The organism is Micromonospora humida, from assembly GCF_016901255.1.
Taxonomy (GTDB): Bacteria; Actinomycetota; Actinomycetes; order Mycobacteriales; family Micromonosporaceae; genus Micromonospora; species Micromonospora wenchangensis.
This window is the reverse complement of the sequence record NZ_JAFEUC010000001.1, coordinates 170196-400881: the sequence shown is the minus strand read 5'-3', so window position 1 is coordinate 400881 and position 230686 is coordinate 170196. Positions and strand designations below refer to the sequence as shown.

Below are 230686 nucleotides of genomic sequence, written 5' to 3'. Positions count from 1 at the left end.
CGGTAACGACTGGATCGAGGCGGCGTTCCGGGCCGCCCGGGCCGCCGACCCGGGCGCGAAGCTCTGCTACAACGACTACAACACCGACGGGGTCAACGCGAAGTCGACGGGCGTCTACAACATGGTGCGGGACTTCAAGTCCCGGGGCGTGCCGATCGACTGCGTCGGCTTCCAGTCCCACCTGGGCACCACGATCCCGGGTGACTACCAGGCCAACCTCCAGCGCTTCGCCGACCTCGGCGTGGAGGTGCAGATCACCGAGCTGGACGTGATGACCGGCGGCAACCAGGCCAACATCTTCGGCACGGTCACCCGGTCCTGCATGGCCATCTCCCGGTGTGCCGGCATCACCGTGTGGGGGGTGCGCGACTGCGACTCGTGGCGCGGCTCCGACAACGCCCTGCTGTTCGACTGCAACGGCAACAAGAAGCCGGCGTACGACTCGGTGCTGAACGCGCTCAACGCGGGTCCGGGCATCCCGAACCCGACGACCACGCCGCCGAACCCGACCACCACCCCGCCGAACCCGACGACCACGCCGCCGAACCCGACGACGCCCCCTCCGGGTGGGTCGGGGTGCTCGGCGTCGGTGTCGTTGAATTCGTGGACCGGTGGTTTCGTGGCCACGGTGAAGGTGACCGCGGGTTCGTCGGGTACGCGTGGGTGGACGGTGAGCATGACGTTGCCTGGTGGTTCGAGTGTGACCGGTACGTGGTCGGCGACGGCCAGTGGTAGTTCCGGGACGGTGCGGTTCACGAATGTGGACTACAACGGTGCGCTCGGTGCGGGTCAGTCGACCGAGTTCGGGTTCCAGGGCAACGGCAGCGGGGCGGGGATGACCCCCACCTGCACCGCCAGCTGAGTACCGCCTCACTCCAGTACCACAGTCAGTTGAGTACCACCGTGAGTTGACTACCACCGCCGCCGGCCCGACCCGGGTGCACCGGGTCGGGCCGGCGGTGCATCCCCCACCCGCCGGCCGGTGCGACGCGCCCGGCCGGACCATCGTCGGCCAGCCCCGGACCAGGCCAGTCCGGACCGTCGCCCCGTACGCCGGGACGGCCCGTCGTCCGTCGCTGACCACCGACTCCGACAGAGGAACCGTCGATGAAACCCCGACTCGCACTGCTGGCCGCCGCGCTGGCGACCGCGCTGGCGACCGTCACCGCCGTGGTCGCGGCCCCCAACCCGGCGTCGGCCGCGACGCTGACCCAGGTGACCAACTTCGGCACCAACCCGACCAACCTGCAGATGCACCTGTACGTGCCCGACCGGGTGGCCGCCCGGCCGGCGCTGCTGCTGGCGCTGCACTACTGCACCGGCAGCGGCCCGGCGCTGCACACCGGCTACGGGCTCAGCTCGCTGGCCGACCGCTACGGCTACATCGTGATCTACCCGTCGGTGACCCGTAGTAGCAAGTGCTGGGACGTCTCCTCCCCGCAGGCGCTGCGGCGCAACGGCGGCAGCGACCCCGTGGGCCTCATGTCGATGATCGACTACGTGCGCAACCGCTACCCGGTCGACGCGAACCGGATCGGCGTCGCCGGGTTCTCCTCCGGCGCGATGATGACCAACGTGATGGCGGGGGTCTACCCGGACGTGTTCAACGCCGGCGTCAGCTCGTCCGGCGTGCCGTTCGGCTGCTTCGCCACCACCAACGGCTCGGAGTGGAACAGCGAGTGCTCCGGCGGGCGGATCGTGAAGACCCCGCAGCAGTGGGGTGACCTGGTCCGTAACGCCTACCCCGGCTACACCGGCAAGCGGCCCCGGATGCAGATCTGGCACGGCACCACCGACACCACGCTGAGCTACGTCAACTTCGGCGAGCAGGTCAAGCAGTGGACCAACGTGCTCGGTGTCTCGCAGACCCCCAGCTCCACCGACTACCCGCAGACCAGCGCCACCCGTACCCGCTACGGCGGCACCGGTGGCACGCCGCCGGTGGAGGCGATCAGCTTCCAGGGCTACGGGCACTCCATCCCGTTCGACGCCGCCCAGGCCGTCCGTTTCCTCGGCTTCGACAGCGCCAGCCCCACCACCCCGCCGCCGAACCCGACGACCACCCCGCCGAACCCCACCACCGGGCCGCCGAACCCGACCACCCCGCCGCCGACGACCCCGCCGGCCACGGGCGGCTGTTCGGCGTCGGTGTCGTTGAATTCGTGGACCGGTGGTTTCGTGGCCACGGTGAAGGTGACCGCGGGTTCGTCGGGTACGCGTGGGTGGACGGTGAGCATGACGTTGCCTGGTGGTTCGAGTGTGACCGGTACGTGGTCGGCGACGGCCAGTGGTAGTTCCGGGACGGTGCGGTTCACGAATGTGGACTACAACGGTGCGCTCGGTGCGGGTCAGTCGACCGAGTTCGGGTTCCAGGGCAACGGCAGCGGGGCGGGGATGACCCCCACCTGCACCGCCAGCTGACCGACGCGGCCGACGGCTCCGGGCGGCGCACCCCCCGCAGAGGTGCTCCGCCCGGAGCCCCGTCGCGCCCGAACACCCGGGCGACCTCCGACAGGGCGCAGGGCCGGGGAGCGAACCCGGCCCTGCGCCTCCCTCACCGGCGGAGGAGTCCCCGCCGCGTCACACCGGCGTCCGCCGCCACTGCTGGTTGGCGCCGGTGCCGCAGGTCCACTGCACGACCTGCACCCCGTCGGTCAGCCCGGCGTTGAGCACGTCGAGACACTTGTTGCTGTGCCGGGCCACCAGCTGCACCCAGCCGTCACCGACGTCCTGGAGCCGCCACTGCTGGTTGGTGCCCCCGTTGCAGGTCCACTGCACCACCCGGGCGCCGTCCGCGGTCGTGCCGGCACCGCCGTAGACGTCGAGGCACTTTCCGCTGTTGACGCTCACCACCGTGGACCAGCCGCCGCCGACGTCGGAGAACCGCCACCGCTGGTTGGCCTGACCGTTCGCGGCCCACTGCACGACGTTCGCGCCGTCGGTCGTGGCGGCGTTGCTGACGTCCAGCAGCTTCGCGCTGTGCCGGGCGGTCAGCGTCGCGGTCGTCGGGGTCGGGGTGGTGGTCTGCGGCGTCAGCCGGTAGAGCCCGGCGCCGTGGGCGGGCAGCGAGCGGCTGAACGTCCCGGTCGAGGTGCCCAGGGCCGCACCGGACCACAGGTCGGTCGCGGTGGCCGAGCCGATGCCCAGCTCGGCGAGGTTCAGCGACACGGTGGCCGCCGCACCCTCCCGGTTGAACAGCGCGACGTACCGGTCCGTGCTGTCCGGCACGTCGGCGACCCACACCTGCCGGGTGCCGCCGGTGAGCTGCCGGTTGTTGGCGCTGCGCTGGTCGACCGCCAGCACCGCGCTGTTGGTCATCAACGCCAGCTCCGCCGGCCGGTTCTCCACCAGGTTGCCGCCCCACATCAGCGGGGCCCGGTTGATCACCCAGAGCGACATGAGGGTGCGTTGCTCGTCCGCGCTGAGGTTCGAGTAGCGCGGCGAGCCGACCGGACCGTACTTCGACAGCCGGCCGATCGGGATCATGTCGGGATCGGGCCAGGCCCCCGTCCTGCGGTACGGCGTCCAGTTGCGTAACTGGTCGAACAGGGCGTCCACCGACGACCAGTTGTCCCACAGGTCGTTGACGATCCGCCACATGTGCGCGTTGCTCTGCACGTGCGGGCCGGCGGACAGCGGCGTCGCCCCCGGCGACAGGCTCAGCACCATCGGCCGGCCACTGCGCCCGATCGCCGTCCGGTAGCCCTCGACCTCCGCCTGCCGGTACGTCGGCGCGGCGATGTCGTCGACCTTGACGAAGTCGACGCCCCACCCGGCCAGCAACTGGAACACCGAGTCGAGGTACGCCTGCGCGCAGGGGTTGGACATGTCCAGCCCCCACATCAGGTTGAGCCAGGCCGCGCTGTTGCCGGCATCGATCTGGTTGGCCCGGCACGAGGTGCCGAGGATCGGCACGTTGTCCGCGACCGCCTGCCGCGGGATGCCCCGCATCAGGTGTACGCCGAACTTCAGCCCCTGGGCGTGCACGTGGTCGGCCAGCGGCTTGAACCCGTTGTCGCCGGCCGCCGACGGGAACCGGGTGGTGTCGGGCAGCAGCCGCCCGTTGGCGTCCATCCGGAGCCGGGGTTGCAGGTTGGCGTCCTGGTTGGGGCTGCCGTTGTGCTGCCCGGGGAAGTACCAGCCCCAGTCGACGACGATGTACTGCCAGCCGTACTGGCGCAGGTTCGCGCCCATGTAGTCGGCGTTGGCCCGCACGTCGGCCTCGGTGACGCTCCAGTTGAACGAGTCGTAGCTGTTCCACCCCATCGGCGGGGTGTCGGCGACGCCGTTGTCCCACGCCTGCGCCGGTTGGGGCCCGGCCGCGCCGACCAGGCCCGTCACGAGCAGGAGGGCGGTGGCGAGCAGGACGGCCACCCGTCGGGTCGCCGCAGAAGTGACACGGTGCTGCATCGGACCTCCTCGGCCATCGGGGTCAGCGGTATCCGGCGGCGGTGATGTTGGCCTGCACCGCGTTCTCGGTGGCGTCCGACGGGTAGCCGGCGACCATCGCGCCCTCGTAGAACGTGCCGACGCTCTGGTTGGTGTTGTCGATGCAGCAGTCCCCGCCGCTGCCCAGGATGATCGCGCCCTGCTTGCGCATCGGGCTGTACCCGCGCGGCAGCGACCCGTCGTAGAGGGTGTAGAGGCTGCCGGACTGGGCGTTGCTGCCCTTGATGGCGAAGCGTGAGGTGCCGTTGTTCTTCAGGGTGGCGGTGACGAACTTGCTGGTGAACGCCCGCTGGTTGGAGTTCCACGAGCTGCTGCCGCCGGGGTAGAGGCCGTACTCCAGGTCGGCCTGCACCCACGGGCCGGAGCCGGAGCAGCCGCCGAACCAGCAACTGGTGCCGAAGTAGATCGCGTCCATCGCGCCCGCGCCGTCGGCCCGCCTGGTGGTCTCGCTGTTGCCGTAGTCGAAGCAGCAGCCGCTGTTCACGTGGGTACCGCTGGTGACCATGTACATGCCCTCGGGCGCGGAGCCGGTCGGCACCCCGGTCAGGTGCCCGTCACGCCAGTAGCTGCTCTTGCCGGGGATGTAGAGCGAGTAGACCTTGTCCCCGCCGACCGTCACCGACTCCTTGTTCGCGACCGCCGGCTGGACGGCGCCACCGACGCCGCCGGCACCCTGGTAGCCGAGGTTGTTGCCGCGTCCGGACTGGTCAAAGATGATCGTGATGACGCAGGTGGTGTTCGCGCAGAAGCTGTCCTGGCTGGCGGCGTTGGCCCGCCCGCCCGGCGACAGCACCCCGATGTTGCGGGTGGTGTTGTCCGAGGACCGGCGCACCTGGTAGAGCGAGCCGTTGTAGGCGGCGTAGAGCGCCCGGGTGGTGCTGTGCGCCGCGATGCAGGCGGTGCCGCCGGCGGCGTAGATGTCACACGGCTGGCTGGTGCCGGGCGGCGGCGTGGTCGGTGGCGGGGTGGTGGGCGGCGGCGTGGTCGGCGGTGGGGTGGTCGGCGGTGGCCCGGTGGTGGGGTTCACCCCGCCGGTGCAGGTGGTGCCGTTGAGACTGAACGCGGTGGGGGCGGGGTTGCTGCCGGTCCAGGAGCCGTTGAAGCCGAAGCTGGCGGTGCCGTTGGTGGGGATCGCGCCGTTGTAGCTGGCGTTGGTGACGGTGACCTGGGCGCCGGCCTGGGTGAAACTGCCGTTCCAGAGCTGGGTGATGGTCTGTCCGGCGGCGTAACTCCAGGTCAGCCGCCACCCGTCCACCGGGTCGCCGAGGTTGGTGATGGTCACGTTCGCGCCGAAACCACCCTGCCAGGACGAGCTGACGGTGTAGTTCACCTGGCAGCCGGCGGTGGCGGCCGAGGCCGGGGTCTGGGTGGCGGCGGCGGTGACGAGCAGGAGGGCGGTGGCGGTGGCGGCGACCAGCGCCGGCCGTCGGCGGAGGAATCGGTTTTCTCGCACGGGATCTCCTGGTGGTGGACGGATGGTGCGGTACGCCCCGGCGGCCGGGTCACCCTCCGCCGCCGCGCGGGGACGACGACGGGGTGACCCGGCCGTGGCGGGTCAGGCGGTCACGCAGGTCGCACCGTTGAGGGTGAACGTCGCGGGGGCGGCGGCGTTGCCGGTGTGGGTGGCCTGGAAACCGATCGTCGTCGACGCCCCAGGGGCCAGCGTGCCGTTGTAGCTGACGTTGGTGGCGGTGACCTGGCCGCTGCTCGGCGCGTAGCTGGCGTTCCAGCCGCCGGTGATCACCTGCCCGGCGGGCAGGGTGAACCCCAGGGACCAGCCGTCGATCGTCGTGCTCCCGGTGTTGACGATGGTGATGCTCGCGGTGAGCCCGTTGTTCCACGCGCTGATCGTGTCGGTGACCCGGCAGGCCCCCGACTGCGGCGACGACGTCGGCGTGGGCGTCGGGGTGGAGGTCGGGGTGACCGTCGGCGTCGGGGTCGGCGTGACCGTCGGCGTGGGGGTGGGGGTGGGGGTGGCCGTCGGGGTGGGGGTCGGCGTCGGGGCGCTACCGTCCAGGCCGAGGAAGGTGATGGCGTACGCGAGCTGTCCGGCCATCGGCAGCTGGTGACCCACCCCGGCGATGCTGATCCCCTCGACGGGGGCCTGTGACCCCGTCCCGCCGTACCGGGTGCGGGTCCAGGACGACTGGGGACGGTCGGTGACGGTGGGCGTGGTGCTCAACCCGTGCAGGTTGGTCCACTGCTTGATCTCTTCACCGAAGTTGGGGTACGCCAGGGTGGTGTCCGTCGCACCGTGCCACAGCTGCATCCGGGGATAGCGGCCCGTGTACCCGGGGTACATGGCGCGGGCCTGGTCGCCCCACTGCTGCGCTGTCTTGATCACGTTGCCGCCGGAGCACCTGCTGTTCCACAGTGAGCCGTCGGTGGTGGCGAAGCAGCCGGCCGGCACGCCGGAGAACGCCGACGCGGCGGAGAACACGTCGGGGTACTGCGCCGCGAGCACATTGGTCATCATCGCGCCGGAGGAGAAGCCGGAGACCACGATCCGGGCCGGGTCGACCGGGTAACGCTGCCGGGCGTACGCGACCATGGACATGATCCCGGTCGAGTCACCGCCGCCGTTGCGGGTGAGCGCGGCGGGGGTGGAGACGTCGAAGCAGTTCCCGCTGCGGGTGGCCTCGGGCACCACGATGAGGTAGCCGTAGCGGTCGGCGGCGGTCACGAAGTCGCGCCCGTTGCCGTTGAAGATTCCGCTGGCCGAGCCGCCGCAGTAGTGCACCAGCAGCAGCAGCGCCGGCCGGGGCGCCAGGTTGTTCGGGGCGTACAGGTACATGTTGAGGTTGGTGGGATTGTTGCCGAATCCCGTCACTCTGGTCAGGGTCGCCGCGGTCGCTGGCTGTGCCGTCACCAGGACGGTGGCTGCCGCGACACCGAGGACGACGGCTGCCAGCGCGGCGCGCAGACTGCCCTTCATCGGTGGCCTTTCTTCCGGGGTGGGAGCGCCGCGCCGGGGGCGGTACGGGCCGCCACGCCGGCGTCGGCCGGGCCCGGGATCGACAGGAGGTCACCGGGCGGTCCGAGGGTCGTTCCCGAGAATTGACGAACGTCGTTACGTTAACGTTAACAGTGACCGCTGTCCATAGCTGGCGGTCGCGGCACGGAGCCGGCGCGGCCGGGGCCTGGGGCGGCGGTGGGCCCTGCGACGGTGACAGCGGCGACGCGGCCGGCCGGTCACCGGGGTGGGGCGACGCTGTCCCGGGTGATCAGGGTGGGGGAGACGGTCCGCCGCAGGGTGTGGTCGACGCCCGCGTCGATCTGCGCGAGCAGCAGGTCGAGGCTGGCCTCCGCCACGGTGTCGAAGTCCGGCCGGACGGTGGTCAACGGCGGGATGAAGTACGCGGCGTCCGGCACGTCGTCGAAGCCGACCACGCTGACCTCCTCCGGCACCCGCCGACCGTGCTCGTGCAGCGCGTGCAGCACGCCCAGCGCGAGGTCGTCGTTGGCCGTGAAGATCGCGGTCACCTCCGGGGTCCGGGCCAGCATCTGCCCGCAGCGGTATCCCGAGGCGGCGGACCAGTCGGCCTGGAGCACCGGCGGGATCTCCGCGCCCGCCGCCTGCAACGTCTCCCGCCACCCCGCGATCCGCCCGGCGCTGTCGAACCAGTCCGCCGGGCCCGACACGTGCCAGACCGTGCGGTGGCCGGCGTCCAGCAGGTGCCGGGTGGCCAACCGGCCACCCTCCACCTGGTCGATGGTGACCAGCGGCACCGGTCGACGGGGGTCACCGTCCACGGTGACCAGCGGAATGTCGGTGGGCAGGCACTCCAGCGCCTCGCCGGCCGACTCCACCGGCGCGATCACCACGATCCCGGCGACCCGGTGGGCGAGGTGCCGTTCGACGACGGCGGTGATGGAGGTCCGGTCCAGGTTGCGCACGCTGCCCACGCTGACCGCGAAGCCGGCCTCGGCCGCGGCGAGTTCGAACGCGGACAGCAGGGAGGCCGGGCCGTAGAGGGTGGTGTTGAGCGCCACCACACCGAGCACCTGGGACCGTCCGGTGACCAGGGTGCGGGCCGCCCGGTTCGGCCGGTAGCCGAGTTCGGTGATCGCGGCCTGGACCCGCAGGCGGGTCTGCTCCCGCACGTGCGGATGCCCGTTGAGGACCCGCGACACGGTCTGGTGGGACACTCCGGCGAGGCGGGCCACGTCTCTCATCGCTGGAGCGCGCACAGTCATCCCACACCTCTCGGTCCGCCCCGCAGCCCGTTGCCGGCGCAGCGACCCGGCTCGGCGTCCGGGCAGGGACGACGGACACGAGGCATGGGCGCACACGCCGTGGACAACGCTGGATCAGCGAGAGTCTACGCGGCGTGTCGCCCCGGATGGGTCGGTGACGCGGCCGAGTGTCGTCCGCGTGCCGTGATATTCGTCATCACGGAGCGCGGGCGGTGGGCGAACTGGCGGTTACGGGTGGCCTGGTCCCTCCCTGGATCCTCGCGGGGCCCGGCCCGCGTCGCGCCGGGCCGGCCGACCTGTGGTGCAGCATGTCCTCGACCGGTGCGTCGGAGGCGTGTCGACGGTGCGCCACCGGTGGGCAAGCCATGCCACGACGACCTGCCGTATCGATCGAATCGGATGCTACTCGAAACCGTTCGGTAACGACAAGGACAGGTTTCTGCGATCCGCCGACACCGCCCGGTTCAGTGGTCGTACGCGACGGCGGTGCTGTCCCGCACCACAAGCGTGGTCGCCAGCTCCACCCGGGTCTGGGCGAGGCTCTCGTTGGCGGCCAGGGTCAGCACCATCCGGGCCGCCACGGCGCCCATCTCGGTCAACGGCTGCCGCACCGAGGTCATCGGCGGCCCGCAGAACATGGTGTACGGGATGTCGTCGAAGCCCACCACGCTGAGGTCCCGGGGGATCCGCCGACCGGCCAGCCGGGCCGCCTCGTAGACCCCGAGCGCCTGCAGGTCGTTGCCGCACACGATCGCGGTCGGTGCCGGGTCCTGCCGGAGCAGTTCCTGGCCGTGGTTGAGGCCGTCCTCGAAGGAGAACCAGTGGCCGTGGCGCAGCCAGCGCGCGGGTAGTCCGACCCCGGCCGCCTCCAGGGCCGCCCGCGCGCCGTCCAGCCGGGCCTTGGCGCAGAGCCGTTCGGTCGGTCCGGAGATCACCCCGATCCGGCGGTGGCCGAGGTCGAGCAGGTGCCGGGCGGCCTCGAAGCCGCCGCTCCAGTTGGTCGAGGTCACCGACGGGACGGCGTGCAGCGGCGGCTCGCCGGTGGGGTCGAGGACCACCAGCGGGATCGCGCTCGCCGCCAGCAGGGCGTGCTGTTCGGAGGTGAAGCCGAGGTGGACCGCGATCACCCCGGTCGGGCGGCGGGCCAGCAGGTCGCGGGCCCAGAACCGGCCCTCCGAGACCTGCCGGCGGGCGTCGGTGAAACCGACGGCGAACCGGTGCGCCCCGGCGACCTGCTGCACCCCCTGCATGATGGTCACCGCCAGGTTGCTCTGCATGCCGTAGAAGACCACCTCGATGCTGGCGTGCGGGGTGCCCAGTTCCGGCCGGCGGTAGCCGTGCTCGCGCAGCAGCGCCTCCACCCGGGCGCGGGTCTCCGCGGCGACCCCCGAGCGGCCGTTGAGGACCTTCGACACGGTGGGCGCCGACACGTCCGCCAGTTGGGCGATGGTGGTCAGCGTGGGTTCGCCCCGCCGGCGGCTGCTCCGCTGCGGCCCCGCCGCCCGCCCGGTCGGCGTGCCGGTGGCCGTGGTGGGGACGGGTACGGGCGCGTCGCGGGTGGGGTCGACGGGGACGGGCCGGGCGTCGTCGGCCGGGGTGCGCGGTGCCGGCGTGCGCGCGTGCTGCCGTCGTACGGTGTCGAGCAGCCGGCTGCGGACGGATTCGGCGTGCCGCGCGGCGGCCGGCCCGGCGGGTACGGTCTCGGTGAGGTAGCGCCGCCGCCCGGACGCTGGGTCGATGCCGGCGTACACCCGCACCCGCAGGGAGCCGCTGGGCAGCTCCTCGATCTCACCACGGGCCCGTCGACCAGGCCTGGAGCCAACTGACATGGAGCTATCGTATTCGATGTCAGGTGCTCCGGTGGCTCCATGATGGCTCCATGATCTGGTGCTCCCGCGTCCGCCGGCCCGGGTGGCCGCCGCCCGCCCGGTGCGCTCCGTCCGTTCCGCCGCCGCCCCTGCCGTCGGGGCGGGGCGGTGGGGCGACCCGCAGTGGATCGATGCATGGAAGCAGTTGAATACCCCGAAACGCTTCCGTAACATGGGGGACCATTGTTAGCGCTCACACCGGGTGGTCGAGCGGACGGATTCCCGTGTCCCGCACCGGCCCCGGCCGGGGCGGCGCCACTGATTGGAGACCTCGTGAAGCGATTCGTGCGAGCCCGGAGCTGGGGGCGGGCGGCAGCGGCCGGCCTGCTCCTGGCGGGCGTCCTGGTGGGCGTACGCGCCCCGATGGCGCAGGCGTTGGACAACGGTGTGGCGCGGACGCCGCCGCTGGGGTGGAACAGCTGGAACACGTTCGGCTGCAACATCAGCGAGGCGTTGATCCGGCAGATGACCGACGCGATGGTCAGCTCCGGCATGAAAGACGCCGGCTACCAGTACGTCGTGGTCGACGACTGCTGGATGAACCCCAACCGCGACTCCGCCGGCAACCTCCAGGGCGACCCGACCCGCTTCCCCTCCGGCATGAAAGCCCTCGGCGACTACATCCACGCCCGCGGACTCAAATTCGGCATCTACCAAGCCCCCCTCGACAAAACCTGCGCCCAGTACTTCAACTCCTACCCCGGCGCCACCGGCAGCCAAGGACGCGAAGCCCAAGACGCCCGCCAGTTCGCCAACTGGGGCGTCGACTACCTCAAATACGACTGGTGCTCACCCACCGGCACCATCGACGACCAGGTCCGCGCCTTCGCCAAAATGCGCGACGGCCTCGCCGCCACCGGCCGCCCCATCGTGCTCAGCATCAACAGCAACAGCATCCACTCCAAGACCGGACCCCAACGCGACTGGGGCGACGTGTCCAACATGTGGCGCACCACCGAAGACATCACCAACACCTGGAACAGCGGCCAAACCAACGGCTACCCCATGGGCATCCAAAACATCATCGACGTCACCGTCCCCCTCGCCGCCCGCGCCAAACCCGGCGCCTTCAACGACATGGACATGATGGAAGTCGGCCGCGGCGGCATGACCGACACCGAAATGCGCTCCCACTTCGCCCTCTGGGCCATCCTCGCCTCACCACTCATCGCCGGCAACGACCTCCGCAACATGAACACCGCCACCCAAACCATCCTCAAGAACGCCAACCTCATCAGCATCAGCCAAGACCCCCTCGCCCTCCAAGCCACCCAAATCTCCTTCGACGGCACCCGCCGGGTACTCGCTAAACGACTCGCCAACGGCGACACCGCCGTCGCCCTGTTCAACCAAGGCAGCTCCACCACCACAATCACCACCACCACCGCCGCCATCGGCAAGTCCGGGTCCTCCTTCACCCTGGTCGACGCCTGGACCAACGCCAGCACCACCAGCACCGGCACCATCTCGGCCAGCGTGCCGTCGCACGGCACGGTGGTCTACCGGGTCAGCGGCGGTGGGACCGCCCCGCCGACGACGCCGCCGCCGTCCACGGCGAACGCGCTGTCCAGCGTCTCCTCGGGGCGCTGCCTGGACGTGCCGCAGAGCAACACCGCCAACGGCACCCAGCCGGTGATCTGGGACTGCAACGGGGCGGCCAACCAGCGCTGGACGGCCAACGGCCAGACCCTCCAGGCCCTCGGTAAGTGCCTGGACGCGCCGCTCAACGCCACCGCCGGCGCCAAGGCCCAGATCTGGGACTGCAACGGCGGCACCAACCAGCAGTGGACGTTCAACTCCAACGGCACGATCAGCAACGTGCAGTCCGGCCTGTGCCTCGACGTGAACAACAACGGCACGGCCAACGGCACCACCGTGCTCCTGTGGACCTGCACCGGAGCGGCCAACCAGCGGTGGAACCGGATCTGACCGCGACGTCGTCGGCCACCCGGAACCCCGGGTGGCCGACGACCGGTGGTTGCCGGACCCGGACGGTGTGGTGCGGGCACCGTCCGGGCCGGTCGTCCGACGCCCCCGTCGACGTGGCGGTGGGCGTCGTCCCGCCCGGACGGACGACCGGGCGGTGGTCGGAAACTTCTCAGCCGGTCGCGGTGGCGGCGGGCGTGCCGACCGGGGCCAGCCCGGTGGAGGCCCGGTAGCGGACCGGGATCGGGTCGGTCAGCGCGCCGACGAACTCCCCGTCGACGTGGTCGAGGAACCCGATCAGGGACCAGTCGCCGGTGGGGCCGGCGACCAGCCGGGGCGCGTACAGGTGCGGGTGCGGGAACGGGCGGGCCGTGGCGATGTCCCACGGGCCGCGTACGTCGTGCCCCTCGACCGCCCAGATCCGGTGGCCGTCGCGGCGGGTGCCGGCGGCGTCGGTGGAGAACAGCAGCAGCGGTTGCCCGTCCACGACGGCGACCTGCGGCACCTCCAGGTGCCCGAATCCGGCGGGCACCGACAGCGGTGGCTGCACGGTCCAGTGCAGCAGGTCCGGTGAGGTGGCGTGCCCGACGACGCCCCGGGCCTCGGTCGGCCCGGTGTTCACCCGGGCGGTGACGAGCATGTGCCATCCGTCGCCGTCCGGGTCGGGGAACACCCACGGGTCACGCCAGGCCTGCTCGTACCAGAGGGTCCGGTCGAGCAGTTCGTACCAGGTGGGGTCGGCCTCCACCAGCGGTCCGGTGCCGTGCCGGTGCCAGGTGGTCAGGTCGTCGGAGACGGCCAGGCCGATCCGCTGCACCAGCCCGTCCTCGGCCCGGCCGACCCCGGTGTAGAACAGGTACCACCGCCCGTCCGGGCCGCGCACCGTGCACCCCGTCCAGGTCGCGATGTCGTCCCAGCTCGGCGCGTCGGCCGGCACGATCGCGTCGGCGACGAGCTGCCAGGTGCGCAGGTCCGTGGAGACGGCGTGGCCGATCGTGGCGCGGCGGTGCCGGCGGTGCGGGTCGTGCAGGGCGCGGGAGGCGCGCAGGAAGAACGCGTGCCACCGGTCGGTGTCGTCCCGGGCGTACCAGCTGTCCCACACCCAGTGGTCGGGTAGACGTAGCATGCCGGGGAAGCTAGCACTAAATCGTTTTAGCGGCCAGGTCGGCACTCCTGCGACGACCGGTGTGGGCGCGGTTCGGCGGGCGGTGGGGGAGGGCTAGGCCGGGGCGGCCAGGGAGCGGCGGCGGCGCAGCGGCATGGGCACGAGCGACGGCGCGGCCCCACCCCCGTCGAGCAGGATCTCGACCGCCCGCCGACCCATCTGCTCGTGCGGCAGCGCGGTGGTGGACAGGCCGGGGCGCAGCCAGGCGGCGATCGGGTCGTCGTCGAACGAGACCACCGAGATGTCGTCCGGGACGGTCAGCCCCGCCTCGGCGAGCGCCTGGTAGGCGCCGAAGGCCAACCGGTCGTTCATGCAGATGATCGCGGTGGGTCGGGTCGGTCGGCCCAGCAGCGTCCGCATCGCGGCGTAGCCGTGTTCGGGCAGCCACTCGGCGCAGAAGCACTCGGTCAGCAGGTCGACCCCGGCGTCGTCGAGCGCCCGCTGGACGCCGCGCAGCCGGGCCCGCGCGGCGAGGGAGACCTCGGCGTCGTCCTCCTTGAGCCGGTTGCGGCCGATCAGCGCGATCCGGTCCCGGTGGCCGTGGTCGAGCAGGGCGGTGGTGACCGTACGGCCGGCCCGCTCGTCGTCGGGGAGCACGCAGGGCAGCTCGTCGGAGCTGGTGGCGTTGAGCAGCACCACCGGTCCGCCGAGGATGGCCGGGGGTACGGTCAGCCGGCGGGTGGCCATCGCGGCGTAGATCACGCCGTCGACCTGCCGGTCGAGCATCGCCTCGATGGCGTACTGCTCGAAGGTGGCGTCGCCCTGCGTCTCGGTGATGAGCAGCACGTGGTCCCGCTCCCGGGCGGCGTCGAGCGCGCCCCGGATGAGGCCGCCGGCGAACCGGGTGGTGGCGACGATGTCGGAGACGAACGCGATGGTGGCGGTCTTGCGGGTACGCAGGCTGCGGGCCGCCAGGTTGGGCCGGTAGCCGAGTTCCTCGGCGGCGGCGAAGACGCGCTGGTGCGCCTCGGCCGACAGCCGGGTGCCCTCCCGGCCGTTGAGGACCATCGACGCGGCGGTCTTGGACAGCCCGGCCCGCCGCGCGACGTCGGCCAGGGTTGCTCTGTTGCGGCCCATCAGTCCTCCGAATCGCCGGCGGCGTCGCGGCCGCGCTCCCGCCCATCATGATGCGTGGTCTGGCCCGGCCCGGTGCCGGCGGTCACCCCGGGTGTGTGTCGGTCACCACCCGCGACCGCCGGTGGAGCGGGTGGCCGAGCGTGAACCGGATGTTTCCGGACCGTTGCCTTTTGGTCCTTGACAGCTCAGGTCGCCGCGCGCATGCTCTGCTAAATCAGTTTAGCGGCTACTTTTGACAGGTCGGGCGGCACCCTCGGTGACCCTCGGCATGGTCATCGGTAACGAAAACGCGTGCTGCGGCGGCACGCCGACGGCGACGTACTGTTGCGGCTGGTCACCCACCGTAACGGTCTGCCGGCTCGGCCCGCACCGCGGCCGGGGCACGCACGGAAGAGTCGAGGAGTCCTCAATTGGCTACACCACTGGCAAGGTTCTCCCGCCGGACGGCGCTCCTGGCCCCCGTGCTGGCGTTGGGGCTGGCCGCCACGGCGTGCAGCGCCCCCGGGGCCGACGACGCGCCGCGCACCGGCGGCGACGCCACCGTCAGCACCGAGCTGGGCAGCGACCCGATCACCCTGGAGATGTACGCCGAGACCGGCTTCCCGCTGGCCAAGGCGCTGGCCGACGAGTTCACCAAGCAGTACCCGAACGTCAAGTTCAACATCCGTGAGGACCAGTTCACGGTCATCGTGGAGAACGCGCCCCGGGTGATGGCCTCGGACAACTCGCCCGACATCATCCGGCTCCCCACCATGGTCGACCTGGTCAAGGACGACCTGCTCAAGAACCTCGACCCGTACTTCACCGCGTACGGCTGGGACAAGTTCCCCGCCTCCCAGCTGGTGCAGCTGCGGGTCGGCGACGGCGGCACCACCCGGGGCACCGGGTCGCTGTGGGGGATGGGCCTCGGCTACAGCGTCACCGGGGTGTTCTACAACAAGAAGCTGGCCGAGCAGGTCGGGATGACCCAGCCGCCGGCCACCATCGCCGAGTTCGAGGAGCTGCTGGCCAAGGCCAAGACCGCTGGCGTGCAGCCGATCATGCAGTTCAACAAGAACACCGCGGGCATCAACTTCCCGCACCAGGCGTTGCAGAACCAGTTCGGCGACCCGGCCCAGGTGGCCGACTGGATCTTCCAGAAGCCGGGCGCGACGTTCGACACCCCGGCCGCGCTCAAGGCCACCCAGACCATCCAGAAGTGGGCCCAGGCCGGCTACTTCCCGAAGGACGCCAACGCGCTGGACTACGCGAGCATGGTGGGCGAGTTCCAGAAGAACAACGGCCTGTTCATGTTCAACGGTGACTGGGAGTCGGCCAACCTCGACAAGACGATGCCGGGCAACGTCGGCTTCTTCCTGTTCCCGACCGAGTCGGCCGGTGGCAAGCACGTGGCGATGTCCGCCCCGAACACCTTCGGCATCGGTGCCAAGGCCAAGAACCCCGACGCCGCGGCGTACTTCCTGAACTGGGCGCACACCAACGCCACCGCCCGCGAGATCGCCGTCAAGATCGGCGGCTCCAGCCCGGGTGGCCCGAGCGACCTGCCCGTGCCGGCCGCCGCCCCCGGCACCGTGCTGGCCGAGACGCTCAAGGCGTCGCAGCAGCTCGGTGAGGAGAACGGCGCGGTGGACTTCACCGCCAACGCCACCGGTGGCATCTTCGCCGCCGCGATCACGCCCGAGATGCAGAAGCTGATCGCCGGTCAGCAGACCCCCGAGGGGTACGTGAAGGCGGTCCAGGCCGAGTACGCGAAGGAACTGTCCCGATGACGTCTGCCCTCGGCAGCGTACCGACCGGGCAGGGTGGGACGGCGCCGTCGCCGGACCGTCCCACCCGCCCGTCGCCCGCGCGGGCCCCCCGGAAACGGTGGGCCCGCGCGGGCGGGACGGGCTGGCTCTTCGTCCTGCCCGCCGTGCTGATGTACGCGGTGTTCGTGCTGCGCCCGCTCGCGCTGACCATCCAGTACTCGTTCTACAACTGGAACGGCATCGGGGTGGCCCGCTGGGCCGGGCTGGACAACTACCTCACCGTGTTCACCGACAGCGACCTGCTGAAGATCATCGGGAACGCGCTCGTCCTGATCGTCTTCTTCAGCTTCGTCCCGGTCGCGCTCGGCCTGCTGGTGGCCAGCCTGGTCCGCCGGATCACCACCGGCGTGTTCGGCACCGTCGTCCGGACGGTGCTGTTCCTGCCCCAGGTCATCCCGCTGGTCGCGGCGGGCATCGCGTGGAGCTGGCTGCTGTCGTCCAACGGGCTGGTCAACCAGGTGCTGCGCGCGGTCGGGCTGGGCGGGGTGGCCCGCGCCTGGCTCGGTGACTTCGACACCGCGCTGCCCGCCGTCGGTGTGATCGGCGCCTGGGTCCTGCTCGGCCTCTGCACAATCCTGCTGGTCACCGGCATGAGCAAGATCGACCCCGCGCTGTACGAGGCGGCCCGCCTCGACGGCGCCGGCCCGGTCCGCGAGTTCTTCGCCGTCACCCTGCCCAGCCTGCGCCAGGAGATCGGCGTCTGCCTCACGGTGACCATCATCGCCGCCCTGGCCAGCTTCGACATCGTCTACATCTCCACCAGCGGTGGCCCCGGCCTGCAGACCACGGTGCCCGGCCTGGAGATCTACCGGCTGGCCTTCTCGCAGCGTCAGGTCGGGCTCGCCTCGGCGCTGGCCGTCGTGCTGATGCTGCTGGTGGTGCTCTGCGTGCTGCCGATCCAGCGACTGACCCGGGGGGACAAGTCATGAACCTCAGCCGGCGCGAGAACCTGACCGGCCGGGTCTTCCTGCTCGTCCTGGTCGTGGTCACCCTGCTGCCGTTCGTCAGCATGCTCTCCGCGGCGCTCCAGCCCCGGGGCACCGTGCCCAGCGGCCTGGCCTGGCCGTCGGACCCGCAGTGGAGCAACTTCGCCGACGCCTTCACGGTGGCGAACATGGGCGCGCTGCTGCGCTCCAGCCTGCTCATCGTGGCCGGGGTGGTGCCGGTCTCCGTGCTGATCGCCACCATGGCCGGCTTCGGACTGGGTCAGCTCCGGGTCCCCGGTGGCCGGATCGTGTTCGCCCTGCTGCTGCTCGGCCTGACCCTGCCGTTCGAGGCGGTGGTCACCCCGCTGTACTACCAGATGCAGGATCTCGGCCTGCTCAACACCCGCTGGGCGATCATCCTGCCGTTGATCGGGCTCTACATGCCGTTCGCGGTGTTCTGGATGCGGGCCCACTTCAGCAACGTGCCGGTCGAGCTGTCCGAGGCGGCCCGGGTCGACGGCAGCAGCACCTGGCAGCTCTTCTGGCGGGTCCAGGTGCCGCTCGCCCGCCCGGCCATCGCGTCGCTGACCATCCTGATGTTCCTCTGGACGTGGAACCAGTTCCTGCTGGCCATCGTCCTGGTCGACGACCCGGCCAAGCGGACGATGGCGGGCGCGCTCGGGGCGTTCCAGGGGCAGTGGGGCACCGACCTGGTGCTGCTGTGCGCCGGATCGCTGCTGATCCTCACCCCGACCCTGATCGTCTTCCTGATCTTCCAGCGTCAGTTCATCAAGGCCCTGATCCAGGGCTCTCTGAAGGGATAGCAGTGGCCCCGCAGATCCACGGCGACGCCGACGAACGGTACGGGCGGGTGGCCGACGTCTTCCGCGCCAACTTCACCGACCGGGGGGAGGTCGGCGCGGCGGTCACCGTCTACGTCGGCGGCCGCCGCGTCGTCGACCTGTACGGCGGGACCGCCGACCCGCGCACCGGCCGGCCCTGGACGGCGCACACCCCGGTCGTCGTCTACTCCTGCACCAAGGGCATCCTGGCGATCTGCGCCTACCTGCTGGTGCAGCAGGGCCGACTCGACCTGGACGCGCCGGTCACCCGCTACTGGCCGGAGTTCGGCCAGCACGGCAAGGCCGACATCCCGGTGCGCTGGCTGCTCACCCACCAGTCCGGCCTGCCCGCGCTCGACCGCCCGTTGACCCTCGACGAGGTGCTCGCCTGGGACCCGGTGATCACGGCGATCGAGGCCCAGGCCCCGCTGTGGCAGCCGGGCACCGCGCACAGCTACCACCCGATGACCTACGGCTGGCTGATCGGCGAGGTGATCCACCGGATCACCGGCCAGCTGCCCGGCGCATTCTTCCGGGACGCCCTGGCCGGGCCGCTGGGCCTGCGTACCTGGCTCGGGCTGCCGGCCGCCGAACGCGACACGGTCGCCTGGAACATCGCCCCGCCGCCCGAGGCGGAGCCGTTCGTCGACCCGGTGGCCGACCGGGGGATCACCATGGGCGGCGCGTTCGCGTTCCCCGCCGACGCCGCCGGTCTGGTCAGTTTCAACGACCCGGCCATCCAGGCCGCCGGCATCCCGGGCGCGGGCGCGGTGAGCACGGCCGACGGGCTGGCCCGTCTCTACGCCGCCTGCGTGTCGCCGGTGGCGGGACCGCCCCTGCTCGACCGGACGTCGGTCGACGACGCGACCGTCGTACGGTCCCGGGGCCAGCAGCGGCACAGTCCGCCGGACACCGGCCAGCGCTGGGGCACCGGCTTCCTGCTGCACTCCCCGCCGGCCCGGCCGCTGCTGTCCGAGCGCAGCTTCGGCCACGACGGCGCGGGCGGCAACCTCGGCTTCGGCGACGACGCCCACCAGGTCGGCTTCGGCTACGTGGTGAACCAGATGCAGGGCATGGGCGACGAACGCGCCAACCTGCTGACCGCCGCGCTGCGGTCCTGCCTGGACGACTGACCGGCCGGACACGACACCACGCGCCCCGGGCGTCCCGACGACGGGACACCCGGGGCGCGCTGCCGTCCGCCGTCGGGCCGACCCGACGGCCGGGCCTGCGCCTGGTCGGCGCGTCGGCGGCGACCGGCGGAACAGATCGGGCCCGACGCCGGGGTGGCCGGGCGGGACGAACGCCGCCGGGGTGCTCGGTGTAGCCGACCGGGAGGGCCCCGGTGACCAGCCCGGCCATGGCCCACGGCGGTGGCGCTGGCGGAGCTGTCGTAACAGGTCGGAAACCTGGCGTGACGATCCCGCCGGGGGCTCCGGCCCGGTGCTCGGACGCCGGGGCACGCGCGGCGAACCGGTTCGCTGGCCAGGGCCCCGGGGGCCGGTCGGACCCGGCGGACGGGTGATCCACGCGGTGTGCCCCGTTACGAGACCGTGACGTCCGGATTTCCGAGGGACTGTTGACGGCGGCGATGTGAGCGCTAACACTACCCCGAAAGGTGACAGGTGGTCCCCGCAGTCGGCGGGAGTTCTGGAGAGGAGAAACCTGTGCGCAGGAAATTCCTGGTCGCGCTCGGCGGCGCGGCACTGGCGCTCAGCCTGGCCGCGTGCAGCGGCGGGGGCGCCGGCAGCGACGGTGACAGCAGCGACAAGAAGCCCGCCGACCTGACCATCGGCGTCTCCATGCCGACCCAGACCTCGGAGCGGTGGATCGCCGACGGCAAGGCGGTCAAGGAGAAGCTGGAGGCCAAGGGCTACAAGGTCGACCTCCAGTACGCCGGCGACGACATCCCCACCCAGTCCCAGCAGGTCGACCAGATGATCACCCAGGGCGCGGACGTCCTGATCATCGCGGCCATCGACGGCACCGCGCTCAGCGGCCAGTTGGACGCCGCCGCCGCCGCGAAGATCCCGGTAATCTCCTACGACCGGCTGCTGCTGGGCAACAAGAACGTCGACTTCTACGTCAGCTTCGACAACTACAAGGTCGGCGTCGCCCAGGCGACCGCCCTGCTGGTCGGCCTCGGCCTGCAGACCAAGGACGGTGGCAAGGGCACCGCGACCGGCCCGTTCAACGTCGAGCTGTTCGCCGGTTCGCTTGACGACAACAACACCCAGTACTTCTGGGGCGGGGCGATGGACACCCTCAAGCCGTTCATGGACAACGGCACGCTGAAGGTCAAGTCCGGCCAGACCCGCATCGAGCAGGCGGCCATCCTGCGCTGGCAGCAGGAGACCGCGCAGAAGCGGATGGAGGACCTGCTCACCTCCGGCTACAACGACGGCACCGTGGTCAACGGGGTGCTGTCGCCGTACGACGGCATCTCCCGGGGCATCATCACCGCCCTGCAGAACGCCGGCTACGGCAAGGGCGCCAAGAAGCTGCCCGTGGTGACCGGCCAGGACGCCGAGATCGCCTCGGTCAAGCTGATCAACGACGGGGTGCAGAGCTCGACCGTCTTCAAGGACACCCGGCTGCTCGCCGAGCAGGCCGTGATCGCGGCCGAGGCGTTCCTGCAGGACAAGGAGCCGCAGGCCAACGACACCAAGACCTACAACAACAAGGTCAAGGTCGTCCCGTCGTACCTGCTGCCGATCGAGACCGTCTTCAAGGACGACATCACCAAGGTGCTCGTCGACTCCGGTTACTGGTCGGCCGACGAGGTCGCCGCCGGTCAGGCCAAGAAGTAAGTCGGTCGTCGGGCGCGGCGGTCACCGGCCGCCGCGCCCGACGCATCGCAAGCCCGCCTCAGGCTTCGACGATCAGGACGCTGACCATGGACGACACCATCCTCGAGATGCGACGCATCACGAAGACCTTCCCCGGGGTGACCGCACTGGCCGACGTCTCCCTCGCGGTACGCCGGGGGGAGATCCACGCCATCTGCGGCGAGAACGGCGCCGGCAAGTCCACCCTGATGAAGGTGCTCTCCGGAGTGCACCCGACCGGGTCGTACGACGGCGAGATCGTGCTGGACGGCAAGCCGGTGCACTTCCGGGGCATCCGCGACAGCGAGTCCCAGGGCATCGTCATCATCCACCAGGAACTCGCCCTGGTGCCGCACCTGTCGATCGCCGAGAACATCTTCCTCGGCAACGAGCGGCGCGGTCCGGGCGGCCTCATCGACTGGAACCGGGCCAACGCCGAGGCCGCCGAGCTGCTGGCCTCGGTGGGCCTGCACGAGAACCCGGTCACCCCGGTGATCCAGCTCGGCGTCGGCAAGCAGCAGCTCGTCGAGATCGCCAAGGCGCTGTCCAAGAAGGTCCGGCTGCTCATCCTGGACGAGCCGACCGCCGCGCTCAACGACATCGACTCGGCCCACCTGCTCGACCTGCTGCGCCGGCTGCGCGACCAGGGCATCACCTGCATCCTGATCTCGCACAAGCTCAACGAGGTCACCGCGATCGCCGACGCGACCACGGTCATCCGGGACGGGCGCACCGTGGAGACGCTCTCCCTGGCCTCCGGCGAGGTCACCCAGGAGCGGATCATCCGGGGCATGGTCGGCCGGGACCTGGACAGCTTCTATCCCGACCGGGTCTCGTCGCCGGGGGAGGAGGTGCTGCGCATCGAGAACTGGAGCGTGCGGCACCCCACCCAGGACCGGCTCGTCGTCGACGACGCCAGCCTGGACGTCCGCGCCGGTGAGGTGGTCGGCATCGCCGGGCTGATGGGCGCCGGGCGCACCGAGTTGGCGATGAGTGTCTTCGGCCGGTCGTACGGCCGGGACGTGCGGGGCCGGTTGTTCGTGCGGGGCCGGGAGGTCCGGGCGCACAGTGTCGCCGAGGCCATCGAGCACGGCATCGCCTACGTCACCGAGGACCGCAAGCGGTTCGGCCTCAACCTCATCGACGACGTACGGCGCAACGTCTCGGCCGCCGCGCTGGGGCGGCTGGCCCGCTTCGGCTGGGTCAACGGCAACGAGGAGATCAAGGTCGCCGAGCAGAGCCGGCGCGACATGAACATCAAGACGACCAGCGTGATGGCCGTGGTGGGCAAGCTCTCCGGCGGCAACCAGCAGAAGGTCGTGCTGTCGAAGTGGCTGTTCACCAACCCGGACGTGCTGATCCTGGACGAGCCGACCCGGGGCATCGACGTCGGGGCGAAGTTCGAGATCTACACGATCGTCAACCGGCTCGTCGCCGACGGCAAGGCGGTGATCCTGATCTCCTCGGAGCTGCCGGAGCTGCTCGGCATGTGCGACCGCATCTACACCCTCGCCGCCGGTCGGATCACCGGCCAGGTGCCGGTGGCCGAGGCGACCCAGGAGAACCTCATGGATCTGATGACGAAGGACAAGGAGCGCGTGGGATGACCAGCGTCAAGACCTCATCGCCGCCGTCCCCGCCGCCCACCGGGAAGAGTCCGGGCGTCGCCCTGCACGCCGGCACCAGCGACCTGCGTTCGCTGATCATGAACAACCTGCGGCAGAGCGGCATCTACGTCGCGCTGGTCGTCATCGTGGGGCTCTTCGCCGTGCTCACCGACGGGGTGTCGCTGAGCCCCGGCAACATCACCAACATCGTGCTCCAGTACTCCTACATCCTGGTGCTGGCGATCGGCATGGTGATCATCATCATCGGCGGGCACATCGACCTGTCGGTGGGCTCGGTGGTGGCGCTCACCGGGGCGGTCTCCGCCGTGCTGGTCATCCGGGAGGGCTTCCCGTGGTGGGTCGGCATCCTGGCCGCGCTGGCGGTGGGGGTCGCGGTCGGCGCGTGGCACGGCTTCTGGGTGGCGTACGCCGGCATCCCGGCCTTCATCGTGACGCTCGCCGGCATGCTGCTGTTCCGGGGTCTGACCCTGCGGGTGCTGGACAACATCTCGCTGTCCCCGTTCCCCGCCGACTACCAGCAGGTCGCGGCCGGGTTCCTCAACGGTCTGCTCGGTGGGGAGGGCTTCGACGCGTTCACCCTGCTGATCGGTGCGATCGCGGTGGCCGGGTACGCGGTGAGCGGTTTCCGGACCCGGGTGGCCCGGGTGCGCTACCAGCAGCCGGTGGAGTCGTTCCCGCTGTTCGTGGCCCGGGTGGTGCTGGTGGGCGCGGTCATCATGTACTTCGCCTGGCAGTTGGCGCACGCCCGGGGCCTGCCGATCGTCCTGATCATCCTGGCCGCGCTGGTGCTGGTCTACGGTCTGCTCACCCGGCGTACGGTCTTCGGCCGGCAGGTCTACGCGATCGGCGGCAACCTGTCTGCGGCGATGTTGTCCGGCGTGAAGGTGCGGACGGTCAACTTCTGGATGTTCGTCAACATGGGCTTCCTGGCGGCGGTGGCCGGGGTGATCTACTCCTCGCGCTCCAACGGCGCCCAGCCCGCCGCGGGCAACATGTTCGAGCTCGACGCGATCGCCGCCGCGTTCATCGGCGGGGCGGCGGTCACCGGCGGGGTCGGCACCGTGGTCGGCGCGATGGTCGGTGGTCTGATCATGGCGGTGATGAGCAACGGCATGCAGCTCATGGGCGTCGACCAGTCAATCCAGTCGGTGGTCAAGGGCCTGGTGCTGCTCGTCGCCGTGGCCTTCGACGTCTACAACAAGCGCCGCGCCGGCTCCTCCCGCTGACCGGTGACGCGGCACCCGACCGCGTCGTCCCCTTCGCCCGGACACCCCGGGCCGGGTCGGAATCATCCGACCCGGCCCGGGGTGTCGGCATCTGCGCCAGTCGATCGTGTCCGCGCCGTTTCAGCTTGACGAGCATCATGTTATCGCTCACAGTCTATGGATAGCTGAAGCCGTTCCCACAGCGGCTGGTCGGCAGCCCCGACCTGTCGCTGTGCCGCGTCGTGCGCCATCGCGGACGCGCCGCCGAGTGAACGTTGACATCGGCAGGCTTCGAACAATGCGACGACGGTGCCCCGCGTTCCCGGCGCGACCGTCGTCCCACCGTTGGTGAAGGAGGGTCATGGTAGCCATGGGTGAGGTGCCGGTCGCGGTCCGGCGACGGCGCGGCTGGTGGTCACGGGTCGTCGCCGCCCTGATGACGCTGCTGGTGGGCGGTGGGCTCGTCGTGGTCCAGTCGACCGGCGCGGCGGCGGCGACGGTGGACACCACCGCCTGGTACGTGCTGGTCAACCGCAACAGCGGCAAGGCCCTCGACGTGTACAACTTCGCCACCAACGACGGCGCGCGGATCACCCAGTGGACCCGCGGCGACGGCACCAACCAGCAGTGGCAGTTCGTCGACTCCGGCGGCGGCTACTACCGGTTGAAGTCGCGGCTGTCGGGCAAGGTGCTCGACGTCTACAACTTCTCCACCGCCGACGGCGCGTCGATCGTGCAGTGGACCGACGGCAACGGCTCCAACCAGCAGTTCCGGCTCGCCGACTCGGCCGACGGCTACGTCCGGCTGCTCAACCGCAACAGTGGCAAGGCGGTCGAGGTGCAGAACGCCTCCACCGCCGACGGCGGCAACATCGTCCAGTACGCCGACTGGGGCGGCACCAACCAGCAGTGGCAGCTCGTCCGGGTCGACGGCGGCACTACCCCGACCACGCCGCCGCCCACCACGCCGCCGGCGAGCGGCTCGTTCACCAACCCGGTGGTGTGGCAGGACTTCGCCGACGTCGACATCATCCGGGTCGGCGACGCGTTCTACCTGTCCGCCTCGACCATGCACTACTCGCCGGGCGCTCCCATCCTGCGCTCGTACGACCTGGTCAACTGGGAGTTCGCCGGGCACTCGGTGCCCAAGCTGGACTTCGGCACGAAGTACGACCTGAACGGCGCGCGGGCGTACGTCAACGGGATCTGGGCGTCGACACTGAACTACCGCCCGAGCAACCGCACCTACTACTGGGCCGGCTGCATCGACTTCGCCAAGACCTACATCTACACGGCCGCCGCGGTCGACGGGGCGTGGAACCAGCACTCCACCATCAACAAGTGCTACTACGACGCCGGCATGCTGGTCGACGACAACGACACCATGTACGTCGCGTACGGCAACAGCCAGATCAGCGTGGCGCAGCTCTCGGCGGACGGTAAGAGCGAGGTACGCAGCCAGCAGGTGTTCTCCACCCCGTCGAGCGTGGGCACCCTGGAGGGGGCCCGGTTCTACAAGCGCAACGGCAGCTACTACATCTGGCTCACCCGGCCGGCCAACGGCCAGTACGTGCTGAAGTCGTCGAGCCCGTTCGGCCCGTACGAGATGCGGCAGGTGCTGCTCAACATGCCCGGCCCGATCTCCGGCGGCGGCGTGCCGCACCAGGGCGGTCTGGTGCAGACCCCGGCCGGCCAGTGGTACTACATGTCCTTCGTGGACGCCTACCCCGGTGGGCGGGTGCCCGCCCTGGCCCCGATCACCTGGACCGCCGACGGCTGGCCGCAGATCCAGACGGTCAACGGCGGCTGGGGCACGTCGTACCCGAACCCGCTGCCGACCCGACCGGTCAAGCCGCTGACCGGCACCGACACCTTCAGCGGCAGCACCCTCGGCCCGCAGTGGGAGTGGAACCACAACCCGGACAACACCAAGTGGTCGGTGAACAACGGCCTGCGCCTGCAGACCGCCACCGTCACCAACGACCTCTACAGCGCCCGGAACACGGTGACCCACCGGATCCAGGGGCCGACCTCCACCGCCACCGTCGAACTCGACTACTCGGCGCTGCGCGACGGCGACCGGACCGGGCTGGCGGTGCTGCGCAACTCGTCGGCCTGGATCGGCGTCCGCCGGGACAACGGTGCCACCCGGGTGTCGATGACCAACAACCTCACCATGGACGGCAGTTGGCGGACCACCAACACCGGTTCGGAGATCGCCTCCGCCCCGGTCAGCGGGGGACGCATCTGGCTACGGGCCACCGCCGACATCCGGCCCGGCTCCGGCCGGCAGGCCCGGTTCTCCTACAGCACCGACGGCACCAACTTCACCGCCCTGGGTAACGCGCTGACCCTCGACAGCAACTGGCAGTTCTTCATGGGCTACCGGTTCGCCCTGTTCAACCACGCCACCCAGGCCCTCGGCGGCACCAGCACGATCCGTCAGTTCCAGCTCAGCACCCCCTGACCCGACCCGGGTCACGGCAGCGGAGCAACCGGGCCGCCCGTACCGTCGGCACCGCTGTGCGGGCCGGTCGGTGCGGGCGGCCCGGTCCGTCGGGTCCGGGACGGTGCCGCCCGGTCCGTCGGCGCCCGGGGGCGGTGCCGCCCGACGCCCCGCACACACGGAGCGGGGCCGCCCCCGCACAGGGCGGCCCCGCTCGTGGGACCGTCGGTCCCGCACCGTCTCGCCGGCGGTGCGGAACCGGCGGTGGTCCTCACGGGTTGGCGACGAACCGCCAGCGGTTGTCCGCGCTGCCGTTGTCGGAGTCCTGTACGGCCTGCGCGCCCTGGGCGGTCGAGCCGTTGAGGATGCCGAGCAGCTTCCCGCTGTTGACGTTGCGGATCTTGTAGGTGCCGTCGCCCTGGTTGAGCAGGGTCCACCGGTGGTCGGCGGTGCCGTTGTCCGCCCACTGCAGGACGCGGGCGTTGTCGGCGGTGGACATGTTCTCCACGCCGAGGACCTTGCCGCTGTTGACGTTGCGGAACCGGACGGCGTCGCCGTCGGTCACCACCACCCAGTTGTGGTCGGCGGTGCCGGTGTCGCCCCACTGCAGGGCCAGCCCGCCGTCGGCGGTGGACATGTTCTGGATGCCGAGCACCAGGCCGCTGCCCACGTTGACGATGCGCGTGCTGCCGCCGCCGGTGCTGCCACCGGTGGTGTTCCAGTAGACGGTGTAGTTGAAGCCGTGGGCGTCGTAGAACGGTCCGAGGTTGACCGTGGAGCCGTTCGCGGTGGCGGTGAACGCCAGGGTGCTGGTGCTCGTCCGGGTCACCGACGCGGTGTTCAACGACGGCAGGGCGCTCAGGCCGGTGTTGCCGTAGTTGCCCGCCAGCACCGCCGGGCCGTACGTGAGGGCCGCGACGTTGGCGTTGTCGTTGCTCGGCTGCACGACGACCTTCATCGGCAGCCGTACGGTGACGGTGTCGCCGGCCGCCCAGGTGCGGGTGACCGTGGCGTAGCTGCCGGGGTTGGTGGCGACGTTCTGCGTCTCGCCGTTGACGGCGATCGTCGCGCCGGTGGCCCAGGCCGGGATCCGGACCCGGATGCTCCACGAGCCGCTCATCGACCCGGAGAGGGTGAGCGTGCTGGTGTCGCTCGCCGGGTAGCTGGTGCTCTGGGTGACCGTGATCCCGCGCTGCGACCAGGTCAGCACCGACGGCACGAACAGGTTCACCGTCAGGGTGGTGTCGTTGTAGAAGTAGATCGAGTCCATCAGCTTGGTGTTCGCCTCGATACCGGTGCCCTGACAGCACCAGAACGAGTTGTAGTCGGTGCTCCAGGTGCCGCCGCCCCAGGCCGGGCCGACCCCCCGGCGACCACCCGGCTTGAGGGGGGTGAAGTAGGTGACGTGGCCGTGGCCGTCGGCCGGGTTCTGCGCGCCGACGACGTGGTTGAGCAGGGCACGCTCGTAGAAGTCGAAGTACGCGACCCGGTTCGGGTCGAGCAGCCACAGCTCCCGGGTCAGCTTGAGCATGTTGTGGGTGTTGCAGTGCTCGCAGGTGTCGTTGGTCAGGTACCCGGCGATCGCGTTCGGCGGCCGGAAGTGCTCGGCCTGGCTGTTGCCGCCGATGACGTAGGTGTGCGCGTTGACGGTCATGTTCCACGCGTTGCTGGCGATGTCCCGGTACCGGGTGGTGCCGGTCGCCTTGAACTCCCGCGCCGCGCCGATCCACTTGGGCACCTGGGTGTTGGCGTGCTTGCCGTTGAGCTGGTCGGAGTTGCTGGCGAGCGGGTTGAACACGCCCGCGTGGTCGAACCGCTGGGCGACGGTGAGCCAGCGCCCGTCGCCGGTGTGCTGGTAGATGTCGGTCAGCGCCTCGTTCATGCCGCCGAACTCGGTCTCCAGCATCGCCTGCATCTGGTTGTAGCTCAGCCGCGACGTGCGGGTGTCGACCCAGCCGGCCAGCGCCAGCAGCACCGAGCGGGCCTGCGTGTTGCCGATGTAGCGCCACACGTCGAGCAGCCCCATGAGGGTCTTGTGGATGCAGTAGTAGGGCACGTTGCCGTTGGACAGGGTCCGGGCCTCCAGCGCCGAGAAGTCCGACTCGGGGAAGCCGGACAGGTAGCCCGCGGTGAACCCGGCCGCACCGTTGTTGGCCTGGCACTTCGCCAGCTCGGCCACCATGTAGTTGGCCTTGTCCCGGCAGGTGGTGTCGCCGAGCACCGCGTACGCCTGCGCCCAGGCGGTGAGGAAGTGCCCCTGCATGTGGGTGCGGAACGGGAAGGACGGCGCGTCCCAGCCCCCGTTGGTCGCGGCCCCGTTGGTGCCCAACCGGTGGTTGGCCCGGAAGTTGTAGAGCATCCGGTCGACGTCGACGAACCGCAGGTAGCTCAGCGTCCGGTTCTGGTTGTCCAGCAGCCGGCCGGCGGTCAGCCGGACCTGACCCAGTTCGAACGGGTACGCCGAGACGCCCAGGTCAGCCCGGGCCGGGGGGACCACCAGCGCCGCGCTGGCCGGCCCGGACCCGAGCAGGGTGCCACCTGCGGCGGAGGCGAGCGCGGTGGCGCCGGCGGCCTGGAGAAGTTGGCGTCGGTTGAGGGACGGGAAGGACATGGGAACCTCCAGCGGACCGGATCACGGGCGAGCGCCCGTCCGGGTGGGTCGTACGGATGGTGGTGCCGGGTGGTGGGGTGCCGGCCCGCCCCGGTGGGGCGGAGCGGGCCGGCGCGACCGTCAGCCGCGTGACGCGGTCACGCGGGGGTGCAGGTCAGGTCGGTCGGTGGCTGGTTGCTGCCGGTGGTCGAGCTGATGTAGCCGACGGTGGTGGAGCCACCCGCCCCGAGCTGCCCGTTGTAGGCGGCGTTGGTGACGGTCACCTGGTTGCCCTGCTGGGTCAGGGTGCCGTTCCACGCCTGGGCCACCGTCTGCCCGCTGGGCAGGGTGAACGACACCCGCCAGCCGGTGATCGGGGTGGACCCGTTGGTGATGGTCAGCTTGCCCTCGAAGCCGCCCTGCCAGGTGTTGACCACGGTGTTGGTGGCCGCGCAGGTCGTCCCGGAAGGGGTCGTCGGAGCCGGCGTCGTCGGGGCCGGGGTCGTCGGGGTGGGGGTGGGGGTCGCGGTGGGCGTCGTGGTGGGCGTCGTGGTCGGGGTGGGCGTCGGCGTGGTGCCGCTGCCGCTGAACTGCCACCAGTTGACGTTGAACAGGGTGCCGCTGCCGCCGGTGAACCGCAGGTACATGTCGTGGGTGCCGGTCGCGCCGGACACCGGACAGGAGACGGTCTGCCAGTTCTGCCAGCCACCGGTGACCGGCACGGAGCAGCTCGCCACCCGGGTGCCGGTGGCGCTGTCCAGCCGGACCTCGATGGTGCCGCCGCTGCCGGCCGAGGCCACCCGGGCGTTGAAGGACGTCGCACCGGTACCGAAGCCGACCCCCTTGACCTTGATGTAGTCGCCGTTCTCGATGAAGCCGACGTTCATCCCGCCCTCGCTGGACGCCTCCGTCTCGATGCCGGAGCCCCAGGCGATCGTCTCGGCCTCCTGCCGCACGTACGGGTTGAGCGTGCCGATCTGCGGTGCGCCGGTGCTGCTCATGTTGATCGTCGGGATGGTGCCGTTGGTGCCGTAGGTGAACTTCTCCACCGCGACCGACCGGGTGTAGCCGCCACCGCCGGGCAGCGCGCCGTTGTGGTAGAAGAAGTACGACCCGCCGTTGAAGTCGACGATTCCGGCGTGGTTGGTGAAGCTGCCGCCCTGCCGGGGCATGACCGTGCCCCGGTAGGTCCACGGCCCGGTGGGGCCGGGCGCCGTGGAGTAGCCGATGAACTCGCTGCAGCACTCGGCGGCGAAGACGTTGTAGTAGGTCCCGTTGCGCTTGAAGACCCAGGGGCCCTCCTCGTAGAGGGTGGGGCGGGTGGCGTTGCCGTTACGGGTGCCGAAGCCGGCGGTGGTCAGCGGGATCTTGGTGACACTGCCGGAGTACGAGATCATGTCAGCGTTCAGCTTCACGTACCACAGGTTGGGGTTTCCCCAGTAGAGGTACGCCTGCCCGTCGTCGTCGATGAAGACGGTCGGGTCGATCTCGCCGTTGGCCGCCAGCGGGCGGCCGATGGCATCCCGGAACGGGCCGGTGGGGCTGTCGCTGACCGCCACCCCGATGGCCATCGAGTTGGTCGACTTCGCGGTCACCGGCACGTACCAGTAGAACTTGCCGTTGCGGGCGATGACCTGGCCCGCCCAGGCGTCCGCCTTCGCCCAGCTGAAGGTGGCGACGTTGAGCGGCGAGCCGTGGTCGGTCCAGTTGACCATGTCGGCGGAGGACCAGACCCGCCACTCCTTCATGGTGAACCAGGTCGAGCCGTCCTCGTCGTGGCCGGTGTAGAGGTACACCCGGCCGTTGTGCACCAGCGGGGCCGGGTCGGCGGTGTAGATGTGCTGGACGATGGGGTTGTCGGCCTTGGCGGTGCCGGTCGGGAGCAGGGTCGAGACCAGGAGCAGGGCCGTCAGCCAGGCGAGCGTGCGCCGCAGTCGGGTCAGCGGTGGCAGTGCGGGTTTCACCAGTACCTCCCAGTGTGGGCGATGCGTGTCGTGGGGCGTCACGCCTCGGTGGCCTGCCCGGACTCCGCCGACGCCCCGGCCGGTGAGCCGGTGCTGTCGGGACTCGTCCGGACCGCCCGCCGTGCGGGTACGCGGGTGTGGCGTCACGGTCGGCGATCGCGCTCCCGGCCGACCAGGGACGGCACCGCGGTCGGCGCGCGGTCGTGTCAGGACCCCACGGTGGCGGTGGACGACGTGCGCCGGGGGATCCGGGCGCGTCGAGGTGTCGATGCGACCCGGCGGCGCGCAGCGTCCACGGAGGTGCCCGGAGGTGTCCCACCGACGTCGCCCGTGCCCGCACTCCGCTCCGCCGCCCGGATCCGGGGGGTGGAGCGGGGGAGGCGTGCCCTTCGCTCCCGCGGCCGACGGTATCTTGTTATCGTTAACACCCGCAAGCCATTGACGTTCGTTGGTTACGCGGCCGTCATCGGGGTCCCTCCACCGGGCGGGAGCGGCGGATGATCCACCCGCCGCCGGGGGTCAGCGCACCAGCCGCCCCGTGTCCGGTCCGCCGCGCCGGACCAGCCACGCCTCGGTGATGTGGGTGACCATGGCCTCGGCCGCGCCGTCCGGGTCGTGGGCCGCGATGCGCTCGTAGATCCGCCGGTGCCCCCGGTTGGACGCCACGCACAACGCCCGCTCGGACCGGCCCATGTAGCGGGCGGTGTTGACCACCTGGCTCTCCAGCGACCGCACCACGCCCCGGGCGATCCGGTTGCCGGACGCCTGCATGATCACGTCGTGGAACGCCCGGTCGTGCTCGTGGTAGGCGACCTGGTCGTCGACCAGTTCGTCCATCCGGTCGACCAGGGCGCGCAGCCGGTCGACGGCGTCCCGGTCGGCCAGCCGGGCGGCGACGTTGGCCATGTCGGACTCCAGCACCCGCCGGGTGGCCACCAGGTCGTCGAGGATGGTCAGGCTGTCGTCCTCGGCGATGGTCGCGGCGAGCACGAGTTCGTCGAGCATGTCCCACATCGACGGTGGGGTGACGATGGTGCCGCTGCCCTGGCGGACCTGCACCAGGCCCTTCTCCTGGAGGATCTTCACCGCCTCCCGGACGACCGTGCGGCTGACCGAGAACGCCTCGCACAGCGCCGGCTCGGGCGGCAGTGGGGCGCCGGGCGGGTGAACTCCGCGTACGATGCGTTCCACCAGTTCCGCGGTGACCGCCGTGGCGAGGTTGGCCGGTCGCCGTGCCCAACTCGGCGGCGCCGACGCGTTCAGGGTGACCTCTCGTGCCGTCATGTCCCCTCCAGTGACTCCCGCGGACCGCGCCACGACCTGACTGCCGCGAATTCTACGTCCCACTGTTGACGTCATACGTCATACGAGTTACTTTTTCGTCAATTCATGCGTCTCGATCAGCGCAATCGACCGAGTTCGAAGGTGAGCAGCGATGAAGCAGCGAGCAGTGTGGTCGGCCGTCCTCGTCGCGACGCTGGCGCTGGCCGGCTGCGGGAGTGCCGGCGGGACGCGTTCCCCGTCAGGCGGGGCGGCCGGGAAGCTGGTCGTCTGGGACTGGAAGTCGGGCGAGGCCTCCGCCGCCGCGTACCTGCAGAAGGCGAAGGCCGACTTCGCCCGCAAGCACCCCGGCGTCACCGTCGAGTTCGTCGCCCAGCCCTTCGAGCAGTACTACACGCTGCTGGGCACGGCGATCCAGGCCGGCAAGGGCCCGGACGTGATCCTGTTCAACGGGGGCGGCCAGATCCGGGACCGGGCCGACGCGCTGCTGCCCCTCGACGAATACCTGGCCGAGGACCGGCAGCGGCTCACCGGCTGGGAGGCGTTCAGCAAGGACGGCAAGACCTACGCCGGCCCGGTCACGTTGCAGGGCCACCCGATCTACTACAACCGGACCCTCTACGACAAGGCCGGCCTCGACCCGGCCAAGCCCGCCACCACCTGGCCGGAGTTCGTCGCCAACTGCGCCACGCTCACCCAGCGGACCGGCGCGAAGTGCCTGGCCCTGGGCAACAAGGAGGGCTTCGGCATCCAGTTCTTCCTCTCCGCCTTCGGCACCGGCGTGCTCACCCCGCAGGAGCAGGACGCCTGGATCGCCGGCAAGCGGGACTGGACCTCCCCCCACGTCAAGCGGATCTTCGCGCTCTGGAAGGAGACCCAGGACGCGAAGCTGAACAGCGACGGGGCGAACTCGACGGCCATGTTCAACGACGCTTTCGCGATCTTCCAGTCCGCGAAGGCGGCCCACGTCATCGGCCTGATGTCGGACGTGGGGCACTGGAAGGACTTCAGCGAGTTCGTTCCGGCCGAGAAGCTGGGCGTGATGCGCGCCCCGGTCGTCGAGCCCGGCGCCACCCCGAACCTGCCCTTCGACGGCGGCATCGGGTACGGCGTCGCCAAGTGGACGAAGGACCCGAAGGTCGCCGCCGACCTGGTGCGCTCGCTGACCTCGACCGACGCGCTGAAGTCGTTCTACGCCGACGCCGGGGCGATCGCCGCCGACACCACCATCGACGTGTCCCAGGGCGGCCCGGCGGTGGGCACCATCGTCGCCGACCTCAAGGCCGGCAAGCCCGCCCTGCACGTGGCGCTGTCCTCGAAGACGCTCGACCTGATGGGCCGGCTCTCCCAGCAGCTGCTCAGTGGCTCGATCACCGTCGACGAGGCGGTGAAGCAGCTGGCCGCCTCCGACCAGGCCGGCTGAGCCGTGCCGGTCGACGAGGCGACGCCGGCGGTCCGCCCGGCCGCAGCCGCCGGCCCGCCGCGACGGGTCGGGTCGGGGGCGCGGGTCACCCCGCGTCGCGGTCGCGGCGGCCGGCGCGCCGAGCGCCTCGCCCCGTACGTGCTGCTGGCCCCGGCCCTGCTGATCCTGCTGCTGCTGCGGTTCTGGCCGCTGCTGCTCGGGGTCAACTTCTCCTTCACCGGCGACGGCGACCGCGACGGGCTGGCGGTGGGGCTGGACAACTACCGGGAGCTGTTCGGGGATCCGCTGTTCCTGGGCGCGCTGCGCAACGTCGGGCTGCTCGTGCTGCTGCTGCCGGTGGCGGTGGCGATCCCCGGCCTGCTGGCCACCTTCATCTACCTGCGGGTCCCCGGGCACCGGCTGTACCGCAGCGTCTACTTCTTCCCGGCCGTGCTGTCCCCGGTCATCGTCGGGGCCATCTTCAACCTCCTGCTCGCCTTCGACGGCCCGCTCAACGCCCTGCTCGGCGGGGTCGGCCTCGGGCCGGTGGACTGGCTGGGCGACCCGGACGTGGCCATGTTCGTGGTGGTCGGGGTGCACGTCTGGGCGACCTTCGGGATGGCGCTGGTGGTGTTCCTCGCCGGCTTCGCCACCCTGGACGCCTCCCTGCTGGACGCCGCCCGGGTGGACGGCGCGTCACTGCCCCAGACCATCCGGCACGTGATCGTGCCCAGCCTCTCCCGCACCATCCAGTTCGTCGTCGTCACCACCATGATCGGGATGCTGACCTCCATGTTCGGCCTGCTCTACGTGATGACCAGCGGTGGCCCGGAGGGCTCCACCTACCTGCCGGAGTACTACATCTGGATCCAGCAGGGGCAGCTGAACCGGCCGGCGCTCGCCTCGGCCGCCTCGACGGTGCTCTTCCTCATCATGCTCGTGGTGGGGCTGTTGCAGATCAGCCTGCTCCGGCGGGCGGTGAGGGAGGCGTGATGTCCCACCTGCGGTGGGGGCGGTGGCTGCTCGCCCTCCCGATGGCCGTCCTGGCCCTGGCGACCGTCTACCCCCTGGCGTTCACCCTCAACGTGGCCATGAAGACCCGCCGCGAGTACGTCCTCGACCGGTTCTCCCTGGCCGACGCCCTACGCTTCGAGAACATCGGCGCGGCGTGGAACAGCGTGGGGATGGCCCGCTACCTGGCCAACTCGGTGGGCGTGGTGACGGCCTCGGTGCTCCTGCTGCTGCTGTTCGGCTCGATGGCCGGTTTCGCGTTGAGCCAGCTACGGTTCCGGGGCTCGTCGGTGCTCTTCCTGTGCTGCCTCGCGGCGCTGTTCGTGCCGTTCCAGGTGATCATGGTGCCGCTGGCCCGGGTCATGGCGGACGCCGGCCTGGTCGACACCTACCCGGGGCTCGTGCTGGCCTACGTGGCGCAGTTCCTGCCGTTCACGATCTTCCTGATGACCAGCTACTACAAGACCATCCCGACCGAGATCATCGACGCGGCCCGGATCGACGGCAACAGCGTCTACGGGGTCTACCGGCGGATCATGCTGCCGCTGGGCACCCCGGCGCTGCTGTCGGTCGGCATCCTCGACGCCCTGTTCTGCTGGAACGACGTGCTGATCGCGCTGCTGCTGATGCCCTCGGCCGAGCACCGCACGCTGATGGTCGGGGTGACCTCGCTGCGCGGCCAGTACTCCGACGACATCCCCACCTTCGCCTCCGGGGTGCTGATCGCCGCGGTACCCGTCCTGGTGATCTACCTCTTCCTCCAGCGTCAGATCGCCGACGGTGTCGCCGCCGGCGCCACGAAGGGCTGACATGCGGATCACCGGATACCGGACCCTGACCACCGTGCAGGAGTGGGGGCGGCCCGTCGGCGACGCCAACGGCGTGTTCGCCGACGGGGTGACCGCCGTGCCGATCATCCTGGTCGACACCGACGAGGGCATCACCGGCGTCGGCCTCGGACCGCACACCGACCTCGAACGGATCTTCGCCGCGATCGACGGGGAGGACCCCCGCGCGGTGACCACCCTCTACGACCGGATGCTGCGGCAGACCTTCAAGGCGGGCCACGCCGGCTCGGTGTTCGGCACCATCGGGGCGCTGGACACCGCGCTGTGGGACATCAAGGCCCAGGCGGCGGGGCAACCCCTGTGGCGGCTGCTCGGCGGGCGCGACCGGCGGGTGCCCGCCTACGCCTCCGGCCTGGACATCGGCCTCGACGACGACGCGCTCGCCGCCGCGTACACGGTCTACGCCCGGCACGGGCTGCGGGCCGCGAAGCTCAAGGGCGGCCTCGACATCGAGCGCGACCGGCACCGGCTGCACGTGGTCCGCGACGTGCTGACCGAGGCCGGTCGGGGCCAGCGGCCCGGGCTGATGCTCGACGTGAACGAGGCGTGGACCCGCAAGCAGGCCGTGCGGCACGTGGGCGAACTCGAACGCACCCTCGACCTCGTCTGGATCGAGGAACCCGTCCGCCGGTGGGACGCCGAGGGCCTGGCCGTCGTCGGACGCGGGATCCGGGCGTCGGTGGCCACCGGGGAGAATCTCACCGGCCTGGAGCAGTACCGGCCGCTGATCGCCGCGGCGGCGGTCGACGTCGTGCAGATGGCCGCGGTGTGGGGGATCACCCACTTCCTGCGGGTGTCCGCCCTGGCGCACGCCTACGACCTGCCGGTCAGCCCGATCGGCAACCACCCCGTCGGCCTGCTGCACGCTGCCACGTCGGTGCCCAACCACATGGTCAGCGAGTTGCAGGACCTCCACCCGCCGGTCGGGATCACCCGCGACCTGCACGTCGAGGACGGCGCGTTCGTTCTCGGCGACACCCCGGGGCTGGGCGTCACGGTCTGCGAGGAGGAGATCGGCAGGTATCCGCGCCGCTCCGACGTGCCGACGCCGGACGGTCCCAACGTACGGCCGGAACGGGCCGGCCGCCGGCTGCTGGCCGTGGCCGACCCGGCCGTCACCCCGGCGGGCCGGTACGTCACCCCGCCGCCCGGGGCCCCGACGCACCACCACCACGACGGCCTGCCGTCCGCCGTCCCGCACTGACCCGACCGCGAGGGAGCACGTATGAAGGCAGTGGTCTACCGCAGCGCCCGGCACCTGGAGGTGCAGCGGCGTGCGCCGGAGCCACCGGGGCCGGACCAGCTGCGGATAGCGGTGGCCTACACCGGGATCTGCGGCACCGACCTGCACGTCTACCACGGGGACATGGACGCCCGGGTGGGCCCGCCGGCGGTGATCGGGCACGAGATGTCCGGCCGGGTGGCCGAGGTGGGTGAGGGCGTCACCGGCTACGCCGTGGGCCAGCCGGTCACCGTGATGCCGACCCGGTTCTGCGGCCGGTGCGCCGCCTGCCGGCGGGGCAACGCGCACGTCTGCCACGCGATGGACTTCCTCGGCGTGGACTCGCCGGGCGCGATGCAGTCCTCCTGGACCGTCCCGGCCGACCTGGTGGTGCCGCTCCCCGACGACCTGCCCCTGGACCGGGCCGCCCTGGTCGAACCGGTCGCGGTGGCCGTGCACGACGTGCGGCGGGGCCGGGTGACCGACGCCGACCAGGTGGTGGTCGTCGGCGGTGGGCCGATCGGCGTGCTCGTCGCCACCGTCGCCCGGCACCGGGGCGCGCGGGTCCTGCTCGTCGAACCGGACCCGTTCCGCCGGTCGGTGGCCGCCGGGATCGGGATCGACGCGGTCGACCCGGCCGACACCGACGTGGTGGCGCTGGTCGACGAGCGTACCGACGGGGCGGGTGCGGACGTGGCCTTCGAGGTGTCCGGGTCCGCCGCCGGGGTCGGCACCGCCGTCGACGTGCTGACCACCCGGGGCCGGCTGGTCATGGTGGCGATCCATCCGCAGCCCCGGCCGGTGAACCTGCACCGGGTCTTCTGGCGCGAGCTGGAGCTGCTCGGCGCGCGGCTCTACCAGCGCGAGGACATGGTGGAGGCGGTCCGGCTGGTTGCCTCCGGTGTGGTGCCGGCCGGGCAGCTCATCTCCCGGGTGGTGCCCGTCGAGGCGGCGGCGTCGGCGTTCACCGCCCTGGAGGAGGGCGGCGGCGTGCTGAAGGTGCTGCTCGACTGGCGGGAGGCCGACCGGTGAACGCCCTGTTCGACCTCTCCGGCCGCACGGCCGTGGTGACCGGCGCGCGTCGGGGCATCGGGCTGGCCATGGCCGAGGCGCTGGCCGTCGCCGGGGCCGACGTCGTCGGCGTCTCGGCGACCATGGAGGCCACCGGCAGCGAGGTGGAGCAGCGGGTACGCGCGGCGGGCCGCTCGTTCACCGCGCTGCGTACCGACCTGGCCGACCGGGCCGCGGTCCGCCGGCTCGTCGCCGACCTGCACGACCTCGGCCCGGTCGACATCCTGGTCAACAACGGCGGCACGATCGCCCGCACCCCGGCCGCGGAGCACCCCGACGAGATGTGGGACCACGTCATCGAGGTGAACCTGACCAGCCAGTTCGTGCTGAGTCGGGAGATCGGCCGGGAGATGGTGGCCCGGGGCCGGGGAAAGATCATCTTCACCGCGTCGCTGCTCAGCTTCCAGGGCGGCATCACCGTCCCCGGCTACGCCGCCGCGAAGTCCGGCCTCGCCGGGCTGACCAGGGCGCTGTCCAACGAGTGGGCGGCGCACGGGGTCAACGTCAACGCCATCGCCCCCGGCTACATCGCCACCGACAACACCCGGGCGCTACGCGAGGACCCGGAACGCGACCGGGCCATCCTGACCCGCATCCCGGCCGGCCGGTGGGGGGACGCCACCGACCTCGCCGGCGCGACGGTGTTCCTGGCCGCCCCGGCCTCGGACTACGTCAACGGCATCGTCCTGCCCGTCGACGGCGGGTGGTTGGGCCGATGAGCGCGCCACCGGGCACCGTCGACGCCCACCACCACCTCTGGGTGCGGGCCCGGCACCCGCAGCCCTGGATCGACCCGGCCACCATGGCCGCCATCGACGCCGACTTCACCCCGGACGACCTGGCCCGGGTCACCCGCGCCGCCGGGGTCACCGAGACCGTGCTGGTGCAGGCCAACTCCACCGAGGCCGAGACGGTGGACCTGCTCGGCATCGCCGCCGACCACCCGCTCGTCCGGGGGGTCGTCGGCTGGCTGGACGTCACGACGCCCGACGTCGCCGACCGGCTGGCCCGGCTGCGGGCGGCCCGCGGCGGCCACCTGCTGGTCGGCGTCCGCTACAGCGTGCAGGACGAGCCCGACCCGGGGTTCCTCGACCGGGCCGACGTGCGGCGGGGGATCACCGCGGTGGGTGCCGCCGGTCTCGCCTTCGACCTGCTGGTCCGGCAGCACCACCTGGGCGCGGCCGGCCGGCTGGCCCGCGACCTGCCCGAGGTGCGGTTCGTCCTGGACCATCTCGGCAAGCCCGCCCTCGGCGGGACGGACCTCGACGACTGGGCCCGCGACCTGCGCGCCCTGGCCGCCCCGGCCAACACCACGGCGAAGCTCTCCGGCCTGGTCACCGAGGTGCACCGGGCACCCTGGACACCGCAGGACCTGCGCCCGGCCGTCGAACACGCCCTCGACGCGTTCGGCCCGGACCGGCTGATGTTCGGCTCCGACTGGCCGGTCTGCCTGCTCGCCAGCACGTACGACAGGTGGGTCGACACGCTGGCGGAGCTGCTCGACCCGCTCGGTGACGACGAGCGGGCGGCGATCTGGCGGCACACCGCCCGCCGGGTCTACCGACCGGAGTCGTCGTGAGGGCCCGTCCGCTGCCACGGCGGCCCTCGGTACGCCTCACCGGGCTGGGATTCGGCGCGGCACAGGCCGGCAACCTCTACCGGGCCACCACCGACGAGGAGTTCGCCGCCGCCGTCGACTCCGCCTGGGCGGGTGGCCTGCGCTACTTCGACACCGCGCCGCACTACGGGCTCGGACTGTCCGAACGGCGCATCGGCGCGGCGCTGCGTACCCGGCCACGCGACGAGTACGTGGTGTCGACGAAGGTCGGCCGGTTGCTCGTACCGTCGCCGCAGGACGCGCACCGGCGCGACCCGGAAGGCTTCGACGTGCCCGCCGACCACCGGCGGGTCTGGGACTTCAGCCGCGACGGCGTGCTCCGCTCGCTGGAGTCCAGCCTGGCCCGCACCGGCCTGGACCGGGTGGACGTCGTCTACCTGCACGACCCCGACGACCACTGGGAACAGGCCGCCGCCGAGGCGGTGCCCGCCCTGGTGGAGCTGCGCGACCAGGGCGTGGTGGGGGCCATCGGGGCCGGCATGAACCAGTCCCACCTGCTCACCCGGTTCGTCGAGGAGACCGACGTCGACGTGGTGATGTGCGCCGGCCGGTACACGCTGCTGGAACAGGGGGCGCTGGCCGACCTGCTACCCGCCGCCGAGCGCCGGGGCGTCGGCGTGGTGGTCGCCGGGGTCTACAACTCCGGACTGCTGTCGCAGGACCGGCCCCCGGCCGACGCCACCTACAACTACCAGCAGGCCCCACCGGAGCTGATCGACCGGGCCCACCGGATCGCCGACGTCTGCCAGGCGTACGGCGTCACCCTGCCGCAGGCGGCGCTCGCCTTCGTCCGCTCCCATCCGGCGGTCGTCTCGACGGTCGTCGGCCTGCGTAACCGCGCGCAGGTCACGCAGACGCTGACCCGCGCGGACGCCGACGTCCCGGCGGCGCTGTGGCCGGCGCTGCGGGACGTCGGGCTGCTCACCCCGGCCGCCGCATGATTTCACCGCGACGCCGGGCACCCCACCACCCCACCACGATTGGAGTCCCACCCGTGTCCGTCCCGACACCACCCGCCCGGCGCGGGCCGGTGCTGGCCGGCCTGGCCGCCACGGCGCTCGCCGCCACGGTCGCCGTGCTCGCCCCGGCCGGTCCCGCCCTCGCCGCCACCACCACCCTCTACGCGTCCCCCGCCGGCAGCGGCACCGCCTGCTCCACCAGCCAGCCCTGCGCGCTGACCGAGGCGCAGAACGCGGTCCGGTCCCGCACCGCCGGGATGTCCGGCGACATCGTCGTCGAGCTGGCCGACGGCGTCTACCGGCTGGCCGCGCCGCTGCGGTTCACCGCCGCCGACTCCGGCACCAACGGATACACCGTGACCTGGCGGGCCGCCGCGTCGGCCCGGCCGCAGATCAGCGGGGCGCGCGCCGTCACCGGCTGGTCGCAGGTCGACGCCGGGAAGAACATCTGGCGGGCGAACGTGCCCGCCGGGCTCGACAGCCGGCAGCTCTACGTCAACGGCGCGGTCGCCACCCGGGCCCGCACCGCCGTCAACCGGGCCGACTTCACGTTCACCACCAGCGGCATGCGGTTCAGCAACGGCGCGTTGAGCTACCTCAACAACCTGGGCAACCAGAACCGGGTCGAGGTGGAGAGCGTCGGCTCGTTCACCGACCGGTACTCCCCGGTGCAGAGCATCAGCGGGAACTTCCTCACGATGCAGCAGCCGGCCTGGAACAACAACACCTTCGGCTTCGACACCCTCTCCAAGCCGCACCGGGCCGGCCCGTTCTACCTGGCCAACGCGTACGAGTTCCTGGACAGCCCGGGGGAGTGGTACCTGAACCCGGGCAGTGGGCAGCTCAACTACATCCCGCTGGCCGGGCAGAACATGAACAGCGTCAGCGTGGAGCTGCCGCAGTTGCAGTCCCTGGTCAACGTGGGCGGCACGTACGACGCCCCGGCGCACCACATCGCGTTCAGCGGGATCACCTTCACCGGCACGAGCTGGCTCGGCCCGAGCAGCAGCAACGGCTTCGCCGACCAGCAGACCGGCGCGCACATCACCGGCACCTGGGCCCGTCCGGCCGACGCGCTGACCTCCTGCCAGGAGGGCTGCCCGCTGTTCGAGGCGACCCGGCCGAACTGGAACCAGATGCCGGCCGCCGTGCAGGTCTCCGCCGCCAACACCATCACCTTCAGCGACTCCCAGTTCGTCAACCTCGGGCAGACCGCCATCGGCATCGGCAACGACGCCAACGCGCACGCCAGCGGGGTCGGCCTGGGGGCCAGCAACATCACCGTCACCCGTTCCGAGATCGCCCGCAGCTCGGCCGGCGGCGTGGTGGTCGGCGGGGTACGCGCCGACGCCCACCACCCGGGCGACCAGCGGATGGTCAACCGGAACATCACCATCAGCAACAACCGGGTGCACGACCTCGGTCTGGAGTACCGGGGCGTGGTGTCGATCCTGACCACGTACGTCAACACCTCGCTGGTGTCGCACAACGAGGTCTACAACATGCCGTACACCGGGCTGTCGGTCGGGTACGGCTGGGGCGCCAACGACGCGGGCGGCAGCAACCACTACGCCAACCGTGGGCTGTACAACTACCAGCCGCGCTACTCGACGGCCACCACCGCGGCCAACAACCAGGTCGTCGGCAACTACGTGCACGACGTGATGCAGCAGATGACCGACGGCGGCTGCATCTACACGCTGTCGGCCAACCCGGGCGGCAGCATCACCGAGAACCACTGCCTGCGGACCAACGGCTGGTTCGGGCTCTACTTCGACGAGGGCTCCCGTTACTACACCGCCCGCAGCAACGTGTTCGCCAGCACCGGCACCTGGGCCACCGCCAACTACTGGTACGCCGAGAACATGGGCAACTTCACCGTCACCAACAACTGGTCGACCAACAACAGCACCAACGTGACCAACGGTGACCGGGGCAACGTGGTCAACAACAACACGGTGGTCAGCAACAACAACTGGCCCTCGGGCGCGCAGACCGTCATCGCCAACGCGGGCGTGCAGGGCACGAGCAATCCGCCGGCGCAGGGCGTGCAGATCGTCGGCGGGCAGTCCGGTCGGTGCGCCGAGATCGGCGGTTCCAGCACGACCAACGGCACCCAGGCCCAGCTCTGGGACTGCACCGGCGCGGCCAACCAGCGGTTCACCCAGACCACCGGCCGGCAGCTCATGGTCTACGGCACCAAGTGCCTGGACGCCTCCGGGCAGGGCACCAGCAACGGCACCCAGGTGGTGATCTGGGACTGCAACGGGCAGACCAACCAGCAGTGGAACGTCAACGCCAACGGCACGATCACCGGCGCGCAGTCCGGCCTGTGCCTGGACGCCAACGGCGCCGGTACGGCCAACGGCACCAAGCTGATCCTCTGGGCCTGCAACGGCGGCACCAACCAGCAGTGGAGCCTGCGCAGCTGACCGCTCGACCGTCGGGGTGCGCGGGCCGCGCGCACCCCGACGTCGCCGCCCGGGTTCGCCGCCGCGCGGCGCGGCGGGTCAGGAGGTGTGCCGGCGGCAGCGGGCGAGTGCGGCCCGCAGCTCGCGGCGCAGTGACCGGTCCAGGTCGGGCGCGGCGAGCGCGGCGGTGAAATCCCGGGCGGCGTCATCCCAGCGGCCGAGTCGGACCAGTGCGGTGCCCCGGTTGTAGCGGGGCACCGGTGCCGCCGACAGCGCGACGGCCCGGTCCAGGTCGGCCACGGCGTCGGTCACCGCACCCCGGTCGAACCGGACGGCGGCCCGGTTCGTCCACGCCTCGACCAGCTCCGGATCGCCGGCCAACGCCCGGCTGAACAACTCCTCGGCCCCGGCGGGGTCACCGCGCTCGGAGCGGATCAGCCCGAGGGTGCACAGCAGGGCCGGCTCGTCCGGGTCCCGCGTCAGCCCGGCCCGCGCCCCCGCCTCGGCGGCGTCGAGCGCACCCCGGCCGAGGTGCAGGTTGACCAGGGCGATCCGGGCGTCGAGGTGCCCCGGCTCGATGGCGAGCACCCGGTCCAGGTCGTCGCGGGCCCGCCCGGTGCGGCCCCGTTCCTGGTGCAGCACCGCCCGGTTGTAGTACGCCTCCGGCAGGTGCGGGCCGAGCCGGATCGCGCTGCCGTAGTCCCGGATCGCGGCCCTGCGCCGTCCGGCGGCCCGGTGCAGTGCGGCCCGGTCCACGTAGTACTCGCAGTTGTCGGGGTCGTGACCGATCACCGTGTCGAGTTCGGCCAGGGCCCGTTCCGGGTCGCCCAGCGCCAGGTGGACCTGGGCCCGGTTGTGCCGCAGCCGGGCCACGTCCTGCGGTCGTTCGCCCGGGGCGAGCACCGCCGTCAGCCGGGCCAGCCCGTCGTCGATCAGGCGCAGCGCCCGTTCCGGTTCGCCCGCCCGGCTGTCCAGCAGGGCCACGCCCTGCTCGTAGAAGACGGTCGACAGCACCCGCCGCCGCGCGTCGGGCACCGTGCGGGCGAGCCGGAGCGCCTGCGCCAGCCAGTGCCGCGCCCGCGCCGGGTCCTGCGCGTCGGCGGGCAGGTGGCGCGCGTACAGCATGGCGGTGGCGTACGCGGCCGACATGGTGATCTTCGGATCGTCGGTGACGCTCCGGGTCTCGTGGTAGAGGTCGAGCGCTTCGGTGGCCCGGTCCAGCGCCGCCAGGGCGGTGGCCAGGCCGGTGGTGAACGACCACCAGTGCCGCAGGTCGTCGTGCGGGGTGACCAGGGTGCGTCCGTGCCGGGCGGTGCGGGCCGCGTGGTGGTAGAAGCCGGCGGCCAGGCTCTCGCCGAGGGCGGTGCGCAGGGCCGCCGGGCTCGGGTCGACCGCTGGCCGGGCCGGCCCGTCGTCGCACAGCTCCAGCCGCACCGGGTACGCCCCGAGCCGGCCGGCGAGCGCGTCCAGCAGCTCGCGGGTGGTCTCGTCGGCCGCGCCGACGTGGACGAACCGGAGCGTGACCGGGCGGCGCAGGGTGCCCGCCCAGGCCGCCACGAACTCCGTCGCGCCGTAGGCCAGGGCGGCGGTGCGTCGGGCGGGGTGGAACCGGATCGGCGCCTCGTCGGCGGCGGCGCGGGCCGTCGGGTCGAGCCGGGGCGCGACGGCCCGCAGTTCGGTCCGGTGCCGGGCGGCCAGCCGGGGGCGGTCGACGGCGATCCGCTGGAGCAGGTCGGCGACCCCGGCGTACGGCCCGAGGTCGCGGTGGCAGTCGTAGGGGGGTGGCTCGTCGGTCACGGATGGTCCGGTGTCGCCGAGGGCGGGCGCCCGGGGGCGCCCGCCGGGCCGGCAGTTACCAGCACCACTCGATCCAGAGCCGGCGGGCGCCGGACACCAGACGCAGTGCACTCGTACGACGGACGGTCATCTTCTTCATGGGCACCTCCGTGGTCGTCCACTCCGGACTGCGCAGAGCCTAGTGCCGATCTTCGGAAATGCGAAGGGTGCTCGTGAACCCGATCCCGGGGTGGTCGGGCGGGACGGTGAGCGCATTGACAGATGCCGGTCAATTAGTAAGGCTTGTTGTCTGAGAGCGCTCTCACGACTCCGAGACCCCCTGGAGGATGCCGAACATGATCCGTCACCTGGGCGCCACCCTCGCCGCCGCGACGCTGGTCGGGGCGCTGGCCGCCGCACCCGCCGGGGCCGCGCCGGCCGTCGCGCCACCCGCGCCGGCCGTGCCGTCCGCCGTCGACCGTTCCGCCGGCCTGCCCGCCGACCAGCGGGCCGCGCTGCGCCGCGACCTCGGCCTGACCGACGCGCAACTCGACCGCCGTACCGTCGTCGAGGCCGGTGCGCCGGCGACCGAGCGGCGACTGCGCGCCGACCTGGGCACGCGCTACGGCGGCGCGTGGATCGCGGCCGACGGCGACGCCCTGGTGGTCGGGGTGACCACGGCCGCCGACGCCGCCCGGGTCCGCCGCGCCGGGGCGCACCCGCAGCCGGTCCGGTGGAGCCTGGCCGACCTGGACCGGGCCCGGGCCACCCTCGACCGGGCCGCCGGCCGCGCCGGGCCGGGCGTGCACTCCTGGTACGTCGACCCGGCGAGCAACAGCGTGGTGGTCCAGGCCGCCGACACCGCCGCGGCCCGCGCGTTCACCCGGGACACCGGCACGGCCGAGGTGACCCGGGCGGTGCCCGCGCAGCCGTACCGCCCGGTCTACGACATCCGCGGCGGCGACCAGTACGTCATCAACAACAACGTGCTCTGCTCGGTCGGCTTCGCCGTCGCCGGCGGGTTCGTCACCGCCGGGCACTGCGGCGCGACGGGCAGCACCACCAGCGGCAGCGGCGTCGCCCAGGGCACCTTCCGGGGCTCGTCCTTCCCGAGCAACGACTACGCCTGGGTGCAGACCAACTCCTCCTGGGTGTCGACGCCCACGGTGAACACCTACAACGGTGGCACGACGGCGGTGGTCGGCTCGGCGGAGGCGGCGGTGGGCAGCGCGGTCTGCCGGTCCGGCCGGACCACCGGCTGGCGGTGCGGCACGATCACCGCCCGCGACGTCACCGTCAACTACTCCGGTTCCCTGGTGTACGGCCTGGTGGCGAGCAGCGCGTGCGCGCAGCCCGGTGACTCCGGCGGCGCGTTCATCTCCGGCAACCAGGCCCAGGGCGTCACCTCGGGTGCCGGTGGCGACTGCAACTCCGGTGGCACCACCGTCTACCAGCCGGTCAACGAGATCCTCGGCGCGTACGGGCTGTCGCTGACCACCACCGGCGGTGGCGGGACCAGCCAGCTCGTCGGGTACGCCGGCAAGTGCATCGACGTGCCCAGCTCCAACGGCGTCGACGGCCAGTACCTGCACCTGTGGACCTGCAACGGCACCGCCGCCCAGCGGTGGACGTTCGCCGGGGACGGCACCGTGCGGGCCTTCGGCCTGTGCATGGACGTGGCCTGGGGCTCGACCGCGAACGGGGCGGTCGTCCAGCTGGCCCGGTGCAGCGGCAACCCGGCCCAGCAGTTCGTCCTCAGCGGTGCCGGCGACCTGGTCAACCCGCAGGCCAACAAGTGCGTCGACGTGCTGGGGGCGAACAGCGCCGACGGGACCCGGCTGGTGATCTGGGAGTGCACCGGCGGTGCCAACCAGAAGTGGCGGCGCGGCTGAGCGACCCGGGCGCGGGGCGGGCGACGACCTGGTCGCCCGCCCCGCGCACCGTCGGTGCCGGTGGACGGATCGTCAGTCCGGGGTGGAGCGGGGGCCGCCGGGCAGCCGGTCGCGGCAGAAGTCCCGGAACGAGCGGGGTGGGCGGCCGGTCACGTCCGCCACGGTGCTGGTGGTCCGGTCCTCCGCGCCGGCCGCGATCGCCGTGTCCAGGCTCGCGAGGAACCGGGCGAAGTCGGGTGGCAGGCCGTTGGCCTCGTGGTACGCCGTGAGTTCGGCCTCGCTGACGGCACGGTGCCGGACCGGTCGGCCGCCGGTGTCGGTGAGGACGGCGGCGATGTCGGCGTAGCTCAGGCGTTCGGGGCCGGTGACGAGGTGGTCGGTGTCGTGCGAGGTCGGATCGGTGAGGGCGCGGACCGCCACCTCGGCGATGTCGGCCGGATCGACGATGCCGACCCGGGCGTCGCCGGTGGCGCTGATGATCTCGCCGCGTTCCCGGGCGCTCACTCCGTGCGGGTGGTCGCCGACGAAGTTCTCCATGAACCAGGACGGCCGCAGCACCGCCCATTCGGGGAAGAACCCGCCCAGTCGGGCCTGCACCTCACCCAGGCCGGGAGTGCCCGCCTCGATCGCCGAGGAGCTGAGCAGGACGGCCCGCCGTACTCCCCGGGCGCGGGCCAGTTCCAGCAACGGCAGCATGACCGGTGCGGGATCGACCTCACCGACGGGCGGGACCAGGTACACGCCCGTCACGCCCTCCACCGCGGCGCGGTGGGTGCCGGGGTCGTACCAGTCGAAACGGACGTCCCCGGCGGAGGCCCGGCGGCTGGCGACGCGGACCGGGCGGCCGGCGTCGGCGAGGGTGGTGGCGACGAGCCGACCGGTCGTCCCGGTGCCGCCGATGACCAGGATCACGAGCGCACCAGCCCGCCGCCGAGCAGGTCCTGTGCGGCCTGCGGGTTCCAGTAGTCGCGGTAGTGCACGATGTGGCCGTCCGGGATGGTCGGCACGGCGACGTACCGCAGTCGGTAGGGCCGGTCGCTGGCGACGACGACGCTACCGGCGGTGAAGTCGGCGACGAGCACCGCCGGGTCGGTGGTCTCGTGCACCGTGACCTCGGTGATCTCGCGAACGTCGAGGATCGCCGGGTAGTCGATGAGGTAGTCGTGGACGGCGGCCCGGCCGGTGATCCGGCTCGGCTGCCCGGCCGGGGCGAACGGGAACCCCATGACGCCGTCGTCGGCGAACAGGGCGATGACTCCCGGCATGTCCTTGGCGAGCAGCAGGTGCGGGGCCCGATGGAACAGGGCGGTGGAAGGGTTGGACACGGTTGTCCCCTGGTCGTCGGTGCCGTGCCGCTGCGTGGCTACGATAGCGGACGGTCGGTCCGTTTCACTGTAGCGGACTGATGGTCCGCTTTGCGAGGGGAGAGGGCGTGCGCGCCGACGCGGCACGGAACCGGACGGCCGTACTGGCCGCCGCGGATCGGTTGTTCGATGCCGCGACCGACCCCGACCAGATCTCGATGGACGACATCGCCGCCGCCGCCGGAGTGGGCAAGGGCACGCTGTTCCGCCGCTTCGGCGACCGGATGGGGCTGCTCCGTGCCCTGTACGCGCAGCGCGGCGACCGGTTGCGGGCGGTACTGACGGCGGCTGCGCCAGCGGGCCCACCGGCGGAGCGCGCCCTGCACCTGCTCCGCGAGGTGGTGCGGTTCAAACGGGACAGCCGGGTGCTCACGTTGGCGCTGGAGAACGCGGGCGACGGCAGCCCCTACCGCACCGGGTCGTACGAGGAGTGGCACGTCCTGTTGGTCGCGCTCGTCACCGAGGCGCGCGGCCCCGCGTCGGCGGACTACCTCGCCCACGCCCTGCTGGCGGCCGTACGCAGCGACCTGGTGGAACACCTGCGGGACTGGCCCGACGAGCGCTGGGAGGCGGGGCTGGCCGCCCTGACCCGCGCGGTGCTGGACGGTGACGCGTCCCCGGCGGCAGCCGGGGCGGACGGCCCCACGCGCCACTAGGATCGGTGTGGAGGTGGACGAGGCATGAGACTCGGACTGCACTACTGGAACTACTCGACCCCGACCGATCCGGCGGCGATCGCACCGACGCTGATCGAGACCGCGACGATCGCGGAGGAGGCCGGGGTCTCGTCGTTCACCGTGATGGACCACTACTTCCAGATGGAGGCGATGGCCCCGGCCGAGGAGCCGATGCTGGAGGCGTACACGACGCTGGGTTTCGTCGCGGCGCGGACCTCCCGGATGACGCTCGGTGTGCTGGTCACCGGTGTGATGTACCGCTACCCGGGGCTGCTCGCCAAGATCGTGACCACGCTGGACGTGCTCTCCGGCGGCCGGGCCCGGCTCGGCATCGGCGCGTCCTGGTACGAGCGTGAGCAGCGAGGGCTCGGAGTGCCGGTGGTGCCGGTGGCCGAGCGGTTCGAACGGCTGGAGGAGACGCTGCGGATCTGCCGGCAGATGTGGAGCGACGACAACGGGCCGTTCGAGGGCCGGCACTACCGGCTGGCCGAGACGCTCAACTCACCGCAGCCGCTGCGACGGCCCCACCCACCGATCATGATCGGCGGCAGCGGCGAGAAGAAGACCCTGCTGCTCGTGGCCCGCTACGCCGACGCCTGCAACCTGTTCGGCAGCAGCCCGGCCGAGGTGGCGCACAAGCTGGACGTGCTGCGCGGGCACTGCGCCGCCGAGGGCCGCGACTACGACACCATCGACAAGACGGTCATCGTGATCCGGCCGCCGCTGGCCGACGTGGACGCGTTCCTCGCCGAGGTGGCCGGGTACGCCGCGCTCGGGGTGACCGAGGTGCAGGTCACCCCGGACCGGCACCCGGTGGAGTTCACCCACCGGATCGCCGACGAGGTGCTGCCGAAGTTGACCACGATCGGCTGAGGGCCGAGCCGCCCGCCGCCGCGCTGCCGGCGATCCGGCCGGGGCGGAATGCGCCGGGGGCGCACACCGCCCGCCGGTCGTGGTCCGCCGCCGGTGTCGTCCGCCCGCCGCCGAGCCGGCGGGCGGGCGGACGACCTTGACGGTCACTGACTGAGCCGGGCCACCTCGTCGGCGGTGAGCCGCAGCCCGGCGGGGGCCGCGCTGCGCCCCGTCGCCGGGGTGGTCGGCGGGTCGACCGGCCGGCGCAGGTGCCAGTCGGTGACCGCCTGGTAGGCGGCGACCACCGACAACAACCGGTCCTCGCCGTACGGCAGGCCACCGAGGATGGTGCCGATCGGCAGGCCCGCGCCGGTGAACCCGATCGGGAAGCCGATCTCGGGCAGGCCGAGGATGTCGAACGGCACCGGACCGGTCTGCACCACGACGTCGCAGTGCGCGAAGAGCTGGTCCAGCACCCGCTCCATCAGCAGCAGCTTGGCCCGCTGACCGGTGATGAACTCACCGCCGCCCAGCAGCGCCCCCTGCAACCAACCGGTCACCGACACCCCGAAACCCCGCAGGTCGGTACGCAGGTAGGGCAGGAAGGGCTCGGTGCGCTCGGGCAGCCGCACGTTGTTGAACGCGCTGCCGGTGAGCAGGTCCCACTCGTCGGGCAGCGGCACGTCGACGATCGTCGCGCCGGTGATCGCGGCGAGTTTCGCCAGGTAAGCCTGCCGGGCCAGCGCGGTCTCCGAGGTGCCGGCGGTGAAGCCGGGCAGCACCCCGATCCGGGTCTTCCACCGCAGTTTGAGCTTGCCGCCCTGGTAGGTGGGGGTGGCCGCGTCGATCAGCTTGGGCACCGCGGGCAGGCCCTGGCTGCGCGGGTCGGCCGGGTCCTCACCGGCCATCGCGGTGAGCATGATGGCCGCGTCCTTGGCGTCGCGGGCCAGCGGGCCGGGGTGGTCGCGGGTGTAGCTGAGCGGGATGATCCCGTGCAACGACACCCGTCCCATCGTCGGCTTGAGTCCGGTGAGGTTCTGCGCGTTGGACGGCGCGGTGATCGAGCCGCCGGTCTGGGTGCCGGTGCCGCAGGCGGCGAGCCGTCCGGCCACGGCGGTGGCGGTGCCGGTGGACGATCCGCCCGGGTCGGTGGCCGGATTGGTGGGGGTCCAGGCGTTGACCGTGGTGACCACCCCGGCGGGGGTGGTGGCCCGGGTGGTGGCCAGCGGGCCCATCTGGGTCTTGCCCAGCACGATCGCCCCGCCGCCGGTGACCAGCCGGGTCACCGCCGTGGCGTCGTACGGGGGCCGGAAGTCGGCGAACAGGTAGGAGCTGGCGGTGGTCGGCACCCCGGCGGTGTAGTAGTTGTCCTTGATGGCCAGCGGGATGCCGTGCAGCGCGCCCCGGTGCGGCTTGCGGGCCATCGCGCGGGCCGCTTTGACCGCCTGCTCGGCGAGCACCAGGTTGAACGCCTGGTAGGTCGTCTCGTAGCGGCTGATCCGGGCCAGGTACGCCTCGACCAGCTTCTCCGGGGTGAGTTTCCCGGCCCGGATCAGCCAGGCGGCCTCGGCGACGGTCAGTTCGGTCGGGTCGGCCACCGCCTCCGGGCGCGGCTTGACGTAGGCGTTGGGCACGGCCAGCGCCGGGTTGTAGCGGCCGGGCGGGGCGGCCGCCGCGCGGCTGACGCCGGCCGCCGAGGCGACGGCGGGCAGCCCGACGACGCCACCTACCGCCGAGGCGGTGGCCAGCGCGGCGGTCCGGGCGAGGAAGGCGCGACGGTCGACGCCGCGGTCGGCAGGTGCTGTGCTCATCACTTCCGCCATTCCGTGCTGATCGAGGGGTAGAGCATCGGCGCGGGCTGCTGGGACAGCGCCATGGCCACGGCCGGGTCGGTACCGGCCGGCGCGGGCGGCTGGTAGGCGGCGAGGGTGCCGACGGTGCCGCGGACGAAGGAGCGCAGCGAGGCCAGCACGGAGTCCCGGCCGGGGGAGCCGGTCTGCGGGTCGGCGGTGGTTCCGGGGGGAAGCTGGTCGAGGTCGATGCCGAGTGACGCGAGCCGGGCGCGGATGAGGACGTCCAGTTCCGCGTCGGTCGGTGGGGTGGGGGCCATGACGCTCCTTGAGGGGTGGGCGACGATGCCCCACTGTCGAGCCAGATCGTGTCGCGGACGTGACATGTTGATCTCGGCGTCGTGAAGCCACGCAGGTCAATGCCCCTGTACGGGGGCACGACAGTGGACGGCCGGGCCGATGCAGCGGGGCCGCGCCGCCGGCCGGCGTTGGCTAGGGTGCTCGGGTCGCGCGACCGCGTCCCGGAGGAGAACATGCTCGCCCCACTGCGGTACGCCGCCTTCCGTCGCCTGGCCGCCGGCCGGTTGGTCAACATGGTGGGCAACGCGGTCGCCCCGGTGGCGCTGGCCTTCGCCGTGCTCGACCTGACCGGTTCGGTCCGCGACCTGGGGCTGGTCGTGGGCGCCCGCTCGCTGATGAACGTGCTGTTCGTGCTCTTCGGCGGCGTGCTCGCCGACCGGGTCCCCCGTCGGCTGGTGCTGGTCGGTTCCAACCTGCTCGGCGCGTCGACCCAGGCGGCGGTGGCCGCCCTGGTGCTCACCGGCACGGCGACGATCCCGTTGCTGCTGGCGCTCGGCGCGGCCAACGGGGTGGTGAGCGCCCTGGCCCAGCCCGCCTCGGCCGCCGCGACGCCGCAGACCGTCCCGGCGGAACTGATCCAGCCGGCCAACGCGATCATCCGGCTCGGCATGAACGCCGGCATGATCGGCGGTACGGCGCTCGGCGGCCTGCTGGTCGCCGCGGTCGGCCCGGGCTGGGGGCTCGCCGTCGACGCGGTCACCTTCGCCGTCGCGGCCGTCGCCTTCGCCGGGGTCCGGGTGCCCGCCGCGCGCGGCGGTGCCGTCCGTACCGGCGTCGTCGCCGACCTGCGGGAGGGCTGGACCGAGTTCGCCGCCCGGACCTGGGTGTGGGTGGTGGTGCTCGGGTTCATGGTGCTCAACGCGGCCCTCGCCGGTGGGGTGAGCGTGCTCGGCCCGGCCGTCGCCGACGCGACGATCGGCCGCAGCGCCTGGGGCCTGGTGCTGGCGGCGCAGACCGTCGGGATGGTCGTCGGCGGCGTCGTCGCACTGCGGCTGCGGGTACGCCGGCTGCTGCTGTTCGGGGTGGTCTGCATGGTCGCCGAGTCGTTGCTGCTGCTGGCGCTGGCCCTGACCCCGACGCTGGTGGCGCTGCTGGCCGCCGCGCTGGTGGTCGGGATCGCCGTGGAACAGTTCTCGGTGGCCTGGGAGACGTCGATCGCCCAGCACGTCCCGGCCGACCGGTTGGCCCGGGTCTACTCGTACGACATGTTGGGCTCGTTCGTGGCCATTCCGCTGGGGCAGGTGGCGGTCGGGCCGGCCGCCGCGGTGGTCGGTACCCGCGACACCCTGCTGATCCTCGCCGCGCTGGTGGTGCTCTCCGTGCTCGGGATGGTGTCCAGCCGGGCGGTCCGCCGGCTGGAGGCGTCGACGCCCGGGGCCTGGGGCGTACGGCGGCCCGGCCAGCGTCGACGTCGGGCCCGTTCGGGAACCGGCCGGTGGACCGGCGCGTGGTCGGACGTTTCGCGGAGCCGGTGCCCGGCCGGCCCGCTCCGGTGGTGTGCCGCCCGCCCCGTCGGGCGACCGGCGGGGACGGCGGTGGCCGGACGGCTGTCGGCAGCGGCCGGGCCAGCGCCGGTCGGGGGTACGCCGGACCGCGCACCACCACGCGGTGGACCGGGTCGCGCCGGTCCGACAGTTACTGCGGGGCATTCCCGTTCGACGATGCGGAAAGGGTGGAACATCAGATCAATTGCCCGCCGGAGTCGCCATGCCCGCCACAATCGAACCGGTCCCGCCGATCCCGAGTGCCCTGTGTTCTGCCGGGTGTTTCGGACCACGCCGGGTGGCGGTACCCCATTACCCGGTGATCGTCCGTGGCCGGGAACGACTCAGTCGTGGAGCGTGACGTCGGGCAGTGGGCGGCCGGTGGCGTCGAACAGCGCGGTTCCGCAGTCACAGTGCTCGTCGGCGAGGCTCCCGGCCGCCGGCAGTTGCCAGACCAGCATCGCCCCGCAGCCGGGGCAGTCGAGGCTGACCAGGGTCTCGGTGGGTGGCGAGGCCCAGTCCCGTACCGGCTGGCCCTGGTGGGTCAGCCCGGTCGGCGGCTGCCCGCCGGTCCGCAGGACCAGCACCGGGTAGCTGTCGGTGCCGTCGTCGTGCACCGCGAGGGTGAAGCCGAGCGGTGCCAGCACGCCGGACAGGTGGTCGAGTTGGCGGATCGGCAGGTCGCCCCGGCCCAGCGTCGGGTCGGCCTCGGCGGCCCGCTGGACGACGTCGGTGTCGACGCCGTCCGGCTGTGCCCCGAAGACCCGGACCCGCCCGGCCACGAACGCCGCCAGGTCGCCGGGCTCCTCCTCGCCGGTCCAGTCCATCACGAACAGCACGCTGTCGACCCCGACGCCCCGGGCCCGCTCGTCGGGGGTGAGGGCCAGGTCCGCCAACTCCGTCACGACGGTCACGCTAGCAACCGTCGGGTGGCGGGCCGTGCGCGCCGGTCGCCCACCGTCGCCGCCCGCGTCGTGGCGGTGTGCGACGACCACCGGACGCGCGGGATCGGTGCGGACCCGGATGCGGCCGGCGTGCTTGACCCCTATGGAAGGGGAAACTAAACTCCGGCCGTTAACGTTCACAATCATTACAGTCGATATGTGCTGTCGAAACGCCGACGGTGACGTCCAGGTCATCCCCGTGGCGGCGCAGCAGATCGGTGCCGACCGGCTCGATGGAACCGGCAGGGCGCGTATCACCACCACCAGGAGGACGAAAGAAATGACGCAGGATCAGAATGGGCCGGCCGCCGGCGAGCGGAAAACACTGAGCCGTCGCGTCGTCCTGACGACGCTGGGCGCGCTGCCCGTCGCGGCGGCCACGGCGGCCCTGGGGGCCACGGAGGCCTCGGCCGCCCCGGCCAGCATCAACCTGTCGGCGTCCCGGCAGACGATCAAGGGCTACGGCGCGATGACCCACGCCGGCTGGATCGGCGACCTGACCGCCGCCCAGCGGGAGACGGCGTTCGGCACCGGTGAGGGCCGGCTCGGCTTCTCCGTGCTGCGCATCCCGGTCGGCGAGAGCCAGGCGGACTGGAGCCGTGACCTGGCCACGGCCAAGCGCGCGGCCGAACTCGGGGTGACCGTCTTCGCCTCGCCGTGGAACCCCCCGGCCAGCATGATCGAGACGTTCACCCGGGGCAGCCAGACCAACGCCAAGCGCCTGCGGGCCAGCTCCTACGCCGCGTACGCGCAGTACCTGAACGACTTCACCGTGTACATGCGCAACAACGGGGTGAACCTCTACGCCATCTCCGTGCAGAACGAGCCCGACTACGCCCACGACTGGACGTGGTGGACCTCCGGCGAGATCATCAAGTTCCTCAAGGAGAACTCCGGGGTGATCAGCACCCGGGTGATGGCACCGGAATCGTTCCAGTACGTCAAGTCGATGTCGGACCCGATCCTCAACGACGCCACCGCGCTGGCCAACGTCGACATCATCGGGGCCCACCTCTACGGCACCTCGTACTCGAACTTCCCGTACCCGCTGTTCAAGCAGAAGGGGGCGGGCAAGGAACTGTGGATGACTGAGGTCTACTACCCGAACAGCAACGCGAACTCGGGTGACGCCTGGCCGGAGGCGCTCGACGTCGGCGAGCACATCCACCGGTCCATGGTCGACGCCGAGTTCCAGACGTACGTCTGGTGGTACCTGCGGCGCAGCTACGGCCCCATGCGCGAGGACGGTCAGATCAGCAAGCGGGGCGCGATCATGGCCCAGTACGCCCGGTTCGTGCGGCCCGGATACGTCCGCGTCGACGCCACGGCCAACCCGGCGTCGAACGTCTACGTCTCGGCCTACCGGGGCGGCAACACCGTGGTCATCGTCGCGGTCAACAAGAACACCTCGGCGGTGAGCCAGCAGTTCACCCTCTCCGGCGCCACCGCGTCGGGCAGCGTGCAGAACTGGCTGACCGACGGCAGCCGCAACGTCGCCCCGCAGAGCGCGCTGACCATGTCCAACGGCTCGTTGACCGTCAACCTGCCCGCGCGCAGCGTGATGACGTTCGTGACCAGCGTCAACGGCACCACGCCGACCCCCACCCCGACCGTGACGCCCACGGGCACCCCGACGCCGACCCCGACCCCGACGCCCACCCCGACCCCCACCCCCACGGCGGGCGGCAGCGGACCCCGGGTCGTCTACACCATGAACACCTGGGCCTCGGGTTTCACCGCGAACATCGCGATCACCAACACCGGCACCTCGACGATCGACGGATGGACGCTGGCCTTCACCCTCCCGTCGGGGCAGACCATCACCTCGGGCTGGAACGCCACCTTCTCGCCGTCCAGCGGCCAGGTGAGCGCCCGCAACGTCAGCTACAACGGCACGATCGCCCCGGGCGGCACCGTCGAGGTCGGTTTCCAGGCCGACCACACCGGCAACACCGCGGAACCGACCGCCTTCACCCTCAACGGCATCCCCTGCACGGTGGCCTGACCGGTCGACCGGAGCAACCCCGTACGGCCGCCGCGGACACCGCGGCGGCCGTACCCGTTGCGGGTGCTTGCTCCTCACGCGGCGTGAGGGCAGATAGTCGGTGCCGTGGACGAACACCTGACCGTGGGACGGGTGGCGGAACTGGCCGGGGTCACCGTCCGGACGCTGCACCACTACGACGAGATCGGCCAGCTGACGCCGTCCGCGCGGACGGCGGCGGGACACCGCGCGTACTCGCCCGCCGACGTACGGCGGCTGCGCGAGGTGCTCGGCTACCGGCGGCTCGGGTTCGGACTCCGGCAGATCGCGGACCTGGTGGACGATCCGGCGACCGACCCCGTCGCGCACCTGTGCCGGCTGCGTGGCCTGCTGACCGACCAGCGCGACCGGGCCGCCGCCCTGGTCGCGGCGATCGACCGGGAGTTGCAGGCGCGGGCGCTGGGGATCGCCACCACCCCGGAGGAGCAGCTACGGGTCTTCGGCGGCCGGTTGTACGACACCATCGGCAGCGCCTACCCGGCGACCCGGCGCACCGACCCCCGGATCGCCGCCCGCATCTGGGCGGCGTTGGGCGACGCCCGGACCGTGCTGAACGTCGGGGCCGGCACCGGCTCCTACGAACCCGGCGACCGTGCGGTGACGGCGGTGGAGCCGTCGGCGGTGATGCGGGCGCTGCGTCCGGCCGACGCCGCGCCGTGCGTGGCCGCCGCCGCGGGGGACCTGCCGTTCGCCGACGGCTCCTTCGACGCGGCGATGGCGGTCAGCACCGTCCACCACTGGCCGGACCCGGTCGCCGGGCTGCGGGAGATGCGTCGGGTGGCCCGGCGGGTGGTGGTGTTCACCTACGACGCCGACGGCGCCGGCTGGCGGGAACGGTTCTGGCTGACCCGCGACTACCTGCCGGAGTTCGCCGGCCTGCTGGTCGACTGGCCCCCGCTGGGCGAGCTGACCGCCGCGATCGGTGGGCGCGCCGAGCCGGTGGACGTCCCGTGGGACTGCGCCGACGGCCTGTTCGAGGCGTACTGGCGACGGCCGGAGGCGTACCTGGACGAGCGGGTGCGGCGCGCGGTGTCGGTGTGGACCCGGGTCGGGCCGCAGGCCGAACGACGGGCCGTCGGGATGCTCCGGGAGGACCTGGCGTCGGGCCGGTGGGCGCAGCGCAACGGGGACCTGCTGCGTCGCGACACCGCGGAGCTGGGCCTGCGCCTGCTCGTGGCCTGAACAGCCCGGCCGGGGTCGCCGCGTGGCGCGGCCGACGTGGCAGTGCCGGCAGCTCCGCCGGATGCCCGGGTGGGACCGGCCGGGCCGCCGCCACGGTCAGCCCTGGCGGGTCGGTCGGATGGTGAGGTCGCCGATCTCGACGTCGTCGGGTTGGTCGACGGCGAAGGCGATCGCGCGGGCGACCGCGTCGGGGTCGAGGCCGATCTCGGCCATGGTCCGCTGCGCCTCCGCGCGTACCGCGGGGTCGTCGATGGCCCGGTCGACGAACTCGGTGCGGACGTAACCGGGGGAGATCGAGGTCGTCCGCAGCGCTCCGCTCGTGCTCTCCTGCCGCAGGCCCTCCAGCAGGGTGCGCACCGCGTTCTTCGTCCCGGCGTACACCGCCTGGGTGGGAACGATCTTCAGGCCGGAGGTCGAGACGACCGTGACGAGGTGACCGCTGCCCTGGCGGGTGAAGACGGGCAGGGCGGCGGCGATCCCGTGCAGGACGCCCTTGACGTTCACGTCGACCATCGCCGACCAGCCCTCGACGTCCAGCTCGGCGACGGTGCCGAGCCTGCTGATCCCGGCGTTGCCGACCAGGACGTCCAGCCGCCCGAACCGCTCCACGGCGAGGGCGACCAGGGACCGCAGGTCGTCCGGGGCGGTGACGTCCACCCGGGTGGCGACCGCCCTGCCGCCGGAGCCCTCGATCTCGGCGACCAGGCGGTCGAGCCGGTCGGTGCGGCGGGCACCGAGCACGACGGACGCGCCGAGCGCGGCGAGGTGGCGGGCGGTCGCCGCGCCGATACCGCTGCTGGCGCCGGTGATCGCGACGACCTTTCCGGGGATGGTCATGATTCTCCTCGGGGTAGAGTGGACACATGTCCGGTTACCCCGACGAGCTTAGCGGACACGTGTCCGCTTCTGTCAAGGGCGCGGCGGCGTCCCGCGCCGACGCACGGCGCAACCGCGAACGCATCCTGCGCGCGGCCCGCGACCTGGTGCACGAGCCGGGCGAGCTGAAACTCAACGCGGTGGCGAAGGCCTGCGGCATCGGGCAGGGCACCCTGTACCGGCACTTCCCCACCCGGGAGGACCTGCTCGTCGAGGTGTACCGGCACGAGGTCGACGACCTGGTCACCGCGGCCCCGCACCTGCTGGCCACCCACCCGCCGGTGGCGGCGTTGGCGGCCTGGTTCGACCGGGTGGCCGCCTACGCCCGGGTCAAGCGGGACGTGTTCGCCGCCGTCGAGGCGGCGACCTGGCGTGACCTCGCCGCGCACAGTCTCGGCCCGATCGGCGAAGCGGTGGAACTGCTGCTCGCCGCCGGCCGCTCGGCCGGCAGCATCCGCGCCGACGTCGAGGCCCGGGACGTCATCGTCCTGATCAGTTGGCTCTCCCGACTGGACGACACCGAGCTGGACAGCCGGGGGCCGCGCCTGCTGGCCGTCCTCGTCGACGGCCTCCGCGCCCCCGGCGGGATTGTCACCGGTAGCGGCTAGCCTGCCGTCATGGCGAGCGCGGAACTGGATGAGTTGGTCGTCCCCGACGCGGACGCGCTGCGCGCCTGGCTGTCGGCCCACCACGACACCTCCCCCGGGGTGTGGCTCGCCCTGACCCGCAAGGGCGGCACGGTCACCACCCTGACCTGGCAGCAGGCGGTCGACGAGGGGCTGTGCTTCGGCTGGATCGACGGGCAGGCCCGCAAGCGGGACCAGGAGAGTTCCTGGATCAGGTTCACCCCCCGCCGGGCGCGCAGCATCTGGTCGCAACGCAACGTCGCCCACGTGGCCCGACTGGAGGAGCAGGGCCGGATGCAGCCCTCGGGCCGGGCCGCGGTGGAGGCCGCCAAGGCGGACGGACGGTGGGCCGCGGCCTACGCCCCGCCGTCGGAGGTCGAGGTGCCCGCCGACCTGCTCGCCGCGGTCGCCGCCGATCCCGCCGCGCAGGCCATGTTCGACGTGCTCACCCGGACCAACCTGTTCGCGCTCGTGCACCGGCTCAACGCGGTGAAACGGGCGCAGACCCGGGAGCGGAAGATCGCCGAGTTCGTCGCCATGCTGGCCCGCCACGAGACGCCCCACCCGCAGCGGGCCCGGCCGCCGCAGGTCCCGTGACCGGTGCCGCCCGACCCGCCTACCGGGGCGTCGGGGGCCGGTCCCCGGCGCACAGGGCGTAGGTGTAGCCGTCCACCCAGCCCCGTTCGGCGTGCCACGAGTCTCCGACGCCGTGCTGTTCGCGGCGCATGCCGACCTTCTCCAGCACCCGTACCGAGGCGAGGTTGTCGGCGAAGCACCCGGCGGTGATCCGGCGGACGCCCAACCGGGTGAACGCGTACGCCACCATCGCGGCGACCGCCTCGGTGGCGTAGCCCCGCCCGCCGTGGGCCGGGTCGAAGATGTAGCCGAGCTGGGCCTCGGTCCGGGTCGGCATGCCCGGCTGCCCCATCCCGTCCAGCACGTCGAGCGAGACCGTGCCGATCACCAGGCCGTCCAGGACGACCGCCCGGCTGTGGTCGTCGGGGTCGTCGGCGGCGCGCCGCCAGGCCGCCCGGAACGCCGCCGGCTCCACCTCGGTCCGCAGCAGCCAGTACGTCACCTCGGGCAGGTTGCGGTACTCGAGGATGCGGTCGACGTCGCCGTCACCCACCGGGCGCAGGGTCAGGCGGGGCGTACGCAGCGTGGTGCCGTCCATGCGGCCGGACTCTAACGCATCGTGGGCCCTGCCCCCGTCGTCGACGGGTCGCCCACCCGTCGGGTGGGGGCGCGCCCGTGAGCTGCGCGCGCCCGGCCGGGCCGGCGGCCCTCGGGCGTGTTTGGATGGTCCGGTGGATCTGACTGTGACGGACGTGCCGGACCGGGAGCGGTTCGAGGCGCGCGACGAGACCGGGGCGCTGGCCGGGCTGGTCACCTACCAGTTGACCGGTGCCATCATCGCCTACACGCACACCGAGGTCGACCCGGCGTTCGAGGGGCGGGGCGTCGGCTCGACGCTGGCCCGCGCGGTCATGGACGACGCCCGCGCCCGGGGCCGTACGGTGGTGCCGATCTGCCCGTTCCTCGCCGACTGGCTGGGCCGGCACCCGGAGTACGCGGACATCGTGGCCCGCTCCACCCGCCGGATCAAGTAGCCCGGCGGCCCGGGGGCGGCCCCCCGGGTGGTGAGCGGGCGGGTGCGCAGCGCATCGGCGGGCGGCGCATCCTTGACGGCGTCTGATTGTTGCGTTGACAATTCCAGCCTGTTAACGCTCACATGACGCCGAGGAATCCCCCCATGCCCTCAGCAGTTCCCCGGAACCACCACCCCACCCCCCGCCGCACCCGCACGGTCGTCGCCGCCACCGTGCTCACCCTTCTCGCCGCGCTGGCCCCCGCCACCGCGGCCCCGGCCGCCGCCGACGACGTCACCGACGGTCTGCTCCTGCGCTACGACCTCGACCAACGCACCGGCACCACCGTCGTCGACACCTCCGGCCGCGGCAACGACGGCACCCTGGTCGGCGGCGGCACCTGGACCGGCACCGACGGGCTGCTGCTCGACGGCGTCGACGACCACGTCAAACTGCCCGACAACCTGCTGGCCGGCCGCTCCTCGCTCACCGTGGCCCTGGACGTCATGGTCGACCCGGCACAGCAGACCCCGTACTTCCTCTGGGGCCTGGGCAACCCGGCCACCTCCGCCGCCGGCACCGGCTACCTGTTCGCCAGCGGCGACGCCTTCCGCGCCGGCATCACCACCACCAACTGGGCCGGCGAGAAGGTCACCGGCACCGGCGGCAACCTGGCCCGGGGGGTGTGGAAGTCGGTCGTCTACACGCAGACCGGCACCACCGGCACCCTCTACGCCGACGGCGTGCAGGTGGCCCGCAACACCGCCGTCACCGTGCCGCCCGGCGCGGTCGGCAACGGCGTCACCACCGCCAACAACCTGGGCCGGTCGAACTACGCCACCGACCGGTTCCTCAAGGGACGGGTGGCGAACTTCCGGATCTACGACCGCGCCCTCACCGCCGCCGAGGTCGCGGTGGTCGCGCAACCCGGTGAGTCCGACCAGACCCGGGCCGAGGCGGCCGCCGCCGCCCTGACCCTGGTGCACGCCGAGGACGTCCGTGGCAACCTGACCATGCCCGCCACCGGCCGGTACGACGCGACGGTGCGCTGGCGCTCGGCCCGACCGGAGGCGGTCGCCGCCGACGGTGTGGTGCGTCGTCCCGCGCACGGCGCGGGCGACACGACGGTGCCGGTGACCGCCACGGTCACCGTGGGCGCCGCCACCGTCGAGCGGACTATCACGCTGACCGTCCGTGAGCTGCCGGCCCCCGCGCCGTACGCCGGCTACGCGTTCAGCTACTTCACCGGCAACTCGATCGCCGGGGAGAAGATCTACTTCGCCGCCAGCCGGGGCAACAACGCCCTGCAGTGGACGGAGGTCAACGGCGGCCAGCCGAAACTGGAGTCGACCCACGGCACGTTGGGCCTGCGCGACCCGTTCCTGATCCGCAGCCCGGAGGGGGACCGGTTCTTCCTGATCGCCACCGACCTGTCGATCGGCCGCAACGGCGACTGGGACGCCGCCCAGCGCCGGGGCAGCCGCTACCTGGAGGTGTGGGAGTCCACCGACCTGGTCAACTGGTCGGCGCAGCGCCACGTCGAGGTCTCCCCACCCACCGCTGGCAACACCTGGGCGCCGGAGGCGTACTGGGACGCCGAACGCGGTGAGTACCTGGTCTTCTGGGCCTCGAAGCTGTTCGCCGAGAACGACCCGGACCACACCGGCAACACGTACAACCGGATGCTGGCCGCCACCACCCGCGACTTCGTCACGTTCAGCCCGGCGACGATCTGGCAGGACCGGGGCGAGTCGCGGATCGACTCCACGATGATCCGCGAGGGCGACACCTACTACCGGTTCACCAAGGACGAGGGCAGCGGCGGCACCGGCTGCTCCGACATCATCCAGGAGAGGTCCCCCTCGCTGACCGCCGTCGACCTGCCCGGCCGACCGTCGTGGACGATGCTCGACTCGTGCATCGGCCGCGACGCCGGCACCTCCGCCGTGGAGGGACCCACCGTCTTCAAGGCCAACCCCGGCGACACCTCCGGCTCGCGGTACTACCTGTTCGTCGACGAGTACGGCGGCCGGGGCTACATCCCGCTGGGCACCGACGACCTGGCCAGGCCGAACTGGAAGGTGCCGGCGTCCTACCGGCTGCCGGCCAGCCCACGGCACGGCACGGTCATCCCGGTCACCCGCGCCGAACTCGACGCGCTGACCGACGCGCCGCCCCCGGTGGACGCCAACGCCGACGGGGTGGTGGCCCACTACCGGCTCGACCAGGCGGCCGGTGGCACGGTCACCGACGACTCCGGCAACGGCCACCACGCCACCCTGGCCGGCGACGCCCGCTGGGACGCAGGCAGCCTCACCCTCGGCGGCACCAACGGCCACGTCGACCTGCCCGACAACATCATGTCCGGGCTGGACGAGATCACCGTGTCGATGGACGTGAACATCGCCGCCGACCAGGCCACCCCGTACTTCGTCTGGGGGCTCGGCAACACCGACTCCGCAGGCGTCGGCAACGGCTACCTGTTCACCACCGGCAACGACTACCGGACCTCGATCAGCCTGGGCAACTGGACCGGCGAGCAGACCGTCACCGGCGGCCGGGCGTTGCCCCGGGGGGTGTGGAAGACCCTGACGTACACCCTGAACCGGGCCGGCACCGCCCGGATCTACCTGGACGGGGTGCGGGTGGCCGAGAAGACCGGGCTGACCGTCGCACCCGGTGACATCGGCGGCGGCCGGACCACCGCCAACTACCTGGGCCGCTCCCAGTACGCCAGCGACCGCTACCTCAAGGGCCGCATCCGCGACTTCTCCCTCTACAACCGGGCGCTCAGCGACGCCGAGGTGGCCGCGTTGGGCAGCAACGGCACCAGTGTCGTCGCCGTCGAACTCGACAGCCTCAGGGTCCCGGCCATCGTGGACGCCGGCAGCGGCACGATCACCCTGCCGGTCCGGCCGGGCACCGACCTGACCAGGCTCGCCCCGCGCTACCTGGTCGCGCCCACCTCGACGGTCAGGCCCGCCGGGCCGCGCAACTACACCCGACCGGTGACGGTCACCGTCACCAGCGCCGCCGGGGCCAGCCGGGCCTGGACGGTGCGGGCGGTGCCGATGAACACCCCGGTGCTGCCCGGGTACAACGCCGACCCGAACATCGTCCGGTTCGGCGACACGTACTACATCTACGGCACCACCGACGGCTTCCCCGGCTGGGGCAGCTCGACGTTCACCGTGTGGTCCAGCCGCAACCTGGTCGACTGGACCGCCCACGACACCATTCTCGACCTCGGGCCGGACGTCAGCTGGGCGGACACCAACGCCTGGGCGCCGGCCGCGATCGAGAGGAACGGGAAGTACTACCTGTACTTCTCGGCCCAGCAGAACATCGGCGTCGCGGTGGCCGACTCGCCGCTCGGGCCGTTCGTCGACCCGCTCGGCCGGCCCCTGGTGAGCAAGGCCGACTACGGCAACGCCCAGCAGATCGACCCGGCGGTGTTCACCGACGACGACGGGAAGAGCTACCTGTACTGGGGCAACGGCACCCCGTACGTGGTCCCGCTGAACGACGACATGATCTCCTATGACGTCACCCGGCGGGTCCGGCTGACCGGGCTCACCGGTTTCCGCGAGGGCCTGTTCATGCACAAGCGCAACGGCGTGTACTACCTGTCCTGGTCTATCGACGACACCGGCAGCGAGAACTACCGGGTCGGCTACGGGACGGGCAGCAGCCCGCTCGGGCCCTTCACCAGCAGGGGGGAGATCCTCACCAAGGACCCGGCCCAGGGCATCCTGGGCACCGGGCACCACTCCATCATCCAGGTGCCCGGCACCGACGACTGGTACGTGGCGTACCACCGGTTCGCCATCCCGGGCGGCGACGGCACCCACCGGGAGACCACGATCGACCGGCTGCACTTCGCCGACGACGGCACCATCGAACCGGTGGTGCCCACCCTGACCGGGGTGGAGCCGCTGCGCTACCGGGGCGGGCAGCCCCGGCTGCGGATCACCGGCCCCGGCGCCGACGGCTGGTACGGCGCGAACGCCGCGCTCACCCTGGCCCACGGCGAGCTGATCAGGCTGGTGGAGTACCAGATCGACGGGGGTGGCTGGTTCCCGTACCGGGAGCCGGTGGCCCTGCCCGCCGGCCGGCACACGATCGAGTACCGGGCGCAGGGGGTCAACCTGCTCTGGAGCACACCCTGGGCGACGTCGGTGCAGGTGGACGGGGTCACCCCGACCGCCGAGGCGACGCTGGTCGACCGGGCGCTGGTCGTCACCGGCCGGGACGCCGACTCCGGGGTGGCCCGGGTCGAGTACCGCCTCGACGGTGGCCAGTGGACCACCTGGACCGGGCCGGTGCCGCTGGACGACCTGGCGCACGGGGTCCGCTACCGCGCGGTCGACGTGGCCGGCAACGTCGGCGAGGTGGCCGTGCTGCGGGTGCCGGCGGTCCGGTAGCCGCCGGCCGGACGCGCCGCCCGACACACGGTCGGGCGGCGCGTCCGCGTCCCGGGGTTCCCGGCCGGGGCGCGATGCGACTTCGTCATCTCACATGCCGGTAGTCGGGGTGGGCGGGCGACCGACTGCCTGTCAGTCGACCGATATCGATGCGCCCGAAGTCCGTTCATGATGTCGGGCCCGCGCCCGGCGGATCTCCTCCGCGCCGGCCACCCAGCGCGCCGCCGTCCGACCGGTGGCCTGCCCGGCACCGGGTCCGGGGCTGTCGGCGCTGCGGGCGACCGGCCCTGCGGCGTGGCCCGGTGGCGGCCCGGCGGCCACCGCAGCACGGTCGGCGAGCAGGCGCGACCAGCGGTGGACCTGCCCGGCCCAGGCGTCACCCGCCGGCAGCAGGTGCAGGCGGAAGCGGGGGTGTCGGGTCAACCAGCCCCGGACCACCGGGGCGTCGTGCAGCGCCGGATCGTCGGCGACCAGGTGCACCTCCAGGTCGGCGGGCACCGCCCGGTCCACCGCCACGAGGAACCGCCGGTACGCCCCGGCACGCCGGTGCCGGTCCGGGGTGGCCTCGCCGGCGGCCACGAGCTGCTCCGGCCGGCGCGGGGCGATCACCGGCCGGTGCGCCGGCGGTGGTCTGTCGGCCGGTGCCCGGTCCGGGGCCGACGCCGGGCCGGCCGGGTCGCCGCTCGCCGGTCGCTCGTCGCGGGGTGCGGCGCACAGCGCCAGGGTCTGGCCCGGCGGCTGGCGGTAGAGCCCGACCAGGGCCACCACCGTGGCGACGAACCCCGGGTCGGTGGCCAGGGTGAGGCCGTCCTGGAGGTGGGGACGCAGGTCGAACCGACGCCAGATCCGGCCGACCGTGGACGCCGACAGACCGCTGTGGACGGCCATTGACGCCCGGGACCACCGTCGTGCCGGGGCCGGCGTGGCATCGAGGGTGGCCGCGACCACCCCGTCCACCTGCTCGGGCCGGACCGAGCGGGGCCGGCCGGCACGCGGGTCGTCGGCGAGCCCCGGCAGCCGCGCGGCGGCGAACCGGGAACGCCATTTCCCGACCGTCGCCGGTGAAACGTTCAACCGGGTCGCGACCTCGATATTCGTGGCCCCCTCGGCGCAGGCCAAAACGATTCGGCAGCGAATGGCGAACGACTGCGTCGAGTGGGCCGCGCGGGCCCCCTTCGTGAGCTGTTCCCGTTCCTCGTCGGTGAGCACCAGCCTGGCCTTCGGCCGCCCCTTCCCCATGCCACGATCCTATCCGGATATGACATGGACTAATGGCGCATCGCGATCGTGGGAGCGGTCACGGTCGATTGCTCGGACGGTTGCCCTGGACGGTTCACGACGGGACTGAGTATGGTCCCGACGAGTCCCGGACTTGGGGGAAGGGGCCGCTACCGCAACGTTGCCGTGGCCCGTGTGGTGATCTGACATGGGGGGACCGCTTCAGTGACCACGACCGATCTGCACGAGAACATGACGTCGATCTGCGCCGAAGTCCTCCACCGACCCACCGTCGGTCCCGACGACGACCTCGTCGAACTCGGCATGGACTCGGTGGGCGCGGTGGAGATCGTGACCCGGGTCGAGGCGGCGTACGGCGTGGACGTGGTCGACGTCATCTTCGACACTCCCACGGTCAACCGGCTCTGCGCGGTCGTGGAATCCGCCGCCGTCCGCGACGAGTCGCATGCCTAGTCCGCTGGCCGAGCCGAACCTCGCCGACACGGCGAACCTGCTGGACCTCGTCACCCAGGCCGCGGCGGCCTACGGGGACGACCCGTACCTGCTCCCGGCGGAACCCGGTGGCCGCCAGATCAGCTTCACCGACGTGCTGACCTTCACCCGGGGCTGCGCGGCGCTGCTCGACGAGCACCGGGTGCCGCCGGGCGGCCGGGTGGCCGTGGTCCTGCACAACTCGTCGCTGGCCGCGCTGCTGTTCCTCGGCGTCATCGCCGCCGGGCGGATGCTGGTGCCGCTGAACCCGAAGTCCGGCCCGGCCGAGTTGGACACCCTGCTCGCCCACGCCGACGTCGCGCTGGTGCTCGGCCCGTCGTCGACCGCCGCGAAGGCGTCGCCGGGCCGGCGCTGGCTGACCGTGGACGACGCGGAGGGGTTCCTCACCGCGGTCCTCGACCGGGGCGTCGCCTACCGGGGGAAGCTGGTCGCGCCCCCGGACGGCGGGGCGGCCGACGCCGAGGTCGTCTACACCTCGGGGTCGACCGGCGCGGCCAAGGGCGTCGTGCTGTCCCACCGGGCCCTGCTGGCCAACTCGCTGGCGATGGTGCGGTGGGCCGACGCGGGCCGCGACGACGTCTTCCTCAACGTCATCCCGATGCTGCACGTCGGCGGGCAGGGCCTGCCCACGCTGACCCCGCTGTGGTCCGGGGGGCGGACGGTCTGTGTCCGCTCGGAGGTGGCGCTGGCCCGGTTCTGGAACTACGTGGACCGGCACCGCCCGACCTGGACCCTGGTGGTCAACGCCTACCTCGCGCACCTGGTCGAGCGGCCGCAGCGACCGGCCGACAGCCGGCTCAAGGGCGTCCTCGCCGGCGGCTCGGCGCTCAGCCCCGACCTGATCCACCGGTTCGAGAGCACCTTCGGCATCCCGGTGTTCCAGGTGTACGGGATGACCGAGATGACCTCGCTGACGGTGGTGGAACCCCGCGACCGCCAGCCGGGGGACCGGCGCACCACCGGCCTGCCGGTGCCGTTCGCCCGGGTCCGGGTCGTCGACGCAGACGGGCGGGACGTCGCGCCGGGGGAGAGCGGGGAGGTCCTGCTGAGCGGCCCGAGCATCTTCACCCGGTACGAGGCCGCGCCGGAACTCACCGCCGGGCGGCTGGTCGACGGCTGGGTGCGCAGCGGCGACCTCGGCCACCTCGACGAGCGTGGCGAGCTGACCATCGTGGACCGGATGGACAGCATGGTCATCGTCAGCGGCGAGAACGTCTACCCGGCCGAGATCGAGAACGTCGTGCCGCAGCTCGACGGGATCGCCGACGCGGTGGTCGCCGCGCTGCCGCACCCGGTGACCGGGGTGGAACTGGTGCTGGTCTACACCCTGCTGCCCGGCGCGGTCGCCCGGGAGGACGAATGGCGCGCGCTGTTGCTCAAGCAGCTCAGCGCGTTCAAGGTGCCGCGCCGGTTCGTCCCGCTGGCGCAGCTCGGGGTCGACAGTTTTCCGCGTACCCCGCTCGGCAAGATCCAGCGGTCGGACGTGCGGCGGTTGGCGGTCACGAACCTGACCTGAGTCACCGTCGGTGTCGGACGAGGAGGAACGGGGGGTCTGCCAGGAGATCGGTTCACCGGGGGCACCTGCGGGTCCGTCGTCGTACCGCGCCAGTGTCGGTGTCCCTTTTTCCATAATTCGCGGGCGTGAATGCCAACAGGAGGCGAGCTGCGTTATGCCGGTGGAGATCTTTGACGACGAAGAAGTAGTGGTACGTACCCCCGACGAGCTGAAGCGCATGCCCCGGGCTTACCAGAAGGCGCTGATCAGCCAGATCATGATCAACACGGAGGGTGAACTCTCCGGCGGAGACGACTACACCATGATGTTCCTGCCGCTGGCGCCCAACGCCGAGGAGCGTCAGGTGTGCGCGGAACGGGCCGCCGAGGAGTACGACCACTACAAGATCGGTAAGCGGGTGCTGGCCGAGATCGGCATCGACACCTCGCACATGGAATCCCAGTCCATCGAGGAGCGTCGGCTCTTCGCCGACAAGCGACTGCACCAGTGCACCACCTGGGCCGAGCGGGGGATCTACTCGTACATCGGCGAGGAGAGCGCCCTGATCATGATCAAGGAGTTCGCCCAGGGCAGCTACAAGCCGTGGGCGGACGCGGTCCGCACGATCATCCTGGACGAGAAGATCCACATCGCCCACGGCGCCCGGGTCTGCCGCAACCTCGCCGCCACCGACGAGGGCCGCGAGCAGTTGCAGGCCGCGCTCGACCGGCTCTGGCCGGTCTTCCGCGACCTGTTCGGCACCCCGGAGTCCGAACGGTCCAAGCGGGCGGTCCGCTACGGCCTGCGACGCACCACCAACGGTGAGGCGTTGCAGCAGTGGGAGAACACCGTCATCCCCCGGATCCACGCGCTGGGGCTCGTCGTCCCCGCCGTGGCCACCTGAGAGGACGCCCCGCCCATGCCCACCCCCATCGCGATCAATCCCCGTCCGCTGTCCCGGCGGGAGGCCAAGGTCCGCCTGGCGTCCCTGCTGGCCGACCGACCCGACCTGGCCGCGCGGTTGCAGGTCGTCCGGGACATGGGCCGCCGGGTCAGTGCGACCGAGGTGCACCTCACCACCACCTGCAACATCCGGTGCAAGGGGTGCTGGTACTTCGAGGGCGGCTTCGACGCGGCCGTCCCGGAGACCTCCGACCCGGCGTTGATCTCCCGGTTCGTGGACTCGCTGGTGGCCAAGGGTGTCACCCAGGCGACCCTGATCGGCGGCGAGCCGACGCTGGTCCTGCCCCGGGTCGTGCCGTTCGTCGAGCGGCTGCCGTACGTGACCATCTCCACCAACGGCATCCGGCCGCTGCCCATGGTCGGCTTCGAGCAGGTCGCGGTCGCCATCAGCCTGTTCGGCGGCGGCCCGCTGGACGACGCGTTGCGCGGCTACCGGGTCAACGGCTCGTCGTTCTCCGGCCTCTTCGAGACCGCCCTCGGGCACTACCGCAACGACCCCCGGGTGATCTTCGTGTACGCCCTGTCCGAGGAGGGCCTGCAGTACGTCGAACCGACCGTGCGGGCCATCCAGGACAACGGCAACCAGGTCACCTTCAACTTCTACTCCGCCCACGGCAGCGACCACGCCCTGCGGATCGAGAACGAGCAGCGCACCCTCGCCGAGGCGCTGCGGGTCAAGCAGGCGTACCCGGAGACGGTGGTCTGCCACCCGTACTTCATCGAGTCGCTGATCACCGGCCGCACCCACTGGGACGGCCAGTTCGGCTACGACGTCTGCCCCAGCATCAGCGTGGACCACCCGGACCACGCCGAACGGATCCGCAACGGCAACCCGGTCCTGGACGGCTTCGCCGTCTACGGCGCCGACTACCAGACCCTCCAGTTCTGCTGCACCTCCGGCAACTGCGCGGACTGCCGGGACAGCCAGGGCGTCTACAGCTGGCTGCTGGTCAGCATGAACCGGTTCCTCGACGACACCGGCCGGCTGGAGACCTGGCTGGAGCTGGCCGAGAGCTACTGGCGTCAGTGGTACTGGGCGCAGCGGCACCACACCAACTTCGCCCGCCGCGCCCCGTTGACGGCCTGACCGATTCCCCTGCGAGACAAGGAGCACCCGGATGTCTTCTCCATCGACCGAGATCACCGCCCCCGCCGTCGAGGAGCGCCTGCGCGCCGAACTGATCGACCTCGGCGTCGAGGACGACGCGATCAGCGCCGACGCCAAGTTCGACGCGCTGGACATCGACTCGCTCGACGTCGCCGACCTGATGGCCATGGTCGTCAAGGAGTACGGGGTGGAGATCCCGCGTAGCGAACTCGCGGACGTCACCATCGGTCAACTCGTCGAGCGGATCGTGGCGGGCGCGTCGAGTTGACCTCGTCGCTGAGCCTGGACAAGCGCACCTACCTGGTCACCGGGGTCCTCAACAACGAGTCCATCGCCTGGCACGTCGCGGCGGCCCTGCAACGCGAGGGCTGCGAGGTCATCCTGACCTCGTACGGGCGGGTCGGCCGGATCACCCGCCGGGTGGCCGACCTGCTGCCGTCCCGCCCCGAGGTGCTCGAACTGGACGTGATGTCCGACGCGAGCGTCGACGCGCTGGCCGAGGCGATCGGCAGCCGCTGGGGGCAGCTCGACGGGGTGCTGCACAGCATCGCCGCCGCCCCGCCTGACGCGTTGGGGGCCGGGTTCGCCACCGCCGGGGCCGACGGGGTGCTCGACGGGTTCCGCGCGTCGGCGTACTCGTTGCAGCAGCTCACCTCCGCGCTGTCGCCGCTGCTGAGCCGGGCCCCCGGCGGCGGCGCGGTGGTCGGGCTGACCGTCGACTCGACCCGGGCGCTGCCCGGATACGGGTGGATGGGGGTCTACAAGTCGGCGCTGGAGGCGGTCTGCCGCTACCTGGCGCTGCACCTCGGCCCGGCCGGGATCAGGGTCAACCTGGTCGCCGCCGGGCCGGTCGAGACCGTGTCGGCGCGCGGGGTGCGCACCTTCTCCGCCCTGGCCGACCAGTACGAGCGGTGGGCGCCGCTGGGCTGGGACCGGGCCGACCCGGCCCGGGTGGTCGGGGCGGTGCTGTTCCTGCTGTCGGACCTGTCCCGGTACACCACCGGGCAGGTGGTGCACGCCGACGGCGGCATGCACGCCGTCTTCGGCGGCGTCCCGGCCCCCGGCCCGGCTGCCGCCCCCGGCCCCGCTGCGGGACCGGAGTCGGGCCCAGCTCCGGCGACACCGTCGCCACCAGACACCGCCGGCTGACACACACTGCGGGGAGGGACTGTGCGTCTCGTCATCAAGGGCACGGCCGAGCCACTCGTGGGCGAGTTCGACGTCCCGGCGTCGAAGTACCACGCGCACCGGGCGCTGATGCTCGCGTCGCTGGCCGACGGGACCAGTCGCATCCACGGGGCCTGCCACGCGGGCCACGTGCAACACACCATCCGGGCGCTGCGGGACCTCGGCACGGCCGTCACCGTCGAGGGCGACGCGTTCGTGGTCCGTGGCGGCCGGTACCGGCCGGTGCGTCCGGAGGTCTCGGTCGGCAGCTCGGGCACCACGCTCTACTTCCTGACCGGGCTCGCCGCCCTGGCCGAGACGCCGGTCGGCATCACCGGGCAGAAGTACTTCCGGCGGCGGCCGATCCGCCCGCTGCTCGACGCCCTCGCGGGCATCGGCGTGCAGATCGCCTCCACCGGCGGGCTGCTGCCGATCCGGGTCGCCGCCCAGCCGCCGACCGGGGGCCGGGTGCGGATCCCCGGCACGCTCTCCCAGTGGATCTCCAGCCTGCTGCTGGTCAGCCCGTTCGCCACCGGCCACACCGTGGTCGAGGTGGTGGGCGAGTTCAACGAGCGGTCCTACGTCGACCTCACCGTGGCGATGATGCGCCAGTTCGGCCTGTACGTGCAGGTCAGCGCGGACGGCCGCCGGTACGACATCGAGCCCGGCCAGCGGCCCACCCCGGCGGTGGTACGGCTGCCGCCGGACGTCGGCGCCGCCGCGTTCGGCCTGGCCGCGACCGCCCTGCACCCGTCCGACGTGCTGTTCCGGGGGCTGCCGGCGGTCCCCACCGGGGAGCTGGACCATCCGGAGGCGCACCTGCTGGACAGCCTCACCACGATGGGCGTGCCGCTGACCCGCGACCCGGCGACCGGCTGGATCAGGGTGCGCCACGACGGGCTGCGGCTGGCCCCGGTGCGGGTGGACTGCCGCGCGGTGCCCGACATGCTGCCGGTGCTCAGCGTCCTCGGCTCCCACGCGCACGGCACCACCGTGCTCGACCACGTGGCCCACGTACGGCTCAAGGAGTCCGACCGGGTGACGGCGATGCTGCAACTCAACCGGATGGGCGGCCGGCTGCGGCTCGACGGCGACCGGCTCCTCTGCGAGGGCGTCGGCCAGTTGCGGGAGGCCGACCTGTCCTCGTTCAACGACCACCGGGTGCTGATGGCGCTGGCGGTGGCCGCCTCCCGGGCCACCGGCGAGAGCCGGCTGACCTATCCGAACGCCCACCGGATCTCCTTCCCGCAGTTCCTCGACCAGATGAACGGCGTCGGCCTCAACATGTCGGTCGACCGGGCCCGCGCCCGCCGCCTGCCCCGCCCCGCCGGCCCGGCACCCGCCGACCTCCCGCCCGCCGGGCGACGTACGGCCGGCGCGCCGGCCGCGTCGCCGGCCCGCTCCGCCGGACCGTCCGTGCCGACGGCCGCCCTGCCGACGCCTGCCGAGCTGGCCGCCATCCCGGTGGCCGAACTGGTCCGTCGGCACGCCGACACGCGCGGCGACGACGAGGCCGTGGTCGAGGCGGCCTCGCCCGGCCGGGCCGGCGCCACGCTGAGCTGGCGGGACCTGGACCGGGCCGCCGACCGGGCCGCGTCGCTGCTGCGGGAGCTGGGCGTGGGCCCCGGCGACGTGGTCGCCTGGCAGTTGCCCAACTGGTCGGAGTTCGTGGTGCTCACGCTGGCCGCCACCCGGATCGGGGCGGTCTGCTGCCCGCTGATGCCGTTCTTCCGGGAACGCGAGGTGAGCCGGCTGCTGCGCCGCTCCCGGGCCCGGGTGCTGGTGATCCCCGACCGGTTCCGGGGCCGCGCGCACCTGGCCGAGACCGCGGCGATGCTGACCGGCCCGGACGCCCCGGGCGTGGCCCACGTCCTCGTCGTCGCCAGCCACACCGTCTCGGACGGCACCGCCACCTCGGACGGCACCGCCGCACCGGCCGACGCCGCCGGACTGCCGGCGGACACCGCCGGCCCGCGCTGGCAGTGGTTCGGCCCGGCGCTGGCCCGACAGCGTCCCGACGACGCCGCACCGGCCACCGGCCGGCCCGGCCCGGCGGCACTGGCCCAGCTGATGTTCACCTCCGGCACGTCGGGTGAGCCGAAGGGTGTGCTGCACCGCGTCGACACGCTGACCCGGGCCGCCGCCATGCAGGCCCGGCACCTCGGCCTCACCGCCGCCGACCGGCTGTTCATCCCGTCGCCGCTGGCCCACCAGACCGGCTTCCTCTACGGCATGTGGCTGGGCTTCACCATCGGCGCACCCGTCGTGCTGCAACCGATCTGGGACGGCCGGACCGCGCTGCAGACGTTGCACCACACCCGGGCCACCTTCGTCCAGGCGGCCACCCCCTTCCTCGCCGACCTCGTCGAGGCCGTGGAGACGGGCGGGCAGCCGCCACCGGCGCTACGGGTCTTCGTCGCCACCGGCGCGGCGGTGCCCCGCAACCTCGCCGAGCACGCCACCCGCACCCTCGGCGCGGCCGTCTGCGGGGCCTGGGGCTCCACCGAATCGTGCCTCGGCACGCTCTGTGCGCCGACCGACGCGCCCGCGCACGCCTGGGGCACCGACGGGCGGGCGCTGGAGGGGATCCGGATCAGGGTGACCGACGACGCCGGCACCGTGCTCGGCCCCGGCGTGGAGGGCAACTTCGAGGTCGCCGGGGACTGCCTGTTCGCCGGCTACCTCGACCGCCCGGACCTGACCGCGGCGGCGCTCACCCCGGACGGCTGGTACCGCAGCGGCGACCTGGCCACCATCGACGACGCCGGCTACCTGCGGATCACCGGCCGGGTGACCGACGTGATCAACCGGGGCGGCGAGAAGATCCCGGTGGCGGAGATGGAGCAGCTGCTGCACACCCACCCCGCCGTCCGCGAGGTGGCGATCGTGGCGATGCCCGACCCGCGCCTCGGCGAGCGGGCCTGCGCGTTCGTGGTGACCCGGGCGGAGCTGACCTTCGCCGGGATGCAGCGGTTCCTCGACGGCCACAAGGTCGCCAAGCAGTACTGGCCCGAGCGGCTGGAGACGGTGGCCGCGCTGCCCCGCAACGTGGTCGGCAAGGTGCAGAAGTTCGTGTTGCGTGACCAGATCAGCGCAACGATCGGCGAGGAGGCAGAGTGACCCAGGCCGATGGCACGTCGTTCGCGACGTTGGCCCGCGAGGTCGAGGCGTTCGTCCGGGGCCCCGGCGAGCAGTACGCGGCGGCGATCGAACGCGACCGCAGCGTCCCCGCGCAACTCTGGACGGACCTGCGCGACCGGGGCTACCTGCGGCTCGCCGCGCCGGTCGACTACGGCGGGGCCGGCCTGTCCTTCACCCAGTACCTGCACCTGCTCGAACTGTTCTCGATGTCGCACGCGTCGCTGCGGATGATCGTGCACGTCTGCAACGGGGTGTGGCGCTCCATCGACCAGTTCGCCTCCGACGAGCAGCGCAAGAAGTTCGTGCTGCCGCAGGTCGCCGGGGACCTGCGGGTCGCGTTCACGCTCACCGAACCGACCGCCGGCACCGGGGCCGACCTGCGGGCCAGCGTGGTACGCGACGGCGACACCTACCTGCTCAGCGGCGAGAAGCACCTGATCACCTTCGGGGTGAGCTGCGACTACTGGCTGCTGTTCGCCCGGCTCGACGGCAGCACCGGCAAGGACGGCACGGTGGCGCTGATGGTCGACCGGCACGTCGAGGGCGTCCGGGTCGAACCGATGCCCGACACCATGGGCGTACGCGGCACCGACCACGCGCACCTGATCTTCGACCGGGCACCGGTGCCGGTGGCCAACCGGCTCGGCGAGGAGGGCGACGGACTGGCCGTCGCGCTCGGCGGCTTCCTCACCCCGAGCCGGATCGGCGTGGCGATGACCTGCGTGGGGCTGGCCCGCCGGGCGCAGGAGCTGGCGGTCGAGCACGCCCGCAACCGGGTCACCTTCGGCAAACCGCTGACCGCCCGACAGGCGGTGGCGTTCGCGCTCGCCGAGAACGCCGCCGACATCGAGGCCGCCCGGCAGCTCACCCTGCACGCCGCCCGCCGCTGGGAGGCGGGCCAGAGCGACGCCGGGGCGCTGTCCTCGATGGCCAAGCTGGTCGCGGTGGACATGCTGACCCGGGTCACCGACAAGGCGTTGCAGGCGCACGGCGGCATCGGCTACTGGGAGGGCAGCACCATCGAACGGGTCTACCGCGACGCCCGCGCGCAGCGCTTCGAGGAGGGCACCAACGAGATCCAGAAGACCGTCATCGCCCGGGAGATCCTGGCGGCCGGCCGATGACCGCCTTCCAGGACCGCACCGCGCTGATCACCGGCAGCTCCCGGGGCATCGGCCGGGCGCTGGCGCTCACCCTGGCCCGGGGCGGCGGCTCGGTGGTGGTCAACTACAAGAAGAACGCCGAACTGGCCGAGCAGGTCCGCAAGGAGATCACGCAGCTCGGCGGGCGGGCCGTCACCGTGGCCGCCGACATGGAGCAACCCGAGGAGATCGAACGGCTCTTCGCGGTGGCCGCGCAGGAGTTCGGCACCCTCGACTACTTCGTGTGCAACGCGGCGGCCAGCTCCTTCAAGAACATCATGGACCTCAAGCCGCACCACCTCGACCGGTCGTACGCGATGAACATGCGCTCGTTCGTGCTCGGCGCGCAGCAGGCGGTGCGGCTGATGCCCGACGGCGGCCGGATCGTCGCGCTGTCCAGCTACGGCAGCATCCGCGCCTACCCGACGTACGCGAACCTGGGCGCGGCCAAGGCGGCGATCGAGTCATGGGTGCGGTACATGGCCGTCGAGTTCGCCGACCGGGGCATCAACGTCAACGCGGTCAACGGCGGCATCATCGAGACCGAGTCGTCAGGCTACTTCTACGACGTGCCCGGCATGGCCCCGCTGTCCGGGGTGCTGCCGCTGATTCCCAAGCAGCGGATGGGCACCGCCCAGGAGGTCGCCGACGTGATCGCCTTCCTGCTCTCCCCGGCCGCCGAGTACGTCACCGGGCAGACCCTGGTGGTCGACGGTGGCCTGTCGATCGTCTCGCCGCCGTTCAGCCGGGATCTGAGTGGTCCGCTGGCATGACGGCCGGACTGGACAGGGTGCTGCGGCCCGGCCGGATCGGTCGGCTGGTGCTGCCGCACCGGATCGTGATGGGGGCGATGCACCTGGGCTGGGACCACCGGGACGACGGCGGTCGGACGCTGGCCGCGTTCTACCTGGCCCGGGTGCGCGGCGGCGCCGGGCTGATGGTCACCGGCGGCGCGGCGGTCAGCCCGGCCGGCGTCGACGTGCCGAGTTCCGGGGTGCTCGACGACACCGCCTTCCGGGAGCGGCTGCGCCGGGTCGCGGGGGAGGTCGGCGCGGCCGGCGGCCTGCTCGCCCTCCAGCTCTTCCACGCCGGCCGGTACGCCCGACCGGCCACCGGCGGCCCGTATCCGGTCGCCCCGTCGGCGGTGCCCAGCCCGCTCTCCCGGCTCACCCCGGCCGCGCTGCCCGCCGACGCGGTCACCCGGATCGTCGAGGACTTCGCCCGGGGCGCGGCGCACGCCCGTGACCTCGGGTTCAGCGCCGTGGAGATCATGGGCTCCGAGGGGTACCTGATCGACCAGTTCCTCTCCCCGCTGACCAACCGGCGCGACGACGAGTGGGGTGGCGACCCGCAGCGCCGGATGCGGTTCGGGGTGGCCGTGGTGGCGGCGGTCCGCGCCGCCGTGGGCCCCGACTTCCCGGTCGTGATGCGGATGACCGGCGACGACCTGCTGCCCGACGGCACCGACCGGGACACCGTGACGGCGTACGCCCGCGCGCTGGCCGCCGCCGGGGCCGACGCGCTCAACGTCGGGGTCGGCTGGCACGAGTCGCCGGTGCCGACGGTGCAGGCGCTGGTTCCGCCGGGGCACTGGGTGCCGGTCGCGGCGGCGGTCAAGGCCGCGGTGGGCGCGCTGCCCGTGCTGGCCAGCAACCGGATCAACCGGCTCGCCCAGGCCGAGGCGGTCCTCGCCGGCACCCCGCTGGACCTGGTCTCGATGGCCCGGCCGTTCCTGGCCGACCCGGCCCTGGTGACGCGGAGCCGCCACGGCCGGCCGGTGAACGTCTGCGTGGCCTGCAACCAGGCCTGCATCGACAGGTCGCTGGTGGGGGCCGCGGTGTCCTGCATGGTCAACCCGCTCGTCGGCCGGGAGGCCGACCCGGCGACGCCGTCCGGGTCGGCACCGCACGTCGACCCGGCGGTGCGGGCCGGATCGACGCCGGTGCACGGGCCACGGACGGTGGCCGTGGTCGGTGCCGGCCCCGCCGGGCTGCGGGCCGCCCACGACCTGGCCCTGGCCGGGCACCGGGTCACCGTCTACGAGGCCGACGGGGAGCCCGGCGGCCAGTTCCGGCTGGCCTGCCGGGTGCCGGGCAAGGCCGACTACGCCGAGACGATCCGGTTCCTCACCGCCGAACTGACCCGGCTCGGCGCGCAACTGCACACCGGACGGCGGATCACCGACGCCGACGAGGAGCTGCTGCGCCGCCACGACGGGGTGATCGTCGCCACCGGGGTGCTGCCGCGCCGCATCGACCTGCCCGGCGACGGGCTGCCGCACGTCCGCGACTACGGCTCGGCCTTCGCCGACGACGCGCTCGGGCGGCGGGTCGTCGTGATCGGCGGCGGCGGCATCGCCGTGGATCTCGCCCACCTGGCCAGCCAGCGTCCGGACCGGCAGGTCACCGTCCTGCTGCGCGGCGAACGGCTCGGCCCCCGGATGGGCCGCTCCACCCGCTGGGCGGTGCTGGCCGAGTTGCGCCGCCGAGCGGTCCAGGTGGTGCCGGGCGTGCGGGACCTGCGCGTCGACCCCGACGCCGTACGCCTGGTCGACGGCACCGGAGCGGACCGGTCGGTGCCCGCCGACACGGTGGTGGTCGCCGCCGGTCAACTGCCCGCCGACGACCTGGTGCGCACCGTACGCCGGGCCGGGGTGTGGCACCGGGTGGTCGGCGGGGCCCGGGACACCAGCGGGCTGGACGCGGTCCGGGCGTTCGCCGAGGGACACGACGCGGCGCTGGCGTTCCAGCGGGCCGTACGGACCCAGCGGGTGGGGGAGCCGGCATGACCGACGACGCGACGACGGCCGGCTCCGTGGCCGGGGTGGTCCGCCGGACCGCCGTGGACCGGTGGCGCATCGTCACCCTGCTGCCCCGGGCGGGCGTTGCGGCGGTGGCTGCCGCCGTGCTGGTCAACCTGCTGCTCGCCGCCGCGCCGGTGGTGTTCGTCGTCGCGACGAGCCGGATGATCGGCTGGCTGCCGCAGGCGGTCCGCGACGGCGTCGAGTCGCCGGCCTTCGGGCACCTGGTGACCGCCTTCGTGGTGGCCGCCGGGGCGCTCAGCGCCCAGCAGTTGCTGGCCCAGCTCCAGGTCACCACGGGCCTGCTGGTGCAACGTCGGATCGACGGCGCGGTGGCCGACGAGCTGATGGCGGCCGCGCTGGGCAGCACCAGCACCGCCCCGCTGGAGGATCAGGCGCTGCTCGAACAGCTCACCGAGGCGTCCCGCGAGGTCGAGCACGGCATCCAGAGCCCGGGTGCGGCGGGTGCCGGGATGCTGGCACTGCTCGCTCGCTACGGGCAGCTCCTCGGGTACGCGGTGGTCGTCGGGGCGGCCTTCGCCTGGGCGGCGGGGTTCGGCCTGCTGGTCGCCGTGCTCGCGTTCCGCCACGGTCAACGCGGCGGCCTGCGCCGCTACGCGGCGATCTACGGGGCGATCGTGGCCCGGGTCCGCCGGTTGACCTACTTCCGGGGCGTGGCGATGGGGCGCCCGGCCGCCAAGGAGATCCGCGTCTTCGGTCTGCTGCCGTGGTTGCGCGAGCAGTACCGGCAGGCGTACCTGGACTGGATGCGTCCGGTGTGGGTGCAGCGGCGGCGGGTCTACCTGCGGCCGTACTTCCTCTACACCGCCGTGGGCCTGACGGTGCTCGTGGCGGTGCTCGCCGCGTTGGGGCTGGCCGGCGGGCAGGGCCGGGTGGGGCTGACCCAACTGGCGCTGGTGATCCAGGCGGTGCTGGCGGCGGTGCAGCTCGGCGAGTTCTATCCCGAGGCCGACGTGCAGACCCAGTTCGGCATGAACGCCTACCGGGCCGTCGGCGAGTTCCGGGCCGGGATGCGCGACCGGACGTCCCCCGGGGACGACCCGACCGACGCCGCCCCGGCCCCGGCCGTGGAGCACGCCCCGGCGGCGGACATCCGCTTCGAGGGGGTGTCGTTCCGCTACCCGCACCGTGCGACGCCGGTCTTCACCGACCTGCATCTCACCCTGCCGGCGGGGGCGTGCACCGCCATCGTCGGCCTCAACGGCGCGGGCAAGACGACGCTGGTCAAGCTGCTGGCCCGGCTGGCGCTGCCGGACGCGGGCCGGATCACCGTCGGCGGCCGGCCGATCGACGGGCTGCCGACGGCCCGCTGGCGACGCGACCTCGCCGTCATCTTCCAGGACTACCTGCGGTACGCCACGAGCGCGGCGGACAACATCGCGCTGGGGGCGATCCGGCACGCCGACGACCGGGACGGCATCCGGGCCGCCGCGGAGGCCGCCGGCATCCTCGCCACCCTCGACGCGCTGCCGCGTGGGCTGGACACCCCGTTGAGCGGGCAGCTGCGCGGCGGGGTGGACCTGTCCGGCGGGCAGTGGCAGCGGGTGGCCATCGCGCGGGCGCTGTTCGCCATCCGGCACGGCGCGTCGGTGCTGGTCCTCGACGAGCCGACGGCCAGCCTGGACGTCCGGGCCGAGGCCCGGTTCTTCGACGAGATCATCGCCGCCACCACGGGGGTCACCACGATCCTGATCTCGCACCGGTTCGCCACCGTCCGCCGGGCGGACCACATCGTCGTGCTGGCGCAGGGGCGGGTGGTCGAGCAGGGCTCGCACGCGGAACTGCTCGCCCGGGGCGGCCGGTACGCCCGGCTGTTCACCCTCCAGGCGGAACGCTTCGCCACCCCCGCCGCCGACACCCCGCCGGCCGACCGTCCCGACGCCGGCCCGCCGACCGGCCATCCCGACGCCGGCCCGCCGGTGGGTGATCCCGGCACCGGTGCGCCGGTCGACGGTCCGGACGGCGGCGCGGTGGACGTCGGGTCGACGCGGAGCGTCAGGTGAACCGGGGCCTGCTCTCCGCCGGCTGGGCGCTGTGGCGTACGTCGCTGCGGCAGGACCGGCGCAAGGCGCTCACCGCACTGGTCCTGGTCGTCGCGGGCGCGGTGGCGTGGCCGCTGGTGGCGGTGCTGCTGCGGGTGCTCTTCGACGCCGTCACGGCCGGCCGGCCCGTCGCCGCGAGCCTCGCCGGGGTGGGCGTGGCGGTCGGCCTGATCGCCGGGCTGACCCTCGGCCACTTCGCCCACATCGCCTACTTCGAACTCGCCGAACTCGACGTCCTGCACGTGCACCAGGAGTTGATGGACGCCACCAACGGCACGCCGGGGATGGCGCACTTCGAACGGTCCGAGTTCGCCGACAAGATCACCGTGCTGGAGGAGGACGTCGAGCAGCTCCGGGTCGGCCTGCAGGCCGTGCTGACCGGCGTCGGCCTGGCCGTGGCGATGACGTTGACGACGGTGCTGCTGGCCGTACTCCATCCGCTGTTGTTGCTGTTGCCGTTGGCTGCCGTGCCGCCGTTGCTGGCCGGCCGGTGGGCGGAGCGGATCGTGAACCGGGCCCGGGAGGCCGGTGCCGAGTCCACCCGCCGGGCGTCAGGGCTGTTCGGGCTGGCCACCGACGCCGCCGCCGGCAAGGAACTGCGTGTCTTCGGGCTCACCGGGGAGGTGCGACGGCGTCACCGCGGCCACTGGCAGGACGCCACCCGACGGTTGTGGCGGGCCCAGCTGGTGGCGAGCCTGGTCCGGATGACCGGGCAGTTGGCGTTCGCCGCCGGATACGTGCTGGCGGTGCTGCTGATCCTGCGCGACGCCGTCGCCGGCCGGCGCGGGGTGGGTGACGTCGTCCTGGTCGTCACCATCGCCGCCCAGGTCAACCAGCAGGTCGCCGCGGCGGTCGGGGTGTTGCAGGACCTCCAGCGGCTGCGCAGCGTCTACCGCCGGCTCGACGAGGTGCACGACCTGGTCCGCGCCGCCGACCGGCACCCGACGCCCGCCGACCCGACGCCCGGTCACACCGCCGTCGGGCCGACCATCGGTGTCGGGCCGGCTATCGCTCTCGGGTCGGATGCCGGCGTCGGGTCGACAGCCGCTTTCGGGTCGGTCGCCGCCGGTGCGCCACCGGCCCGGCTGCGGGAGGGTATCCGGCTGGCCGGAGTCACCCTGCGCTACCCCGGCGGCGCGGAACCGGTGGTCACCGGTCTCGACCTGCACCTGCCGGCCGGTGCCACGGTCGCCGTGGTCGGCGAGAACGGCGCCGGCAAGACCACAGTGGTCAAGCTGCTCTGCGGCCTGCTGACGCCGACGTCCGGCCGGATCCTCGTCGACGGCGTCGAGTTGGCCGCGCTGTCCATGCCGGGCTGGCGCGAGCGGATCGCCGCCGGCTTCCAGGACTTCGTCCGCTTCGAGCTGCCGGCCCGCCAGGCCGTGGGCGTCGGCGACCTGCCCCGCCGCGACGACGACCAGGCGGTACGCACGGCGCTGGGCCGGGCCGGTGCCGACGACCTGGTCGGGCAGCTCGACGAGGGACTCGACACCCCGCTGGGCCGCAGCCACACCGACGGGGCGGAGCTGTCCGGCGGCCAGTGGCAGAAGCTCGCCCTCGGCCGGGCGTTCATGCGCGACGACCCACTGCTGGTGGTGCTGGACGAGCCGACCGCCGCGCTCGACGCGGAGGCCGAGTACGCGCTGTTCGCCCGGTACCGCGAGCAGGCCCGGGAGGTGGCCGCCCGGACCGGCGCGGTCAGCGTGTTCGTGTCCCACCGGTTCTCCACCGTGCAACTGGCCGACCTGATCGTGGTGCTCGCCGACGGCGGCGTCGCCGAGGCCGGCAGCCACGCCGACCTGCTCGCCGCCGGGGGTCGGTACGCCGAGATGTTCGAGATCCAGGCCAGGGCGTACCGGTGACCGGCCCCCAACGACTGCGGAGGACGATGCAGTGACCAGCGCGACCCGGACCGACGAGTTCGACCCCTTCTCGCCCGAGTCCATGGACGACCCGTACCCCGCCTACGCCGAGCTGCTGCGCGCCGAGGAGCCGCTGTACCTGGCCCAGCGCGACATGTGGCTGGTGATCCGCTACGAGCACGTCCGGTTGGCGGCGAAGAACCACGCCGGCCTGTCCTCGGCCGACGGGATCGCCTACCACCGTTCGACGCTGCCGGTGCTCTTCGGGCTCGACCAGCCGGACCACACCCGGCTGCGCGCCCTGATCCGGCACGACTTCTCCCCGCGCGGGGTGCAGTTCTGGCGGCCGTTCATCGAGCGGGTCTGCGGCGACCTGCTGGACGAGGCCGTGGCCACCGGCGACATCGACCTCGTCCAGCAGGCGATCATCCTGCAACCGGTGAAGGTCATCACCACCATCGTCGGGGTGCCCGACGACAACCTCGCCAAGCTCAAGCTCACCGCCGGCGTGCTGGAGAGCTTCATCGCCAACGCGAAGGTCGGCGAGGACGCCCCGGAGGACCCGGACGAGAACGCGCTGCGGTTGCAGGCCGCGAAGGCGGCGCTGTCGTCGGTCGCCGGACTCTCCGGCTACCTGGGCAACCTGCTCACCCGGCGGCGCGACGAGCCGGCCCGCGACGACGTGGTGTCGAAGCTGTTCGCCGCCGCGGCCACCGGCGGGGTGACCGAGAACGAGATCCTCTGGCTGTGCCTCACCCTGCTGGTCGGCGGGCAGGAGACGATGACGCACTTCCTGGGCAACATGCTCGACGCGCTGCTCAACCACCCCGACCAGTTGCGTCTGGTCCGCGAGCGGCCGGAGCTGATCGGGCCGACGATCGAGGAGACCGCCCGGTTCTACCCGCCGGTGCAGAACGTCTTCCGCACCGCCACGACCGACGTGGTGGTCGGCAACACCACCATCCCGCAGGGCGCCCGGGTGGAGCTGTCCTTCGCCGCCGGCAACCGGGACCCGCGCAAGTTCCCCGACCCGAACGACTACCGGATCGACCGGGTGACCGACGGTCACCTCGGCTTCGGGGCGGGCATCCACACCTGTGTCGGCGCGCACCTGGCCCGCCTGCAGGCCACCACCTTCCTGCGGATGCTGCTCGAACGCACCGACGACATCGAACTCATCGGTGAGCTGGTCAAGGTCGCCAGTCCGGCGTTCCGGGGGCTCGACCACCTGCCGCTGCGGCTGACGCCGAGGTCGTCCGGCCCGTTCGCGCGGGCGTAGCGGGAACGAGGACCGTGGAGAGGGGGGACGGGTGACCGACACCAGCACCAGCGCGGGCACACTCAGCCTGACGTTCACCGGCCAGGGAGCCGGCACCGGGCCGCTGACCTGGGCACAGAGCGTCATGTGGGGGCCGATGCAGTGGTTCGGCAAGGAGGCGAACCAGTTCAACATCGGGCGGGCCCTCGTGCTGCCCGAACCGGTCGCCCCGCAGCGGCTGACCGCCGTGCTGCGGCACCTGGTCGAGACGCACCAGACCCTGCGGACCCGGTACGTCCAGCGGGCCGACGGGCCCCGCCAGGAGGTCGCCGCCACCGGGACGTACGACGTGGTGGTGGTCGACGACCAGGGTGACCCGGCCCGGGTCGGTGACGAGCTGGTCGCCACGCTGACCGAGGCGGCGTTCGACCACGAGGCCCAGTGGCCGCTGCGGGCCGGCTGCGCGCGGGACCGGGCCGGCCGGATCAGCGCCGTCGCCCTCGTCGGCTCGCACCTGGCGTTCGACGGCTGGGCCTTCACCACCCTCACCGACGTGCTGCGCGACCGGCTCACCGGGGCGGACCCCGACGTGTCGCCGGCGGACGGGACCGTGCGTCAGGCCGACCGGGTGCCGCAGCCGTTGGCGCAGGCCGCCTTCCAGCAGTCGGCGGCCGGCCAGCAGACCAGCCGGCTGGGGCTGCGGCACTGGGAGCAGGGGCTGTCGGTCGCGCCGGCCTCCATGTTCGACCTGCCGGCCGCGCCGACCGGTGACCAGCCCGTCGAACGGCACCTGCTGGACTCCACGGCGGTCACCGCGGCGGCGACCGCGCTGGCCACCCGGACCCGCACCTCGTTCTCGACCGTGCTGCTCGGCCTGACCACCCTGATCCTGACCGCCTACAACGGGCACCGCACCGCCGTGTTCAAGCTGATCGCCGGCAACCGGCTGGACCGGGACAGCCGCGACCTGATCGCCCTGAACACCCTCGACGCCCTGCTGGTCCACCGGGTCGACGACGACGTCGACCTGCTCACCGCGATCCGCAACCTGCACCGGCCGGCGTTCGACGCGTACCGGCGGGCCCAGTGCGACCCGGCCGGGGTGCGCGGGGTGGTCGAGCGGGTCGGCCGGCGGCGCGGGGTGGCGTTCGACCTGTCCGCCTACTTCAACAACGGGCACCGGGGCAGCGACTGGGCCACGCCCGACCCGGACCCGGGGCCGGACCGGCTCGCCGTGCTGCGCCGGGACTCCCGTTACTCCCGGCTGGAGCCGCTGTCCAAGAGCGACATGAGGTTCTACGTCGCCGCCAGCAACCTGGGCGACGGCCGGTGCCGGCTCGGCCTGCTGGTCGACACGGCGTACCTGCCGGGGTCGCTCGGCGAGACGGTCATCCGGGGGATCGAGACGCTGCTGTGCGACGCGGTCACCGAGGAGGTGCGGGTCGCCGAGATCGCCGGGCGGATCGGCCTGACCCCGGCCCGCCGGGGGGCCGACTGGGTGTCCACCCCGACCGGCTGGGTCCGTCCGCAGGCGGTGGCGGACCTGGTCGGCGAGGTGGCCGGGGGCGCCCCCGCGGCGGCCCTCGTCGACCCGGCGGGCGACGGCGGGGTGACGGTGTACGTGGCCGCCTCCGAAGGCTCGCCGCGGGAACTGCACCGGCGGGTCCTCGACGCGCTGCCCGGTCGGCCCGGGGTGGCCGCGCCGGCCGGCTACGTGATCTGCCGGTCCGCGCCGCCCGTCGGGGCCGGACCGGACGCCTGGCGGGACGTGCCGGTGTCCGCCCGGGGATCGGGGCGCGATGCGTAGGGCGGCGGGCGGGCCACCGGATGCCGTGGACGGATGCCGGGCGTCGATGGTGACTGATAGTGTTCTATCGGTCGTTCGGTGGCGGGAGAACGGAGCCGGGGCGCGATGCTGGGGGGCGACGGCGAGATGATGACCGACGACGTCGTCATCACCGGGATCGGCGCCGTCACGCCGCTCGGTCTCGACCGCGACAGCACCTGGCAGGCCCTGCTCGCCGGCAAGTCGGGCGTCGGCCCGGTCACCGCCTTCGACGCCGGCGCGCTGCCCACCCGGATCGCCGCCGAGGTGCGCGGCTTCGAGCCGGCCGAGCACTTCACCGGCAAGCAACTGCGGCGGATGGCCCGGTTCAGCCAGTTCGCGGTGGTCGCCTCGCGCGAGGCGGTCGCCGACGCCGGGCTCACCGTCGACGCCGGCAACGCCGCCCGGGTCGGCGTGGTGGTCAACGCCGCGGTCGCCGGCTTCGACACCGTCGAGGCCACCGTACGCGGGCTGCTCGCCCCCGACCCGACGGCGCCCCTGTCGCACTTCGTGCCGTCGTCGCTGACCAACATGCCGGCGTGCGAGGTGGCCATCGAGGTGGGTGCGCACGGGCCGGTCAACGCCAGCGCGCTGGCCTGCGCCAGTGGCGCGTACGCGCTGCTCGACGCCCGCCGGTTGATCCTGTCCGGGGAGGCCGACGTGGTCATCTGCGGCGGCACCGACGCGGCGATCACCCCGGCCATGTTCGCCGGCCTGGTGAGCATGGGGGCGATGTCCCAGCGCAACGACGACCCGACCGGCGCGAGCCGGCCCTTCGCCGCCGACCGGGACGGCTTCGTCTTCGGCGAGGGGGCGGTGATCCTGGTGCTGGAGTCCGCCGCGCACGCCCGTCGCCGGGGTGCCACCCCGTACGCGACCGTCGCCGGTGGCGCGCTGACCAGCGACGCCTTCCACGTCAGCGCCCCCCGTCCCGGCGGGGTGTTCGCCGCCGAGGCGATCCGGCAGGCGCTCGACCGGTCCGGGGTCCGCCCCGACGCGGTCGACTACATCTGCGCCCACGGCACCTCGACGAAGGCCAACGATCTGACCGAGACGGTCGCCATCCGGGCGGCTCTCGGGGCGGCGGCCGACCGGGTCGTCGTCAGCGCGCCCAAGTCGATGCTCGGGCACCTGATCGGCGCGGCGGGCGCCCTCGGCGCGATGGTGTGCGCCCTGGCGATCCGCGAGGGCGTCGTCCCGCCGACGGTCAACCTGCACCAGCCCGATCCCGACTGCGACCTGGACTACGTGCCCCACCAGGCCCGGGAGACGCCGGTGCGGGTGGCGCTCACCAACGCCTTCGGCTTCGGCGGGCAGAACTGCGTCGTCGTGTTCACCGATACCCCGTCGCGAGGAGAGTCCGGATGACCGCGCAGTTCCCGCTGATCCCCACCGACCACCCCACCCCGCCGCAGACCCGGGAGGAGATCCTCGCCGACCCGGGTTTCGGCCGCTACTTCACCGACCACATGGCCACCGCCGTGTGGTCGGCCGACGCCGGCTGGCACGACCACCGGGTGGGCGCGCTGGAGCCGTTCACCATGCACCCCGGCGCGGCGGTCCTGCACTACGCGCAGGAGATCCTCGAAGGGCTCAAGGCGTTCCGGCACGCCGACGGCAGCATCTGGCTGTTCCGCCCGGAGCTCAACGCGCGCCGGTTCGCCGCGTCGGCCCGCCGGATGGTCCTGCCGGAGCTGGACGAGGAGACCTTCGTCGAGAGCGTGGCCGCGCTGGTCCGCGCCGACGAGGCGTGGGTTCCGCCGTACGGCGGTGAGCAGAGCCTCTACCTGCGCCCGTTCATGTTCGCCTCGGAGGCGTTCCTCGGGGTGCGTCCCGCCCAGCACGTCACCTACTGCGTGCTGGCCTGCCCGGCCGGGTCGTACTTCCCCAACGGGGTCACCGGCGTCACGCTCTGGGTCAGCACCACCTACAGCCGGGCGTCGATCGGTGGCACCGGCGCGGCCAAGTGCGGCGGCAACTACGCGGCCAGCCTCGCCCCGCAGCGGGAGGCCCTCGGCCACGGCTGCGAGCAGGTGCTCTACCTGGGCGGCGAGGGCCGGCGCAGCATCGACGAGTCGGGCACCATGAACGTCTTCTTCGTCACCCGCGACCACCAGCTGCTCACCCCCGGCCTGGGCACCATCCTCGACGGGGTGACCCGCGACAGTGTGTTGACCCTCGCCGCCGAGCACGGGCTGGAGCCGGTGCAGCGCACCATCGACCTGGACGAGATGCGCACCGGGTTCGCCGACGGAACGATGACCGAGGCGTTCGCGGCCGGTACGGCGGCGGTGATCACGCCGATCGTCGGGCTCAAGAGCGACGACTTCGCCCTCACCATCGGTGACGGGGCGCCGGGCAAGTACACCCAGCAGTTCCGGGAGCGGCTGCTCGACATCCAGACCGGCCGGGCTGCCGACCCCCACGGCTGGATGCGCCGGGTGCTGTAGTGCCCACCCCGATCGCGGTCGTCGGGATGGCGGTCCGCGCGCCCGGCGGGGTGTCGAGCCCCGACGCGTACTGGTCGGCGCTCCTCGCCGGCCGGGACCTCACCGGCGAGCTGCCCGACGACCGCCGGGCCGGGTTCGGCACGCAGTGGGACGGCATGGTCACCCGGGGCGGCTACCTCGACGCCGTGTTCGACTTCGACGCGAAGTTCTTCGGTATCTCGCCCCGGGAGGCCCGGGTCCTCGACCCGCAGCACCGGCTGCTGCTGGAGGTGGTGTGGGAGGCGTTCGAGGATGCCGCGATCCCGGTCGCCACCGTGGCCGGCGGCACCGGGGTATTCGTCGGGGTCACCGGCCGGGACTACCGGCAGTGGCTGACCGGGGACCCGAACTCGTACTGGACGATCGGTAACGGGCACAGCTTCACCGCCGGGCGGGTCGCGTACACCCTGGGGTTGCGGGGGCCGGTGTTCGCGCTGGACACGGCCTGCTCGTCGTCGCTGGTGGCGGTGCACACGGCGGCGCGGGCGCTTTCGGCGGGTGACTGTGACGCGGCGGTCGCCGGCGGGGTCAACCTGATCCTCGCCCCGAGCACCACCAGGTCGGTGGCGCAGACCGGTGCGTTGTCGCCGGACGGCCGGTCGCGTCCGTTCGACGCCGACGCCAACGGGTTCGTCAGGGGTGAGGGCTGCGCGATGCTGCTGCTCAAGCGGCTGGCAGACGCGCAGCGCGACGGTGACCGGGTGCTCGCGGTGCTGCGCGGCACCGGGATCAACCACGACGGCCGGACGCCGACGTTCACCACACCGAACGTGTCGGCCCAGGCGGGGCTGATCGACGCGGTGCTGGCCGCCGCCGGGATCACCCCCGGTGAGATCGGCTACCACGAGGCGCACGGCACCGGGACCCCGCTGGGTGACCCGGCCGAGATGTCGGCGGTCGCGGCGGCGTTGGGCCGCGTCGACGGCCCGCCGCTGCACGTGGGTTCGGTGAAGGGCAACATCGGCCACACCGAGTCCGCCGCCGGGGTGCTCGGGCTGGTGAAGGCGGTGCTCTGCCTGCAGCGCCGCACGATCGCCCCGCAGGCCAACTTCCGCACCCTCAACCCGCGCATCGACCTCACCGGCACCGGCATTGAGATCCCGGTCGCCCCGGTCGACTGGGATGACCGGTTCGGGGCCTGCGCGTCGACCAGCTCGTACGGGATGAGCGGCACGAACGCCTTCGCGGTGCTGTCGCCCGCTCCGCCGGTGCCGCCGGCCGTGCCGCCGCCGGTGGACGGGTTCCCGGTGTCGGCGGCCACCGGGCCGGCGCTCGCCGAGTTGGCCCGCCGCTACGCCGACCGGTTGGCCGGTCTGCCGGCGGCGGACTTCCCGGCGTTCGCCGGCACCGCCGCAGGGGGTCGGACCCGGCTGGCGCACGCGGTGTGGGTGCGGGCGTCCGGCCCGACGCAGGCGGCCGAGGCGCTGACCGCGGTGGCCGCCGGCACGGACCACCCGGACGTGCGGGTGCTCGGCGCGGACGATCCGCTGCCGATGCCGAAGGGCCGGGTGGTGGCTCCGCTGCCGACCTACCCGTGGCAGCGGCGCACCCACGTGGTGGACCGCCCGGACTGAGCGGCCCGGCATCCCCGCCGCCGGATGAACCGGCCGGCCGGTGGGTCAGCTACCGGCCCGGACGGCCTGCTCGGCGCGCAGGGCCGCCCGGGTGGCCCGCGACGGCAGCGCGAAGTGCAGGGTGGACGCGGCCACCAGCGTGTCCCGGCGGTCGCTGGCGCGGGCGTCCACCACCGCCGACCGGCTGGCCAGCTTGATCACCTCGGCGGTGACCCGCAGCTCGCCGGGCTCGGCGGGTGCGAGGAAGCTGATGCTGCTGTGTGCCAGCACCATCGCCGGTGTCGGGCCGATCAGCACGGTCACCGCGACGAAGCCGGTCAGGTCCATCGCCCAGAACATGGCCGGCCCGGAGATCGTGCCGTCGAGGCGCAGTTCGAGGCAGTCGGGGCCGGTCACCGAGACGACCCGGTCGTCGTCGACCGACTCCAGGCGCAGGCGCTCGGCGCCGGAGATGACCTCGGCGAGCCAGGCCCGCGCCTCATCGACCGACATCACAGCTCGGCTAGGCATGGACGCCACTATAGGCGAAGACCGGGTAGCGCTCCGTCCCCGAACGGTCACCCCCGCGTAGCGGGTTCACCACCGGGGCGTCCCGCTCCGCCCGGCCCGCCGGACCGTCCATCCGGGACGCGCCCGCCGGGCCGCCCGGGTTCGGACGGCCCGGCGGGCGGCGGTCACTCCAGCACGAACGTGGCCTCGGCGTTGCCGGTGGCGTCGGTGACGGTCCGCAGGTAGAGCAGGCCGTTGCTGTGCCGCAGGTACTGGCCGGGATAGTTGACGGCCTCGAACGACACCCCGGCGGCGTTGGACAGGCCGGGCCGCTGCACGAAGCTGGCGTCGGCGCGGTACGTCGACGACGCGTCGTCCCGCTCGACCCACACCTCCCAGTTGCGGTGCCGCAGGTGGTAACCCGGGAAGTTGGTGGACTCCAGGGAGACCGTGGTGCCGCCGGCCAGGCCGGGCACCAGGCGGAACTGCGAGTCGGCGAGGTTGGTCACGTTCGCCTCCAGCCGGGCCCGGTACTCCCAGTGCCGGACGAACCGGTCGGGCAGGTTGTCCGACCGCAGCCGGACCGGGGTGGCCCCGTCGGGCACCGGGATGCCGAAGTTCGGGGTGCCGTCGGCGTTCCAGTAGACCTTCTGGATACGGGTACGCCGGTTGGGGTCGCGCAGCGGGTCACCGCTGATGTCCCGGTAGTTGCGGTCGTGGTAGACGAGGATGTCGCTCTGCCCGTCCTCGGAGACGGTGAACGAGTTGTGCCCCGGCCCCCACTGGCCGGTCGCGGCGTTGCTGGTGAAGACCGGCTGCGGCGACTTCACCCAGGACGAGGCCCGGAGCAGGTCGCTGCCCGCCGAGGCGGTCAGCATCCCGAGGCAGTAGTTGGCGTCGGTCGCGCTCGCCGAGTAGGTGAGGAAAATCCGGCCGTTGCGTTGCAGCACGGTCGGTCCCTCGTTGACCTTCACCCCGCCGCGCATCTCCCACTCCAGGGTGGGCACGGCGATCCGGGTGGGGGAGCCGCTGAGCGTCCACGGGTTCGCCATCCGGGCGATGTAGAGGTTGGAGTTGGTGGCGATGCCCGGCTCGGCCTGCGCCCAGATCAGGTAGCGCACCCCGTTGGTGACGAACGTCGACGCGTCCAGCGCGAAGGTCTCCCATGGGGTACGGATCTGCCCCTTCTCGGCCCAGCTCGCGGTCAGCGGGTTCGCCCCGGTGCCCTCCAGGACGTACATCCGGATCGCCCAGACGTTGTCGGTGGCACCGGCGGCGAAGTAGACGTACCAGCGGCCGTCGATGAAGTGGATCTCCGGGGCCCAGATGTGCGCGCCCATGATGCCGCTGGTGTGCCGCCGCCAGATGACGGTCTCCGGGGCGGTGGACAGGCCCTGGAGGGTGGTGGCCCGGCGCAGCACGATCCGGTCGTACTCGGGGGCCGTGGCGGTCATGTAGTAGTAGCCGTCGGTGTGCCGCACGATGTGCGGGTCGGCGCGCTGCGCGACCAGCGGGTTGCTGGCCCGCACGGCGGGCGCCGCCCCGGCCGGGACGGCGGCGGTCAGCAGGCCGGCCAGCAGGGCCAGCACGAGCAGCGCCGCCGACCGGGTGCGGCCGGGACGGCGGCCGGACGGCGGGGCGGTGCGGGGTGTGGAGGTGGGCGGGACCGCCGACCGGGGGTCGGGTGAGGCGGACATGCGGTGCTCCTGTCGGGGGTGGGGGATACGCCTCGCCGGCCGACCACGGGGGTGGTCGGCCGGCGAGGAGGGACGGGGTACTACGACTTGGCCAGGTCGAACTTCCGGACGGTCACCGCACCACCGAGGGAGCTGGTGGCGTAGTTGAACATGGCGAACCGGTAGCCCATGAAGAACTGCCAGGCGTTGTTGAGGGTGAACGCGGGGCCGAGCGAGGTGAAGTTCACCCCGTCGGTGCTGTACGAGAAGCGGGCCTGCCGACCGGAGCCGGGACTGATGTCCGCGTTGATCCGCAGCCAGATCTTGCCGCCGGAGATGCCGGCCCCGGCGACCTCGGTGCCGGTGTTGGTGGTGTTCCAGTTGCTGTCCATGGTCAGGTTGTTGACCACGGCGACCCGGGTCGCGCCGTTGTCCCGCCGCACACCGATCCAGGCCGACTGGTCGCGCAGCATCGCCAGGCCGCTGCGGTCACCGTCGCGCATGGTGGAGTAGTCGAGTTCGATGGTGGCGGTGGACCGGGGTCCCTGGATGCGGTGGGTCAGCGTGTTGCGCGCGGAGTAGAGGTCGTTGGTCACGGTCGCGGTCTGCAGCCGCAGCCCGTTGTTGACCGACCACTTCGAGTCGTCCGGGTTGTGGTTCCACTCGTACTGCGGGCCGAGGGTGGTGCCGGCGAACGTGTCGGTCCCGATCATGGGTTTGACCTGGCGTGGTGGCCGGGGCACGTTCGGGTACGGGTACGAGCCACCCCAGGCGTTGTTGACGAGCTGGATCACCGGCCAGCCGCTGGAGTTCCAGGTGACCGGGGCGAGCACCGGCACCCGGCCGCCGGGGTAGGCGTCCTGGAAGCCCATGTAGTACCAGTCGCCGTTCTGCGTCTGCACCAGACCACCCTGGTGCGGCACGCCACCGCCGGAGATCGGTCCGGGCAGGTTCAGCAGCACCTGCTGCATCGTGTACGGCCCGAACGGGCTGGACGCCTTGAGGATGTACTGACCGTTGGCCGGTCGGGTGAGGAAGATGTAGTAGCTGCCGTTGCGCTTGTAGAACCGGGCCCCCTCCAGGGTGCCCACGCTCGACGGGGTGGTGAACACCTGCTGCGAGCGGACCTGGGTCTTCCCGTCGGCGGAGAGCTGGGCGACGCTGATGTTCGTGTTGCCGTACGCGACGTACATCGTGTCGTTGTCGTCGACGAGCAGACCCGCGTCGTAGTAGCAGCTGTTGAGGGTGGTGTGCCGGGTCCACGGCCCCTCGGCCGACGGCGCGGTGTAGATGTAGGTCTTGCTGAAGTCGACGCAACCGCCCCAGTAGAACGTCTTGTTGCTCTTGCGGTAGCCCAGGAACGACGCCCAGATCCCGTCGACGTACGCCCGGCCGCCGGACATGTCGTACTTCTGGCCGAAGTCCAGCTTGGGCACCGAGTGGCCGGCGAACTCCCAGTTGACCAGGTCGTAGGAGCGCAGCACCGGCGCTCCGGGGGAGTAGTGCATGGTCGACGCCGAGTAGTAGTAGGTGTCGTCGACCCGCAGGATGTCGATGTCGGCGAAGTCCTGCCAGATCACCGGGTTGCTGAAGGTGGACGACGGCGGCCACGGGCCCGTCGTGGGCGGTGGGGTGGTCGGTGGCGGCGTGGTCGGTGGGGGTGTGGTCGGCGGCGGCGTGGTGGGCGGGGGCGTGGTCGGCGGTGGGGTGGTCGGCGGCGGTGTGGTGGGCGGCGGGGTGGTCGTGCCGCCGGTGCAGGTGGTGCCGTTGAGGGTGAAGCTCGTCGGCTTCGGGTTGCTGCCGTTCCACGAGCCGTTGAAGCCGAACGACACGGTGGCGCCGGTGCCGATCGTGGCGTTGTAGCTGACGTTGCGGGCGGTGACCTGCGCGCCGGACTGGGTGACGGTGGCGTTCCACGCCTGGGTGACCTGTTGCCCGGCCCCGTAGGACCAGGTCAGGGTCCAGCCGTCGATCGGGTCGCCCAGGTTGGTGATGGCGACGTTCGCGCCGAAGCCGCCGCCCCACTCGGACGAGACGGTGTAGTCGACCGCGCAGCCGGCCGCCGCGGCCTGGGCCGGTAGGGCGACCGCCGTGGCGGCGGCGATCAGGCCGGCGGCAAGGAGCACCCGGCCCGGTCCTGTTCTGGTGAGTCGCATTCGGTACTCCTACTGGGGGTGGTGGGAGTCGGTGGTGGGAAGACGTCCGGCACCGGTGCGCACGCACACCGGTGCCGGACGGGTGGATCAGGCGACCGAGCAGGCGGTGCCGTTGAGGGTGAACGCGGTCGGCTTGGCCGCGTTGCCGGTGTGTTCGGCCTGGAAGCCGACGTCGACCGAGGTGTTCGGCGCGATCGTGCCGTTGTAGGAGACGTTGCGGGCGGTGACCGCCCCGCTGGTCGGCGTGTAGGTGGCGTTCCAGCTACCGGTGATGGTCTGCCCGCCGGGCAGGGTGAACGCCAGCGCCCACCCGTTGACCGCCGTGCTGCTGGTGTTGGTGATGCTGATCGAGGCGGTCAGGCCGGAGTTCCAGGCGTTGACCGTGTACGCGACCCGGCAGCCCGCCGACGGCGGGGGCGTGGTGGGCGGGGGCGTGGTGGGCGGCGGCGTGGTGGGCGGCGGGGTGGTCGGTGGCGGCGTGGTGGGCGGGGCGGTGGTCGGCGGGGTGGTCGGCGTGTTGCCGCCGAGACTGCCGGGCACCGCCCGCAGGGCGTTGTACCAGGTGGTGGCCATCTTGCGGTAGCCGGTGGCGTTCGGGTGGATGCCGTCGGCCAGGTCGCCCGTGCCCACCGCGCTGAACATGTCCACCAGATGCACCCGCTTGCCGGCGTTGACCTTGCTCTGCACGATCCCGGGGATCGCCGCGTTGAACGTGCGGACCGCCGACTCGGTGCCGTTGCGCGGGATGATCGTGGCGACGAAGACGTCCGCGTTCGGCGCGGTGTTGGTGATCTTGTCGATCAGGGTGGAGAGCCGGGTCGGCGCGCCGGAGGCGTTGTACATGTCGTTCGTGCCGATGTGCAGCAGCACCGTGCGCGGGGTGGTGTTGCGCAGCCAGTTCACCACGTTGGCGTCGATCTGGGCGATGGTCCAGCCGGAGTGGCCCTCGTGGTCGTGGTCGCCGAGGTTGGACGGACCGTTGAACATCGAGCCGACGAAGTCGACCCGGTAGCCGTCGGCGACCATCCGCTGCCACAGCTCGATGCGGTAGCCACCGGGGACGTTGAAGCCGTCGGTGATCGAGTCGCCGAGGGGCATCACCCGTACCCCGCCGTTGGACTCGGCGTTGGCGGGTGCGGTCACCACCGACCCGGTGGCGACGGCGGCCACCAGGGCGGCGGTGGCCAGGCCCAGCAGGCGCAGGCCGCGCCGCATGGTGGGCAGCCGTCGGCCGGCGGGTGCGGTACGGGCGGGATGGGGGTGGTCGGACGGGGGTGGCCCGGCGTTCGGGCAGCTCGTGCCGCTCATGGAAACTCCCTGGGGTGGCGTGCGGAGCGCGGTGCGGACGTGCAGCGCGGCGACCGTTGCGGGATGTCGCCGTCTCGTCCGGCTCGGGGACAAGGGGGTGTGCCGGCACGGGCCCGGACGTCGCCCGCGCGCACGGACCGACCGGCCGGATACCCGGCGGATTGCCCTGGAGCTGACGGGCGGAGGTGCGCCACGCGCGTCGACCGGGAACCCGGACCGCGTCACCGGCGGTGGACGCCGTGTGTGCCGGTGGCCACCGACCCCCGCAGGTGGACGAACCCCGGCGGGTGGACGAACCGGTGACCACGGCCGGAGCGTGCCCTGCGCTCCCGCCGCGATGCACCATATCGTGTTATCGCTAACATCGGCAACAGATCGGTGCGCGACGATGCCCGGGTGAACTACCGGCCGGTTCCCCGACGACGCCGGGTGGCGCGGACCGCCCCTGCGCGGGGCGGCGTCCCGTCCGCCGGTCGGGCCGGTGTCCCCACCCGCGCGGCACCGGTCACCGCCCCACGGTCACCGCGTCGGATCGCCGGTGGCCGGGCGCAGCAGCGGGTCGAGCCAGCGCAGTTGCCGCTCGACCTGCCACGCCTCGCCGCCCTCGTGGCCGTTGAACGGGTAGGTGTGCAGCTCCCGTGGCGGTGTCCCCTCCCGGCCGTTGGCCGCGCCGTACTGGTTGTAGGCGGCGAAGCCGGTGCTCGGCGGGCAGACGTTGTCGCGCAGGCCGATGCCGAAGTGCGCGGGCGCGGTGGCCCGCCGGGCGAAGGTCACCCCGTCGACATAGGACAGCGTGTGCCGGACGGCCTCCTCGACCTGCCGGTGCACCGCCAGGTACCTGGCGATCTCGCCGTACGGGGCGGCGTCGGTCAGCTCGATCCCGCGTTGCACGTCGCACAGGAACGGCGCGGTGCTCAGCAGCGCCGCGAGGTCGTCGCGCAGGCCGGCGACGGCCAGGGCGAGCCCGCCGCCCTGGCTGTTGCCGACGGCGGCCACCCGGGCCGGGTCCACCCCGGGCAGCGCGCGGACGGCGTCGACCGCGCGGACCGCGTCGGTGATCAGCCGGCGGTAGTGGTAGTCGTGCGGGGTGAGGATGCCCCAGGTGGCGGGCCACGGGCCGCCGGGCGCGCCGTGCGGGTCGGGGGTGTCGCCCGCGCCGTGCAGCCCGGACTGGCCCCGGTTGTCCATCAGCAGGTGTGCGTACCCGGCCACCGGCCAGGTCAGCCGCTCGTGCGGCAGGCCCCGGCCGCGCCCGTAGCCGGCGTACTCGACCACGGCGGGCAGTGCGGTCCCGACCCCGGCCGGGCGGGTGTACCAGGCCCGCACCGGGTCACCGGCGAACCCGGCGAAGGTGACGTCCCAGGTGTCGACCAGCCGCAGGTCGGTCCGGTGCGGGCGGACGTCGACCAGCACCGGCCGCTCACGTGCCGCGACGAGCGTGTCCCGCCAGAACTGGTCGAAGTCGGCCGGTTCGACGACGGTCGGCGTGTACCGCCGCAGGTCCTCGCTGGATGTCATGGGTTCCTCGGGTGCTCAGGGACGGGTGGTGGCGGGTGGGGCGGTGCTCTCCCGGACGACCAGCTCGGTCACCAGGTCGATCCGACTGGTCGCCACCGTCGCGCCCCGGGCCAGCTCCAGCAGCATCTGGGTGGCGGTGCCGGCCATGTCCCGCAGGGGCTGGTGCACGGTGGTCAGCGGCGGGTCGGTCCAGCCGGCGACCGGCAGGTCGTCGTACCCGATCACCGAGAGGTCGTCGGGGACCCGCAGGCCGAGCCGGCGGGCGGCCCGGAGCACGCCGATGGCCTGCAGGTCCGAGCCGGCGAAGATCGCGGTCGGCCGGTCGGGCCCGGCGAGCAGTTCCAGGCCGTGGGCGTGCCCGCCGTCGACGTAGAAGCTGCCGTAGCGCACCAGGTCGGCGTCCAGGGGGAGGCCGATCTCGTCGTGGGCGGAGCGGAAGCCGGCGGCGCGGGCCTGGCTGCACAGCACGTCGCGGGGCCCGGAGATGACGGCGATCCGGCGGTGCCCCAGCTCCAGCAGGTGCCGGGTGGCCAGCAGGCCGCCGTTCCAGTTGTTGGAGCCGACCGTCGGCACCGACGCCGAGGTGGCGCTGTCGGTGTCGACGACCACGAACGGGATGCGGTGTTCGGCCAGCATGAGCTGCTGCGGCGGGGTCGGGTGGCAGAGCACGAAGAGCAGGCCCAGTGGACGCCGGGCGACCAGGGCGTCCAGCCGGCGGGGCGCGGGCCGGTGCTCCCCGTCGAGCTGGGAGATGGCGATGCCCAGCCCGGCGGCGGAGGCCACCGCCTCGACCCCGCTCATGATCTCCATCGCCCAGCCGGAGTTGAACTCGTGGAAGACCAGGTCGATCTGGTCGATCCCGGGCGACTGCCGGCGGATGCGGCGGCGGTACCGGTGGCGCTCCAGGCTCTCCTCGACCCGCGCCCGGGTCTCGGCGGCGACGTCCGCCCGTCCGTTGAGCACCTTCGAGACGGTCGCCACCGAAACGCCGACCTCCTCGGCGATGGTGGCGATCGTGGCCGAGGCCTGTGGGATGAGCGGGCGGGACGCGGTCATCGAAGCCTCACCAGGCACGTCCGAAAGTTTCGGAGAACTCTAGCACGTTCGGTTCGAAACCGGGATTCGACAGTGCGGGCAGATTTTGACGGGGGTGAATGTACCTTCCGGGAAATACGCGGCCACATATCCCAATTGAGGCCCTTGACATGCGCCGGCAATGCCTCCTAAGTTGCCCGAAAAAGGTGACGCGCTGTTTACGAAATTTTCGAACCCCCCGCCGCCGCGTCGTGCCCGTCCGACGGGCGCCGACGGGGGAGCGTCGAAGGTGAGAGGTGTGGCATGAGAAGTCAGGTGCCCGTCGACGACGGCCCGGCACCCCGCGGAACCCAACCGTGGCGGGACCCCCGACGCTCACCCGCGCAACGGGCCGACGCACTGGTGCCGCTCATGTCGCTGGAGGAGAAGATCGCCCAACTCGTCGGCGTCTGGGTCGGCGCGGAAGCCTCCGGCGAGGGGGTCGCCCCGCACCAGGCCGACATGATCGACGGTGCGCCACCGTGGAGCACCATCATCCGGCACGGGCTCGGCCAGCTGACCCGCCCGTTCGGCACCGCACCCGTCGACCCCGTGGTCGGGGCCCGCTCGCTGGCCGCCTCCCAGGCTCAGATCGCCGCCGCGAGCCGGTTCGGCATCCCCGCCCAGGTGCACGAGGAGTGCCTCACCGGCTTCGCCGCCTGGCGGGCCACGGTCTACCCGACCCCGCTGGGCTGGGGCGCCTCCTTCGACCCGGAGCTGGTCGAGGAGATGGCCGGCCGGATCGGCCGCTCGATGCGGGCCGCCGGGGTCCACCAGGGACTCGCCCCGGTGCTCGACGTCACCCGCGACTACCGCTGGGGGCGTACCGAGGAGACCATCGGGGAGGACCCGTACCTGGTCGGGACCACCGGGGCGGCGTACGTGCGGGGCCTGGAACGCGCCGGCATCGTCGCCACCCTCAAACACTTCGCCGGCTACTCCGCCTCCCGGGGCGGACGCAATCTCGCCCCGGTGTCGATGGGCCCCCGGGAACTGGCCGACGTCATCCTGCCGCCGTTCGAGATGGCCCTGCGCCTCGGCGGGGCCCGTTCGGTGATGAACTCGTACGCCGAGATCGACGGCCTGCCCGCCGCAGCCGACGAGGGACTGCTGACCGGGCTGCTGCGCGACGAGTGGGGCTTCACCGGCACCGTCGTCGCCGACTACTTCGCGGTGCGTTTCCTGCAGACCCTGCACGGGGTGGCCGGTGACGCCGCCGACGCCGCCCGGCTCGCCCTGCGCGCCGGCATCGACGTGGAGCTGCCCACCGTGGACGCGTTCGGCGAACCGCTGGTGGCGGCCGTGCGGGCCGGCACGGTCGACGAGGCGCTGATCGACCGGGCGCTGCGCCGGGTGCTGATCCAGAAGATCGAACTCGGGCTGCTCGACGAGGACTGGCAGGAACTGCCCGAGGACGCGGCGAACCTGCGGCTCGACGACGAGACCAGCCGGGACGTCGCGCTGCGGCTGGCCCGCGAGTCGGTGGTGCTGCTGCGCAACGACGGTGTGCTGCCGCTGGCCCCCGGACGGCGGGTGGCCCTGGTCGGCCCCGTCGCCGACGACCCGATGGCCCTGCTCGGCTGCTACTCCTTCCCCAACCACGTCGGGGTCCGCCACCCCGAGCACGGGCTGGGTCTGGAGATCCCCTCGCTGCGCGACGAACTCACCCGGTTGGTTCCCGGCCTCGTGCACGAGCCGGGCTGTGCGATCACCGGCGACGACACCTCGGGCATCTCGGCGGCGGTCACCGCCGCGGCGCAGGCCGACGTCTGCGTGCTCGCCGTCGGTGACCGCGCCGGCATGTTCGGCCGGGGCACCTCCGGCGAGGGCTGCGACGCGCCCGACCTGCGACTGCCCGGCGTCCAGGCCGACCTGGTCCGGGCCGTGCTCGACACCGGCACCCCGGTGGTGCTGGTGCTGATGACCGGCCGGCCCTACGCCCTCGGCCCCGACCACGAGGGTGCCGCGGCCGTCGTGCAGGCGTTCTTCCTCGGCCAGCGCGGCGGGCAGGCGCTCGCCGAGGTGCTCACCGGCGCGGTGAACCCGTCCGGGCGGCTGCCGGTCAGCGTCCCGCGCGACGCCGGGGGCCTGCCCGGCACCTACCTGACCCCGCCGCTGGGCCGCCGCTCCGAGGTGTCCTCGATCGACCCCACCCCGGCGTACCCGTTCGGCCACGGACTGGGCTACACCACCTTCGCGTGGACCGACCCGGTGGTGTCGGGCGCCGGGGAGACCGGCGGGCCGCCGGTCTGGCCGGTCGACGGCGAGACGACGGTACGGATCACCGTGCGCAACACCGGCGACCGCCCCGGCACCGAAGTGGTCCAGCTCTACCTGCACGACCCGGTCGCCCAGACCACCCGACCCGTGGTCCGGCTGGTCGGCTACGCCCGGGTGCCGCTGGACCCCGGCACGGCAGCGCAGGTCAGCTTCACCGTGCCCGCCGACGTCGCCTCGTTCACCGGGCGCGACGGCCGGCGCATCGTCGAACCCGGCGACGTCGAACTGCGCTTCGGCCGCTCCAGCGGCGACACCTCGGCGACCCTGCCGCTGCGCCTGACCGGTGCGCAACGGCAGGTTGGCGCGCGACGACACCTGCTTACGGCGGTACGCGTCGAGTCCGCCGGCACCGACCCGCAGGCCGGATAGGAGGCCGAGGATGACATCCCAGACGCTACGGCCGCCGCCACCGCCACCGGCCGCGGCGACGCCCGCCCCGGCCCGGCGTCGCCGCAACCCCTGGCGGCGGGCCCTGCGCCGGGACTGGCAGCTCTACTCGCTGGCCGTCCTGCCGCTGCTGTTCTTCCTGGTCTTCCGCTATCTGCCGATGATCGGCAACGTGATCGCGTTCCGCCGGTTCAGTCCCGGCGGCAGCGTCTTCGGCGAGTACTGGGTGGGCCTGCGGTACTTCCGGCTGTTCCTGGCCGACCCGACCTTCTGGCAGGTTTTCACCAACACCCTGGTGCTGGGCACGCTGACCCTGCTGTTCTGCTTCCCGTTGCCGATCGTGCTGGCGCTGCTGCTCAACGAGGTCCGGGCCCGCAGGCTCAAGCGGTTCGTCCAGTCGGTGTCCTACCTGCCGCACTTCCTGTCCATCGTGATCGTCGCGGCGATGGTGATGCAGCTGCTGTCGATGGACGGCTCGGTCAACCAGCTGGTCCGGGGGCTCGGCGGGGAGGGCGTGCCGTTCCTGCAGCAGCCGGGATGGTTCCGGGCCGTCTACGTCTCCTCGGAGGTCTGGCAGACCGTCGGCTGGGGGACGATCCTCTATCTGGCGGCGCTCACCACCATCGACGAGAACCTGTACGAGGCGGCCCGGATCGACGGGGCCAACCGCTGGCGGCAGACCTGGCACGTCACGCTGCCCGGGATCCGGCCGACGATGGTGACGCTGCTGATCCTCAACATCGGCACCTTCATGGCCGTCGGGTTCGAGAAGATCCTGCTGCTGTACAACCCGCTGACCTACCCGACCGCCGACGTGATCTCCACGTACCTGTTCCGGCTGGGCTTCGAGTCCAGCAACTTTAGCTACGCCGCCGCGATTGGCCTGTTCGAGGCGGTGATCGGGTTGATCCTGGTGCTGAGCGCCAACACCATCTCCCGCCGCACGGTGGGGACGAGCCTGTGGTGACCGTGGCACCCGGCACGGCCGGCCCGAAGACCCCGGCGGCCCGCCCCGCGTCCCGCCGCCGCCGGGGCATCCGCCCGACCCGGGGCTACCGGGTCTTCCAGGCGGTCAACGCCGTGGTGCTGACCCTCGTGGTGGTGGTGACGCTCTACCCGTTCGTCAACATCGTGGCCCGGTCGCTCAGCGACGAGGCGCCGATCATCGCCGGCAAGGTCAACCTCGTCCCGCAGGGCTTCAACCTCACCGCCTACCGGCTGGTGATGTCCGACCCGATGTTCTGGACGAACTACCGCAACACCGTGGTCTACACCGTCGTCGCCACCGCGATCTCGATCGTGCTGACCACCTGCTACGCGTACGTGTTGTCCAAGCACCAGCTCAAGGGGCGGGGGGTGCTCGTCGGGGTCGCCGTGTTCACCATGTTCTTCTCCGGCGGGCTGATCCCCAACTACGTGCTCATCACCAGCCTGGGCATGAAGAACAGCATCTGGGCGGTGGTCCTGCCCAACGCGATCAACGTGTTCAACCTGCTGGTGATGAAGGCGTTCTTCGAGAGCCTGCCGGTGGAGTTGGAGGAGGCCGCCGCCGTCGACGGGCTGAGCACGTACGGCACCCTGCTGCGGATCGTGCTGCCGCTGTCCAAGGCGATCATCGCCACGATGGTGCTGTTCTACGCGGTGTCCTTCTGGAACTCCTGGTTCACCGCCTTCCTCTACCTGGACCAGCAGGACCTGCTCCCGGTCACGGTCTACCTGCGTAACCTCATCGCCGGGGCGACCGGGGCGCAGTCCGCCGGTGGCGTCGCCGAGTCCGACGCGGTGCAGGCGGCGGCCACCATCCAGGCCGTGACCATCGTGCTCACCACCCTGCCGATCCTCGCGGTCTACCCCTTCATCCAGCGGTTCTTCGTGTCCGGCGTGATGCTCGGCGCGGTCAAGGGGTAGCCCGGCCGACCGCTGCACCCACTGCACCCCACACCCCACCTGATCGAAAGGACGAGCCATGTTCCACAGGACGTGGCGCCGCGTGGCGATAGCCGCTGCCGGGCTGCTCACCCTCACCCTCGTCGGGGCCTGCTCCGACGACGCCCCGGATGCCAAGGACCTCGACGGCAACCGGGCCGGCGCGATGGCCGACTACGGGATCGACAAGCAGTTCAAGGCCACCGAGCCGCTGTCCTTCCCCATCCTCTACAACAACCACCCCAACTACCCGCTCAAGGACGACTGGCTGTTCTGGTCGGAGCTGACCAAGCGGACCAACGTCAAGCTCGCCCCGGTGGCCGTGCCGCTGAGCGACTACGAGCAGAAGCGCAGCCTGCTCATCGGCGCCGGCGACGCCCCACTGATCATCCCGAAGACCTACCACCCGTCGGAGAACGCCTTCGTCTCCTCGGGCGCGATCCTGCCGGTGAGCGACTACCTGGACCTGATGCCCAACCTCAAGGACAAGATCGCCAAGTGGAACCTCCAACCGGAGTTCGACACGCTGCGACAGTCCGACGGCAAGTTCTACCTGCTCCCCGGCCTGCACGAGAAGCCGTGGGCGGAGTACTCGATCGCGGTGCGCACCGACATCCTCCAGCAGCTCAACCTTCCGATCCCCAAGACCTGGGACGAGCTGTACACCGTGCTCAAGGCGATGAAGGCGCGCTACCCCGACTCGTACCCGTACTCGGACCGGTGGAGCAAGCCGAACCCGGGCGGGGAGCTGCTGAGCATCGTCGGCGCCGCGCACGGCCTGCGGACCGGCTGGAGCTGGAACCCCGCCACCTGGGACCCGGCGGCGAAGAAGTTCGTCTACACCGGCGCCACCGAGCAGTACAAGCAGGTCATCGTGTACCTCAACAAGCTGGTGGCGGAGAAGCTGCTCGACCCGGAGAGCTTCACCCAGACCGATGAGCAGGCCCGGCAGAAGCTCGCCAACGGCAAGTCCTTCGTCATCGGCAGCAACGCCCAGACCCTGGTCAACGACTACCGCCCCGACCTGGCCAAGACCCTACCGAACGCCAAGCTGACGAAGATCCCGATGCTGGTCGGCCCGGCCGGCGAGATCAACCCGGCCAGCCGGCTGGAGAACGGCGTCATGATCTCCAAGAAGGCCCGGGACAGCAAGAACTTCGTGGCGATGATGCAGTTCATCGACTGGCTGTACTACTCCGACGCCGGCCAGGAGTTCGCCAAGTGGGGCGTCGAGGGCACCACCTACAGCAAGGACGCCGCCGGCAAGTACACCCTGAACCCCGACGTCGACATGATCGGGCTCAACCCCAAGGGCAGCAAGCACCTGCAGAAGGACTTCGGCTTCGGCAACGGGGTGTTCGCCTACGGCGGCAAGCTCGACCTGGTGCAGTCGTTCTTCTCCCCGGAGGAGATGGAGTTCCAGAAGGTGATGAACGCCCGCACGCCGCTGCCGGTGGACCCGCCGGCCCCGCTCACCGACGAGGAGCGGGAGCAGGCGTCGCTGTGGGAGACGCCGCTGAAGGACCACGTCGTGCAGAACACGCTGAAGTTCATCCTCGGCCAGCGGCCCCTCACCGAGTGGGACGCCTACGTCGGCGAACTGAAGGCCAAGAACGCCGACCAGTACATCGGCCTGGTCAACAAGGCGCACGAGCGGTTCGAGAAGGACAACGGCTGACCGACCCGGCCCGGCCGGAACCCGAGACGGGTTCCGGCCGGGCCGGGCACCGGACCGGCGAGCACCGGAGGACACCACCATGCGGATCACCGTTCCCGCCCGACCCGTGGGGCAGCTCACCGACGCCTGGCGGCGGTGTGTCGGCACGGGACGATTCGAGTTGGCCCTGCGCCGCGACTACCAGGACTCGCTGGCCCTCATCCAGCAGGACATCGGATTCCGGCACATCCGGGGGCACGGCCTGCTCAGTGACGGCGTCGGCGTCCACCGCCCCTACCACAACGGCGGCGAACGTCAAGTGCACCACTCCTTCACGTACGTCGACCAGGTCGTCGACGCCTACCTCGGCCTGGGCATCCGGCCGTTCGTGGAGCTGGGCTTCATGCCGGAGGGGCTGGCCTCCGGCGAGCAGACGGTGTTCTGGTGGCAGGGCAACGTCACCCCGCCCCGCTGCTTCAGGGAGTGGGGCGACCTGGTCCGCGCCACGGTGGCCCACCTGGTCGACCGGTACGGCCTCGACGAGGTGCGCGGCTGGCCGATCGAGGTGTGGAACGAGCCGAACCTGCCCGACTTCTGGCAGGACGCCGACCGCAACGCCTACCACCGCCTCTACGAGGTGACCGCGCACGCGGTCAAGGAGGTCGACGCCGGGCTGCAGGTCGGCGGTCCGGCCATCTCGCCCGGCGCGGACGACTGGTGGGAGCCCTTCGCCGACTTCGTCACCACGCACGACGTGCCCGTCGACTTCGTCAGCCGGCACGCCTACACCTCCGGTCCCGCCCAGCACGTGCCGTTCGGCACCCACCAGACCCTGGCCCCGGCGTCGTCGCTGCTGGAACAGTTCGCCGCCCCGCGCCGGCACCTGTACGGCACCGCGCTGGCCGACCTGCCGGTGCACATCACCGAGTTCAACTCCTCCTACCGGCCGGACAACCCGATCCACGACACGGCCTTCCACGCGGCCTACCTCGCCCCGGTGCTGGCGGCCGGCGGCGACCTGGTCGACTCCTTCTCGTACTGGACGTTCAGCGACGTGTTCGAGGAGGTGGGGGTGCCGACCGCGCTGTTCCACGGCGGGTTCGGCCTGCTCACCCACCGCCAGATCAAGAAACCCACCTACCACCTGTACGCGTTCCTGGCCCGCCTCGGCGGCGACGTGCTCGCGCGGGGCGTCGACCACCTGGTCACCCGGCACCCCGACGGCCGGGTCGCCATCCTGGCCTGGGCCCCGGTGGACGTGACCGGCCTGCACCCGGTGCCCGACCGGCATCGGCTGGCCCTGTCGGTCCCGGTGGCCCCCGCCCCGACGACGGGCGGGGAGGTCACCTCGGCCTTCCTGCTCCGCTCCTCGGTCAACGAGGACGTCGGCAACGCCTGGACGGCCTGGAGCGAGATGGGCCGCCCCCGGTCCCCCCGCCCGGGGCAGCTCGACGCCCTGCGGGAGGCCGCCGAACCGGCCCGCTCCCACCGTGCCCTGCCGATCACCGCCGGCCGGGTCGACCTCGACCTCGACCTGGCCCGGCACGAGGTCACCCTCGTCGAGTTGGCCGCGGTCCGCGACGAGACCCCGCCGTGGTGGGACGAGGCGCGGCTGCTCGGCGGCCCCCCGGCGGCCGACCGGCAGGAGCGGTCGTGAGCGCGCAGACCTGGCGGGAGGTCGGCGACGGCCCGTTGTCGCGGGCCGCCGCCGCGGTGTACACGGTGCTCGTCGTCGGTTTCCTGCTGGTCCTCACCACCCTCCCCGGGCTGGTCCCGGTGCTCCTGCTGGGCCGTGACGCCAGCAACCTGCCGCTGGTGGCGCTCTGCCTGGTCCCGGTCGGTCCGGCCGTCTCCGCCGCCCTGTACGCCCTGCACCACCAACGCCCCGACCTGACCGACCTGCGGCCCGCCGCCCGGTTCCGGCAGGGTTACCGGGCCAACCTCGCGCAGGTGCTACGGATCTGGGTGCCGCTGCTGCTCTGGCTGACGGTCATCGCGGTCAACCTCGCCCACCTGTCCGTCGCGGGCGTCCCCACCGGCTGGGCGGTGCCGCTGCTCGCGATCGGGGGCGCGCTCACCCTGGCCGGCGGCAACGCGCTGGTGATCGCCTCGCTGTTCACCTTCCGCACCCGCGACGTGCTCCGGCTGGCGCTGTACTTCCTGGTCCGTACGCCCACCGTCACCGTCGGCACCGCCCTGCTGCTGGCCGCCGCCGGGGCGCTCACCGTGCTCGTCTCCGAGGCGCTGCCGGTGCTGCTGGCCGGGCCGTTCGTCCTGGCGTACCTGCGGGTCGCCGCCCCGATGACCGACCTCGTGCGTAAGGACTTCACCCGATGACCAGCCCCGCCACCGCCCCGGCCACCGGCACCGCCCCGGCCACCGCCACCGGAGCGGGGGAACCGCCGCCGCACCCGGCGTGGCTGCCGCCGGAGGCGTTCCGGGCGATCGGTGCCCGTCGGGTGCTGGTGCACGGCGACGGTACGCTCGTCGACACGGTCCACGACGAGGTGGCCCGCGCCTGCGCACGGCACGGCGGGCGGGTGCAGCGGACCGTCGCCGGGCCGGTCGACCTGGTGCTCGCCCTGCGCGACTCGGGACCGCTGCCCGAGGCGGTGCCGCCCGCCGCGACGGCGGCCCCGGGCCCCGGGGGCGGGTCGCCGGGCGACGAGGGCTTCCTGCTGACCCGCTCCGACGGCGTCACGGTCGTGCTGGCCGACGCCCCGGCCGGACTGCTGTACGGGCTGTTCCACCTGGTCCGCCTCGGCGAGGCCGCCTTCACCGGGGAGCAGCCGACGCGGGTGCACCGGCCGGTGCTGCGCCGCCGGATGCTCGACCACTGGGACAATGTGGCGGTGCACCCGGTGATGGGGCAGGTGGAGCGGGGCTACGCCGGCGGGTCAATCTTCTGGCGGGACGGCCGACCGCGCGGCGACCGGCACCGGCTGCGGGCGTACGGGCGGTTGCTCGCCTCCATGGGGATCAACGCGATCTCGGTGAACAACGTCAACGTCGGCCCCACCGAGGCGCTGCTGCTCACCGACCGGCTCGACGACGTGGCCGAGATCGCCGACCTGCTGCGTCCGTACGGCGTCCGGGTGCACCTGTCGGTGACCTTCGCCGCCCCCGTCGTCCTCGGCGACCTGTCCACCGCCGACCCGCTCGACGACGGGGTGCGCGACTGGTGGGAGAGCACCACCCGCCGGGTCTACGCGCGCATCCCCGACTTCGGCGGGTACGTGGTGAAGGCCGACTCGGAGGGGCAGCCCGGCCCGTTCAGCTACGGCCGCGACCACGCCGACGGGGCGAACCTGCTGGCCGGCGCGCTCGCCCCGCACGGGGGAGTGGTGCACTGGCGGGCGTTCGTCTACGACCACCGGCGGGACTGGCGGGACCGGACGACCGACCGGGCCCGTGCCGCCTACGACCACTTCGCCCCGCTGGACGGGCGGTTCGCCGAGAACGTCGTGCTCCAGGTGAAGTTCGGACCGGTCGACTTCCAGCCCCGCGAGCCGGTCTCGCCGGTGATCGCCGCCATGCCGGCCACCCGGCTGGCGGTCGAGTTGCAGGTGACCCAGGAGTACACCGGCCAGCAGTGGCACGCCTGCTACCTCGCCCCCTGGTGGCACGAGGTGCTGGCGTTCCGGCTGTGGGGGCCGGCGGAACGCAGCGTCGCCGACGTGCTGGCCGACGTGCCCGGCCCGGGGCCGCACCGGGGCGGCGACCTGGTGGCGGTGGCCAACGTGGGCGACGACCCGTTCTGGTGCGGGCATCCACTGGCCCAGGCCAACCTGTACGCCTTCGGCCGGCTGGCCTGGGACCCACGGCTCGACCCGGTGGCGCTCCTCGACGAGTGGATCGACCTGACCTTCCCGGCCTCGACGGTCGGTGACCCGGCGCTGGTCCGCGAGACGCTGCACGCCGTGCTGGACGACTCGTGGCGCACCTACGAGCGGTACACCGCCCCGCTGGGCGTCGGCTTCATGGTGAACCCGGCCGGCCACTACGGGCCGGGGGTCGACGGCTACGAGTACAGCCGGTGGGGCACCTACCACTTCGCCGACCGCGACGGCGTCGGGGTGGACCGGACCTGTGCGACCGGCACCGGGTTCGCCGGCCAGTACCCGCCGCCCTGGTCGCAGGTGTACGAGTCGCTGGAGCAGTGCCCGGACGAGCTGCTGCTCTTCTTCCACCACGTGCCGTACTCCCACGTGCTGCACAGCGGCAGCACGGTCATCCAGCACATCTACGACACCCACTTCGCGGGGGTGGAGGAGGTGGTGGCGATGCGGGACCGGTGGTCCCGGCTCGCCGGGATGATCGACCCGGCGGTGCACGACCGGGTCACCGAGCGTCTCGCCGAGCAGCTACGCTGCGCGACCGAGTGGCGGGACCAGGTCAACACGTACTTCTTCCGTAAGTCCGGGGTGCCCGACGCCCGGGGCCGCCGCATCCACTGACCCCCCGCGCCCGACCCGCCCCGGGGTGGCGTCGACGTCGGCCGGCGGAACCTGGCACGATCACGGGATGACCGGCCGATCCGCCCCCGACCAGCAGCTACGTGACCTGGCCCGGCTGCGCCGGGTGCGGGACCGGATCGACCGGGAGTACGCCCGACCGCTGGACGTCGAGGCGCTCGCCCGGGGCGTGCACATGTCGGCGGGTCACCTGAGCCGGCAGTTCCGCCGCGCCTACGGCGAGTCACCGTACTCCTATCTGATGACCAGGCGCATCGAGCGGGCGATGGCGCTGCTGCGCCGGGGCGACCTCAGCGTCACCGAGGTCTGCTTCGCGGTCGGCTGCTCGTCGCTGGGCACCTTCAGCACCCGCTTCGGCGAGCTGGTCGGCATGCCGCCGAGCAGCTACCGGGCGCTGGCGGCGCGGGGGTCGGCCCAGTTGCCGCCGTGCCTGACCAGACAGCTGACCCGACCGGTCAGGAATCGAGAAGCACCCGCCCCGGTCATCACCTAGCGTGAGCGGCATGGATCTCACCATCGACACCTGCGTCCTGCCGCACGACGATCCGGACGCCTCGCTGGCCTTCTACCGCGACATCCTCGGCTTCGAGGTCCGCAACGACGTCGGCGCCGGGAAGATGCGCTGGATCACCGTCGGGCCACCCGGCCAGCCCGGCACGTCGATCCTGCTGGCCCCGCCGGCGGTCGACCCCGGGGTCACCGACGAGGAACGCCGGACCATCGCCGAGATGATGGCCAAGGGCACCTACGGCTGGCTGATGCTGGCCACCGGCGACCTCGACGGCACCTTCGAGAAGGTGCAGGCCGGCGCCGCCGAGGTCGTCCAGGAGCCGATCGACCAGCCGTACGGGGTGCGCGACTGCGCCTTCCGCGACCCGGCCGGCAACCTGATCCGGGTCAAGGAGCTGCGCTGACTGCCCGTCCGGTGGGGTGGTCGGTCAGCAGTAGGTCCAGTCGCCCCACTGGTCGATCGGTACGTTGCAGGTGCTGCCCCGGGCCCAGGTCCCGTTCGAGTAGTAGAAGTTGACGGTCACGAACCCGCGCCACCACCAGCCGTAGAGCTGGCCGTAGCCGGACGAGTCGAGCGGGATCGAGGGGGAGTAGACCCAGTCGCCTGACTGGTTGTATCCCTCCAGGTAGACGAACCCGTAGGCCGGGCCGCTGTAGTTGAACGCGATCTGCTGACCGTTGGAGCCGGCCACCGCAGGCGGGGCGGCGGCTGTCACGGCGGCCACCGTGACGGCCGCACCGACCGCGATCCTGCCGATTCTCGTCGGTATCCGCATGTTCACCTCTTCTGACCGGGGCGTCGACGTGGCTGGCGGTGCAGGGGCGTGGGCCGGGCCCCCTGCCGCCGCAGGGGGCGGCGGTGGCCGTCAGAAGCAGGAGGTCCAGTCCGAACCGCTCTGCTCGGTCGGTACCCAGCAGGTACGGCTGTCCCGGCTGGCCCCGTCGGCGTAGTAGAAGTGCACCGTGACCCACCCCTTCCACCACCAGTCGTTCAACGCCCCGTAGCCGGTGGCACCGAGGTAGATCGACGGGGAGGTCACGTACTGTCCGTTGTTGTTGGTGCCCTCGAGGGTGGCGCGGCCCCAGGCGGGACCCCAGTCGAAGTAGACCTGTTGCCCGTTCGAGCCGGCCCGCGCCGGCGTCCCGGCGGACAGGCCGCCGGTCACACCGACCGCCACCGCGACGGTCGTGGCGAGGAGCCGGCCCGCGCCGGTCCGTGCTGTCGTCATGGCACCGTCCTCACTCCAAAGTGTCCATCCGTGTACGTACGGTAGACCCCGGCGGGTCGGATGCCCAGACGTCCGGTCGTTCCCGCGGTCACCAGGGGTGGACGGTGCCGTCCTCCAGCCGGTTGACCGGCAGGTACGCCGGGGCGTACGGGTAACGGGCCGCCGCCTGTTCGTCGATGTCCACCCCGAGTCCGGGGGTCTCCGCCGGGTGCAGGTAGCCGTCGGCGTAGTGGTAGCCGTGCGGGAAGACCTCGTCGGTGGCGTCGGTGTGCCGCATGTACTCCTGCAGGCCGAAGTTGGGGATGGCCAGGTCGACGTGGAGGGCGGCGGCCATGCAGACCGGGGAGAGGTCGGTGGCCCCGTGCGAGCCGCTGCGTACGTGGTGCAGCGCCGCCAGGTCGAAGATGCGCCGCAGGTGGGTGATGCCCCCGGCGTGCACCACCGTGGTGCGGATGTAGTCGATGAGCTGTTCCCGGATGAGCTGGGCGGCGTCCCAGATGGTGTTGAACACCTCGCCGACGGCGACCGGGGTGGTGGTGTGCTGCCGGATCAGCCGGAACCCCTCCGGCAGCTCGGCGGGGACCGGGTCCTCCATCCAGGTCAGCGCGTACGGCTCCAGGCTCCTGCCGAGCCGGGCGGCCTCGATCGGGCTGAGCCGGTGGTGCACGTCGTGCAGCAGCCGCAGGGTGGGGCCGAACTCGTCGCGTACCCGGGCGAAGACCGTCGGGACGTGCGCCAGGTACCGCGCGGTGGACCAGGTGGCCTCGCTGGGCAGGGCCGCGTCGGCCGGCTCGTAGAACAGCTTGTCGGCGCTGACCCCGTAGGTCTTCGGCAGGCCCGGCACGCCGCACTGCACCCGGATCGCCCGGTAGCCGAGGTCGACGTAGCGGGCGACCTCGACCAGCACGTCCTCGACGGTCTCGCCGTTGGCGTGCCCGTAGACGGTGACCCCGTCGCGGGACCGGCCGCCGAGCAGCTGGTAGACCGGCAGGCCGGCGACCTTGCCCTTGATGTCCCACAGCGCGGTGTCCACGGCGGCGATCGCGCTCATCGTCACTGGTCCGCGCCGCCAGTAGGCGCCCTGGTAGAGGTACTGCCAGGTGTCCTCGATCCGGGCCGGGTCGCGCCCGATCAGCAGCGGCACGACGTGGTCGCGCAGGTAGGACGCGACGGCGAGTTCCCGGCCGTTGAGGGTGGCGTCCCCGACGCCGGTGACCCCCTCGTCGGTGACGATCTTCAGGGTGACGAAGTTGCGGCCCGGACAGGTCACGATGACCCGGGCGTCGACGATCCTCATACGGCCTCCTGCGGGTGGCGGCGAAGGCCGTGTGGTCCGTCTCGGGCGGACGAGGGCCGTGGTCCGTCGCGCGGGCACGGCAGGTGGACGCGACGACGCCGGTGGACCGGTCGCCGCCCGTCCGGCCCGGCTCCGGGCCCGCCGCGCGGTCGCCACGAAGTTTGGAACCGCCCGCGCGGGCGTGTCAAGGGTCGGCCCGACCGAACGGATGTGACCGCTCACCTGTTCGGCGCATGTCGGCTGTTCGATGGCTGGTCGGAGCGGTGATCGTGGATGCCGTGCCGGGGCCGCTCAGGATGGTTACGGCAGTGTTACATGGATGCGCCTTGACGGATTCCATGTGAGCGCTAACACTTGCCCCCAACGATTGAACGGAGAACGGCATGGATGCAGGCGCGAAGCCGCAGGACCGGTACGTCGTCGGCGTCGACTACGGCACGCTGTCGGGTCGGGCGCTGGTGGTGCGGGTCGGCGACGGCGCCGAGCTGGGCACGGCGGTGCACGAGTACCGCCACGCGGTGATGGAGACGACGCTCGCCGCCGACGGCCAGCCCCTGCCGGCCGACTGGGCGCTGCAGGACCCGGACGACTACCGCGAGGTGCTGCGCCGGGCGGTACCCGCCGCGCTCGCCGAGAGCGGCGTCGACCCGGCCCAGGTGGTCGCCATCGGCATCGACTTCACCGCCTGCACCGTGCTGCCCACCCTGGCCGACGGCACGCCGCTGTGCGAGCTGCCCGACCTGCGTACCCGCCCGCACGCCTGGGTGAAGCTGTGGAAGCACCACGCCGCCCAGCCGCAGGCCGACCGGATCAACGCGCTGGCCCACTCCCGGGGCGAGTCCTGGATCGGCCGCTACGGCGGCAAGATCTCCGCCGAGTGGCAGTACGCCAAGGGGCTGCAGCTGCTGGAGGAGGACCCGGAGATCTACGCCCGCGCCGAGCGCTGGATCGAGGCCGCCGACTGGATCGTCTGGCAGCTCTGCGGCGTCGAGACCCGTAACGTCTGCACCGCGGGCTACAAGGGGCTGCTCCAGGACGGCCACTACCCGTCGCCGGCGTACCTGTCCGCGCTGAACCCGGGCTTCGCCGACTTCGTCGCCAAGATCGACGGGCCGCTGGCGCAGCTCGGCACGCGGGCCGGCGGGCTCACCGCGCAGGCCGCCGCCTGGACCGGGCTGCCGGAGGGGATCGCGGTGGCCGTCGGCAACGTCGACGCCCACGTCACCGCCGCCGCCGCGCAGGCGCTGACCCCCGGCCGGCTGGTCGCCATCATGGGCACCTCCACCTGCCACGTGGTCAACGGTACCGAGCGGGCCGAGGTCGCCGGCATGTGCGGCGTGGTCGACGGCGGGATCAGCGCCGGTTCCTGGGGCTACGAGGCCGGCCAGAGCGGCGTCGGCGACATCTTCGGCTGGTACGTCAAGCACGCCGCCCCCGCCGGCTTCGACTCCCACGAGGCGCTGACCGAGGCCGCCGCCGCCCAGCCGGTCGGCGCGCACGGCCTGGTCGCCCTGGACTGGTGGAACGGCAACCGGTCGCTGCTGGTCAACCACGACCTCAGCGGGGTGCTTGTCGGGCTGACCCTGGCCACCCGGCCGCCGGACGTCTACCGCGCCCTGCTGGAGTCCACCGCGTTCGGCACCCGCATGATCATCGAGGCGTTCGCCGAGGCGGGCGTCCCGGTCGACGAGCTGATCGTGGCCGGTGGGCTGACCGGCAACAGCCTGCTGATGCAGATCTACGCCGACGTGACCCGGCGTCCGCTGGGCATCATCGGCTCGGCGCAGGGCCCGGCCCTGGGCTCGGCGATCCACGCGGCGGTCGCGGCCGGCGCGTACCCCGACGTGCCGACCGCCTCGGCGGCGATGGGCCGGGTCGACCGCGAGGTCTACCGGCCCGACCCGGAGCGCGCCGACGCCTACGACGCCCTCTACGCCGAGTACCGCCGGTTGCACGACCACTTCGGCCGGGGCGGCGACGACGTGCTGCTGCGGCTGCGGGCGATCCGCAACGCCGCCCGCCGTCCGGCCGTCGCGCCCGCCGCCGAACCGACCACCGACCCCCTGGAGGTGCCGGCATGACCCTCGACCTCGACGCCGAGGTGGCCCGGCTGCGCGAGCAGGTGGCCACCCTGCACGGCGAGCTGGTGCGCTACAACCTGGTGGCCTGGACGGCCGGCAACGTCTCGGCCCGGGTGCCCGGCCGGGAGCTGATGGTGATCAAGCCGAGCGGGGTGTCCTACGACGACCTGCGGCCCGACAACATGATCGTCTGTGACCTCGACGGTGTCGTGGTCGACGGCGACCTCTCGCCGTCCAGCGACACCGCCGCCCACGCCTACGTCTACCGGGCGATGCCCGAGGTCGGCGGCGTGGTGCACACCCACAGCGGGTACGCCACCGCCTGGGCCGCCTGCGGCGAGGCGATCCCGTGCAACCTCACCGCCCAGGCCGACGAGTTCGGCGGCGAGATCCCGGTCGGTCCGTTCGCGCTCATCGGCGGGGACGACATCGGCAAGGGCATCGTGGCGACCCTGTCCGGGCACCGCTCACCGGCGGTGCTGATGCGCAACCACGGCGTGTTCACCATCGGCAAGGACGCCCGCGCGGCGGTGAAGGCCGCCGTGATGTGCGAGGACGTGGCCCGCACCGCCCACCTGGCCCGGACGCTCGGCACCCCGGTGCCGATGGCCCAGGCCGACATCGACTCCCTCTACGACCGCTACCAGAACGTCTACGGGCAGTCGGGGCCGTAACGCCCGACCGCCCGTCCTCGCCACCGGTCCGCCCCGGCGGACCGGTCGATCCACCGCAACCCGATGCACCACCCCTGGAAGGTCCGGTCCGTCCGGCGTGCCGTGCCGGCCGGTCCTTCCGCGCACGCACCATCCCCCACCTCATCCCCGTACAAGGAGTCTTCACATGGCGAAGACCGGTATTACCCTCACCCGGCGCGGCCTCGGCGCGATGCTCGCCGTCGGCCTGCTGGCCGGCGGACTCGCCGGCTGCGGCAACAGCGACACCGGCGGTGACGACAAGAGCAGCGGCGGCAGCGGCAACGACAAGCTCGTCATCGGCTTCTCGCAGGTCGGTGCGGAGAGCGGCTGGCGCACGGCGAACACCAACTCGATCAAGGAGTCGGCCGCCGAGGCCGGCTACGAGCTGAAGTTCGACGACGCGCAGGGCAAGCAGGAGAACCAGATCAAGGCGATCCGCAACTTCATCCAGCAGAAGGTCGACGTGATCGCCTTCTCGCCGGTGGTGGAGTCGGGTTGGGACACCGTGCTCAAGGAGGCCAAGGACGCCAAGATCCCGGTGATCCTGACCGACCGGGCCGTGGACTCGGCCGACAAGAGCCTCTACAAGACCTTCATCGGCTCGGACTTCGTCAAGGAGGGCAAGCTCGCGGGCGAGTGGCTGGTCAAGGAGAAGGCGTCCGCGGCCGGTCCGGTGAACATCGTCGAGCTGCAGGGCACCACCGGTTCGGCGCCGGCCAACGACCGCAAGAAGGGCTTCGCCGAGGCGATCGCCGCCAACCCCAACCTGAAGGTCGTCGCCTCGCAGAGCGGTGACTTCACCCGGGCCGGCGGCAAGCAGGTCATGGAGCAGTTCCTCAAGGCCAACCCGAAGATCGACGTGCTCTTCGCGCACAACGACGACATGGGCCTGGGCGCGCTGGAGGCGATCACCGCGGCGGGCAAGACGCCCGGCAAGGACATCACCATCATCACCATCGACGCGGTCAAGGACGGCATGCAGGCGCTTGCCGACGGCAAGTTCAACTTCATCGCGGAGTGCAGCCCGCTGCTCGGCCCGCAGCTGATGGACCTGGCCAAGAAGGTCAAGGCCGGCGAGGAGGTCCCCGCCCGGGTCGAGACCGAGGAGACCACCTTCACCCAGGAGCAGGCCAAGGCGGCCCTGCCCAACCGGAAGTACTGATCCGACCGGAGGCCGCCGCGTTCGGCGCGGCGGCCTCCGCTTCCGACGAAAGGTTCGGTGGGATGTCGGAGAGGCATCCGGTCCTGACGATGACCGCGATCAGCAAGATCTTCCCCGGGGTCCGCGCCCTCGACGGCGTCGACCTGCGGCTCTTTCCCGGTGAGGTGCACGCCCTGATGGGCGAGAACGGTGCCGGGAAGTCAACCCTCATCAAAGTGCTGACCGGCGTCTACGGCACCGATTCCGGCACCATCACCCTCGACGGCGCACAGGTCTCCTTCTCCGGCCCGATGCAGGCCACCGCCGCCGGGGTGAGCACCGTCTACCAGGAGGTCAACCTCCTGCCGAACCTGTCGGTCGCGGAGAACATCTACATCGGCCGGGAGCCGCGCCGCTTCGGCGCGGTGAACTGGCGCGAGATGCGCCGCGGGGCCAAGGACCTGCTCGCCCGCATCGACCTGGACATCGACGTCACCGAACTGCTCGGCAACTACTCGCTGGCCGTGCAGCAGATGGTCGCCATCGCCCGCGCCGTCGACATCCGGGCCCGGGTGCTGATCCTCGACGAGCCGACCTCCAGCCTGGACGCCGACGAGGTGGCCCAGCTGATGCGGATCATGCGGCAGCTGCGCGACGACGGCATCGCGATCATCTTCGTCACCCACTTCCTCGACCAGGTCTACGCCATCGCCGACCGGATCACCGTGCTGCGCAACGGCCGGCTCGTCGGCGAGTACCTGACCAGCGAACTGCCCCAGATCGCGCTGGTGGAGAAGATGATCGGCAAGGAGCTGGACGCCCTGGAACGCCTCGACGAGGCGACCAGCGGCGGGGACCGGGCGGCCCTGGAGTCGGGCACCCCGCTGGTGGCGGCCGACGGGCTCGGCCGGTCCGGTTCCGTCGCCCCGTTCAGCCTCACCATCCACCAGGGCGAGGTGGTCGGCCTGGCCGGTCTGCTCGGCTCGGGACGTACCGAGGTGGCCCGGTTGTTCTTCGGCGCGGACCGCGCCGACGCCGGCCGGCTCTGCGTGGACGGCACCCCGGTGACGATCCGCAACCCGGTGGCCGCCATCGACCGGGACATCGCGTTCTGCTCCGAGAACCGCCGCACCGAGGGACTGGTCGGCGAGCTGTCGGTGCGGGAGAACATCATCCTCGCCATGCAGGCGGCCCGGGGCTGGCTGCGGCCGTTGCCGCGTCGCCGGCAGGACGAGCTGGTCCAGCACTGGATCAAGGCGTTGAGCATCCGGCCGGCCGATCCGGAGATGCCGGTGCGTAACCTGTCCGGCGGCAACCAGCAGAAGGTGCTGCTGGCCCGCTGGCTGATCACCGAACCCCGGCTGCTGATCCTCGACGAACCGACCCGGGGCATCGACATCGGTGCCAAGACCGAGATCCAGCGCCTGGTCGCGCAGCTCTCCGACGGTGGGATGGCGGTGCTGTTCATCTCCGCCGAACTGGAGGAGGTGCTGCGGCTGAGCCACAAGGTCGCCGTCATGCGGGACCGGCAGCTGGTCACCGAGATCACCAACGACGACACCCTCGATGCCGCCCGCGTCATGCAGGTCATCGCCAGCGGCAGTTCCCAGGAAGGGTCGGTGCCGGCATGAGCACCGTACGGGCCCGCGCTGCGGGCATCACCGGCCACCGGCTGTTCTGGCCGCTCGTGGTGCTGGTGCTGCTGCTGGTGGCGAACGCCGTCTACCGGCCGAGCTTCCTGTCGGTCGAGCTGAAGAACGGCCACCTCTACGGCAGCCTGATCGACATCGTCCGGCTCAGCGCCCCGCTGATCCTGGTCGCCCTGGGCATGTCCCTGGTGATCGCCACCGGCGGCATCGACCTGTCGGTGGGCGCGGTGGCGGCGGTGGCCGGCGCGGTCGCCTGCCTCTACATCAGCGAGCAGCCCGACCAGAACAGCGTGGGCGTGGTGCTCACCGCGGTGGCCCTCGGCTTCGGCGTCGCCCTGCTGCTCGGAGCCTGGAACGGCATCCTGGTCGCCGGGATCGGCATCCAACCGATCATCGCCACGCTGATCCTCATGGTGGCCGGCCGGGGGCTCGCCCAGCTGATCGCCGAGGGGCAGATCATCACCATCAACAGCGGGCCGTACAAGGTGATCGGGGTGGGGCACGTGCTGACCCTGCCGTTCGCCATCGTCATCGCCCTCGCGGTGACCGTGCTGGTGGCGGTGCTGACCCGGCGTACCGCGCTCGGCATGATCATCGAGTCGGTCGGCGGGAACGCCGAGGCCAGCCGGCTGGCCGGCATCCGCTCCCGCCGGATCACCTTCCTGGTGTACGTGGTGAGCGCCGCCTGCGCCGCCATCGCCGGGTTCATGATGACGGCCAACGTCTCCAGCGCCGACGGCAACGCGGTCGGCCTCTGGGTCGAGCTGGACGCCATCCTGGCCGTGGTCATCGGCGGCACCGCGCTGGCCGGCGGCCGGTTCTACCTCGGTGGCACCGTGGTCGGCGCGCTGCTCATCCAGACCCTGACCACCTCGGTCTACGCCATGAACATCGACCCGCAGACGTCCCTGCTGTTCAAGGCGGTCGTGGTGATCGTGGTCTGTCTCATCCAGGCCCCGGCCTTCCGGGCGCGGTTCCGCCGTCGGCGCAGCGTCCCGGTCACGCCGGTGGAGCCGGTCGGCACAGAGAAGGAGCAGGTTCCGGCATGACCACGACCCCGTTGGCCGCCCGCCCGGGGCGTGCCTGGTGGCGGGTGCCACCCCGGCACGTACCGGTGCTCGCCACCGCAGCCCTGCTGCTGGTGATGTACTCCATCGGTGTTTCGCAGTACCAGGCGTTCTCCAACATCCAGGTCGTCTTCAACGTCTTCATCGACAACGGCTTCCTGCTGGTCGTCGCGGTCGGGATGACCTTCGTGATCCTCACCGGCGGCATCGACCTGTCGGTCGGGTCGGTGGTGGCGATGACCGCGATGGTGTCGGCCTCGTTGCTGGGCAACGGGCTGCACCCCGCCGTGGTGCTGGTGATCGCGCTGCTGATCGGCCCGATCCTCGGCTTCGCGATGGGCTGTGTGATCCATTTCTTCGACATCCAACCCTTCATCGTCACCCTCGCCGGGATGTTCTTTGCCCGGGGTGTGTGCACCTGGATCAGCACCACCTCGATCCCGATCACCGACGGCTTCTGGACCAGCACCGCCCAGCACCGCATCCACCTCGGCGAGAACTTCGTCTCGGTCGGCGCGCTGATCGCCGTCGGGGTGGTGGCCGTGGCGGCGGCCGTGCTGGCGTACACCCGGCTGGGCCGCAACGTGTACGCCATCGGCGGCAACCAGCAGTCCGCGCTGCTGATGGGCCTGCCGGTGGGTCGTACGAAGATCGCGGTCTACACGATCAGCGGGCTCTGCTCGGCGATCGGCGGCATCCTGCTGTCCTTCTACACCCTGTCGGGTGCCCCGCTCATCGCGGTGGGCATGGAGCTGGACGTGATCGCGGCGGTCGTCATCGGCGGCACCCTGCTCACCGGCGGGTCCGGCTACATCTTCGGCACCCTGCTCGGGGTGCTGGTGCTCAGCATCATCCAGACGTTGATCACCTTCGACGGCACCCTCAACTCGTGGTGGACCAAGATCGTCATTGGTGGCCTGCTGTTCGTGTTCATCCTGCTCCAACGCCTCGTCGGCATCCGTACCAAGTAACCCTCGCCAGCCCCACCGGAAGGCAACGCCCATGACCAACCCATCCCCGGTCGCCGAGGTCTGGTTCCTCACCGGCAGCCAGGGCCTGTACGGCCCGGAGACCCTGCGCCAGGTGGCCGAGCAGTCCCGGCGGATCGCCGAACGACTCGACGCCGACCCGGCCGTCCCGGCCCGGGTGGTCTGGAAGCCGGTGCTGACCTCCAGCGCCGAGATCCTCGCCGTCTGCCGCGACGCCGCCGTACAGGGCGCGGTCGGGGTGATCGCCTGGATGCACACGTTCTCCCCGGCCAAGATGTGGATCTCCGGGTTGGACGCGCTGCGCACCCCGCTGCTGCACCTGCACACCCAGGCCAACGTGGAACTGCCCTGGTCCGAGATCGACATGGACTTCATGAACCTCAACCAGGCCGCCCACGGCGACCGGGAGTTCGGGTACGTCCAGACCCGGCTCGGTGTCGCCCGCAAGACCGTCGCCGGGCACGTCAGCGACCCACGGGTCGCCGCCCGGATCGGCGCGTGGACCCGGGCCGCGATCGGGCACGCCGAGATGCGCTCGCTGCGGCTGGCCCGCTTCGGCGACAACATGCGCGACGTGGCCGTCACCGAGGGTGACAAGGTCGAGGCCGAGCTGCGCTTCGGCGTGTCGGTGAACACCTACGGGGTCAACGACCTGGTCGAGGCCGTCGACGCGGTCGCCGAAGCCCGCATCGACGACCTGGTCAAGGCGTACGACGACAGTTACCGGCTGGTCGACGCGCTGCGCCCCGGTGGCGACCGGCACGACTCGCTGCGCTACGCCGCCCGGATCGAGGCGGGGCTGCGCGACTTCCTCGACGCCGGTGGCTTCCGTGCCTTCACCACCAACTTCGAGGACCTCGGCGGGCTGCGGCAGCTGCCCGGCCTCGCGGTGCAGCGGTTGATGGCCGACGGGTACGGCTTCGGCGGCGAGGGCGACTGGAAGACCTCGGTGCTGGTGCGCACGCTCAAGTCGATGTCCGTCGGCACCACCGGCGGCACCTCGTTCATGGAGGACTACACCTACGACCTCACCCCCGGCCGGGAACTGGTGCTCGGGGCGCACATGCTGGAGGTCTGCCCGACCATCGCGGCGGCCACCCCGAACGTCGAGATCCACCCGCTGGGCATCGGCGGCCGGGAGGACCCGGTCCGGTTGGTCTTCGACGCCCAGCCCGGCCCGGCCGTGGTGCTCGGCCTGGCCGACATGGGGGAGCGGTTCCGGCTGGTCGCCAACGAGATCGACGTGGTCGCGCCGCCGTACCCGCTGCCGAAGCTGCCGGTCGCCCGCGCGGTGTGGCGGCCCCGGCCGGACCTGGCCGGGTCGGCGGAGGCCTGGCTCACCGCCGGCGCCCCGCACCACACGGTGCTGTCCCAGGCCGTCGGCGTCGAGGAGCTGCACGACCTCGCCGAGATGGTCAGCACCGAGCTGGTCGTCATCGACGCCGACACGACCCCCCGCCGGTTCGCCGACGAGCTGCGCTGGAACCAGGCCTACTACCGCCTGGCCCGGGGTTTCTGACCCGCCATGGGCCAGCAGCGGCCCGAACGCGCCGCGGTGATGAGCGACGTCGCGCAACTCGCCGGGGTGTCGCACCAGACCGTGTCCCGGGTGCTCAACAACCACCCGAGCGTTCGGCCGGAGACCCGGGAACGGGTGCTGCGTGCCGTGCACCAGCTCAACTACCGGCCCAACGCCCTGGCCCGGGGGTTGGCCGGCCGGCGTTCCCGGGTCATCGGCGTGGTCAGCTTCGACACCATCCTGTTCGGGCCGGCGGCCACCCTGCTGGGCATCGAACGGGCGGCCCGCGCCGCCGGGTACGGCATCAGCATCGTCACCCTGGAGCGGCTGGACCGTAGCGGGATGCGCTCGGCCATCGACGCGCTGACCGAGCAGTCGGTGGCCGGCGTCGTCGTCATCACCCCGATGATGACGGCGTCGGTCGCCGTGCACGGCCTGCCCACCGGGGTGCCCGCGGTGGTGGTCGAGGCCAGCGGGGAGCGCGGTGAACTGCCCAGCATCTCCGTGGACCAGGTGGCCGGGGCCCGGCTGGCGGTCCGGCACCTGCTCGACCTCGGCCACGAGACGGTGTGGCACATCGCCGGGCCCCGGGACTGGCTGGAGGCCCGGGACCGGGTCGACGGCTGGCGGCAGACCCTGGAGCAGGCGGGTCGCCGCGTCCCACCGGTCATCGTCGGCGACTGGAGCCCCCGGGCCGGCTACGAGCTGGGGCAGTCCCTGGTGGAGCGCCCCGACGTGACGGCGGTGTTCTGCGCCAACGACCACCAGGCGCTCGGCCTGCTGCGCGCCCTGCACCAGCGGGGCGCGCGGATTCCCGAGGACGTCAGCGTCGTCGGCTTCGACGACATCCCCGAGGCCGAGTACCTCTCCCCGCCGCTGACCACCGTGCGGCAGGACTTCGACGAGGTCGGCCGCCGGTGCGTGGCGGCCCTGCTGGAACTCTTCGACGGCACCGGCGCGGGTACCCCCCGTCCCCAGGTCGAGCCGGAGCTCGTCGTCCGCGCGAGCAGCGGCAACCGCCGCCCCTGACCCGCCCGCCCGCGTCGGCGGGCCCCTTCGGCTGCGCGGTGCCGCCCCGCGACCCGTACCCGGTGGTGGCAGTGCGCCCCTGAGCCGGGCCGGTGGGTCGTCCCGCTGGCGTCAACGGGCGGCGACCCGGGTCGGCCCGCCGGTGACGGCGGGGTGACGTGTGCTGCGACAGGGTCGGACGGCGACGGCCGGTGCGGGTGTGCCGGCGGTCGGGACCCCCGTCTCGGGCAGGCCGTCAAGGGAGACCCCATGATCAGGACAATGCTCCGGGTCCGCGCGCGTCCCGGCGCCGGACAGCGCGTCCGGTCGGCGTGGCGGACGGCCGCGGCGCAGATCGGCGCACTGCCCGGCAACCTGCGCCGGGAGCTGTTCCTCGACGCCAACGACCCGCACACGTTCGTGCTCGCCACCGAGTGGGCCGACGACGACGCCCTGCGCGACTACGAGAACGGCCCGGTGGCCGCCCGCCTCGCCGCCGCGCTGCGCGACGGGTGCGAACCGGCCGCCGCCGACGACCACCGGGTGATGCGCGACGAGCCGGACGGGGACCCGACGCTCCTGGTGGACGTCGAGGTCACCGTCCCGGCCGACCGGCTCGCCGAGTTCCACCGGGGCCACGCCGAGGTGACCGCCCGGATGGCCGGGGTCCCCGGCTACCTGCGCGAGGAGCTGCTGCGCGAGCCCGACTCGGACGTCCACCACATCTTCGCCGAGTGGCGTTGCGCGGCGGAGTTCCACCGCTGGGTCGCCAATCCGGCCCACGCGCGGGAGGAGGCCGGGCCGATCGCGCCGTTCCTGCTCGACTTCCGCCGCCGACTGTTCCACCCCACGACCCGTCCCGGCGTCGACCGGGCAGCCAGTACCGGTAGGGAGACCGACGTGCACACGACAACGGACGTACTCATCGTCGGGGCGGGGCCGACCGGGCTGACCGCCGCCGTCGAGCTGGCCCGGCGCGGCATCGACTGCCGGGTGGTGGAGAGGTCGGTCGCCCCGCCCGGCCAGGCCGACAAGGCGATCGGCGTGCACTGCCGCACCATGGAGATCTGGGCGGAGCAGGGCATCGTGCGGGAGGCGATGGACGCCGGCAGCTGGCTGACCGGCAACATGGTGTTCGTCAACGGCACGCAGACCCACCGGATGAGCTGGGAACTACCCGGCCTGCCGTACGCGCACCTGGGCCTGCCCCAGTACGAGACCGAGCGCATCCTCACCGAGCGGCTGGCCACCCTCGGCGTCCGACCGCAGCGCGGCGCGGAGCTGACCGGGTTCACCCAGGGCTCGGACGGCGTGCTGGCCACCCTCACCCTCGCCGACGGCAGCATCCGTACCGTCCGGGCGCAGTACCTGATCGGCGCGGACGGCGCGCACAGCCGGGTCCGTGACCTGCTCGGGTTGACGTTCTCCGGTGGGCTGGGCCGGTTCCCGCAACTGTTCATGCTCGCCGACGTCGACGTGAACTGGGACATGCCCGACGGGCACCTGCTGCGGTTCCTGCACGAGACCGACGGGCAGATGGACGGCATGCTGGTCTGCGTCCCGCTGCGTGGGGAGGGCCGGTACCGGATCGCGACCCTCGCGCCGCCCCGGTTCTTCGCCCAGACCGGCGGCCGGGACGCCCCGCCCGGGTTCAGCGAGGAGCTGGCCGAACCGACCCTCGACGACGTGCAGGCGGCGCTCACCCGGTTGGCCCCACCGGGCACCCGGGCGGCGAACCTGCGCTGGTCGTCGGTGTTCCGGATCAGCCACGGCATCGTCGACCGGTACGGCCACGGCCGGGTCTTCGTCGCCGGGGACGCCGCCCACCTGCACCCGCCGGCCGGAGGACAGGGGATGAACACCGGCATCCAGGACGCCTGGAACCTGGCCTGGAAGGTGGCGCTGGCGGTACGCGGGATCGCCGCCCCCGGCCTGCTCGACAGCTACGAGGCCGAACGCCGCCCGGAGGGCGAGGAGATCGTCGGCCGTGCGGTACGGATGGCGTTCACCGACGAACTGGACCGCGCCGACCTGGAGCGGCAGTTCCTCCAGGAGATGTCCATGTTGCTCAGCTACGCCGACAGTCCACTGGTCGGCGAGTGTGTCACCGACCCGGACGGGCTGCGGGCCGGCCCGCGCCCCGGCGACCGCGCCCCCGACCTGGGCGGGTTGCGGCGGCAGGGGGTGGGGCATCCGCTGCGGCTGCGTGACCTGACCGCCGGCCCCCGGCACACCCTGCTGCTCTACGCCGACGCCTCGGCCGACCCGGTGGCGGTGGCCGCCGTGCCGGGACTCTGCGCCGACGTCCGCGCCCTCACCCGGGGTGAGGTCGACGCGTACCTGCTGGTCAGCCCGGACGCCGAGGTGCCGGGGCTGCCCGCACCGCCGGTGGTGGTCGACGCCGGGGGCGAGTTCCGCACCGGGTACGGGGTGACCGGCACCGCCCTGTACCTGATCCGCCCGGACGGGCACGTCGGCTTCCGCAGCCAACCGATCGACGCCGACGCGCTGCGCAAGAACCTGCACCTGGTCTTCGGTGGTGCGCGATGACGCCCGTGCGCACGGTGCTCGCCATGCGTACCCGGGAGGGCTGCGCGGAGCGGTTCGAGGCGGAGTGGCTCTCGGCGGCGGAGCAGATCCGGCAGCTCGACGGGTGCCTGCGCCAGGACCTCGTCCGCGACGCCGACGACCCGCGCAGCTACCTGATCATCAGCGACTGGGCGGACCGGGAACGGTTGGACGCCTTCGGCCGCAGCGAGCACCGCGACCGGCTGCTGCGGGTGGTACGTGACCTGCGGGAATCCGCCGAACGACACACCTACCAGGTGCTGCACAGCATGCCCAGCGCGCCCGAGGAGATGAGATGACCGAGCCGCTGCCCGCCGCACAGCTCTACACCGAGCAGTTCGCCGTCGACCCCTACCCGTCCTTCGCCCGGCTGCGCGCGGACGCGCCGGTCTGCCCGGTCAGCTCACCCCGGTTCGACTCCTACCTGCTGACCCGGTTCGACGACGCGCGTACGGCGCTGACCGACCCCCGGCTGTCCAAGGACCTCTACGGCCCCGGGCAGCACTACCTGCAGATCTTCGGCCCGAACTCCGAGGCGCTGAACCGGAACATGCTCAACTCGGACCCGCCGGAGCACACCCGGCTGCGCCGGCTGGTGTCGCAGGCGTTCGCACCCCGCCGGATCGAGGCGTTGCGCCCCCGGGTACGGCAGATCGTCGACGACCTGATCGACGGGTTCGTCGCCCAGGGCCGGGCCGAGCTGATGCACGACTTCGCCATCCCGCTGCCGATGGTGGTGATCTGCGAACTGCTCGGGGTGCCCCGGGCCGACCAGGACCGGGTGCTGGACTGGACCCAGGTGATCCGTACCTCCGGGTCGTCGCGGCGGCCGCCGGCGCAGGAGCGGGCGGCGGTCGGCGAGGCGCAGGTGAGGCTGCACCACTACCTGGCGGAACTGGTGGCCGCCAAGCGGGTCGCCCCGGACGACGACATGATCAGCGCGTTGATCGACGCCTGCGACCAGGAGGGCAGCCTGTCCGAGGCGGAACTGGTCACCACCACCTTCCTGCTGCTGTTCGCCGGGCACCAGACCACCGCCGACTTCCTGGGCAACGCGACGGTGGCCCTGCTGACCCACCCCGACCAGCTCGACCTGCTGCGCGACACCCCGGAGTTGCTGCCCTCGGCGATCGAGGAGCTGCTGCGCTTCGACGGCCCGCTGCCGGTGGCCAGCCCCCGGGTCGCCACCGAGGACGTCGAGTACGGCGGGGTGCGCATCCCGGCCGGGTCGATCGTCGGCGTGGTGCTCAACGCGGCCAACCACGATCCGACGCACTTCGTCGACCCGGACCGGTTGGACCTGCGCCGGGTCCGGGGCCCGCACCTGGGTTTCGGTCACGGCGTGCACTACTGCCTCGGTGTGTCGCTGGCCCGGATGGAGGCCCAGATCGGCCTGGCGGCGCTGCTGCGCCGGCTGCCCGGGTTGCGCCTGGCCGTGCCGCCCGCCGAGCTGCGCTGGTTGCCGGCGGCGTCCCCGTTCCGGGGCCTGCTGGAGCTGCCGGTGCGGTTCGCACCCTCCGCCCCGCCGGTGTCGCACCCGCCGGCCAGTCGTCCCCGCCCCACCGAGCCGACCCGTACCGCCTGAATCCCGAGGAGTTCCGATGACCTTCCGCAACGTGATCGTCTGTCGCATGGTGCCGGGCAGCGAGCAGACCGTCGCCGACGTGTTCGGGTACTACGACCGGACCACCCGCCCGCAGGACCTGGGCGTGGTCGGGCGGACCCTGCTGTCCTTCCACGGCCTCTACATCCACCTGATCGAGCGCAACGCCGATCCGAGGGTGACCGGGCAGACCCGGGGCCTGCCGGCCTTCCAGCAGATCGCCGAGCAGATCGCCCCGTACGTGACGCCCTACCCGAGGGACTGGAGGAACCCGTCGGACTCGGTGGCGAAGGAGTTCTACTCCTGGACGCCGGCCGAGCCGCCGTCCGCCGCGGGCGAGCCGAGCCGGACGGTCATCGTGGCCCGGATCAAGCCGGGTGCGGAACCCACGGTGGCGCAGATCTTCGCCGAGTCCGACGCCGGCCCGCTGCCCGCCATCATCGGGGTGACCGGGCGGTGGCTGTACTCGATCGACGACGTCTACCTGCACGTGCTGGAGCGCGTCGGGGAGGCGTTCGACGGGGCCGTGCGGCAGGGCCACGACCAGCCGGCGTTCGCCAAGATCATGGACGATCTCAGCCCGTACATCAGCCCGTTCGACCCGGACACCTGGGGCAGCCCGCTGGACGCGGTGGCGACGGAGTTCTACCGGTGGCGGGCGCAGGACTGAGCCGGTTGGCCGGCGGGGGCCCGCGTGGCGCGGGCCCCCGCCGGTGTGTCCGTCAGCCGGTGGGCAGGGTCGCCCAGCCCCGGTTGAAGGTCAAACTGTCGTCGTCCGGCCGGTAGTTACGCTCGATGTTGCCGGCCGCGTCCACCGAGAACCAGTGGACCTTGGTGCCGGCCGGGACGGTCAGCGTCTCGCCCCCCTCCCGGATGCCCGCCGAGGCGTACAGGGTGGATGCGAACGTCGGCCGGGAGCCGTCGAGGGTGTAGAACACCGCCGCCGGCTCGCTGACGTCGAACCGGACGCTGACCGAGCCCTCGGTGGCGCTCGGCGTGACCGCCAGGGTGCTGGTCGGGCGCTTCTTGTCCTTGTCGAAGTCCCGGGCCACCCGCAGCAGCTCGACCAGGCCGTTGCTGAACTCCATGGTCTCCTGGTGCGCCTCCTCCCAGGTGGGCTGGAAGCTGGTGCCCACCTCGAAGTTCCAGGCGTAGATGCCGTACTTGTACCAGAGCATGTCGCCGGAGTTGCCCGCCGCCGAGTACAGCACGTCGGAGATCGGGCCAGTGCGGGCCGGGGTGACGGCCATGTTGCGGTGCCGCTTGATCGCGGTGAGGATGCGCGACGACGCGCCCCAGAAGAACGACTCGTCGGCCAGCGTCGGCCGGGGCGCGGAGATCCGGCCCGGGGTGGCGTACGCGCCCGGCGACCACATGAAGTAGTTGCCCGAGGAGTGCAGGTTCATCGAGAACTTCATGTTGGGCCGCTGCGCCAGCCAGTCGACGTTGCGGTTCTCCGGCTCGGACAGCTCACCCGGCCCCGCGTAGGTGTCACTGGTGCAGCTCGCCGACGCCCCCGAGTAGCCGTCGAAGAGGCTGTACTCGGTGTAGTTGCGGTTGTTGTCCACCCCCCACGAGTTGCGGGCCAGCGCGTCGGTGGCACCGCCCGGGGCACAGTGGTTGGTCATGTTGCGCCGCTGCGAGGCGTAGTCGTAGAACGAGTAGTGCCCGCCGTCCGGGTTGATCGACGGGACGATCCAGATGTCCAGGGTGCGCAGCAGCTGCTTGGTGTTCTCGTCGGTGGCGTGGTTACGCAGCAGCCGCTCGGCGGTCTCGATGGTCACCAGCGGGGGGACCCACTCGCGGGCGTGCTCCTGGGCGTAGGCGAGCACCCCGGTGCGGGAGCCGTCGCGGTACTTGCCGATCCGGATCGCGTACACCGGGTGCGGGTCGCGGGAGACCCCGGCCGGTGCCTTGAGGTTGTCCGTCAGCGGCGTCGACGCGACCGGCGCGACCACGCCCGCCCCGGCGTCACCCCGATAGGTGTACGCCCTGACCAGCGCACCCGCCTCGGCGGTCAGCGCCGCGGCGACCTGGGCGGCGGTGCTGGTCACCGCGCCGGCGGCGTCGGTGCCCAGGCTGACCCGGATGGCCTTGCCGGTCACCGTGACCGAAAGCGGCCGGTCGGCCGCGCCCGGGTCGGCCAGTTCGACGGTGATGTCGTTGCCGCCCTCGTGCCCCCAGGCGAGCGAGTCGACCGCGACCCGGGTGGCGTTGGTCCCACCGAGCACCACCTGCGCCTTCCGCCGGTACCCGTTGGTCTGGTACGGCAGCTTCACCACCTCGGCGAGCTGCGGGTAGGCGTCGGCCAGCCGCTTGATCCGGTCGTACAGCTCGGTCGGGGTGAGGTAGCTGGTGACGAAGTCCTTCTGGTAGCCGGGGCCCTCCGGGCTGTCGGCCGGGATCGGCAGCCACTCCTTGACCTCGGCGACCGCCACGTCACCGGTGGGGCTGGTGATCTGGATGCGCTGCGGGCGGGCGGTGACGGCGGCGGCCCCCCGGTGGTAGAGGTAGACCCCGGCGTCGACGAACCGGGTGATGTTCTGGGTGCCGCCGGAGCCGATCTCGGTGCCGGGGCCGCTGTCCCGGGCCACGGTCAACGTGCTGGTGGAGGTCTGCCCCTGGGCCCACTTCGCCTCGACCGAGAGCACCTGGTTGGTGCCAGAGGTGTAGTAGTCGGCCCGGATGATCTTCACATCGGAGGTGGCGGCGCTGCGCTCCAGGGTCGCCGTGTACGCCCGGTTCTCGGCCCGGTGGGCGGCGATCGTCGCCTCGCGTTCGCTGACCCGCTGCGCGGAGTCGGCGGCGTCGTGCAGCACGGCACCGACCCGGTAGCCCATCCGCTTCAGCGCGGCGACCTCGGTCGGGGTGACCACGGCGTGCACCACGATGCCCGCCTCGGTGGGCGTGACGTGGTGGTCGAGGTCGACGCCGGTGGCGACGAGCGCGTCGAGCTGGGCCGTGCCGTCGACCGTCACCTCCACCACGTCGGCCTGCTCGTCGGCGGAGCGTTCGAGCACGGCCGGGGCGTCGGCCTCCCGGTCGGCCGGGGCTGCGGTGCCGGCGGTCGCCGGGCCGGCGAGCAGCAGCAACGCCACGCCGGCGGCCGTCGCGGCGGGTAACCGCCGCCAGCGGCGGGGGAGTGCGGAACGGGACATCGCGGGCCACCTTTCCTGGGGGTGCGAGACGGCCGACGGCGCGCGGCAGCGCCCGCCGTCGGGCGGGGTGCGAAACGGGGAGGTCGGACGCCGACAGTCGGGCGACGGTGGGCGGCCGGACCGCGACGTCGACCCGCCGACGACGGGGGACACGTGGTGTCTCCCGGACGCGCGGGGCGACGGACCGGCGCCGAACCGGTCTGCGGGACGGGCGTGGGGGGCGTACCTGGTTACGGTCGGTCGTGGGGGCATTGCCGATCGGTGCGCCCATCCTGGCCGTACCCGCTCGGATCTGTCAATGATCTGTCCGGACGGACACGGGCTGTCACAGCGGGTGTCCTCTCCCGACGGTCGACGTGGTGACCCCGCGACCGCTCAGGACGCCGACCGGTAGTGGCCGGTGAGCCGGCCCAGCTTCATCGCCAGGTGCAGGCACAACCGCTCGTTGCCGTCCTTGAGGTCGGTGTCGGCGAGCTGCTCGACCCGTTGCAGCCGGTAGTAGAGGGTGGTCCGGTGCAGCCGCAGCTTCTCGGCGGTGGCGTGGGCGTTGCCGGCCAGGTCGAGGTACGCCTCCAGGGTCTCCAGCAGCACCTGGTGGGCGTCGTCGCGCAGCAGCCGCTCCAGCCCGGGGTGCACCCCGGCGACGTCGAGGTCCCGGCCGTCGAGCTGCGACAACACCCGGTAGATGCCCAGCCCGGCCCAGGAGACCACCGGACCCAGCGCCGGCAGTTGCACCCCCACCCGGGCCGCCTGCACCGCCTCCCGGTAGGACTGCACCGCGTCGACCAGCCCGGGACGGGGCTGACCGATCCCGGTCACCGTCCGCTCCACCGAGGACAACCCCCGGGTCGCCTGCCGCAGCACGTCGTCGAGGTGCCCGGCGGCGGCCTGCGGGGTGGGCCGGCCGGCGATCCGACCCCCGCAGATCAGCAGCACCCCGTGGTCGGGCCAGACCATGTGCAGCGACTCCCGGACGCCGAGCCACCGGCGGGTCGCCACCAGCGCCTGCTCCAGGGCGATCCGGGCCACCTCGTCGGGGTGCCGCCCGTCGGCGGGGGCGAGCTGGGCGACCACCGCCGTGGTCGTGCCGTCACCGGCGACCGTGCCCTCCTCCAGCAGCGCCCGGACGGCGTGCGCACGGGCCTGCGGGCTCTCGACCAGCAGCGTCCGGGTGGCCTCGGACTCCCGCTGCGAGGCCAGCTCACCGAGCAGGTTCTCCCGGTAGAGGGCCAGCGACAGGTCGGTGAACGCACCGGTCGCGGTGGCGATGTCGGCGTCGGTCATCGACCCGTCGTCGTCGATGAACCAGACGAAGCCGAGCAGCAGGTCGTCGTGCCAGATCGGCACGCAGACCCGGGGGAGCAGGTCGAGATCGACGTCGGCCGGGGTACGGACCGGCTCACGGGCGGTGAGCACACCCATCCGGCGGAACCAGGCGATCACCTCCGGGGTGGTCTGCCGGCGCAGGATCGACATCCGGCGTACCTCGTCCATCGGACCGTCGTGTTCGCTGTAGACGACCACCCGCTGCCGACGGTCCTCGATGAGGGCGGGACGCCCCACCCGCGCGGCGACGGCGTCGACTATGCGCTGAAGCTCACCATGCATGGATCTCCCCTGGTTGGCTGCGCGGCAGGGGGTGCGACAGCCGGTGCCCTACCCTGTGCGGCCGGTGGGCCTGTGCGCAAGGTCCACCGGGGATCTACCGACAAAAGGACGGCCCCCACGGCGACTGTTCCGGCAATTGTCCGAAGCACCGTGGTGATCGACGATCGTAAGGTTCCGGTGCGGTGGGCAGCGGGCCGCCGGCGCGCAGGAGGGAACGCCCGAGTGACAGCTGGTAGGCCCTGGCGGGGGGTGCTGGTCGCCGTCACCACGCCGTTCCGCGACGACCTCGGCGTCGACTTCGACCGGCTCCAGGAGCACGTGCGCTGGCTGGCCGAGGCGGGCTGCCACGGGGTGACGCCGTGCGCGTCGGTGGGGGAGTACCGGGCGCTGTCCGACGACGAGCGGGCCGACGTGGTGCGGGCCACCGTGCAGGCCGCCCCGCCGGGGTGCGCGGTGCTGCCCGGGGTCGGCGGGTACGGCAGCCGGCAGTCCCGCCGCTGGGCGGAGCAGGCCGCCGCCGCCGGGGCGCACGGGGTGCTCGCCCCACCCCCGGACGGCTATCCCGCAGGCGACGCCGACGTGGTCGCCCACTACCGCGAGGTCACCGCCGTCGGCCTGCCGGTGGTGGCGCACAACGACCCGTACGAGACCCGGGTGGACCTCACCCCGGAGCTGCTGGCCCGGGTCGCCGAGACCGACGGGATCGTCGCGGTCGAGGAGTTCTCCGGCGACGTACGGCGGGTGCACCGCATCCGGGACCTCTGCCCGCACGTGGACGTGCTGGCCGGCGCGGACGACGTGCTGCTGGAACTGGTGCTGTGCGGGGCCCGGGGCTGGGTGTCCGGCCTGTCCAACGCGTTGCCCCGGCCGGCCCTGCGCCTGTACGACCTGTGCGCCGCCGGTGACCTGGCCCGCGCGTTGCCGCTCTACGCCGAGCTGCACCCGGCCTTCGGCTGGGGCTCCCGGCCGGAGGCGGTGCAGGCGATCAAACTGGCGATGGACGCCGCCGGGCGGTTCGGTGGCCGGTGCCGCCCGCCGCGCGGTCCGCTGCCGCCCCCGGCCGCCGCCCGGCTGCACCGGGACCTGGTCCGGGCCCTGTCGGTCACCGTCGATCCGGTCACCGACGGTCGTCCCCGCTGAACCCGGCGGCCTGGACGTGACCCGCCGCCGGTCCTTCAGGTGTCGGAAGCCGCCGGGCCACCTGCCGACATCTGCACGGTGACCGGCCCCGGCCCGTCCTCCTAGATTCGCTGCGCGGCCCGGTGTGCGGGCGTCCCGGCAGCCACCCCACGGGACCCCGGTCGCCGGCGGCCGCGTCCCTCCCGACGAGAGGTGAACCCGTGCACCGTGCTCCCCGTAACACCCCCCGACTGCGGCGTCGCGTGCTGGCCGCGGTCCTGGCCGGCACGCTCGTGGCGACCGCCGCGACGCAGGCCGCCGCGGCCCCGGCCAACCCGGCCGGCGGCACCGCTCCGTTCCAGGTCCTCGACCCGCAGGCCTGGCAGAACCCCGACACCATGACCTGGGACGACTACCGGGCGGTGCCCGGCAAGAACTGGGCCGACCCGAGCGTGCGGGGCTCCCTGCGCAACTTCAAGATCGCCCTGGTCGCGCTCGACTATCCGGACCAGACGTTCGCGGTGTCCCAACGGGCCCGCTCGACGGTCTTCGGCAACCCCCAGTCGGTCGCGGCCAACATCCCCCGCGCCGACGTGCCGAAGTTCTACCAGGACTTCCTCAACACCCCGAACACCCTGAACAAGGGGCACACCCTGCACGAGTACTGGATGCAGGACTCCAACGGGCGCTACGGCGTGGACCTGGCCGGGTTCGGGCCGTACCAGATGCCGGCGAAGTCCTACCAGTACGGGCTGGACAACAGCTTCAACCCGGGTGCCTGCCCCAGCGGGGAGACCTGCAACAAGAACATCCGCACCGACGGGCTGGGTGCCTGGCGGGCGGCCGTCGGTGACGCGATCGCCAACCAGTACGAGCTGGTCTTCATCCTCAGCGCCGGGCAGGACGAGTCGTCCACCTGGCAGGAGTTCGGGCAGATGATCTTCCAGAACAAGGAGGACGTGCCGGACTCCTGGGGCCCGCCGGACCCGAACCTGCCGAACTGGGCCAAGACCCGCTACGTCGAGTGGACGTCGTGGAAGGCGGCGGCGACGCTGTGGCCCAACGCCGGTGGCGGCTCCTCCACCCAGGGGGAGAGTTCCGGCATGGGGGTGTACGCCCACGAGCTGACCCACCTGCTCGGCATCGGCGACAACTACAACAATCCGTACGGCGAGCCGTTACGCCGGGCGTACACCGGCATCTGGAGCATGATGTCGCGCGGGTCGTTCAACGGACCCGGCGGCCCGCACACCCGCTGGCAGATCCCGCCGACCAACGGCGGCTCGATGGGCTCGCTGCACACGGTGCGGGACAAGCTCAAGATCGGCCTGCTCGGTGAGGAACACGTGCTGCGGCTGTCCCGGGAGGCGCTGGCCTCGTCCGGGATGGTCACCGCCCAGGTGACCGCCCGCGCGGTCGACGCCGGCCCGAAGGGGCTGACCGGGGTGAACATCGCCCTGAACAAGGACCTCTCGCCGGCCTGCACGGTGGCCACGAACCCGCTGTGCGACGGCGGGAGCTTCAACAACTACACCATCGAGGTCGTCGACCGGATGGGGGCGGACTCGTTCACCCCGGACCGGGGCGTGCTGCTGAGCAAGACCAAGAACGCCGACAGCGCGCCGTTCCAGTGGGTGGTGGACGCCAACCCGCAGGACATCGACATGATCGACTTCTACCGGCCGGACGGCACCCCGCAGAAGATCACCATGGGTGACTACCGGCAGCTCTCCGACGCGCTGTTCCACGCCGGGGCGGACACCGGCAGCCAGTACGAGTACGTCGACGAGGCCAACCGGCTGCACTTCTACATCATCGACCTCAAGCGGGACGCGGCCGGCTCGCTGTCGTACACGGTGGCGGTGCGGTCGCTGGACGGCACCGGGGGCCCGAGCACCCACGGCGTGTCCCTCGGCAAGGGCGAGGTGACCAGCACCGGCAAGCCCACCAACCGGGGCGTGACCTGCTCGTTCGAGCTGACCAACAGCGGCACCTACTCCGCCGGCGGCCAGCAGCACCCGGAGGACGCGACCGCGTACCTGAAGTCGGACGTCTACCGGCTCTCGGCTGAGGTGGCCGGTAAGGGCTGGCGGACCTGGCTGCCCAACCCGCTGGCCACCGCCCAGTTCGGCAAGTCCACCACCGTCCGGGTGTCGGTGGGGGCCACCGCCGCCGCGGCGGACACCGGCTTCGTCAAGCTCACCGCGACCTCGGAGAGCGACCCGTCCAAGACGGTGACCAAGCAGTGCCGGGTGGAGAAGTCCTGACCGGATTCGACCGACGCCGTGGGTCCGTGGTGGCGCAGGCCGCCACGGACCCACGGCACGGGTGGGAGGAGACCATGTGCGGCTGACCACGAGCGCCCGCCACGGCGTCGGCGCGCTGGCGATCCTGCTGCTGGCCGGGGCCGCCGGCTGCGGTGGCTCCGACGCCGGACCGGAGGCGGTCACCCCGACCACCGTCCGGGTCCTGGTGCGCGACATCAACATCCGGGCCGAGGGCGTGGACTGCGCCGGCACCGGACCGTACCTCTACTTCCACCATCGGGCGCCGTTCCGGGTGCTCGACCCCGACGGGGCGGCCCTGGTGACCGGGACGCTGCCGGCGGGCACGGCGGTGGCCGCGTTCGCCGAGGACCTGGAGGTGGAACGGGTGCCGACGTACTGCGAGTTCGCGGTGCCGGTGCGGGTGCCGCAGCGCGCCGGGTACCGGCTGGAGGTGGCCGGCCGGCCGGCGCTCGACCTGACCCCGGACACCAGTGAGGGCCCGGCGCTGGTCGCGGTGGTGCCGGCATGAGACGGCTGCTCGCCCCGCTGCTGGCGGTGCTGGTGCTGGCCGGCTGCACCGCCCGACCGGCCGACCCGCCCGCCCCGGCGGCGCTCGCCGGTGGTGCCGCGACGTTGCCCGGACCGGTCCCCGCCGACCTCGCGCTGCGCCCGCCGCCCGGCGGCGCACCGGCCGCCCCGGCGTTCACCGGCGGGTTGACCGACGGCACCCCGCTCACCGCCGCCCGGCTCTGGGCCGACCGCCCGGTGGTGTTCACCTTCTTCAGTTCCTGGTGCACCACCTGTGCCGACCGGCAGGACGCGCTGAGCGAGCTGGCCCGCCGGTACCGCGACCGGGTGGTCTTCGTCGGGGTGGCCGGCGTCGACCAGGCCGACGAGTTGCAGGACTACCTGCGGACGCACCGGGTGGAGTACCCCGTCGTGGTGGACGACCAGCAGACCGTCTGGCGGTCGTACGCGGTGCGCGAGCCACCGGCCGTGGTGCTGGTCGCCAAGGGCGGCGCGTTGCTGCGCGGCTGGCCGGGCGGGCTGGACGCGGCGGCGCTGGAGCAGCGGCTCGGGGAGCTGGTGCTGGCCGGTCCCGGGTAGCGGGCCGGGCGCACCGCACGGCGGACCGACGCTCCGGTCGATGGTGGAGCGGTCGGTGGCGACGCGACGGGCGTGGTGTCGATTCGATTCCGGTCGGCCCCGCGCCCCCGCGTCGCGTCCGCCTGTCCGCGTCCCGGCCGTCGTCGGTGTTCGTGCTGGTGAGGGACGGGGGATCGACCGGGGAGCCGATGGTGGGCGACCGTTCGGGCATCGGTTCCGACCATCAGGAACTTTTGTTCGCGCGAACAAAAGTTTCTCCGTCGGAGGTCTATCTTTAGCCGTCGGCCACCGTTAGTGTCCGGTTCACAGACGTAACACGGTTGACATCCCCCCTTGACCGAGCAGTCATCCACCGGGCCACGCGTATTCGGCGGCGCAGGTCCTTCGAACTCTCCCAGCAGGACTCGCACGTCTCAGTGGCCCGTCAGGGCCACCCTCGAAAGGTGGAACTTGTGAACGAGGATCAGCGCCGCATGGCCTCCGACCCCCAGTACCGCACCCAGGTCACCCGCCGTAAGCTGCTGGCCGCGTCGGCCGGCGCCGCCGCCGTGCTCGGCGCGGCCGGCCTGCCGGTGCTCCAGACCAAGGGCCCGGCCCGCGCGGACGGCAAGTGGCAGGTCGACCCGCTCATCCCGGCGCAGAACCGGGGCATCATCCTCTACAGCGTCCGGGACCGGATCTCCGCCGCCCCGGACGACAGCGGCGTGCCCTACGGCTTCGAGCGGGTGCTCGCCAGCCTGGCCGAGATGGGCTACAAGGAGATCGAGTTCGCCGGCTACAACCAGCACACCTCGATCCTGGGCCGGCAGATCACCCCGACCGAGATCCGTAAGATTCTCGACGACAACGGGCTGGTCGCCAACGGCACCCACACGTCGATCAACGCGGCCACCTTCCAGCAGCAGCTGGACATCGCCGAGGAACTCGGCATGAAGAACATCGGCACCGGCAGCGACCCGACCAACAGCGCCTACCAGTCCGACTGGGACGCCGCCGCCGACCTGTGGAACGAGCTGGGCCGGCAGGCCAAGGAGCGCAAGATGCGCCTCTACACCCACAACCACGACGTGGCCTACTCGTTCCTGCTCGACAGCGGCCCGCTGGACGCCAACGGCAAGCCGACCCGCTCCTCCGGCGTGCGCCGGCTGGAGTACTTCTTCGCCAAGACCGACCCGAAGTACGTCTACTTCGAGTGCGACATCTACTGGGCGTACGTGGCCCGGTTCAAGCACACCAAGTACACCAACTCGGCCGGCCAGCAGAAGACCTCGCTGTTCGACCCGATCCTGAACGTGGCCCGGCGCACCAAGCGGTTCCCGCTGTTCCACGCCAAGGACGGCAACCGCAACTCCGCCCTGGCCAACGGCTACGAGATGATCCCGCTCGGTGAGGGCGACATCAACTTCCAGCAGTTCTTCCAGACCATCGGCGAGTCCGACTTCCACCACGCCAACTGGGAGATGGACACCGCCCCCGGCGGTGCCGCCAACCCGGGCCAGTCGCTGGACTTCGCCCGGCTCAGCTACGCCAACATGGCCGACCTGACCATCTACCACCAGAGCTGACCCGCCCGGCGGCCGGCAGCCGGCCGCCGCCAGCGCACCGACCGGCGGTCGCACCACCGCCGGCGGCACCGACGGTGGCGGTCGCGTCCCCCGACGCGACCGCCACCGCCCGGGCCCGCCCCGAGGAGTCCGGGCCGCCCGGCGGCCCCGGACACCACCGGGCGTGCCGCCCCGGCGGGCCCGCACCCCCTGATCACCTCTTCCGACCCGTGACCCCGGGCCGCGCTGCCGCGCGCCCCCGGCACGGGCCCCGGCCGTACGCAGCTCCCCGGTCGGCGAACCGCACGGGGTCGGGACGACGTCGTCCCGTCCCCACCGGAGAGCGAGACGCGGCACCGCACCACCCGGGTGGCCCCGGCACCCGCCCGGAGCAGGCAGCACATCGTCCCCCACCGGAGGAACCAGATGGCAAGATCGGTACACCGATGGCTCGCCGCGATCGCAGGGGTCGGGATCGTCGTCCCGCTCGCCGCGACCGCTCCCGCGTTGGCCCAGCCGGCCCAGGACCCGACAAGCGTCCTGGTGTTCACCAAGACCGACGGTGAGCGTCACCCGTCGATCGACAAGGGCGTCAACGCGATCCGCACCCTGGGCAAGGGCAACGGCTTCACCGTCGACGTCACCCAGAACTCGACCGCCTTCTCCGACGACAACCTGGCCAGCTACGGCGCGGTCGTCTTCCTCAACACCACGGGCGACGTGCTCAACAGCGGCCAGGAGGCGGCCTTCGAGCGCTACATCCGCAACGGCGGCGGCTACCTCGGCGTCCACGCCGCGGTCGAGGCCGAGCCGTCGTGGACGTTCTACCGCGACATCGTCGGCACCACCGCCGCCGGCACGGCGTCGAGCGGGGCGGCCAGCATCGACGTGGCCGACCGGGCGCACCCGGCGAGCAAGCCGCTCGCCCGGCAGCTCACCCTCGACGACCAGTGGTACAACTTCACCACCAACGTCCGGGGCACCGCGCACGTGCTGGCCACGGTGGACGAGAAGAGCTTCACCGGCGGCACCATGGGCTACGACCACCCGATCTCCTGGTGCAAGGACTTCCAGGGCGGCCGGTCGTTCTACACCGGACTCGGTGACACCGCCGACACGTACGCCAACTCCGCGTTCCGCAAGCACCTGCTCGGCGCGATCCAGTGGTCGGCCGGCATGGTCCAGGGCGACTGCGGCGCCACCGTCAAGGCCAACTACGAGAAGGTCATCCTCAACGACGAGCCGGGCGAGCCGATGACCCTGTCGGTGCTGCCCGACGGTCGGGTGCTGCACAACACCCGGGCCGGGGAGATCCGTCTCTACGACCCGAAGACCGGCGCGAGCCCGGTCATCACCACCATCCCGGTGTACCAGCACGACGAGGACGGCCTCCAGTCGGTCACCGTCGGCCCGGACTTCGCCACCGACAAGTGGGTGTACGTCTACTACGCGCCCAAGCTCGACACCCCGACCACCGACGCGCCGGTGACCAGCACCGACCCGAACGCGTGGGACGCCTACAAGGGGCACAACCAGCTCTCCCGGTTCAAGTGGGTGGAGGAGCCGACACCGCACCTCGACCTGGCCAGCGAGCAGAAGATCATGAAGGTCGACACCGACCGGGGTGTCTGCTGCCACGTCGCCGGTGAGATCAAGTTCGACGGCAAGGGGCTGCTCTACCTGGTCACCGGCGACGACACCAACGCCGGTGGCTCGGACGGCTTCACCCCGATCAACGAGTCGCCGACCCAGGGGCCGGGCTACGACGCCCAGCGTTCCGCCGGCAACACCAACGACCTGCGGGGCAAGGTGCTGCGGATCAAGGTGAAGGCCGACGGGTCGTACAGCATCCCGGCCGGCAACCTGTTCCCCGAGGCCGAGGACCGCGACGACAAGACCCGCCCGGAGATCTTCCTGATGGGTCTGCGTAACCCGTTCCGCTTCGACGTGGACTCCCGGGGCTTCGTCTACATCGGTGACTACTCGCCGGACTCGCAGGTGCCGAACGCGGCCCGGGGGCCGGAGGGCACCGGCCGGTGGATCGCCGCCAACAAGGCAGGCAACTACGGCTGGCCGTACTGCTACTCGCCGACCCTGCCGTACATCGACTACGACTTCGTCACCAAGCAGTCCAAGGGCGCGTTCAACTGCGCCGCACCGGTGAACGACTCGCCGCGCAACACCGGCCGTCGGGTCCTCCCGCCGGTGCAGGACCCGCAGCTCAACTACACCTTCCGGGCGACCACCACCTGCGCCGAGGCGTACCTGAGCACCCCGCCCGGCACCTGTGAGTTCCAGTGGCCGGTGCTCGGCACCGGTGGCGTCGGCCCGATGGGCGGCCCGGTCTACAAGTACGACGCCGCGCTGGACTCCGCGACCAAGTTCCCGGAGTACTACCACGACGCGGTGGTCTTCGGGGAGTTCACCCGGGACAAGATCTTCATGATGCGCACCAACGGCAGCGGCAAGCTGGTCGGGGTGGAGCAGTTCCTGCCGGGCTTCGTCTTCGACAACCCGATGGACATGGAGTTCGGCCCGGACGGCAACCTCTACCTGCTGGAGTACGGCGACGGCTTCTTCCGGGCCAACCCGGACGCCGCGCTGTCGGTGATCCGCTACGCCAAGGGCACCCGGGCGCCGGTGGCCGAGCTGAAGGCCACCCCGACCTCGGGTGCGGCGCCGCTGACCGTGCAGTTCTCCGCCGAGGGCTCCTACGACGCGGACCCGGGTGAGACCATCACCTACGCCTGGGACTTCGACGGCAACGGCACCACCGACTCGACCGACCGGGACGCGTCGCACACCTACACCACCGTCGGGGTGTTCACCGCCAAGCTGACGGTCACCGACACCAGCGGCAAGACGGCGGTGCTCACCCGCGAGATCACCGTCGGCAACACCGCGCCCACCGTGAAGGTCACCTCGCCGCTGTCGGGCACCTTCTTCAACTGGGGTGACACCGTGCCGTGGACGGTCACCGTGACCGACCCCGAGGACGGCCCGATCGACTGCAGCCGGGTCACGGTCTCCTTCGTGCTCGGCCACGACACCCACGGCCACGGCATGAGCGACGCCAACGGCTGCTCGGGCTCGTTCGAGACCCCGGCCGACGGCGCCGACCACGCCGGTGGCTACCTGTACGGCGCGATCAGCGCCACCTACACCGACAAGGGCGCCAACGGCCAGCCGGCGCTGTCCTCGCTCGACCAGATCGTCCTGCAGACCTTCCGGCAGCAGGCCGAGTTCGCCCAGGTCCAGCAGGGCGTCACCCTGGCCAACACCACCGACGCCGGTGGCGGGCAGCACGTGGCCGGCATCGACAACGGTGACCACATCGCGCTCGACCCGATCAACCTGGGCGGGATCGACAAGATCACCTTCCGGTACGCCGGTGGCTCCACGGCCACCGCCGGAACCCCGCGCGGCATCGTCGAGCTGCGGCTCGACTCGCCGACCGGCGCGCTGGTGACCAGCGCGACGCTCAACGCGACCACCGGCACCAGCGCCTGGGCCAGCCAGACCTTCCCGGTCAGCCAGGCAGCCGGTACCCACGCGCTCTACCTGGTCTTCAAGCCCGTCTCCGGCGGACCCACGACCAGCCTGTTCAACCTCAACTGGGTGGAGTTCGGCGGCCCGACCTCCTGACGTCACCCTCCGGTCGCCGGGAGGACGGAGACTCCGTCCTCCCGGCGGCGTATCGGCACCGGGCGGTCACCGGCGGTCGACCGGTCGGCACCACGGGTGTCCGACCTGGCTCGACACCCGCGGTGGCCGGTCAGGTCTGACTGACCGGCCAGTGGCCGACCGGACGTCGATGATCTAGCGTCCCGTGCGCCGGGGGCCGCGCCACCGCCCCGGTGGTCAGCGAAAACGAGGGGGGACAGTGCCGTTCCGTAACGATGCCGTCGACCGGGGAGAACAGCTACGCCCCGACCGTACGGAGCCGAGCCTGACCCGCCCGCCCGCCTGGCGTCCCCTGCGGGTGGCGATGATCGGCCAGAAGGGCGTGCCGGCCACCTACGGGGGGATCGAACGGCACGTCGAGGAGATGGCCAGCCGGCTGGCCGGACTCGGCCACGAGGTGACCGTCTACTGCCGGGACAGCTACGGCGCGGTGGAGGCGACCCGGCACCGGGGCATCCGGCTGCGGCGGGCCCGGACCGTGCCCAGCAAGCACCTCGACGCCATCGTGCACTCGGCCACCTCGACGCTGGCGGCGCTGACCGAGCGCCCCGACATCGTGCACTACCACGGTCTCGGTCCGGTGCTGACCGCGCCGCTGGCCCGCTACGCCTCCCGCGCCCGGGTGGTGCTCACCGTGCACGGGCTGGACAACCAGCGCGACAAGTGGGGCCGGGCGGCGCGGGCGGTGCTCGGTACCGCGTACCGGCTCAGCGGTCACCTGCCCGACGCCCGGGTGACCGTGTCCCGGGGTCTCGCCGAGCACTACACCAGCCGGTTCGGCCGGCCCGCCCGCTACATCCCCAACGGCGTGGCCGCCCCCACCCACCGGCCGCCGGGCGAGCTGTCCCGCTTCGGCCTGCGCCCCGGCGGATACCTGCTGCTGGTCGGCCGGCTCGTGCCCGAGAAGGCCGCCGACCTGCTGGTGCGGGCGTTCCGACGACTCCCCACCGACCTGCGGCTGGCCATCGTCGGCGGCTCCGCGTTCACCGACGGCTACGTCGCCCGGCTCCGCGAGGCCGCCGGTGACGATCCGCGCATCGTGTTCACCGACTTCGTCTACGGCGACGTGCTCGCCGAGCTGTACTCGCACGCCGCCGCCTTCGTCCAGCCGTCCCGCCTGGAGGGGTTGCCGCTGACCCTGCTGGAGGCCGCCTCGTACGGGCTGCCGGTGGTGGCCAGCGACATCGAACCCCACCGCGAGGTGCTCGACCGCGACGCGCCGGGGCAGCGGCTGTTCCGCGACGGTGACGTCGACGACCTGCTGCGGGCGCTGGGCACGGTGACCGCCGACCTGCCGGCCGAACGGGCCGGCGCGGCGCTGCTGCGCGACCGGGTGCTCGCCGAGTACAGCTGGGACGCCGCCACCCGTGAGCTGGAAAAACTCTACTTCTCGCTGGCTCTGCGCGCCCCCCGCCCGGGGGAACCGGACGTTGGGTCGCCCACGGTCGGCGTAACGGCCCATGTCCCCCGACCTCGGCGACCGTTAGATTAGGCCGTTCTCCCGGCCGTCGGCGGCGACCGGCAACAGTTCCCAGGAAACGAGTGGTCGGCGAGCGGTGGACGGACAGCGACACGGCACGGAGGGTGACCTCGCCCTGCCCGGAGGCGGGCGACGACGGTGGTCCACCGGTGATCCGACCGCCCGCCTGCTGACCGTCGGCGCGGCGCTGCTGTGCGCCGTGGTGGCGCTCGGCGTCGGCCTGACCGCGTCCGGTGGCGGCCGGGTCGGCGCGGTGCTGCCCCTGGTGGTCCTCGCCGGACTGGCCGTCGGGGTGCTCGCGCTCACCCGCTTCGCGGCGTACGTGCTGCTGATGCTGGCGGTCCGCTCCTGCGTCGACCTGTTCAAGCTCAGCGGCCCGACGGCCGGCCGGGCCGACGGTGCCGGGGCGACCCGGGCGATGGACCCGTCCACGATCCTCGCGGTGCTGTTCCTGCTCGCCGCCGGCCTCTGGCTCGCCGCCCAGCTCCGCCAGCGGGGCCGGCTGCGCGGCTCGCCGCTCGGCGTGGCGATGCTGCTGGTCGGGGCCACCTGCCTGGTCAGTGCGGCAGGTGCCGCCCAGCCGGTGCCCAGTGCCCTGGAGGCGCTGCGGATCGGCACCGTGGTGGTGATGTTCGTGGTCCTGGAGCAGCTCATGCCGGACCTGCCGGCGGTGCGGCGGGTGCTGCTCGCCGCGTACGTCTCGCTGGCGCTGGCGGTCGGCTACACCGTCGTGCTGTCCCTGCTCGGCCACCCGCCGGCCGAGGTCAAGGGGGACTTCACCCGGATCAGCGGACCGTTCAGCCAGTCCACCACGTTCGGCCGGTACCTGATGTTCATGGTGATCTTCGGGTTCGGGATCCACCGTTACCTGAGCCGCCGACTGCGCCTCGGCCTCGGCGTGCTGCTCGCCGCGTCGCTGCTGTTCCTGCTGCTCACCAACACCCGCAGCGCCATCCTCGGGGCGGGGCTGGGCCTGCTGGTGGTCGCGGTGCTGCACCGCAGCCGGCGGCTGCTGGTGGCGCTCTGCCTGGTCGCGGTGGCCGGGGTGGCGCTGCTGCCGAGCGTGGCGCACCGCTTCGGGCAGCTCGCCGACAGCAGCGCCGTCGGTGGCGGCCCGACCGGCAACACCCTCGCCTGGCGGGTCGGCTACTGGTCGGAGATCGTGTCGCTGGCCAACCGCAACCCGGTCACCGGCATCGGCCCCAACATGACCAAGTTCGAGGCCGACGAGGCGAAGAAGCCGCACAACGACTTCCTGCGCGCGTACGTGGAGACCGGGCTGGCCGGGCTGCTGGCGTATCTGGCGATGATGGTGCTGTGCCTGCACACCGGGCTCAACGCGCTGCGCCGCGCCCCACCGGGCAGCCTCGGCCGGGGCATCGCGATCGGGTTCCTGGGCTGTGCGGTCGCCTTCGTCGCGGTCAGCGCCGCATCCAACGTGATCTCGAACGTGGTCACCCTGTGGTATTTCGCGGCGTTCGCCGCGGCAGCCGGCGCGGTCGCCCGGGGACTACCGGCCGAGCCGTCCCGGGCGGCGACGCCCCGACCGGCGACGACCGGCCGGACCAACCGATGAAGGATCAAGCAGTGGGGAGCAGCAGGGTGGAGATCGTCGACTATCTGCGGGTCGCGCGGCGTCGACTCTGGCTGCTGGTGGGCATTCCGCTGGTGGCCGGGGCGGCGGCCGCGTCGATCGTCCTGCTCGGCCCGCAGCAGTACGCGGCCACCTCGTACGTCGCCGCGCCCGCGCTGGTCGGCGGCAGCGCCGCCCAGCAGTACACCGGCACCCAGGCGGCCAACCAGTTCGCGGCGGCCTTCGCCGCGGCGGTGACCTCCCCGCAGGTGGTCGACCAGGTGGCCGCCGACACCGGGGTCTCCGCCGACGCGCTGCGCGACGGCCTGGCGGTCAAGCAGGTCGGGGCGAGCAGCCAGCTCACCGTCACCTACACCGCCACCGACCGGTCCACCGTCGCGTCGGTGCTCGCCGCGACCGGCAAGCGGGCCCTGGCCTTTCTGTTCGCCAGCCAGGTCGGCATCGCCACCGACGAGGTGAAGACGGCCACCGACGAGCTGACCACCGCCACCCGGGCGATCAACGACTGGGAGAAGGCCAACAAGGTCAGCCAGCCCGACAAGCTCTACCAGTCGACCCTGCAGGAGATCGCCAGCCTGCGGCAGCAGCAGTTGCAGATGCAGGCGGTCGGCAACACCCGGGGCGCCAACGCCGCCGCCGAGTCGATCAGCGCCGGACAGAAGCGGCTCGACGGGCTCGGCCCGAAGCTGCCCGACTACCAGGCGCTGATCGCCCAACGCGACAGTGCCACCAGTGCGTTGGCCTCGGCCCGGCAGGGACTGCAACAGGCCCGCGCCCAGTCGCAGGCCGCCGACCCGGAGAAGGTGACGAGCGTCGGCGAGGTGCAGCCGGTGTCCCGGGTCAAGGCGCTCGTCGCCCTGGTGCTGCCGGTGTCCGGCGCCGGCCTGCTGCTGGCCGTGCTGCTGGTGGCGGTGCTGGAGTGGCTGCCGCGCAGCCGCCGGGCCGGTCGGCAGCCGGCGGTCGGCCGGGCCGCCCCGGCGCTGACCGGCGGGCGGCGCGGCGGCGACGACACGGTGGTACTGCCGGTCGTCACCTCGACCGTGCCCGAGCAGCACCGACGCCGGTAGGTGGCGGTGGCGCACGCGTCCGCGCAGGGCGACAAGCACGTCCGGGGAATGGCCCGCGGCGGCGGGCTCAACCTGCTCGGCGCCCTGCTCAGCCAGGCGGCGGTCTTCCTGATCATGCTGCTGCTGGCCCGGGTGCTGGGCATCCGGGAGGTCGGCCGGTACGCCCAGTGCTACGCGGTGCTGTCGCTGGCCGGGCTGCTGTCGCTGTCCGGGTTTCGGGCCGGCCTCACCCGGTTCGTGGCGGTGCACCTGGCCGACGACGACGCCCCGGCGCTGCGCGGCACCGTCCGGTTGGGGCTGGCCGTCTCGGCCGGCTCGTCGGTCCTCCTCGCCGGGGCGCTGGCCTGGGGCGCACCCTGGCTCGCCGACCGGCTGCACGACCCGGGGCTGGTCACCGGGCTGAGGCTGGTCGCGTTGACCCTGCCCGCCTCGACGGTCTGCGAGGCGGCGCTGGCGGCGACCCGGGGCTGGCGGACGCAGCGGCCGTACACCTTCATCGGCCAGCTCTACGAGCCGGGGACCCGGCTGCTGCTCACCGCGCTCGCCCTGCTCACCGGGGCCGGGCTGACCGGGGCGTTCTGGGCGCTGGTGGTGGCCGGCTGGTCGGCCGCCCTGCTCGCCCTGCTGGCGCTGGCCCGGCTGGTCCGCCGGGTTGCGCCGGCCCGCCCGGTGCACCGGCCGGGGGAGCTGTTCCGCTTCTCCACGGTCAGCTGGGTGTCGTCGCTGTCGTCGACCGGGCTGATCTGGGTCGACACCCTGCTGCTGGGCTTCTTCGCCAACCCGGACATCGGCGTCTACAACGTCGCCACCCGGCTGGTCACCGTCGCCATCTTCGTGCTCGCCCCGGTCAACGCGGCGTTCGGCCCGTACCTGGCGCACCTCTACCACCGGGGGGACCTCGACGACGTCCGCCGGGTCTACGCGGTGGCCACCGGCTGGGTGGTGCGGCTGTCGCTGCCGGCGTTCGTGGCGCTGCTGGTGGTCCCCGGCGACCTGCTGCGCGTCTTCGGCGGCGAGGTGGCCACCGGCGCGGCGGTGACCGTGGTCCTCGCTCTCGGCCAGCTCGTCAACGCGGCGACCGGCCCGTGCGGCACGGTGCTGAACATGTCCGGCCGGGTGGCGCTCAACATGGCCGACAACCTGGTCGCCCTGGTGCTCAACGTGCTGCTCAACCTGTGGCTCATCCCCGCGTACGGGATCGTCGGCGCGGCGGCGGCGTGGAGCGCCTCGCTGATCGTGGTCAACATCGCCCGGGTGGTGCAGGTCCGCCACCTGACCGGCGCGCTGCCGTTCACCGTCGGGATGGCCAAGGGGCTGGCCGCCGGAGCCGCCGCGCTGGCCGCCGGGCTGCTGGTGCGCTGGCTGGTGCCGGGCTGGCCGTGGCGACCGGTCGCCGGGCTGGCCACGATCGTGGCGGTCTACCTGGGGACGGTGCTGGCGCTGGGGCTCAGCCGGGAGGATCTGATGGTGCTGCGTACCCTGGCCCGCCGACGCCGCCGCGGCGACCCGTCCGACGCCACCGGGGACGCCCCGGGCGTCGTCCCGTCCGACGACGGGCCGCCCCCCTCCGGGGTGGGCGGGGGTGGCCGGGACACCTCCGGCCGGGTGGTGTCGCGGTGAGCGCGGGACCGCGCCGGGCCACCGTGGACCGGCTCCGTCGGGTGGTACGCGGCACCCGCGCCTGGTCACGGGCGGCGCTGCCCGGCCGGGTCGGCGCACTGCCCGACTTCCTGATCATCGGCGGTCAGCGGTGCGGCACCACCTCGCTGCACCACTACCTCGCCGCGCACCCCGACGTGCGGGCCGCCACCGGCAAGGAACTCCAGTTCTTCAGCCTGCACTTCGGGCGGGGAACCCGCTGGTACCGGGCGCACTTCCCGCCGGCCGCCCCGGGCCGGCGCAGCTTCGAGGCGAGCCCCTACTACCTGTTCCACCCAGGGGTGCCGGCCCGGGTGGCGGCGACGCTGCCCGAGGCCCGGTTCGTGGCGCTGCTGCGCGACCCGGTCGAGCGGGCCTACTCGCACTACCTGCACACCCGCTCGTACGGGCTGGAGCCGTTGGGCTTCGCCGAGGCGCTGGCCGCCGAACCGGGGCGGCTGGCCGGGGCGCTGGTCGACGGGCCGGACACCCCGGCGGCACACCACGCGCTGCGCAACTTCTCCTACGCCGCCCGGGGCCGCTACGCCGAACAGCTCGACCGCTGGTACGCCCACCTGCCCGCCGACCGGCTGCACGTGATCCGCAGCGAGGACCTGTACGCCGACCCGGCCGGCACCTACGCGGGCGTGCTGCGTTTCCTCGGCCTGGCCCCGTTCACCCCGGCGGAGTTCGCCAGGCACACCCGCCGGGCCGACACCGGCCCGTCCGAACTTACCGATGCGTTGCGGGCCGAACTGGCCGCCGAGTTCGCCCCGCACAACGCCCGCCTCGCCGACCTGCTCAACTGGCCCCGCACCTGGTGACCGCGCGGACCCCGCCTCGCCAGCAGTCCGCAGCGGCGTGCCGGGGGTGGCCCGCTTTGCAGGATCAGGATCGAGTCGACGTCCGGTTACCCGGGTCAGCCGGTGACGGTTCGCTGGCTGGAGAGCCGGTGGGCAAGGCCGATGGCTGTCTGCTCCTGTCGCCAGGTGCCCCAGATCCGGTGGTGGGCGGCCACCTCGGCGCGTACGTCGGCTGAGGCGTCATCGCGCGCCTTGGTGCAGTAGGCGACGTTGACCAGTCGGGACTCGTCGCCGATCCGGCGGGCTTCTGCCAAGCCGAGCAGGGCGATCCCGGTGACAGCGAGTGCTCTGATCTGATCGGTGGACAGTGCCGCAGCACTGGCAGGTGGGCCGGCGGTGTGGATGGCGACGGCCAGTTCGCCGTGGGACAGCGCAGCCACCAGGGCTGCCTCATCGATGGCTGAGACGGACGGATCAGAGGGAACGGTAGGCTGGACAGGCATCGTCGTCCTTTCGCAGAGGGTCGATGCAGCTGGCCTCGGCGGGCCGCAATCCCGTCGAGGCCTTCTTCTTTTACTCCCGTAACCGTCAGGCAGGGGAGGAACAGCAGTTCGAGGTGCCACCCACGGTATGCAAGGGCACTTGCGTCGGTCAAGGCCCCTAGCGATGGGTTAGGCTTCGTGTCGTGTCGCCCGAACGAAGCGGCGAGCGGGAGAGGCCTGTGAAGATCAGCCATTCCGGAGTAGCGCAGATCCGCGACCCAGGGGCGAGGGCACGCAAAGCCGGCGAGCTTATCGACGAGCACCAGGCGGCGGTCAACGAGTTGTCCAGGTTGCGCCGCGCGGCGCTGGACGAGATGGTGTCACAGGGCATGACCCATACCCAGATCGCCGAAGTCGTCGGTATGACCCGCGCTCGGGTGGGCCAACTCCTGTCCTCGGGACCGCGCCCGGAGCGGACGATGCTCGGCACCGGAGAGTTGACCATTGCCGTAGGCGGCAAGTTCGAGGCTGGCAAGAAGGATCCGTACGCTGTGGTCTCAGCCGAGATGCTCGCCGCGTACGAGAAGCTGTCCGCTCTTGCCCGGGGTCTTGGTCTGACGTCCGAGTACGAGGTGGTCCCTCCGCCTGGCATGGTCGACCTCAACCGGGCCAACCTCATCGTGATAGGCAGCCCTCGGATACTGCCGCTCGTCGGTCAGGTGGTCGCCGCCGACACCATGTTCGGATTCTGCGCGGACGACGACGGTCATTACCTGGTGAATCACCGGACCGGTGAGGCGTTTCGCTCGCCGTCCGACTCCGGTGAACCAGTCGATTACGGCTACCTCGGTCGACTTCCCCGGCCTGACGGGCGCGGCACGTTCCTGTATCTCGCCGGCATCCACGCGATGGGCACTCTCGGTGTCGCCCACTACCTGCACGACCACCTCGACGAGTTGTACCGAGAGGTGAAGAACCGGCGCTTCTCCCTCTTGGTTGCCTGCACCTACGAGCCGCGAAAGCGGACGATCGAGAAGGTCGAGGCCCTGACGCCGATCCACCGGGTGGAAGGGGCACCGTGATGCGCGTCTGCGCCGCCTCGGAGGCAGGCGATCCGACGGTGCCTAACGAGGACTGGGCTCTCGCCGGAGAGAATCTGATCGTCGTGCTCGACGGGGCGACCGCCCGGACCGGCACCGGCTGCGAGCACGGCGTCACCTGGTACGCCGCGAAACTCGGCTCGGCGCTCGCCGGCCTCGCGGTGGATTGGGACACCCACCTGGTCGACACCCTGGCCCAGGGCATCCGCGCCGTCGCCGACCAGCATCGGCATCCGTGCGACCTCGACCACCCGGGCACACCATCCGCCGCGACCGCCGTGCTGCGGCCCCGCGACGGCTCACTGGAGTTCCTGGTGCTCGGTGACGTGACCGTCGTCATCGACACCGCCGACGGGATCCGGGTCGTCACGGACGACCGGGTGGACAGGACCGCGCGTGCCGAACGGGAGGAGGCGGACCGTCACCCGTTCGGCTCGGCGGCGAAGCGGGCCGCGCTGCTGCGGATGAAGCATGCTGAATTGGCTGCCCGAAACCGACCTGGGGGCTACTGGGTGGCTGCCGCCGACCCGGACGCCGCCAGCCATGCGATCACCGGCGAGGTGCCGCTCGACAGCGTACGACGGTTGGCGGTGTTGACCGACGGCGCTGCCCGGCTGGTGGCGCTGTTCGGCCTGTTGGACTGGGCCGACGTCCTCGACATCCTTGACAAGGAGGGCCCGGTGGCACTGATCCACCGGGTGCGCGTCGTCGAGGCCGCAGATCCGGCATGTCTGCGTTGGACGCGCAACAAGAGCAGCGACGACGCCACCGCCGTCTACGCTGCCCGAACCGGGTGACCAGCTCGGCTGGCCCCGCACCTGGTGGCTGGCCGCCCCGCCACTGCCCGGAACCATGATCGGATTGCGATTCTGGAGACGACACGCCGAGGATAGTGCGCAGAATTGCAATCCGATCATGGTGCCCCCTCACGCACCCGACCCCGGCCCGGCTCCCCGGGCCGGTCAGCGGATCGGGGCGAGGACGGTGGCCGGATCGCCCTTCGCGCGTACCAGCACCGGGCTCGACCCGATCGGCAGCGCACCGGTGCGGGCGGTCGGATCGGCACCGACCGGCCCCCCGGTCACCCCGCCCGTGGCCGGCAACGACACGGTGCCGGTGGAGGTCGACCAGAGCACCAGGGTGCTCTCCGCACCCCGCCGGAACGCCACCCCGGTCAGTCCCTTGGCGTTCACCGGCTCGACCGTCGCGTCCCGGGCCGCCGCCGCCAGGGCGGCCATCATCGCGCCGGCCTGCCGCTGGGTGCCGTCCGGGTCGAGCAGCCCGTAGCGGACCTCCGCGCCGGCCCGGTTGTTCGGGTTGTACGCCAGCGGCAGCCAGAGCACCTCGCGGACGCCCCCGGCGACCAGCATGCTGACCACCTTGACCATCTCGTCGCCCCGGCCCGCCGCGTCGTCGCCGCCGTCCTTCCAGAACTGGCCGACCTCCCACGCCTGCACGGGCACCCCGGCCGGGGTTTCCGCCCGCAGGTAGTCCAGCAGCGCCGGCACCCCGGAGAAGTGCTCGTAGAAGTGCAGTTGCCGGACGTCGACCACCCGGTCGTCGAGCAGCTTCTCGGTGACCGCGAGGTAGGCCAGGTTGCGGGAGTTCTGCGCGTTGTCCAGCGCGGCACGCAACGCCGTCGGGTCGTTCACCGCCGGGATCAGCCGACCCCGGGTGCCGATCCGCCGCTGGAAGTACGCCTGGTAGGCGGCGACGGCCTGGTCGGGTTGCCCGGCCCGCAGCAGCCGGTCGGCGACCCCCATCCCGTACGCGACGCTGCTCATGCCCGAGTCGACCACCTTGGCCTTCGGGTCGGCCGCGCGGATCGCCTCGGCGGCGGCGGTGACCAGCCGGCGGTAGTCCTCGGGGCTGCCCGCCCAGTACTGCTGGGCGTTGACCTCGTTCTCGATGGCGTACTCACCGACGCCGTACGGGGCGTACCGCTGCACCAGCGTGCGGACGAAGTTCTGGTAGGCGGCGAGGTCCTGCGGCATCGCCGACTCGGTCTTGTTGGCCTGGCCCCGGGTGAACTTCGCCGTCCCGCCGGTCGCCCAGCACACCCCGGTACGGATCTTCAGGTGCAGGGTGATGCCGAGCTTCCGGCTGCGTTCGGCGATCTGGTCCACCGCCGCGAAGTCCGGGCTGCCCTGGGCCTTCTCGATGTCACACCAGCTCAGCTCGTGGTACGTCGCCGAGCCGGAGAGCTTCTCCAGGTAGGGGACGAACTGGTCGTGCCGGGAGAAGTCCCAGTGCGCGCCGAACGGGTTGCGGACCGGTGCGCCGGCCGGCAGCGGCGTACCGCTGGCACCGGCCGACGGGGCGGCGGACGGCGCGGTCGCCGACGGGGCCGGCCCGGGGGCGGGATCGTCCGAACAGGCCGCCCCGGCGAGCAGGGCGACCAGCAGCACCCCGGCGAGCAGCATCCGCCGCCCGGCCCGGCGGGCCACCGGCGATCCGACCCGGCGGTTCACCGGTAGCCCAGTTCGCGCAGGGTGGCGCCGGAGAAGACCCGGACCAGCACCCGCAGGAAGGGGTCCAGCTCGCGGCGGTAGGTGCCGACCCGGGAGCCGTAGATCGGGGCGTCGGTGCCGGCGGCGGCCCGCCGTCGCTGCGCCTCGGCGGTGTACTTGCCCGCCACGTCGTGCTGCTTGCCGTCGTAGTCGAGCACGCCAGCCTCCCAGGGTTCGCCGAGGAACTCGAACAGGCCCCGCATGGCCTTCTCCGGGTCGGTGACGGTCTCCTCGTAGCGCAGTTCGTGGTAGCGGTCGGCCGGCAGCCGGGCCCCGGCGGCGCGGGCGACGCGGATGTAGCGCGGCCACTTCACCACGCACTTCACCGCCGACCAGTAGCCGAACCGCTTGCGGTGCGACACCACCACGTCCCGGCCGTCCCGCACGACGTGCACGAACTGCGCGTCGGGGAAGACCTCGGCCAGGAAGTCGATGGACAGCGCGTACAGTGGCGTCTTGTCGGCCCAGCGGGTCTTGCCCCGGGACCGGGCGTAGTCGGCCTGGATGCCGCCGAAGAAGTCGGCGATCCGGGCCAGCCAGTACTCCCGGGGGAACCCGAAGCGGGACAGCCGCTCCCAGTCCCGCCCGACGATGCGTTGCATGTCGGCCAGGAACCGGGTCTCCGGGCCGCAGCTCACCCGGGAGTGCGAGTCGAGCACCAGGCGCAGCATCGTGGTGCCGGAGCGCTGGCAGCCGACCAGGAAGATCGGCCCCTGCGGCCGGTCCGGCCGGGCGTCGGGCAGCGGGGCGTGCGGTTCAGCCATGGTCCACCGCCTCCTGTCGGCCGGCCGACGCGTCCAACCGGCCGGCCAGCTCGGTGCACAGTGCCCGTACCCGGGCGTCGATGTCCAGCCGGGGCCGCGCCGGGGTGCGCGCGCCGACGTGCGCGTGCAGCGCCGGGTCGTACGGCAGGTCGAGGAAGGCGCACAGCCGCCGGGTGTACCCCGCCGGGTCGGCGACCAGCGCGTCGTACGAGCAGAGCAGGGTGTCCGGCCGGTCGGCCAGCCCGAGGGAGAAGTACAACGAGTTGCGCACGTACCAGAACAGGGCGGCGGCGGTGTACGGGGTCATCCGGTCGTAGTCGAAGCCGGCGACCAGCTCCCGGGTCGACGCGTCCAGACGCTGCCCCTGCCAGCGGTCGGAGATGGTGCCGTCGGCGATCGCCCGCAACGCCCGCAGGTTGGCGTCGCCGAACTTCGCCACCTCGGAGCGGGCCCGGTCGTCGACGTCCCGGTACGCCCACAGCGCCCGCCCCGGCGCGACCCCGGGCAGGTCGAGCAGCTCGTCCACCCGGTGCGTGTCGCACAGCGGCTTGACCAGTACGTACCGGTGCCGGCTGCGGGTGACGACGGCGACCAGCACCGGGTTGGGGCGCAACCGGAAGCGGTGGAACACGGCCCGGTCGTTCTCGTTGCGGACCTCCACCGACGGGTCGGCGTCCAACCCCCGGGTCAGCATGTTGGTGCCGGAGCGTTGCAGGCCCACCAGGTAGACCGGGACGGCCCGGCCGGGCGGTCCGGGGTGGGCCCGCCGCCAGCGCCGCTTCGCCAGCGCGGTGCGGGCCCGCTCGACCGGGTCGAGCCGGTCCTCCTCGATCAGCCGCCGGACGCCCTCGGTGCGCGCCCAGCGCAGGTGCCGGCGGACCCGTCGGGCGGTGTACGCCAGCGCCGAGGGTTCGTCGGGGTGGGGCACCGGGTCCTCCTCGGGCACGTCGGGCGGGGTGGGGCACACGGTACCGGCAGATCATCGCGGCTGGCCACGTGGCCGTGTGGTCAGCCGGCGATGGGCCGTGTGGCTACTTGGGGATCATGAGCTGGACTCACGACACCGGTGTTGCATACGGTGGGGCCCCTGGTCACCGCTGCTGTCCGGGGCGACCACCCCACCCCGCGACCCCCGACGGACCCCAGCAGCCACCTCCGGAGCAGGCCGATGCGTGTCCTCCACGTCAACAAGTTCCTCTACCGGCGCGGCGGCGCCGAGGGTTACCTGCTCGACGTCGCCGAGCTGCAACGGGGCGACGGCGATGAGGTGGCGTTCTTCGGCATGACCCACCCGGACAACGACGCGCCCACCCCGTACGCCAGGCACTTCCCGTCCCACGTGGAGCTGGACCCGACGCCGCGCGGCGCGGGCGCCCGGGCGGCGGTGGCGGCCCGGATGATCTGGTCGCCGGCCAGCCGGCGGGGCCTGGCCCGGGTGCTCGACGAGTTCCGGCCCGACGTGGTCCACCTGCACAACATCTACCACCAGCTCTCCCCGTCGGTGCTGGCCGCGGTGCGGACCGCCCGGGTGCCGGCGGTGATGACCCTGCACGACTACAAGCTGGCCTGCCCCAGCTACCAGATGCTCGACCGGGGAACGGTCTGCGACGCCTGCGTGACCGGTGGCCCGCTACGGGCGGCCCGCCGCCGCTGCAAGGACGGGTCGCTGGGGGCCAGCTCGCTGCTCGCCGTCGAGTCGTGGCTGCACCGCACCACCCGGGCGTACGGGCCGGTGCAGGCGTTCGTCAGCCCCAGCCGGTTCCTGGCCGACGTGATGCGCCGGGCCGGGGTCTTCCCCGACCGGATGCACGTGGTGTCGCACTTCGTCGACGTCGCCACGACGGCGGTCAAGACGGCACCCGGTGGGCCGGTGGTCTTCGCCGGTCGGCTGGCCGCCGAGAAGGGCGTCGACGTGCTGATCGAGGCGCTCACCCGGCTGCCCGACGACGTCGTGCTGGAGGTGGCCGGGGACGGCCCGGCCCGTGACGGGCTGACCGAGCTGGCCCGGCGGCGGGCCCCCGGCCGGGTCCGGTTCCACGGCCGGCTGGACAAGGCCCGGCTGCACGAACTGGTCCGCTCGGCCACCGTGGTGGCGGTGCCCTCGCGGTGGAACGAGAACCAGCCGATGGCGGTGCTGGAGGCGTACGGCTGCGGGGTGCCGGTGGTCGCCTCCGACCTGGGTGGGCTGCCCGAGCTGGTGACCGGCGGGGTGGACGGTGAGGTGGTGCCCGCCGACGATCCGGCCGCGCTGGCCGCCGGGCTGCACCGGGTGCTGGCCGACCCGGCTCGGGCGTACCGGATGGGGCGGGCCGGGCGGGCGCGGGTGGAGCGGGACTTCTCCCCGCAGGCGCACCTGACCCGGTTACGGGAGGTCTACGCGAGCGCCGCGCGGACCGTGCGGGAGCCGGTGTGAGCCCGCCGGTGCGGGTGCTCTACCTGGCCGGCAGCGGGCGCAGCGGCAGCACCCTGGTCACCACCGTGCTCGGTCAGTACGACGGGGTCTTCGCCGCCGGGGAGCTGCGCTACCTGTGGCAGCGCGGCGAGCTGGAGAACCGGCCCTGCGGCTGCGGTCGGCCGCTGCGGGACTGCCCGCTGTGGGGCGAGGTGCGCCGGGAGCTGCCGACCGACCGGGCCGCCGCGATCGCCGCCGGGCTGCGCGGCCGGCTGCGGATGCGGGGGCTGCCCGCGCTGCTGCGCCGGCACCGCCGCGGCGTCCGGCCGGTGCCCGCGCATCCCGACGACGCGGCGTTGGCCGACCTGTACGCCGCCGTGGCCCGGCACACCGGCGCCCGGGTCGTGGTCGACTCGTCGAAGCTGCCCCCGTACGGCGCGTTGCTCGGCGCGCTGCCCGGCATCGAGCTGCGGGTGCTGCACCTGATGCGCGACCCCCGGGCCACCGCCTTCTCCTGGCGTCGCCGCCGGGGCCTGGACGGCGACACCGACCCGGAACTGATGAGCCGGCCGCCGGTGTGGAAGGCGGCCCTGCTCTGGCTGGTCTGGAACACCGTGACCGCCCGACTGTGGGCCGACCGCGCCCCGACGGGTTACCTGCGGGTGCGCTACGAGGACCTGACCGCCGACCCGGAGGCGACGCTGCGCCGGATCGCCGGGTTCGCCGGGGTGGACCCCGACGGTGGTCCGTTCACCGGCCCGGCGACGGTCCGGCTGACGCCGACGCACTCGGTGGCCGGCAACCCGTCGCGGCACCGGACCGGCCCGGTGCCGATCACCGCCGACGTGCAGTGGCGGCACGACCTGTCCCGCTGGTCGTACGCGCTGGTCACCGCGCTGACCGCGCCGGGGCTGCGCCGGTTGGGCTACCCGTGGCGGCGCGGCGTCCCGGCACCGGCCGGGGCGGGGCGGCCCGCGCGGGGCGGGCCGGCTGCGGCCGGTGGACGGTCGGTGGGCGTCGGGCGGGCGGGGTCGACCGGGCACGAGGAGGGCTGAGCGATGTTGGCGGTGGTGGTGGGCACCGGGCGGTGCGGATCGACCCTGGTGCAGGAGTTGCTGTCCCGGCATCCCGGGGTCGGGTTCGTCTCCGGGGTCGACGACAAGCTGTCCCGACTCAACCTGGCCGGCCGGTTCAACGGTCCGCTGTACCGGCGTTCCGCGCCCCGCCCGGCGGGCATGACGTCGCTGCGGCACAGCCGCCGGCTGCTGGAGAAGGGCCGGCTGAGGGTCGCCCCGTCGGAGGCGTACCACCTGCTGGACCGGCACGTGGTGGCCGGTTTCTCCCGCCCGTGCCGGGACCTGAGCGCCGACGACCTCACCCCGTACCTGCGGCGGCGGCTGCGGGCCTTCTTCGACGCCCGGATGCAACGGCAGGGCTGCCGGCTGCTGCTGCACCACGTGACCGGGTGGCCGCGCACCGGGTTCCTGCGGGCCGGCTATCCGGAGCTGCGGGTGGTCAACGTGGTCCGCGACGGTCGGGCGGTGACCAACTCCTGGCTCCAGATGGGCTGGTGGGACGGCTGGCGTGGACCGGAGAACTGGTTCCTCGGGCCGCTGCCGACCGACCTGCGCCGGGAGTGGGAGGAGTACGACAGGTCGTTCCCGGTGCTCGCCGCGCTGGGCTGGAAGATGCTGATGGACTCCTTCGCCGAGGCCCGCGCCGCGCACCCGGAGGGGCAGTGGCTCGACGTGCGCTACGAGGACCTGCTCGCCGACCCGCGCGCCGAGGTGGCCCGGATGCTCGACTTCCTCGGCCTGGACTGGTCACCGGCGTTCGAGAAGGGTTTCGGGCGCTACCGGTTCCACGCCGGGCGGCAGGCCGCCTACCACGAGGAGTTGGGGGTGGCGCAGCTCGCCGCCGTGGAGCGGGTGCTGGACAAGCCGCTGCGGCAGTGGGGCTATCGGGGCTGACCGGCCCGGCACCCGGACGACGGGCGTCGTCGCGTCGGTGTCGTCGGATCGGCGTGGGGAAAGTTCCTACAGGTGCAGGTGGTGATGCCGGTCGGTCGGCCCATAGCGTGCCGGGTCTCGGGACTCTCAAGGAGACTGCATGGCTGCAATGGGAACGCCCCTTCGCGCCGGGGTGGCCGTACTGTCCGCGGTGCTGCTCGCCGCCCTGGGCGCGGCGCCACGGGCGGTGGCGGCGTCGGACGGACCGACGATCGTGGTCCAGGACGGGGTCACCCAGCCGGTGTTCGGCTATGGCGACGCCATCCGGGAGCGCCTGTTCATCGACTCCACCTTCGACAGCGACAACGACGGTCTGCGCGACATCATCGCGTTCGACCTGATGCGACCGGCGGCCACCGCGAACGGCCTCAAGGTGCCGGTCATCATGGACGCCAGCCCGTACTACTCGACGGTCTGCCGGGGCAACGAGTCCGAGTGCAAGGCCGACCTGGACGGCGACGGCCTGCTCGACAAGTGGCCGCTGTTCTACGACAACTACTTCGTGCCGCGTGGCTACGCGGTGATCCTGCTGGACATGGTGGGCACCAACAACTCCACCGGCTGCCCCACCACCAACGCCAACCAGGACAATCTCAGCGCCAAGCAGGCGATCAACTGGCTCAACGGCCGGGCCACCGCGCGCAACGCCGCCGGTCAGGTGGTCACCGCCGACTGGCACAACGGCAAGTCGGGCATGATCGGCAAGTCGTACGACGGCTCGCTGGCCATGGCGACGGCGGTGACCGGTGTCAAGGGGCTGACCACGGTGGTGCCGATCAGCGGCCCCACCGAGTACTACGACTACGTGCGCAGCAACGGGGTGGTCACCCGGGGCAACAGCTACGTGGCGTCGTTGGCCAACACGGTCACCAACCCGGAGCGGCGGGAGTACTGCAAGCCGGTGCGGGACGCGATGGCCGCCGCCGACGGCGACGAGACCGGTGACTACACCGCCTTCTGGAACGAGCGCAGCTACGTCAAGAAGGTCCCCAACATGACCGCCAGCGTGCTGCTCTACCACGGTCTCAACGACGACAACGTCCGCGCGGACCACTTCAGCAAGTTCTGGTACGCCCTGGCGGAGAACAACGTCCAGCGCAAGCTGTGGCTCTCGCAGGAGGGACACGTCGACCCGTTCGACTCGCGACGCGCGGTGTGGGTGTCCACCCTGCACCGGTGGTTCGACTTCTGGCTGCACGGGGTCGCCAACGGCATCATGGACGAGCCCCGGGTCGACCTGGAGCGGGCCGCCGACGTGTGGGAGACCCACGCCGACTGGCCGATCCCCGGCAAGGCCGACACCGAGGTGTTCCTCCAGCCCGGCACCACCGGGGCCGGGGGCCTGAAGCTGGTGCCGACCGCCAAGCCGGCGACCGGCGCGTTCCAGGACAGCCGGACCCAGAGCCAGAACACCATGATCCTCAACCCGGACACGGTGCAGCCGAACCGGCTGGCGTTCCTGTCCGCGCCGCTGACCGCGCCCCTGCACATCTCGGGCACGCCGACGGTGCAGCTGCGGGCCTCGGCCGACCAGACCGACACCAACTTCGGGGCGATCCTGGTCGACTACGGCACCGACGAGCGGGTGGCGCACCGGGCCTCCGGTGAGGGCATCGTCACCCTGACCACCGAGGACTGCTGGGGGTTGAACAGCCCGACCGACGACGGCTGCTACAAGCAGACCGCCAAGCGGGTCGCCACGGCCGACTACGAGCTGGTCACCAAGGGCATCATGGACGCCCAGAACCGGCAGTCGATCCGCACCGCCGTGCCGCTGGTGGTGGGGGAGTCGTACAACTTCACCTTCCCGCTGCTGCCCGAGGACTACGTGTTCAAGCCGGGCCACCGGCTCGGCGTGATCATCGTGGCCAGCTACCCGCAGTACTCCAGCCAGGCGGACACCACCGCCGCGAACATCCAGGTCGCCCTGAAGAGCAGCAAGATCGTTCTTCCGGTGGTCGGCGGCACCCCCGCCGCCCACGCGGCAGGTCTCTGACCGCTCCCCGGGTGGCCGCCGCCGCAGCACCGCTGCGCCGACGGCCACCCGGCCCCGGTCACCCCACCGTGCAGGGGGTGCCGTTGAGCACGAAACCGGTGGGCGGGACGTTCGGGCCGCTGTAGGACCCGACGAAACCGGCCGTGGTGCTGCCACCGGCGGCGATCCGCCGGTTGTCGTCGGTGCCGGCGACCGTCACGGTACGCCCGGTCTGCGTCCAGGTGGCGCTCCAGCCGCTGCTGACCTGCTGCCAACTCGTCGGCCAGGTCCAGGTCAGCGTCCAGCCGTCGACGGGGTTCGCCCCGTTGTTGACGATCTCGACGTTGCCGACCCAGCCGTTGCCCCAGTCGCTGGCGGTGGTGAGCCGGACGGTGCAGCCGCTGTCGGCCGGGCCGGCGGTGGTGAAGGTGACAGGCGACGACGACCAGGACACCTTCCCGGCGGTGTCGCGGGTCAGCACGTTGAGCGTGTACCGGGTGCCGGGCACGAGGTTGTCGACGGTGAACGAGGTGCCGGCCGTCTCGCCGAGCTGCTCGCTGACCGTGCCGTTCTGCCGGTACACCTCGTACTTGGCGATCGGGGCGCCCTTCGGTGGGGCGGGCGACCAGGAGATCGTCGCCGACCTGTCGGTCACCCCGCTCGCCGTCGGCTGCCCCGGCGGCGCGGGGTGCGCGGTGACCGGGGACGACGGCCGTAGCACCAGCGTGGTCAGCGAGTACGCCGGCAGCGTCCGGCTGCCGGCGCTGCCCGACTGCCCGGTGACCACGCCGGAGGCCCCGTTGGTCAACGAGTACGTCGTCGGCGCGGCATCCGACGGGGCGAAACCGGCGTAGTCGATGGTGACCGGACGGGCGTTGGCCGGGTCCTTGTTGACCAGCAGCACCGCGAGATCCCCGTCGGCCCGACGCACGGCGTGCGCGGTGACCAGCGGCTCGTCGGTGGCGGCCCGGACGAACTGGTCACCCGGCCGGGCGAACAGGTTCATCATCGACAGCGCGTGGTACGGCGCGAACGGGGTGTTCAGCGGCGGCTCGCAGACCGTGTTGTCGGCGGTGCAGGTGCCGCTGGACAGCAGCCCGAAGTCGCCGTAGTCGGTCTGCCCGGCGACCTCGGTGACGGTGCCGATGCCGTTGTGCACGTTCCACCACTGGACCGTGAAGACGCCGTTCTCCAGCAGGTCGCTGTAGGCGTCGGCGAGGAACAGCGCGCCCGGCTGGGTGTTCTGCCCGGTGCCGACGTTCAGCTCGGTGAAGCTGATGCCGATCCGGGCGGCGTTCGGGCCGGCGTACCGGGCGAGCTGGTCGCGCAGCAGGTGGGCCGCCTCGTCGATGTGGGCCGTGCGGGAAAGGGACTCGGCGGCGGTACCACCCGGGTACCAGTGCACGTCCACGAAGTCGATCTTCGGGCCGGCGATGGAGAGCACGGTCCGGTTCCACGGGCCCGGGTCACTGCCGGCGGTGATCCCGTCCGGCCAGTTGCCCGGCATGGTCAGCACCGCGCCGACCTTGACCGTGGGGTCGACCGCCTTCATCGCGTCGGCGTACTCGACCACCAGCCGGGCGTACTGGCTGGCGCTCTTGTCGGGGTGGTCGTCGGCCTCCCAGGCCGAGCCGTAGTGCCCGTTGCCGTAGTTCTCGTTGCCGACCGTCCACCACTTCGCGCCGTACCCCTTGGTGACGTTGGCGTAGCGCACCCAGTCGGCGGCCTCGGCGGGGGAGCCGGTGCCGTAGTTCGCGATGATCATCGGCTGCGCGCCGACCCGCCGGGCGGCGGCCATGAACGTGTCGAAGTCGGTGTCCGGGGCGACGTACCCGCCGGGCGCGGTGTGGTCACGCCAGTGGTAGATGTCGGCGTACGAGCCGCCCGGGTAGCGCATCATCCGCACACCGGCGGCCTTGAGCAGGTCCGACGTCTCGGCCGTGCCGAGCTGGGAGTCCCAGATGGCGTGGTTGACGCCCAACGCGGTGGCCGGCACGGTGGCCAGCCCGGCGTTGGCGTTGACGGTCACGGCCACCGGGTCGGCGGCCGCGTCGGCGGGCGACGGGCCGGTCACGGCGAGCCCACCGGTGGCGAGCAGCAGGCTCGCGGCGAGCGCCGTCGCGCGCCCCGGGCCGCGACGCGACCGGCGCGACGGTGGGGCGGAAAGTCTGTTCATACGGGGTTCCTTCGGGGGGTCACCACCGTGCACCGCGGCCGGTCGGGGTGGCGTCGCACCACGAGGAGCGTCGGGACGGCGGGCGGGACGGATGGACGGACTGCGGACGTCGTTTCGTCGCACTTGTCGCCGTCCCCCGGAAACCCACGGCTCCCGGTTGCCCTTGGACGACGGTCGGCCCCGCACACGGCCACTCATCGACGCACAAGAATCGCACGGTGGTCCCGGCGAATTCAAGGCGCTGTCCGGGCCGCCCCGCCGGTACGGCTCACCGCCGGGCGGCCACCCTCGCCGCGACCCCGGCCGCCCGCACCACCGCGGCCATCCGGCGGGGCCGGGAGACGACCGCCGGCCGGGTACGCAGGCAGTCGCGCACCACGTCGGCGGCCCGCTCCACACTGAGCAGCATCGGCTTGACCGGCGACTTCGCCATCTTGGTGTCGACGAACCCGAACCGCACGACGGTCACCCGCACCCCGTGCGGCCGCAGCGCGCCCCGCAGCCCCACCAGGTACGACGTCAACCCGGCCTTGGCGGCGGCATACCCGGGGGCCTGGGCCGACGGGGCGGCGTCGGCGAGGCTGGACAGGCCCACGAGGTGACCACCGCCCCCGGCCACCATCGCCGGCACGACCACCTCCACGGTGCGCGCCGCACCGATCAGGTTGACCTCCAGCGCCCGGGTCTGCGCCGCCAGGTCACCGAGGTCGAAGAACTCACCGACCCCCGCCGCGTAGACGCACACGTCCACCCCGCCGAGCCGGTCGACCGCCCCGGCCAGCACCGTGCGGTAGGTGTCGCCGGTGACGTCGGCGACATGGTGGGTGTACCCGGGGGCGGTCAGGTCGCTGCCGCTGCGGGACACCCCCGCGACCGTCCAGCCGGCGGCCACCAGTTGCCGGGTCAGGGCCAGCCCGACACCGTCGCTGTTACCCACCACGACCGCCCGTCGCCCCTGCGCATCCATGCCCGGACTCTAGACGCCACCGTGCGGCCCGGGACGCTGCACACCACCGTCCGGCCCGGACTCCGCACACCACCGTCCGGCCCCGGCGCGCCGCCGCCCCGCCCACCGGGTCGGTGGACGGGGCGGCGGCGCAGCGGCAACCGTCAGGGCTGACCCTGGTAGACCTCGCCGTCGGCGCCCTGGACGAACAGTCGCACCAGACCGCCGTAGACGCTTCCCGCCGGGGCGGAGATCGTCTGGCCGGGGCCGTCGACCGTGCTCCAGGCCGTCCACGCGCCGGAGTCCTGGAGGTACCAGGCGGTGCGCAGGTCGTCGCCGCCGGTGCGGACGAAGACGTGCAGCCCGCCGCCGTAGACCAGGGCGGCCGGCGCGGACGCGGCACGCGCGGTGCCGGGCACGTCGCTCCACCCCGACCAGGCCCCGGTGGACAGCGAGTACCTGTTGGCGCGCACGTTGCCGTTCGTGCCCCGGACGAAGACGTGCAGGTATCCGCCGTAGATGGCGGCGGACGGGGCCGAGTTGGCGCCGGTCGGGCCGGCGAGGGTGGCCCAGCCTGACCAGGCGGCGGTGTCCAGCGTGTACCGGTTGGTGCGGACCTTGCCGTTCGCGCCCCGGACGAACAGGTGCAGTTGGCCGCCGTAGACGGTGGCGGACGGGGCCGACGACGCGGACGTGGTGCCACCGACCGTGCTCCAGCCGGACCAGGTGCCGGTGTCCAGGGCGTACCGGTTGGTGCGGACCTTCTGGTCGGACTGCACGAACAGGTGCAGTTCCCCGCCGTAGACGGCCGCCGCCGGTGCCGAGGTCGCCATGGCGTCACCGGGGACAGTGGACCAGCCGGACCAGGAGTCGGGGTTGGTGTCGTACCGGTTGACCCGTACCTGCCCGTCGGGGCCCTGCACGAAGACGTGCAGCTCACCACCGTAGGTGGCGGTGGCCGGCGCGGACCGGGCCTGCGCCGTGCCCGGCACCGGCGTCCAGCCCGCCGCGCGGGCGGTCTGCGGCCGGGCGGTTGCGGAGGCGACACCCGTGGCGGGGCCCGCCGGGTGGCCGACCGCCGGCACGGCGGCGGCGGGGGTGGCGACGAGCGTGACCGCGCCCAGGCCGAGAGCGAACGCGGGCAACCGGTGCCGCACCAGTTTCATCGATAGAGTCAGACGCATAGACGCTCCCTTGTGGACGCTCGGTGGTGACGACGGCACGGTCGGCTCGCGGCTGGTCCACCGGGCTGCGCACCGCCGCCCGTCCCCGCGCGGCCGGCGATCCCGGCCCGCGACCCCGGACGACCCCCCGTCACCGTCACCCTATCGATCCGCCCGCACCCCCACATCCACCGAACCACCCCAACCCACCCCGCCCGTCCGCGCGACAACCGGCCGGCCGGTTGTCGCGCGGACGGGGAAGGGGGCGCGGCGGTGATCAAGAGCTTTGCGTCAACCGGATCGGCTCTCGTGACGCCAATCTCTTGATCACCGCCGGTGGCGGCGCCGGTCAGACGACCGCGCAGGGGGAGCCGTTGAGGGTGAAGGAGGCCGGTTTCGAGGTGTTGCCGGTGTGGTTGGCCTGGAAGCCGATGCTGACCGAGCCGCCCGGCGGGATCGAGCCGTTGTAGGAGACGTTGGTGGCGGTGACCGCCCCGCTGGTCGGCGAGTAGGTCGCGTTCCAGCCGCTGGTGATGGTCTGCCCGGCGGGGAGGGTGAACGCCAGGCTCCAGCCTGTGACCCCTGTGTCGTTGAGGGTGGTGATCGTGATGGCGGTGGTCAGGCCGGTGTTCCACGCGTTGACGGTGTATCCGACCCGGCAGTTGGGCCCCGGCCCCGGCGTGGTGGGCGGGGGCGGCGTGGTGGGCGTGGGCGGGTACGGGGTCGGCGGTGTGGTGGTGGGCACCGGCGGGGTGGTGGGGGGCGGGGTGGTCGGCGGTGCCGTGGTGGGCGGCGGGGTGGTGGTCGGCGGGGCGTCCAGGCCGAAGAAGCGGATCGCCTGGGCGGCGTCGACCGGCAGGTTGTGCGTGACGCCCTGCATGCTGATCGCCTCGACCGGCGCGGTGCCGCCGCTACCGCCGTACCGGGTGCGGGTGTAGCCGGCCTGCGGGGTGTCGGTGAACGTCGGCGTCTGGCTCAGCCCCTGGACGTTCGTCCACTGCTTGACCTCCTCGCCGAAGTTCGGGTAACGCAGCGTCTCGTCGTTGGTGCCGTGCCACAACTGCATCCGGGGCCGCTTGCCGGTGTACCCCGGGTAGGCGTTGCGGACCAGGTCGCCCCACTGCTGCGCGGTCTTGGTGACCTGCCCGTTGGCGCACTGGCTGTTCCACTCCGAGCCGTCGGTGGTGGCGAAGCAGCCGAACGGCACCCCGGCGAAGGCCGCGCCCGCCGCGAACACGTCCGGATAGTCGCCGAGCAGCACGTTGGTCATCATCGCCCCGGACGAGGTGCCGGTGGCGAAGATCCGGTTCGGGTCGACGGCGTACCGGGACCGGACGTAGTCGACCATCGACTTGATGCCCACCGGGTCGCTGCCCCCGTCGCGGCGCAGCGCCTGCGGGGAGGAGACGTCGAAGCACTTGCTGCTGCGGGTCACCGACGGGTAGATGACGATGTAGCCGTACCGGTCGGCCAGGGCGGCGTACTGGGTGCCGGAGTAGAACGCGGGGCCGCTGCCGGTGCAGTAGTGCACCGCCACCAGCAGGCCCGGACGGGCCGCCACGGTGTTCGGCACGTACAGGTACATCTGCAGGTTGCTCGGGTTGGCCCCGAAGTTGGTCACCTGGGTCAGCGTCGCCGCCGAGGCGGGGGTGGGGGCGGCGATCGCGGCCAACGCGGTGAGCGCGGCGGCGACCAGGGCGGTACCGAACAGTTTGATCCTGGATCTCATGGGACGGGTTCCTCCGGAGGCTCGCGGACGTGCGGCTGCGCCGATCGAGGCTGCCCGGCGCTCGATCATGTCCGGCTCAGGAACATCCATGAGTATCGTTAGCCTGTCCCCGGCTTGGCAAGGTGGCCCGTGCCACCGGAACTTCCGGTCCCCGGGCAGCGTGGACACCGGCGTCCGGCGGGGCCGGCCCGGTGGATAATGACCCCCATGCGTGGTCCTGCGATGACGGACGTCGCCCGCCTCGCGGGAGTCTCCCACCAGACGGTCTCCCGGGTGCTCAACGACCACCCGAACGTGCGGGAGCAGACCCGCGTCCGGGTCCGCGCGGCGATCGCCGAGCTGGGCTACCGGCCGAACCGCGCGGCGCGGGCACTGGTCACGGGCCGCTCCCAGCTGATCGGGGTGGTCGCCCAGAACAGCACCCTCTACGGGCCGGCGTCGCTGCTGGCCGCCCTGGAGCAGGCCGCCGCGTCGGCGGGGTTCGCGGTCAGCGTGGGCAGCGTCAGCACCCTCGACCGGCGGTCCATCTCCGCCGCCGTGGAGCGACACCTCGACCACCGGGTCGCCGGCATCGTGGTGATCGCCCCGGTGGCCTCCGCCGACGAGGCGCTCGACCACCTGCCGCACGGCGTGCCGCTGGTCACCGTCGACGGCGATCCGGCCCGGGAGGCGGCGCTGGTCACCGTCGACCAGGCGGCCGGGGCCGGGCTGGCCACCCGGCACCTGCTGGACGCCGGGCACCGCACGGTGTGGCACGTCTCCGGCCCGGCGGACTGGTTCGACAGCGCCGGGCGGGTCGAGGGCTGGCGATCGGCGCTGCGGGCTGCCGGCGCGGAGGTGCCGCCGGTGCTGTCGGCCGACTGGAGCGCCGCGTCCGGCTACCGCTGCGGGCAGATGCTGGCCCGGATGCCGGAGGTGACGGCGATCTTCGCCGCCAACGACCACCTCGCGCTCGGGGTGCTGCGGGCGTTGAGCGAACGCGGGCGTCGGGTGCCGGAGGAGATCAGCGTGGTCGGCTTCGACGACGTGCCGGAGGCGGCGTACTTCATCCCGCCGTTGACCACCGTGCGGCCCGACTTCGACGCGGTGGCCCGCGCCGGCCTGGCGATGCTGCTGCGGCAGATCGAGGCCGGCCCGGGGGTGGTGGAGCGGCACACCATCGCCCCGACCCTGGTCCACCGGGCCAGCGTCGCCGCCCCACCCACCTGACCCCGTCGCCCCACCCGGCCCGCCCTCGCGGTGTTGACCCCGCCCTCGCGTGGTTGATCAAGAGGTTTGCGTCACCGATGATCTTCAAGTTGACGCAAACCTCTTGATCAACGGGGTTCGGCGGCGGACGCCGGGGCGGGAGGTGGGGGTTGGGGGGTCAGGCCAGGGCGTCGAGCGCGGCGCGGTCCGCCGGGGTCAGCCGCAGTCGGGCGGCGGCCATGTTCTCCTCCAGGTGCCGTACCGAGCTGGTGCCGGGAATGACCAGCACGGTCGGCGAGTAGGCCAGCAGCCAGGCGATGGCGACCTGCGCGCGGGTCGCACCGTGCGCGTCGGCGATCCCGTCGACGGTACGGCGTTGCGCGGCGCTGACCTCGGGCCCGAACGGCAGCGGTGGCCGCCCGTGCCGCGTACCGAGCAGTCCCGCCGCCAGCGGGAAGTACGGCACGAAGGCGATGTCCTCCTCGGCGCACCGCCGCAGCACGTCGAGGCAGTCCCGGTCGAGCAGGTGGAACCGGTTCTGCACGGCCGCGATCGGGATCGTCGCCCGCGCCTGGTCGAGCTGCCTGACGGTGACGCCGCTGAGCCCGACGTCGCCGATCAGGCCCTCCTCGCGTAGCCGTACCATCATCGCGAACGACTCGGAGAACCGGACGTCGCCCGGACGCAGCAGCCCGTCCCCGCCGACGCGCAGGTAGGCCAGCTCCAACCGGTCCCGGCCCAACCGGCGCAGGTTCTCCTCCACCTGCCGACGCAGCTGGTCGGGCGCGCCTGCGGGCACGAAGTCGCCCCACCTGTCGCGCTCCACCCCGATCTTGGTGCCGATCACCAGGTCGTCGGGGTACGGGTGCAGCGCCTCGCGGATCAGGTCGTTGGTCACGTGCGGGCCGTAGAAGTCGCTGGTGTCGAGATAGTTGACGCCCAGCTCGACGGCCCGGCGCAGCACCGCCAGCGCGCCCGCGTGGTCGTCCGGGGGGCCGAAGACGCCGGGGCCGGGCAGTTGCATGGTGCCGAAGCCCAACCGGTTGACGCTCAGCTCGTCGCCGAGCCGGAGCCGCCCGACCTCCGGTGCGAGCCTGTCCGACAGTGTCACCGCTGCTCCCCTCGGGGGACGCCACATCCCGCGACGCCCGTGTGTGCGGGCTGACCAGCGAGTCGGGTGCCCGTCTCCCGTCGGCCATCCTCGCGGACGACAGGGACACCGTCGCGCAGGTGGACACCGCGTGTCGTCGTCGGTGTGACCCTGGGTGAGCGCGGGTGCGGCGCCGGCGACGGGGTCAGCGCAGCGGGCGCGGCCCGAAGTCGAGTGCCCGGTCCACGCCGATGTGGAAGAACCAGCAGGCCGCCACGAGCGCCAGCGGTGTCCACCCGGTCGCGTCGAGCGCGTGCGCGAGGCCGTACCCGGCGAGCAGGACGAACGGGGCGACGTAGGTGTGCCCCAGGTTGTAGACGATCGCGCCGACGTGGTGGTCGACGGCGTAGCCGAGCATCGACAGGTCGAAGACGAGGAACAGGGCGAGCAGCCACCACCAGGCGAAGCCCGTCAGCGCGACGAGGACGACGGCCGCCGCGGCGACGGCCGCGCCCTCGACGCGGTAGAGGACGGGCACCGGGGTGGCCGGCGGTGGGGTGCGGGCGGGCGGGGCGGTCACCGGCCCTTCCAGTTCTCAAGGGCGGACACGACGCTCTCGACGGCCCGGTCGTAGCTGCGTTCCAGGTCGGCGGCGAGCGCGAACGCGCCGGCGGTCTCCAGGCTGACGAAGCCGTGCAGGACCGTGCGCAGCAGCCGGGTGGCGTCGACCGCGTCGTCACCGAGCAGCCGGTAGCCGACGAGCACCCGGTAGACCACCTGGACGGCGGCGTCGCTCACCCGCTGGTCCTCGGCGTCGTCGGGGTCGGGTGCCCGGACGGTCATCGGGTACTGCACCGGGTTCTGCCGGGCCCACCTGCGGTAGGCGGTGGCGAGGCTGCGGACCGCGTCGTCGCGGGCCCGGCCGACGCACGCCTCGGCGAGCGTCGCGGCCAGGTTCGCCTTGGCGCGCAGCATGATGCCCCGGCGGAGTCCCGGGAGGCCGTCGACGTGCTTGTAGAGCGACGGGACGCGGACGCCGAGGCTCCCGGCGAGCGCGGCGAGGGTCAGTTCGTCCTGCGGGTGCGCTTCGAGCAGGTGCGCGCCGCGTGCGACGACCGTGTCGGTGGTGAGGCCGGCCCTAGGCACGGGTGGTGATCCGGGCGAGGAAGTCGAGCACCGCCGCGGTGGTCCGTCCGGGCTGTTGGGACTGCGGGTAGTGGCCGGCCTCGGGCACCATGACCACCTCGCCGCGCAGGGTCTGGCCGATCCATGCGGCCTCGGCCGCCGGGTCCGTGAAATCGGGGTCGCGCTCACCCATGACGACCAGCACGGGGGTGTCGACCTCGGCCAGCCGCGCCTCGGCGGACCGGTGGTCGGTCTGCCGCGCCGTGCGGGAGAACGCCGTGCCGTAGCCGGGCTGGCGGAGCTTGGCGACGACGGCCGCCCGGTATTCGGCGAAGTCGGCGGGTTTGGCGCCGGCGTACAGGGTGGGCAGGTAGGCCTTCCAGACGCCTGCCACCCAGAGCGGGGACGTCAGCACCCGCAAGAGGGTCCGCATGCCGGGCGGCTGCCGGGGGTTGCGGACGAACGGCCCGACGAGCACGAGCCCGCGGACCTGCCCGGGGTGCTCGGCGGCGACGATGACCCCGGCGCCGGCGGCCAGCGAGTTGCCCACGATGACGGCAGGCCGGCCGAGTTCGTCGATCAGGGCGCTGATGTCGGAGGCGGTCTCGGGGTCGCCGTAGGAGGTGAAGGTGGTGTCGCTGTCGCCGTGGCCGCGCAGGTCGGTGGTCGCCACCGTGTAGCCGGCGGCGACCAGGGCCGGGGCGAGGAACCGGTACGACGAGCGCAGCTCCGCCATGCCGGGGACGAGCACCACGAGGGGCCCTTCGCCCTGCAGGTCGTAGGCGACGCGGCCCTGGGGGCGGTGCAGGTAGCGGGTGGGTGGGTGGGTGCTGTTCCGGGAGTCCGTCATGAGGCTAGCTTAGCTAGCCGAAAAGCTAACGCCAATAGCTTTGCCGGGAAGGGTGGCGTTCGGCACCCAACCGCGAAGCGTGGTTCAGCAACATCGAATAACCGGCGCGCAGGCCATGCTGGTTACTATTCCTCTGAGCAACTTTCAGGTTGCTCATCGTGCTGGGGGGAGGTGCGATGAGTCCCGGATGCGCGGCGACCCTCCCGGCCGGTACGGCCCGAGGTGCCCGCCCTGCCCATGGCACCACCGTCGTGCCCACGGGCGGTTGCGGCCCCGTCGTCGCGGCTGCGCCGACGGCCGCCACCTGCCGTGCTTCCCGGCGTCCGCTGTTCACGGCGGTGCCGCCGCCGTTCACGTTCGGGCCGCCCGCTGCCGGGCGGCGGAGTCCCGCCGCAGACGGCGTCCGGGGGTGGCCACCGGTACCCTGGGGGGACGGATGCGCATCTCAGATCTGGCCAGGATCAGTGGTGTTCCACTTCCGACGATCAAGTTCTACATCCGGGAGCGGCTGCTGCAACCGGGCCGCCCCACCGCACGCAACCAGGCGGAGTACGGCGAGGAGCACCTCGCCCGGCTCCGGCTGATCCGGGTGCTGGCCGGCATCGGACGACTGAGCCTGTCCTCGGTGCGCCGGGTACTGGCCGCCCTCGACGACAAGGGACTGGCCCTGGGCGCGCAGTGCCGCGCCACCATCTGGGCGCTCTTCCCCGACCAGCCCGAGGAGGACGACGCGCCGGACATCGGGCCGGCCCGGGTCCAGGTCGACGCGTTCATCGACCGGCTCGGTTGGGAGGTCGACGCCGCCTCCCCGGGCCGCGACACCCTCGCCCACGTGCTGACCGCGTTGCAGCAACTGGACGCCGACTGTGACATCGAGCTGTTCAGCGAGCACGCCGAGAGCGCGGAGCGGATCGTGACGCACGAGTTCCAGTACGAGTCGGCGCACTCCGCCACCGCGATGGCGGTCTGGAACGTGCTGTCGGAGGTGGCCTTCGAGGCGATGCGTCGGATGGCGCAGGAGAGCTACCTGGCGCGCCGCTACGCCACTCCGGCCGAACAGCCGGCCACCGCCTGAGCGGCCCCCACCCGATGGATGCCGGGCCCGCCCGACCGTGACGACCGGCATCCGCCGGTCAGCCGGTACGCGGCAGCGACGGCAGGTCGGCGGCGTGCACCACCGGTGGATCGAAGGTGCGCATGGGGCGCAGGGTGAGGTCGGCCCGGGCCGACCTGGCCGGGACGCCGACCGTCACCGGGCCATGGTGTCCGACCAGCAGTGGACGGACACCGGTGGCCGGCCGGCGACGGTGCGTCGCGTGGGCCAGCACGAACCAGGTGCCCGGGGGCACCGGGCCCAGCAGGTACGGCCCGGGGCCGGGCAGCACGGTGGAGCTGACCGGTCTGCCCTGCTGGATGCGTTCCGGGAACAGCCCCACGAAGACCCAGTCGGGCGCCTCGCCGGGCAGCGCCCGGACCTGCCCGCGCACCGTCGGCCCGGTGGTCTCGGCCGGACCGGACCGGACCGGGCCGGGCGGCCGGCTCGGGTCCTCCAGCCCGGGGGCGCGGCCGAGCCGGCGGAAGCTGGAGGGGGAGAGACCGACGCTGCTGCTGAACCGGGCGCTGAACGTGCCGACGCTGGCGTAGCCGACCTGGTGACTGATGTCCGTGACGCTCCACGAGGTGGCCAGCAACAGGTGCTTGGCGCGCTGGAATCGAATCGCCGAGAGAAAGCGCCCCGGTGACACTCCGGTCACCCGGTGGAACACCCGGCAGAAGTGGTACTTGCTCAGCAGGGCGGTTCGCGCCATTTCGTCCACGCTGAATTGCTTTCCCAGATTCTGGTGCATTTCGGCGATGACCCGCCGGACCGCCCTGCTGCTGTGGTCTTCCATCGTGCCCCCGGCGAGCGTCATGGTGGGTGCTGGGCTGCGGCGACGCAGCTTCCTGCCGGCTCCGCTGTGCCCCCGGGGCGGTGACGGCAACTGGTGGGACTGATGGCAGAAAAAGGGCTTTGCGGTTATTTCGAATCAGCTGGCCTCAATGCTAGGGCACCCTCAATGCATGGTCAACGGCGTGCAATGCGAATGGTGCTAACAGCTCCCTTTTCCGGATGCGTACCCCTCGTCTTGCCGGTGATGATTGCGGCCAAGGCCCGATGCGCCCGGCTCGGGACCGATGTCGGAAAAGCGATCCCGGTGGTTCACCCGTCGCCGGCCGTCGATTCGACCGTTGACCTGGGCAGCGAGGAACGCGCGCCCGGCCCGTCGCCGGGGCCGTGAGGAGAGACGTCCCGGAATGGGGAACACGATGACCGACGACGCCGACGACGAGGCCCGGCCCGGGCCCGGTCGCCCCCGTACCGCCAGCCGCCCGGCGGGCGCGGACCGGCCGCCCTCCGCCCTGGACGCCTGGGGACGGGCGAACCGGCGCGGGCAGTGCGACTGGTCCGAGCCGGACACCGAGCCGCACCTCATCCGCGGCCTCGACTGAACCGGCCCGACCCCGGCCCGACCCCGCGGCGTCGACCAAACCGGCCCGACCCCGCGTCGCCGTCAGCCGGTGGCCAGCGGCAGCCGGACGACGAACCGGCAGCCCTCGGCGATGTTGTGCACGTCCACCCGACCGCCGTGCGCCTCGACCAGCCCGCGCACGATGGCCAGCCCCAACCCGCCGGAGCCGGCCGGCGACCCGTTGCCCGGGTGTGGGGTACGCGCCGGCTCGCCCCGGAACGCCACGTCGAACAGCCGGGGCAGGTCCGCCTCCGGGATGCCGCCGCAGGTGTCGGCGACGGCCAGCCAGGCGACATCGCCGTCGCGCCCGGCGTTGACCTGTACGGTGCCGTCGGCCGGCGTGTACCGCACCGCGTTGAGCAGCAGGTTGCCCACCACCCGGCTCAGTTCGGGTTCGCTCGCGGTCACCGTGGGCCACCCGGAGGCGGCGGACACCAGCCGGATGCGGCGGGCGGCGGCCAGCGGCGCGGCACCGGCCAACGCGTCGGAGACCACGTCGCCCAGCGGCACCGCCGACAGCGACAGCCGCAGCGCCCCGGCGTTGATCCGGGACAGCTCGAACAGGTCGTCGACCAGCCGGGTCATCCGGTCGGTCTCCACCCGGATCCGGCGGTGGTACTCGTCGACCGTGTCCGGGTCGGCGACCACCCGGTCCTCCAGCGCCTCCGCCATCGCCCGCAGCCCGGCCAGCGGGGTCCGCAGGTCGTGCGAGACCCAGGCGACCAGGTCCCGCCGGCCCTTCTCGATCCGCCGCTCCCGGGCCCGCGCCTGGTCGGCCCAGACCGCCGCCGAGGCGAGCCGGCGGGCGAACAGCCAGCCGACCGCGAGGCTGACCAGCGCCGCCGCCGAGACGGTGATCAACACCACCTCCAGGTCGTGCGGGGAGAGGAACATCGCCTCGGCGATCACCGCCACCCCGGCCACCACCGCGCTCACCGTCATGGCCAGCAGCACCGTGACGTGCACGGTGATGGACCGGCCGCGCAGCAGTCGCAGCACCCCCGCGCCGAGCAGCCCCACCCCGCCCGACGCGGCCAGCGCCGCCCCGAAGATCAGCGCCAGGTCAGTCATCGACCGGCTCGTACCGGTAGCCGACACCCCAGACCGTGACGATACGGCGCGGGTTGGCCGGATCGTCCTCGATCTTCTCCCGTAGCCGGCGTACGTGCACGGTCACCGTGGACTGGTCGCCGAACCGCCACCCCCAGACCCGTTCCAGCAGTTCGGCCCGGGACAGCGCCCGGGTGGGATGCTGCATCAGGTGGGCGAGCAGGTCGAACTCGCGCAGGGTCAGGGCCAGCTCCCGCCCGTGCAGCCGGGCCACCCGGGGGCCGGTCGACACGGTCAACCCGCCGTCGTCGAGCACCTGCGCCGCCGCCGTGACCGGCTCACCGCCGGCCCGGCGCAGCACCGAACGGACCCGCAGCACCAGCTCCCGGGGGGAGAACGGCTTGCTCAGGTAGTCGTCCGCGCCCAGTTGCAGGCCGAGGATCCGGTCGGCCTCGTCGCCCCGGGCGGTCAACATCACGATGGGTACGCCGTCCGGCCGCTGCCGCAGCCGCCGGCACACCTCCAGCCCGTCGAGCACCGGCAGCATCACGTCCAGGACCACGAGCTGCGGCGGCGCGGCGGCCACGGCGGCGAGCGCGGCGGCCCCGTCCCCGACGTGCTCCACCTGGTAACCGGCGTGCTCCAGATAGCGGCACACCACGTCGCTGACCGTCCGGTCGTCGTCGACCACCAGCACCCGCTGCGCCACCGGCACCTCCCCCTCGTGCCGGCCAGCGTAGCCCCGCGCACCCCGGCCGCGACCCGCCGGAAACCTTGCCAGGTGCTTACGGTCCGCGCGCCTCAGGCCGCCCGGCGGTCCCGGGCCTGCGCCCCGTACGGCTGCGCCGTGACCGGGCGGGGCTCGTCGAGGTCGTCGAGCCGCAACCGCCACCGGGACCGGCCGGTACGCCGTGGATGCGACGGGCCGGCCGGACGCGGACCCAGCCGGTACAGCAGCACCGTGATCAGGTAGCCGCCGACCAGGAACCCGTGGCTGACCAGCCGGGGCACCGCCACCTGCGCGGTGACCAGGTCGTTGACCGACAGCAGGACCAGGGTGGCGACGAAGGCGCTGAGCATCGGCAGCAACCCGGCCGGCGGGGTACGCCGCAGCGCGACGAAGAGGAAGCCGGCACCCACCGCCACGTTCCACGCCGCCGACTCGTGCCACAGGTGCTGCCCGGCCGGATGCAGGTGCTCGGCGTTGACACCCTGACCCACCTGGGCCAGCCCCAGGGCGAGCTGGACCGCGCCGAGCAGGCCCAGCGCCACCCGCAACCCGGTGACCAGCCCACCGGGCCACCGCACGACGCGCCTGGGGGCCGGTGGCGGCACGGCCGCGAGGATCGACTCGGTCAGGTCGGGTGCCGTCGCCGTCACCACCCGGGTCCGGGCCCGTCGCGTCACCATCGCGGCGACCCCGTGCCAGGCGCGGCAGTCCGCGCAGCCGTCGAGGTGCGCCTGCACCGCCACCCGCTCCTCGGCGGTCTCCTCCCCGTCGAGCTGGGCCGACAGGATCTCCCGCCACGCTGCGCACCGCATCGGGCGATTGTCGCTCATCCCGGCACCCCGTCGGGGCAGCGCTCCGACAGGGCGTACCGCATCAGCACCACGTCGCCGATCTGGCGTACCTCGGCGAGCCGGGCCCGCCGGCCCGGATGCCACGGGAACGCGCCGTCACCGACGAACCGGGGGGCCCGCCGGTCGCCGACGAAGAACGGGGCGACCACGAGGTGCAGCTCGTCGGCGAGGCCGGCGGTGAGGAACTGGGCGTGCACCGACGCGCCGCCCTCCACCATCAACCGCTGCACCCCCCGGCCGGCCAGGTCGGCCAGCACCCGGGCCGGGTCCAACGGGTCACCCGCGTCGACCACGGTGGCCAGCCCGGACAGCAGCTCGGTGGTCTTGTCCACCGCCGGCCCGGCGCAGTAGACGACCTTCTCGGCGTCCCCCACGGTGAAGAACCGGGCCTGCGGGTCCAGCAGCCCCCGGGCGGTCATCGTCACCTTCACCGGCGACGGCGGCAACCCGGCGGCCTGGCGGGCGGCCCGCAGCCGCGCCGAGCGGACCATCAGCCGCGGATCGTCGGCCCGGATCGTGCCCGCGCCGACCAGGATCGCGTCACACCCGGCCCGGACGGCGTCGATGCGCTCCATGTCCTCGGCGTTGGACAGCAGCAGCCGCTCCCCGGTGGCGTCGTCGATGTAGCCGTCGATCGACGTGGCGCAGCTGAGCAGCACGTACGGCCGCCCGGTCGACGCCGGTACGGCGGTGGCCGTTGTCGCCGGTACGGCGGTGGCCGCCGCACCGGCCGGTACGACACCCATCTCAGTTCAACGACGGCAGGTCGACGGCCCGGGCGGCGGCCCGGCTGGCCTTCGCCGCCAGGTAGTCGGCGTTGGCGGGGGAGAGGAACACCCCGGTCGGCACCACCTCGGCGACCGCCACCCCCAGCCGGGTCAACTGCTCGGCCTTGTCCGGGTTGCTGCTCAGCAGCACCAGCTCCGGCACCCCGAGCACCGCCAGCATCTGCGCGGCGGCCCGGTAGTCCCGTTCGTCCTCGTCGTGCCCGAGCGCCACGTTCGCCTCGTAGGTGTCCAACCCGGCGTCCTGCAGGGCGTACGCGTCCAGCTTCGGGTAGAGGCCGATGCCGCGCCCCTCCTGCCGCAGGTAGAGCAGGAAACCACCGGCGTCGGAGATCCGCTGCACCGCCTCGCGCAGCTGCGGGCCGCAGTCGCAGCGCTGGCTGCCGAAGACGTCCCCGGTGAGGCACTCGCTGTGCGGGCGGACCAGCGGCGCCGCCCCGCCCGCCGCGTGCCGGCGCAGCGCGCCCGCCCAGTCGCCCAGCCCGAACGCCAGGTGCTCTCGCCCGTCCACCAGCCCCTCAAAGGAGAAGACCCGAGCCGTGGTGGCGTACCCGTCGGGGAACCGCAGCGGGACCGTGACCTGTGTCCGGACCGTCGCGGCCGGCAGTGCGTCGTACATGTGTCTCCTCTGTCAGGCGCTGCCGGCCAACCCGGCAGCGGGTACCGGTGAGGAACCACCCTGGCTTCCCACCGTACGGTCACCCGGTCGTCCGCGCAGCGCGGACGGGCGACCCCGCAGCACCAGCACGGCGGCACCCGGCAGGGCCGCCACCAGCACCAGTGCTCCGTACACCAGGGCGGTCGCCACCCCCTCGGCGGCACCCAGGCCGGCCGCCCCGAACGCCCAGGCGGCGACGCCCTCGCGCGGGCCGAAACCCGCCATGTTGGCGGGCAGGCCCATCGCCAACAATGCCAGCAGCGTCAGCGGCACCAGCACCGCCAGCGGCGCGGTGACCCCGGCCACCCGGGCCGCGAGCACGAACGTCGCCAGGTGGCAGCCGACCACCACCGTCGAGGCCAGCAGCACCCCCGGCCCGGTCCGCCGGCCCAGCAGGCCGGCCCGCACGTCGGCGACGGCGGCGCGCAGCGCGCGGGCCCGCCGCGACGGCCCCGACCGGGGCAGCACCCGCACCAGCACCACCAGCACCAGGCCCACCGCCACCGCCACCGCCGTCACCGTCGGCAGGTACGGCCGCACCGGCGACGGCAGCGCCAGCAGCAGCGCCGCCGCCAGCACCACCTGGACGAGCTGCCCGGCGGTCCGCTCCCAGACCACCGCGCGCACGGCCCGGCCCAGGTCACCGGCCTCCCGGCCGTGCCGCACCGCCCGGTGCACGTCGCCGAGCACCCCGCCGGGAAGCGTCGCGTTGAGGAACACCGCCCGATAGCAGTCGGCCACCGCCGTGCCCAGCGGCAGCCGGATGCCGAGCGCCTCGGCGACCAGCCGCCACCGCCACGCGCAGCCGACCGTGGCCAGCGCGCCCAGGGCCAGCGCGCCCAGCACCGCCGGGGCGTCGATCCGGCGCAGCCCGGCCAGGGCCGGACCGGTGCCCAGCCACCACAGCAGCGCGCCGACCAGTGCCACCCCGCCCAGGTTGCTCAGCCAGGCCCAGGCGGTACGGGCGCGGGCGGGTGACGTGCCGGTGGCGTCGGATGACACGCGGTTCCTCCTCCGGAGATCCTGTCCCTTCTCACGTACCGGCCGGCGAACCGGTTCATTCCACCCCGGCGAGCAGGTCGTCGTGGCCGACGGTGACGGTGAGCCGACCGGCCGCCGCCTCGGCCCGCCGCCACCGGGCGTACCTGGCTGTCCGGTCGGCCAGGTCGGGGCGCTGGGCGACGGCCGCCTCCAGCCAGCCGTCGAACCACTCCACGATCAGTTCCGCCCGCTGCGGCCCGAGCCGCCACGGGGTCTCCCGCACGGTCACCGGCATCCCGTGCCGGGCGAACTCGGCGACGGTCACCCCGGCGGCGTCCGGGCCGAGCAGCACCCGGCCGTCGACCGTACGCCGCTGGTGGGCGTCGAAGGCGGCGGCGACCTCGGCGTCCAGCGGGTCGGCGGGGTCGAACCGGACCCGACCGACCACCGAGAGCACGAACAGGCTGGGGCAGCCGACGCCCGCGCAGGCGGCCACGATCCGGGCGATCTCGTCGGCGGTGAGCATGTCCAGCAGCGCCGACGCGGTGACCAGGTCCGCGTCGGCCAGGTCGGCGGGGGTCAGCCGGGTGATGTCGCCCTGCCGGGTGGTCACCTCGACCGGGGTGCCGTCGCCGGCCACCGGCACCGCCGCGCCGGCCCGGTCGAGCAGCCCCGGGTCCCGGTCGTGCAGCACCCAGCGCTGCGGGCCGGGCAGCAGCGGGGCCAGCCAGCGCAGCATCGACCCGGTGCCGCTGCCCAGGTCGTGCACCACCCACGGCCGGTCCCCGCGCAGTGACGTGACCGATCCGACGCCGGCCACCAGCATCCCGGGCCCGCCCTCACCGGCCGGCGACAGGCCCGGCGTACCGGCACCGGCGGTCGGTCCGGTGCCGGTGAGCCGGGCGCGGAGCAGGTCGACCAGCTCCCCGCTGCGGGCGTCGGCGTCGGCGGGTTCCCGCAGCCGCAGCCAGTCGGCGAACGGTTCGGTGGCGTACGCGGTCATGTCCTCACTCCGTCCAGCACCTGGGAGATGATCGTCACGGTGGCCGGCCAGCCGGGCAGGTCGGCCCGCCGGCCCCGGGCCGCGTGGCGTAGCCGGTCCCGCAGGTCGGCCGAGTGCAGCCAGCGGCGCAGCGCCCCGGCCAGCGCCACCGGGTCGTCCGGCGGCACCAGCACCCCGGGCGCGGCACCGTCGCCGGCCCGGCCCAGCGCCTGCGGCACCCCGCCGACCGTGCTGCCCAGCACCGGGATCCCCCGGGCCAGGGCCTCGACCACCACCATCCCGTAGGTCTCGGCCCGCGACGGCAGGACCAGCAGATCCGCCCCCGCGTACGCCGCGTCCAGCGCCGGCCCGGTCACCGGTCCGTGCCAGCGCACCCGCCCGGCCAGCCCGTCCCGGTCCGCCCGCTGCCGCAGCCCGGCCACGAAGGCCGGGTCACGGTCCAGCGCGCCCACGCAGTCCAGCGTCCATGGCCTGTCGACCAGCCCGGTCAACGCGTCGACCAGCACGTCGTGCCCCTTGACCGGGGTGACCGCCGCGACGCACAGCAGCGCGGTGCCGGCGGCCGTGCCGGGGGCGACGTCGGCCGGGTCGACCCCCGGGGTGGCCACCGTCACCCGGGCCGGGTCGATCCGGTGCCGGGCCAGCAGCAGCTCCCGGGTCCAGCCGCTGGTGGTGACGAGCGCGTCGGCCAGCGGCAGGGCACGCGCCTCGGCGTCGTCGCCCAGCGGCATGTGCACCAGCACCACCTGGCGCAGCCGGCCGGCCTGCGCCGCCAGCAGCTCCGGCACGGTCGAGGCGACCAGCCCGTCGTAGAGCACCGGCATCCCGTCCGGCAGGGCCGCGAGCACCCCGGCCAGCCGCGCCCGCGCCGCCTCGTCGGGGTGCGGCCACTTTCCGGGTACGCCGTGCTCGTGCACCGTCCAGCCGGCCGCCCCGAGACCGGCGCAGACCCGCCTGTCGTACGCGTTGCCGCCGCTGGGGGTGGCCGGGTCGTCGATGTCGCCGGGCAGGACGACGTGCACCGCCCGCACGGGCTACAACGACCGCTCGTAGCTGGCCCAGGCGATGTGTGACTCGTGCAGGGTGACCGTGATCCCGGCCAGTTCCCGGGCGCCCGCGCCCAGCCCACCGGCCTGCACCCGGTCGGCGAGCCGGTCGGCGATGGTCCGGCACAGCACCTCGGTGGTGGTGTTCTGCCCGGCGAACGCCGGCTCGTCGTCGAGGTTGCGGTACGTCAGGTCGGCCAGCACCGCCTTCAGCTCGTCGGTCGCCCGGCCGATGTCCACCACGATGCCGTCGTCGTCGAGTTCGGTGCGGCGGAAGGTGGCGTCGACGACGAAGGTCGCCCCGTGCAGCTTCTGCGCCGGCCCGAACACCTCCCCCCGGAAGCTGTGGGCGATCATGATGTGGTCCCGTACGGTCACGCTGAACACGGTGTCTCCTCGTCGTAGCTGATCAGATGGCACAGCGCGGGCAGCTCCCCCGAGGCCAGCCGGGCGAGCACGGCGGGCAGCTCCGCGAAGCGGGACCGCCCGGTCAGCAGCGCGTCGAACACCGGGTCGGCGAGCAGCTCCAGGGCGAGCGTCAGCCGGTCGGCGAAGTCCCGCCGGGACGCCCGCGCCGGGGAGACCGTGCCGACCTGGCTGCTGCGGATCGTCAACCGGCCGGCGTGGAACGCCCCGCCCAGCGACAGCTCCACCGGCCGGTCGCCATACCAGCTCAACTCGACCACGGTGCCCTCCGGGGCGAGCAGGTCCAGGCTGCGCTGCAACCCGGCGGCGGTGGCGCTGGCGTGCACCACCAGGTCCCGGCCCCCGGTCGCCGCCGCAGGCAGGGCGAAGTCGACCCCCAGCGCCGCGGCGACCGCCGCCCGCGCCGGATCGGCGTCGACCAGCTCCACCCGCACCCCGGGGAAGCGGGCCAGCAGGGCCGCCACGCTGCACCCCACCATCCCGCCGCCGACCACGCTGACCCGGTCACCGACCAGCGGCGCGGCGTCCCACAGCGCGTTGACCGCCGTCTCCACCGTGCCGGCGAGCACCGCGCGGGCCGCCGGCACGTCGTCCGGCACCGGGGTCACCGCCGACGCCGGCACCACGTACGCGCTCTGGTGCGGGTGCAGGCAGAACACTGTCCGTCCGCGCAGCGCCGCCGGCCCGGCCTCGACCACCCCGACGCTGAGGTAGCCGTACTTGACCGGGGCGGGGAAGTCGCCCTCCTGGAACGGGGCGCGCATCGCCGTGTACTGGCCCGGTGGCACACTGCCGGTGAACACCAGCGTCTCGGTGCCGCGGCTCACCCCGGAGTAGAGGCTGCGGACCAGTACCTCGTCGGGGCCGGGCGTGGGCAGGGTCACCGGCCGCAGCTCACCGACGCCGGGGGAGCGGAGCCAGAAGGCCCGGGCATCGTGGATCACGCGGGTTTTCTCCTCTTCTGCCGGCGGAACCGAACGAAACGGCCGCGTCCTGCGTACCCACTGCCGAGGTCGTCGATCATAAACACGGAGGCAGGGTGTCCAGGGTTCGAACCGGTCCGGTGCTCGGCCTGACCGCACAGACCGTCCTGCTGGCCGGGCTGGCCGCGACCGTCGGGCTCGACGTCGCCGGCTGGCTGGCCGGTCTCGGGTACGGCGTGGTCACCTGCGTCGCGTTGCAGCGTGGCCTACGCCGTCGGGGCGTCGACCGGCTCGGGCCGGCCGACCGGGTGACGCTCGCCCGGGGGGTGCTGGTCGGCGGGGTGACCGCCCTGGTCGTCACCGGGTTCTCCGGCCCGACCCCGCTTTCGGTGCTGGTGCCGATGACGGCGGTGGCGCTGGCCCTGGACGCGGTGGACGGCTGGGTGGCCCGACGCACCGGTACAGCCAGCGCGCTCGGCGCACGCTTCGACATGGAGGTCGACGCGTTCCTCATCCTGGTGCTCAGCGTCCAGGTGGCGCCGGTGGTGGGGCCGTGGGTGCTCGCCATCGGTGGCCTGCGGTACGCCTTCGTCGTCGCGGGCTGGCTGCTGCCCTGGATGCGGGGGACCCTGCCGCCGCGCTTCTGGCGCAAGGTGGTCGCCGCCACCCAGGGGGTGCTGCTGCTCGTCGTCGCCGCCGACGTGCTGGCCCGGCCGGTGACCGCCGTGCTGGCCGCGGTGTCGTTGGCGCTGCTGGTCGAGTCGTTCGGCCACGACGTCGGCTGGCTGTGGTGGCACCGGTCGACCCGGCCCACCCCGGCGGTCGCCCCGACGTCCGCCACACCGGTCCCGGTCGCGCTGGTGCCGTCGGTCGTGGCGCTGCCGTCCGTACCATCGGTGCGGCCCCGGGTCGACGCCGTCACCGACCGGTCGTTCGTCGCCCACCAGCCGGTCTGAGCCTCACCCGCCGACCCGGCCGTGCGCCGGGGCCCTCCCCAGGAAGGACCATCCGGAGTGTCGTTGTTGTCACGTCTGCGTCGCCCGAGCACGGCAGCCGAGCCCACCGGGGACGCCGGGCCGTCCGGGGTCGACGCGTTCGCCGGGCCCGCCGACGGGGTCGACGGGCCGGACGTCGCCGCCGGTCCGACGCCGCCGGACGGGGCGGGCCGGGGACGGTGGCGTACGGTCGCCGGGCGGGTGACCACCGTGCTGGCCGGGCTGCTGGTCCTGGCGGTGCTGACCGCGCCGGGCCGGTTCGACCAGCTCACCCCGATGGCGTTCCTGCGGGTGCCGGTCGAGGCGCTGGTCGCCGCCGCCCTGCTGCTGGCGCTGCCCGGCCGGGCCCGGCGACCGGTCGCGGTGGCGGTCGGGGTGGCGCTGGGGCTGGTGGCCGTCGTCAAGGTGCTCGACCTGGGCATGTCGGCCAGCTTCGCCCGCCCGTTCGACCTGGTCCTCGACTGGGTGCTGCTGGACGACGGCTACGCCTTCGTCACCGACTCGGTGGGCACCGGCGGTGCGGTCGCCGCCGCCGTCGCCCTGGTCGCCCTGGTGGCGGCCCTGCTGGTGCTCACCACCCGGTCGGTGCTGCGGCTGACCCGGCTGACGACCGGGCACCGTCGCACCGCCGTCCGGGTGGTGGCCGGCCTGACCGCCGTCTGGGTGGCCGCCGCGACGCTCGGGGTGCCGGTCGCCGACTCCGGCACCGCGATCCTGGTCGGGCAGCACGTCGGTCAGGCCGGTGCGGGCCTGCGGGACCGGCGGGAGTTCGCCGACCAGGTGGCCCGGGACGCCTACCGGGACACCCCGGGCGACCAGCTGCTCACCGCGCTGCGCGGCAAGGACGTGGTGCTGGCCTTCGTGGAGAGCTACGGCCGGGACGCCGTCGAGGACCCGGAGTTCGCCGATGGGGTCGGGCCGGTGCTCGACGGGGGAACGAAACGGCTGGCCAAAGCCGGGTTCACCGCCCGTAGCGGATTCCTCACCTCGCCCACCTTCGGCGGGGGAAGCTGGCTGGCCCACGACACGCTGCTGTCCGGGCTGTGGATCGACAACCAGCAGCGGCACGACAGCCTGCTGGCCAGCGACCGGCTGACCCTCAACAAGGCGTTCCAGCGGGCCGGTTGGCAGACCGTCGGGGTGATGCCGGCGGCCACCTCACCCTGGCCGGAGGGGGCGTTCTTCGGCTACGACCGCTACCACGACGCGGCGGGGCTGGACTACCGGGGCCCGCAGTTCAGCTACGCCCCGATGCCCGACCAGTACACCCTGGCGACCTTCCAGCGCCGGGAGCGGACCCCCGGCCACGCCCCGGTCATGGCGCAGATCCCGCTGATCTCCAGCCACTCCCCGTGGGGGGCGATCCCCCGGATGCTCGACTGGGAGCACGTCGGGGACGGCTCGATCTACCGCCGGCCGACGTCGGTGGCGTTCAACCCGAAGGACGTGGTGGGGCGCAGCACCACCGAGGTGCGCACCGGCTACCGGCGGGCCATCGAGTACTCGCTGAACAGCCTGATCTCCTACGTCGAGACGTACGGCGACGACGACACGGTGCTGGTCTTCCTCGGTGACCACCAGCCGTCCCCGCTGGTCACCGGCCCGAACGCGAGCCGGGACGTGCCGATCACCGTGCTCGCCCGGGATCCGGCGGTGCTGGCCCGGGTGTCCGGCTGGGGCTGGCAGGAGGGGCTGCGTCCCGGGCCGGACGCCCCGGTGTGGCCGATGGACACGTTCCGCGACCGGTTCCTCGCCGCGTTCGGCCCGCAGCCGCCCGCCCACGTCGCCGCGCCGCGCTGAGGTCCCGCGCTGACCGTCCGGTGACGCCGGACGGTCAGCGTTTCGCGGCCAACCGCACCGCGTTGCACACGTCGACCACGCCGGGCACCTGCCAGGCCACCTGGCCGGCGAGCTGCCGGGCGTCGACGTCGGGGGCGATCCCGCCGAGGATCGCCACCCGGTTCTGCACGGTGACGGTGATCCGCCGGGCCCGCAGGCCGACCCCGCCGACGATCCGGTACGCCACCTCGGCGGCCAGCCGGACGTCCTCCCCGGGCGGGCCGGGCGGGTCGGGCTCGGGACGGAACCAGCTGTCGTCGGGCAGCGGCCACGGCATCACCATGCCGTGCTCCTCTCCCGGGGCGGTGCGGTCGCGGGGGACCGGGACCAGTCCACCGCCGCCCGGCGGGTGTCGAAGACCGGGAACACCCGGTCCAGTCGCATGGTGTGCAGCACGGTGCGGACGAACCGGGACGGCCCGGCGAGGCTGAGTTGCCGGTCACGCTGCCGGGCGTCCTGCCGGGCCCGGACCAGCTCCCCGAGCGCGGTGGAGTCGATCAGGTGCACCCGGGCCAGGTCCACCACCACGTGCCGGTCGGCCCCGACGGCCTCCGCCAGCGCGCCGTGCAGGACGTCGCCGGTGGCGAGGTCCAGGTCACCGGCGGCGGTGACGACCGCGACCTCGTCGAGGTGCTCGACGCCCAGCACGCCGAGCGGGTCGGCGTGGCGCGGGGCGCGGGTGGGTGCCGGGGCCGGTTCGGGGGCCAGTTCGCAGCGGGGGCAGCGGTGCGGCCCGGTGGCGAACGGCGAACCGGTCCAGCCCTGCTCGGCGACGAACGTCCAGACCACCTCGGCGTCGGGCAGGACGCAGGCCGGGCCACTCGCCACCGCCCCGCAGCTGTCACAGATCAGCGTCATCAGCGGTTCGTCCGGTACGACGGTCATCGGATCTCCTCCTCGAGGACGGCCGTGGCGGTCCGGTGGTCGTGGCCCGGCGCGCGGTGGTCGACCGGAGACCCCGCGCGCCGGACCACGACCGGTTCCGGTGGGTCAGGGCTCGGTCCGGCCGCCGGCGGTGCCGACGACCAGTGCCACGGCGACCCCGGCCAGGCCGACCTGCACGATCAGCTGCCGTAGCGTGAAACCGTCGCTGTCGATGCCCACCAGCCGGCTGACGATGGTGCCGAGCAGCGCGGCGACCAGACCGACGGCGAGGGTGAGCCAGAGCGGGACCTGCGTACGGCCTGCGACGACGAGGCGTCCCAGCGCGCCGATGACGAGCCCGACGACGACGGCGGCGACGATCCCGGGCACGCTCACCGGCTGTGCTCCCGGACCAGCTCCCGGGCGGGCTGCCGGTGGGCGGCGGACGGGACCTGCCCGCCGTCCACCCGCAGGGACCGTGGGGTGGTGACCATCGGCAGCACCCGGGACACCCGGGCGGCGCTCAGCACGCGCAACGCCCGGGCGCTCGGGTCCCGCAGGGTCAGCACGCCGCCGTGGCGGGTCAGTTCGCGGTGCACGTCGAGCAGCAGCCCGATCGCGGCGGCGTCGAGATGCCGGCATTCGGACAGGTCCACCACCACGTGGGCCGGGCGCAGCGCGACGAGTCGGTCGAAGACCTGCCGGGACCGGGCCAGCGCGGCCAGGTCCAGGTCGTCGGTGACGCACACCTCCACCAGCGGTACGGTGCACTCCGGGCGGGACGCTCCCACGACTCGGCCTCCTTCCACGCTCACTGTCCGGCCCCAGCCTCCGGGGTGAGGTTGGCGACCGTTGCGCGGACGTATGTCAGTTGCGTGACAAATCCCGCGTTCGCCGTGCCCGGTTCGTCATCGTCGGCGCGTACCGGGCACGATTTCCCGATGGCGGGCGTACTGGTGATCGAGGACGACGACCGGATCCGTCTGGCGCTGCTGCTGGCCCTGGAGGACGAGGGCTACCTGGCGCGCGGGGCGGCCACGGCGGAGGAGGGGTTGCGGGCGCAGCGGCAGGAGGCCGCCGACTACGTCCTGGTCGACCTGATGCTGCCCGGTCTGGACGGTTTCGAGTGCATCAGGCAGTTGCGCCGTGACGACGACGTGCCGATCGTGGTGGTCAGCGCCCGCGACGACACCCACGACATCGTCGCCGCGTTGGAGGCGGGCGCGGACGACTACCTGGTCAAGCCGGTCGCCATCAAGGAACTCTCGGCCCGGTTGCGGGCGCTGCGCCGCCGGGGCCGGACCGCCGCCGCACCGTCGGCGACGGTGCCGGTGCTGGTCTTCGGCGCGTTGGAGATCAGCCCGGAGGCCGGTGAGGTGCGCCGGTCGGGGCGACCGGTGCCGGTGACCCGCACCGAGTTCCGGTTGCTCTGCGAGCTGGCCGAGCACGCCGGCCGGGTGCTGTCCCGCCAGCAGCTGCTCAGCCGGGTGTGGGGCTACGAGACGGGCGACGAGCGGCTGGTCGACGTGCACGTGGGCCGGCTGCGGCAGAAGATCGAGGCCGATCCGGCGAACCCCCGGCACCTGGTCACCCTGCGGGGCCTCGGCTACAAGCTGCAACGATGAGGCGGCTCGGCCTGCGGGCCCGGGTCACCGCCGCGTTCGCGATCGGGGCGCTGCTGCTGTCGGCGCTGATGGCGCTGATCTCGTACGAGCTGGTGCGCCGGTCGCTGCTCGACGAGCGGGAGCGCACGGCGCTGCGGGCCGCGTACTTCGACGCGGCGGTGGTCCGGGCCGGCCTGGACACCGACACCCCGGACATCTACGAGGTGCTGCGCACCCTGGACACCGGGGGCAGCCGCCGGGCCCTGGTGCACCGCGACGGCCGCTGGTACGCCCGCACCGCCGACGAGGGCCCGTCCGGCGCGGTGCCGGCCGGGCTGATGGCGATGGTCGCCGACGGTGAACCGGCGGTGCAGCGGGTCCGGGTCGACGGGCAGCCGGCGCTGCTGGTCGGGGTGCCGCTGGCCGACTCGACCGGCTACTACGAGATCACCTCGCTGCGGGAGCTGGAGCAGACCTTCCAGGTGCTGGCGTTGGCGTTGACCGTGGTGGCGGTCACCGTGGCCGGCTCCGGCGCGGCGCTCGGCTGGTATGCCACCCGGCACGGGCTGCGGCCGTTGACGGCGGTGGCCGACGCCGCCGAGAAGATCGCCGCGGGCGACGTGACGGCCCGGCTCGCCCCCGGCACCGATCCTGACCTGGCCCGGCTCTCCACCTCGTTCAACCGGATGGCCGACCAGGTGGCGGTCCGCATCGAGCGGGACCGGCGGTTCGCCGCCGACGTCGCCCACGAGCTGCGCTCGCCGTTGCAGACGCTGTCGGCGGCGGCGAGTGTGCTGTCCCGGCGGCGGGACCGGTTGGACGACCGGACGGCCACCGCCGCCGGCCTGGTCAGCGAGGAGATCACCCGGTTCCAGCAGTTGGTCAACGACCTGATCGAGCTGGCCCGCAGCGACCGGCCGGCGCAACGTGAGGAGGTCGACGTGGTGGCGCTGGCCCGGGACGCGTGCCGGGGTCGGGGCCTGCCCGGTTCCCTGGTGGAGGCCGGCCCGCCCGCGCCGGGACGCTGGTCGGTCGACCCCCGGCGGCTGGAGCAGTTGCTGGTCAACCTGCTGGACAACGCGGTCCGCTACGGCGGCGGCCCGGTCGCGGTGCGGCTGTGGCTCTCTGACGGCACGGGGGTGGTCGAGGTCGACGACGCCGGCCCGGGGGTGCCGGTGGCCGACCGGGAGGTGGTCTTCGACCGGTTCGTCCGGGGTCGGGCCGCGCACGACCGGGCCGGCGGCGACGGGACCGGCCTGGGCCTGGCGCTGGTCGCCCAGCACGCCGCCGCCCACGGTGGACGGGCCAGCGTGTCCGACCGGCCCGGCGGCGGCGCCCGCTTCCGGGTGGAGCTGCCGGGGAGCCGGCCGTGACCCGCCGGATGGCGTCGACGCTGGTGGCGGTGCTGCTGCTCGCCGGCTGCGGGGTGCCGGCCGACCAGCAGCCCCGGGCGGTGCAACCGCCGTTCGGCCCGCCCGCGGCCCCGGCCGCGAGCAGCGCCCCGGGCCGGGTGGAGCAGGCGTTCTGCCTGGTCCGCAGCGGTCAACTGGTGCGTAAGGTCCGGCAGGTCGACGCGGCCGACGGGGTGGACGGGCACCTGCGTCGCCTGCTCGCCGGCCCCACCCGGGCCGAACGGGCGGTCGGCCTGAGCACCGCCCTGCCCGGGGCGGTGCACGTGCTCGGCGCCCGGCTGGTCGACGGGCGGGCCCAGGTGGAGGTGGAGCCGCCGGGGGAGGAGTCCGGTCGCAGCGACGAGGTGCTGGCCTACGGGCAGATCGTCTGCACCCTGGACAGCCGCCCCGACGTCGCCGGGGTGTCGTTCCTGCTGCGCGGCCGGCCGTTGGAGGTGCCCCGCGCCGACGGCTCGCTGTCGACCGGACCGCTGACCGCAGCCGACTACCCGGCGCTGACCGGCCCGGACTGACGCCCGCGCCGGGCCCGGGGCACGACCAGCGGGGTGCCCGTCTCCGGGTCCTCGACGATCCGGCAGGGCAGCCCGAACACCTCCTCGACGAGGGCGGCGGTGACCACCTCACGCGGGTCGCCCTGGGCCACCACCCGACCGTCGCGCATGGCGATCAGGTGGGTGGCCCAGCGGGCGGCGTGGTGCAGGTCGTGCAGCACCGCGACCAGGGTCCGGCCCTGCTCCTCGTGCAACCGGGCGCACAGGTCGAGCACCTCGATCTGGTGCGCGACGTCCAGGTAGGTGGTGGGTTCGTCGAGCAGCAGCAGGGAGGTCTGCTGGGCCAGCGCCATCGCGATCCAGACCCGCTGCCGCTGCCCGCCGGAGAGTTCGTCGACGGGTCGTGCGGCCAGCTCGGTGACGCCGGTGGCGGCCATCGACTCGGCCACCACCCGCTCGTCCTCGACCGACCACTGCCGCAGCAGTCCCTGGTGCGGGTAGCGGCCCCGGGCGACCAGGTCGGCCACGGTGATGCCCTCCGGCGCGACCGACGACTGCGGCAGCAGGCCGAGGGTGCGGGCCACCTCCCGGGACCGCATCGTGTGGATGTCCCGGCCGTCGAGCAGCACTGTGCCGGCGGTCGGCCGCAGCGTCCGCGCCAGGGCCCGCAGCAGGGTGGACTTGCCGCAGGCGTTGGGGCCGATCACCACCGTGAACGACCGGTCGGGCACGGCCACCGTCAGGTCCCGGGCCACCACCCGCCGTTCGTAGGCCAGGGTCATCCCGACCCCGCCGAGTCGACTCGTCACCGCGTCCTCCTCAGATCCGTGCCGCGCGACGGCGCGTGGCGAGCAGCCACACCAGGTAGGCCCCGCCGATCAATCCGGTGACCACCCCGACGGGGAGTTGGTGGCCCTCGATGGTGCGCTGGGCGGCCAGGTCGGCGGCGAGCAGCAGCACCGCCCCGGTGGCGGCTGCGGTGGCCAGGTTCGGCCCGGGTGCCCGGGTGAGCCGGCGGGCCAGGTGCGGCGCGACCAGGGCGACGAAGGACACCGGCCCGGCGGCGGCCGCCGCCCCGGCGGCGAGCAGCACCGCCGCGCCGAGCAGCAGTTGCCGTACCAGCGACACCGGTACGCCGAGCGCGGTGGCGGTGTCGTCACCCAGTTCGATCAGGTTCAGCGCGCGGGCGGTGCCGGCCACCACCGGTGTCAGCAGCGCCAGCAGGCCGAGCAGCGGGACGGCCTGCGCCCAGTCCCGCCCGTCGAGGCTGCCGGTGAGCCAGAGCACGGCGCGCGCCGCGTCCATCAGCGGGGCCCGGGTGAGCAGCCACCCGTTGACGCCGGTGAGGATCGCCGTGGTGCCGATGCCGACCAGCACCAGCCGGTAGCCGTGCACGCCGTGCCGGCCGGCCACCGTCCACAGCAGCAGGCCGGTGGCGAGGCCGCCGAGCAGCGCCGCGCCGGACAGCAGTAGGGTGCCGCCACCGGCCACCACCACGACCAGCGCGCCGGTCGACGCGCCCTGGGTGACGCCGAGCACGTCGGGGCTGCCCAACGGGTTGCGGACCAGCGACTGGAGGATCGCGCCGGACAGCGCCAGGGCCGCCCCGACGCCGAGCGCGGTCACCAGCCGGGGCAACCGCAGCTCGCCGACGATGAAGTTCTCGGCGACGCTGCCGCCGCCGGTCAGCGTGCGCAGCACGTCGGCGGTGCTCATCGGATAGTCGCCGCCACCGATCGCGAGCACACCGAGGACGACGGTCAGGGCGGTGGCGACCAGTCCGACGGTCACGCTGCGGCCGCGCCAGCGTACCGAGCGGGTGCCGATGCGGACCGCCCGTGCCAGCGGCCGGGTCGGCGGGTCGGCGGGTCGGGTGCGGTTCACCGGCGGGCCACCAGACGCAGGAACAGCGGGCCGCCGAGCACGGCGGTGACCAGGCCGACCTGGAGTTCCCCGGGTCGGCCGAGAACCCGGCCGAGCACGTCCGCGCCGAGCAGCAGCACCGGGGCGAGCACCGCGGCGTACGGCAGCAGCCAGCGCAGGTCCGGGCCGGTCAGCGCACGTACCAGGTGGGGGACGAGCAGGCCGACGAAGACGATCGGGCCGCAGGCGGCGGTGGCCGCGCCGCAGAGCAGGGTGACCGCGGTGACCGTACCGGCCCGGATCAGGGCGGGGCTGGCGCCCAGCGCGCGGGCCGCGTCGTCGCCGAGGGCCAGGGCGTTGAGCGGGCGGGCCCCGGCCAGGCCGACCAACAGGCCGGCCAGGATGAACGGGGCCACCGTGGCGACGGTGGTGAAGTCGGCGGTGGCCAGCGAACCGACCGTCCAGAACCGCAGCCGGTCCAGCGAGACCGCGTCGAGCAGCATCACCGCGCTGACGAACGAGTAGAGCACCGCGTTGAGGGCGGCCCCGGCCAACGCGAGCCGTTCCGGGGTGGCCTGTCGGCCGCCGCCGACGGCGTGCACCGCCACCGTGACGACCACTGCTCCGAGCAGGGCGAACCAGATCCAGCCCCGGACCGTGGCGACGCCGAGCAGGGCGGTGGCGGTGGCCACGGCGGCGGATGCGCCGGCGTTGATGCCGAGCAGGCCGGGGTCGGCGAGCGGGTTGCGGGTGAGCGCCTGCATGAGTGAGCCGGCCACGCCGAGGGCCGCGCCGGCGAGCAGCCCGAGCAGGGTCCGGGGCAGCCGCATCTGCTGCACCACCGCGTGTTCGGGGGAGCCGGGGGAGACCAGGCCGTGCCACACCTCGACGAGGGTGAGTTGCTTCGCGCCGACGGCGATGCTGAGCACCGTCACGGCGACGAGGAGCAGCAGGCCGGTGCCGAGCCCGGCGGCCCGGACGCCGACGCGCCGCCGGGTCGACGCCACGCCCGGTGCAGCGGTGGGTGAGGGTAGGGTGGCGGACAGTGTCGGCTCCAGGGGGGCGAAAGAGCGGCGCACGCCGGTTTGACAGTGACTTAGGTTAGGTTAGCCTAACCCTGCTGTCGCGGATCGTCACGGTCCGGGCCTGACCGAAAGACGTCGTATGTTGCCTTCCTCGTCCTCCCCCCGCCTGTCCCGCCGGGCACTGCTCGCCGCCGGTGGCGGCGCCGCCCTGACCGCGTTCCTCGCCGCCTGCGGCGGAGGCGACGACCCTGGCAAGCCCGCCGGGAACGGCCCGGCCGGTCCGTGGAGTTTCACCGACGACCGCCAGCGCAGGGTCGAGGCGGCCAGCGCGCCGACCCGGGTGGTCGCCTTCACCGGGGTGGCCGCCGCGCTCGTCGACTTCGGACTCGACTCCGCGCTCGTCGGGGTGTTCGGCGAGACCACCCGCACCGACGGCTCCCGCGAGCCGCAGGCCGGCGACCTCGACGTCGACAAGGTCACCGTGCTGGGCAACGTCTGGGGTGAGTTCAACGTGGAGAAGTACGCCGCGCTGCGCCCCGAACTGCTGGTCACCCACATGTACGACCCGGACGCCCTCTGGTACGTCCCCGACGAGAGCCGCGACAAGATCCTCAAGCTCGCGCCGAGCGTGGCGATCGCCACCGCGCGCACCCCGATGACCCGCCCGATCGAACGCTACGCCGAACTGGCCCGCTCCCTCGGCGCGGACCTGTCCGCCACGAAGGTCACCACGGCCAAGACCCGCTTCGAGGCCGCCGCCGAGCAGGTGCGGGCGGCGGTCAAGGCCAACCCGGGCATCCGGGTGATGGCCTCCTCGGGCAGCCCCGACCTGTTCTACGTCTCCAACCCGAAGGTCAGCACCGACCTGATGTACTTCGCCGAGCTGGGTGTGGACATCGTGGTGCCGGCCAAGCTGGAGGCCGGCGACTACTTCGAGGCGCTGAGCTGGGAGAACGCCGGCAAGTTCCCGGCCGACCTGATCCTGCTGGACAACCGCTCCACCGCGTTGCAGCCCAAGGACCTCGCGGCCAAGCCCACCTGGGCGCAGCTTCCGGCCGTCAAGGCCAACCAGGTGACCCCGTGGGACGCGGTGCCCCGCTTCTCGTACGCGGGCGCGGCCCCGCTGCTGGAGAACCTGGCCACCGCGATCCGCTCCGCCAAGCGCCTCAGCTGACTGCCGGGTCAGGTCCTCGGCAGCCTGCCGGCGCGGTCCGGGGGCGGGACAGGGAGAAGACATGCCGCGTCCCCCTCACCCGCCCGGTGCGCCAGCCGCCGGGGGCGAGGGGGACGGCGATCGACGGGTCAGGCCGCCTCGACGGTACGCGTGCGCCGCGCGGGCCGGCCGGGCTGCTCCCGTACGGTGCGTCGGTCGTCGATGACGCCGGTCGTCACGTCGCCGGCCATGGTCAGCGCCCGGTGGGCGTTGCGCGCGGCGTCGCAGGGCCACTCCTGGTGTTCGCAGAGCAGGTTGTCGCAACGCCCGCCCTGGTCGGGATGGTGCGCGTCGATCACGTCGAGGGCCATCCGCCACAGGAGCGGATCGGTGACCCCGGCGGGAACGGCGGCTCGGGTATGTCGCTGCGGGCGGTCGGTGTCGGGCACGGTCTCCCCCTTTGTCGGTACCGAAGAAGAGTCTCCACCCCGCGCGCAAGCGAAACCAACCGCCCCGGGTGGGGATGACCACCGCCACGCTGCGGAACTGTCCGACAGCGTGACCGTTCGTGCCCCCATTTCGGGTAAATCCGTGTGCCGCGTTCGCGGGAAAAGACGATGGGTGCGGGCGGGTCGGCCGGGGGAGGATGCGGGCATGCTGTTGATCGTCCCCGCCGACCCGCTGCGTCCCCGTCGACCGGACCCGCACTTCGCGCCGGAGGCGCAGGCCGCCCGGGCGGCCGGGCACCCGGTCGCCGTCGTCGACCACGACGCCCTCGCGTCGGGGCGGGACGTCACCCGGGCGGTCGCCGGGGTGCCCGCGGCCGACGACGCGGTCTACCGGGGCTGGATGCTCTCCGCCGCCCGGTACGCCGGCTTCGCCGGGGCGCTGCGCGCCCGGCAGGTCACCCTGCGCACCGACCCCGACCGGTACCGCCGCGCCCACGAGCTGCCCGGGTGGTACGCCAAGGCCGCGGCGCTCACCCCGCAGTCCCGCTGGACGGTCGGCGTCGACCGGGCCGACTTCGACCGCGCCCGTACCGCGCTGGGCGGCGGTCCGGCGGTGCTGCGGGACTGGACCAAATCCGTCAAGCACCACTGGCACGAGGCGTGTTTCGTGCCGGAGTTGGCCGACGGTGACGCCGCCTGGCGGGTCGCGACCCGGCTGCGCGAACTGCGTGACGACGACTTCGCCTGTGGTTTCGTGCTGCGTCGCTTCGAGCCCCTCGCCGGCGTCGAGATCCGCACCTGGTGGGTGGGCGGCCGCTGTGTGCTCACCGGCCCGCACCCGGACACCCCGACGGAACTGCCCGATGTGCCGGTGGACCTCGGGCCGCTGGCCGCCGTGGTGACGGCGCTCGACCTGCCCTTCGTCACCGCCGACCTGGCGTGGCGCACCGACGGCCGGTGGCGGCTGGTGGAGATCGGCGACGGTCAGGTCAGCGACCGCCCGTCCACGATGGCACCGCAGGCCCTGGTCGCCGCCCTCGGCTGAGCCGGGTCGGCGCGGGGCGGCCCGACCCGGCGGCCCGCCCAGCCGGTGGTGATCAGGAGCAGGGCGGCGAGGTAGGTGGTCATCACCCACAGCCCGTGGCCGGGCAGCCGGACGCCCGTCGCCTCGACCCCGATCAGCAGGTCGGACAGGAGGAACAGCGCACCACCGGCGGCCACCCGCCGGGACACCCCCCAGCCGGCGGCGGCCATCAGGGCCAACGCCAGGCTGTAGCCGAGCACCGGCAGCCGCAGGTCACCCAGCCGGCCCCAGAGCAGCGCGTTGCCCGCCGCCCACAGTGCCAGGTAGCCGGCCACGGCCGGCGCGGGTGGCCGCCGGTGCCGCAGGAACGCGGTCAGGAACGCCAGTTGGGTGCCGAGGAAGCACCCCATCCCGAGCAGGAACGCGGTGCTGCCGGGCACCAGCAGCGCCACGTCACCGGCGGCCGCGCAGACCAGCCCGGTCGCCACCGGGTCCCACCGCCGGCGTACGGCGAGCAGCCAGCCGAGCAGCAGCGGGGCGAGCAGCGGCTTGGCCGCCCACTGCACGGCCGGCGCGTCGAGGGCGACCCCGGTCAGCTCGACGACGGCGGCCAGCCCGAACGCCCCGAGCCACCACCGGCCGGCCACACCGGACGCCGGCCGGCCCCGGTCGGGTCGCCGGGCGGCACGGGTGTCGCTCATCGGGCGGGCTGCCAGCCGGGACGGCCGAGGACGTGCCCGAGCCGGTGCCGCCACGAGCCGGCCCGTCGGACGTCGGCCCAGATCGCGGCGTACTCGTGGGTGGCCACCCGCAGCGGGTTGTAGGTGCCGATGTTCGTCGTCAGCCCGTACCGGACGGCGGTGTCCTCCGGGGCGAAGCTGCCGAAGAGCCGGTCCCAGACGATCAGGATGCCGCCGTAGTTGCGGTCCAGGTACTCACGGTTCGCGCCGTGGTGCACCCGGTGGTGCGACGGGGTGTTGAAGACCCACTCGACCGGCCGGGGCAGCCTGTCGATCCGCTCGGTGTGCAGGAAGAACTGGTAGAGCAGGCTGACCGACTGCTGAAGGAAGATCATCCAGGGTGGGATGCCGAGCAGCGCCAGCGGCAGCCAGAACGGCAGCGAGGTCATCGGCGTCCAGCTCTGCCGCAGCGCGGTGGACAGGTTGAAGTGCGTGCTGGAGTGGTGCACCACGTGGCTGGCCCAGAACAGGCGCACCTCGTGGTGGGTGCGGTGGAACCAGTAGTAGGCCAGGTCGTCGGCGACGAACAGCAGCACCCAGGTCCCGACGCTGGTGGGGGAGAGCTGCACCGGGGCGACGGTCCACAGCGCGACGTAGAGGCCGACGGTGAGCAGTTTCCACGGGAAGCCGATCAGTTGGCTGCCGGCGCCCATGGTGAGGCTGGTGGTGGTGTCCCGCAGCTCGTAGCCGCGTTCGTCGTCGTCCGGCGCGAACCGGTACGACCACGCCTCGACGGCGATGAGCAGCAGGAACGCCGGTACGGCGTAGAGCACGGCGGGGATCATGCGCGACGTTCCCTTCCGGGGGACGGGCGACGGGGGTGGACGCCCGGGACGGGTCGGCGGGTGGGGTGGTGCGGGTCGACCGGTGGCAGATGCCCGCCGGTCAGCCGGTCGGGCTGGTGAGGGACGCGGTGAGCAGGGTGTGTGCCTCGGTGGCGGCGTCGTCGCCCCGGCCGTCGGCGATCGCGGCGGCCAGCCGGCGGTGCCCGGCGACGTCCAGCAGTTCGGCTGCGCGTCGGGCCGGCGGCACCTCGCCGACGGCCAGCGCCCCGGCCACCAGGCTGTTGAAGGAGAGCAGGTAGGCGGTGTTGCCGCTGCCGGTGACGATGTGCCGCCACAGCGCGATGTTCGCCTCGGCCATCGCGGACAGGTCGGGGGCGAGCGCGGCGAAGCCCTCCACGCTGTCGACCACGAGCCGGCGTACCGCCCCGGTGGCCCGCACCGCGCAGCACCGGGCCGCGTCGACCCCGACGCAGGCGCGCATCTCCAGCATGTCCCGGACCAGGTTCTCCACCGGCAGCACGTCGCCGGACTGGGCGAGGGACAGGGCCAGGTCGAGGCCGGCGTGCACCCGCCAGTCCAGCACCCGGGTGACGCCACCCTGGCTGACCCGCAGCAGCCCGAGCTGCTGGAGCCGGCGCAACGCCTCCCGTACGGCGTGCCGGTTGACCGCGAACGCGGCGGCGAGTTCGCGTTCCCCGGGCAGCGGGTCACCCGGGGAGTGCCGCCCGCTGACGATGGCGTCACGGAGCTGGCCGAAGACGTGGTCGGAGACGGAGCTGCGGGGCACCGGCACGAAGGTCACGGCAGCAGTCTGGCGGCACACTGGTCAACTCGTCAACTGGTTGGACCAGTCAGGTCAAAAGAATCGGCGGCCGGGTCGGGTGACCCGGCCGCCGTCCCGACGTACCTCACCGGTGACCCCCGCCGGGTGCCCGGCAGCGGCCGTCCGGACTCAGGCCCGGCCGCGCTCCCGGCGGTAGCGGCGGATCAGCGCCGCCGTGGAGGAGTCCACGTCGGCCAGGTCCGGCGCGTCACCGGTCAGCTTCGGGGCGAGCTGGTTGGCCATCACCTTGCCCAGCTCCACCCCCCACTGGTCGAACGGGTTGATGTCCCAGACCGCGCCGCAGGTGAACACGATGTGCTCGTAGAGCGCGATGAGCTGGCCCAGCGTCGACGGGGTGAGCTTCGGCGCGATGATCGAGGTGGTCGGGTGGTTGCCCGGCATCACCCGGTGCGGCACCACCTCGGCGGGCGTGCCCTCCGCCTCGACCTGCTCCTTCGTCCGGCCGAAGGCCAGCGCGGCGGTCTGCGCGAAGAAGTTCGACATGAACAGGTCGTGCATCTCGCCCAGGTCGTGGTTGGGCTGGCTGAACGCGATGAAGTCCGCCGGGATCAGCACGGTGCCCTGGTGGATGAGCTGGTAGAAGGCGTGCTGGCCGTTGGTGCCCGGCTCGCCCCAGAAGATCTCCCCGGTCGGGTGGTCGACGGGCGTGCCGTCGAGGGTCACCGACTTGCCGTTGCTCTCCATGGTGAGCTGCTGCAGGTACGCCGGGAACCGGTGCAGGTACTGCGAGTACGGCAACACGGCGTGGGTCTGCGCGCCGAGGAAGTCGACGTACCACACGTTGATCAGCCCGAGCAGCGCCGGCAGGTTCCGCTCCACCGGCGTGGTGCGGAAGCGCTCGTCGACGGCGTGGTAGCCGGCCAGCAGCTCGCGGAACCGGTCCGGCCCGACCGCCAGCATCACCGACAGCCCGACCGCCGACGGCAGCGAGTAGCGGCCACCCACCCAGTCCCAGAAGCCGAACATGTTCTCCGGGTCGATGCCGAAGTCGGCCACCCGGCCCGCGTTGGTGCTCACCGCTACGAAGTGCTTCGCGATCGCCGCGTCGTCGTCGGCGTCCAGGCCCGATAGCAGCCAGGTCTTGGCCTGCTCGGCGTTGGCCAACGTCTCCTGCGTCGAGAAGGTCTTCGACACCACCACGAACAGGGTGGTCGCCGGGTCGAGGTCGTGGGTCTTGTCGTGGATGTCGGTCGGGTCGATGTTGGAGACGAACCGGCAGTCGATCCCCGCGTCCCGGTACGCCTTGAGTGCCTCGTACGCCATCACCGGTCCGAGGTCGGAACCGCCGATGCCGATGTTGACCACCGTGCTGATCCGCTCACCGGTGTGCCCGCGCCACTGCCCGGAGCGGACCCGCTCGCTGAACGCGGCCATCCGGTCCAGCACCCGGTGCACGTCGGCGACCACGTCCTGACCGTCCACGGTCAGCGCGGCGTCGCGCGGCAGCCGCAGCGCGGTGTGCAGCACGGCCCGGTCCTCGGTCGAGTTGATGTGCTCCCCGGCGAACATGGCGGCGATCCGGTCGGTCAGCCCGACCCGCCCGGCCAGCGCGGTGAGCAGCCCGATCGTCTCGTCGGTGACGAGGTTCTTGCTGTAGTCGACGTGCAGGTCGGCGACCTCGCCGGTGAGCCGCTCACCCCGTTGCCGGTCGGCCGCGAACAGCTCCCGCAGGTGGGCGCCGCGCATCGTCTCGGCGTGCTTGCGCAGCGCCTGCCATTCGTCGGTGGTGGTCACACTCGCAGCCATCGGGTCGATCTTCTCCTTCACGACGGTCGTCGGCGCGTGGTGCCGCCGACGGTTCGCGTCCCAGCCTGCCACCCGGGGCGCGGCCACGCGACGCGACCCGGCGCAGCGGGCGGCGCGGCGCGCCCCGCGACACGCCAATGCGACAGGTGTACGACACGCCGCCACGGCGAGACAGCCCGTCGTCGCTGACAGTAGGCTCGCCCGTGCCCCGCCCCCCTTCGGCCCGGGAGGAACCATGGCGACGGTGACCGGTCCCCGCCGTGCAGCCGGCGCGGACGAGCCCGCCGATCCCGACGCAGCCGCCGCCGACGCCGGGCTCGATCTGCCGGAGCTGGCCGACGGCGCCTGGATGCACCACGCCACCACGTTCGCGCACACCAGCTTCCGCGCGGTGGCCCGCCGACTGCCCCGGCTGGTGCGCGAGGCCGTCGCGTTGGCCTGGGCCACCAGCCGGCGCGACACCCTCGCCGCGATCGGGCTGAACCTGGCCGCCGGGGTGATGACCACCCTCGGCCTGCTCGCCACCACCGGGGTGCTGCGCGAGTTGTTCGCCGCCGGCCCGACGCCGGACCGGGTCCGGGCTGCGCTGCCCGCGCTGGTGCTGGCCGCGGCGGCGGTGGCCGCCAAGGGCACCCTGACCGTCACCGCCGGCTGGGCGCAGGCCCGGCTGATCCCGCAGATCACCTACGCGGTGGAGCTGCGGCTGTTCGAGACCACCACGGCGGTCGAGTTGGCCGCCTTCGACGACGCCGGCTTCGCCGAGGAGATGGACCGGGTCCGTGACCGGGGCACGGCCGAGGCGGCGTCCATCGTCGACCACACGGTCAACCTGATCACCGGGGTGGTGGGCGTGCTCGCCACCGCCGCCGCGGTGACCGTGATCCAGCCGTTGCTGCTGCCGTGCCTGCTGCTCGCCGCGGTGCCCGAGGCGGTCACCGCGGTCCGGATGGCCCGCCGGCAGTACCTGGACATGCTGGCCCGGATCAACAGGCGTCGCCGGATGTGGATGCTGGCCAACCTGATGGCCAACCGGCACACCGCCGCCGAGGTGCGGGCCTACCAGATGCGCGACTTCCTGCTCACCGAGTTCCGCCGGATGATGAGCGCCGAGACGGCCGCGCTGCTGCGGTTGGCCCGCGCGCAGAGCCGGACCCGGGCCGTCGGGATGTCCGTCGGCGGGGTCGCCGCCTTCGCGGTCTACGCCGTGCTCGGTGGGCTGCTGCTCGCCGGCCTGGTCGCGCTGGCCGCGGCGGCGACCGCCCTGCTCGCCCTCCAGTCGGCCCGCAGCAGCCTCGCCCTCGCCGTCTTCGCCACCAACAACCTCTACGAGGACGCCCTCTACTACCAGGACTACCGGGACTTCCTCGACCGCGCCGAGGGGCGCAGCGGCACCGCGCCGGGGCGGCCCGCCACCGGGTTCGACAGCATCGAGCTGGACCGGGTGAGCCTGCGCTACCCGGACACCGACGCCCCGGCCGTCGACGAGGTCAGCCTCACCGTCCGGCGGGGCGAGGTGGTCGCGCTGGTCGGGGAGAACGGCTCCGGCAAGACCACCCTGGCGAAGCTGATCGCCGGTCTCTACCGGCCTACCGGCGGGGCGATCCGGTGGGACGGCGTCGACGTCGCCGAGCTGGACCCGGCGTCGACCGCCGCCCAGGTGGCGGTGATGACCCAGGAGTGGTGGAAGTTCCCGTTCACCGCCGCGCAGAACATCCGCATCGGCCGGTACGACCGCGCCCCGGACATGACCGGGCCCACCGTCGAGGACGCCGCCCGGTCGGCCGCCGCGCACGACATGATCGCCGGGTTGCCGTTCGGCTACGACACCCTGCTGGCGCGGGAGTTCAAGAACGGCCACGACCTGTCCGGCGGCCAGTGGCAGCGGCTGGTGGCCGCCCGGGGCCTCTACCGCGACGCCCGGCTGCTGATCTGCGACGAGCCGTCGGCCGCCCTCGACGCCCGCGCCGAACACGCGCTCTTCGAGCAGTTGCGGCGGCGGCCCGACCGGACGGTCGTGTTGATCACCCACCGGCTGGCCAACGTCCGGCACGCCGACCAGATCTTCGTGATGGACCGTGGTCGGCTGGTGCAGCAGGGCGACCACGACACGTTGATGGCCGCCGACGGGCCCTACCGGGAGCTGTTCGAGTTGCAGGCGAGCGGCTACCTCGCCGCCACCGAGTAGCGGCTGCGGCGACGACACCGCCAAGACATCGATGTTCGTTGAACTCTTGGAGATGTTTCGATAGCGTCACCCTGGCAACCCCTCGACCTCGGCGGTGGCGGCTGAGCGACGACGTGGGCGGGTGTGGCCTCCGGGCGACCACACCGCCTCCCCGGCCGGCCACCGCACTCGGGCGAAGGTCGGGACGGTGCATCCCACCGTCTTGAAAGGCTTCTGCCATGAACCAGGTGTCCGCCCGCAGCAGCGGGCGTCGGACCACACCACCGCGGCTGCGTGCCGCCCTGGCCTCGATCGCCACCGGCCTGGTCGCCATCGGTACCACCGTCGTCCTCGCCGCCAGCGCCAGCGCCGGCACCACCCTCGGTGCCGCCGCCGCCGAGACGGGCCGCTACTTCGGCACCGCGGTGGCGGTGAACAGGCTCTCCGACTCCGTCTACGTCGGCATCCTGAACCGCGAGTTCACCTCGGTCACCGCCGAGAACGAGATGAAGTGGGACGCCACCGAGCCCAGCCCGAACCAGTTCACCTACGCCAGTGGCGACAAGCTGGTCAGCCACGCCGAGGCCAACGGGATGCGGGTCCGCGGGCACGCGCTGGCCTGGCACCAGCAGCAACCGCGCTGGACGGCCGTCCTGTCCGGCACCGCCCTGCGCAACGCCATGCTCAACCACGTCACCCAGGTCGCCACCCACTTCCGGGGCAGGATCGACGCGTGGAACGTGGTGAACGAGGCGTTCGCCGACGGTGGCAGCGGTGGGCGTCGTGACTCCAACCTGCAGCGCACCGGTGACGACTGGATCGAGGCGGCGTTCCGGGCCGCCCGCGCCGCCGACCCGGGCGCGAAGCTCTGCTACAACGACTACAACACCGACGGGCAGAACCCGAAGAGCAACGGCGTGTACGCCATGGTCCGGGACTTCAGGGCCCGGGGCGTGCCGATCGACTGCGTCGGCTTCCAGTCCCACTTCACCGCCCAGTCACCGGTGCCGGCGGACTACCAGGCCAACCTCCAGCGTTTCGTCGACCTCGGCGTCGAGGTGCAGATCACCGAGCTGGACATCGAGGGCTCCGGCAGCTCCCAGGCCGACAGCTACTCCCGCGTGGTCCGCGCCTGCCTGGCGATCTCCCGCTGCACCGGCATCACCGTCTCCGGCATCCGGGACACCGACTCGTGGCGGTCCAGCGCCACGCCGCTGCTCTTCGACGGCAACGGCACCAAGAAGCCGGCGTACGCCTCCACGCTGGACGCGCTCAACGCGGGCGGCACCACCGTCCCGCCGACCACGCCTCCGACCACCACCCCGCCGCCCGGTGACGGTGACTGCGCCGCGTCGGTGTCGTTGAACTCCTGGCCCGGCGGCTTCGTGGCCACCGTCAAGGTCACCGCAGGCCCGGCCGGGCTCGACGGGTGGGTGGTCAACCTGACCCTGCCGTCGGATGCCACCGTCACCGCCGTGTGGAGCGCGCAGAGCACCGGCACAGCCGGTGCCGTCAGCTTCCGCAGCGTCAGCTACAACAGCGCCGTCGGTGCGGGTGCCGGCACCGAGTTCGGCTTCCAGGGCACCGGCAGCGGTCCCACCGGCACGGCGACCTGCGCCCGCGCCTGACCGGACACCGACCCCACCTCGGCGCGGCGGCGGCGACCGTCGCGCCGGGCGGTCCGGCCGCCCGTCGCACCCGGACGGCCGACCCGATCCACGCGGCGGGGGTGGCCCGCCGCCGTCGACGCCGGGTCCCTCCGGCCGTGGGTGCCGGGCAGTCCTGCGGTCGGTGGTCCCGCCGGGTGGCGGTGCGGATGGACGGCGGGCGGGTCAGACCGCCGTCACCGGATGCCGGACCACCCCGTCGAAGAGGTAGCCGAGGTCGTTGACCCCGGCCCGGTCGGGCTGACCGCGGCCGGTCACGTCCACCGCGCGGGCCCGCAGCGTCCACCGGCCGGCGGTCGGCGGACACCACCGCGTCGACCATCGCTGCCAGGGTCCACCCCGGTCCGCCCCGACCAGGGTGGCCGGTCGCCACCCCTCGCCCGTGTCGACCTCGACGCGGTCGATCGGACCGGCCCCGGACCAGGACCGGCCGGTCAGCGTGGTCTCGACGCCGGCCGCCAGTCGGGCGTCCCAGGGCAGCTCGAACGCGCTCTTGACCGACTGGGTGCCGGCCGGCCCGCCGTCGGCCGGCTGGCCGGGACCGAACATCCGGTAGAGGCTGGTGTTCCACGGGGAGAACAGCGGGGTGGTGGAGACCTCGATCGCGCCGACCCACTTGATCGAGGAGATCCCGATCCAGCCGGGCACCACCACCCGGACCGGGAAGCCGTGGTCCGCCGGCAGCGGCGCCCCGTTCATCTCGTACGCGAGCAGCACGTCGTCGAGGGCCTTGCCGATCGGCAGCGGACGGCGTACCCGGCCGAGGTCGACACCCCCGGTGACGTACGGCGGGTCCAGGCCCTCCGGCATCACGTCCACCGCGTCGGCGGTCAACCCGGCATGCCGTAGCACGGTGGCCAGTGGCACGCCGCGCCAGCGGGCCACCCCGACGCCCCCGAGCCGCCACTGCACCCCGGAGGCCGGGGTGTCCTGCTGGCTGGCGAAGAAGTGCCGCCCGTTGCCGGCGCACTCCACCAGCGCGGGCAGCTCGACGGCGGGCAGCGCGCGCAGGGCGGCGTAGTCGAACTCGACCGGGGCGTCCCGGGTCGGGGCGGCACGCAGGCCGTCGCCGTACAGCCGCAGTCGCCAGGTGTCGGCGTCGATGCGCGGGGTGTGGGTGTGGTTGCGGACGAAGAACCTGTCGTTCGGCACCACGTACCCCCGGCCGGCCATCGCCTCCCAGCGCATCTCGGCGTTGCCGTCGCGGGGCGTGAGCAGCGCGGGGTCGAGCGGCTTGACGATGCCCGGGTCCGCCCCGACCGGCCCGGCGGCGGGCGCGACGGGCTCCGGTGCGTCCTCGGCGGCGGCGAGGGCGCTCATCGCCGTGCCCAGCGCCACCAGGTCGGCGCGGGACACCCCGTCGGCGCGGGCCTGGCCGGCCAGCCACTGCCGGGCCCGGCGGGCGTCGTGGTCGGCCTCGTCGTACGACGCAACGGTGGACACCGGGGCTCCTTCGGCTCGGCGACGGTAACTCCTATTGAATCAGTAGGAGTTGTCGCCTGGGAGAGCCACTGGCCGACCGGGGCCGGGGCCATTCGGTCAGATGGCGGCGGCCAGCGTCACCACCCCCGCCGCGACCAGCACCCCCGCCCACAGCCGGTCCACGTTGAACCAGGCCCGGCGCAGCACCCCGACCCCCAGCACCTCGTACACCAGCAGCGCGACGGTCGACGCGACGGCCAGCATCGCCACGGTGTGCGCCCCGGCGGCGGCCAGTCCGCTCAGCGCTCCGGCCGGCGCCGCCGCCAGGTGCCCGGCGTGCCCGCCGGCCGGCGGGTCGGCCAGCAGCACCGGCAGCAGCATCAACCCGGCACCGTGCGCCGACGACATCAGGAACGACCAGCCGGCCACCTGCGCCGACGACAGCCGCATCCCGGCCCAGCGGAAGTGCCGCCGGGACAACAACCGCCACAGCCCGAACCCGACCAGCGCCGTCCCGCCGGTCACCGTCAGCGCGGTGCTGGCGGTGACCGAGCGGGTGGCGGAGACCAGTGCGGCGACCACCGCCACCGAGGCCAGGTGACCCGCCGCGACCGGGGGCAGCGCGGCCAGCAGCGCCGCCCGGCGACGCTCCTGCAACCCCCGGGCGACCGCGAGGAGCCACCCCATCGCCGGGTTCAACCCGTGGAACGCGCCGAGCGCCGCGACCGCCAGCAGGGTCCGCCCGGTCACGGGAAGCAGTACGAGTCGGAGCTGGCGTCGCCGCCCTGCAACCGGGTCTGGTGCACCCGCAGCCCCCGGAACTGCTCGCCGTGCGGGAAGAACCGCACGTCCGGGGTGAGCCCGCCGCGTTCCGGGTCGACGTCCAGCTTGGCCAGCCACGCGCCCACCCCGTCGGGATAGAACTGGTCGTCCCAGGAGCCGTAGAGCGAGTTGCTGACGTAGACCCGCCGGCCGTCCCGGCTGATCTCCACCATCTGCGGGCCACCGGCGAGCGGCTCGTCCGGCGTGGCCGGGTGGGCGGTGCGGGCCACGATGCCGCCGAGGCGCACCGAGCCGACCAGCACCGGGTGGAACGGGTCGCTGACGTCGTACCGGCGCAGCTCCCCGGTGCCCCAGCAGGAGACGTAGAGGAACCGGTCGTCCACCGACAGGTCGATGTCGGTGACCAGCGGGGGGACCGCGCCGAACGGCTTGAGCAGGTCGGGAAGGTCGGCTGGGTCGGCCGGCTCGGCGGGGATGTCGATCACCCGGGTCACCGCCCACCCGGCGTCCGCGCCGTCGCCGTCGCGGTGCCACAACCAGACCGACGCCGACAGGTCCTCGACGCTGATCACCACCCCCACGAAGCCGTACGACCGGGTCGGGTCGTGCGCGGGGCGCAGTTCGAGCGGCATCTGGTACTGGTCGCCGAGGTCGACCCGCTGCACGTGCCGGCGCCTGGCGAGGTCCCAGAAGTGGATCGCGTGCCCGTACCTCCGTCCCAGCAGCAGCTCGCCGACGATGCCGTCCTCGATCATCGACGGGGTGCCCCACTCGCTGGTGACCAGCACGTCCTGGGTGAGGTGCCACCACACGTCGTACGCCAGGAACTGCGGGCCCCGGTCGGCCTCCCAGGCTCCCCGGACGGCGAAGGTGGTGTGGTCGAGTACGGCGATGCCGCCCGGACCCTCGGCACCGTCGACGCCGCCGAGCGCTGACAGGTAGATGCCGTCCGGACCGCAGTGCACGGTGTGCGGGCGGGAGTAGCCGGACCTCTCGGCCAGTTCCTGCGCGCCGATCACCTTCACCAGTTGCGGGGCGCGCGGGTCGGGCCGGGTGTCGAACACGTGGATGCGCGACGACCGCAGCCCCGGCACGATCAGGTAGCGCCGCTCGACGTGCGGATGCGGGGCGGTCGGGCAGAGCGCGCTGCTGCACGCGTTCCAGCCGAAGTGGTGCAGCTCGTCGCCGGTGTGCGGCAGGTCGGTCCAGCCGACCACCCGGCCGTAGTCGGCGGAATCCGGGTCGGTGTCGAGCACGACGATCGCGTCGGGCCGCTGCGCCGTACGGTCGAACGCGGCGACGTAGGCCAGCTTCTCGACGGGCGCGGTGGCCGCCTCGCGGGGGGAGGGGTAGAAGCTCGGGTCGGGTGTCCAGCGGGTCATCGGGGTCTCCCGGGGTCAGACGGCGGGTACGCCGAGGCGGTCGAGCAGCCGGCGACGCAACGCGCCGAAGGCGGGCTGCTCGGGGGAGCGGGCGGGTCGGTCGGCGGCGTGCCCGACGGGACCGAGGTCGACGACGATCTCCTCGGCGATGACGCCCCCGTCGAGCAGCAGGATGCGGTCGGCGAGCAGCAGCGCCTCCTCGACGTCGTGGGTGACCAGCAGGGCGGCGAAGCCGTGCTCGGCGCGCAGCCGCCGCAGCAGGGACTGCATCCGCAGCCGGGTCAGCGCGTCGAGCGCCCCGAACGGCTCGTCGAGCAGCAGCAGGTCCGGCTCGCGGACGAGCGCGCGGGCCACCGCGACCCGTTGTGCCTGACCGCCGGAGAGTTCGGCAGGCCAGGCCCGGCGGCGGTCGGCCAGCCCCACCTCGGTCAGCGCCCGGTCCACCCGGGCCCGCACGTCGGGGCCGGTCAGCCCCAGCGCGACGTTGTCGCCGACCCGCTTCCAGGGCAGCAGCCGGTGTTCCTGGAAGACCACGGCGGCGGTGCCCCGCACCCGGGCCCCGCCGGTGGCGTCGGCGTCCAGGCCGGCGAGGATCCGCAGCAGGGTGCTCTTGCCGGAGCCGCTGCCGCCGAGCAGCGCCACCACCTCACCGGCGGCGATGGCCAGGTCGACCCCGGCGAGCACCGGCCGGCCGTCGAAGGCCCGCCGCACCCCGTGGGCGGTGAGCACCGCCGCGTCGCCCGCCCGGTCCGCCGCGTCGCCGGTCCCGTGCGTCGGGCCGGTCAGGTCGCCCGTAGTCCGCGTCGCCATGTCAGGGTCCTCCTCTCCAGCATCCGCAGGGCGAGGTCGGACAGCAGCCCGAGCAGCGCGTAGATGACCAGACCGAGCACCACCACGTCGGTCTGGCTGAACTCCCGGGCCTCCATCATCAGGAAACCGACGCCGGTCTGGGCGTTGACCTGCTCGCCGACGACGAGGCTGAGCCAGGCCGCCCCGATCGCCAGCCGCAGCCCGAGGAACAGCGACGGCAACGCCCCGGGCAGCACCACGTGCCGCAGCCGCGCGGCCGGTCCCAGGCCGCAGGTGCGGGCCGCCTCGACGAGCCGCTCGTCGATGTCCCGGATGCCGGCGTAGGTGTTGAAGTAGATCGGGAAGAACACCCCGAGCGCGACCAGGGTGATCTTCAACGACTCGCCGATCCCCACCCAGATGATCAGTAGGGGGACGAGCCCCAGGTGGGGCAGCATCCGGGCCATCTGCACCGGCGGGTCGACCAGGTCGTCACCGAGCCGGAGCAGGCCGGCGGCGGCACCGAGCACCAGCGCCAGCACCCCGCCGAGCAGCAGCCCGACGCCGGCCCGGGTGAGCGAGTCGAGCAGGTGGGCGCCGAGGGTTCCGTCGCCGGCCAGCCGTACGCCGGTGGTGAGCACCCGGCTCGGTGCGGGCAGCTTGTCCGGGGCGAGCAGCCCGGCGCGGGCGGCGGCCTCCCACCCGGCGACGAGCAGGACCGGGCTGACCAGTCGCCACCAGCGCCGCCCGGCCCGACGGCGCGGGCCGGCGTCGGGTGGAGCCGGGACGGCGGCCGGTGGCGCGGTGAACACCACGGTGCTGCTCACTGGAACACCGCGCTGAACCGGTCGTCCACCCGACCGGCGATGTCGACCGGGCCGGGGACGAGGTCGAGGGTGGTGAAGCCGTCCGCGATGGCCTGGAGCTCCGCACCGACGGCGGGGGTGACCGGGGCCAGTGGGCGGGCGCTGCGGGCCAGCGCCCGGGTGGTGACGTCCACCGGGATCTTCAGCTCGGGGGCGAGCACCGTGGCACGTTCGCCGGGGTTGGCGATGCCCCAGTCGGTGACCTTCCGGTACGTGGCGAGGAAGGCGCGGACGTCGTCGGTGCGGTCCCGCACCACCTCGGGGGAGGCCAGCACGTACTCCCGGTTGCTGGCCAGGCCGGTGGCGTCGGCGAGCACCGTCACCCCGGGCTGCTCGGCGAGGGCGAAGTACGGGTCCCAGATGATCCAGGCGTCGACCTGGCCGTTGTCGAACGCGGGCCGTCCCTCGGCCGGCTTGAGGTACTTGACGTTGATGTCCTTGAGCGTCATGTTGTTCGCCGCCAGTAGCCGGACCAGCAGCCAGTGCACGTTGCTGCCCTTGTTCAGCGCCACCGTCCGGCCGCGCAGGTCGGCGAAGGTCTTCAGGCCGCTGTTCTGCTTGACCAGCACCGCCTCGCCCTGCGGGATCGGGGCCGAGGTGCCGATCACCGAGAAGGGGATCTTCGCGGCGGCGGCGAAGACCGGAGGCGCCTCGCCGACCTGTCCGATGTCGATGGCGCCGGCCTTGAGCGCCTCGGTCAGGGCCGGCCCGCTCTCGAACAGCGACCACTGCGCGTCGGGTGCGGCGTTGCGGGCCTTGACCAGGCTCAGCCCGCCGAAGCGTTGGTAGCCGATGCGCAGCGGGCCCTTGCCGGCCTGCGCGTCGGCGGCGTCGTCGGCGCAGCCGGTGACCCCGCCGACGGCGGCCAGGGACAGGGCGGTGAACAGGGCGGTGGCCAGCCGGCGGAGGCTCCTCGGCGGGGTGGGCATGTCGGCTCCTCGGGAGTGGACGGTGGGCTCGCGACGCCGCAGGTCGGCGGCGCGCAGTAACCTACCAAGCCGATAGGATTTATGGGTAGCCTGTCGTGGTCGTCGTCCCATCCCTCAGGAGGACCCCCCGATGTCGCTGACCTTCCACTGGTTCCTGCCCACCTACGGCGACAGCCGCGACATCGTCGGCGGCGGCCACGGCGTCGCGGTCGGCACCGCCGGTGGAGCCCGTCCCGCCACCGTCGCCTACCTCGGGCAGATCGCCCGCAGCGCCGAGCAGCTCGGCTTCGTCGGCGCGCTCACCCCGACCGGGGCGTGGTGCGAGGACGCCTGGCTGGCCACCGCCATGCTGGCCGAGGTCACCGAACGGCTCAAGTTCCTGGTCGCGTTCCGCCCCGGGCTGCTCTCACCCACCCTCGCCGCCCAGATGGCCGCCACCTTCCAGCGCCTGTCCGGCGGCCGGCTGCTGCTCAACGTGGTCACCGGCGGGGAGTCCGCCGAGCAACGCGCCTACGGCGACTTCCTCGACAAGGACGCCCGGTACGCCCGCACCGACGAGTTCCTGCACGTCGTGCGGTCACTGTGGCGGGGGGAGACCATCGACCACGTCGGGGAACACCTGCGCGTCGAGGGCGCCCGGCTGGCCCGGCTGCCCGACCCGGTGCCCCCGGTCTACTTCGGTGGCTCGTCCACCGCCGCCGGCCCGGTCGCCGCCCGGCACAGCGACGTCTACCTGACCTGGGGTGAGCCGCCCGCCCAGGTGGCCGGCAAGCTTGACCACATCCGCGCCCTGGCGGCCGACGCCGGCCGGTCGCCGCGCTTCGGTGTCCGGCTGCACGTCATCGCCCGGGACACCGCCGAGGCGGCCTGGGCGCAGGCCGGCCGGCTGCTCGACGGCATCGACGAGGCCGACATCCGGGCCGCCCAGGAGGGGCTGCGGCGCAGCGAGTCCGAGGGGCAGCGCCGGATGCTGGCCCTGCACGGCGGCAGCCGCGACGGGCTGCAGGTCGCCCCGAACCTCTGGGCCGGGGTGGGGCTGGTCCGGGGCGGGGCCGGCACCGCCCTGGTGGGCAGCCACACCGAGGTCGCCGACCGGATCGCCGAGTACCACGCGCTCGGCATCGACGAGTTCATCCTCTCCGGTCATCCGCACCTGGAGGAGGCGTACTGGTTCGGCGAGGGGGTGCTGCCGATCCTGCGGGCCCGTGGCCTGTGGCGACACCCCGCCGGTGACCCGGCCCCCGACCCGACGCCGAGCGTCCCGTTCGCCCCGCAACCCGCCCGGGTCTGACCACGGCGCGTCCGGCGGGCCCGGCACTTGCGGCGGGTCCGGGCCGGCCGGGCGCGGTGGGGTCAGTGCTGGCCGGCGAGGAAGTCGGCCAGCACCTGGGTGTGGGTCGAGAAGGCCAGCTCGACCGGCTCGGTGAGGACCAGCCACTCGGTGGCCTCCTCGGTCGGCGTCGACGGGGGCAGCTGCGCGGCCGGCCGCTCCGGCAGCACCCCGAAGACCATCATGGTGCCGCCGTGCGGAGCGCCGTGCACCGCGAACAGCCGGGCCCGCTGCGCCTCGTCGACCAGCCCCGTCTCCTCACGCAGCTCCCGCACCAGCGCCTCGGACCACTCCTCGCCGTACTCGACGAAGCCGCCGGGCAGAGCGAGCCGGCCCCGGGCCGGCTCGATGTCCCGGCGTACCACCACCAGGCCGAGCCCGGCGTCGGTCCGCACCGGCAGCAGCGCCACCGCGACCGGCGTCGGGTTGCGCCACACCGTCTGGCCGCAGGCCGCGCAGAGCCGGGGCCAGCCGGCGTCCGGCGGGTAGGCCGCCCCGCAGTAGTGACAGTGCGCGTACGGCAGGACGGTCATGCCGCCGCACGTTACCGCCCCCGGGCCACCCGGCTCAGGGCAGGTCCGCCGTCGGCCCGGGGTCGGTCGGCCGGTCGTCGCGCAGGATCTCGCGGGCCTCCATCAGGGCGAAACCGAGCAGGTTGAGCCCACGCCAGCGGGCCGGGTCCTCGGCGCGCGGGTCGTCGGGGGCCAGCCCGACCCCCCACACCCGGTCGACCGGGCTCGCCTCCACCAGCACCCGGTCCCCGGTGCCCAGCAGGTACGCCCGCAGGTCGGCGTGCTGGCCGAACTTGGCCAGGCTGCCGGCCAGCACGACGGCGTACCGCTCGGCCTCCCACACCGCCTGGTCGAACCCGCGGACCTGGCGGCCGACCGCCTTGGCCTGCTGCGGGTGGCCGGCGGCGAGCACCCGCTCCCCGGCCTCGGCGTCGTCGAACAGCAGCGCCTTGCGCCACATCATCCAGTGCTCGGCGGTGGCGAAGCGCCGCCCGTCGACGGTGAACGACGCCGGCCACCACTGGCTCAGGCAGCTGCGGCCCACGCTGCCGTCCGGCTGCGGCCGGTGCCCCCAGAAGCAGAGGTACCTCACCCGCCGCCCGGCGCGGTGCAGGGCGAGGACGTCTTCGGCGCGGCGCATCGACATACCGTCCAGTCTGACCGCCGGCACCGACGGCACGCACCCGGGTTTGCGCCGGGCCGGCGACCCGGCGCGACCCGTACCGTCAGGCCGGCGGCGCGCCGGTGTACGCGGCGATGGTGCGGGCGGCGGCGGAACGGGCGGCCTGCGGGTCGGTGCCGCCGACGATGTCGGCCTCGGCCCACGCCTCGCCGCTGAGCGTCATGAAGCGCCGCCCGTCCTGCGAGCCGATCCATTCGGCGGCCTGGTCGGGGGTGATCCCCCCACCGTCGGCGTCGAGGTGGCTGGCGAGGCCGAGCAGGCCGGAGTCCCAGCCGACGCCGACCGCGCCGGGGCCGTACTCGGTCCACCGGACGTCATCGACGTGGGCGACGTGTTCCAGGGTGAACCGGGTCCGCTCGTCGCCCTCCGGGGTCAGGTGGACCTCGATCCAGCTGGTCTCGTCGCCCATCTCCCAGGTGGCGGCGAAGCTCTTCGGCGGGTCGCAGCGCTGCACCACGCCACCGGCGTTGCCCTCGAACTGGTAGCGGCCGTGCAACCGCAGGTCGCCCGAGATCGGCAGGAACCAGCGCGGGATGCGCTCGGCGTTGGTGCAGGCGTCCCAGAGGTCGTCAAGCGTCGTCGGGTACGTCTGGCTGATGGTCAGCACCCGCGCATCGCCCGCTTCGAGCGTGCGGCTGCCCACGGTGCGTCGTACGGCGCTGATCTGCTGGCTGGTCTCGATCATGAGGTGCTCCGGTGCTCGGTCGGATCGTCCGTCGTGGTGTGCGCCCGCCGTTCGCGCCGACCCCGGGCGATCTCGGTGGCCAGGGCGTCCAGGGCCGGTGTCCAGAACCGGCGGAACCCCTCCAACCACCTGTCGACCTCCCGCAGCGGGGCGGGATCGACCGCGTAGAGCCGGCGGGCGCCCTGCGGGCGGACCGTGGCGAACCCGTTGTCCCGCAGCACCTTGAGGTGCTGCGAGACGGCGGGCTGGGTGATCCCGAACTCCTCCTGGATCACCGCACAGACCCCACCGGCGCTCCGCTCGCCCTGCGCGAGCAGTTCGAGGATGCGCCGACGTACCGGGTCGCCGAGGACGTCGAAGGCGTGCACGGTCCCCTTTGTATCAGGCATCGCTTATATAAGCAATCAACCCAGTCGAGCGGCGACGGCGGAGCGCAGCTCGGGCAACCGGTCGTGCAGCAGCCCCGGGCACTGGGTGCTGGCGAAGTCCTTGTGGCCGTAGATCTGGCTCGCCGGGATGGCGTACTGCTGGCAGGTGAACGCGCAGAACACCACCAGGCTGTCCCAGAGCGCCTGCGGCGGCTGCACGTCGACGTAGATCCCGTCGTTCTCGATGCCGATGGCCTGGCTGTTCTGCCCCACGCAGTGCGCGCCCTGCACCATCGTCTGGCCGTGCAGCAGCGCGTACAGGCTGCCGTGCCGACCCTCGGTGAGGTGGCCGCCCCGGCTGTTGGTGAAGTGCTGCCCGGAGTCCAGCCAGCCGTTGCCGTCCATGTGCAGGTCCTGGATCTCCCGCGAGTTGGCGTACGCGTGGGCCAGGCTGTAGTCGGTCGAGTTCGGGAACGCCGTGTGGTGCACGATGATCTTGTTGGGTCGGCTCGCGACCACGCTCACCGGCGACGACGGCGGCCGGGCTCCCCAGGTGGCGCAGTTGGCGATCACCGGTTGGTCGACGCGGCCGAGGGCCACCCGGCCGCCGGCCGGCGTGCCACCGGTGGTCAGGGCGCTGCCGCCGGTGGTCAGGGTCGGGTCGACGGTGGAGTGGCCCGTCGCGGCGGCGCCTGCGGCGGATCCGCCGAACGGGGTCGGCGCGAGCGCCCCGGCGGTGCCGAGCAGGACCGCACCGCGCAGCACGCTGCGCCGGGACACGGGTACGTTCATGGCGGGCTCCTCAGGGGTGGGGGAGGTGTCGGGGGTCGACCGGCGTGACGGCTCCGGGGTGGCCGGGGTCGTCACCGGGCCGGCCGGGCGGCTGCGGTGCTCCGGTCGGGGTCAGCAGGGGCCGTTGCAGGCCAGCACCCGGAGCCGGTCGAGGGTGCCGTTCCAGACGTTCTGGTCGCCCGGGAAGGTGCCCGACGACGCCCACTGCCAGAAGGAGTACGTGGCCCAGCCGGCCGGCAGCGTGCCCACCGTGCCGGCGTACCGGGCGAGCCAGAGCGGGTTGGTGGCGGCGAAGCCGCTGTAGTTGCCGGTGCAGGTGGTCCACCAGTCGGTGGTGGTGTAAATCGTCGCCCAGCGCCCGGTGCGGGCGTAGTACTGGTTGACGAACGAGGCGATCCAGCTGCGCATCGCGCTCTGGCTCAGCCCGTAGCAGGTCGCGCCGTAGGGGTTGTACTCGATGTCGAGCGCGCCGGGCAGCGTCCGGCCGTCCTTCGACCAGCCGCCGCCGTGGTCGACGAAGTAGTTGGCCTGGGTCGCGCCGGTCGTGGTGTCCGGCCGGGCGAAGTGGTACGAACCCCGGATCATCCCGACGGTGTACGACCCGTTGTACTGCTGGGCAAAGTACGGGTTGGTGTAGTACGTGCCCTCGGTGGCCTTCACGTAGGCGAACCGGGCGCCGTTGTTCCAGGCGGCGGACCAGTTGACGTTGCCCTGGTAGCTGGAGACGTCCATGCCGGGCAGGCCGGCCGGGGCGGCGGTGGCCGGGGTGACGACGCCGAGGGTGGCGGCGACCATGGTGGCGGTCGTCAGCAGCGTGCCCGTGAGCGTACGGAGACGGTTCATCTTTCCTCCCTGGGGGATACCGCGTGGTTGCGGCGGGAGCAACGAAAGGAACTGTCAGGTATTAGGTCACGGTCGGAGATAGTTTTCAATAGATAGAATCAAGATTATCGATTGCTGCACGTGGCGCTGTCGGCGGTGCCTCCGCCGCTCGGGAGGTGGGTGGGTGCGTCAGGTGCCGGGACCGGCCAGGACCTCGGCCGCCGCCCGCTCGCCGGCCAGCACCGCGCCCTCCAGGTAACCGGCCCACCGGGTCGCCGTCTCGGTGCCCGCCCAGTGCACCCGCCCCACCGGCCGGCGCAGCTCGGGACCGTGGTCCCGCCACGAACCGGGGGTCAGCGCCCCGCAGAAGCAGCCCCGGGTCCACTCGTCGGCCGACCAGTCGTACTCGACGAGGTCGTCGGGCCCGGCGGCGGCCGGACCGACCAGCTCCACCAGCGCGGCCAGCACCGCCGCCCGTCGCCGGCCCGGCGACAGCCGGCGCAGCTCCCGGGCCTGCCGGCCGTAGCTGAACGCGGTCAGCACCCCACGCGTCGAACCCGGCGTCGAGTTGTCCACCGTCTCGGTCAGTGGCCCGTCGGTCGACGTGGTCACCCCGGAACACCCGTCGGCCCGCCAGAACGGCGTCGGGTAGACCGCGTGCAGCTTCAACGCCGACCCCATCGGCATCCGCTGGGTCAACGCGTCGCGCAGGGCCGGCAGCGCCGGTGCGTACGCGATCCGGCCCGCCAGCGCCGGGGCCACCGCCACCACCGCGGCCTCCGCCCGGTACGCCCCCTCGTCGGTGTACGCCACCACCCCGTGACCGTCCTGGTGGACCGCCCGCACCGGCGCTGCGGACCGTACCGTCCCCGGCGGCAGCGCCGCCGCCATCCGCTCCGCCAGCAGGGCCGGCCCACCCACCAGTCGATCCTGCTGGGCGCCCCCGGCCATCCCCAGCAGCAACCCGCTCCCGCCGCCGCTGCGCAGATAGAACAGCACCTGCAACAGCGACACCTCGTCCGGGTCCACCGCCAGCAACCCGCCGGCGATCAGCCGACCCACGTACCGGGCGGTCACCGGATCGGGTGCGGCGGTGCTCAACCAGCCGCCGAGGGTGAGCCGGTCCCACTCGTCCGCCCGCGCCGCCCGCCACGGGGCCGCCGGGTCCACCCCGGCGCAGAGGTCGTCCAGCAGGTTGACCGTCTGCCGGACAGACTCCGGCGGTGTCTCCCGCAACCGCCCGTCCCAGCGCACCACCGGCCGGCCCTGCGCGGCCGACGGGAACGTGGTCAGCCCGTGCTCGGCCACCAGGGCGGCCATCCGTTCCTGGGTCGGGCCGATCCACTGCGCGCCCAGGTCCAGCGCCGTGCCGTCGCCCAGCCGCCGGGTCGCCACCCGCCCCCCGACCCGATCCCGGGCCTCCAGCACCAGCACCCGCGCCCCACCCCGGCACAACGCCGCCGCCGCGGCGAGCCCCGAGAACCCCGCACCGACCACCACCACCCGCACCGACCGCGCATACCCCGCCCCCGACCCGTTACGCCCAGCCCAGCCCAGCCCAGCCCAGCCCAGCCCAGCCCAGCCCAGCCCAGCCCAGCCCAGCCCAGCCCAGCCCAGCTCATGATCAAATTGCCGAAATGCAGACGACACGCCGGGGAGAGTGCAACAAATCGCAATACGATCTTGAGGCTCCATAGCAGGGTTCCGGTGGACCTGGGGGGTTGTCCACAAGGGGGGTCGGCGTCCACAGGGGGAGGGCGGCAGGTGGAGGCGGTGCGGGTCGGGAGGGCATCCTCGGGACATGCACCCGGTCTTGCGATCCCTCGTCGAGCAGGGCGGTGGCGTGGTGACCCGACGAGCGGCCGTGCAGGTGGTTCCGCCCTGGGTGCTTGCCCACGCTGATCGCGTCGGCCAACTCCGACGGGTCCTGCCCGGCGTCTACGTCGACGCCGCAGTCATTCCCGCCGCTGCCCACCCGGCTGGGGGCTCGACCTTTCCACTGCTCGACGCGGCCCATCGCATCCGTGCGGCGCTCGCCTGGGCGCAGGGGCGCGCGGCGCTGGGTAGCCTCACCGCCCTGGCCGCGTGGGGTGTGCGCGGCCAGCCGGCCGGGGAACCGGTGTGCCTGAACGTGGTCGCCGGCTCCGGACTCCGCCCCCGGGAACACCTGATGATCCATCACCGAGAGGGTTTTGCCCTGGCCCCACCCCAGGTGCTGAGTCGGCATGGTTGTCCGGTGGTGCGGTTGGAGCGGGCGTTGGTCGACGCCTGGCCGCTGCTGCCCGTGGCGGACCGCCCCGCTCCGGTGATCAGGGCCGTCAACGACCGGCTCACCACGCCGGCGCGGATCGCGTCGGCGCTCGCCGCCGTGCCGAGGCTGGGCGGCCGGGCACAGTTGTGCACGCTGCTGGACCGGCTCGCCGCAGGCTGTCGCAGCCCCCTGGAGATCTGGGGACACGACCACGTCTTCACCGGCCCGGGGATGCCCGCGTTCCGGCGGCAGGCCCGGATCGTCGTCGGCCGCCGCACCATGTACCTCGACGTGTACGCCGAGCGGGAGCGCGTCGACTTCGAACTCGACGGCGCGACGGCCCACGGCGACCCCCGCCAGCGCGAGGTCGACCTGCGTCGGGACGCGCTGCTCGCCACCGTCGGCATCCTGGTGGTGCGCTTCGCCCGCCACCACCTGGTCCACGAGCCCGAGGCGGTACGTCACGAGGTACGCGCCATCCTCGCCACCCGCCGCGATGCGGCTGATACATGACCGGCGCGCCGGCCCGTGACTCGCGCGTCGCCGGGCCAGCCCGCGCCGCCGCTAGTCGGCGCACCGGCCCCGACTCCCTGGCTTGCGGGCTTCCGGATCGCGGGCCCTCCTCCAGGATCCGGCATGCGGGGAACCCGGTCGACCTGCCGGCCGAGCAGGGGCCGAAGCGCGAGTCGGGCAGGGCTCGGCCAGGTAGGGCGCGGTCGGCCGCTACTCGGGCTGGGCTGGGTCGGCAGGGCTGGGCCGGGTGGGGGCCGGGCCGGCCACCACTTGGTCGGGCAGGGTCGGTCGGGTCGAGCTGGGCAGGGCTGAGTCGGGGTCGGGCGGAGCGGGTGACGAGGGGCGCAGTCAGTCGCGGAGGGTGCGCAGGATGCGGATGAGCTCGGCGTGATCGGTGGGGGAGAGGTGGCCGAAGAAGCGTTCCGCCTCGGCGCTGCGGGCCGTCCGGATGGCCGCGCCGACCCGCGTACCCTCGTCGGTCGGCGCGACCAGGGTCGCCCGCCGGTCGGCCGGGTCGGGGCGGCGCGCGACGAGCCCGCGTTCCTCCAGGCCGTCGACGACCTCGGTGGTGGAGCGGGGTGCGATGTGCAGGTGCTCGGCGAGGGCGCTGAGGCGCATCGCACCGTGCCGGGTGAGCACCGAGAGGGCGCGGGCGTGTCCGGGGTTGACGTCCCAGGGTTCGAGGGTACGTCGGGACTGGTGGCGCAGCCGCCGCGCCACCGCCCAGAACAGCTCGGCCAGGCTCTCCTCGGCCGGGTCGGTCGGTGGCCCGGCGCAGCGTGCGGCCGGATCGGTTGGCGGGTCGGATGTCGCGCCGGTCACCGGAATACGGTAGCAGGAGTCGCTGTTGTTCCCTCATGATGAGGTAACCTCAGTAAACATTCCCCGGACGGAAGAAGGACCCCCTTGGACACCACGCCAACCCACCGGGAGGGCCGCGGCGGCGCCCCCCGGACCGTCAGTGCCGCCGAGAAGTCCCAGGCCCGTGCCGTCTCGCTGCGCCGCATCGGCCGGCTGTTCACCGCGTACCGTGGTCAACTGGCTGTGGTCACCGCGATCATCGTGGTGTCGTCGATGGTCGCGATGGCCTCGCCGTTCCTGCTGCGGGCGGTGATCGACCGGGCGCTGCCCGAGCGCGACCTGACCCTGCTGGTATGGCTGGTCGTCGGCATGATCGCCGTCGCGGCGGTGACCGCCGTGCTCGGCGTCGCGCAGACCTGGATCTCCACCCGGGTCGGGCAGTTGGTGATGCACCGGCTGCGCACCGACGTCTTCGCCCACCTGCACCGGCAGTCGATCGCGTTCTTCACCCGCACCCGCACCGGTGAGGTGCAGTCGCGGATCACCAACGACATCGGCGGCATGCAGACGGTGGTCACCTCCACCGCCACCTCGATCGCGTCCAATCTGACCACCGTGGTGGCCACCCTGGTCGCCATGGTGGCGCTGTCCTGGCGGCTCACGCTGGTCTCGCTGGTGGTGCTGCCGCCGGCCATCTGGCTGACCCGCCGGGTCGCCGCGATGCGCCGCGAGATCACCGCCCAGCGCCAGCGGGAGCTGGCCGACCTCAACGTCACCATCGAGGAGGGGCTGTCGATCAGCGGCGTACAGCTCAGCAAGACCCTCGGCGCGGGTGGCGCCCTGATCGACCGGTTCACCGCCAGCTCGGCCCGCCTGGTCGACCTGGAGCTGCGCTCGGAGCTGGCCGGCCGCTGGCGGATGGCCACCATGACGATCATCTTCGCCGCCATCCCGGCGGTGATCTACCTCGGCGCGGGCCTGCCCGGCACCGCCGGCACCCTCAGCATCGGCACCCTGGTCGCCTTCACCGCCCTCCAGGGCGGCCTGTTCCGGCCGCTGATGGGGCTGCTCAACGTGGGCGTCACGCTGACCGCCTCGCTGGCGCTGTTCGCCCGGATCTTCGAGTACCTCGACCTGCCGGTGGAGGTGGACGACCCCGCCCGGCCGGTCACCATCGACCCGGCCCGGGTGCGCGGGCACCTGCGCGTCGAGGACGTCACCTTCAGCTACCCCGGCAGCGACACCGCCGCCGTCGCCGGCATCAACCTCGACATCCCGGCCGGCAGCAGCCTCGCCCTGGTCGGCGAGACCGGCTCCGGCAAGAGCACCCTCGCGGCCCTGGTCAGCCGGCTGCACGACCCCGACGCCGGCCGGATCACCATCGACGGCGTCGACCTGCGCGACCTGCGGCTGACCGACCTGGCCGCCGTCGTGGGCGTGGTCAGCCAGGAGACCTACCTGCTGCACACCACCATCCGGGAAAACCTGCGGTACTCACGCCCCGACGCCACCGACGCCCAGCTTGAGGACGCCGCCCGCGCCGCGCAGATCCACGACCTGATCGCCGCCCTGCCCGACGGGTACGACACGGTCGTCGGTTCCCGGGGCCACCGCTTCTCCGGTGGCGAGAAGCAGCGCCTGGCCATCGCCCGTACGCTGCTGCGCGACCCCCGGGTGCTGGTGCTCGACGAGGCGACCAGCGCGCTGGACACCGAGACCGAACGGGCCGTGCAACGGGCCTTCGACACCCTCGCCGAGGGCCGTACGGTGATCACCATAGCGCACCGGCTCTCCACGGTGCGCCACGCCGACCAGATCGCGGTGCTCGACCACGGCCGGATCGTCGAGTCCGGCACCCACGAGACGCTGCTGGCCCGCGCCGGCCGGTACGCCACCCTGGCAGGCTGACCAGGGGCGACCCGGCGGGTGGAAAAACCCGATCTGCGAGACGTGAGTTGCCGATCACCGGTGACTAGAGTGACGCCGTGCAAAGTGGTGTGCGGGCCCAGGTGCCGGTGCTGTACGTGGCGGACGCCGACGCGGCCCGACGGTTCTACGAGAACTTCGGCTACACCGAGATCCGGGCCGGCGGCGACGGCGGATCACGCTGGTCGTACCTGCGGTGCGGGGAGTTGACGCTGCTGCTGGCGGCGGTCACCCCCCGCCTGGTCACCGTCGAGTTGCCCCTGCTCCTCTACCTCTACGTCGACGACCTGACGGCGACCGCCGAGCGGCTCACCGCCGCCGGGCATCCTGTGCAGAAGGCCGGCTACCCGGAGCATGCGCCCGGTGGCGAGTGTCGGGTCACCGACCCCGACGGCAACGTGGTCGCCTTCGGGCAGCGACAGGCCGTACCGCAGCAGGAGCGTGACCCGCAGGCGGGCGGCGAGGCGCGGTTCTCACTGATCCGGGAGGCCGCCGAGGCGGTCGGCCGGCGTGGCGGCGCACCCTCCCGCTGCCAGATCGGCGGCCCGCGCGGTGAGCCCTGCGCCGAACCGGCCGAGGTCAAGCTCGCCGACTCGTGGGGCGACACGGCGTGGGGCTGCATGACACACGCCGACGAGACCCTGCTGACCGCACGCGGTGCGTTCCTCGCCACCGAGGACGGATCGGGCCTCGGCCCGTTCCTGCGCGCCCGCCAGGGTCAGCCGGAGCGGCATCCTGCCGAGGACGCGGCCGACGCCTGACCGCCGGATGCCGCCCGGGGAGCGCCCGCCGGAGACCCGCCCTCACCGACGGGCCCCGTCGGGCCCGGCCGCCTGGCGGTCGGCGCGCCTGCCGACGCCCGGTGGGCCGGCGGTGTGTCGAGCGGCGTGGGTCTGTGGTGCCACAGCGCGTCGCCCCACCCCGGTCACCGATGGGGGTGAGCCGGTGGTGCGTCGACCGTCCCGGGGTGGTGATGTCGTGGCGGCGGGCCGCAGGCCGGCGAGTCGGACGAAGACCTCCCGCCTGGCGGTGGGCTCGCCGCGCCGGTCGAGCACGTAGCCGGTCAGCCACACCCACCCGTCGTAGGTCGGCCGGTCGGACACCGACACCACCCGCAGCCGCAGAGCACGGTCCCCGGTGAACTGCACCGAGGCGGCCCGGTCGACGATCAGCAGGTCGCCGGGGCGGGGGCGTTCGTTCACCAGTGCCCGCCGTTCGTGGGCGGGCAGTCCCGCGCGTGCCGGCTCTGCCACTCGCGCAGGGCTCGCGTGAGCCGATCGTTCTCCCGGGCGAGAGCGCGGATCTCCTGGTGCAGGGCCGCGAGCTGGTCGGCCAGCCGGGACTGGAACCGGCGTACCTCGGCGGGGTCGACGCCGCGTCGACGCGGCGGGAACTCGTGGGTGCGTACCTCGTGGGGGGGTCAGTAGGGCCGGGTGACCGGTCCCGTAGGGCTGGCCACCGCGATACACCTGGGCCACGGGGGTCCTTTCCGGTGTTGGGGGAGGGCGGAGGGGTCCTTTCGGTGGTGCTGGGAGGCGGGTCGTCCGCCGCTGGCTGAGGACGACCCGCCCGCTCGGCGGTCGCAGCCCACTTCGGCGGTACGACGACAGGGCAGCCCGACGGGGGTCGGGGCGGGCGCACACCCGCCCCGACCGGGGGAAACCCCTCTCTCGTTGCCACGTGAGGGAGAGGCGTGAATCAACTTGGCTGTCCCAGTCATCTGAGTTAAACATAGAGTTGTTGGAGGGTGTCCTTGCGTGATCGAATTGGCGTGCCACGCAGGGGGAGTCATGCCGATCACCGCCGACTACATCCGCATCGCCGATGAGATCGTCGCCGACGTGAGAGCGAAGAAGCTCGCGCCGGGGGAGAAGCTGCCCTCGATCTCGGAGCTTGCCGTGCTGTACAAGGTCAGTCCGTCGACGGTCAAGCAGGTCTACGTCCGGCTGGAAGCGCTGCGGGTGATCTGGCGGCACCAGGGCAAGGGCGTCTTCGTCAACGACCCGAAGCTCTGGATGCGCGAACCCTGACCCGCCTCCCTGGCCCGCTGCCCTGCTCCGCTCCGCCCGATTCGCTGTGCCCGGGTGACCAAGAAGTTTGTGTCAAGTTTGATCTTCCTGATGACGCGAACCTCTTGATCACCGGGTGCATGGCGGGTTCGCGCCATGTAACTCGTCCACGCCTCACTTTCACCTGGCGGCGCTTGCCCGCCTCGGGAGGTCGAGCTTGATCGCACGGCCTCCACGTGTCGCCCCCGTGGACGGCCACCCCTTTGTGGGCAGGCCCCCAAGTGCTCCGGGGCTCTGCCACGAAGCGCCAAGATCGTATTGCGATTTGTCGCACCCTGCTCGGCGTGTCGTCTGCATTTCGGCAACTTGATCATGAGCGGGGCTGGTTGAGCTGGGCAGGCGTCTTGATCAGCGGGGCGGAGCCGAGAAGGAGTCGGAAAAATGGGGGGAGCCGTGGGGGGTCTGGGGGCGTCCAAGGGGTATGACGAGTTTTCGAGGTGTGTGGGCGGCGGTCGTGCCGGTGCTTCTGCTCACTGCTGCCTGTGCGGGGCAGGACGGGGCGGGCGTCGCGCCCGATGCGGCCCCGACTTCTCTTCCCGCCAACGTGCCGGTGCTGCGGATCGACTACACGGGTGGCTTCGTGCGGCCCGAGACGAATGTGACCCGGCTGCCGGCGGTCAGCGTCTATGCCGACGGGCGGGTGATCACGCAGGGGCCGACCGTCCTCAGTTATCCGGGGCCGGCGCTGCCCAACATCCAGGTCCGTACGATCAGCACGGCCGAGGTGGCGAAGCTGGTCGAGCAGGCCCGTGCCGCCGGGGTGGGCAGCGCGGTCGACGTGGGCACCCCGTCGATCACCGACGTGACCACGACCCGGTTCACCATCCGGGGGACGGTCGGCAGCGAGCAGTTGGAGGTCTACGCGCTGGGCGAGGCGACCGGCCCAGAGTCCGGCCTGACCCCCGCCCAGCAGGCCGCCCGGGAGAAACTGCGGACCTTCGCCGACAAGCTGACCGACCCGGGGAACGCGGCGACGCAGCCGTACCAGCCGACCGCGATCGCGGCGGTGGCCGGGCCGTGGGTCGCCACGCCCGAGACGGCGAAGCAGCCCAGGATGGAGTGGCCCGGCCCGGTGCTGCCCGGGGCAAGCATCGGTGAGGGCCTTGACCTGGGCTGTGTGACGGTCACCGGCACCGCAGTGCAGCAGGTGATCGCCACCGCCGGCAAGGCCAATGCGGCGACCCCGTGGACCTCCGGCGGGAAGCGCTGGGCGGTCACCTTCCGCCCGTTGCTGCCCGACGAGACCGACTGCGCCAGCCTCACCGCTGGCCGCTGAGTTTGTACCCGGCCGGTCGATCCGATCGTGTCGACCGGCCGGGGGTCTCGGGAGCCGTGGACGTCAATATCCGAGATGGCCGTTCGGTTGGTGGCGGCGATCGGGGTGCCCGGACGGCGCGGTGACCGACCCCGCGCCGAGTTCCTGCAGCGGCACCTCGACACGGTCTTCAAAGCCGCCTGACCTGGCGGCGGAGAGTGGAGAATGTGGGCAACTCACGGCAGGCGACGGGGGCAGCGTGATTTCTTCGGTGACGGTGTGCAGCAGCTCGAAGTTCTACGATCTGGCACAGCGCGCCATCGATGCGTTGCAGGCGACGGGACTCACCGTCTACACCCCGCGATTCGACTACAACGAGGAGCATGTCGTGGTCGGGGAGGCGGACAAGTTCCGGCTGACCCATGAGTTCCTCGCCAAGGTCGCCAGGTCCGATGCGGTCTACGTGATCGCGAGTGGTGGCTATACCGGAGTCAGTGTCTGCATCGAGGTGGGCTACGCGCATGCCCTGGGCAAGGCGGTGCTCTGCTCAGAGCAGCCGACCGAGTTCGCCGTGCGCGCTCTGGTGGATGCGGTCGTACCCGTCGACGAGATCAGCGCGAGCGTCCGGTTGATCGGCCACCGGCGCACCTCGACGGTGGACTTGTTTCCATAGGCAACCATCACTACATTGGGTCCGGGTGCCGCCGAGTTGCCGGGCGGCTGTTTGGCCTGAGCCGGGCTGTTGTCCACGTGCCGACACGGCGCGTCGACGCGCGAGCGACGTCACTGCTCCCGCGCCGTCGGTCCACACCGACGGCCAGCCGGAAGGACCCCTGTGAGGATCTCCCGTACCCGTATCACCGCCGTCGTGGCCGCCACCGCCACGGTGGCCGCGGCCGTCACCACCGTGCTCGCCGGCACCGCCTCGGCGGCCCAGGGCTGCCGGATCGACTACCAGCCCAACGAGTGGACCGGCGGCTTCACCGCCAATGTCCGGGTCTCCCCGGGCGACACCGCCCTGAGCAGTTGGACCGTCACCTGGTCCTACCCGGGCGGCCAGCGGATCACCGGCGGCTGGAACGCCCAGGTCAGCCAGGCCGGCACGACGGTCACCGCCCGCAACGCCGCCTGGAACGGCAGCGTCCCGGCCGGCGGCTCCACCGAGTTCGGCGTCCAGGGCACCAGCACCTCGGGTTCCGTCGCGCCGACCGGGTTCACACTCAACGGCGTACCGTGCAACGGCGCTCCGCCGCCGACCACCACGCCGCCGCCCACGACCCCGCCCCCCACGACGCCGCCGCCGACGACCCCGCCCCCGACGACGCCGCCGCCCACGACGCCGCCGCCGACCACCCCGCCCCCGACGACCCCGCCGCCCACCACGCCTCCACCCACCACGCCGCCGCCGGCCGGGTGTGCCGGTGCGGTGCTCTGTGACGGTTTCGAGAACCAGACCGGCACGACGCCGTCCGGCGACTGGAGCGTGGTCAACCCGGACTGCTCCGGGACGGGACGGGCCTCGGTGGACACGGCGACCACGCACAGCGGCAGCCGCTCGCTGCGCATCGACGGCGCGCAGGGCTACTGCAACCACGTCTTCGTGCGCTCCACCAAGGATCTCAGCGCGGTGGGCACCGTCCGGTACGGCCGGATCTGGTTGCGCCACACCACCGCGCTGCCGACCCAGCACGTCACCATGATGGCCATGACCGACGCCGCCGACGGCAACAAGGACCTGCGGATGGGCGGCCAGAACGGCGCGTTGCAGTGGAACCGGGCCTCCGACGACGCGACCCTGCCCGAGCAGAGCCCGGCCGGGGTGGCGTTGAGCGTGCCGCTGCCCACCGGGCGCTGGACGTGCCTGGAGTTCATGGTCGACGGCAACCAGGGGCAGTTGCGCACCTGGCTCGACGGCACCGCCGTCACCGGGCTGACCGCCGACGGGGTGCCCACCCACGACATCGACAGCCAGTGGCTCAACCGCACCTGGCGTCCCCGGCTGACCGACCTGAAGCTGGGTTGGGAGAGCTACGGCGAGGGCGCGGACACCCTCTGGTACGACGACGTCGCCCTGGGCGCCAGCCGGATCGGCTGCTGACCCCGACCGGGACCGGGCGGCCGACGGGGCGGCCCGGTCCCGGTCCTGCGTCCACCGGGCATTTCAACAGGCGGTGGCGTGCCGATCATGGTGCGTTCATCCACGGTTGCGAGGCTGACCTCTGGTCGGCGGGGTTCGCCTCCCGCCAGAATGTGGCTGATCGGGACAACCATCTCGATCGATGCATTCCTGTCGGCCCCCGCGACCCGGAGGACCCGTTGAGCACTCCCGCGAACCCCGTCACCCCCGCCACCGCCCCGACCCCGCGCACCCGGGCCCGCCGCCTGCCGGGCATCCTCGCGCTGCTGACCGCCCTGGTCGCCGCGCTGCTCGTCGGACCGTCCGTGGTGACCCCGAGGCTGACCGACCCCGCGTCGGCGGCGGTCTACGGCTCCTGCACGATGTCCCGCTGCGCGGACGCCCGTACCGCCCGCTCCGGCTGGTCGGGCAAGGGTTTCCCGACCAGCCGGGGCTGGTACTCCTGGAGCGGTGGCCTGTCGAACTTCGCCGGCGGCCAGTTCCACAACTACGAGGGGCAGCTCCCCGCCGGCGCCACCTACTACGAGTACGACGTCTACCCGCGGGTCTCCGGCGCGGCGCGCGACGCGTACCGCATCGTGGTGAACAGGAGCAGCGGGGCGACCTGGTTCTCCCCCGACCACTACGCGAACTTCTACCGGATCTGACCGAGGACCATCCGGGGTGGGCTGGTCCGCCGGCCCGCCCCGTCGAGCAGGAGGATGCACCATGACCGGACAGCGCCAGCCGGGCTGGCTACGGGTGACCGACGAGGCCCGCCCGTCGGGGCACCCGACGCCGTCGGTCACCGTGGCCGGGGCGGCGGCCCGTACCCGCCCGGCGCTGTTCGACGCCCTCACCGACGCCCTCGGCCTGCCCGGCCACTTCGGCCGCAACTGGGACGCGCTCGCCGACGTGCTGGCCGACCGGCTCGACGCCGGCCCGCTCACCCTCGAGGTGACCGACGCCGGCCTGCTGCTGGCCGACGAGCCACCCGGTCAACTCGGCACGTTGCTCGACGTGGTGGGCGGGGTGTCGGCCGGCGCCCGGGAGCCGGTCTGCCTGCTGCTGCGCGACACCCCGCAGCGGCTGCCCGACCTGCGGCACCGGCTGCACGCCGTCCTCGGTGGTGGCGGGGTGGCCGTCCCGCCCGGCGGCCCGCTGCGCTGAGCGTCCGCGTCGCACCACCGGCCCGCTCACCCGCCGGCCCACCGTCGCGGCGGGGGGGCGGGGTCAGTTGGGGTGGTCGAGGATCGCGCTGAACCGCTCCTCGGCCAGGTCGAGCTGGGCGAAGATGTGCCGCTTCACCGGTGCCGACAGCGGGGTGTCCGGCCGGGCGATCAGCTCCCGGTAGACCGGCACCAGCGGCCGGTACTTCGCCGCCGAACGGGCCACCTTCGGCCCGACGGCGTAGACCACGCCCACGCCGTTGTCGGTGAAGTCGGAGACCTTGATGACCCGGGCCCAGGGTTCCCGGTCCAGGCTGGCCGCGACGTGCTCGCGGTACTGCACGTGCGGGTCGCGCTCCGGGTCGTACACCGGGTTGGTGACCGCGGCGACCAGCCGGGCCACCCGGTCGCCGAACCGGTCGGCCAGCGCGGCCAGCGCCGCCGCCGTCGGGTCGGCCGCCCCCGCGCCGGCCAACTCACCCGGGTGGTCCTCGACCGCGTCGTGCAGCAACCCGGCGACGATCACGTCGGGGTCGCGCACCTGGTAGTGGTGCGCCATCCGGATCGCCACCCGCAGCAGGTGGTTGAGGTACGGCTCGCGGGACCGCCGGTCGTCGCGGTGCAGCTCGGCGGCCAGGTCGAGGGCTTCGGTCAGCCGGTCCCGGTCGGCCGCGGCGAAGGCCGGCAACTCCAGCCGGAACCGGGCGAGCAGGCCCGGTTCGCCGTGCAGCTCGGTGATCGCGTGCATCGGCATGGTGGCGAGGTACGGCGGGAACTCCATCGCCTACTTATAGCCGATCTTCACTGTCGGTCCGACCCCGCCGTCGGGCATGTGACCACGTCATTTCCGGCCGGGAAGGTGCTTGACCAGGCGCACCGTCGTCCCGCCGGGGGTGCCGTCGAGCTGTGCCTCGTCCATCAACCGGGCCATGATCAGCCGTCCCCGACCCCGGTCGCCGCCCTGCGACGGCCCCGGTCGCCAGCCGCCGGTGTCGCGGATCTCGACCTCCAGCCGCTCGGCGCCCAGTCGGGCCGACACCGTGACGCTCGCCCCGGGCGCGAACCGGTAGCCGTGCTCGATGGCGTTGGCGCACGCCTCCCCGACGGCGATCAGCACCACCTCCACGTCCGCCTCGTCGACGCCGGCCCCGGTGAGCCACGCCCGCAGCGCCTCCCGGGCGGGGGAGAGCTGGGCCGGATCGGCGGCCAGCGCCGTCCGGAACGCCGACGGCGCACCTTCGTCGCTCGGGTCGGCCTGCGCTACCGTGCCGGCCTGTGGTGCGGTGCCGGCCTGCGGTGTGCCGGCGCGGGGCGCCGGGTCGGCAGGTGGCTCCGGGGTGCCGACCCGCCGCGTGGTGCCGGCCGGGTCGTCCGCCGGGCGGGGACCGGCCGCCGGCTCGGGCCGGTCCGCGCCGACGTCGCGTCCACCGGCCACCCGGGTCTACCTCCCGCTGATGCTCGTCGTCCGGTCGGCAGCCCGACCGCACCCGGTCATTGTCCCTGTCCCGGCCCGCCGCCGGGCACCACCCCTGGGCAGAGGGCTCCGGGACGCCCCCGGCGGGGGTTGGCCGGGAGACCGCGCCCCGGGGCGTCGGGGCTACGAGGCCAGCCGCTCACCGGGGTCCGGCACGGCGATCCCGCCGTCGGACTGGTTGATCTCCGACCAGACCGCGTCGAGGGAGAGGCCGAGGACGTCGGCGAGCACCGCGATGGTCGGGAACGCCGGGGTGGCCACCCGACCGGACTCGATCTTCCGCAGGGTCTCCGGGGACAGCCCGGCGGCCAGCGCGGTGCCGAGCATCGACCGTTGGCCCCGGGCGCGGCGCAGCAGGGCGCCGAGGCGTCGTCCGCGGGCGACCTCGGCGGGGGTGAGCGGCAACCTGACCATGGCTGCGATTCTAGTACCGGGATAACATGGCCGGGATACTTATTGGTGGTCCACGGAAGGCACCGCATGATCGAGATCCTGAACCCCACCGACGTGCGGCGCGCGCGGGACACCGGCGCGCTGGTCGCCGAGATCCTCCAGACGCTGAAGGGCCGCGTCGTGGTCGGCACCAACCTGCTGGAGATCGACGCGTGGGCGCAGCAGATGATCGTCGACGCCGGGGCGACGTCCTGCTACGTCGACTACGCGCCGTCCTTCGGCCGGGGCCCGTTCGGCCACTACATCTGCACCTCGGTCAACGACGCGGTGCTGCACGGACTGCCGTACGACCACCACCTCGCCGACGGCGACCTGCTCTCCCTCGACCTCGCCGTCTCCCTCGGCGGCGTGGTCGCCGACTCGGCGATCAGCTTCCTGGTGGGCGACACCCGCCCCCCGGAGAGCGTCGCGCTGATCGACGCCACCGAGCGGGCGCTGCGCGCCGGGATCGCCGCCGCCGGACCGGGCGCACGCGTCGGTGACCTCTCGCACGCCATCGGCACGGTCCTGCACGCGGCGGGATACCCGGTCAACACCGAGTTCGGCGGGCACGGCGTCGGGTCCACCATGCACCAGGACCCGCACGTGTCCAACACCGGCCGGCCCGGTCGCGGGTACCGGCTACGTCCCGGCCTGCTGCTGGCCCTGGAACCCTGGGTCATGGCCGACACCGCCACCCTCGTCACCGACGCCGACGGCTGGACGCTGCGCAGCGCCACCGGCTGCCGCACGGCACACAGCGAACACACGATCGCCATCACGCCCGAGGGCGCGGAGGTGCTCACCCTGCCGAGGTGACCCCGCGGTCGGGCCGCGCCGACGGACGGCACGGCCCGACGCAGGCGGCTCACAGCGGCAGTCGACCGGCCCCGGCGAACGGCCCCACCACCAGCGGCACCAGCGGCGCGGGCACCGCCTGCGGCGCGCGCAGGGCCGGCGTCCACCCGGCGTCGCCGCCCAGGTCCGGGTCGTGGGCCGCGTTGTAGGCGGCCACCAGGTCGACCGGGCGGGGCAGCGCGCCGGGCGCGTCCACCCAGTTGCCCCGGGTGGTGACGGCGGTGCCACCCCAGTCGTACAGCAGGTCGCCGGCGGCGATGCCGGCACCGAGGGTGAAGAAGTTGTTCTCCACGTACGCGGCGGACTGCACGCCCACCCCGATCGCGTACGCGAAGTCGTCGCCGGCCAGCCGGTACCAGTTGTTGTAGACGTCGACCTGGCCGAACCGGACCCGGGGCAGCCGCTGGAGCACCCGGTCGAACAGGTTGTGGTGCAGCGTCACCTTCAACCGGCCGACGTCCGGCCCGACGGTGTTGGACGAGCCGATCAGCATCAGCTTGTCCCGCCCGGTGAACCGGTTGTACGAGGCGGTCACCAGGCTGGCGGTGTGGGTGACGTCCAGCGACCCGTCGTGCACCTGGTAGGGCCGGCCGAAGTACACCGGCTGCCCGCTGTCCGGGTTGTCGCCGTCGGTGAAGGTGTTGTGGTCGACCCAGACGTGCTCGCTGCGGCGCACTGAGACCTGGTCGTACTGGGAGTTCCAGTTGCCGGTCGCGCCGTCGGTGGGGGACCAGGCCGGGAAGCAGTCCCGGGCGTCGTCGAAGGTCAGGTTGCGGACGATGACGTTGCTGGCCCCGTCGATCATCAGGGTCAGCCCGGTGAGGACCGCCCCGCGCCGCCCGACGATGGTGGTGTTGGGCCCGACGTTGATCTGCGTCTGCCGGGTCTGGTTGGCCACCGACCGCACCCGGGCGGCCTCCAGCGCCCCGGTCGGCGGCACCATGCCCCACACCGCCGGGTCGTACGCGGCCAGGTAGGCCGCCAGGCTGTACTCCGGGTCGGCCAGGTCGGCGCAGCCGAGCAGGTGGCCGTCGTCGGCGGCGAACCCGTCGACGGTGCCGTCCACGACGATCAGCTTCGGGGTGGCGTTGCTCTTGTTGGTGGCGTTGTCGCCGCCCAGCGCCCGGACCAGGTCGGCCCGGCTGCGGACGAGGTGGACCTGGTCCGGGCCGGCCGCCGCGCCGCCGGTGGTGCCGGGGCCCTCGGACGCCCAGCCGTCGCCGGCCGGCAGGGTCTGCCGGGCCACCCGCTCGACCGCCCGGGGCACCCCGTCGGCGGTGCGGCCGGGTGCGGCGTGTGCCGCAGTGCCCGAGGTCAGTAGGAGGGACAGGGCGACCAGGGCCGCCCCGGTGGTTCGTGGACGCATGGGAATCTCCGGAGGGTGGTGGTGGATGGTGCGTCAGTCGTCCAGCGCCGCCAGGGGGATCCGCACCGGCGGCACCGCCCACGGCACCGCCAGTTCCGACAGCAGCGCCCCCTGCCCGGCGGCCCGGCGCAGCGCCGCGTTGATCCCGGGTACCGTCACCACCCGTTCCGGCCCGCTGCCGGTGACCGTGACCAGGTCGCCGCCGAGCAGGGTCGGCTCGGGGGCCTGCCGCACCTGTTCCAGTACGGCGGTGAACGGCGCGGTCCGGGTCAACGGGGCGATCAGCGGGGTGCCGGCCGGGTCGGCGCGGTGGGCGAGCAGGTTCTCCAGCAGCCCCCGCCGCCCCGGCACCTCCCGGGGGTGCGGGTCGCCGGGCAGCAGCAGCCGGTCGGTGGGGTACTCCAGCACCGCCCGCCCGGCGGTGCCGGTCACGATCACCTCACCGGCGACGAAGTCCTCCCCGGCCAGGGTCACCGCCGCCACGATCGGCGGCCCACCCGGGGTGACGATCCGCAGCGTGGCCGTGTCGTCGACCTCGATCGGGCGGACCCGGTAGCGCTCCAGCTCGATGCGGGCCGGCCGTACCGGCGCGCCGGTCACCGTCTGGGCGACCGCCAGGCACTGCATCACCGCGTGCGCCAGCGGGTTGGCCAGCGCGCCGTCGAGCACCGGTCGGCCGTGCAGGCTGCGTCGGCCGGCCCACGGGGACCGCGCGTAGTAGCCGTCGGGGCGTTGCCAGCAGGCGACCGTGCCGATGCCGGTGACGGTGCCCAGCCGGCCCTGCCCGAGGGCGGCCGACAGTTCGGCCAGTGCCATCGAGCCGAGCGCCTGGAAACCGACCTGGCAGGCCCGGCCGGTCGCGGCCAGCGCCCCGGCCAACTCCCGGTGTTCGGCGGTGGACAGCACCGGCGGCTTCTCCAGCAGCAGGTCGGCACCGGCGGCGAGGACGTCCAGGGCGATCGGCAGGTGGGTGTGCGGCGGGGTGCAGACGATCACCACGTCCGGGCGGGCGGCGGCGAGCATCTCCCGGTGGTCGGTGTGCACGCTGACCCCGGGCGGGACCGGCGCGGCCGGCTCGTCCTCGATCGGCCGCACGTCGACCAGCGCCACCAGCCGCAGCCGTCCCGCCGCGTGCAGCCCGGCGACGCTGCGCCGGTGCCAGCGGCCGTGTCCGTTCGCGCCGACGATCGCCACCCGGGGCACGGCCGTCGTGACGGCCCCGGCCGGAGCGTCCCGGGTGGTGGGCCCAGCGGCGGCGGCCGGCGGCACCGGGGCGGTCACGCCGCACCGGCCAGGACCGCCGCCACCCCGTGGGTACGCAGCGCGCCGAGCCATCCGGCCACGTCGGCGCGGAACCCGTCGTCGTCGGCGAGCGCCGCCGGGAAGACCTCCGGCAAAGCGAACAGCGCCTCGACCGTCCCGGCGGCGGTGTCCCCGGCGGCGGCGAGCGCGGCGGTGATCCGGTCGGCCAGCGGGTCGTCGAGCGGCAGCACCGTGCCGTCGTCGGCCCGCCCGTCGAGGAACCGCAGCCAGGCCGCCACGACCAGCGCCGACCAGTACGCCGGACGGCCCTGGGCGCGCAGGTCGGCGGCGGTGTGAAGGACCCGCTGCGGCAGCTTCTGCGACCCGTCCATCGCCACCTGGAGGGTGCGGTGCCGGATCGCCGGGTTGGCGAACCGGCCCAGCACCTCGTCGCCGTACCCGACGACGGTCGTCCCCTCGGGTGGGGTGAAGCTCCCGGCCACGTCCTCGGCGACGAACCGGCGCAGCACGTCGGTCAGGCCGGGCAGCGCCAGCGTGTCCGCGATCGTCTCGCGGCCGGCGACCGCCCCCAGGTAGGCCACCGCCGAGTGGACGCCGTTGAGGCCGCGCAGCTTCAGCCGCTCCCACGGGCCGGCGTCGGTGGTGAGCACCGCGCCGGCCCGCTCCCACCTGGGCCGGCCGCCGGGGAAGTCGTCCTCGACGACCCACTGGAGGTACGGCTCGGCGGCCACCGCCGCCAGATCGGTCACCCCCAGCGCGGCGCGGGCATTCTCCAGGGTCGCGGCGGTGCTGGCCGGGACGATCCGGTCCACCATCGTGCCGGGGAAGCTCACCTGCCCGGCGAGGGCGTCCTGGACGGCGTCCGGCACCCCGGCCAGCGCCAGCGACTGCTGCACCAGGCCGCGCAGCCGACGCCCGTTGGACGGCAGGTTGTCGCAGCTGACCAGCGCGACCGGCCCCGCCTGGGCGGCGGCGCGGGCGAGCAGCCCCCGCACCAGCAGGCCGGGCACGGTGACCGGGGGCCGGTCGGTGGTCAGGTCGAGGGTCAGCTCGTCGTCGGCCCGCAACGCCCCGGAGACCGGGTCGAGCCGGTACGCCTTCTCGGTCACCGTCAACGTCACCACCCGGATCGCCGGGTCGGCGAGCAGCGCGACCACCGCCGCCGGGTCGCTGGCCGCGTGCCGCACCCCGGCCAGCGCGCCGACCACCCGGGTCGCGGACCGGTCGGCGGCCAGGGTGGTGACGCTGAACAGCGCGTCCTGTGCGGCGAGCGCCTCGACCAGGTCGGTGCTGCGCGGGGCGACGCCGACGATGCCCCAGTCGCCGCCGGCCGCGTCGACCGCCGCCTCGGTGCAGACCGCCTGGTGGGCCCGGTGGAACGCGCCGAGTCCGAGGTGGACGATGCCGGCCGGCACGGTGCCCGGTCGGATCAGCGGTCGGCTCTGCTCGGGCAGCCGGCGCAGGGTGGCCAGGCCCAGCCGGTCGGTGCCCCCGTTCACCGCCACACCGGGCCGTCCGGGAAGCGGAACCGGGCGATCGACTCGGGGCGCATGGTGGCGCTGTAACCGGGGGCGGTGGGCAGCAGGTACCGGCCGCCCCGGGTGCGCACCGGGTCGACGAAGTGCTCGTGCAGGTGGTCGACGTACTCGACCATCCGTCCGTCCAGGCTGGTGCCGACCCGCAGGTAGTCGAAGATGGCCAGGTGCTGCACGTACTCGCAGAGGCCGACGCCACCGGCGTGCGGGCAGACCGGCACCCCGAACTTCGCGGCCAGCAACAGCTCCGCCAGCACCTCGTTGACCCCGGCGACCCGGCAGGCGTCGATCTGCATCACCCCGATCGCCTCGGCCTGGAGCAGCTGCTTGAAGATCACCCGGTTGGCGGCGACCTCGCCGGTGGCGACCCGGCACCGGCCGCCGGTCGACGCGGTCACCGCGCGGGCGATCCGGGCGTGGCCGAGGATGTCGTCGGCGTGCGTCGGCTCCTCGATCCAGTACGGGTCGACCTCGGCCAGCGCGGTCATGTTGGTGATCGCCTCGTCGACGTCCCAGACCTGGTTGGCGTCCATCATCAGCAGCGCGTCCGGGCCGATC

At 72.9% G+C, this 230686-nt stretch carries 195 protein-coding genes and 2 pseudogenes (2 of these 197 only partly in view); 109 read left to right on the top strand and 88 right to left on the bottom strand.

The window, feature by feature from the left end; all coding sequences use genetic code 11:
- Both JQX11_RS01755 and JQX11_RS01750 read left to right on the top strand, forming a co-directional pair.
- Positions 1 to 862, top strand: the 3' portion of a protein-coding gene (locus JQX11_RS01755; protein WP_204923146.1) for an endo-1,4-beta-xylanase. The gene continues 533 nt to the left of window position 1, outside the view; the window shows 862 of its 1395 coding nt (coding positions 534-1395); its start codon lies off the left edge, out of view; the stop codon is at positions 860 to 862.
- Positions 863 to 1107: 245 nt separating this feature from the next.
- Entirely contained in the window at positions 1108 to 2421 is a 1314-nt protein-coding gene (locus JQX11_RS01750; protein WP_204923145.1) for an extracellular catalytic domain type 1 short-chain-length polyhydroxyalkanoate depolymerase, read from the top strand.
- 159 nt (positions 2422 to 2580) lie between these two features.
- On the opposite strand, the gene JQX11_RS01745 is transcribed toward JQX11_RS01750, so the two are convergent.
- The 5 genes from JQX11_RS01745 to JQX11_RS01725 all read right to left on the bottom strand — a co-directional run bounded on the left by JQX11_RS01745 (position 2581) and on the right by JQX11_RS01725 (position 10475).
- Positions 2581 to 4410: an alpha-galactosidase gene (locus JQX11_RS01745; protein WP_204923144.1), complete on the bottom strand. Its 1830-nt coding sequence runs from the start codon at positions 4408 to 4410 to the stop codon at positions 2581 to 2583.
- Positions 4411 to 4432: 22 nt separating this feature from the next.
- A complete protein-coding gene (locus tag JQX11_RS01740) occupies positions 4433 to 5902 on the bottom strand; it encodes an arabinofuranosidase catalytic domain-containing protein (protein ID WP_204923143.1) in 1470 nt (489 codons plus the stop codon).
- A gap of 102 nt (positions 5903 to 6004) precedes the next feature.
- On the bottom strand, positions 6005 to 7384 hold the full coding sequence (locus JQX11_RS01735) for an extracellular catalytic domain type 1 short-chain-length polyhydroxyalkanoate depolymerase (RefSeq protein WP_204923142.1): 1380 nt from the start codon (positions 7382 to 7384) through the stop codon (positions 6005 to 6007).
- 257 nt (positions 7385 to 7641) lie between these two features.
- Positions 7642 to 8625, bottom strand: a complete 984-nt coding sequence (locus JQX11_RS01730; RefSeq protein ID WP_204923141.1) for a LacI family DNA-binding transcriptional regulator — start codon at positions 8623 to 8625, stop codon at positions 7642 to 7644.
- A 485-nt stretch (positions 8626 to 9110) separates the two neighbouring features.
- Positions 9111 to 10475 (bottom strand): LacI family DNA-binding transcriptional regulator, encoded by a 1365-nt coding sequence (locus JQX11_RS01725; RefSeq protein WP_204923140.1) that lies wholly within the window; start codon positions 10473 to 10475, stop codon positions 9111 to 9113.
- A 402-nt stretch (positions 10476 to 10877) separates the two neighbouring features.
- On the opposite strand from JQX11_RS01725, the gene JQX11_RS01720 reads away from it, so the two are divergent.
- Positions 10878 to 12443 (top strand): glycoside hydrolase family 27 protein, encoded by a 1566-nt coding sequence (locus JQX11_RS01720; protein ID WP_204923579.1) that lies wholly within the window; start codon positions 10878 to 10880, stop codon positions 12441 to 12443.
- Between the two features lie 169 nt (positions 12444 to 12612).
- Here the strand turns inward: JQX11_RS01720 and JQX11_RS01715 are convergent, their stop codons facing one another.
- The gene (locus JQX11_RS01715) at positions 12613 to 13611 is read right to left on the bottom strand and encodes a family 43 glycosylhydrolase (protein ID WP_504739409.1); all 999 of its coding nucleotides are present in this window, start codon (positions 13609 to 13611) and stop codon (positions 12613 to 12615) included.
- 48 nt (positions 13612 to 13659) lie between these two features.
- Positions 13660 to 14682 carry a LacI family DNA-binding transcriptional regulator gene (locus tag JQX11_RS01710; protein ID WP_204923138.1) on the bottom strand — a complete coding sequence of 341 codons (1023 nt, stop codon included), beginning with the start codon at positions 14680 to 14682 and terminating at the stop codon, positions 13660 to 13662.
- Positions 14683 to 15092: 410 nt separating this feature from the next.
- Here JQX11_RS01710 and JQX11_RS01705 point away from each other — a divergent pair, with 410 nt between their 5' ends.
- From JQX11_RS01705 to JQX11_RS01670, 8 genes are all read left to right on the top strand, one after another.
- A complete protein-coding gene (locus tag JQX11_RS01705) occupies positions 15093 to 16451 on the top strand; it encodes an ABC transporter substrate-binding protein (protein ID WP_204923137.1) in 1359 nt (452 codons plus the stop codon).
- Positions 16448 to 17419 carry a carbohydrate ABC transporter permease gene (locus JQX11_RS01700; RefSeq protein WP_204923136.1) on the top strand — a complete coding sequence of 324 codons (972 nt, stop codon included), beginning with the start codon at positions 16448 to 16450 and terminating at the stop codon, positions 17417 to 17419. Before JQX11_RS01705 ends, JQX11_RS01700 begins: the two co-directional genes overlap by 4 nt.
- Entirely contained in the window at positions 17416 to 18240 is an 825-nt protein-coding gene (locus JQX11_RS01695; RefSeq protein WP_204923135.1) for a carbohydrate ABC transporter permease, read from the top strand. The genes JQX11_RS01700 and JQX11_RS01695 overlap by 4 nt, the downstream gene beginning before the upstream one ends.
- A 2-nt stretch (positions 18241 to 18242) precedes the next feature.
- On the top strand, positions 18243 to 19391 hold the full coding sequence (locus tag JQX11_RS01690; protein WP_307826016.1) for a serine hydrolase domain-containing protein: 1149 nt from the start codon (positions 18243 to 18245) through the stop codon (positions 19389 to 19391).
- A 534-nt stretch (positions 19392 to 19925) separates the two neighbouring features.
- Positions 19926 to 21068: a multiple monosaccharide ABC transporter substrate-binding protein gene (gene chvE, locus JQX11_RS01685; RefSeq protein WP_204923134.1), complete on the top strand. Its 1143-nt coding sequence runs from the start codon at positions 19926 to 19928 to the stop codon at positions 21066 to 21068.
- A gap of 86 nt (positions 21069 to 21154) precedes the next feature.
- Complete coding sequence (mmsA, locus tag JQX11_RS01680; protein WP_204923133.1) at positions 21155 to 22693, top strand: multiple monosaccharide ABC transporter ATP-binding protein; 1539 nt, start codon at positions 21155 to 21157, stop codon at positions 22691 to 22693.
- Positions 22690 to 23940, top strand: coding sequence for a multiple monosaccharide ABC transporter permease (gene mmsB, locus JQX11_RS01675; protein WP_204923132.1), 1251 nt, complete (start codon positions 22690 to 22692; stop codon positions 23938 to 23940). Before mmsA ends, mmsB begins: the two co-directional genes overlap by 4 nt.
- Before the next feature lie 340 nt (positions 23941 to 24280).
- Positions 24281 to 26386 (top strand): family 43 glycosylhydrolase, encoded by a 2106-nt coding sequence (locus JQX11_RS01670; protein WP_204923131.1) that lies wholly within the window; start codon positions 24281 to 24283, stop codon positions 26384 to 26386.
- 250 nt (positions 26387 to 26636) lie between these two features.
- Here the strand turns inward: JQX11_RS01670 and JQX11_RS01665 are convergent, their stop codons facing one another.
- The 3 genes from JQX11_RS01665 to JQX11_RS01655 all read right to left on the bottom strand — a co-directional run bounded on the left by JQX11_RS01665 (position 26637) and on the right by JQX11_RS01655 (position 32203).
- Positions 26637 to 28976: a beta-L-arabinofuranosidase domain-containing protein gene (locus JQX11_RS01665; RefSeq protein WP_204923130.1), complete on the bottom strand. Its 2340-nt coding sequence runs from the start codon at positions 28974 to 28976 to the stop codon at positions 26637 to 26639.
- Positions 28977 to 29113: 137 nt separating this feature from the next.
- On the bottom strand, positions 29114 to 30919 hold the full coding sequence (locus JQX11_RS01660; protein WP_372444524.1) for a family 43 glycosylhydrolase: 1806 nt from the start codon (positions 30917 to 30919) through the stop codon (positions 29114 to 29116).
- A gap of 519 nt (positions 30920 to 31438) precedes the next feature.
- A complete protein-coding gene (locus JQX11_RS01655; protein WP_232376999.1) occupies positions 31439 to 32203 on the bottom strand; it encodes a FadR/GntR family transcriptional regulator in 765 nt (254 codons plus the stop codon).
- A 151-nt stretch (positions 32204 to 32354) separates the two neighbouring features.
- Between JQX11_RS01655 and JQX11_RS01650 the strand changes: the two genes are divergently transcribed.
- Genes JQX11_RS01650 through JQX11_RS01610 form a run of 9 tightly spaced genes read left to right on the top strand, consistent with a single transcriptional unit; the run spans position 32355 to position 42763 of the window.
- A complete protein-coding gene (locus JQX11_RS01650; RefSeq protein ID WP_204923128.1) occupies positions 32355 to 33623 on the top strand; it encodes an ABC transporter substrate-binding protein in 1269 nt (422 codons plus the stop codon).
- Between the two features lie 3 nt (positions 33624 to 33626).
- Complete coding sequence (locus JQX11_RS01645) at positions 33627 to 34595, top strand: carbohydrate ABC transporter permease (protein WP_204923127.1); 969 nt, start codon at positions 33627 to 33629, stop codon at positions 34593 to 34595.
- On the top strand, positions 34595 to 35422 hold the full coding sequence (locus JQX11_RS01640) for a carbohydrate ABC transporter permease (protein WP_204923126.1): 828 nt from the start codon (positions 34595 to 34597) through the stop codon (positions 35420 to 35422). The genes JQX11_RS01645 and JQX11_RS01640 overlap by 1 nt, the downstream gene beginning before the upstream one ends.
- Before the next feature lies 1 nt (position 35423).
- Positions 35424 to 36665, top strand: a complete 1242-nt coding sequence (locus tag JQX11_RS01635; RefSeq protein ID WP_204923125.1) for a mandelate racemase/muconate lactonizing enzyme family protein — start codon at positions 35424 to 35426, stop codon at positions 36663 to 36665.
- A gap of 21 nt (positions 36666 to 36686) precedes the next feature.
- Positions 36687 to 37715, top strand: coding sequence for a zinc-dependent alcohol dehydrogenase (locus JQX11_RS01630; RefSeq protein WP_204923124.1), 1029 nt, complete (start codon positions 36687 to 36689; stop codon positions 37713 to 37715).
- Positions 37712 to 38473, top strand: coding sequence for an SDR family NAD(P)-dependent oxidoreductase (locus JQX11_RS01625; protein ID WP_204923123.1), 762 nt, complete (start codon positions 37712 to 37714; stop codon positions 38471 to 38473). Before JQX11_RS01630 ends, JQX11_RS01625 begins: the two co-directional genes overlap by 4 nt.
- Positions 38470 to 39333, top strand: coding sequence for an amidohydrolase family protein (locus tag JQX11_RS01620; protein WP_204923122.1), 864 nt, complete (start codon positions 38470 to 38472; stop codon positions 39331 to 39333). Before JQX11_RS01625 ends, JQX11_RS01620 begins: the two co-directional genes overlap by 4 nt.
- Entirely contained in the window at positions 39330 to 40313 is a 984-nt protein-coding gene (locus tag JQX11_RS01615) for an aldo/keto reductase (RefSeq protein WP_204923121.1), read from the top strand. Before JQX11_RS01620 ends, JQX11_RS01615 begins: the two co-directional genes overlap by 4 nt.
- 53 nt (positions 40314 to 40366) lie before the next feature.
- Positions 40367 to 42763, top strand: a complete 2397-nt coding sequence (locus JQX11_RS01610) for an RICIN domain-containing protein (protein WP_204923120.1) — start codon at positions 40367 to 40369, stop codon at positions 42761 to 42763.
- Positions 42764 to 42841: 78 nt separating this feature from the next.
- On the opposite strand, the gene JQX11_RS33280 is transcribed toward JQX11_RS01610, so the two are convergent.
- Entirely contained in the window at positions 42842 to 44539 is a 1698-nt protein-coding gene (locus tag JQX11_RS33280) for a tetratricopeptide repeat protein (RefSeq protein WP_204923119.1), read from the bottom strand.
- Between the two features lie 335 nt (positions 44540 to 44874).
- Here JQX11_RS33280 and JQX11_RS01600 point away from each other — a divergent pair, with 335 nt between their 5' ends.
- On the top strand, positions 44875 to 46410 hold the full coding sequence (locus JQX11_RS01600; protein WP_232376998.1) for a ricin-type beta-trefoil lectin domain protein: 1536 nt from the start codon (positions 44875 to 44877) through the stop codon (positions 46408 to 46410).
- Positions 46411 to 46482: 72 nt separating this feature from the next.
- Here the strand turns inward: JQX11_RS01600 and JQX11_RS01595 are convergent, their stop codons facing one another.
- Both JQX11_RS01595 and JQX11_RS01590 read right to left on the bottom strand, forming a co-directional pair.
- Positions 46483 to 47322, bottom strand: a complete 840-nt coding sequence (locus JQX11_RS01595; protein ID WP_204923117.1) for an NAD-dependent epimerase/dehydratase family protein — start codon at positions 47320 to 47322, stop codon at positions 46483 to 46485.
- A complete protein-coding gene (locus JQX11_RS01590) occupies positions 47319 to 47735 on the bottom strand; it encodes a nuclear transport factor 2 family protein (RefSeq protein WP_307826015.1) in 417 nt (138 codons plus the stop codon). The genes JQX11_RS01595 and JQX11_RS01590 overlap by 4 nt, the downstream gene beginning before the upstream one ends.
- Before the next feature lie 107 nt (positions 47736 to 47842).
- On the opposite strand from JQX11_RS01590, the gene JQX11_RS01585 reads away from it, so the two are divergent.
- Positions 47843 to 48430 carry a TetR/AcrR family transcriptional regulator gene (locus JQX11_RS01585; RefSeq protein WP_204923116.1) on the top strand — a complete coding sequence of 196 codons (588 nt, stop codon included), beginning with the start codon at positions 47843 to 47845 and terminating at the stop codon, positions 48428 to 48430.
- 24 nt (positions 48431 to 48454) lie between these two features.
- Complete coding sequence (locus JQX11_RS01580; RefSeq protein WP_204923115.1) at positions 48455 to 49324, top strand: LLM class F420-dependent oxidoreductase; 870 nt, start codon at positions 48455 to 48457, stop codon at positions 49322 to 49324.
- Positions 49325 to 49467: 143 nt separating this feature from the next.
- Here JQX11_RS01580 and JQX11_RS01575 read toward each other — a convergent pair whose 3' ends face one another.
- Together JQX11_RS01575 and JQX11_RS01570 are read right to left on the bottom strand one after the other, a co-directional pair.
- A complete protein-coding gene (locus JQX11_RS01575; RefSeq protein WP_232376997.1) occupies positions 49468 to 51114 on the bottom strand; it encodes an amidase in 1647 nt (548 codons plus the stop codon).
- Positions 51114 to 51413, bottom strand: coding sequence for a hypothetical protein (locus JQX11_RS01570; RefSeq protein WP_204923113.1), 300 nt, complete (start codon positions 51411 to 51413; stop codon positions 51114 to 51116). Before JQX11_RS01570 ends, JQX11_RS01575 begins: the two co-directional genes overlap by 1 nt.
- Positions 51414 to 51512: 99 nt before the next feature.
- On the opposite strand from JQX11_RS01570, the pseudogene JQX11_RS01565 reads away from it, so the two are divergent.
- Positions 51513 to 52784 (top strand): annotated as a pseudogene (locus tag JQX11_RS01565) (MFS transporter); the annotation flags it as partial.
- Between the two features lie 497 nt (positions 52785 to 53281).
- On the opposite strand, the gene JQX11_RS01560 reads toward JQX11_RS01565, so the two are convergent.
- Positions 53282 to 53851: a hypothetical protein gene (locus JQX11_RS01560; protein WP_307826014.1), complete on the bottom strand. Its 570-nt coding sequence runs from the start codon at positions 53849 to 53851 to the stop codon at positions 53282 to 53284.
- A gap of 310 nt (positions 53852 to 54161) precedes the next feature.
- On the opposite strand from JQX11_RS01560, the gene xynC reads away from it, so the two are divergent.
- Both xynC and JQX11_RS01550 read left to right on the top strand, forming a co-directional pair.
- Positions 54162 to 55886 carry a glucuronoarabinoxylan endo-1,4-beta-xylanase XynC gene (gene xynC / locus JQX11_RS01555; protein ID WP_204923112.1) on the top strand — a complete coding sequence of 575 codons (1725 nt, stop codon included), beginning with the start codon at positions 54162 to 54164 and terminating at the stop codon, positions 55884 to 55886.
- 105 nt (positions 55887 to 55991) lie between these two features.
- Positions 55992 to 57107, top strand: coding sequence for a MerR family transcriptional regulator (locus tag JQX11_RS01550; protein ID WP_204923111.1), 1116 nt, complete (start codon positions 55992 to 55994; stop codon positions 57105 to 57107).
- 96 nt (positions 57108 to 57203) lie between these two features.
- Here JQX11_RS01550 and JQX11_RS01545 read toward each other — a convergent pair whose 3' ends face one another.
- The gene (locus tag JQX11_RS01545; protein ID WP_204923110.1) at positions 57204 to 57944 is read right to left on the bottom strand and encodes an SDR family oxidoreductase; all 741 of its coding nucleotides are present in this window, start codon (positions 57942 to 57944) and stop codon (positions 57204 to 57206) included.
- A gap of 59 nt (positions 57945 to 58003) precedes the next feature.
- On the opposite strand from JQX11_RS01545, the gene JQX11_RS01540 reads away from it, so the two are divergent.
- Both JQX11_RS01540 and JQX11_RS01535 read left to right on the top strand, forming a co-directional pair.
- The gene (locus JQX11_RS01540) at positions 58004 to 58591 is read left to right on the top strand and encodes a TetR/AcrR family transcriptional regulator (protein WP_307826013.1); all 588 of its coding nucleotides are present in this window, start codon (positions 58004 to 58006) and stop codon (positions 58589 to 58591) included.
- A 9-nt stretch (positions 58592 to 58600) separates the two neighbouring features.
- Complete coding sequence (locus JQX11_RS01535; protein ID WP_204923108.1) at positions 58601 to 59206, top strand: YdeI/OmpD-associated family protein; 606 nt, start codon at positions 58601 to 58603, stop codon at positions 59204 to 59206.
- Between the two features lie 19 nt (positions 59207 to 59225).
- On the opposite strand, the gene JQX11_RS01530 is transcribed toward JQX11_RS01535, so the two are convergent.
- Positions 59226 to 59783, bottom strand: a complete 558-nt coding sequence (locus tag JQX11_RS01530; RefSeq protein WP_204923107.1) for a GNAT family N-acetyltransferase — start codon at positions 59781 to 59783, stop codon at positions 59226 to 59228.
- Between the two features lie 133 nt (positions 59784 to 59916).
- Between JQX11_RS01530 and JQX11_RS01525 the strand changes: the two genes are divergently transcribed.
- Together JQX11_RS01525 and JQX11_RS01520 are read left to right on the top strand one after the other, a co-directional pair.
- Positions 59917 to 60219, top strand: coding sequence for a GNAT family N-acetyltransferase (locus JQX11_RS01525; protein WP_204923106.1), 303 nt, complete (start codon positions 59917 to 59919; stop codon positions 60217 to 60219).
- Positions 60220 to 60362: 143 nt separating this feature from the next.
- Positions 60363 to 64622 carry a family 43 glycosylhydrolase gene (locus JQX11_RS01520; RefSeq protein WP_204923105.1) on the top strand — a complete coding sequence of 1420 codons (4260 nt, stop codon included), beginning with the start codon at positions 60363 to 60365 and terminating at the stop codon, positions 64620 to 64622.
- A 132-nt stretch (positions 64623 to 64754) separates the two neighbouring features.
- Here the strand turns inward: JQX11_RS01520 and JQX11_RS01515 are convergent, their stop codons facing one another.
- The gene (locus JQX11_RS01515; protein WP_204923104.1) at positions 64755 to 65861 is read right to left on the bottom strand and encodes an IS630 family transposase; all 1107 of its coding nucleotides are present in this window, start codon (positions 65859 to 65861) and stop codon (positions 64755 to 64757) included.
- A gap of 204 nt (positions 65862 to 66065) precedes the next feature.
- On the opposite strand from JQX11_RS01515, the gene JQX11_RS01510 reads away from it, so the two are divergent.
- The 17 genes from JQX11_RS01510 to JQX11_RS01430 all read left to right on the top strand — a co-directional run bounded on the left by JQX11_RS01510 (position 66066) and on the right by JQX11_RS01430 (position 89240).
- On the top strand, positions 66066 to 66314 hold the full coding sequence (locus JQX11_RS01510) for an acyl carrier protein (protein ID WP_204923103.1): 249 nt from the start codon (positions 66066 to 66068) through the stop codon (positions 66312 to 66314).
- A complete protein-coding gene (locus JQX11_RS01505; protein ID WP_204923102.1) occupies positions 66307 to 67869 on the top strand; it encodes a class I adenylate-forming enzyme family protein in 1563 nt (520 codons plus the stop codon). Before JQX11_RS01510 ends, JQX11_RS01505 begins: the two co-directional genes overlap by 8 nt.
- Before the next feature lie 160 nt (positions 67870 to 68029).
- Complete coding sequence (locus JQX11_RS01500) at positions 68030 to 68752, top strand: Phenylacetic acid catabolic protein (RefSeq protein WP_204923101.1); 723 nt, start codon at positions 68030 to 68032, stop codon at positions 68750 to 68752.
- Positions 68753 to 68767: 15 nt separating this feature from the next.
- Positions 68768 to 69898 carry a 4Fe-4S cluster-binding domain-containing protein gene (locus JQX11_RS01495; RefSeq protein WP_204923100.1) on the top strand — a complete coding sequence of 377 codons (1131 nt, stop codon included), beginning with the start codon at positions 68768 to 68770 and terminating at the stop codon, positions 69896 to 69898.
- Between the two features lie 31 nt (positions 69899 to 69929).
- The gene (locus JQX11_RS01490) at positions 69930 to 70187 is read left to right on the top strand and encodes an acyl carrier protein (protein ID WP_204923099.1); all 258 of its coding nucleotides are present in this window, start codon (positions 69930 to 69932) and stop codon (positions 70185 to 70187) included.
- Positions 70184 to 71068 carry an SDR family oxidoreductase gene (locus JQX11_RS01485; RefSeq protein WP_232376996.1) on the top strand — a complete coding sequence of 295 codons (885 nt, stop codon included), beginning with the start codon at positions 70184 to 70186 and terminating at the stop codon, positions 71066 to 71068. Before JQX11_RS01490 ends, JQX11_RS01485 begins: the two co-directional genes overlap by 4 nt.
- A gap of 21 nt (positions 71069 to 71089) precedes the next feature.
- The gene (aroA, locus tag JQX11_RS01480; RefSeq protein WP_204923098.1) at positions 71090 to 74206 is read left to right on the top strand and encodes a 3-phosphoshikimate 1-carboxyvinyltransferase; all 3117 of its coding nucleotides are present in this window, start codon (positions 71090 to 71092) and stop codon (positions 74204 to 74206) included.
- Entirely contained in the window at positions 74203 to 75351 is a 1149-nt protein-coding gene (locus JQX11_RS01475; protein WP_204923097.1) for an acyl-CoA dehydrogenase family protein, read from the top strand. Before aroA ends, JQX11_RS01475 begins: the two co-directional genes overlap by 4 nt.
- Positions 75348 to 76142 carry an SDR family oxidoreductase gene (locus JQX11_RS01470; RefSeq protein ID WP_204923096.1) on the top strand — a complete coding sequence of 265 codons (795 nt, stop codon included), beginning with the start codon at positions 75348 to 75350 and terminating at the stop codon, positions 76140 to 76142. The genes JQX11_RS01475 and JQX11_RS01470 overlap by 4 nt, the downstream gene beginning before the upstream one ends.
- The gene (locus JQX11_RS01465) at positions 76139 to 78157 is read left to right on the top strand and encodes an oxidoreductase (protein ID WP_204923095.1); all 2019 of its coding nucleotides are present in this window, start codon (positions 76139 to 76141) and stop codon (positions 78155 to 78157) included. Before JQX11_RS01470 ends, JQX11_RS01465 begins: the two co-directional genes overlap by 4 nt.
- Complete coding sequence (locus JQX11_RS01460; protein ID WP_204923094.1) at positions 78154 to 80193, top strand: ABC transporter ATP-binding protein; 2040 nt, start codon at positions 78154 to 78156, stop codon at positions 80191 to 80193. Before JQX11_RS01465 ends, JQX11_RS01460 begins: the two co-directional genes overlap by 4 nt.
- Positions 80190 to 82094 (top strand): ABC transporter ATP-binding protein, encoded by a 1905-nt coding sequence (locus JQX11_RS01455; protein ID WP_307826012.1) that lies wholly within the window; start codon positions 80190 to 80192, stop codon positions 82092 to 82094. Before JQX11_RS01460 ends, JQX11_RS01455 begins: the two co-directional genes overlap by 4 nt.
- A gap of 31 nt (positions 82095 to 82125) precedes the next feature.
- Complete coding sequence (locus tag JQX11_RS01450) at positions 82126 to 83373, top strand: cytochrome P450 (protein ID WP_204923093.1); 1248 nt, start codon at positions 82126 to 82128, stop codon at positions 83371 to 83373.
- Between the two features lie 31 nt (positions 83374 to 83404).
- A complete protein-coding gene (locus tag JQX11_RS01445; protein ID WP_204923092.1) occupies positions 83405 to 85159 on the top strand; it encodes a condensation domain-containing protein in 1755 nt (584 codons plus the stop codon).
- 78 nt (positions 85160 to 85237) lie between these two features.
- Complete coding sequence (fabF, locus tag JQX11_RS01440; protein ID WP_307826011.1) at positions 85238 to 86545, top strand: beta-ketoacyl-ACP synthase II; 1308 nt, start codon at positions 85238 to 85240, stop codon at positions 86543 to 86545.
- Entirely contained in the window at positions 86542 to 87627 is a 1086-nt protein-coding gene (locus JQX11_RS01435) for a branched-chain amino acid aminotransferase (RefSeq protein WP_204923091.1), read from the top strand. Before fabF ends, JQX11_RS01435 begins: the two co-directional genes overlap by 4 nt.
- Positions 87627 to 89240, top strand: a complete 1614-nt coding sequence (locus tag JQX11_RS01430) for a beta-ketoacyl synthase N-terminal-like domain-containing protein (protein WP_307826010.1) — start codon at positions 87627 to 87629, stop codon at positions 89238 to 89240. Before JQX11_RS01435 ends, JQX11_RS01430 begins: the two co-directional genes overlap by 1 nt.
- A gap of 45 nt (positions 89241 to 89285) precedes the next feature.
- On the opposite strand, the gene JQX11_RS01425 is transcribed toward JQX11_RS01430, so the two are convergent.
- From JQX11_RS01425 to JQX11_RS01400, 6 genes are all read right to left on the bottom strand, one after another.
- Positions 89286 to 89750, bottom strand: a complete 465-nt coding sequence (locus tag JQX11_RS01425; protein ID WP_204923090.1) for a PaaI family thioesterase — start codon at positions 89748 to 89750, stop codon at positions 89286 to 89288.
- Positions 89751 to 89914: 164 nt separating this feature from the next.
- Entirely contained in the window at positions 89915 to 91426 is a 1512-nt protein-coding gene (locus tag JQX11_RS01420) for a family 43 glycosylhydrolase (protein ID WP_204923089.1), read from the bottom strand.
- An 80-nt stretch (positions 91427 to 91506) separates the two neighbouring features.
- The gene (locus JQX11_RS01415; protein ID WP_204923088.1) at positions 91507 to 93561 is read right to left on the bottom strand and encodes a family 43 glycosylhydrolase; all 2055 of its coding nucleotides are present in this window, start codon (positions 93559 to 93561) and stop codon (positions 91507 to 91509) included.
- A gap of 87 nt (positions 93562 to 93648) precedes the next feature.
- On the bottom strand, positions 93649 to 94776 hold the full coding sequence (locus JQX11_RS01410; protein ID WP_204923570.1) for a cellulose binding domain-containing protein: 1128 nt from the start codon (positions 94774 to 94776) through the stop codon (positions 93649 to 93651).
- A 612-nt stretch (positions 94777 to 95388) separates the two neighbouring features.
- Positions 95389 to 96387, bottom strand: coding sequence for an acetylxylan esterase (locus JQX11_RS01405; RefSeq protein ID WP_204923087.1), 999 nt, complete (start codon positions 96385 to 96387; stop codon positions 95389 to 95391).
- Between the two features lie 15 nt (positions 96388 to 96402).
- Positions 96403 to 97443 carry a LacI family DNA-binding transcriptional regulator gene (locus JQX11_RS01400; protein WP_204923086.1) on the bottom strand — a complete coding sequence of 347 codons (1041 nt, stop codon included), beginning with the start codon at positions 97441 to 97443 and terminating at the stop codon, positions 96403 to 96405.
- A gap of 282 nt (positions 97444 to 97725) precedes the next feature.
- Here JQX11_RS01400 and JQX11_RS01395 point away from each other — a divergent pair, with 282 nt between their 5' ends.
- From JQX11_RS01395 to JQX11_RS01355, 9 genes are all read left to right on the top strand, one after another.
- Positions 97726 to 100110, top strand: a complete 2385-nt coding sequence (locus JQX11_RS01395; protein ID WP_204923085.1) for a beta-xylosidase/alpha-l-arabinosidase — start codon at positions 97726 to 97728, stop codon at positions 100108 to 100110.
- A 10-nt stretch (positions 100111 to 100120) separates the two neighbouring features.
- Positions 100121 to 101095 (top strand): ABC transporter permease, encoded by a 975-nt coding sequence (locus tag JQX11_RS01390; protein WP_232376995.1) that lies wholly within the window; start codon positions 100121 to 100123, stop codon positions 101093 to 101095.
- The gene (locus JQX11_RS32010) at positions 101092 to 102036 is read left to right on the top strand and encodes a carbohydrate ABC transporter permease (protein ID WP_281253459.1); all 945 of its coding nucleotides are present in this window, start codon (positions 101092 to 101094) and stop codon (positions 102034 to 102036) included. The genes JQX11_RS01390 and JQX11_RS32010 overlap by 4 nt, the downstream gene beginning before the upstream one ends.
- An 82-nt stretch (positions 102037 to 102118) precedes the next feature.
- Positions 102119 to 103732 carry an ABC transporter substrate-binding protein gene (locus tag JQX11_RS01380; RefSeq protein ID WP_307826008.1) on the top strand — a complete coding sequence of 538 codons (1614 nt, stop codon included), beginning with the start codon at positions 102119 to 102121 and terminating at the stop codon, positions 103730 to 103732.
- Positions 103733 to 103811: 79 nt separating this feature from the next.
- Positions 103812 to 105368 carry a GH39 family glycosyl hydrolase gene (locus JQX11_RS01375; RefSeq protein WP_204923082.1) on the top strand — a complete coding sequence of 519 codons (1557 nt, stop codon included), beginning with the start codon at positions 103812 to 103814 and terminating at the stop codon, positions 105366 to 105368.
- On the top strand, positions 105365 to 106048 hold the full coding sequence (locus JQX11_RS01370; RefSeq protein WP_204923081.1) for a DUF624 domain-containing protein: 684 nt from the start codon (positions 105365 to 105367) through the stop codon (positions 106046 to 106048). The genes JQX11_RS01375 and JQX11_RS01370 overlap by 4 nt, the downstream gene beginning before the upstream one ends.
- Positions 106045 to 108168: an alpha-glucuronidase gene (locus JQX11_RS01365; RefSeq protein ID WP_204923080.1), complete on the top strand. Its 2124-nt coding sequence runs from the start codon at positions 106045 to 106047 to the stop codon at positions 108166 to 108168. Before JQX11_RS01370 ends, JQX11_RS01365 begins: the two co-directional genes overlap by 4 nt.
- A gap of 67 nt (positions 108169 to 108235) precedes the next feature.
- Positions 108236 to 108679: a helix-turn-helix transcriptional regulator gene (locus JQX11_RS01360; protein ID WP_204923079.1), complete on the top strand. Its 444-nt coding sequence runs from the start codon at positions 108236 to 108238 to the stop codon at positions 108677 to 108679.
- Between the two features lie 10 nt (positions 108680 to 108689).
- Positions 108690 to 109100, top strand: coding sequence for a VOC family protein (locus JQX11_RS01355; protein WP_204923078.1), 411 nt, complete (start codon positions 108690 to 108692; stop codon positions 109098 to 109100).
- A 24-nt stretch (positions 109101 to 109124) separates the two neighbouring features.
- Here the strand turns inward: JQX11_RS01355 and JQX11_RS01350 are convergent, their stop codons facing one another.
- The 3 genes from JQX11_RS01350 to manD form a co-directional block, all read right to left on the bottom strand.
- Positions 109125 to 109412 carry a hypothetical protein gene (locus JQX11_RS01350; RefSeq protein ID WP_204923077.1) on the bottom strand — a complete coding sequence of 96 codons (288 nt, stop codon included), beginning with the start codon at positions 109410 to 109412 and terminating at the stop codon, positions 109125 to 109127.
- A gap of 150 nt (positions 109413 to 109562) precedes the next feature.
- Positions 109563 to 109925, bottom strand: coding sequence for a hypothetical protein (locus JQX11_RS01345; protein WP_204923076.1), 363 nt, complete (start codon positions 109923 to 109925; stop codon positions 109563 to 109565).
- A gap of 88 nt (positions 109926 to 110013) precedes the next feature.
- A complete protein-coding gene (gene manD, locus JQX11_RS01340) occupies positions 110014 to 111222 on the bottom strand; it encodes a D-mannonate dehydratase ManD (protein ID WP_088644183.1) in 1209 nt (402 codons plus the stop codon).
- Between the two features lie 383 nt (positions 111223 to 111605).
- Here manD and araB point away from each other — a divergent pair, with 383 nt between their 5' ends.
- The 12 genes from araB to JQX11_RS01280 all read left to right on the top strand — a co-directional run bounded on the left by araB (position 111606) and on the right by JQX11_RS01280 (position 126212).
- The gene (gene araB, locus JQX11_RS01335) at positions 111606 to 113303 is read left to right on the top strand and encodes a ribulokinase (protein ID WP_204923075.1); all 1698 of its coding nucleotides are present in this window, start codon (positions 111606 to 111608) and stop codon (positions 113301 to 113303) included.
- The gene (locus JQX11_RS01330; RefSeq protein WP_204923074.1) at positions 113300 to 113977 is read left to right on the top strand and encodes an L-ribulose-5-phosphate 4-epimerase; all 678 of its coding nucleotides are present in this window, start codon (positions 113300 to 113302) and stop codon (positions 113975 to 113977) included. The genes araB and JQX11_RS01330 overlap by 4 nt, the downstream gene beginning before the upstream one ends.
- A 166-nt stretch (positions 113978 to 114143) precedes the next feature.
- Positions 114144 to 115160, top strand: a complete 1017-nt coding sequence (locus JQX11_RS01325; RefSeq protein WP_204923073.1) for an ABC transporter substrate-binding protein — start codon at positions 114144 to 114146, stop codon at positions 115158 to 115160.
- A gap of 62 nt (positions 115161 to 115222) precedes the next feature.
- Complete coding sequence (locus JQX11_RS01320; protein WP_204923072.1) at positions 115223 to 116770, top strand: sugar ABC transporter ATP-binding protein; 1548 nt, start codon at positions 115223 to 115225, stop codon at positions 116768 to 116770.
- Entirely contained in the window at positions 116767 to 117837 is a 1071-nt protein-coding gene (locus tag JQX11_RS01315) for an ABC transporter permease (protein WP_204923071.1), read from the top strand. Before JQX11_RS01320 ends, JQX11_RS01315 begins: the two co-directional genes overlap by 4 nt.
- Positions 117834 to 118826: a galactofuranose ABC transporter, permease protein YjfF gene (gene yjfF / locus JQX11_RS01310; RefSeq protein WP_204923070.1), complete on the top strand. Its 993-nt coding sequence runs from the start codon at positions 117834 to 117836 to the stop codon at positions 118824 to 118826. Before JQX11_RS01315 ends, yjfF begins: the two co-directional genes overlap by 4 nt.
- A gap of 31 nt (positions 118827 to 118857) precedes the next feature.
- Positions 118858 to 120363 carry an L-arabinose isomerase gene (gene araA / locus JQX11_RS01305; protein WP_204923069.1) on the top strand — a complete coding sequence of 502 codons (1506 nt, stop codon included), beginning with the start codon at positions 118858 to 118860 and terminating at the stop codon, positions 120361 to 120363.
- 6 nt (positions 120364 to 120369) lie between these two features.
- On the top strand, positions 120370 to 121392 hold the full coding sequence (locus tag JQX11_RS01300) for a LacI family DNA-binding transcriptional regulator (protein WP_232376994.1): 1023 nt from the start codon (positions 120370 to 120372) through the stop codon (positions 121390 to 121392).
- A 249-nt stretch (positions 121393 to 121641) separates the two neighbouring features.
- Positions 121642 to 123921, top strand: a complete 2280-nt coding sequence (locus JQX11_RS01295) for an FAD-dependent oxidoreductase (RefSeq protein ID WP_204923068.1) — start codon at positions 121642 to 121644, stop codon at positions 123919 to 123921.
- Entirely contained in the window at positions 123918 to 124238 is a 321-nt protein-coding gene (locus JQX11_RS01290) for a putative quinol monooxygenase (protein WP_204923067.1), read from the top strand. Before JQX11_RS01295 ends, JQX11_RS01290 begins: the two co-directional genes overlap by 4 nt.
- The gene (locus tag JQX11_RS01285) at positions 124235 to 125524 is read left to right on the top strand and encodes a cytochrome P450 family protein (RefSeq protein ID WP_204923066.1); all 1290 of its coding nucleotides are present in this window, start codon (positions 124235 to 124237) and stop codon (positions 125522 to 125524) included. The genes JQX11_RS01290 and JQX11_RS01285 overlap by 4 nt, the downstream gene beginning before the upstream one ends.
- Before the next feature lie 16 nt (positions 125525 to 125540).
- The gene (locus JQX11_RS01280) at positions 125541 to 126212 is read left to right on the top strand and encodes a TcmI family type II polyketide cyclase (protein WP_204923065.1); all 672 of its coding nucleotides are present in this window, start codon (positions 125541 to 125543) and stop codon (positions 126210 to 126212) included.
- A gap of 52 nt (positions 126213 to 126264) precedes the next feature.
- Here JQX11_RS01280 and JQX11_RS01275 read toward each other — a convergent pair whose 3' ends face one another.
- Positions 126265 to 128700: a M14 family metallopeptidase gene (locus JQX11_RS01275; RefSeq protein ID WP_204923064.1), complete on the bottom strand. Its 2436-nt coding sequence runs from the start codon at positions 128698 to 128700 to the stop codon at positions 126265 to 126267.
- A gap of 375 nt (positions 128701 to 129075) precedes the next feature.
- Entirely contained in the window at positions 129076 to 130308 is a 1233-nt protein-coding gene (locus tag JQX11_RS01270) for a PucR family transcriptional regulator (RefSeq protein ID WP_204923063.1), read from the bottom strand.
- Between the two features lie 222 nt (positions 130309 to 130530).
- Here JQX11_RS01270 and JQX11_RS01265 point away from each other — a divergent pair, with 222 nt between their 5' ends.
- From JQX11_RS01265 to JQX11_RS01215, 11 genes are all read left to right on the top strand, one after another.
- Positions 130531 to 131448 (top strand): dihydrodipicolinate synthase family protein, encoded by a 918-nt coding sequence (locus JQX11_RS01265; protein WP_307826007.1) that lies wholly within the window; start codon positions 130531 to 130533, stop codon positions 131446 to 131448.
- A gap of 200 nt (positions 131449 to 131648) precedes the next feature.
- Positions 131649 to 133694, top strand: coding sequence for a M6 family metalloprotease domain-containing protein (locus JQX11_RS01260; RefSeq protein ID WP_307826006.1), 2046 nt, complete (start codon positions 131649 to 131651; stop codon positions 133692 to 133694).
- A gap of 76 nt (positions 133695 to 133770) precedes the next feature.
- Entirely contained in the window at positions 133771 to 134223 is a 453-nt protein-coding gene (locus JQX11_RS01255; RefSeq protein ID WP_204923061.1) for a hypothetical protein, read from the top strand.
- The gene (locus tag JQX11_RS01250; RefSeq protein ID WP_204923060.1) at positions 134220 to 134801 is read left to right on the top strand and encodes a TlpA family protein disulfide reductase; all 582 of its coding nucleotides are present in this window, start codon (positions 134220 to 134222) and stop codon (positions 134799 to 134801) included. The genes JQX11_RS01255 and JQX11_RS01250 overlap by 4 nt, the downstream gene beginning before the upstream one ends.
- 473 nt (positions 134802 to 135274) lie before the next feature.
- Positions 135275 to 136366, top strand: a complete 1092-nt coding sequence (locus tag JQX11_RS01245; RefSeq protein ID WP_204923059.1) for a sugar phosphate isomerase/epimerase family protein — start codon at positions 135275 to 135277, stop codon at positions 136364 to 136366.
- Positions 136367 to 136771: 405 nt separating this feature from the next.
- Positions 136772 to 139990 carry a ThuA domain-containing protein gene (locus JQX11_RS01240; RefSeq protein WP_204923058.1) on the top strand — a complete coding sequence of 1073 codons (3219 nt, stop codon included), beginning with the start codon at positions 136772 to 136774 and terminating at the stop codon, positions 139988 to 139990.
- A gap of 238 nt (positions 139991 to 140228) precedes the next feature.
- A complete protein-coding gene (locus JQX11_RS01235) occupies positions 140229 to 141521 on the top strand; it encodes a glycosyltransferase family 4 protein (protein WP_204923057.1) in 1293 nt (430 codons plus the stop codon).
- Between the two features lie 64 nt (positions 141522 to 141585).
- Positions 141586 to 143085: an O-antigen ligase family protein gene (locus JQX11_RS33275; RefSeq protein ID WP_204923056.1), complete on the top strand. Its 1500-nt coding sequence runs from the start codon at positions 141586 to 141588 to the stop codon at positions 143083 to 143085.
- A gap of 11 nt (positions 143086 to 143096) precedes the next feature.
- Positions 143097 to 144170: a Wzz/FepE/Etk N-terminal domain-containing protein gene (locus JQX11_RS01225; protein WP_204923055.1), complete on the top strand. Its 1074-nt coding sequence runs from the start codon at positions 143097 to 143099 to the stop codon at positions 144168 to 144170.
- Positions 144171 to 144176: 6 nt separating this feature from the next.
- Positions 144177 to 145790 carry an oligosaccharide flippase family protein gene (locus JQX11_RS01220; RefSeq protein ID WP_204923054.1) on the top strand — a complete coding sequence of 538 codons (1614 nt, stop codon included), beginning with the start codon at positions 144177 to 144179 and terminating at the stop codon, positions 145788 to 145790.
- A complete protein-coding gene (locus tag JQX11_RS01215) occupies positions 145787 to 146632 on the top strand; it encodes a sulfotransferase family protein (protein WP_204923053.1) in 846 nt (281 codons plus the stop codon). The genes JQX11_RS01220 and JQX11_RS01215 overlap by 4 nt, the downstream gene beginning before the upstream one ends.
- 95 nt (positions 146633 to 146727) lie before the next feature.
- Here the strand turns inward: JQX11_RS01215 and JQX11_RS01210 are convergent, their stop codons facing one another.
- Positions 146728 to 147051 carry a hypothetical protein gene (locus JQX11_RS01210; RefSeq protein ID WP_204923052.1) on the bottom strand — a complete coding sequence of 108 codons (324 nt, stop codon included), beginning with the start codon at positions 147049 to 147051 and terminating at the stop codon, positions 146728 to 146730.
- A gap of 245 nt (positions 147052 to 147296) precedes the next feature.
- Here JQX11_RS01210 and JQX11_RS01205 point away from each other — a divergent pair, with 245 nt between their 5' ends.
- Both JQX11_RS01205 and JQX11_RS01200 read left to right on the top strand, forming a co-directional pair.
- The gene (locus JQX11_RS01205) at positions 147297 to 148175 is read left to right on the top strand and encodes a sigma-70 family RNA polymerase sigma factor (RefSeq protein WP_307826005.1); all 879 of its coding nucleotides are present in this window, start codon (positions 147297 to 147299) and stop codon (positions 148173 to 148175) included.
- A 38-nt stretch (positions 148176 to 148213) separates the two neighbouring features.
- Positions 148214 to 148990 carry a protein phosphatase 2C domain-containing protein gene (locus JQX11_RS01200; RefSeq protein WP_307826004.1) on the top strand — a complete coding sequence of 259 codons (777 nt, stop codon included), beginning with the start codon at positions 148214 to 148216 and terminating at the stop codon, positions 148988 to 148990.
- 165 nt (positions 148991 to 149155) lie between these two features.
- Here the strand turns inward: JQX11_RS01200 and JQX11_RS01195 are convergent, their stop codons facing one another.
- From JQX11_RS01195 to JQX11_RS01185, 3 genes are read right to left on the bottom strand one after another with little or no spacing between them, the layout of a single operon-like run.
- Entirely contained in the window at positions 149156 to 150640 is a 1485-nt protein-coding gene (locus JQX11_RS01195) for a hypothetical protein (protein WP_204923050.1), read from the bottom strand.
- Between the two features lie 20 nt (positions 150641 to 150660).
- Entirely contained in the window at positions 150661 to 151467 is an 807-nt protein-coding gene (locus tag JQX11_RS01190; protein WP_204923049.1) for a sulfotransferase family protein, read from the bottom strand.
- Entirely contained in the window at positions 151460 to 152395 is a 936-nt protein-coding gene (locus JQX11_RS01185; protein WP_204923048.1) for a sulfotransferase family protein, read from the bottom strand. Before JQX11_RS01185 ends, JQX11_RS01190 begins: the two co-directional genes overlap by 8 nt.
- Before the next feature lie 240 nt (positions 152396 to 152635).
- On the opposite strand from JQX11_RS01185, the gene JQX11_RS01180 reads away from it, so the two are divergent.
- The 4 genes from JQX11_RS01180 (at position 152636) to JQX11_RS01165 (ending at position 157864) form a co-directional block, all read left to right on the top strand.
- Positions 152636 to 153880, top strand: a complete 1245-nt coding sequence (locus JQX11_RS01180) for a glycosyltransferase (RefSeq protein ID WP_204923047.1) — start codon at positions 152636 to 152638, stop codon at positions 153878 to 153880.
- Positions 153877 to 154914: a sulfotransferase family protein gene (locus tag JQX11_RS01175; protein ID WP_204923046.1), complete on the top strand. Its 1038-nt coding sequence runs from the start codon at positions 153877 to 153879 to the stop codon at positions 154912 to 154914. Before JQX11_RS01180 ends, JQX11_RS01175 begins: the two co-directional genes overlap by 4 nt.
- A 3-nt stretch (positions 154915 to 154917) precedes the next feature.
- A complete protein-coding gene (locus tag JQX11_RS01170; RefSeq protein WP_204923045.1) occupies positions 154918 to 155829 on the top strand; it encodes a sulfotransferase family protein in 912 nt (303 codons plus the stop codon).
- Between the two features lie 139 nt (positions 155830 to 155968).
- Positions 155969 to 157864, top strand: a complete 1896-nt coding sequence (locus tag JQX11_RS01165) for a CocE/NonD family hydrolase (RefSeq protein ID WP_232376992.1) — start codon at positions 155969 to 155971, stop codon at positions 157862 to 157864.
- Between the two features lie 58 nt (positions 157865 to 157922).
- Here the strand turns inward: JQX11_RS01165 and JQX11_RS01160 are convergent, their stop codons facing one another.
- The 4 genes from JQX11_RS01160 to JQX11_RS01145 form a co-directional block, all read right to left on the bottom strand.
- The gene (locus tag JQX11_RS01160; RefSeq protein ID WP_204923044.1) at positions 157923 to 160019 is read right to left on the bottom strand and encodes a cellulose binding domain-containing protein; all 2097 of its coding nucleotides are present in this window, start codon (positions 160017 to 160019) and stop codon (positions 157923 to 157925) included.
- A 268-nt stretch (positions 160020 to 160287) separates the two neighbouring features.
- Positions 160288 to 160986: an SDR family NAD(P)-dependent oxidoreductase gene (locus JQX11_RS01155; RefSeq protein WP_204923043.1), complete on the bottom strand. Its 699-nt coding sequence runs from the start codon at positions 160984 to 160986 to the stop codon at positions 160288 to 160290.
- Positions 160987 to 161129: 143 nt separating this feature from the next.
- A complete protein-coding gene (locus JQX11_RS01150) occupies positions 161130 to 162149 on the bottom strand; it encodes a DUF8189 domain-containing protein (protein ID WP_204923042.1) in 1020 nt (339 codons plus the stop codon).
- A gap of 328 nt (positions 162150 to 162477) precedes the next feature.
- On the bottom strand, positions 162478 to 163857 hold the full coding sequence (locus JQX11_RS01145; RefSeq protein ID WP_204923041.1) for an extracellular catalytic domain type 1 short-chain-length polyhydroxyalkanoate depolymerase: 1380 nt from the start codon (positions 163855 to 163857) through the stop codon (positions 162478 to 162480).
- A gap of 207 nt (positions 163858 to 164064) precedes the next feature.
- Here JQX11_RS01145 and JQX11_RS01140 point away from each other — a divergent pair, with 207 nt between their 5' ends.
- Positions 164065 to 165066, top strand: coding sequence for a LacI family DNA-binding transcriptional regulator (locus tag JQX11_RS01140; RefSeq protein WP_232376991.1), 1002 nt, complete (start codon positions 164065 to 164067; stop codon positions 165064 to 165066).
- Between the two features lie 157 nt (positions 165067 to 165223).
- Here the strand turns inward: JQX11_RS01140 and JQX11_RS01135 are convergent, their stop codons facing one another.
- The 4 genes from JQX11_RS01135 to JQX11_RS01120 form a co-directional block, all read right to left on the bottom strand.
- Complete coding sequence (locus JQX11_RS01135) at positions 165224 to 166156, bottom strand: aldo/keto reductase (RefSeq protein ID WP_307826003.1); 933 nt, start codon at positions 166154 to 166156, stop codon at positions 165224 to 165226.
- Between the two features lie 184 nt (positions 166157 to 166340).
- Positions 166341 to 166715: a DUF4260 family protein gene (locus JQX11_RS01130; protein ID WP_204923039.1), complete on the bottom strand. Its 375-nt coding sequence runs from the start codon at positions 166713 to 166715 to the stop codon at positions 166341 to 166343.
- Positions 166712 to 167281, bottom strand: coding sequence for a TetR/AcrR family transcriptional regulator (locus tag JQX11_RS32000; RefSeq protein ID WP_204923038.1), 570 nt, complete (start codon positions 167279 to 167281; stop codon positions 166712 to 166714). Before JQX11_RS32000 ends, JQX11_RS01130 begins: the two co-directional genes overlap by 4 nt.
- A complete protein-coding gene (locus JQX11_RS01120) occupies positions 167274 to 168110 on the bottom strand; it encodes an alpha/beta fold hydrolase (protein WP_204923037.1) in 837 nt (278 codons plus the stop codon). Before JQX11_RS01120 ends, JQX11_RS32000 begins: the two co-directional genes overlap by 8 nt.
- A gap of 436 nt (positions 168111 to 168546) precedes the next feature.
- On the opposite strand from JQX11_RS01120, the gene JQX11_RS01115 reads away from it, so the two are divergent.
- Entirely contained in the window at positions 168547 to 169185 is a 639-nt protein-coding gene (locus JQX11_RS01115) for a MerR family transcriptional regulator (protein WP_204923036.1), read from the top strand.
- Between the two features lie 58 nt (positions 169186 to 169243).
- On the opposite strand, the gene JQX11_RS01110 is transcribed toward JQX11_RS01115, so the two are convergent.
- On the bottom strand, positions 169244 to 170002 hold the full coding sequence (locus JQX11_RS01110) for a helix-turn-helix domain-containing protein (RefSeq protein WP_269756747.1): 759 nt from the start codon (positions 170000 to 170002) through the stop codon (positions 169244 to 169246).
- Between JQX11_RS01110 and JQX11_RS01105 the strand changes: the two genes are divergently transcribed.
- Both JQX11_RS01105 and JQX11_RS01100 read left to right on the top strand, forming a co-directional pair.
- Positions 169965 to 170105: a hypothetical protein gene (locus JQX11_RS01105; RefSeq protein ID WP_204923625.1), complete on the top strand. Its 141-nt coding sequence runs from the start codon at positions 169965 to 169967 to the stop codon at positions 170103 to 170105. The two genes, JQX11_RS01110 and JQX11_RS01105, sit on opposite strands and share 38 nt — an antisense overlap.
- 312 nt (positions 170106 to 170417) lie before the next feature.
- Entirely contained in the window at positions 170418 to 170600 is a 183-nt protein-coding gene (locus JQX11_RS01100) for a hypothetical protein (protein ID WP_204923034.1), read from the top strand.
- Positions 170601 to 170662: 62 nt separating this feature from the next.
- On the opposite strand, the gene JQX11_RS01095 is transcribed toward JQX11_RS01100, so the two are convergent.
- The 10 genes from JQX11_RS01095 to JQX11_RS01050 all read right to left on the bottom strand — a co-directional run bounded on the left by JQX11_RS01095 (position 170663) and on the right by JQX11_RS01050 (position 179094).
- A complete protein-coding gene (locus JQX11_RS01095) occupies positions 170663 to 171691 on the bottom strand; it encodes a sensor histidine kinase (RefSeq protein WP_204923033.1) in 1029 nt (342 codons plus the stop codon).
- Entirely contained in the window at positions 171684 to 172379 is a 696-nt protein-coding gene (locus JQX11_RS01090) for a response regulator transcription factor (RefSeq protein ID WP_204923032.1), read from the bottom strand. Before JQX11_RS01090 ends, JQX11_RS01095 begins: the two co-directional genes overlap by 8 nt.
- Positions 172380 to 172471: 92 nt before the next feature.
- Entirely contained in the window at positions 172472 to 173212 is a 741-nt protein-coding gene (locus JQX11_RS01085) for a zf-HC2 domain-containing protein (RefSeq protein WP_204923564.1), read from the bottom strand.
- Positions 173213 to 173226: 14 nt separating this feature from the next.
- Entirely contained in the window at positions 173227 to 173997 is a 771-nt protein-coding gene (locus tag JQX11_RS01080; protein ID WP_204923031.1) for a RibD family protein, read from the bottom strand.
- Between the two features lies 1 nt (position 173998).
- Positions 173999 to 174655 (bottom strand): GTP cyclohydrolase II, encoded by a 657-nt coding sequence (locus tag JQX11_RS01075; protein ID WP_204923030.1) that lies wholly within the window; start codon positions 174653 to 174655, stop codon positions 173999 to 174001.
- A gap of 12 nt (positions 174656 to 174667) precedes the next feature.
- Positions 174668 to 175696: a lysylphosphatidylglycerol synthase domain-containing protein gene (locus tag JQX11_RS01070; RefSeq protein ID WP_204923029.1), complete on the bottom strand. Its 1029-nt coding sequence runs from the start codon at positions 175694 to 175696 to the stop codon at positions 174668 to 174670.
- 55 nt (positions 175697 to 175751) lie between these two features.
- Positions 175752 to 176678, bottom strand: a complete 927-nt coding sequence (locus JQX11_RS01065; RefSeq protein ID WP_232376988.1) for a class I SAM-dependent methyltransferase — start codon at positions 176676 to 176678, stop codon at positions 175752 to 175754.
- Entirely contained in the window at positions 176675 to 177709 is a 1035-nt protein-coding gene (locus JQX11_RS01060; RefSeq protein ID WP_204923028.1) for a glycosyltransferase family 4 protein, read from the bottom strand. Before JQX11_RS01060 ends, JQX11_RS01065 begins: the two co-directional genes overlap by 4 nt.
- 3 nt (positions 177710 to 177712) lie before the next feature.
- On the bottom strand, positions 177713 to 178111 hold the full coding sequence (locus JQX11_RS01055; RefSeq protein ID WP_204923027.1) for a 6-pyruvoyl trahydropterin synthase family protein: 399 nt from the start codon (positions 178109 to 178111) through the stop codon (positions 177713 to 177715).
- Positions 178099 to 179094 carry a zinc-dependent alcohol dehydrogenase gene (locus tag JQX11_RS01050; RefSeq protein WP_204923026.1) on the bottom strand — a complete coding sequence of 332 codons (996 nt, stop codon included), beginning with the start codon at positions 179092 to 179094 and terminating at the stop codon, positions 178099 to 178101. Before JQX11_RS01050 ends, JQX11_RS01055 begins: the two co-directional genes overlap by 13 nt.
- Positions 179095 to 179189: 95 nt before the next feature.
- Between JQX11_RS01050 and JQX11_RS01045 the strand changes: the two genes are divergently transcribed.
- Positions 179190 to 180029, top strand: coding sequence for a CDP-alcohol phosphatidyltransferase family protein (locus JQX11_RS01045; protein WP_204923025.1), 840 nt, complete (start codon positions 179190 to 179192; stop codon positions 180027 to 180029).
- Positions 180030 to 180086: 57 nt separating this feature from the next.
- Positions 180087 to 181868: a sulfatase-like hydrolase/transferase gene (locus tag JQX11_RS01040; RefSeq protein ID WP_372444521.1), complete on the top strand. Its 1782-nt coding sequence runs from the start codon at positions 180087 to 180089 to the stop codon at positions 181866 to 181868.
- A gap of 34 nt (positions 181869 to 181902) precedes the next feature.
- Here the strand turns inward: JQX11_RS01040 and JQX11_RS01035 are convergent, their stop codons facing one another.
- The 4 genes from JQX11_RS01035 to JQX11_RS01020 all read right to left on the bottom strand — a co-directional run bounded on the left by JQX11_RS01035 (position 181903) and on the right by JQX11_RS01020 (position 183562).
- A complete protein-coding gene (locus tag JQX11_RS01035) occupies positions 181903 to 182190 on the bottom strand; it encodes a BON domain-containing protein (protein ID WP_204923024.1) in 288 nt (95 codons plus the stop codon).
- Positions 182184 to 182792, bottom strand: a complete 609-nt coding sequence (locus tag JQX11_RS01030; RefSeq protein WP_204923023.1) for an STAS domain-containing protein — start codon at positions 182790 to 182792, stop codon at positions 182184 to 182186. The genes JQX11_RS01035 and JQX11_RS01030 overlap by 7 nt, the downstream gene beginning before the upstream one ends.
- Positions 182793 to 182897: 105 nt before the next feature.
- Positions 182898 to 183167, bottom strand: coding sequence for a GlsB/YeaQ/YmgE family stress response membrane protein (locus JQX11_RS01025; protein ID WP_204923022.1), 270 nt, complete (start codon positions 183165 to 183167; stop codon positions 182898 to 182900).
- Positions 183164 to 183562, bottom strand: coding sequence for an STAS domain-containing protein (locus JQX11_RS01020; RefSeq protein ID WP_204923021.1), 399 nt, complete (start codon positions 183560 to 183562; stop codon positions 183164 to 183166). The genes JQX11_RS01025 and JQX11_RS01020 overlap by 4 nt, the downstream gene beginning before the upstream one ends.
- A 150-nt stretch (positions 183563 to 183712) precedes the next feature.
- Here JQX11_RS01020 and JQX11_RS01015 point away from each other — a divergent pair, with 150 nt between their 5' ends.
- Genes JQX11_RS01015 through JQX11_RS01005 form a run of 3 tightly spaced genes read left to right on the top strand, consistent with a single transcriptional unit; the run spans position 183713 to position 186299 of the window.
- Complete coding sequence (locus JQX11_RS01015; protein WP_204923020.1) at positions 183713 to 184396, top strand: response regulator transcription factor; 684 nt, start codon at positions 183713 to 183715, stop codon at positions 184394 to 184396.
- Entirely contained in the window at positions 184393 to 185748 is a 1356-nt protein-coding gene (locus tag JQX11_RS01010; protein ID WP_204923019.1) for a sensor histidine kinase, read from the top strand. The genes JQX11_RS01015 and JQX11_RS01010 overlap by 4 nt, the downstream gene beginning before the upstream one ends.
- A complete protein-coding gene (locus JQX11_RS01005) occupies positions 185745 to 186299 on the top strand; it encodes a GerMN domain-containing protein (RefSeq protein ID WP_204923018.1) in 555 nt (184 codons plus the stop codon). Before JQX11_RS01010 ends, JQX11_RS01005 begins: the two co-directional genes overlap by 4 nt.
- Here JQX11_RS01005 and JQX11_RS01000 read toward each other — a convergent pair.
- The 3 genes from JQX11_RS01000 to JQX11_RS00990 are packed head-to-tail and all read right to left on the bottom strand — an operon-like array spanning position 186272 to position 189148.
- Entirely contained in the window at positions 186272 to 187060 is a 789-nt protein-coding gene (locus tag JQX11_RS01000; RefSeq protein ID WP_204923560.1) for an ABC transporter ATP-binding protein, read from the bottom strand. The genes JQX11_RS01005 and JQX11_RS01000 overlap by 28 nt on opposite strands.
- Before the next feature lie 37 nt (positions 187061 to 187097).
- A complete protein-coding gene (locus tag JQX11_RS00995) occupies positions 187098 to 188123 on the bottom strand; it encodes a FecCD family ABC transporter permease (RefSeq protein WP_204923561.1) in 1026 nt (341 codons plus the stop codon).
- 35 nt (positions 188124 to 188158) lie between these two features.
- Positions 188159 to 189148: a FecCD family ABC transporter permease gene (locus tag JQX11_RS00990; protein ID WP_372444520.1), complete on the bottom strand. Its 990-nt coding sequence runs from the start codon at positions 189146 to 189148 to the stop codon at positions 188159 to 188161.
- Positions 189149 to 189305: 157 nt separating this feature from the next.
- Between JQX11_RS00990 and JQX11_RS00985 the strand changes: the two genes are divergently transcribed.
- Complete coding sequence (locus tag JQX11_RS00985; RefSeq protein WP_204923016.1) at positions 189306 to 190340, top strand: ABC transporter substrate-binding protein; 1035 nt, start codon at positions 189306 to 189308, stop codon at positions 190338 to 190340.
- Between the two features lie 128 nt (positions 190341 to 190468).
- On the opposite strand, the gene JQX11_RS00980 is transcribed toward JQX11_RS00985, so the two are convergent.
- Positions 190469 to 190768 carry a hypothetical protein gene (locus JQX11_RS00980; protein ID WP_204923015.1) on the bottom strand — a complete coding sequence of 100 codons (300 nt, stop codon included), beginning with the start codon at positions 190766 to 190768 and terminating at the stop codon, positions 190469 to 190471.
- Between the two features lie 205 nt (positions 190769 to 190973).
- Here JQX11_RS00980 and JQX11_RS00975 point away from each other — a divergent pair, with 205 nt between their 5' ends.
- Positions 190974 to 191813, top strand: a complete 840-nt coding sequence (locus tag JQX11_RS00975) for an ATP-grasp domain-containing protein (RefSeq protein ID WP_204923014.1) — start codon at positions 190974 to 190976, stop codon at positions 191811 to 191813.
- Here JQX11_RS00975 and JQX11_RS00970 read toward each other — a convergent pair.
- From JQX11_RS00970 to pgi, 4 genes are all read right to left on the bottom strand, one after another.
- A complete protein-coding gene (locus JQX11_RS00970; RefSeq protein WP_204923013.1) occupies positions 191753 to 192493 on the bottom strand; it encodes a lysoplasmalogenase in 741 nt (246 codons plus the stop codon). The genes JQX11_RS00975 and JQX11_RS00970 overlap by 61 nt on opposite strands.
- Positions 192490 to 193317 carry a sterol desaturase family protein gene (locus JQX11_RS00965; protein ID WP_204923012.1) on the bottom strand — a complete coding sequence of 276 codons (828 nt, stop codon included), beginning with the start codon at positions 193315 to 193317 and terminating at the stop codon, positions 192490 to 192492. The genes JQX11_RS00970 and JQX11_RS00965 overlap by 4 nt, the downstream gene beginning before the upstream one ends.
- 100 nt (positions 193318 to 193417) lie before the next feature.
- Entirely contained in the window at positions 193418 to 194119 is a 702-nt protein-coding gene (locus JQX11_RS33270) for a FadR/GntR family transcriptional regulator (protein ID WP_204923011.1), read from the bottom strand.
- Between the two features lie 150 nt (positions 194120 to 194269).
- A complete protein-coding gene (pgi, locus tag JQX11_RS00955) occupies positions 194270 to 195907 on the bottom strand; it encodes a glucose-6-phosphate isomerase (RefSeq protein ID WP_204923010.1) in 1638 nt (545 codons plus the stop codon).
- 235 nt (positions 195908 to 196142) lie between these two features.
- Between pgi and JQX11_RS00950 the strand changes: the two genes are divergently transcribed.
- The gene (locus JQX11_RS00950) at positions 196143 to 198092 is read left to right on the top strand and encodes an ABC transporter ATP-binding protein (protein ID WP_204923009.1); all 1950 of its coding nucleotides are present in this window, start codon (positions 196143 to 196145) and stop codon (positions 198090 to 198092) included.
- Between the two features lie 218 nt (positions 198093 to 198310).
- Positions 198311 to 199699 (top strand): endo-1,4-beta-xylanase, encoded by a 1389-nt coding sequence (locus JQX11_RS00945; protein ID WP_204923008.1) that lies wholly within the window; start codon positions 198311 to 198313, stop codon positions 199697 to 199699.
- A 204-nt stretch (positions 199700 to 199903) separates the two neighbouring features.
- Here the strand turns inward: JQX11_RS00945 and JQX11_RS00940 are convergent, their stop codons facing one another.
- The 6 genes from JQX11_RS00940 to JQX11_RS00915 all read right to left on the bottom strand — a co-directional run bounded on the left by JQX11_RS00940 (position 199904) and on the right by JQX11_RS00915 (position 205909).
- Positions 199904 to 201181, bottom strand: coding sequence for a sulfite oxidase (locus JQX11_RS00940; protein ID WP_204923007.1), 1278 nt, complete (start codon positions 201179 to 201181; stop codon positions 199904 to 199906).
- A 96-nt stretch (positions 201182 to 201277) separates the two neighbouring features.
- Positions 201278 to 201910 (bottom strand): hypothetical protein, encoded by a 633-nt coding sequence (locus JQX11_RS00935; protein WP_204923006.1) that lies wholly within the window; start codon positions 201908 to 201910, stop codon positions 201278 to 201280.
- Positions 201907 to 203325: a selenium-binding protein SBP56-related protein gene (locus JQX11_RS00930; RefSeq protein WP_204923005.1), complete on the bottom strand. Its 1419-nt coding sequence runs from the start codon at positions 203323 to 203325 to the stop codon at positions 201907 to 201909. Before JQX11_RS00930 ends, JQX11_RS00935 begins: the two co-directional genes overlap by 4 nt.
- A gap of 15 nt (positions 203326 to 203340) precedes the next feature.
- Positions 203341 to 204135, bottom strand: coding sequence for an ABC transporter ATP-binding protein (locus tag JQX11_RS00925; RefSeq protein WP_204923004.1), 795 nt, complete (start codon positions 204133 to 204135; stop codon positions 203341 to 203343).
- Positions 204108 to 204941 (bottom strand): ABC transporter permease, encoded by an 834-nt coding sequence (locus JQX11_RS33265; RefSeq protein WP_204923003.1) that lies wholly within the window; start codon positions 204939 to 204941, stop codon positions 204108 to 204110. The genes JQX11_RS00925 and JQX11_RS33265 overlap by 28 nt, the downstream gene beginning before the upstream one ends.
- Complete coding sequence (locus tag JQX11_RS00915; RefSeq protein WP_204923002.1) at positions 204938 to 205909, bottom strand: aliphatic sulfonate ABC transporter substrate-binding protein; 972 nt, start codon at positions 205907 to 205909, stop codon at positions 204938 to 204940. The genes JQX11_RS33265 and JQX11_RS00915 overlap by 4 nt, the downstream gene beginning before the upstream one ends.
- 130 nt (positions 205910 to 206039) lie before the next feature.
- Between JQX11_RS00915 and JQX11_RS00910 the strand changes: the two genes are divergently transcribed.
- The gene (locus JQX11_RS00910) at positions 206040 to 207200 is read left to right on the top strand and encodes an LLM class flavin-dependent oxidoreductase (RefSeq protein ID WP_204923001.1); all 1161 of its coding nucleotides are present in this window, start codon (positions 206040 to 206042) and stop codon (positions 207198 to 207200) included.
- A gap of 62 nt (positions 207201 to 207262) precedes the next feature.
- On the opposite strand, the gene JQX11_RS00905 is transcribed toward JQX11_RS00910, so the two are convergent.
- The 7 genes from JQX11_RS00905 to JQX11_RS00875 all read right to left on the bottom strand — a co-directional run bounded on the left by JQX11_RS00905 (position 207263) and on the right by JQX11_RS00875 (position 212609).
- Positions 207263 to 207772 (bottom strand): NUDIX domain-containing protein, encoded by a 510-nt coding sequence (locus JQX11_RS00905; protein ID WP_204923000.1) that lies wholly within the window; start codon positions 207770 to 207772, stop codon positions 207263 to 207265.
- 34 nt (positions 207773 to 207806) lie between these two features.
- On the bottom strand, positions 207807 to 208391 hold the full coding sequence (gene ybiA / locus JQX11_RS00900; protein ID WP_232376986.1) for a riboflavin biosynthesis intermediates N-glycosidase: 585 nt from the start codon (positions 208389 to 208391) through the stop codon (positions 207807 to 207809).
- 85 nt (positions 208392 to 208476) lie between these two features.
- Complete coding sequence (locus JQX11_RS00895) at positions 208477 to 209118, bottom strand: SRPBCC family protein (RefSeq protein ID WP_204922998.1); 642 nt, start codon at positions 209116 to 209118, stop codon at positions 208477 to 208479.
- Positions 209115 to 209486 carry an ArsR/SmtB family transcription factor gene (locus JQX11_RS00890; RefSeq protein ID WP_204922997.1) on the bottom strand — a complete coding sequence of 124 codons (372 nt, stop codon included), beginning with the start codon at positions 209484 to 209486 and terminating at the stop codon, positions 209115 to 209117. The genes JQX11_RS00895 and JQX11_RS00890 overlap by 4 nt, the downstream gene beginning before the upstream one ends.
- 36 nt (positions 209487 to 209522) lie before the next feature.
- Positions 209523 to 210278, bottom strand: coding sequence for a peptidoglycan recognition protein family protein (locus JQX11_RS00885; RefSeq protein ID WP_204922996.1), 756 nt, complete (start codon positions 210276 to 210278; stop codon positions 209523 to 209525).
- A 111-nt stretch (positions 210279 to 210389) separates the two neighbouring features.
- The gene (locus tag JQX11_RS00880; RefSeq protein WP_204922995.1) at positions 210390 to 211121 is read right to left on the bottom strand and encodes a lysozyme; all 732 of its coding nucleotides are present in this window, start codon (positions 211119 to 211121) and stop codon (positions 210390 to 210392) included.
- Positions 211122 to 211289: 168 nt separating this feature from the next.
- Positions 211290 to 212609 (bottom strand): flavin monoamine oxidase family protein, encoded by a 1320-nt coding sequence (locus JQX11_RS00875; RefSeq protein ID WP_204922994.1) that lies wholly within the window; start codon positions 212607 to 212609, stop codon positions 211290 to 211292.
- 292 nt (positions 212610 to 212901) lie between these two features.
- Between JQX11_RS00875 and JQX11_RS00870 the strand changes: the two genes are divergently transcribed.
- On the top strand, positions 212902 to 213864 hold the full coding sequence (locus JQX11_RS00870) for an endonuclease domain-containing protein (RefSeq protein ID WP_204922993.1): 963 nt from the start codon (positions 212902 to 212904) through the stop codon (positions 213862 to 213864).
- Between the two features lie 348 nt (positions 213865 to 214212).
- Here JQX11_RS00870 and JQX11_RS00865 read toward each other — a convergent pair whose 3' ends face one another.
- Positions 214213 to 214605: a MarR family winged helix-turn-helix transcriptional regulator gene (locus JQX11_RS00865; RefSeq protein ID WP_232377069.1), complete on the bottom strand. Its 393-nt coding sequence runs from the start codon at positions 214603 to 214605 to the stop codon at positions 214213 to 214215.
- A 165-nt stretch (positions 214606 to 214770) separates the two neighbouring features.
- Between JQX11_RS00865 and JQX11_RS00860 the strand changes: the two genes are divergently transcribed.
- Both JQX11_RS00860 and JQX11_RS00855 read left to right on the top strand, forming a co-directional pair.
- On the top strand, positions 214771 to 216573 hold the full coding sequence (locus tag JQX11_RS00860) for an ABC transporter ATP-binding protein (RefSeq protein ID WP_204922991.1): 1803 nt from the start codon (positions 214771 to 214773) through the stop codon (positions 216571 to 216573).
- Between the two features lie 77 nt (positions 216574 to 216650).
- The gene (locus tag JQX11_RS00855; RefSeq protein WP_204922990.1) at positions 216651 to 217352 is read left to right on the top strand and encodes a VOC family protein; all 702 of its coding nucleotides are present in this window, start codon (positions 216651 to 216653) and stop codon (positions 217350 to 217352) included.
- Positions 217353 to 217394: 42 nt separating this feature from the next.
- Here the strand turns inward: JQX11_RS00855 and JQX11_RS31980 are convergent, their stop codons facing one another.
- Positions 217395 to 217793, bottom strand: coding sequence for a hypothetical protein (locus JQX11_RS31980; RefSeq protein WP_307826002.1), 399 nt, complete (start codon positions 217791 to 217793; stop codon positions 217395 to 217397).
- A pseudogene (locus JQX11_RS31975) lies at positions 217790 to 217966 on the bottom strand (DivIVA domain-containing protein); the annotation flags it as partial. The pseudogene JQX11_RS31975 and the gene JQX11_RS31980, both read right to left, overlap by 4 nt.
- A gap of 415 nt (positions 217967 to 218381) precedes the next feature.
- On the opposite strand from JQX11_RS31975, the gene JQX11_RS00840 reads away from it, so the two are divergent.
- From JQX11_RS00840 to JQX11_RS00815, 6 genes are all read left to right on the top strand, one after another.
- Complete coding sequence (locus JQX11_RS00840; RefSeq protein ID WP_204922989.1) at positions 218382 to 218621, top strand: winged helix-turn-helix domain-containing protein; 240 nt, start codon at positions 218382 to 218384, stop codon at positions 218619 to 218621.
- Between the two features lie 460 nt (positions 218622 to 219081).
- On the top strand, positions 219082 to 219936 hold the full coding sequence (locus JQX11_RS00835; RefSeq protein ID WP_204922988.1) for a hypothetical protein: 855 nt from the start codon (positions 219082 to 219084) through the stop codon (positions 219934 to 219936).
- Positions 219937 to 220174: 238 nt separating this feature from the next.
- Positions 220175 to 220588 (top strand): TIR domain-containing protein, encoded by a 414-nt coding sequence (locus tag JQX11_RS00830; RefSeq protein ID WP_204922987.1) that lies wholly within the window; start codon positions 220175 to 220177, stop codon positions 220586 to 220588.
- Positions 220589 to 220750: 162 nt separating this feature from the next.
- Positions 220751 to 222013, top strand: a complete 1263-nt coding sequence (locus JQX11_RS00825) for a cellulose-binding domain-containing protein (RefSeq protein WP_307826000.1) — start codon at positions 220751 to 220753, stop codon at positions 222011 to 222013.
- Positions 222014 to 222231: 218 nt separating this feature from the next.
- Entirely contained in the window at positions 222232 to 222699 is a 468-nt protein-coding gene (locus tag JQX11_RS00820) for a ribonuclease domain-containing protein (protein WP_372444519.1), read from the top strand.
- A 61-nt stretch (positions 222700 to 222760) separates the two neighbouring features.
- Entirely contained in the window at positions 222761 to 223201 is a 441-nt protein-coding gene (locus JQX11_RS00815) for a barstar family protein (RefSeq protein WP_204922986.1), read from the top strand.
- A 63-nt stretch (positions 223202 to 223264) separates the two neighbouring features.
- Here JQX11_RS00815 and JQX11_RS00810 read toward each other — a convergent pair whose 3' ends face one another.
- The 3 genes from JQX11_RS00810 to JQX11_RS00800 all read right to left on the bottom strand — a co-directional run bounded on the left by JQX11_RS00810 (position 223265) and on the right by JQX11_RS00800 (position 225088).
- Positions 223265 to 223981 (bottom strand): HD domain-containing protein, encoded by a 717-nt coding sequence (locus JQX11_RS00810; protein ID WP_204922985.1) that lies wholly within the window; start codon positions 223979 to 223981, stop codon positions 223265 to 223267.
- A gap of 60 nt (positions 223982 to 224041) precedes the next feature.
- On the bottom strand, positions 224042 to 224635 hold the full coding sequence (locus tag JQX11_RS33260; RefSeq protein ID WP_307825999.1) for an ATP-binding protein: 594 nt from the start codon (positions 224633 to 224635) through the stop codon (positions 224042 to 224044).
- 162 nt (positions 224636 to 224797) lie between these two features.
- Positions 224798 to 225088, bottom strand: a complete 291-nt coding sequence (locus JQX11_RS00800) for a helix-turn-helix domain-containing protein (protein WP_204922984.1) — start codon at positions 225086 to 225088, stop codon at positions 224798 to 224800.
- Between the two features lie 66 nt (positions 225089 to 225154).
- Between JQX11_RS00800 and map the strand changes: the two genes are divergently transcribed.
- On the top strand, positions 225155 to 225925 hold the full coding sequence (gene map / locus JQX11_RS00795; protein ID WP_204922983.1) for a type I methionyl aminopeptidase: 771 nt from the start codon (positions 225155 to 225157) through the stop codon (positions 225923 to 225925).
- A gap of 49 nt (positions 225926 to 225974) precedes the next feature.
- Here map and JQX11_RS00790 read toward each other — a convergent pair whose 3' ends face one another.
- The 4 genes from JQX11_RS00790 to JQX11_RS00775 form a co-directional block, all read right to left on the bottom strand.
- The gene (locus JQX11_RS00790; protein WP_204922982.1) at positions 225975 to 227330 is read right to left on the bottom strand and encodes a pectate lyase family protein; all 1356 of its coding nucleotides are present in this window, start codon (positions 227328 to 227330) and stop codon (positions 225975 to 225977) included.
- Positions 227331 to 227363: 33 nt separating this feature from the next.
- Complete coding sequence (locus JQX11_RS00785; protein WP_372444538.1) at positions 227364 to 228533, bottom strand: Gfo/Idh/MocA family protein; 1170 nt, start codon at positions 228531 to 228533, stop codon at positions 227364 to 227366.
- 74 nt (positions 228534 to 228607) lie between these two features.
- Positions 228608 to 230098 carry a mannitol dehydrogenase family protein gene (locus JQX11_RS00780; protein WP_204922980.1) on the bottom strand — a complete coding sequence of 497 codons (1491 nt, stop codon included), beginning with the start codon at positions 230096 to 230098 and terminating at the stop codon, positions 228608 to 228610.
- Positions 230089 to 230686: the 3' portion of an enolase C-terminal domain-like protein gene (locus JQX11_RS00775; RefSeq protein ID WP_204922979.1), read on the bottom strand. It continues 707 nt past the right edge of the window; only the last 598 of its 1305 coding nucleotides appear in the window; its start codon lies beyond the right edge, outside the window; its stop codon occupies positions 230089 to 230091. Before JQX11_RS00775 ends, JQX11_RS00780 begins: the two co-directional genes overlap by 10 nt.

What these genes read in the sequence shown, in the direction of transcription:
- JQX11_RS01460 (WP_204923094.1), top strand. Translation starts at nt 78,154, where the DNA reads ATGACCGACGACGCGACGACGGCCGGCTCCGTGGCCGGGGTGGTCCGC.
- JQX11_RS01535 (WP_204923108.1), top strand. Translation starts at nt 58,601, where the DNA reads ATGGCGAGCGCGGAACTGGATGAGTTGGTCGTCCCCGACGCGGACGCG.
- JQX11_RS00910 (WP_204923001.1), top strand. Translation starts at nt 206,040, where the DNA reads ATGTCGCTGACCTTCCACTGGTTCCTGCCCACCTACGGCGACAGCCGC.
- araB (WP_204923075.1), top strand. Translation starts at nt 111,606, where the DNA reads ATGGATGCAGGCGCGAAGCCGCAGGACCGGTACGTCGTCGGCGTCGAC.
- JQX11_RS01650 (WP_204923128.1), top strand. Translation starts at nt 32,355, where the DNA reads ATGAAGCAGCGAGCAGTGTGGTCGGCCGTCCTCGTCGCGACGCTGGCG.
- JQX11_RS01160 (WP_204923044.1), bottom strand. Translation starts at nt 160,019, where the DNA reads ATGAACAGACTTTCCGCCCCACCGTCGCGCCGGTCGCGTCGCGGCCCG.
- JQX11_RS01100 (WP_204923034.1), top strand. Translation starts at nt 170,418, where the DNA reads ATGACCGACGACGCCGACGACGAGGCCCGGCCCGGGCCCGGTCGCCCC.
- JQX11_RS00905 (WP_204923000.1), bottom strand. Translation starts at nt 207,772, where the DNA reads ATGACCGTCCTGCCGTACGCGCACTGTCACTACTGCGGGGCGGCCTAC.
- JQX11_RS00840 (WP_204922989.1), top strand. Translation starts at nt 218,382, where the DNA reads ATGCCGATCACCGCCGACTACATCCGCATCGCCGATGAGATCGTCGCC.
- JQX11_RS01470 (WP_204923096.1), top strand. Translation starts at nt 75,348, where the DNA reads ATGACCGCCTTCCAGGACCGCACCGCGCTGATCACCGGCAGCTCCCGG.
- JQX11_RS01270 (WP_204923063.1), bottom strand. Translation starts at nt 130,308, where the DNA reads ATGCATGGTGAGCTTCAGCGCATAGTCGACGCCGTCGCCGCGCGGGTG.
- JQX11_RS00970 (WP_204923013.1), bottom strand. Translation starts at nt 192,493, where the DNA reads ATGAGCGACACCCGTGCCGCCCGGCGACCCGACCGGGGCCGGCCGGCG.
- JQX11_RS01085 (WP_204923564.1), bottom strand. Translation starts at nt 173,212, where the DNA reads ATGCGGTGCGCAGCGTGGCGGGAGATCCTGTCGGCCCAGCTCGACGGG.
- JQX11_RS00975 (WP_204923014.1), top strand. Translation starts at nt 190,974, where the DNA reads ATGCTGTTGATCGTCCCCGCCGACCCGCTGCGTCCCCGTCGACCGGAC.
- JQX11_RS00965 (WP_204923012.1), bottom strand. Translation starts at nt 193,317, where the DNA reads ATGATCCCCGCCGTGCTCTACGCCGTACCGGCGTTCCTGCTGCTCATC.
- JQX11_RS01105 (WP_204923625.1), top strand. Translation starts at nt 169,965, where the DNA reads ATGACCCGCCGGACCGCCCTGCTGCTGTGGTCTTCCATCGTGCCCCCG.
- JQX11_RS00870 (WP_204922993.1), top strand. Translation starts at nt 212,902, where the DNA reads ATGCACCCGGTCTTGCGATCCCTCGTCGAGCAGGGCGGTGGCGTGGTG.
- JQX11_RS01075 (WP_204923030.1), bottom strand. Translation starts at nt 174,655, where the DNA reads ATGTACGACGCACTGCCGGCCGCGACGGTCCGGACACAGGTCACGGTC.
- JQX11_RS01635 (WP_204923125.1), top strand. Translation starts at nt 35,424, where the DNA reads ATGCGGATCACCGGATACCGGACCCTGACCACCGTGCAGGAGTGGGGG.
- JQX11_RS01095 (WP_204923033.1), bottom strand. Translation starts at nt 171,691, where the DNA reads ATGACTGACCTGGCGCTGATCTTCGGGGCGGCGCTGGCCGCGTCGGGC.
- JQX11_RS01110 (WP_269756747.1), bottom strand. Translation starts at nt 170,002, where the DNA reads ATGGAAGACCACAGCAGCAGGGCGGTCCGGCGGGTCATCGCCGAAATG.
- JQX11_RS01250 (WP_204923060.1), top strand. Translation starts at nt 134,220, where the DNA reads ATGAGACGGCTGCTCGCCCCGCTGCTGGCGGTGCTGGTGCTGGCCGGC.
- JQX11_RS01190 (WP_204923049.1), bottom strand. Translation starts at nt 151,467, where the DNA reads ATGGCTGAACCGCACGCCCCGCTGCCCGACGCCCGGCCGGACCGGCCG.
- JQX11_RS01530 (WP_204923107.1), bottom strand. Translation starts at nt 59,783, where the DNA reads ATGGACGGCACCACGCTGCGTACGCCCCGCCTGACCCTGCGCCCGGTG.
- JQX11_RS01000 (WP_204923560.1), bottom strand. Translation starts at nt 187,060, where the DNA reads ATGACCCTGGCCTACGAACGGCGGGTGGTGGCCCGGGACCTGACGGTG.
- JQX11_RS01465 (WP_204923095.1), top strand. Translation starts at nt 76,139, where the DNA reads ATGACGGCCGGACTGGACAGGGTGCTGCGGCCCGGCCGGATCGGTCGG.
- JQX11_RS01630 (WP_204923124.1), top strand. Translation starts at nt 36,687, where the DNA reads ATGAAGGCAGTGGTCTACCGCAGCGCCCGGCACCTGGAGGTGCAGCGG.
- JQX11_RS01575 (WP_232376997.1), bottom strand. Translation starts at nt 51,114, where the DNA reads ATGAGCACAGCACCTGCCGACCGCGGCGTCGACCGTCGCGCCTTCCTC.
- JQX11_RS01670 (WP_204923131.1), top strand. Translation starts at nt 24,281, where the DNA reads ATGGTAGCCATGGGTGAGGTGCCGGTCGCGGTCCGGCGACGGCGCGGC.
- araA (WP_204923069.1), top strand. Translation starts at nt 118,858, where the DNA reads ATGACCAACCCATCCCCGGTCGCCGAGGTCTGGTTCCTCACCGGCAGC.
- pgi (WP_204923010.1), bottom strand. Translation starts at nt 195,907, where the DNA reads ATGGCTGCGAGTGTGACCACCACCGACGAATGGCAGGCGCTGCGCAAG.
- JQX11_RS00915 (WP_204923002.1), bottom strand. Translation starts at nt 205,909, where the DNA reads ATGCCCACCCCGCCGAGGAGCCTCCGCCGGCTGGCCACCGCCCTGTTC.
- JQX11_RS01640 (WP_204923126.1), top strand. Translation starts at nt 34,595, where the DNA reads ATGTCCCACCTGCGGTGGGGGCGGTGGCTGCTCGCCCTCCCGATGGCC.
- JQX11_RS01015 (WP_204923020.1), top strand. Translation starts at nt 183,713, where the DNA reads ATGGCGGGCGTACTGGTGATCGAGGACGACGACCGGATCCGTCTGGCG.
- JQX11_RS01355 (WP_204923078.1), top strand. Translation starts at nt 108,690, where the DNA reads ATGGATCTCACCATCGACACCTGCGTCCTGCCGCACGACGATCCGGAC.
- JQX11_RS01375 (WP_204923082.1), top strand. Translation starts at nt 103,812, where the DNA reads ATGCGGATCACCGTTCCCGCCCGACCCGTGGGGCAGCTCACCGACGCC.
- JQX11_RS01115 (WP_204923036.1), top strand. Translation starts at nt 168,547, where the DNA reads ATGCGCATCTCAGATCTGGCCAGGATCAGTGGTGTTCCACTTCCGACG.
- JQX11_RS01120 (WP_204923037.1), bottom strand. Translation starts at nt 168,110, where the DNA reads ATGACGGACTCCCGGAACAGCACCCACCCACCCACCCGCTACCTGCAC.
- JQX11_RS01035 (WP_204923024.1), bottom strand. Translation starts at nt 182,190, where the DNA reads ATGGTGATGCCGTGGCCGCTGCCCGACGACAGCTGGTTCCGTCCCGAG.
- JQX11_RS00835 (WP_204922988.1), top strand. Translation starts at nt 219,082, where the DNA reads ATGACGAGTTTTCGAGGTGTGTGGGCGGCGGTCGTGCCGGTGCTTCTG.
- JQX11_RS01725 (WP_204923140.1), bottom strand. Translation starts at nt 10,475, where the DNA reads ATGTCAGTTGGCTCCAGGCCTGGTCGACGGGCCCGTGGTGAGATCGAG.
- JQX11_RS00895 (WP_204922998.1), bottom strand. Translation starts at nt 209,118, where the DNA reads ATGATCGAGACCAGCCAGCAGATCAGCGCCGTACGACGCACCGTGGGC.
- JQX11_RS01330 (WP_204923074.1), top strand. Translation starts at nt 113,300, where the DNA reads ATGACCCTCGACCTCGACGCCGAGGTGGCCCGGCTGCGCGAGCAGGTG.
- JQX11_RS01295 (WP_204923068.1), top strand. Translation starts at nt 121,642, where the DNA reads ATGATCAGGACAATGCTCCGGGTCCGCGCGCGTCCCGGCGCCGGACAG.
- JQX11_RS01080 (WP_204923031.1), bottom strand. Translation starts at nt 173,997, where the DNA reads ATGGGTGTCGTACCGGCCGGTGCGGCGGCCACCGCCGTACCGGCGACA.
- JQX11_RS01405 (WP_204923087.1), bottom strand. Translation starts at nt 96,387, where the DNA reads ATGACATCCAGCGAGGACCTGCGGCGGTACACGCCGACCGTCGTCGAA.
- JQX11_RS01170 (WP_204923045.1), top strand. Translation starts at nt 154,918, where the DNA reads ATGTTGGCGGTGGTGGTGGGCACCGGGCGGTGCGGATCGACCCTGGTG.
- JQX11_RS01395 (WP_204923085.1), top strand. Translation starts at nt 97,726, where the DNA reads ATGAGAAGTCAGGTGCCCGTCGACGACGGCCCGGCACCCCGCGGAACC.
- JQX11_RS01415 (WP_204923088.1), bottom strand. Translation starts at nt 93,561, where the DNA reads ATGCGACTCACCAGAACAGGACCGGGCCGGGTGCTCCTTGCCGCCGGC.
- JQX11_RS01665 (WP_204923130.1), bottom strand. Translation starts at nt 28,976, where the DNA reads ATGTCCTTCCCGTCCCTCAACCGACGCCAACTTCTCCAGGCCGCCGGC.
- JQX11_RS00790 (WP_204922982.1), bottom strand. Translation starts at nt 227,330, where the DNA reads ATGCGTCCACGAACCACCGGGGCGGCCCTGGTCGCCCTGTCCCTCCTA.
- JQX11_RS01145 (WP_204923041.1), bottom strand. Translation starts at nt 163,857, where the DNA reads ATGAGATCCAGGATCAAACTGTTCGGTACCGCCCTGGTCGCCGCCGCG.
- JQX11_RS01300 (WP_232376994.1), top strand. Translation starts at nt 120,370, where the DNA reads ATGGGCCAGCAGCGGCCCGAACGCGCCGCGGTGATGAGCGACGTCGCG.
- JQX11_RS00880 (WP_204922995.1), bottom strand. Translation starts at nt 211,121, where the DNA reads ATGAACCGTCTCCGTACGCTCACGGGCACGCTGCTGACGACCGCCACC.
- JQX11_RS01360 (WP_204923079.1), top strand. Translation starts at nt 108,236, where the DNA reads ATGACCGGCCGATCCGCCCCCGACCAGCAGCTACGTGACCTGGCCCGG.
- JQX11_RS00885 (WP_204922996.1), bottom strand. Translation starts at nt 210,278, where the DNA reads ATGAACGTACCCGTGTCCCGGCGCAGCGTGCTGCGCGGTGCGGTCCTG.
- JQX11_RS01345 (WP_204923076.1), bottom strand. Translation starts at nt 109,925, where the DNA reads ATGACGACAGCACGGACCGGCGCGGGCCGGCTCCTCGCCACGACCGTC.
- JQX11_RS01240 (WP_204923058.1), top strand. Translation starts at nt 136,772, where the DNA reads ATGGCAAGATCGGTACACCGATGGCTCGCCGCGATCGCAGGGGTCGGG.
- JQX11_RS01290 (WP_204923067.1), top strand. Translation starts at nt 123,918, where the DNA reads ATGACGCCCGTGCGCACGGTGCTCGCCATGCGTACCCGGGAGGGCTGC.
- JQX11_RS01400 (WP_204923086.1), bottom strand. Translation starts at nt 97,443, where the DNA reads ATGACCGCGTCCCGCCCGCTCATCCCACAGGCCTCGGCCACGATCGCC.
- JQX11_RS00950 (WP_204923009.1), top strand. Translation starts at nt 196,143, where the DNA reads ATGGCGACGGTGACCGGTCCCCGCCGTGCAGCCGGCGCGGACGAGCCC.
- JQX11_RS01010 (WP_204923019.1), top strand. Translation starts at nt 184,393, where the DNA reads ATGAGGCGGCTCGGCCTGCGGGCCCGGGTCACCGCCGCGTTCGCGATC.
- JQX11_RS00800 (WP_204922984.1), bottom strand. Translation starts at nt 225,088, where the DNA reads ATGGTCAGGTTGCCGCTCACCCCCGCCGAGGTCGCCCGCGGACGACGC.
- map (WP_204922983.1), top strand. Translation starts at nt 225,155, where the DNA reads ATGATCGAGATCCTGAACCCCACCGACGTGCGGCGCGCGCGGGACACC.
- JQX11_RS01745 (WP_204923144.1), bottom strand. Translation starts at nt 4,410, where the DNA reads ATGCAGCACCGTGTCACTTCTGCGGCGACCCGACGGGTGGCCGTCCTG.
- JQX11_RS01280 (WP_204923065.1), top strand. Translation starts at nt 125,541, where the DNA reads ATGACCTTCCGCAACGTGATCGTCTGTCGCATGGTGCCGGGCAGCGAG.
- JQX11_RS01580 (WP_204923115.1), top strand. Translation starts at nt 48,455, where the DNA reads ATGAGACTCGGACTGCACTACTGGAACTACTCGACCCCGACCGATCCG.
- JQX11_RS01700 (WP_204923136.1), top strand. Translation starts at nt 16,448, where the DNA reads ATGACGTCTGCCCTCGGCAGCGTACCGACCGGGCAGGGTGGGACGGCG.
- JQX11_RS01505 (WP_204923102.1), top strand. Translation starts at nt 66,307, where the DNA reads ATGCCTAGTCCGCTGGCCGAGCCGAACCTCGCCGACACGGCGAACCTG.
- JQX11_RS01520 (WP_204923105.1), top strand. Translation starts at nt 60,363, where the DNA reads ATGCCCTCAGCAGTTCCCCGGAACCACCACCCCACCCCCCGCCGCACC.
- mmsB (WP_204923132.1), top strand. Translation starts at nt 22,690, where the DNA reads ATGACCAGCGTCAAGACCTCATCGCCGCCGTCCCCGCCGCCCACCGGG.
- xynC (WP_204923112.1), top strand. Translation starts at nt 54,162, where the DNA reads ATGACGCAGGATCAGAATGGGCCGGCCGCCGGCGAGCGGAAAACACTG.
- JQX11_RS01155 (WP_204923043.1), bottom strand. Translation starts at nt 160,986, where the DNA reads ATGGATGCGCAGGGGCGACGGGCGGTCGTGGTGGGTAACAGCGACGGT.
- JQX11_RS01655 (WP_232376999.1), bottom strand. Translation starts at nt 32,203, where the DNA reads ATGACGGCACGAGAGGTCACCCTGAACGCGTCGGCGCCGCCGAGTTGG.
- JQX11_RS01545 (WP_204923110.1), bottom strand. Translation starts at nt 57,944, where the DNA reads ATGACCATCCCCGGAAAGGTCGTCGCGATCACCGGCGCCAGCAGCGGT.
- JQX11_RS01425 (WP_204923090.1), bottom strand. Translation starts at nt 89,750, where the DNA reads ATGCCTAGCCGAGCTGTGATGTCGGTCGATGAGGCGCGGGCCTGGCTC.
- JQX11_RS01410 (WP_204923570.1), bottom strand. Translation starts at nt 94,776, where the DNA reads ATGCGGCGCGGCCTGCGCCTGCTGGGCCTGGCCACCGCCGCCCTGGTG.
- JQX11_RS01315 (WP_204923071.1), top strand. Translation starts at nt 116,767, where the DNA reads ATGAGCACCGTACGGGCCCGCGCTGCGGGCATCACCGGCCACCGGCTG.
- JQX11_RS01325 (WP_204923073.1), top strand. Translation starts at nt 114,144, where the DNA reads ATGGCGAAGACCGGTATTACCCTCACCCGGCGCGGCCTCGGCGCGATG.
- ybiA (WP_232376986.1), bottom strand. Translation starts at nt 208,391, where the DNA reads ATGCGCCGCGCCGAAGACGTCCTCGCCCTGCACCGCGCCGGGCGGCGG.
- JQX11_RS01695 (WP_204923135.1), top strand. Translation starts at nt 17,416, where the DNA reads ATGAACCTCAGCCGGCGCGAGAACCTGACCGGCCGGGTCTTCCTGCTC.
- yjfF (WP_204923070.1), top strand. Translation starts at nt 117,834, where the DNA reads ATGACCACGACCCCGTTGGCCGCCCGCCCGGGGCGTGCCTGGTGGCGG.
- JQX11_RS01150 (WP_204923042.1), bottom strand. Translation starts at nt 162,149, where the DNA reads ATGCGTCTGACTCTATCGATGAAACTGGTGCGGCACCGGTTGCCCGCG.
- JQX11_RS01390 (WP_232376995.1), top strand. Translation starts at nt 100,121, where the DNA reads ATGACATCCCAGACGCTACGGCCGCCGCCACCGCCACCGGCCGCGGCG.
- mmsA (WP_204923133.1), top strand. Translation starts at nt 21,155, where the DNA reads ATGGACGACACCATCCTCGAGATGCGACGCATCACGAAGACCTTCCCC.
- JQX11_RS00815 (WP_204922986.1), top strand. Translation starts at nt 222,761, where the DNA reads ATGACCGGACAGCGCCAGCCGGGCTGGCTACGGGTGACCGACGAGGCC.
- JQX11_RS01730 (WP_204923141.1), bottom strand. Translation starts at nt 8,625, where the DNA reads ATGAGAGACGTGGCCCGCCTCGCCGGAGTGTCCCACCAGACCGTGTCG.
- manD (WP_088644183.1), bottom strand. Translation starts at nt 111,222, where the DNA reads ATGAGGATCGTCGACGCCCGGGTCATCGTGACCTGTCCGGGCCGCAAC.
- JQX11_RS01735 (WP_204923142.1), bottom strand. Translation starts at nt 7,384, where the DNA reads ATGAAGGGCAGTCTGCGCGCCGCGCTGGCAGCCGTCGTCCTCGGTGTC.
- JQX11_RS01490 (WP_204923099.1), top strand. Translation starts at nt 69,930, where the DNA reads ATGTCTTCTCCATCGACCGAGATCACCGCCCCCGCCGTCGAGGAGCGC.
- JQX11_RS01245 (WP_204923059.1), top strand. Translation starts at nt 135,275, where the DNA reads ATGGCCTCCGACCCCCAGTACCGCACCCAGGTCACCCGCCGTAAGCTG.
- JQX11_RS01495 (WP_204923100.1), top strand. Translation starts at nt 68,768, where the DNA reads ATGCCCACCCCCATCGCGATCAATCCCCGTCCGCTGTCCCGGCGGGAG.
- JQX11_RS01320 (WP_204923072.1), top strand. Translation starts at nt 115,223, where the DNA reads ATGTCGGAGAGGCATCCGGTCCTGACGATGACCGCGATCAGCAAGATC.
- JQX11_RS01180 (WP_204923047.1), top strand. Translation starts at nt 152,636, where the DNA reads ATGCGTGTCCTCCACGTCAACAAGTTCCTCTACCGGCGCGGCGGCGCC.
- JQX11_RS01620 (WP_204923122.1), top strand. Translation starts at nt 38,470, where the DNA reads ATGAGCGCGCCACCGGGCACCGTCGACGCCCACCACCACCTCTGGGTG.
- JQX11_RS01515 (WP_204923104.1), bottom strand. Translation starts at nt 65,861, where the DNA reads ATGGGGAAGGGGCGGCCGAAGGCCAGGCTGGTGCTCACCGACGAGGAA.
- JQX11_RS01750 (WP_204923145.1), top strand. Translation starts at nt 1,108, where the DNA reads ATGAAACCCCGACTCGCACTGCTGGCCGCCGCGCTGGCGACCGCGCTG.
- JQX11_RS01065 (WP_232376988.1), bottom strand. Translation starts at nt 176,678, where the DNA reads ATGACCGCGTACGCCACCGAACCGTTCGCCGACTGGCTGCGGCTGCGG.
- JQX11_RS00945 (WP_204923008.1), top strand. Translation starts at nt 198,311, where the DNA reads ATGAACCAGGTGTCCGCCCGCAGCAGCGGGCGTCGGACCACACCACCG.
- JQX11_RS01600 (WP_232376998.1), top strand. Translation starts at nt 44,875, where the DNA reads ATGATCCGTCACCTGGGCGCCACCCTCGCCGCCGCGACGCTGGTCGGG.
- JQX11_RS01365 (WP_204923080.1), top strand. Translation starts at nt 106,045, where the DNA reads ATGACCAGCCCCGCCACCGCCCCGGCCACCGGCACCGCCCCGGCCACC.
- JQX11_RS00985 (WP_204923016.1), top strand. Translation starts at nt 189,306, where the DNA reads ATGTTGCCTTCCTCGTCCTCCCCCCGCCTGTCCCGCCGGGCACTGCTC.
- JQX11_RS01420 (WP_204923089.1), bottom strand. Translation starts at nt 91,426, where the DNA reads ATGTCCGCCTCACCCGACCCCCGGTCGGCGGTCCCGCCCACCTCCACA.
- JQX11_RS01275 (WP_204923064.1), bottom strand. Translation starts at nt 128,700, where the DNA reads ATGTCCCGTTCCGCACTCCCCCGCCGCTGGCGGCGGTTACCCGCCGCG.
- JQX11_RS01165 (WP_232376992.1), top strand. Translation starts at nt 155,969, where the DNA reads ATGGCTGCAATGGGAACGCCCCTTCGCGCCGGGGTGGCCGTACTGTCC.
- JQX11_RS01570 (WP_204923113.1), bottom strand. Translation starts at nt 51,413, where the DNA reads ATGGCCCCCACCCCACCGACCGACGCGGAACTGGACGTCCTCATCCGC.
- JQX11_RS01720 (WP_204923579.1), top strand. Translation starts at nt 10,878, where the DNA reads ATGGCGCAGGCGTTGGACAACGGTGTGGCGCGGACGCCGCCGCTGGGG.
- JQX11_RS01030 (WP_204923023.1), bottom strand. Translation starts at nt 182,792, where the DNA reads ATGACCGTCGTACCGGACGAACCGCTGATGACGCTGATCTGTGACAGC.
- JQX11_RS00930 (WP_204923005.1), bottom strand. Translation starts at nt 203,325, where the DNA reads ATGACCCGCTGGACACCCGACCCGAGCTTCTACCCCTCCCCCCGCGAG.
- JQX11_RS01710 (WP_204923138.1), bottom strand. Translation starts at nt 14,682, where the DNA reads ATGGGCCGCAACAGAGCAACCCTGGCCGACGTCGCGCGGCGGGCCGGG.
- JQX11_RS00925 (WP_204923004.1), bottom strand. Translation starts at nt 204,135, where the DNA reads ATGGCGACGCGGACTACGGGCGACCTGACCGGCCCGACGCACGGGACC.
- JQX11_RS01285 (WP_204923066.1), top strand. Translation starts at nt 124,235, where the DNA reads ATGACCGAGCCGCTGCCCGCCGCACAGCTCTACACCGAGCAGTTCGCC.
- JQX11_RS00810 (WP_204922985.1), bottom strand. Translation starts at nt 223,981, where the DNA reads ATGGAGTTCCCGCCGTACCTCGCCACCATGCCGATGCACGCGATCACC.
- JQX11_RS01140 (WP_232376991.1), top strand. Translation starts at nt 164,065, where the DNA reads ATGCGTGGTCCTGCGATGACGGACGTCGCCCGCCTCGCGGGAGTCTCC.
- JQX11_RS01435 (WP_204923091.1), top strand. Translation starts at nt 86,542, where the DNA reads ATGACCGCGCAGTTCCCGCTGATCCCCACCGACCACCCCACCCCGCCG.